The organism is Halomonas sp. 18071143, assembly GCF_019211725.1.
GTDB lineage: Bacteria > Pseudomonadota > Gammaproteobacteria > Pseudomonadales > Halomonadaceae > Vreelandella > Vreelandella stevensii.
The window spans coordinates 2,387,114-2,617,188 of sequence record NZ_CP078120.1; the positions used below are offsets into that span (position 1 = coordinate 2,387,114).

Sequence of the window (230,075 nt, forward strand, 5' to 3'; positions counted from 1 at the left end):
TGTTGGCCACCAGGTTGCGGTGCGTCAGCATTGCCCCTTTGGGCATGCCGGTGGTGCCACCGGTGTACTGCAGCGCGGCCAGATCTTCCTGGGTGCGGTCTACCGGCCGATGGGTGAGCGAAGCGCCCTTCTTCAGCGCATCGCGAAAACCAACTGCGCTGGGCAGCGAGTAGGCGGGCACCATTTTCTTGACGTGCTTGACCACGGCATTGATCAGCCAGCGCTTGGGCACGTCATGCAAGTCCCCCAATTGAGTGACCAGCACGTGCTTGATGTCGGTCTTGTCCAGCACCTTCTCGAGCTTGTCGGCCATGTTGGCCAGAATCAGGATGGCCTTGGCGTTTGAGTCCTTGAACTGATGAGCCATTTCACGCTCGGTGTAGAGCGGGTTGGTATTCACCACCACCAGACCAGCACGCAGTGCGCCGAAGACGGCCACCGGGAACTGCAGTACGTTGGGGAGCTGGATGGCGATCCGATCCCCCGGCTCCAGATCAGTTTCATGCTGCAGCCAGGCGGCGAAATCCGCTGATAAGCGGTCCAGGTCGGCAAAGCTGAGCGTCTTGCCCATGCAGGTAAAGGCTGGCTTCTGGGCGAAGCGCTTCACTGCCGAATGGAATACATCGGTGACCGAGTCGTACTGCTCCAACCCTTCAAGCGCTGGGCCGCGTAAAATGGGGGTGCTGGCGTGTTCGCTCATGGGGAATCTCCGCTATCCGTGTCGATGCTGTACCGACCTTGTTATTGTGGCGAGGCTATCAAGTAGTTCATGAACGCCAACCATATACGACGTCCGGCAGACTGTAAAACGAACGATTGAAACTTGCGTTTCAACTTTAGCTTAAAGCCCTTCGACCCTCACCACCGTTCTGGTCATGCCATTTCTTTAGCATAGTCAGGATTTTGGGCCATAACGCGCACGGATTTCTCCCCCACGCCATACCAGCAGTTCACCCGGCGCCATACGCTGCCAGGCTTCATTGTGGGTCAGAGGCGCGGTGGCCACCACCGAAACGATATCGTTGGGCGTGGTGTGCTCGACGAAATTCACCGTCATCTCGGCATCCGAGAGTTCCGCCTGCCCAAACGGTGCCCGTCGAGTGATGTGCGCCAGTTTGGTAGAACAGTAGCTATACAGATAGACACCGTCCGAGAGCAGCAGGTTGAACACCCCCAGCCCGCGCAGCTGTTCACACAGCGCGTGCAGGGTTTCCCAGAGCACGTCAGGTGACTCAGGGGGCGTGGGGAAGCGCTGGCGCAGCTCGCCCATCAGCCAGCAAAAAGCATGCTCACTGTCGGTACTGCCCACGGGGGTGTAGAGCCCCAGCGGAAGCTGCTGCCAGTCACTCAGTTGCCCGTTATGGGCGTAGCACCAGGGCCGCCCCCACATCTCACGGGTAAAAGGGTGCGTATTGGCCAGCCGAACGCCCCCCACGTTGGCCTGGCGGATATGGCTGATGACCACATGGGACTTGATCGGGTAGTCGCATATCAGCCGCGCGATGGGCGAATCCACTGAGGGATGAGGGTCGCGAAACTCTCGATAGCCGCCCTCTTCATAGAACGCAATGCCCCAGCCATCGCGGTGGGGCCCCGTACCGCCGCCTCGGTGCAGAAACCCCGAAAAGCTGAAGCAGATATCCGTGGGTACATTGGCGCTCATACCCATCAACTCACACATGACAACGCCTCCCTGGCCGCTTGGGAGCTCAACGAATCACCGGCTCACGGCGGCGAACAGGCTGTGGCTCTTCGGCGCGCTGACGCCGCGCTGGGGCTTCTTCGACCGGCATCGGACGGCGCCACCACCACAATACGATGCCTACGCAAGCGCCCAGCGCCATGCCCAGCAATGCCCACAGCAAACCGCCGCGTAAACCGCTCACGCCATGTTCGAAAAAGCCCATCGCCGCTACCATGGCCGAGGGCGCCCAGCCCGTATAGAACTCGCCCTCTTCCACCAGCGGCAAGCGGTAATTGGCCGGCATCCACATGATGCCCGCCACGGCCCAGGTGATGGCCAATCGGGGCAGACGCGGTAACCAGGCCAGCGCAAAGTAAATGGCCATCATGACCAGCAGCGAGAGCCCGTAATAACTTAGCCACAGCAGTGACATTGAGTCAGCAAACAGCATAATACCCCTCATGTGGGTGGAAGCACCCGACGTTGATTTCCCGTTATGGTACCTGTCAATTTATGAAAGCACAGCCTGGTATGTACGAAGGCTCGCCCGTAGCACGCTATTATCGCGCCGATGACCCTGAATGGCACTGGTTGGAATCCCGTGACGCACCAGACGTTCAAGCTTTTTTAGCCGACGCCAACCAGCAGCATGCCGACTGGTTTCGCCCCTTGACGCCGCTAGCCGACGCCCTCTACCACTCCCACTTGGCACGGCGCGAGCTGGCGGTCAAGAGTCTGGCCACGGAACTTGACCACTTTACCTGCTGGAGCGAGACAGGCGCCGACGACGACTACCCCTGCTGGTGGCGCCATCCCAACGGCCAGCCCCAGCGTAGCGAATGCTTTCTGGATGTGCGCGAGCGCGCGGCAGGGCAGCCGTTCTACGATATGGGGGACATGGCCCTCTCCCCCGACGAACAGTGGCTGGCCTGGACCGAAGACACCCAAGGGGACGAACGCTACACCCTCTGGCTGAAAGCGTTGCCCAACGGCACTCCCCGCCAGTTGCTCGAAGACATCGGGCCGTCGGTGTGCTGGGCAGAGGACCAGACCCCCCAGGGCGCGACGCTGCTGTTTACCCGCTTTGATGATACCCAACGCCCCGATAGCCTGTGGCGACTGTGGGTAGGGCTCCATAGTGACGCCCAGGTCGACACCGACACTCAGGCTAGCGCGCCGACACTGATCCTGCGTGAAGACGACCCGGAGTTCTGGCTGGGCGTTGGCAAGACCCGCTCGCGTCAATGGCTGATCATCGAGAGCGGCTCGAAAGATACCACGGAGGTCCACGCCCTGCCCGCCCACCAACCCGCCGCGAGCCCAGTATGCCTGCATGGGCGCACGAGTGGCGTGGAGGTCAGCATCGACCATCGGCCGGGGGCTTTCTATCGGCTCCACAATCAGTCAGGGCCACACTTTGCCCTGGATGTACGTGCCGACACACTGGAAGATACGGGCTGGCAAAGCCTGCTGCCCCCGCGGGAGGACGCCACGCTGGAAGGAGTCGATGCGTTCGCCAGGGGGCTGATCGTGGCCGAACGCAGCCATCAGGAAGCTCAGGTGCGGTTGAGGCAACTGAGCCTGGCCGAAGATGGCCATACGCTTATCGAAGATCACTACCTGGCGCTACCCGACACGCCTGCCTCGCAGCTTCTGGAGGACATGCCCCACTTCGATGCCCGCACGCTCCACTTGCGGGAAGAGTCTTTTACTCACCCGCCCCGCTGGTTTGCGCTGAACCTGGACAGCGGTGAGCGCACGCTCCTCAAGCAAGTACCGGTACACGGCAGCCTCTCCCCCGAACAACTGGTCAGCCGCCGGATCTGGGCCACCAGCCACGACGGTGAACAGGTGCCTGTTTCCGTGGTCATGCGTGCCGATCTGGCCGGGCAGCCTCTGCCGACGCTGCTATATGGCTACGGCGCCTATGGCGAAGCGCTCGACCCCTGGTTTTCGATTGCCAGGCTGGAGCTCCTGGAGCGCGGCGTGGCCTTTGCCGTGGCCCACGTACGCGGCGGCGGCGAGCGCGGCGAACCGTGGTACCTGACAGGCAAGATGGCCAACAAGGAAAACAGCTTTCATGATTTCCTGGCTGCCCGCGAGGCACTGGTGTCCGAGCAGGTCAGCCAGCCTGAACGGATCGTCGCCTGTGGTGCCAGCGCGGGCGGGCTGCTGGTGGGTACCTGCCTGAACCGGGCACCAGAGGCGTTCTGCGCTGCCGTGCTCGACGTGCCGTTTTTGGATGTACTGCGCACCATGCAGAATCCCGAGCTGCCGTTGACCACCGCCGAGTACACCGAATGGGGCAACCCGGAGATCAACGAGGTTCGCGAGCGGATCGCCGCTTACTCTCCCGTGGATAATATTCGCCCTCAGCGTTACCCGGCGCTATGGATCGAAGGCAGCTGGTTCGATACCCGAGTCAGCTATTGGGAGCCCGCCAAGTTCTATGCTCGCGTGACCCAGGCTCAGCAGGGAAGCGCCCCGATTCTGCTGCACACCGACATGACCAGCGGTCACGGCGGCGCCTCCGGCAGATTCAAGGCCTGGCGCGACGCGGCACGTCAGGATGCCTTCATTCTGTGGGCGTTGGGTCTCGTGACAATGCCTGAATAAAATGAGCCAGCGGCGATGGTCCTGCCATGGATGGCAGCGCATTGCGTTTCGGTTGGCGGTCAGGACATGGGAATGACCGCAATGATATGCTCTTCGAGATGCCGTTCCGGCACCTCATCTTGTGATACCGCAAAGCCTCTGACGCTCACTCCCTTACGATGCACTCGCTCGGCGTCGTTGCTCAACAGCGGATGCCAACCCGCCAACTTGCGCCCTTCGGCCACCCGACGGTAGCCACAGGTATGCGGCAGCCAGGTAAACTCTTTTACCAGCGCTGGCGTCAGCTGCGTGCAGTCCGGCACGCTGGCAAAGCGATTCTCGTAATCACTGCATTGGCAGCTGTGTAGATCCAACAGCCGACAAGCAACGTTCAGAATAGCCAATTCCTGAGTGTCATCGTCATGCAGCTTCAACAGGCAACACTGGCCGCAGCCATCGCAGAGCGCTTCCCACTCTGGCGCGGTCAACTCCTCCAGCGGATAGCGCTCCCAGAAGCGCTCACGCAATGTGGTTTCCATGTTCGGTTCTCTCTCGGGTAGATGCATGATCGCCGACGCCGATCAACGAGCGCTGGTGTCGTTGCCACTGCTGGTCAAATGCGCCTGACATTCGCGCCACAGCACGCTGAAGTCAGCCTCAAGAAGGGCGTAATCATCGTATAGCCAGGGGACCAGCTCGGCCAAACGATTCGGGCCTGTCAAACGCCTGCCGATGCCTACCACCGCCTGACAGGTAAAGTCGAAGTCGGCGTAGCGGCGCAGCCAGTCCTGCTCGACCAGCACGGGCATCATGCTGGCCAGCCGTTGGGGAGCAGGCCTGGCCGACAGTAGCTGGTAACAGCGCTCGATGAGCTGATGCTGCCGTTCACCCGCCTGCTGCTGGGCAATGAAGTGGTCCCACACCAGATCGAGGGCAATACCGGCATAGCGGCGCTGTTGCCTGGGAGCCCGATGACGGGCAGCCAGCACCCGGGGGTGCTGATCCACCCAGGCATCCACACGGCGGTGATGGCGAATGCCGTCGGCCACGCTGGTCGGCCAGCCGGAAAGGTCTCTGCCCTTGACCCCATCGGCAATCAGGTTGCCGTAGAGAAAACCATCGTTGCCGGGGCGTGCCAACCAGGCATGGGCCAGAAAATTCATTCTGGCATCATCACGAGCGGCAGGCAGATTCAGCGCGATGCAGGTCCAGCAGGTACGGCTCCTTGGCGGGGGGCATCTGCAGGTAGAACCCCTGCTCTTCAATGGCCGCCATGACATCGCGGGCGGCCACGCGTGCCAATGACTTCTCCTCGGTCAGGATCATGGTCAGCACCGGGACGGGCTTGCCGAAAGTCGCCATCAAGGCCTCGGGCACGTCTACCAGGCCCTTGCGCTTGTCCACGTAAAGGTACATCTCCTCTTTTCGTGAGCTTCTAAAAATCTCGCAAAGTAACTTCTCGCTCATTCCGACGCTTCCTCTAAGGCTCGTTGAAGGTCCTGACCCAGACAGACTCCGCGCCAGCCGTGCAGCTCATCGAGCGGCTCGCCGGCCAAGGACTGCATGACCAGCGCTTCGATATCACGACGACGAAGCAGCATTTCCGGCGCAATCCCCAGGGCCGCAGCCTTTTCTGCCACGACCTGCTTGATGGCCTTGAAGCGGCGCTTGAAAGGCGGTTGCATGGGGTCAGGCCAGCGAGCAGGCAAGGCGCTTTCAGGGCAGTGTTGCGCCTGCTTCACCCAGCCTAGCAGGGCATCGCCCTCCTTCTTGACCAGCGTGGGCTTGACGCCCTCCACCTCTGCCAGCTCATAGCGATTACCGGGCATTTTTTCGGCCACGGCAAACAACAGCTTGTCGCTGACCAGCCAGTTGCGCGGCAGGTCACGCCGCCGGGTCTCCCCTTCCCGCCAGATGGTCATCAGCCGATACGCTTCCAACTGGCGTGGTGCCAGACGCCACAGCTGACGCTGACGGGTATACCACTGGCCATCGCTCTCTTCGTCACGACCTGCCTGCTCGATGAGTGCGGCACACTCCTCCTCGACCCAGCCAAGCCGCCCAAGCTCGGCCAACTGGGCGGCCTGACGCTTCCAGACCTGCAGCAGGTAGGTCACGTCCAGCGCGGCATATTCACACTGCGACGCGGTCAAAGGCCGCTCCAACCAGTTGGAGCGAGTCTCTTCCTTGGGCAGCGTGTCACCTATCCAGTGCTCTACCAGCTTCTGATACCCCATTCCCGGATTCTCGCCCAGAAACGCTTGCGCCACTTGAGTGTCGATCAGCGGCGTCGGCAGCGTTCCCGCCCAGTGCTGAAACACTTCGAGGTCTTCGCTGCAGGCATGCAGCAGCTTGGGAACCCGGCTCTGCAACAGAGCCTTGAAAGCGGGCGTACAGGGCGTCACCAGGGGATCTACCAGATAGGCGGTTTCACCCCCGGCAAATTGAATGAGCGCAGGCACGGGAAAGAAGGTGTTCTCACGAAAGAACTCGGTATCCAGTGCAATGACCTCTGCGCTGGCCACCTGCTGGCAGGCGGCATCCAGCGCCTCGGCGCTGTCGATCCATTGGTACAAGGAGGAGGTTGAAGAGGACAATTCGGGTTTCCAGGTTGTCACAACCGCCTTGGCGCTTGCGTTTTATCCGACTTAATCGCTAGCAAAAGGCTGACGACCGTTAAAGGCACGGCTCAGAGTGCCACCATCCACATACTCGAGCTCCCCCCCCATGGGCACACCGTAAGCAAGACGAGAAAACGCCACGCCGTACTGGGCAAGCTGGGCGGCGATGTAGTGCGCCGTCGCCTCGCCTTCAACCGTGGGGTTGGTGGCCAGCACGATCTCGCGAATGTGCCCTTCGGCCACTCGGCTTTCCAGCAGCGCCAAACCCAAGGCATCAGGGCCTACACCGTCCAGCGGTGAAAGATGACCATGCAGCACGAAGTAGCGACCCTGAAAGCCGCCCGCCTCTTCGATGGCGAGCTGATCCGCTGGCGACTCGACCACGCACAGCAAGCTGTCGTCGCGGCGCGGGCTCTCGCACAAGGCGCATATGTCGGCCTCGGTGAGGGTGCGGCAGTGCTGGCAATAACCCACGTCTTCGATGGCACGCAGGATCACCTCGGCAAGCCGTTGCCCGCCGGGGCGCTCACGCTCCAGAAGGTGCATCGCCATGCGCTGGGCCGTCTTGGGCCCAACGCCGGGCAGCACGCGAAACGCATCCATCAACTGCTCTACGAGGGGGGAAAAGCGCATGGATCAGAACGGCATCTTGAAGCCGGGCGGAAGGTTAAGGCCCGCCGTTGCCTCTTCCATTCTGGCTTTCGAGTTGGCTTCTACCTTGCGCACAGCGTCGTTGACGGCCGCGGCCAGCAGGTCTTCCAGCAACTCCTTGTCTTCCTCCATGACGCTTTGGTCGATGGCCACGCTGATCACATCGTGGCGGCCGTTCATGACGACCTTCACCATGCCAGCGCCCGCCTCACCATGCACTTCTGCCTTGGCGACCTCTTCCTGAGCGCGCTGCATTTTTTCCTGCATTTCCTGGGCTTGCTTCATGATGTTGCCCATTCCGCCTTTGAACATGCGGTGATCTCCTGAGTGATATGACTGAAGTGATGGGGTCAAGAGTGCGATGCGGGTTTTACCGTCGACTCAATCAGCGTAGCCCCAAAAGCGTGACGTAACTTCTCAATATTGGGGTCACGATAAAGTAGATCAACCGCTTCGGCATGCCGCTCTTGTTGAAGACGCTCTTCCTGCTGCCGTGGAGTTTCGATACCCGCGTCCAGCGCTGCCACCTTGAAGTGCACTTTTCTGGGTAGACCAATCCCGCTCAACGCGCGCTCGATGCGCTGGTTGTGCACCTCAGCTTGCATGGCCGACTGCGATGGGTCCAGACGCAGCACCAGCGTGGCGCCATCATCGCTTTCCACCTGACAGTGTGCCGCGAGGTTGCGGGTCAACCCCCCAAGGACCAGCGCATCAAAGCATTTCAGCCATCCGGCATGATCCAGCGGGCCTGCCGACGAGGGGGATGCCGACGGCGTAGCCTGGGGATGCGGGTGTATTGGCTCTGGCTCTGGCTCTGGCTCTGGCTCTGGCTCTGGCTCTGGCTCTGGCTCTGGCTCTGGCTCTGGCTCTGGCTCTGGCTCTGGCTCTGGCTCTGGCGCGAGCATAGCGGCCTGATTCACTTCGTCAAGCGACCAGGGCGGCGGCTCCTCTGCTGGCTGTGCCACAGCAACGCGACTCTCTGGTGAGCGACTCTCTGGTGCGTTTTGGGGCGGCTCAGCAGATACCCGCGCAACAGGTGTTTGCGGCGGTGTAGCCTGCGCAGCGGGCGGCGCAGGCTCAGGCTTTTTTGGCTCGCTCTCAACGGCCGCAGCCTCGGCCGCGGGCTCAATGAGCGTTTCACGACGCAACGGCAGCGGCACCGTGGGGGGTTTTGGAACCCCCTGAGGGCGAAACGCCAGCATCCTCAGCAGCGTCATCTCCAGCGCGCTGCGCAAGTCGGGCGCATGCACCATGTCGCCTCTTCCCTGGATACCGATCTGGTAGTAAAGCTGCAGATCTTCGGCGGTAAAGCGCCCGGCAAGCTGCTGAATCTGGGTGCGGTCACCGTGACTGTTATCCACCGCGTCAGGCAGCATCTGGGCTACGGCCAGCCGGTGCAAAATGGCGGTCAGCTCATCCAGCACGGCGGCAAAGTCCGGCCCCTGCTCGGCGAGCTGAGCGACCTCCTGCAGCAGCTGCTGAACGTCCACGTTCGCCAGCGCCTCTACCAGCGCCAGTACGTGACGGTGATCCAGCGTACCCAGCATGGCCGCAACATCGCCATGGCGTACCGCCCCCTGACCAAAAGCAATGGCTTGATCGGTCAGACTCATGGCATCGCGCATCGAGCCCGCCGCAGCCTTGCCCAGCAACCAAAGCGCACTCTCATCGTACTCGACGCCTTCTTTACCCAGCACGAAGCTGAGGTGTTCGACCACCCGCTCAGGTGGCATGTGCTTCAGAGTGAACTGCAAGCACCGGGAGAGCACGGTGGCAGGCAATTTTTGCGGGTCGGTGGTCGCCAGCAGAAACTTGACGTGGGGCGGGGGTTCTTCCAGTGTCTTCAGCAGCGCATTGAAGCTGCTGGTCGACAACATGTGCACCTCGTCGATCAGGTACACCTTGTAACGCCCTTGGGTAGGCGCGTACTGAACGTTGTCCAGCAGCTCGCGGGTATCTTCGACCTTGGTTCGCGACGCGGCATCGACTTCGATCAGGTCGACGAAGCGCCCCTGGTCGATCGCCTCACAGCTGGGGCACTGGCCACAAGGGGTCGACGTGACGCCCTCGTCACCACGCCCATTGGCGGTGCAGTTCAGGCACTTGGCCAATATCCGTGCCAGGGTGGTCTTGCCGACGCCACGCGTGCCGGTGAACAGGTACGCGTGGTGCAAACGCCCCTGGTCAAGAGCATTGACCAGGGCGCGTTGGACATGGGCCTGCCCCACAAGCTCGTGGAATGTGCGTGGCCGCCATTTACGGGCCAGAACCTGATAGCTCATGGAGCAAAACTTCCTTGGGCGCTGTTCTTGGATTAGGCGTCAGTGCCGTTTTCAGCAGCGCCTGCACGCTGGGCAGCTTCCTTGATCAACTTCTCGAGATCGCCACTCTGGTGCATTTCCATCACGATATCGCATCCGCCGACCAGCTCGCCTTCTACCCACAGCTGTGGGAAGGTGGGCCAGTTGGCAATTTTGGGCAGTTCGGCACGAATATCGGGATTGTCCAGCACGTTGACGAAAGCAAAACGCTCACCGCAGCTCATCAGCGCCTGAACCGTCTGCGCAGAGAAACCACACTGCGGCAGCTGGGGCGTACCCTTCATGTAGATGAGAATCGGGTTTTCAGTGATTTGACGCTGGATATTGTCAGCCGTGGTGCTCATGGGATGCTCCTCGATAAAAAATATGGTCTTTTCCAGTGTACGCAATTCGGCCACTGGCTTTAACCCTGCGACCGGGTCATCGTCAGTCTTGATCCTGCAGGTCAATACCTGAGCAAACGACTCGGTCATATTGCGTGGCGGATATTCTACGCATGCCGCTTGCGTTGCGCATCCCCTGCGGCCTCGCTAGGATGGTGTTTTTGCGCGGAGAGACGTCACCATGGCGACACGCCATTTCCTTACCCTGCTGGATTTGACCCCTGAAGAGCTGGACTATCTGATCCAGCGCGCCATCAAGATCAAGACGGACCTCAAGGCCAACGGACCGGTCTATACGCCGCTGCCCAACCGCACCCTGGCGATGATTTTCGAGAAGTCCTCCACGCGCACCCGTGTTTCCTTCGAGACCGGCATGGCCCAGTTTGGTGGCCACGCCCTGTTTCTGTCTCCCCGCGACACCCAGCTGGGTCGCGGCGAGCCCATCGAAGATACCGCCCGCGTACTGGCCGAAATGGTCGACGCGGTGATGATCCGCACCTTCTCCCATGCAGGGCTGGAAGCGTACGCCAGCGCCAGCAGCGTGCCGGTCATCAATGCCCTCAGCGACGACTACCACCCCTGCCAATTGCTGGCAGACGTCATGACCTGGACCGAGCTGCGCGGCAGCGTCAAGGGCAAGACCGCCGTATGGATCGGCGATGGCAACAACATGTGCCACTCGTGGATCAATGCTGCCCGCCAGTTCGGTTTCCGCTTGAGAATTTGCTGCCCGGAAGGCTATGAGCCCCGCGACGACATCATGCAAGCCGCTGGCGACTGCATCACTCTACTGCGCGACCCACAGCAGGCTGCTCAAGGCGCTGACCTGATCACTACCGACGTCTGGGCCTCCATGGGCCAGGAGCAGGAGCAAGCGAAGCGAGAAGCCGATTTCGCGGGCTTCCAGGTAACCGAAGCGATGCTCGATAGCGCTCACGCGGACGTCCTGTTCTTGCACTGCCTGCCAGCACATCGCGGCGAAGAGATCAGCCATACGCTGCTCGACGACCCCCGCGCCGTGGTCTGGCAAGAGGCAGGCAACCGTCTGCACGCACAAAAAGCCTTGATCGAGTTTCTGCTGCTGGGCAAGGTAGACGCCTAGTCGACGACAATGCCTGCTCACCCTGTGAGCGGGCATCGGCAGCGCAAGAGCCGGATGGCAAGCAGCCATACCGCCATATGAAACACGCAACAAAAAAACGCCGCGTAAGATACGCAGCGCTTCGAAATTTTGGTGGAGCCTAGCGGGATCGAACCGCTGACCTCAACACTGCCAGTGTTGCGCTCTCCCAGCTGAGCTAAGGCCCCACACGCTACCATTGCGGCAGCGGTGCGAATATTACTCCAGCACTTGCGTGAGGTCAAGAAATAAAGTGAACAAGCATTAACTAATTCTCCTTTGCCAAGAGCTGTGGCACTCTATACCTACGCAGCGTGCGTATCGCCCTAGTTCACGATGATTACCTGCAGGAGCCAGTCCCTTGATCAACGTTTTAATTGCCGATGATCACCACCTGGTGAGAACCAGTATCGCCCACCTGCTGAACGAAGAGAGCGATATCAAGATTGTGGGTGAAGTGGATGATGGCGAAACCGCAGTGACGCAAAGCCGACAATTGAAGCCCGACATCGTGCTGATGGATATTCGCATGCCGGGCATCGGCGGCCTAGAAGCCACCCGACGCATCAATCGCACGCTCTCGGACGTAAAAGTCATTATCCTCACGGCACACCTTGAAGATAGCGTACTGCGGCGCATGCTCGAAGCAGGCGCATCCGGCTTTCTCAGCAAGGGCGCCGACGCCACGGAAATGACCGAGGCCATCCGCCAGGTGTTTCACGGACGCCGCTATGTCAGCCAGGAAATCGCCCAGCGGCTGGCCCTCTCTCACTTCGACGATGAAGACAATCCTTTTAGCCACCTCTCGCATCGCGAACTGCAAATCGCGCTGATGATCGTCAACTGCCAGCGCGTACAGGACATCTCGGACCGTTTGCACCTGAGCCCTAAAACCGTCAATACCTACCGCTACCGCCTGTTTGACAAACTACAAGTGGCTACCGACGTAGAGTTGACGCACCTCGCTCTGCGCCACGGGCTGGTGGAGGGCTTTGACGCCATCCTGGGATAGACCTACCATCGCTGCTTCTGCCCATGAGAAGCGCCGTTGATTCGCCATGCCCTTTGATGCCAAGCAGTTCCTCAGCTCCGTCAGCGCCTCTCCCGGCGTCTATAAAATGCTCGACGAACAGCAGAACACGCTCTACGTCGGCAAGGCCAAACGCCTCAAGGCACGCCTGGCCAGCTATTTCCGCGGCCAACTCAATGCCAAGACCCAGGCCATGGTCTCGCGCATTGCCGATATTCAGATCACCGTCACGCGTAGCGAAACCGAAGCGTTACTGCTGGAACAGACGCTGATCAAGGAACTACGCCCGCCCTACAATATCCTGCTGCGGGACGACAAATCCTATCCTTTCGTATTCGTGACCGACCGCCACCCCTACCCCGCTCTGGAGTACAAGCGCGCCCGGCAACGGCGTGGTGACGGCAAATACCTCGGCCCCTACCCCAGCAGCGGCGCGGTCAGGGAGAGCCTGACCCTGATGCAGAAAATCTTTCGTATCCGCAACTGTGAAGATAGCGTCTTCGCCCATCGCTCCCGTCCGTGCCTGCAGTACCAGATCGAACGCTGTAGCGCCCCCTGCGTGGACTACATCTCACAGCCAGAGTATCAGCGGGATGTCGACCATGCGGTCATGTGTCTGGAAGGCAAGAGCGAACACGTCACGCAGCTACTCACCGCAGAAATGGAGGCGGCGAGCCGGGCGCTCGATTTTGAAGAAGCCGCCCGCCTGCGTGACCAGATCCAGCAGCTGCGTCAAATGCAGCAGCGCCAGTTCGTCGATAACGAGAGCGGCGATGCAGATATTTTTGCGCTGGCTCAACGCCCCGGCGCACTGGGCATTTCCATCCTCAGCGTCCGCGATGGGCGCCTGCTGGGCGCGCAGCATCACACCCCCAAAAACGACCTTGACCTCCCCCCTGAGGCACTGCTGACCGAAGTGGTCAGCCAATACTATTTCGGCCAGCCCCATAGCGTGCCCAGCGAAGTGATCACCAATCTCCCGCTGGAAGACAGCGCGCTGATTGCCGACGCGCTTGCCCAACAGGCAGGCAAAAAAGTCCGCGTGACCCACCAGGTACGCGGTCATCGTGCCCAGTGGCAGCACCTGGCCATGACCAATGCCGAGCAGCAGCTCGCCTCGCAGTTGGCCAACACCACGCAGCTCACCGAACGCTTCACGTCACTGCAGCAAGCGCTGGGGCTACCCTCACTGCCGGAGCGTCTGGAGTGTTTCGACATCAGCCACAGCCAGGGCGAAGCCACCGTGGCCTCCTGCGTGGTGTTCGACCATCAGGGGCCACGCAAGAGCGACTACCGCCACTTTCGCATCGAAGGCGTGGCCGCAGGCGATGACTACGCCGCCATGCAGCAGGCGCTCACGCGACGCCTCAAGCGCGTAAAAAGCGGCGAAGCCATTGCACCTGACGTGCTGATCGTGGATGGTGGCAAGGGGCAACTGAACATGGCACGGCAAGTGCTGACCGACCTGCAGGTAACAGGGATCGTGCTGCTGGGCGTCGCCAAGGGCACCACGCGCAAGGCTGGGCTCGAAACCCTGTTTCTGGAAAGCAGCGACAACCCGCTGGTACTGGAGCCCGCGTCACCTGCCCTGCACCTCGTTCAGCATATTCGTGATGAGTCGCACCGCTTCGCCATCGCCGGGCATCGCGCAGCGCGTGACAAGGCGCGGCGCACGTCCACCCTGCAGGACATTCCCGGCATCGGCCCCAAGCGGCGCCGCGAATTGCTCAAGTTTTTTGGCGGCCTGCAGGGCGTGCAAAAGGCCAGCCGTGACGAACTCACTCGGGTGCCGGGCATCAGCGCCGCCCTGGCAGAGACGATTTATGTCACTCTGAACGGATAAAGCGGTGGTTAACATGGATGCAATGCGCCAAGGGGGATAGAATGACCGGGCACATTACATTCCGACTTTCATGATTCTCCGGCAAGGATCGCGCCCTGCGATGAATATACCCAACATACTGACACTGGCACGAATCGCGTTCATCCCACTTCTGGTAGTGCTTTTCTACCTGCCCTTTGGCTGGAGCATGCCGATGGCCGCCGGGCTGTTTGCCCTGGCATCGGTGACGGACTGGCTGGACGGCTATCTTGCCCGCCGCTGGAATCAATCGACACCGTTTGGCGCGTTCCTGGACCCGGTGGCCGACAAGCTGATGGTGGCCGTGGCACTGGCGTTGCTCATCGAACGCTTCGACTCCGTGGCCCTGACGCTTCCCGCGCTGGTCATCATCGGGCGGGAAATCGTCATTTCGGCCCTTCGGGAGTGGATGGCCGAAATGGGCAAACGCGGCATGGTGGCCGTATCGTGGATCGGCAAGCTCAAGACCACGCTGCAGATGGTCGCCATTCTGGTACTGCTTGCGTTTCCGCCAGGCCATGAGATGGCCATGCTGGGCGTGGCCATCCTGTATGCCGCGGCGACCCTGACCTTGTGGTCCATGATTCAGTACCTGCGTGCAGCATGGCCGCACCTTAGCCGCTCGATGTAGTCGGGCTAAGCTCGCTTTTTTAAGCACTTAACGAATTGATTGATTGACAATCGCTGGGCGATGCGTATAATTCGCCCTCGAGTCAAGCGGGAATAGCTCAGTGGTAGAGCATCGCCTTGCCAAGGCGAGGGTCGGGAGTTCGAATCTCCTTTCCCGCTCCAATTTGGTTCAATCCAATGACTTGTCAGGCTGGATGGCAGAGTGGTTATGCAGCGGACTGCAACTCCGTGTACGCCGGTTCGATTCCGACTCCAGCCTCCATTTCCCCAGTGTATCGATTTTTTTCGACACACTGCCCGGATGGCGAAATTGGTAGACGCAAGAGACTTAAAATCTCTCGGAGGTAACTCCGTGCCGGTTCAAGTCCGGCTCCGGGCACCAATATGCAAGACAACGACGCTGCGAGATCATCTGATCGACGCGGCTTTTTTTGTGTCTGGCCATCGCCTATCATCTGTTCTTTTTGATGCTAGCCATCCACTTGCACTTGTTAGTCATGGAGGAGCGGGGCCAATGAGCACGTCAACATCCGACATCGTCATTATTGGTGGCGGCGTCGCCGGCCTCACGCTGGCACTGGAAGTGGCCGACCAACGATCGGTGCTGCTGGTGCGCCCCGCCCAGGACGACAAAGGGGCCAGCCGCTGGGCCCAGGGCGGGATTGCTGCCGTCCTGTCACCCGACGACCAGCTCGAAGACCATGTCCAGGACACGCTCATTGCCGGGGACGGCCTGTGCGATGAAGCGGCCGTACGCTTTACGGTCGACCACGGCCCCCAGGCCATTCAGTGGCTCATCGACAATGGCGTGCCGTTTACCCCAGACCCGGACCCCGGCGCCCGCTACCCCTTTCACCTCACCCGAGAGGGCGGCCATAACGCAAGACGCATCATCCATGCCGACGATGCCACAGGGCGCGCCGTGGTCGATACGCTGCTGGATAAAGTCGCTGCCCACCCCAACATCACCCAGCGCAGCGACCTGACCATTCTGCACCTGCTCCAGAACGCCTCTGGCCACTGCCTGGGCGCACTGGGCATCGACAGCGGAGGCAATCTTCACCACCTGCTGGCTACGCATACGGTACTGGCAACGGGCGGCGCCAGCGGCCTGTATCGCCATACGACGACCCCCGCCCCCAGCAGCGGTGAAGGTATGATGATGGCTGCCGAGCTGGGCGCAACCCTGTGCAATCTGGAGTTCCAGCAGTTTCACCCCACCTGCCTGTTCGACCCTGACGGCCCTGCGTTTCTGATCAGCGAGGCCGTGCGAGGAGAAGGTGGCCACCTGCTCAACGAAGCGGGAGAGCGCTTCATGCTGGCGCTGGATGCGCGTGCCGAACTGGCCCCTCGGGACATTGTGGCCCGCGCCATCGATGCCAACATTCAGCAGGGTACGCTGGGGCACGTATGGCTGGACGTCCGCCATCTGGGCGACACCAACCTACGCCATCACTTCCCGACCATCCTGGCCCACTGCGCATCACGGGGCATCGACATCACCCGGGAACCCATTCCCGTGGTGCCCGCCGCTCACTACAGCTGCGGCGGCATTGCCACCAACAGCGCAGGCGCGACCGACGTGCCAAACCTTTACGCCATCGGCGAGTCCGCCTATACCGGCTTGCACGGCGCCAACCGCATGGCCAGCAACTCTCTGCTGGAGTGTCTGGTCTACGCCCGCAGCTGCGCCCTGCACTTGCTCGACCAGCCGCAGCCAGCGATCTGCCAACTACCTGAAGCGCAGGCTGACAGACCCATTGATGCGCACACTATGGTAGACCGGAACGCCCTGGACGAGCTACGCAACGCCATGCGTAGCGTGATGAGCCAGCATGTTTCCATCGTGCGCAGCGAGCAGGGCTTGAACAGCGCTCATGCGGAGCTGGAGAACATGGCGCAGAACCTGAAAGCGCTGGATCCTGAGCGGCGGCACCCCGACAGCCTTCAGCTAGGCCAGGCACTGGCGCTGGCACAGTTGACGACGCTGGCAGCCTTACAGCGTCATGAGTCACGCGGCCTGCATTACTCCACCGATTGGCCCTCGGCCCAGCCAGACAGCCAACCTTCGCGACTGACGCTGGACGACCTGCCCAACGCCAGGCGCTAACGACCAGGACGGTGCAGGCAGCGGCGCAGCTGGCGCTGCTCTGCGGCAGGCAGACTGTCAGGCCATATCCAGATACGCTGCCTGCCGACACGCAGCCCCACCAACCAGGGCCCCAGATAGTCACAGCGCACAGGCTGCTCGGGGCCCAGTTCACCAGTAGGCAACAACCAGCTTGCCGCCCAGTGTTGCCCTGTATGCACAAGCTGCAATGTTCCTGCCGGCTGACGGCAGCGGCTGACCCACCACACCGCCAACCCCACCACCAAGGCCACCCCGATCCAAGCAGCGCTGACGAGGAGCATCAGCACCGCCATGCAGCCCATCAACAATGCTGCATGAACGCCGCTGGCCACGTTAGAGCGTACGATAGGCAGTGTTATCGGTGGCTTCTGCATGCTCGACGATCATTTGGACCATTTGGCGCAGCTCCGGATCCTCCGGCCACTCGCGGTGCATTAGCCAAACGAACAAATCCTGGTCTTCTTCTTCGATCAACCGCTGGTAGGTCTGCTGCTGCTCATGGGTGAGTGACTCGAAGCGTGCTTCCAGAAACGGAATCAACAGCAAGTCCAACTCCCACATGCCGCGCCGGGAGTGCCAATAGAGCCGCTTGCGCAGCACAGCTGCTGGGGATGTATCGTCGTTCAACGCCACTTCTCCACGTAAAGGGAATGAAAAGGCAGTATACCGGAGCGACAGGGTCGCGCCAGCGCTCGGCTTCGCCTATGCTGTTACTCAGCCTTGAGCTCACCAAGCTAGTACCTTGTTTTATCTGAATTGTTTTATGCCGTTTGGCGAAGTATGCTGATTTCGATGGTGTCGAGGTCGCATGCGCAAGAACGGCCTTTAACGTTTGCAGGGAGCCAACCGATGACCAAATCTGAACTAATCGAACAAATCGCGATGCGTCAACCGGAGCTGTCCGCCAAGGAAGTCGAAACGGCGGTGCGTATCATCCTCGATGATATGACCGATGCCTTGTCCAGCGGCGGGCGGGTCGAAATACGTGGCTTTGGCAGTTTTTCACTTCATTACCGCGAACCACGCACCGGACGCAATCCCAAGACGGGTGACCCGGTGGAGCTGGACGGCAAGTATGTCCCCCACTTCAAGCCCGGCAAAGAGCTCCGGGAACAGGTGGATGCCAGCCGAGCGCTAGGCTATTGAACCTGAGCAAGCGGCCCCTGCGACGTTCTTCAGGATGACGTCACGCTTGGACTCAGCCACAATAGCACTACCGTGAACGCCACTAACCAGGAAACACACATGCGTTGGATCAAAGGGCTAATTCTAGCCGTCATTCTACTGATAGTGCTGCTGGTCGGCATTCTGTTTGCCGTCAATAATCAGCAAACCATTGCCTTGAACCTGATCTGGACAGAGCTGCCAGCCGTCTCGCTGTCGGTCTGGCTGCTGGCGACACTAACGCTGGGCGTAGTGGTCGGCATGATCGCCATGCTGGGCGTGTACGTACGCCTGAGAGCCAAGCTGGTGCGTAGCGAGCGCCATAACAAGCAGCAGCGCAAGGAGCTCGACCGCCTCCGCACCCAGGAGTTCAAGGAACTGGCATAAATGCAAGATGCCGTGCTGCTGGGCGTGCTGTTGACCGCCATTGTGTTGGGCTTTGCGCTTGGGGTCAGGCATGCGACCAGGCGCCAGCAGCAGGCCCCCTTGTCACGCCCCCCTGATCTATCCCGGGAGTACTTCGTTGGGCTGAACTATCTACTCAACGAGCAGCCCGACGAAGCCATCAATACCTTCATCCATGCCCTCGACATCAATAGCGAGACGGTAGAGACGCACATCGCCCTGGGCAAGCTGTTTCGCGCCCGCGGTGAAGCGGACAAGGCCGTCAGCATTCATCAAAACCTGCTGGCCCGCCCCTCCCTGTCGACAGAAACCAACGAACACGTTCAACTGGAGCTGGCCCGCGACTTCATGGCACTGGGCGTGCATGATCGCGCCCAGCGACTGCTGGGCAGCGTTCTCGAGTACTCAAGCAACGAGCCGCTGTGCCTGGAAGCACGCCGACTGTTGATCGACCTGCTGGAGAAAGAACACGACTGGCATGCAGCGCTGGAGACCGCCCAACCCCTGATCAAGCTGCAGCCAGCCATGCGCCGCCCCGCGGCCCATTGGCTGTGTGAACTGGCAGAACAGGAGATCTCTCAGGCAAGTCGCCCATTGGCTCGCAAACACCTGAAAAAGGCGCTGCAGCTCGATGAGCGCTGCGTCCGAGCCACGCTTCTGCTGGCCGAGCTGGACATGGAGAACGGCCACTATGCCAAGGCCATCGAGCGGCTCGACCAAATTCCTCAACAGGATATCGCCCACGTCCCCACCATGCTGCCGGTCTTGCAGCGCGCCTATACCCGCAACGATGACCTGGACGGCCTGGAAAACCATCTGTATCGGCTGTTGGGGCAAGCCCCCTACACCAGCGTCATGATTACCCTGGGAGCCCTCATCCACCAACGAGAAGGCGTCGACAGCGCCATCGAGCGGATCGGCACCTGGTTACGAGAAGCGCCGAGCCTGGGCGGCCTCGACTATCTGGTGGACCTTTATCTCGAAAGCGAGAAACTCTCAGGCAAAGCTTCTCCCGACACACGGCTACTGCTGCTCAAGCATCACACGGACCAGCTGCTGTCCGGCCGACATCGTCACCGCTGCCACCGCTGCGGCTTCAACAGCGACAGCCTGAGCTGGCAGTGCCCCAGCTGCAGACGCTGGGGCACCATCAAACCCGTCACGGGCGTTCAGGGCGAATAGCCGCTCGCCTCCAGCCTCAGACGCTCGCCAGCTCGCTTTCGATAGCGACCAATGCCGCCATTGGGTCTTCTGCCTGAGTGACCGGCCTGCCGATGACCAGATGAGTGCTACCCGCCTGCATGGCCTCTGCAGGCGTCATGATGCGCTGCTGGTCATTGGCCACGGCGAAATGGGGACGAATTCCCGGCGTCACCTTGAGGAAAGCATCGCCATACTCGGCCTTGAGAGACGCCGCCTCGTGGGCAGAACACACTACCCCGGCCAGGCCACTGGCATGTGTTAACGCCGCGAGGCGGGCCACTTGGGCGTCGACCCCACCGTTCACGCCAACACTGGCCAGGTCGTCTTCCTGCATGCTGGTCAGTACGGTGACGGCGATCAAGTGCGTGCTCAAACGATGATCTGCCAATCGCTGCGCTGCAGCCTCCATCATCTTGCGCCCACCGGAGGCATGAACATTGACCATCCACACCCCCTGCTCTGCCGCCGCCTGCACCGCGCTGGCAGCGGTGTTGGGAATGTCGTGAAACTTGAGATCCAGAAACACTTCGAAGCCCCGGCCATGCAACGCCTCCAGTACCGCTGGGCCGCTACGTGTGAACAGCTCCTTGCCTACCTTCACACGGCAACGGGCCGGGTCGAGCTGATCGGCCATGCACAGCGCTGCGTCAAGCGAAGGGTAATCAAGGGCAATGATGAGAGGTGAGTCGGTGGACACGCGCTTACTCCGTGCTCGTTATGTCAACAGTGGAAAGGTTCATGCCTATCAAGAACCCGTTCAATGGGCGACGGTCTGCCGCTTGCCTAGTGTACCAGCCCTCGCCGGGGGGCTGTGTAAGCGATTGCCGACACCCCTCATGGCAAACGGATTACAAAAACTATCGGCAATGGCTTACAGCGCGAGGCGCGCCTAAAGATTAAGTTGACTAAGGACGCAAGCAATTCGGTCCTGCTGGCGATCGAGGAGGCTCGGCTCTTGGCGAGCCGAGCGACGAACCAACACCGATGAGGTACTTCACATGCAGAAAACATTCAAGGGATTTGTAGCCGCACTCGTGATGTCACTGTGCCTGGGTTTGTCCAGTGCCGCGCTGGCCCAGGCAATCGCCCCCATCAATGTCAATAGTGCCGACGCCGAGCTGCTGGCGGAACTGCCGGGCATTGGCCCCAGCCGGGCGGCCGCCATCATCGAGGAGCGTGAAACCAACGGCGCTTTCGAGAGCACTGACGACCTGACACGGGTCAGCGGTATCGGCCCGGCCACCGTTGACCGGATGCGCGACCAGGTCGTGGTAGAGGATTAGTCACATCACAAGCAACATCATGACCACCCCGCCCGTCACGGCAAGCCTTACGCCCAACCGTGACGGGCACCATTCGGCAAGTGGCCACCAGGGTGGTCAAAGCAGTGCCTGCCGTCGATTACAGCACATCACCAGGCACGCGCACTCGCCCTTCCATCAATACCCGAGCACTGCGACTCATGACCGCCTGATCGATTTGCCAGCGCCCCTCCACCAGGCTGGCCTTGGCCCCTACCCTGAGCGTGCCGGAAGGATGACCAAAAGTGACCGACTCCCGTTCGCTGCCGCCTGCGGCCAGGTTCACCAACGTCCCCTGAATGGCCGCTGCTGCGGCAATGGCCACGGCCGCAGTGCCCATCATGGCGTGATGCAACTTGCCCATGGAGAGCGCCCTGACCAACAGAGCGATCGATTCGGCCTCGACCCGCTTCCCACTGGAAGACGTATAGCCAGCCGGTGGTGCCACGAACGCCACCTTGGGCGTGTGCTGACGGCTGGCGGCCTCGTCTACATGGGTAATCAACCCCATCTTGACGGCCCCATGGGCGCGTATTCTTTCGAACCGGGCCAGTGCATCCGGGTCGCCGTTGATCGCCTCTTGCAGCTCACAGCCGCTGTAGCCCAGGGCTTGCGCGTCGATGAACACGGTAGGAATACCCGCATTGATCAGCGTCGCCTTGAGCACTCCGATGCCGGGCACCTCCAGCTCATCCACCGGCTGCCCCGTGGGGAAGATCGCCCCCTCACCGTCGGCAGGATCCAGAAACGCCACCGGAATCTCGGCAGCAGGAAAGGTGACGCCGTCCAGCTCGAAGTCTCCGGTTTCCTGAACGGCGCCGTGGCTGATCGGCACCTGGGCAACGATGGTTTTCTGTATGTTGACCTGCCAGATGCGCACTTCCACGACGCCGTTTTCAGGCACCCGCGCGGGGTCGACCAACCCATTGGCCACGGCATAGGGGCCCACCGCCGCAGACAAGTTGCCGCAGTTACCGCTCCAGTCCACGAAAGGCTTGTCGATGGACACCTGTCCAAACAGGTAATCCACATCATGCTCCGGGGAAGTGCTTTTCGAGAGAATCACCGCCTTGCTGGTGCTGGACGTGGCGCCGCCCATCCCATCGATCTGTTTTTCATAGGGGTCGGGGCTACCCATTACCCGCAACAGCAGCCTGTCTCGCGCCTCACCCGGCTGCTGCGCTGCGGGAGGCAGGTCACTGAGGGTGAAAAACACCCCTTTGCTGGTGCCACCTCGCATGTAGGTGGCGGGAATACTCATCTGCGCTGCGTGCGCCATGGTCACTCTCCTGACAACGGCCTGACACGCGTCAGGCCGTCGATGTTCACTCGTTGGGCTTTCCCTTCCGATGCTACGCTGGGACAACGCGGCTAGACAGCGGCGCTGGATTCCAGAAAATCCTGCGCAAAGCGTTGCAGCACACCACCGGCGGAGTAGATGGTGACCTCCTCGGCGGTGTCCAGGCGGCACACCACCGGCACACGCTCCACAGCCCCCTGCTGGCGATGGATCACCAGCGTCAGTTGTGCCCTGGGGGCAGGGGTTCCTTCCACGTCGTAGATTTCGGTGCCATCCAGCGCCAGCGTTTTCCGAGTCGTGCCCTCCTCGAATTGCAGCGGCATCACGCCCATCCCCACCAGATTGGTGCGGTGGATACGCTCGAAGCCTTCCGCCACGATCGCTTCGACCCCGGCCAGAGCCACACCCTTGGCCGCCCAGTCACGAGACGACCCTTGGCCATAGTCGGCACCCGCGATGATGATCAGCGGCTGTTTGCGCGCCATATAGGTCTCGATGGCTTCCCACATGCGGGTCACGGTGCCTTCCGGCTCGATACGCGCCAGCGAGCCTTGCATGACCTTGCCCTGCTCGTCGTGCACCATCTCATTGAAGAGCTTGGGATTGGCCAGGGTGGCCCGCTGGGCGGTCAGGTGGTCGCCGCGATGGGTGGCGTAGGAGTTGAAGTCCTCCTCCGGCAAACCCATGGCGTGGAGATACTCGCCAGCGGCGCTGTCCATGAGGATGGCATTGGACGGCGACAGGTGATCCGTGGTGATGTTGTCCGGCAGGATGGCCAGCGGGCGCATGCCTTTCAGCCCCCGCTCTCGGGCCATGTTGCCCTCCCAATAGGGAGGCCGCCGGATATAGGTGCTCTGCGGGCGCCACTCGTAGAGGGGGCTCACCTGAGGTCCGGCACGCTTGTCCAGGTCGAACATGGGAATGTAGGTTTCACGGAACTGCTCCGGCTTCACCGACGCCTTGACGATGGCATCGATTTCGCTGTCTTCCGGCCAGATATCCTTGAGAGTGACCGGATTGCCCTGGGCGTCGTGACCCAGCACGTCCTGCTCGATATCGAAACGGATGGTGCCCGCAATGGCATAGGCCACCACCAACGGCGGCGAGGCCAGAAACGCCTGTTTGGCGTAAGGGTGGATACGCCCATCGAAGTTGCGGTTACCCGACAGCACCGCCGTGGCATAGAGATCGCGACGAATGATCTCCTCCTGGATACTCGGCTCCAATGCGCCGGACATGCCGTTGCAGGTGGTGCAGGCGTATGCCACGACGCCGAAGCCCAGCGCTTCCAGCTCGCCCATCAGCTCGGCTTCTTCCAGGTACATCTTGACCGTCTTCGACCCCGGAGCCAGCGAGGTCTTGACCCACGGTTTGCGGGTCAGGCCAAGGCGGTTGGCGTTTCGGGCAATCAGGCCTGCCGCCACCATGTTGCGCGGGTTGGAGGTATTGGTGCAGCTAGTGATGGCCGCAATGATCACCGCTCCATCGGGCATCTTGCCGGCGGCCTCCTCTTCCCGAGCCTTGTCCAGCCCGACGGCAATGCCGCGCTTGGCAAGCTCCGTGGTGGGCAGGTGGGCATGGGGGTTGGAAGGCCCCGCCAGGGTACGCGTCACGCTGGACAGGTCAAAGCGCAGGATGCGCTCGTAGACAACCTGCGTCAGGTCATCGGCCCAGAGCCCGGTATGCTGGGCGTAGGCCTTCACCAGGGCTACCTGCTCATCGTCACGGCCGGTCAGCTTGAGGTAGTCGATGGTCTGGTCGTCGATATAGAACATCGCCGCCGTGGCACCGTACTCCGGGGTCATGTTGGAGATGGTTGCCCGATCCCCCACCGACAGCGCATCGGCACCTTCCCCGAAGAACTCCAGATAGGCGCCGACCACGCGCTCGCGGCGCAGGAACTCGGTAATCGCCAGCACCATGTCGGTGCCAGTGATACCGGGCTGTAGCTTACCCGTCAGCTCGACACCCACGATATCGGGCAAGCGCATCATGGAGGCGCGCCCCAGCATCACGCTTTCGGCTTCCAGCCCCCCGACCCCCACAGAGATCACGCCCAGCGCGTCCACCATGGGCGTGTGGCTGTCGGTGCCCACGCAGGTGTCCGGGTAGGCCACCTGCACCCCCTGCTCATCCGGGCGGCACTGCACCACCGGAGACATCTTTTCCAGGTTAATCTGGTGCATAATGCCGTTGCCAGGAGGAATTACGTCGACGTTCTCGAACGCCAGCTTGGTCCAGTTGATGAAGTGAAAGCGGTCGTCGTTACGCCGATCTTCCACCTGGCGATTCTTCTCGAAGGCATCCTTCTCGAAACCGGCGTGCTCCACGGCCAGCGAATGGTCGACGACCAGCTGCGTCGGCACCACCGGGTTCACCTTGGCAGGGTCACCGCCCCTCTCCGCGATGGCGTCGCGCAGCCCAGCCAGGTCGACCAGCGCGGTCTGGCCCAGGATGTCGTGGCACACCACCCGGGCCGGGTACCAGGGAAAGTCCAGCTCCTGCTTGCGCTCGATCAGCTGCTTGAGGGCGTCGGTCAGCAGCACCGGATCACAGCGCCGAACCAGCTGCTCGGCCAGCACCCGAGACGTATAGGGCAACTGGGCATAGGCACCGGGCTGAATCTCCTCGACGGCCTGGCGTGTATCGAAAAAGTCCACTGGTGCGCCCGCCACCGACACATTCGGCAGCGGTTTGCGATAATTCGTGTTCATGATGCCTCTCACTTGGTCACAGAGCCAAACGCCTAGTCACGGGCTTCAATGGGCACCCATTCGCTCTTCTCCGGGCCGATGTAGTCGGCGCTGGGGCGAATAATGCGGTTATTGGCACGCTGCTCGAATACGTGGGCGGCCCAGCCGGTCAGCCGCGACATGACGAAGATGGGCGTGAACAGTTTGGTCGGAATATCCATGAAGTGGTATGCGCTGGCGTGGAAGAAATCGGCATTGCAGAACAGTTTCTTCTCCCGCCACATGACCTCTTCGCAACGTACCGATACCGGGTAGAGCACGGTGTCGCCGACGTCGTCCGCCAGCTTCTTCGACCACTCCTTGATGATCGCATTGCGCGGGTCGGACTCACGGTAGATGGCATGACCAAAGCCCATGATCTTCTCTTTGCGCTCCAGCATGCCGAGCATCTCCCGCTCGGCTTCTTCGGGCGAGCGCCAGTGCTCGATCATCGCCATGGCCGCCTCGTTGGCGCCACCGTGCAGCGGACCGCGCAGGGAGCCAATCGCCCCGGTGACACAGGAGTGCATATCCGACAGCGTCGAGGCACACACCCGTGCGGTGAACGTGGAGGCATTGAATTCGTGCTCGGCATAGAGAATCAGCGAGACGTTCATGACCCGAGCATGCAGCTCGGAAGCGGGCTCACCACGCAGCATGTGCAGGAAGTGACCGCCCACCGAGTCATCGTCGGTCTGGGTGTCGATGCGCACGCCGTCGTGGCTGAAGCGGTACCAGTAGCAGATGATCGACGGCAGCACCGCCAGCAGCCGATCCGCCACGTCCTGTTGCTGATCGAAGCTCTCTTCGGTTTCCAGATTGCCCAGCATGGAGGCACCGGTACGCATCACATCCATGGGATGGGCGTCCTTGGGAATCTGCTCGAGCACCGTCTTCAGGGCCTCGGGCAGCCCACGCAGACCTTTCAGCTTGGTGATGTAATGATCGAGCTCCGCCTGATTGGGCAGTTTGCCCTTGAGCAGCAGGTACGCTACTTCTTCGAACCTGGCTTTCTCAGCCAGCTCCTTGATGTCGAAGCCGCGATAGGTCAAGCCGGAACCGGTTTTACCCACGGTACACAGCGCCGTCGAGCCGGCACTCTGCCCACGTAATCCTGCACCTGCTAGCGGTTTATCAGCCATGGTAGTCTCCTGACGTACTCAGTATTGTCACTGTTATTAGATGTGTTGCCTGCGCACTCAAGCGTCTTTTTGTTCGGCGAACAGCGCATCGAGCTTCTGTTCGAAATCGTGGTAATTCAAGAAGTCGTACAGCTCAGCGCGGGTCTGCATGGTGTCGACCACCTCGCGCTGATGGCCATGCTCCATAATGCTCTGGTAAACCTTCAGGGCCGCCGCGTTCATGGCGCGGAAAGCCGACAGCGGATAGAGCACCATCCGGCAGCCGACGTCCCCCAGCTCTTGCTGGCTGAACAGCGGCGTGGCGCCAAACTCGGTGATATTGGCCAGAATCGGCGCATTGACGCGCTGGCAGAAGGCGCGATAGTCGTCGAGGGTATGCACGGCCTCGGCGAAGATGGCGTCGGCTCCCGCCTCCACACAGGCGTTGGCGCGCTCGATGGCGGCATCGAGCCCCTCTTTCTGGAAGGCATCGGTACGTGCAATGAGATAGAAATCCGGATCCAGCCTGGCATCGGCCGCAGCCTTGATGCGGTCCACCATCTCCTGCTGGGAAACGATCGCCTTGTTGGGGCGATGACCGCAGCGCTTCTGAGCGACCTGATCTTCCAGATGCACTGCGGCAACCCCCGCGCGCTGCATCTCTTTCACGGTGCGCGCAATGTTGAACGCGCCGCCCCAGCCGGTATCGATATCCACCAGCAGCGGAAGCTCCGTGGCAGCACAGATACGATGCGCGTCTTCAACCACGTCGTTCATGGTCGTCATGCCCAGATCCGGCAGGCCGAAGGAGGCATTGGCCACGCCGCCGCCGGAGAGGTAAATGGCCTGGTGCCCCACGCGTTCGGCCATCATGGCCGTATAGGCATTGATGGTGCCCAGGATGGGCAACGGGCGCTGGGCTTCCAGCGCGGCACGAAAGCGCCCACCGGGGCTCAAGCGAGAAGTGGATGAAGCAGTCATGACATCAGCTCCTGTCTTCGGTTGTTGTTTGTTGTTCAAGAATGGCGGCGTAGCGGTCTGCCACGTTCGCCCGTGACGCGCTGACATGGCGACGCATCAATAGCTCGGCCAGCTCGGCATCGCCGGCCTCAATGGCATCGACAATCCGGTGGTGCTCCACGAACGCCCGCTGAGGGCGGGTACCACTGGCGCTGAACTGCGTGCGGTAGAGGCGCACCAGGTAGTAGAGGTCATCACACAGCAGGTTCATCAACATTTTGTTGTGACTGCCCTGAACGATGCGATAATGAAAATCGAGATCGCCTTCACGCTGGTAATAGGCTTCCCCGCGCTTGAGGTCGCCCTGGCTTTCGTGCAGCGCCAGAACGTCTCGCAGCCCCTGGATTTCCTCGGCAGACATGTGCTCAGCCGCCAGCCGCGCCGCCATGCTTTCCAGCGCCTCGCGCACGTCGAAAAGCTCCAGCAGCTCTTTCATGGACAGCTTGACGACCCGGGCACCCACATGGGGCACGCGCTCGATCAATCGGTGCGCTTCGAGACGCCGCATGGCCTCACGCAGCGGCCCCCGGGAAATACCGTAGGTTTTCGAAAGCCCGGGCTCGGTGATTTTGCTGCCGGGCGCCAGTTCCCCTCGGACAATGGCGCTTTGCAGCTGGTGAAACACCCGCTCGGCCAGCGTGCGTACTTCTGGCGAAACGACGTCGGTGGCGTCGCTGCCCGGCTGAGGTGGAGTGGAAACAAGTAAGGTCATGGGAATTGTCGACAATTGAGGAATAACAAGACTGTAGCCCGCCGCTTTTCTGGCGTCAACCTCGCAAAATAAGCGTTTTTATTCACCTTTCGTTGCAGTGCTGCCCGCCTCACTCATCCAAATGTCTACAATCCCTCTGTTATTGTCCTGACGCTTACTGTCAGCGTGAGAACCCCGTCGATAATCGCGACTGGTGTCCTCGACGTCAGCGCCCTAAAATGTGCCGCCCTTTCCGGATTGGCGTTTGCTTCATGACAACGGCGTTGACGATATCCGCTCTGCCCTATTTCTCCGACCCGCTGGCCACCTTTGCCCGATTACGGCAACGGCCAGGGGCGGTGCTGCTGGACAGTGGCCGACCCGTGGCCACCAGCGGCCGTTACGACATTCTCAGCAGCGACCCGCTAGCCACGCTGGAAATCTTCGCAAACCGCCAGGCACAGCTCAGCTCCACCACGTTGACGCTGCCAGCTCATCTCGACGATGACAGCACAGCGCAACAGCAGTGGCTGCTGGAACAGCTGCCCGCGCCCGCTCTCGACAGCGACCTGCCCTTTCTGGGCGGCTTGATAGGCTACTGGAGCTACGACCTGGGCCGCCAAGGCTGTTCGGTGCCCAGCCAGCACCCGCCCGCCACCCAATTGCCGCTGGCCCGCCTGGGCCTGTATGACTGGTGCATCACCTTTGACCACGCCACCCAGCAAGCCTGGCTGGTGGCCAGCGATGCGCGCCGTCGAGAGGTGCTGGCCTGGCTGGAACAAGCCCCGCCAGCAGGCGAGCCTTTCACGCTGACGCAGCCGTTCAAGGCCCAGCTCAACCAGGCCGAATATACCGAGCGCTTCGAGACCGTACAGCGCTATATCCGCGCCGGTGACTGCTACCAGATCAATCTTGCACAGCGCTTCTCTGCCCGCTTCAAAGGGGATGAGTGGCAGGCCTATCTGCAGCTGCGACGCGCCACACCGACGCCTTTCTCGGGGTATATGACCTGGCAGGGCCAGGCAGTGCTGTCGCTGTCGCCCGAGCGCTTCATTCAGTGCCGTGATGGCCGCGTCGAAACCCGCCCCATCAAGGGCACCAGGCCCCGCGGCGAAACGCCCGCAAAAGATCAGGCGCTAGCCGAGGAGCTACTCAACAGCACCAAGGACCGAGCCGAGAACGTGATGATCGTCGACCTGCTGCGTAACGATCTCGGGCGGGTCTGCACCCCCGGATCGATACGTGTGCCGCAGCTTTGCCAACTGGAAAGTTACCCCAACGTGCACCACCTGGTCAGCGTTGTTCAGGGGGAGTTGACGCCCGCACACTCACCGCTTTCGCTGCTCACGGCGGCCTTCCCCGGCGGCTCGATCACCGGCGCGCCCAAGATACGCGCCATGCAGATCATCGATGAGCTGGAACCCTGCCAGCGTAGCGTCTATTGCGGAAGCCTGGGCTATATCGACACCCGTGGCAGCATGGACACCTCGATTGCCATTCGCACCATGCTGGCCGATCACGGCAGCCTGCATGTATGGGGCGGCGGCGGCCTCGTTGCCGACTCTCAGGCAGACGAGGAGTACACGGAAACCCTCGACAAGATCCGTCACCTAATCGGTGCTCTGGAATAGATTAGCGCTTTGGAATAACAAAGAAGCATTGTTACATCAGAAAGGAATATAAAACCCAAACCAAACGGTATTGGGGCACTACACAGGGCTTTGGTAGCCTAAGGGCATTCCACGCTTTTCTACAGGAGGCAGCATGTCCTCAGCTCTCGAAGCCATTCATCAAGAGTACGCCAATGACCCGCAGGGGTTGATCGAGTGGGCGTTTCGTCAGGGCGAGCGCCCGATTTGCACCACCAATTTCCGCCCTTTCGAAGCCGTGATTCTGCACATGGTGACGCAGGTTCGCCCTGATATCCCCATTGTCTGGATGGACAGCGGTTACAACACCGAGGCGACCTACCGGTTTGCCGATGACGTGATTCGACGGCTCGACCTCAACCTGGTGAGCTTTTTACCCCTGCGCACCCGCGCCCACCGGGAGGCCCTGGACGGCCCCATGCCGGGCATCGACGACCCGCGCCATGCGGCGTTCACTCAGGAAGTGAAGATCGAGCCGTTCGAGCGCGCCCTGGCCACCATGCGGCCCGACATCTGGTTCACTGCCCTGCGCGCCGAAGACACGCCCGAGCGAGCCAGGATGCAGTCCGTTAGCCGCAACAGCGACGGCCTGCTGAAAGTGGCGCCGCTACTGAAGTGGACCGCCAAGGACATGTACGAATACCTGCAGGCCCATGACCTGCCCAACAACTTCGACTACTTCGACCCCACCAAGGTGGAAGAGAAACGCGAATGTGGGCTGCACCTGCAGCATTGATATTGATATAGCCACCTGACGAGTTCACCGCCCTGTTCACCACAACATAAAGCGGTGAACGGGGCGGTGAGTAGGTGGGTGAGTTGGTTTATCAACCCTAAATCACTGGCCACGCTCAATATTCGGGGAGTTCGACACCTTCGAACAGCGCGTGCTCATGGCGAGGCCCCGCCGTGAGCGCTTCGTCCACTCGGTCGCGAGTCAGGTGGGGAGCAAACCGCGCCAGGAAGTCATACATGTAGCCGCGCATGAATGTGCCACGACGAATGCCGATCTTGGTGGTGGAGCTGGCAAACAAGTGGCTGGCGTCCAGCGCCACCAGATCGTCATCCTGGGCAGGGTCCACCGCCATATGAGCCACGATGCCCACTCCCATGCCCAGGCGCACATAGGTCTTGATGACGTCGGCATCAGCGGCCGTCAGCACGACGTTAGGGGTCAGCCCCTTGGCCTTGAAGGCATCGTCCAGCTGCGAACGCCCGGTGAAGCCAAAGACGTAAGTCACCAGCGGATACTCGGCCAGCGCCTCGAGGGTCAGCGGCCCGTCCAGCGAAGCGAGCGGGTGCTCCTTGGGCACCAGCACGCAGCGGTTCCAGCGGTAGCAAGGCAGCAGCACCAGGTCGGTAAACAGCTCCAAGGACTCGGTGGCAATGGCAAAGTCCGCCTGCCCTTCACTCACCATCTGGGCAATTTGTTTGGGCGTACCCTGCTGCATGTGTAGCGCCACGTCAGGATACTTGAGCGTGAACTCGCTAATGATCGGCGGCAGCGCATAGCGGGCCTGGGTATGCGTAGTAGCGATGGCCAAACTGCCACGGCGCTCGTCGCTGTGCTCCTGGGCTACCTGCTTGATGTTTTCGGCAAGCTTGAGCACTTGCCCGGCCAGCTCGATGATCGACTGGCCAGCGGGGGTGACACGCGTGAGATGCTTGCCACTACGAGCAAAGATCTCTACACCCAATTCGTCTTCCAGCAGGCGAATCTGCTTGGAAATACCCGGCTGAGAGGTAAACAGACTCTGGGCAGTTGCTGACACATTCAGGTTATGTCGATTGACTTCCCAGATATAGCGAAGTTGCTGTAGCTTCATATCCTCACCTAATGTTCGATGCTGGGAAACGTCCCAAAACGCCCCGCGCTGCTGCCACTGCGTACCTGCCCGATGCTCGGAGCATGATGCTCAACGAGCATAATTGTGAATAAAAAAACGATCTATAATTCCCATATAGTATAAAAAATCATCGCTATCAGCATCCATTAATTTTTTCTATTTCAGCGTAAAACGCATCTGGAATTTGCCAGCATCCGCCGTGACCGCTAACATCTGGCAACTTGGCGCGGTGAAAGAGCGCTGGTAAATCGCGTATAGACCGTTGCTCCATTTGAGGCAACGTAACTGCAAGAGCAACGCAAACGGGAGAAGCAAATGGCTAACAATGTTGATGTCACCAACGCCAATTTTGAGCAGGAAGTCCTCAACGCCGAACAGCCTGTCCTGCTCAAATTCTGGGCCCCTTGGTGCGGCCCATGTAAAGTCATGGCACCTGTGGTCGATGAAGTCGCTGCCGAGCGCGGTGACAATCTGAAAGTCGTCAGCGTCAACGTAGACGATGCACCGGAAATTGCCGCTGAGCAGGGTGTGCGTGGCGTGCCCACGGTCATGCTGTTCAAGTCGGGCACCAAGGTCGCTTCGCTGGTCGGCGCGCAGTCCAAGTCGCAACTGACTCAGTTCATCGATCAGAACGCCTGAGCACTTCCAATCACCGCTGGTCTCGCCAGCGGTGATTGCCCCCTCCTGCCCCCCTACTGTTCCTGCTTGTCCCGCTTAAGCGGTGGCCGCCGCGCATCGCCCGGCTGAAGAGTCGAACGGCGCTGCTTGCCAGGCCCTAACAGGTGCGCCATCCAGCGCGTTTGTGGATGACTGTCCAAGGCAATCTTGAGCGTCATGGTCAGCACCACCGACAGCAGCATGCCCGCCGCGCCGAAAATCCAGCCCCACACCACCAGAGAAAGAAACGCCACGAAGGTGGATAGCCCCAGCGCTTGCCCCATGACCCGAGGCTCGACCAGATTGCCCAGGATGAAGTTGATGACCAAATAGGCCGACGCCAGCATGAATGCCTGCAGCACACCGCCATCCTGAGACACCAGCAGCAGCAAGACAGGAGGAATGGCCGCCAGAGCAGAGCCAATGTTGGGAATGAAGTTGAGGGCAAAGGCCAACACCCCCCAGAGCAGCGGAAAATCGACCCCTACCATCAGGCAGGAAAGCCACACCAGAACACCAGTAGCCAGGCTGATGGCCGTTTTCACGGCCAGATAACGCTTCAGGGTCAAGCTGAACTCGCTGAAACGCTTCAGGCTGGGCGCAGGGTTTTCCAGGGCGCGCGAGACCTTGTCACGAAAGTGCAGCGTCTCGAACAGCATGAAGATCACCAACAGCGCCACGATGGTGCCCTGCATGAACAGTGAACCCAGCTCGCCCAGCAGCATGGCAACCCATGAGCCATCGTCTTCCATGGCAAACACCGAGCTCAGCTGCTCCGGGTTGATCGCCAAGCCATGGGACGCCAGCGTATTGAGCAAATTCCAGTAATGCTCGTACAAGCGCGCCTCGATGTCCGGCAGCGCTTCCACGAAAGTGCCGAAGCTGTTGACCACCAGCAGGCCAATCAGGGAAATGAAGGCCAGTAGCACCAGCAGCGTCAGCATGGCTGCCGTACGCCGACTCAGCCCCCAGCCATGCAGCCACTGCACTGGCGACGTGCACACCACCGCAATGAACACCGCCAATAGCAAAGGCACCAGCAGATCAGCACCTACTTTCATTCCGGCAACGATGACCACCAGCGCGGCCAGCGCCAGGGTAGCGTTAAGTGGAATACTGCGATAATCCTCATCTGACAACTTCGACATAGCCCGATCCTTAGCATGTTATCCCTACATAATGGCTGCTGGCGTGACAATGCACAAACCGTGCACCTATTGAGAAAGACGTCATCACGACTCATTAGCCTGTGAACTTTCCGTGTATCTCTGCTTCAAAAGCTGCGGGCAATGACCCAACACTCACTCTCACAACACACTCACAACACATTGGCTCTCTCAGCAAGGAAGTGACCCCATGAACACCCAGCTCAACTCCGTCAATCGGCTGCGCCACCCTGTCAAACGCTTTCGTCATGGCGTGCTGGGAGGCGCCCTGCTCGCGCTATTGGTCGCCCCCATCAGCCAGGCGGCCCCCCCACCCTCTGGCGTCTTCGTGCAAGCGCAGTCGTGGGTCGAAGTCGAGCCCGACAAGGCGACGCTCAGCGCACGCCTGTGGGAAAACACTCCCGCCGTGTCTGCCCTGGAAGACACCCAAAGCGATGAGCTGAGCGGCGCTCGGCAGCGGCTGGAGCAGCGCGCCAGTGAGCTGATTGCGGCCATCGAGGAAGCGGGCATCGAGCAGCGCGCCATCACGGCGGGCTCGCTCAACGTCTACCCTGAGTACGTGGCAGGCCCACGTAGTGACAATGGCGAGCAGGAGAACCTGATGCGTACGCGCCTCGAACGCCCGTTCAGCGTCGAACTGGCTGACATCGAACAGCTGGGGGATGTGCTGGACGCGCTGATCGGCGCGGGGGTCAATGCCCTGGATGGTGTGCAGTTTGACCTGCACGACCGTGACGCCGCCACCGATGAAGCATTGACCAAAGCACTGGAGAAGGCCCGCCACAAGGCAGACCTGATGGCCACCACCCTTGGCGTGGAGCTGGGCCATGTCCAGCGTATCGAAGAGACCCAGGCACCCAGCTTCCAGCCACGCATGATGGCCATGCGGGCCGAAAGTGATGCCATGGGTAGCGGCTCAGCCAGCGACTATCGCCCCGGCACCATTCGCATCGATGCTGGCGTGAACGTCGAGTGGGCCATTACAGGGCAAGACGCTCCTGGCCGCCCAGATAGGGCTGAAGAGGCGCCGGCACGCTAATCGAGCCATCCGCCTGCTGGTGGTTCTCCAATACCGCCAGCAGGCACCGCCCTACCGCCAGCCCCGAGCCGTTCAGGGTATGCAGCAGCAGCGGCTTTTTCGAATCCGGGTGACGGTAGCGGGCCTGCATGCGACGCGCCTGGAAGTCTTCGCAGTTGGAGACCGACGAAATTTCCCGATAGGTGTTCTGGCTGGGCAGCCACACTTCCAGGTCGTAGGTTTTCGCTGCCCCAAAGCCCATATCCCCTGTACAGAGCGTTACGACCCGGTAAGGCAGCTCCAGAGCCTGCAGGATCGCCTCGGCATGCTCGCGCATCTCCTCCAGCGCCGCGTAGCTCTTGTCGGGCTCGACGATTTGCACCATTTCGACTTTGTCGAACTGGTGCTGGCGAATCATGCCCCGGGTATCGCGCCCATAAGCGCCCGCTTCACTACGGAAACACGGCGTATGGGCGGTCAGCTTCATGGGTAGCGCCGACAGCTCGACGATCTCGTCGCGCACAAAGTTGGTCAGCGGCACCTCGGAAGTGGGAATCAAGTGGTACTCTCGCTCATCGTCGAGCTTGAACAGGTCTTCGCCAAATTTCGGCAGTTGCCCCGTTCCCATCAGCGAATCGCGGTTCACCATGTAGGGCACATAGCACTCTTCATAACCATGCTGCTGGGTTTGCGTATCCAGCATGAACTGGGCCAGTGCACGATGCAGACGCGCAATCGGCCCACGCATGACAGCAAACCGCGCCCCGGTCAGCTTGGCTGCCAGTTCGAAATCCAGATAGCCCGAACGCTTGCCCAGGTCCACGTGGTCCAACACCTCGAAGTCGAACTCCCGGGGCGCGCCCCAGCGGTGCAACTCGACGTTGTCGTCTTCGTTCTTGCCTTCCGGCACGCTGTCATGGGGCAGGTTCGGAATACCGCTGATGGCATCGTCCCACTCCTCCTGCACCTCAGCCAACTCTTTCTTGGCCTTGTCCAGGCGGTCGCCCAGGTCACTTACTTCATCCAGCAGCGGCTGGATGTCTTCGCCATTGGCCTTGGCCTTGCCAATCGCCTTGGAGCGCATGTTGCGCTCGTTTTGCAGCTGCTCGGTCTGAGTCTGCAACTCACGACGGCGCGACTCCAGCGCCTGCAGTGCCGCTGTATCGAGTTCGAAGCCCCGCCGGGCCAGTTGTTGCGCCGTCGTCTCCAGATCACCGCGCAGCAGTTTCGGATCGAGCATGAGGTATCCCTTGGCCAGAATTCAATGACACGCGCCGCCCAGGGCGCGACAAAGGCAACCATTGTAGGCAAAAGCGCGGACGGGAGCCATGGCCATTGTGCGAGGGAAAAGCGGACATGAAGATTGTAGGCGTTTGGCTATAGCAAAACGCTGCATTTTAAAGCTAAGGTAGTGCAAAGCCTCACCATACTGAGCAACCATAATGACAACATCTCCCACTTTCTACTACGCACACTCGCTTCCCGAAACAGGCAAGGAAGCTTGGCAAACACTAGAAGATCACTTGCATTATGTCGCTCGTATGGCTGCAGCCCGTGCTGAACGCTTCGACATGGCAGAAGCAGGATATGCAGCAGGCCTGTTACACGATTTAGGTAAATACAGCACGCCTTTTCAACGGCGGCTGGAAGGCTCTCCAGAACGTGTCGATCACTCTACTGCTGGCGCTATTGTCGCGAAACAACGCTTCAAAGGAGGGGTCGGCGATCTACTTGCCTACTGTATTGCAGGTCATCATGCAGGGCTTGCCAATGGCCGTGATTCAGGCGAACGCTCCCCGCTTAGTGAACGCCTTAAAGCGGATATCCCTGCGCTAGATAACGCCTGGCAAGATGCGCTTACGCTTCCAAAAGAGCTACGTCCTTCTGGTGCATTTACCCAACGTCCAGAACGAGGCTTCTTTCAGCTCGCGTTCCTCACCAGAATGCTCTTTTCATGCTTGGTCGATGCAGACTATATCGATACCGAAACCTTCTACGCCCAGCATGAAACCGGCTTAGCACGGCAACGCGGTGGCGGCGCTTCGCTAGTGCTGCTTCGCGACTCGCTCAATCAAAACTTGGAAACCTTCGATACCGAAAAAGGCATTAACCAATTACGTGGACATATCCTGCGTGAGGTACGTAACAAAGCGGGGATGCGACCTGGCTGTTTCAGCCTCACGGTGCCCACTGGTGGCGGCAAAACCTTGGCCTCTCTCGCCTTCGCCCTGGATCACGCCATCACCCATGGCATGGATCGCGTTATCTACGTTATCCCCTTCACCAGTATCGTCGAGCAGAACGCGGCGGTGTTTCGGAAGGCACTGGGCAAATATGGCCCTGATGCAGTACTCGAACACCACAGCACCTTTGATGCTGAAAAAGCTTTCAAAGACGACAGGAATAGTCTTGATAAACTCAGACGCGACAGTGAGAACTGGGACGCACCGATTATCGTGACAACATCGGTGCAGTTCCTGGAAAGCCTCTTTGCCGCTAAAACATCACGCTGCCGCAAACTACATAATATTTCCCGTAGCGTCGTCATTCTGGATGAAGCACAGACAATGCCCCTGCCCTTGCTACGACCAAGTGTTGCCGCACTGGATGAACTCGCGCTGAATTATCACGCCAGCATTGTGCTCTGCACTGCTACCCAACCCGCCCTGCTTGAAACTAATGACGCAGCCCGCAGCTTCACGGGCGGCTTCAAAGACGTTGAGGAGCTAGCCCCAGATCCAATAAACCTCTATCAAGCATTACAACGAGTGGCGGTAAAGCATATTGGCTGCTTAGATGACGACCAGTTGCGCGACGAACTCTTGGGCGCCAATCAGGTACTATGCATCGTCAATAACCGCCGCCACGCCAGAGCCTTGTATGAATCCATCGCCGATCAGCCAGGCGCTTTTCATCTGACCACCGCTATGTGCGCCGTTCATCGGCGACAGGTATTACAGCGTATTCGTGAAACACTTAAAGAAGGCAACCCATGCCGGGTGGTATCTACGTCATTAATAGAAGCGGGCGTTGATGTAGACTTTCCGAGGGTTCTGCGCGCCGAAGCGGGGCTTGACTCTATTGCCCAGGCCGCAGGGCGCTGTAACCGTGAAGGCAAACGAACCGCCGAAGAGAGCGAAGTGCGTATTTTTGCCACTGCCAATGAGGAGTGGGCGCCGCCGCCCGAGCTAAAACAGTTCGCCCAAGCCACTCGTGAAGTACTACGCCAGCACGGCCACGACCCACTCTCGCTTGAAGCGATAGAGGCGTATTTCACGCTACTTTACTGGCAGCAAGGGCCTGACCAACTCGACAAGCACCAACTGCTCTCGCTGATTGAAAAAGGGCGGCTTGACGGCCTGCCCTTTGAAACCCTCGAACAGAAATTTCGCCTCATCGACAATAATCAACGAAGTGTCATTATTCCCAGAGACGATGAAGCTCGCAAAGCGATTAAAGATCTCGCCTTTGCCACAAGCCCTGGCGGGATCGCCCGAAAACTGCAACTCTATACAGTGCAAGTGCCTCATAACGGCTTTAGAGCCCTGGAAAAAGTCGGTGCCATTGCGTCTATCGAGCCGGATAAATTTAATGACCAATTCATGCTGCTGGTCAATGAAGACCTCTACGATGATTCGCTAGGGTTAAACTGGAGCGACCCAACCTTTATGCGAGCCGAAAGCCTTATTTTTTAATATCCAACGGAAAGAAGTTGAAATTAAAATAGAGCTGCCCTAAGCTGCTTCTAACAAGAGCCGAGGGGGCCTTATGCACTCATCCAAAGGTAATGACAGAAAAACCGAAGATAGCAACTGGTTTCTGCTTTGCAAAATTCAGCAAGGCTACGTCACTTTGGAGGTCAAATGTCCTTTCAAACCATCTTGGATAGTCTCTCTACTTAGCTTGGCCTGTGCAGCACTAGGGTTCAGGTCTTGGCTTCAATAGTAGGAGCGGGTTGAAACTTTCCTTTGGAAATTAATGCTATAAACAAGTCGCCCCTCAGGGGGCGCGGATTAAATTCAATAAAAAGGCATCATTATGTCATACGGAGTTCGACTGCATATCTGGGGTGACAGGGCCTGCTTTACGCGGCCAGAGATGAAAGTAGAGCGTGTATCCTATGATGTGATTACACCCTCGGCGGCACGCGGCATTCTGGAAGCCATCCACTGGAAACCCGCCATTCGCTGGTGCGTAGACCGTATCCATGTACTCAAGCCCATCCGATTTGAGTCGCTGCGGCGCAATGAAGTCGGCGGCAAGCTATCAGCCGCTTCTGTAACAAAAGCAATGAAAGCGGGCCGCGTTGATGATGTGGCCTATTTTGTTGACCAGAACCGTCAACAGCGCGCCGCCACCATTTTACACAATGTAGCTTACGTGATTGAGGCGCACTTTGAATTTACCCCACGTGCGGATGATAGCGACACCCCCGGCAAACACCTGGATATTTTCAATCGCCGCGCCCGCCAGGGCCAATGCTTTCACACTCCCTGCATGGGCACCCGTGAATTCCCAGCGAATTTTGCACTCATTGAACCCGAACAGCCTCTTCCATCTTTTGACCCCGCATTAATCGGTGAGAAAGACCTTGGCTATATGCTGCACGATATTGACTTTGCAAACGGCAAGACATCGCGATTTTTCCGCGCCAAGATGCAAGATGGCGTGATTGAAGTGCCTCCCTTCCAGGAGACCCTCGCATGATATTGACCGCCCTCAATGACTACTATCAGCGGCTCTCTAAGGAAAGCAAAGTACCACTGCCCGGCTTTAGTTCAGAAAAAATCAGTTTTGCCCTAGCCTTCGATCAAAATGGTGTGCCGCAGCAGATTGATGATCTACGTGACACCTCAGGCAAAAAGCCCCGCGCCCGAACCTACAAGGTGCCCGTTGATAAACGGCGCACATCAGGCATTCATGCTTACCCACTTTGGGATAAAACTGCTTACTCATTAGGGGTAACAGCCGGAGAAGGCAAACGCTTAATCGATGAACATTCAGCCTTCAAAGCTCGCCAATTTGACCTTTTTCGTAACAGTGATGACAAGTCACTCCTGGCCTTTTTGAAGTTCTTGGATCAATGGCACCCTGAAAAGCTATCCTCGTTGCCCGGTTACAGCGAGGAGGTACTAGATAGCAACATTATTTTTCGGCTAGACGGAAAACGACAATACCTGCATGAAAATGATGATGCTAGCCGAATCTGGAGTGCTGTACTCGAAGAAAATACCGGCATTCATGGGCAATGCTTAATCACCGGTGAAGACGCTGTCCTAGGCACTGACCATCCAGCCATTAAAGGCGTTAGAGACGCACAGTCGTCAGGTGCTTCGCTCGTCTCGTTTAATAGCGAGTCGTATGAGTCTTACGGATTTCGTAAAAATCAAAACGCGGCAATCTCCACATCAGCAATTTTTGGCTATACAACGGCGCTTAACTATCTACTACGTGGCGATGCAGACAACCAACAACGCCTGCAAATAGGTGATACCACACTAGTGTTTTGGGCAAATGCGCAAACGTCACAGGCTGCACAGGCAGCGGAAAGTTTTTTTGCAGTACTCAACCAACCACCCAGTGATGAACAGGAAGCCAGCAAACTAGGCTCGCTACTTGCCCAGGTAGCGGATGGCCGCCCGCTAACAGATGTGGCTCCGGAGCTAGAACCCGAAACGCAATTTTACGTACTGGGCCTCGCTCCCAATGCCGCTCGTCTATCCGTTCGTTTTTGGCTAGTTGATAGCCTGGAACACTTAACCAAGCATTATGCCCAGCATTACCGAGATCTAGATATCCAACCTGCACCATGGAAAGGCATTGCCCCCAGCGTTTGGTGGCTAACCCTGCAAACAGCGCCTATTCATGGCGCGCGCCCGAAATCAGAAGACGTACTGCCCCAGCTTGCTGGCGAAATGATGCGCTCCATTATCACCGGGCAGCGCTATCCCCGACCGCTACTTACCAATGTTGTTATGCGTTTTCGCAGTGATGGCAATATCAACGGCTTACGCGTCGCTCTTTGCAAGGCAGTATTAGCCCGAGAGGCTCGCTTGGCCATGCACTCAAACTCGAATAAACAGGAGGTTTCCGTGAGTCTTGATAAAAGCTCCACCCATCCAGGTTACCTATTGGGCCGCTTATTTGCCGAATTAGAAAACGCTCAACGTGGTGCACTTGGTAGAGAGTTGAATGCCACCATTAAGGATCGCTACTACGGTGCCGCCTCTGCGACGCCCGCCAGCGTTTTCCCTATGCTGCTGCGCAATGTGCAGAACCACCTTTCATCCATGCGTAAAAAAGATAAAGGTGGTATTGCATACACGATTGAAAGCGAAATCAGCCAAATTATTGACGGGCTGGGCGATACCTTCCCACGCAGCCTACGTATCGAAGAACAAGGGCGATTTGCCATTGGCTACTACCATCAATCACAAACGCGATTCGCTAAAAAAGATAACGCGAATAGCGATGAACAATCGGAACAGGGAGACTCGGAATGAGCACCATTGCCAATCGTTATGAATTTGTCCTTTTATTTGATGTCACCAACGGCAATCCCAACGGCGACCCTGATGCAGGAAACCTGCCCCGACTCGACCCAGAGACCAACCAGGGGCTTATCACAGATGTGTGCCTAAAACGTAAAATTCGTAACTACGTCGCGCTCGAAAAAGAACACGACGCTGGCTATGCCATTTATATGCAAGAAAAGTCAGTGCTCAACAACCAGCATAAAAAAGCCTATGAAGCGTTAGACATTAAACCTGAATCTAAAAAGCTTCCCAAAGAAGCAGAAAAAGCGCGCCAAGTTACCGAATGGATGTGTAATAACTTTTTCGACGTTCGCACCTTCGGTGCTGTCATGACAACCGAGGTAAACTCCGGCCAAGTACGCGGCCCTGTTCAGGTGGCCTTTGCCAGCTCTATCGATCCCGTCATTCCCATGGAAGTCTCCATTACCCGTATGGCGGTTACCAACGAAAAGGATCTTGAAAAAGAGCGCACCATGGGGCGCAAGCACATCATTCCTTATGGCCTGTACCGCGTACACGGCTACATATCTGCAAAATTAGCTGAACGCACCGGCTTTTCAGAAGACGATTTAGCCCTTCTATGGCGTTCACTAATCAATATGTTTGAACACGACCGCTCTGCTGCTCGCGGCGAGATGTCCACCAGAAAACTCGTTGTTTTCAAGCATGACCACCCTATGGGTAACGCGCCCGCCCATGTGCTCTTCGATAGTGTTCAAGTGAAGCGTATTGAAGGGAAAGAAGATACACCGGCACGCCACTACAGCGACTATCAGGTTCATATTGCTAGCGAGTCACTGCCGCCTGGTGTGGCGGTAGAAGAACACCTATAGGTGAAACGCCATGGAAGAAGAGGCACGCCCCATTCCGCTTTCGGCTCTGCAGCATACGCTGTTCTGCCCGCGTCAATGCGCGCTGATTCATGTAGAGCAGCAATGGGCAGAAAACCGCTACACTGCCGAAGGTCGTTTGTTACACGAACGCGCTGACCAGTTGGGGCATCAGCGTCGCCGGGGCGTACACACTTCCATGGCCTTGCCTTTGGCAAGTGAACAGCTGGGCTTGAGCGGTATTGCCGATATTGTAGAGTTTGATGAGCGTCAATTGCCTCTGACAGTCCGGCCTATTGAGTACAAACGCGGGCGACCTAAAGCGCACCGAGCGGATGAGGTACAACTTTGCGCTCAAGCACTCTGCCTGGAAGAAATGTTAGATACTCACATAGACTCTGGCGCGCTATTTTATGGCAAAACACGTCGGCGCAAAGAAGTCGCCTTTGATAACGCTCTACGCACGTTAACTCTTCGCATCATTGAACAAACCCGCGCTATTTTTGATGAGCAGCAGACACCGCCAGCGATTTACGATGCCAAAAAGTGTGATCACTGCTCCCTTGTCGATATTTGCCAACCTCAAGTGTTTAGCAAGCAGCGCTCCGCAAGCCAATGGCTTACCCGTCAACTTGATGCCCTGGATGAGTAACGCCAATGCGACGACAATTAAACTCACTGTACATCACTACCGAAGGTGCTTGGCTTAAAAAAGAAGGCGCTAACATTGTCATGCAGGTAGAAGGGAAAGAGCGCGCCAGGCTTCCCATTCATATGCTGGAGTCCCTTGTATGCTTTGGGCGTGTGCTTGTATCCCCGCCGTTAATGGGATTCTGCGCTGAACAAGGCGTTACCATCACCCACCTGTCACCGAACGGGAAATTCTTGGCGCGCATTGAAGGCCCCGTCTCTGGCAATGTGTTACTCAGGCGCACCCAATATCGTGTCAGTGATAACGAAGCCTCCTGTTCTAGCCTGGTCAGTAGCCTTTTGATTGGTAAAGTCCATAATCAGCGCGCTGTTCTCGCCCGGGCCATTCGCGATTATGGCAGCAAGATGCCACCTCATGATCACCAGCGCCTGGAAGCGGCTCGTGATCGGTTAAGCCGAATCGCACGTAATCTATTGCAACCTGCCACAACCAATGAGCTACGAGGCTTGGAAGGCGAAGCCGCTCAAGTATATTTCAGCGTCTTCAATTCATTAGTGCGCCAAGAAGGCAATGCTTTTGAGTTTAAAGGACGTAATCGCCGCCCTCCTCGTGATCGTGTTAATGCTTTGTTGTCGTTTCTTTATACACTGCTGACTCATGACTGCCGTTCAGCGCTAGAAAGCGTAGGCTTAGACCCCGCCGTAGGCTTTTTGCATCGTGATCGCCCAGGTCGCCCAAGCCTTGCATTAGACCTTGCTGAAGAGTTCCGGCCTTTGTTAGGTGACCGTCTAGCCCTTTCACTTATAAATCGACGCCAGCTACGAGAAAAGGACTTCATCATTACAGAAAGCAATGGCGTCGTTATGACAGATGATGCTCGCAAGCGGGTTCTGGCTGCTTACCAAGAGCGAAAACGTGAAGATCTGTTGCATACGTTTATTGATGAAAAAACACCTATAGGTATGCTGCCCATACTGCAAGCTCAGCTGATGGCACGCCACCTGCGGGGCGACCTGGACGCTTACCCACCTTTCCTTTGGAAATAACGTACTGAGGGCAATATTATGATGGTACTGGTCAGTTACGATGTCAGCACCTCTTCAGACGGCGGTGAAGGCAGGCTGCGGCGAGTGGCAAAAGCGTGTCGAGATGTAGGGCAGCGAGTACAGTTTTCCGTGTTTGAAATTGAAGTCGACCCCGATCAATGGGTACGCTTTCGTCAACGCTTGATCGACTTGATTGATGACGAGGTAGACAGCTTACGCTTCTACTTCTTAGGCCGAAATTGGAAAAACCGCATCGAACATATTGGCGCCAAGCCTGCCTTAGACATGAATGGCCCTTTAGTTTTCTAATGTTTCTCTTGTTTGCGAACCCCAATTGTCTTGCCAAACCCCGTCAGGTTCGCAGCTCTTTAATAAATTGATTTTAATAACAAAATTTTCGCTCACTCTTTTGCATCAAGCAAAAATCGGCTAATGCTCAGTGTTTCGCAGAAGCATGTCTTTTTGCTTTTATTTTTCATGATGTTATAAACAGAACAGTCGCGCCCCGCCCGGGGCGTGCGGATAGAAACTACGCCGGCTTCGCCGAGCTCACGCACCTGGCCGACGTCGCGCCCCGCCCGGGGCGTGCGGATAGAAACCTGACCACTCAGGACGTGATCGAGAAGACAGGCCTGTCGCGCCCCGCCCGGGGCGTGCGGATAGAAACTGCTCAATCATCTGCCGCCAAGCGAACAATGCGAAGGTCGCGCCCCGCCCGGGGCGTGCGGATAGAAACAAGGTGAATCTGGAAGTCGACGGCGCCATGGCACGCGTCGCGCCCCGCCCGGGGCGTGCGGATAGAAACGTCTTCGGCCTCAGCACCGCCGCCTACCAGGAACGTCGCGCCCCGCCCGGGGCGTGCGGATAGAAACACTGGCGGGCAGCAGAACCTCGATATGCTCCGCGGTCGCGCCCCGCCCGGGGCGTGCGGATAGAAACAATAAGCGCCGCAAAAAGAGCGAGCGCGCAGAGTTGTCGCGCCCCGCCCGGGGCGTGCGGATAGAAACCCACGCCTGTGTCACGGGTGGCGAAGCGGCCCATGTCGCGCCCCGCCCGGGGCGTGCGGATAGAAACGTAAATCTGCCGAGCGCTTGTGTGCTGATCAAATTGTCGCGCCCCGCCCGGGGCGTGCGGATAGAAACAGCGTGAGCTATAACCACCGCTACACTGCCGAGATGTCGCGCCCCGCCCGGGGCGTGCGGATAGAAACATGCGCCTGCCCTCAGCTTTTGAACGGCCAGCCGGTCGCGCCCCGCCCGGGGCGTGCGGATAGAAACCCACCCTGGCCAGCCTGCCCGAGATACCAGCCAGGTCGCGCCCCGCCCGGGGCGTGCGGATAGAAACATCAACGGGTGAGTGAATGATCAACTGCTGCAGGGCGTCGCGCCCCGCCCGGGGCGTGCGGATAGAAACTCCGGAAGATGCGCCCCAGGGTGGCGTTGTCGGTGTGTCGCGCCCCGCCCGGGGCGTGCGGATAGAAACCCACCGCTTTCGCGGTGGGTGTGGGTGGGCTGGGTCATGTCGCGCCCCGCCCGGGGCGTGCGGATAGAAACATGGCCTCGGCCACGGCGCCAGCGGCCCGCTGGGGTCGCGCCCCGCCCGGGGCGTGCGGATAGAAACGAAATCACCACCGAGAGCGTCAAGGCCGCGCCACGTCGCGCCCCGCCCGGGGCGTGCGGATAGAAACGGCAAGCAGAAGGCCAATTTCGTTGGCCGCTACAAAGGTCGCGCCCCGCCCGGGGCGTGCGGATAGAAACTTGCCGTTATGGGTCAGGCCGCCGCCTTGCTGGGGTCGCGCCCCGCCCGGGGCGTGCGGATAGAAACGTTTACAACGTCGGCGAAGGCGCCTTCGCCCGCTCCGTCGCGCCCCGCCCGGGGCGTGCGGATAGAAACATCCCGCACCCGCTCTTGAGCCGCCAGGCGTTTCGCGTCGCGCCCCGCCCGGGGCGTGCGGATAGAAACGCCGGGGGCGGGACTCGTGGCACTGGCATCGAGCGTCGCGCCCCGCCCGGGGCGTGCGGATAGAAACAGCTAGCCCATGGCCAAGGCAAACCCGGTGGCGTGGTCGCGCCCCGCCCGGGGCGTGCGGATAGAAACGCCAAAGGGTCAACGAAGCCGCCCGCGCCGTCAGTCGCGCCCCGCCCGGGGCGTGCGGATAGAAACTTTCCAAATCAGCTGTACCAATCGCGCTTCCAGCGTCGCGCCCCGCCCGGGGCGTGCGGATAGAAACTCCACCGCCCACGCCAGTTTGGTCGAGCGCTACGCGTCGCGCCCCGCCCGGGGCGTGCGGATAGAAACCCCCCGGATGGCTGCCCCGCCGAGCGTTGGCAGCGTCGCGCCCCGCCCGGGGCGTGCGGATAGAAACACCGCCGCCGTGGCACGGCGCAATCGGTACGCCGTCGCGCCCCGCCCGGGGCGTGCGGATAGAAACTACCCGCATTCGGTCTACGGCTCACGTGAGCTAATGTCGCGCCCCGCCCGGGGCGTGCGGATAGAAACGACGTCGCCGCTGCCGAAACGGCCACCATCAGCGGTCGCGCCCCGCCCGGGGCGTGCGGATAGAAACCGCTGGCACCCCACGCCGTTGCCGCTCAACCAGGTGTCGCGCCCCGCCCGGGGCGTGCGGATAGAAACTCCTTTATCTCGCGCGTAGCAACATCAACGTAATGGTCGCGCCCCGCCCGGGGCGTGCGGATAGAAACATGATCTCGAAGCCGCCGGGGTCGCCCACCCTCTCGTCGCGCCCCGCCCGGGGCGTGCGGATAGAAACGCGGCGCGCCTCGGCGTCTGGTCGTGAGCCCGGGCGTCGCGCCCCGCCCGGGGCGTGCGGATAGAAACAGCCTTGGTGAGCTGGCTGATTTGCTGGGTGGCATGTCGCGCCCCGCCCGGGGCGTGCGGATAGAAACTGCATGAGCCAATTGGAGGGCCGGATATTGACGGGGTCGCGCCCCGCCCGGGGCGTGCGGATAGAAACCTTATGCAACGTCACAGACGGGGGGTTAATCGGCGTCGCGCCCCGCCCGGGGCGTGCGGATAGAAACCACGATGTTGATGCCGAAGCCTTCGAACACGCGGGTCGCGCCCCGCCCGGGGCGTGCGGATAGAAACTGGCAGCTCCCTGGAACACGAAGTTATCCAGGCGCGTCGCGCCCCGCCCGGGGCGTGCGGATAGAAACCTTTGCGTTGGCCCCAAAGCGGCGCCGTCAAAACGTCGCGCCCCGCCCGGGGCGTGCGGATAGAAACCACTGGGAGCCGCAAGCCATGGACGGCATGGAGCGTCGCGCCCCGCCCGGGGCGTGCGGATAGAAACATACCAAACGTCACGCATGCTGGTGACCGGCTCGTCGCGCCCCGCCCGGGGCGTGCGGATAGAAACGATGCGCAGGGCGTCCAGTGCGGGCAGGTCCGGCGTCGCGCCCCGCCCGGGGCGTGCGGATAGAAACCATCGCGTCAATGACGGTGACGATCTGCCGCCAGGTCGCGCCCCGCCCGGGGCGTGCGGATAGAAACTTCGTTGGTCACGTAGTGGCGATCCTTGTGCTTCGGTCGCGCCCCGCCCGGGGCGTGCGGATAGAAACAAACGCAGTTCGCGGGCGATTTAGCGAGCGTCCAGGTCGCGCCCCGCCCGGGGCGTGCGGATAGAAACACGTACTGGTCCAGTGCGTCCAGCACGATGTTGGCGTCGCGCCCCGCCCGGGGCGTGCGGATAGAAACTCCGGCGTCTTAGCGTCAGCCGCCACGCCGCCCAGTCGCGCCCCGCCCGGGGCGTGCGGATAGAAACAGCAAACGAGGCTCTGTCCTCAGCGATGCAACAGGCGTCGCGCCCCGCCCGGGGCGTGCGGATAGAAACACTGTCTATTATCTCCGTAAGGCGGCGTGGCAAGTCGCGCCCCGCCCGGGGCGTGCGGATAGAAACTCCTTTATCTCGCGCGTAGCAACATCAACGTAATGGTCGCGCCCCCCGAGTTCGACACTTCCAGCCCGATTTCGGCCTGAAATCGGCACTCATGGCATGAGAATTCAGTAGCTTAGCCATCTCTTGCCGAATTCTTTGTAGTGACACGTTTTTCTCTTGATGTCTTGCCAGACATAGATTGGGAGGTCTATCGTAGTGACATGTTTGTCAAAGTCACCAAATCCGGTCCGCGCCGCTACGTGAAGCTCGTCGAGTCTTATCGCGACGAGGCCGGCAAGCCGCGCCAACGCGTGATCGCGACGCTGGGACGCCTGGAAGCCGTCACCGCCGGGGAGTCCAGCGCGCTGATCAATGGCCTGCTGCGCGTCACCGGCCAGCCGACGCTCGAGGAAGGCACCGGCGAGACCGACTTCGCGCCGGCGCGTTCCGTGGGTGATACCTGGCTGCTGACGTCACTCTGGAAAGAGCTCGGCCTGGATGACGCCTTCCGGCGTGTCTTGCGTAGCAAGCGCCAGTTCGATGCCGAGCGGCTGCTGCGGGTCATGGTGTTCAATCGGCTGTGTGATCCGGAATCCAAGCTCGGGGTGCTGCGCTGGCTGGAAGATGTACTGGTGCCCGACGTCGACACGGCCTCGATCAGTCACCAGCATCTGCTGCGCACCATGGATACCCTGTCGGACTGCAGCGAAGCTCTCAATGACGTTCTGGCACAGCAGCTCAAGCCACTGATCGACCAGGAACTCTCGATCGTCTTCTACGACCTCACCACGATTCGGGCAGAAGGCAGTACCTCACTCGACGGTGATCTCCGTCAATACGGTCCCTCGAAGGAGGGCGGCATCGCCCGCCAGTTCATGCTCGGTGTCGTGCAGACGGCGGAAGGCTTGCCCATTCACCACGAAGTCTTCGATGGCAATGTCGCGGAAACCCGCACGTTGCTGCCGACCATCGAAACGGTGGTCAAGCGCTTCAACGTGAGTCGAGTTGTGCTGGTCGCCGACCGTGGCCTGCTCTCGCTGGACAATCTGGCCGCCCTGTCCGCCGTACGTATCGAGGGTCGCCCTCTGGAATTTATCCTGGCGGTGCCGGGACGCCGTTATGGCGAGTTCGATGCGCTGCTGAAGGCGTTTCACCAGACGCATTGCCAGGACGCCGAACGCGAAGCCTACGGCGAGATGGCATGGCAGGACCATCGGCTGATCGTGGCGCACCGGCCGGAGGTCGCGAAGGCGCAGACGGCGGCACGCGATCAGAAGATCGAGGCGCTGCAGGCCGATGCGCGCCAGTGGTTCGAGAAACTGGACAATCAGGATGCCGGGCGGCGCTATCGTGGCAGAAAGCTCTCGGATGCCGGCGTCACCGCCAGGTTCTACAAGGCCGTCACCGACGCTCACCTCGGGCATATCCTGAAGGTCGATCTGACCGCCGAGACGTTCAACTATGTCCTGGATCAGCGGGCGCTCGATCGCGCCAGGATGATGGACGGCAAGCTGCTGCTGGTCACCAACATGGCCGACCACGACCCGCAGGAGATCGTAGAGCGCTACCGGGCGCTGGCAGACATCGAGCGCGGCTTCCGGGTGCTGAAGAGCGACATCGAGATCGCACCGGTCTACCACCGGCTGCCGGATCGTATCCGCGCCCATGCGCTGATCTGCTTCCTCGCGCTGGTGCTTTACCGGGTGCTACGAATGCGGTTGAAGGCCAGCGATCACCCCTTGTCACCGACGCGGGCACTGGAAATTGCCCGCAAGATTCAGTTCCACCAGGTCCTGCTGCACCGTCGCGAGACGGCGAGCGGCTTGACCAAACTGAAGCCTGAACAACGCGACCTTTTCGAAGCGATTGGCCTGCCGGCACCGACTGCATCTCGCTTGTAGTGCCAATTTTGAAAACGCGTTTTCAGGTTAATCAGTGGCTTACGCTTCTATCTGTCGAACTCGGGCGCCCCGCCCGGGGCGTGCGGATAGAAACGCGCGCTGAATGCTCAGATAGTGGAGATTCGGCAGTCGCGCCCCGCCCGGGGCGTGCGGATAGAAACCTGGAAGGGGTGGAGCGCTGGATAGACGAGTACGTCGCGCCCCGCCCGGGGCGTGCGGATAGAAACACCATCTTGAAGCCACGCACCCACTCCCACACATGTCGCGCCCCGCCCGGGGCGTGCGGATAGAAACGTACCGACCAGTACAGCTCGCTGGCAACGCAGGTGGGTCGCGCCCCGCCCGGGGCGTGCGGATAGAAACAGCGGATGAGGCGCTAGGCCAGCGTATCGATTCGGTCGCGCCCCGCCCGGGGCGTGCGGATAGAAACACGAAGGTGTGGAGCTGCTCGGGGTTTCGGCGCAGGTCGCGCCCCGCCCGGGGCGTGCGGATAGAAACTCACCGGCCCTAGTTCAGCGCCTGGTCGACAAGAGTCGCGCCCCGCCCGGGGCGTGCGGATAGAAACACCCCGATGATGCGCGGTGGCGTTTCGCAGAGAGGTCGCGCCCCGCCCGGGGCGTGCGGATAGAAACGATACCGTGGATGCCCAAACGCTGGAAGCGCTTGAGGTCGCGCCCCGCCCGGGGCGTGCGGATAGAAACACCATGGTGTGCGTGTCACCGAGATCAATGAAGGGTCGCGCCCCGCCCGGGGCGTGCGGATAGAAACACCATTCTGGCCAGTGCCTGTTCATCCATTCCCGGTCGCGCCCCGCCCGGGGCGTGCGGATAGAAACTGCGCCGGTGGGCGGTATATCCAGCATGCCGTCGTGTCGCGCCCCGCCCGGGGCGTGCGGATAGAAACAATGCGTGATGTTTGGTACGAGGGTGTCTGGCTGACGTCGCGCCCCGCCCGGGGCGTGCGGATAGAAACGATGATTGGGTCGGCTTGGCCATACACGGCGAACAGGTCGCGCCCCGCCCGGGGCGTGCGGATAGAAACGAATACGACCACGCCAACAGCGTGCTACGCATCAACCGTCGCGCCCCGCCCGGGGCGTGCGGATAGAAACATCATCTACACCTCGATCACCGCTCACAATCTGAAGTCGCGCCCCGCCCGGGGCGTGCGGATAGAAACGAACACGTCGCCACCGGGGCTGTTGATGTTGACGACGTCGCGCCCCGCCCGGGGCGTGCGGATAGAAACTCGGTCTGGCCTGCGATGGTGTCGGAGCCCTGAAGGTCGCGCCCCGCCCGGGGCGTGCGGATAGAAACATCTGATTCAGGAGGGCCGCATTGCTGACGCCATGTCGCGCCCCGCCCGGGGCGTGCGGATAGAAACCACGCCGCATGGAAGGGAAGTACGCCCACATCAAGTCGCGCCCCGCCCGGGGCGTGCGGATAGAAACCGTAACTGCGGCGACCACGGGGTGTATGCCAACCGGTCGCGCCCCGCCCGGGGCGTGCGGATAGAAACCAGTATCAGTACACACAACGCGTGAGTGCTGAGCGTCGCGCCCCGCCCGGGGCGTGCGGATAGAAACAAAGGCGGCCCGAACTGAGCCAACATCTCTGACTCGTCGCGCCCCGCCCGGGGCGTGCGGATAGAAACCGCCCCGAGAAGATCCGCCTGGAGGGCATCACCAAGTCGCGCCCCGCCCGGGGCGTGCGGATAGAAACCAGATGCGCCACGATGGCGTTGATCTGGGTCTGGGGTCGCGCCCCGCCCGGGGCGTGCGGATAGAAACACCAACAACGCCGCCGCAGTGGGCGAGAACCCCAGTCGCGCCCCGCCCGGGGCGTGCGGATAGAAACAAGTGTGGGTACCGCTGCAAATCAGAACTGACGCGTCGCGCCCCGCCCGGGGCGTGCGGATAGAAACATGATCCGCTCCAGGCTGCGCACCTTGCGCCCCAGGTCGCGCCCCGCCCGGGGCGTGCGGATAGAAACTTTTGGGAGCGGCGGCGGTCGAGGGTGACGTTGCTGTCGCGCCCCGCCCGGGGCGTGCGGATAGAAACCGCCCCATCACTGCCCCGCGATGCCCGATACCGGGTCGCGCCCCGCCCGGGGCGTGCGGATAGAAACCTCAGGGAGGCGGAGCTGCCCGACTTCCTGCGCAGTCGCGCCCCGCCCGGGGCGTGCGGATAGAAACTGCACCGATATCGAGCGTGGGTATGGCGATGTTTCGTCGCGCCCCGCCCGGGGCGTGCGGATAGAAACTCTCACGACTCGGCATTGGTGCCAAGAAGTGGGAGGTCGCGCCCCGCCCGGGGCGTGCGGATAGAAACAGGCTATGAGAGCTACATGCGCAGTGCCGACCAGTCGTCGCGCCCCGCCCGGGGCGTGCGGATAGAAACCAGCGCCTGGACACCACGCAGCTCGCCCGCCTGAAGTCGCGCCCCGCCCGGGGCGTGCGGATAGAAACTCGCCAAGAGCATGAGCAAAGCGCTATTCGCCGCAAGTCGCGCCCCGCCCGGGGCGTGCGGATAGAAACGTTTGGCAATCGCACTGCATGGTGTCCTCCAGAAACGTCGCGCCCCGCCCGGGGCGTGCGGATAGAAACAAGCCCAACTCGGCCCCCATCATCATGGCCACCAGGTCGCGCCCCGCCCGGGGCGTGCGGATAGAAACCCATGCACGCGCCTGATGACCAAAGACCAGAAGTCGTCGCGCCCCGCCCGGGGCGTGCGGATAGAAACATCGCCGCATTGGTATGTCCAGCCTGCGAGGCAGTCGCGCCCCGCCCGGGGCGTGCGGATAGAAACTCCGCCAGGCGCTCGGCCTCCTTTTGGCGCTGGCGGTCGCGCCCCGCCCGGGGCGTGCGGATAGAAACGAGGGCGCTATGCCGTGCGCATGCACGCACCTGAAGTCGCGCCCCGCCCGGGGCGTGCGGATAGAAACAGTTGTTTCAGAGCGTGGCTCCCTCGCGCTCGATGGGTCGCGCCCCGCCCGGGGCGTGCGGATAGAAACCTGCTGGAGCTGTCCTTTCAGCGCCTGCACAGAGCGTCGCGCCCCGCCCGGGGCGTGCGGATAGAAACCTTAGCATTGCCTGCGCCTTGTCGGCGCCGCGATGGTCGCGCCCCGCCCGGGGCGTGCGGATAGAAACCACGATGTTGATGCCGAAGCCTTCGAACACGCGGGTCGCGCCCCGCCCGGGGCGTGCGGATAGAAACTTTCGGCTGCGGGACGTTAGCGACCAGCGGGTTAGTCGCGCCCCGCCCGGGGCGTGCGGATAGAAACCCGGCGATACATCTTGCGCAGCTCCATCAGCCGCGTCGCGCCCCGCCCGGGGCGTGCGGATAGAAACAATCAACGGGGTGGAGGTTGCGCGGGTGGGCAAGTCGCGCCCCGCCCGGGGCGTGCGGATAGAAACACGGCACTGATCGACGGTAAACTCACCCTCGCCTGTGTCGCGCCCCGCCCGGGGCGTGCGGATAGAAACGCCCGCTTCGGCACCCACGTTGACGACATTACCGGTCGCGCCCCGCCCGGGGCGTGCGGATAGAAACTTCGATATGCTGGCCGGAGGCATTGACGGCGTACTAGTCGCGCCCCGCCCGGGGCGTGCGGATAGAAACAACTACCGCAGCGCCGACCGCATCATGGCCGTCAGGTCGCGCCCCGCCCGGGGCGTGCGGATAGAAACTTGACCCAGGCAATGGACGCATCGCGGCCGCGGGTCGCGCCCCGCCCGGGGCGTGCGGATAGAAACAGCAGCCACTTCCAGCTGATCAAATCGTCAGTGGGCGTCGCGCCCCGCCCGGGGCGTGCGGATAGAAACCGCCCCAGCCGCGACGCCACGCGCGCCTACCGGTTGGTCGCGCCCCGCCCGGGGCGTGCGGATAGAAACACCACCCGTTCTGTGGAACGACAGCACGGCCATGCGTCGCGCCCCGCCCGGGGCGTGCGGATAGAAACTGGTGCTCGCCACTTGCAGGCACATCGGCCCAGCAGTCGCGCCCCGCCCGGGGCGTGCGGATAGAAACTTCTCCATCAGGAAGCGGCGACTCATGCGCGACTGTCGCGCCCCGCCCGGGGCGTGCGGATAGAAACGCGGATCAACATGGCAGAGCTCCCGCGGGCCACCACGTCGCGCCCCGCCCGGGGCGTGCGGATAGAAACAAAGGGTAATGCCATGAGATCAAACCTCTCGTTTGGTCGCGCCCCGCCCGGGGCGTGCGGATAGAAACATGTGTTTCTCCAGTGGTGTCGTGTTACATCTCAAAGTCGCGCCCCGCCCGGGGCGTGCGGATAGAAACGCCGGTCTGGACGCTAAGGGGGGCTGACATGAAACGTCGCGCCCCGCCCGGGGCGTGCGGATAGAAACAATGCGGCGGGCATACCTGCCGTACACGTTGACGGTCGCGCCCCGCCCGGGGCGTGCGGATAGAAACCGCCTGACTGACCCGGCCCTCAAAGGCATCAATCCGTCGCGCCCCGCCCGGGGCGTGCGGATAGAAACGGTGTCATCGACAAGGCAGTCACCGACAAGGACGTCGCGCCCCGCCCGGGGCGTGCGGATAGAAACCATGATGACGCCCTGCATACCCGCCACCGTGCGGTCGCGCCCCGCCCGGGGCGTGCGGATAGAAACACGGCGGGGAGTTCATCGCGCCCGAGCGCGGCGGCAGTCGCGCCCCGCCCGGGGAGTGCGGATAGAAACGCTCGATCTCCTGGGCAATGTGTTCAGCTACGCCCGTCGCGCCCCGCCCGGGGCGTGCGGATAGAAACTCGCGCTGGGCGTGGGCAGGAGCTGGATTTGGTAATGTCGCGCCCCGCCCGGGGCGTGCGGATAGAAACAGCTCAGACCCCTACCACGACCATTACGGGAGTAGTCGCGCCCCGCCCGGGGCGTGCGGATAGAAACGATGGCTACATCGCAGAGCTACACCGTGATGAAGTCGCGCCCCGCCCGGGGCGTGCGGATAGAAACTTGCTGGAATTGCTCGCGGCTGTAGCCTGCCGCCGGTCGCGCCCCGCCCGGGGCGTGCGGATAGAAACACGCGGGTCTCCATCCTGAAAACAGATGCACCCCAGGTCGCGCCCCGCCCGGGGCGTGCGGATAGAAACCAGAAGTTGTCGTTGCCCCAGACCACATCATCGATGGTCGCGCCCCGCCCGGGGCGTGCGGACAGAAACCAAGCGCATTGAGGCCGAGCAGGCGCTGCGCGATAGCGTCGCGCCCCGCCCGGGGCGTGCGGATAGAAACTGCTGGATAGTCTGCGACCACAGCAAGGGTGACCGGTCGCGCCCCGCCCGGGGCGTGCGGATAGAAAATACTACCAAGGCACGCGCTGCCGAGAACGACTCAAGTCGTACCCCGTCCAGAATGAATATCTACATAGGGAGAATAGATACTCGTGTTACTGGCATATCACCTGATCAATGGTGAAAATCTACTTTTTAAGTTTCAGATAAGGCCTTGATTAGCTCAGTGCCTTATGAAGCTAAAATCTATACCCATGCTCTTAAAAAAGAATCAAACACAGCCTTGCAACCTCCTCTTATTAGCCAAAAGTGGTAGAGTGCGCGACGATTCGCTTTACGAATCGCTAATAATGGTGACCTAACAGGAGAATCGCAGTGCAGGAAACAGCACAGCAGGGAAAGTTTGCGTGGTGGCGCGGTATCGCGCTGTGGAAGAAAATTCTGGCGGGCCTGGCGCTGGGTATCTTGGCCGGGGCGTTGCTGGGCGAGACGGCCAGCATCTTCAAGCCGCTGGGTGATATTTTCATTAACGCGATCATGATGCTGATCGTGCCGCTGGTCTTTTCGACGCTGGTGGTGGGTATCACCTCCATGCGCGACCCGCAGAAAATGGGCCGTATCGGCGCGCGAACCATCGCGCTGTATCTGGTGACCACGGCCTTTGCCATCAGTATCGGCCTGATTCTGTCGACGCTGCTGCAGCCGGGCACCGGTGTAGGGTTGAGCTTCGACGCAGAGGTGTCGCCCAACGAGGCGCCATCGCTGATGTCCATTCTGATCAATCTGGTGCCGCGCAACCCCATCGATGCGCTGGCCAACGGCAACATCATGCAAATCATCGTGTTTGCCATTGGCCTGGGCATTTCGCTGACCCTGATCGGTGAGAAAGGCGAGCCGGTCATGAAGGTCTTCGACAGCTTCGCCGAGGCCATGTACAAGCTGACCGGGCTGGTCATGGCGTTTGCCCCGTTTGGCGTGTTCGGCTTGATCGCCCACGTCTCCGGGCAATACGGGCTGGAGATCCTGCTGCCGCTGGCCAAGCTGATTGGCGTGGTCTATCTGGCCAGCATCCTGCACGTGCTGGTGGTCTACTCCGGATTCATTTCGCTGATTGGCCGCCTGAACCCGGTGCGCTATCTGAAAGGCAGCCTCGATGCCATCGTCGTGGCGTTTTCCTCGGCGTCGTCGGCGGGCACGCTGCCGGTGTCCATTCGCTGTGCCCAGAAAAATCTGGGGGTATCGGAAGGCGTCTCGGGCTTCGTGCTGCCGGTAGGGGCCACCATCAACATGGATGGCACGGCGCTTTACCAGGGGGTGGTGGTACTGTTCATTGCCCAGATGACCGGCACGGACCTCACCATGGTGGATTACGCCATGATCGTCGCCACCGGCACCCTGGCCTCGATTGGCACCGCGGGGGTGCCTGGCGCAGGCTTGATCATGCTGTCGATCGTGATGGCGCAGATTGGCCTGCCGCTGGAAGCCATCGCCGTCGTTGCCGGTATCGACCGCATCCTGGACATGGCCCGCACCAGTGTGAACGTGGCGGGCGACCTGATGGTCACCACCCTGGTCGGTAAAAGCGAAGGCGAGCTCAACGAAGAGACCTACAACAACAGCCGCACCTGATAGCGACATGAACGTTAGGGCATGCGCGTCAAGACATGCCCTTCAAGCGCCCACCGCCCATGGCGGCGGGCGCTTTTTGATGGCCGCTCGCCGGCGCTCTCTCACGGTCTCGCCAGCGCCAACGGCCAGGCAAGATGCACGCCTGGAATAGCTGGGGTAAAGTACGCTATTCCCCTATTCGCCCCCAGCAGTGACGGCTCGATTCACCATGATTGCATCTCTGGATACCCGCACGGCCCCCGCTGAACGTTTGAAGGGCCACTACGTCCGCTTCCTCGACGCCCTGCGCGCCCGCGGTTTCGAGGGCGAAATCGCCCCGGATTACGCCAACCGCACCGTGCTGGCCACCGATAACTCGATTTATCAGCGCCTGCCCCAGGCAGCGGTCTTCCCCAAGCACGCCGAAGACCTGGAGCGCCTGGCCAAGCTGGCTGCCGAGCTGCCCCACCGGGAAGTGGTGCTGACCCCCCGAGGTGGCGGCACCGGTACCAATGGCCAATCGCTGACCGACGGCATTGTGGTGGACGTTTCCCGCCACATGAACCAGATCCTCGAGATTGACGTGGAAGCACGGCAAGTGCGGGTGCAGGCCGGAGTGGTCAAGGACCAGTTGAATGCCGCTCTGAAACCCCACGGGCTGTTTTTCGCCCCCGAACTGTCGACCTCCAATCGGGCCACCATCGGTGGCATGGTTTCCACCGATGCCAGCGGTCAGGGCAGCTGCGAATATGGCAAGACCCGCCATCACGTACTGGCGCTGGATACCATCCTGCTCGGTGGGCAGCACCTGCACAGCCGCCCGCTGAGCGAGGAAGAGGAGCAGCAAGCACTGGCCGAGGAAGGCGTACTGGGGAAAGTACACCGTACCGCTGCCACCATCATCGACCAGCAGAAGGCGTTGATCGACGCCAAGTTCCCCCCGCTCAACCGCTGCCTGACCGGCTATGACCTGGCCCATCTGCGTGAGGACGGCCAGCTCAACCTGAACAGCCTGCTGTGTGGCTCCGAAGGCTCGCTGGGCTTCCTGAACGAGGCGGTGCTGAACGTACTGCCGATTCCGAAGCACGCAACGCTGGTGAACGTTCGCTATGCCAGCTTCATGGATGCGCTGCGCGATGCCAAGGCGCTGATGGCCAGTAGCGCCCGCCCTACCTCCATCGAGACCGTGGACGACACGGTGCTGCAGCTGGCCATGGAAGATTTCGTCTGGGACAGCGTGGCCGAGTTCTTCCCGGCGGGCAGCACGCCCATACAGGGCATCAACCTGATCGAGTTCAACGACGACGACGCCGATACGCTGGCCGAGCGAGTGGCGGCATTCACCCGGCACCTTGGCCAGGACACCCGCGTCGAGCGGCTGGGCTACACCTTGGCGGAAGGCCGCCCACAAATTCAGAAAGTCTACGCCATGCGCAAGCGCTCGGTGGGCCTGCTGGGCAATGTGCAGGGAGAAAAGCGCCCGCTACCCTTCGTGGAAGATACCGCCGTGCCGCCGGAACACCTGGCCGAGTTCATCGCCGAGTTCCGCGCGGCGCTGGATGCTCGCCAGCTCTCCTACGGCATGTTCGGCCATGTGGATGCGGGGGTGCTGCACGTGCGCCCGGCACTGGACATGAAAGACCCCGAGCAGCAAGCGCTGATTCGGGAGATTTCCGATGAAGTGGTCGCCCTGACCCAGAAATATGGCGGGCTGCTGTGGGGTGAACATGGCAAGGGCGTGCGTTCGGAGTATGGCCCCACCTTCTTTGGTGAGCTGTACCCTTGCCTGCAACAGATCAAGGCGGCCTTCGATCCGCATAACCAGCTCAACCCCGGCAAGATCGCCTCGCCCGCTGAAAATGCCCCGCTGATCGCCAGACAGAACGACCCGGAACTGCTGCGCGTGGATGGCGTAACGATGCGCGGCCAGCTGGACCGCACCATCGACGAGCGCGCCTGGCAGGCTTACGACGCAGCTGTTTACTGCAACGGCAACGGTGCCTGCTACAACTACGATGTGGACGACCCCATGTGCCCGTCGTGGAAGGCCACCCGCGACCGCCGACACTCTCCCAAAGGCCGTGCCAGCCTGATCCGTGAATGGCTGCGCTTGCAGTCTCAGGCAGGCATCGACGTGGTCGAAGAGTCGCGCAAGAAGAAAGCCGAACGCAGCTGGGGCTTTATCAAGAGCTTTCCCAGGCGAGTGATGAACACCCTCAGCCGTCAGCAGCACCACGACTACTCCCACGAAGTGTACGATGCCATGGCAGGCTGCCTGGCGTGCAAGTCCTGCGCGGGCCAGTGCCCGATCAAGGTGAACGTGCCTCAGTTCCGCGCGCAGTTCCTGGAGGTCTACCACGGCCGCTATTTGCGACCGCTGCGCGATTATGTGATCGGGGGCACCGAGTTCATGCTGCCCGCGCTGACCAGGATCGCCCCTCTGTACAACGCCGCCCTGGGGCAGCGCTGGGTCAACCAACTGATGCACAAAGGGCTCGGTATCAGCGACTCCCCCACGCTCTCCCGGGCCAGCGTGAAAAAGCAGCTGCGCGCCTGGGGGGTGGCGGAAGCCACGCCTACATCACTGGCCCTGCTCACCGAGCAGCAGCGCGCGCAGAGCGTGATCATCGTGCAGGACGCGTTCACGACTCACTTCGAAGCCAGGCTGGTGATGGATGTTGTAGAGCTGCTGTCGCGGCTGAACCTGCGCGTGTTCGTGATGCCGTTTTCCGCCAACGGCAAGCCGCTCCACGTACAAGGCTTTTTAGGTGCCTTCGAGCGCACCGCGGCCAAGCAGGCCAGGCGCCTGCGGGCGCTGAGCGAGTTCGACGTGCCCATGGTAGGCATCGACCCAGCCATGACGCTGACCTATCGCCAGGAGTACGTCAAAGCGCTGGGCAGCGAACAGGTGCCCACGGTGCTGATGCTGCAGGAGTGGCTCGCTACCCGACTCAACACGCTCAATCCCAGCCCGGTGAAGCTGAATGACCCGGGCTACAAGCTGCTTTCCCACTGCACCGAAAAAACCAACGCGCCGGGCAGCCCCAAAGCGTGGCAGCAGGTGTTTGCTGCCTTTGGTTTGCAGCTGGAGCTGGCCACCACGGGCTGCTGCGGCATGTCGGGTACTTACGGCCATGAAAGCCGTAACGTCGCCACCTCCAAAACCATCTACGCCCAGTCATGGCAGCCTCAGGTAGAGGCCGAAGAGAACGCGGGCAAGCTGCTAGCCACCGGGTACTCGTGCCGTAGCCAGGTGAAGCGTTACTCAGCGCAAACGCTGGCTCATCCGCTTCAGGCGCTGCTCCACTGCCTGCGTAGCCAATAACCACTTCGAACCGCAACGCGAAGGGCCTGCTGTCTCCAGCAGGCCCTTTGGTTTTCCGGCTTTCGCCGCTAATCCGTTAGCTCTCTTCCTGCTGATAAGGCAGCGAAGAGTGGTGCAGCACGATGCGCAGGTTGCCTTCGTCATCCAACTGATAGCCCCAGGTCTTGTCGACCGTGGTGACGTTACCGTCGCTGTCGGTCATGGCCACATGGCCCATGGTGAGAGCCGTATCACCACTGATGAAAATGGCCGCATTGTCGATCTCAACCGCTTGCCAGCCTTTCAGCGCAAAGCCGCTGTCTTCTGCGAACTCATCGCTATGGCCCACGAAATAGGCCAATGCGCCATCAGCCGTGGTACGGAAGGTTTTTGGCTCGCTGGCCAGCGTGGGCTTGAACAGCACCGGGCCCATCTCATAGCCGTAGGCTTCATCGATGATCGTGCTGGCCAGTTCGCGGGCCGCATCGATGCCGTCGTTTTCATAGGTGGTGGCAATCGCCACCAGCGCCTCACCCCACGCCTGCTGAGCCTGCTTCACCTGCTCGGGGGTAATGTCTCCCCCCAGGTGGGTTACTTCGGTGGCCTGGGCCAAAGAAGCGGCGCCAAGCCCTAATGCGGTACCGAGTAGAATTTTTTTCAACATGGTGTCGTCTCCGTGGTGTGTTCGACGGTTACAGCTGTTGCGACGTGACATGCAACAGGGATGACGTTCACTATACGGGGCCAACACTTACATTCAGGTCACCAGAGTATTAACAGAGCGCGAGTTTTAGATTAATACAAGGTGAATAACCACGTAGTCACGGGGAGGGCGCGGGGTCCAGACGGTAGCCAAAACCGCGCTGGGTCGTGATCAACGACTCCCCGGCACCATGTACGTCCAGTTTGCTTCGCAGCCGCCGAATATAGACATTGACGATATTGGTCAGCGGGTCTTCGTGGGCACCCCAGACACTGGCCAGAATGCGCTCTCGGCTGTACAGCTTGCCGGGCGTACTCATCAGCAGTTCGAGGATCGCCAACTCCTTGGGGGTTAGCTCAATCCGCTGGCCGCCCCGGGTCACGCTACGCTGCTCACGGTTCAGGCACAGGTCGCCCACCCGCAGCTCGTTCACTTCCTGGCTGGCCGGATGGCCCAAGGAACGGCGCTGCAGGGCGGCAATGCGCGCCAGCAGCTCCTCGAAGGCAAACGGCTTGACCAGATAGTCGTCGGCCCCGGACTCCAGCCCCGAGACACGATCCTCGATACTGTCCAGCGCGGTCAGCATCAGAATGGGGAACGCCACCCCCGCCGTGCGCAAACTGCGACAGATATCGGTGCCGGTGATGTCCGGCAACAGCCGATCCAGAATCACCACCGGCTGCCGATCGGGCTCCCGGGCACACTGCACGAGGTGCAGCAGCGCCACCTGCCCTTCACTGAACGCTTCTACCTGATAACCTTCGGCCGTCAGGCCTCTGCTCAAGAAATCGCGAATCCTGGGGTCATCTTCGATGACGACTATGTGCATCCTGATTACCTCATGACGCTCAGCGCGGGGCCCGCCTGAGCGTGCACCGGCAGCTGCAGCAGCGCCTCACAGCCGCCTTCAGGGGCGGCCCCCAGGCTGAGCGTACCTCCATGTAAACGCGTCAGCAGCATGGCAATGGCCAGCCCGACGCCCTGCCCATCGGGGCGATGCGAGCGCGCATTCACGCCGCGATAGCCACGCTCGAACAGCCGCGGCAGCTCGTCTTCCGCCACCCCGATACCATTATCACGCACCCGCAATGCCCATACTTGCTTGCCTTGCAGCACCTCAATGGTGGCGCTCAACTCCACAACGCCCCCTGCATGGGAATAGTGCACGGCGTTATCCAGCAAAATGCCGAATATCTGCTGTAACCGCTGAGGGTCTCCCAGCACCGTAGCCTGCGCAGTGATATCCCCACACAGGGTGATACCACGCAACCTGCCCAGCGTAGAAGCCTGCTCCATGGCATCGGCCAGCGGCCCGGCTGGGTCCAGCAAATGGCGTTTCACCTGCCACTCGACGATATCGCTGCGTGCCATGGTCAGCAGATCGCTGATCACGTCTGAAAGGCGCTTGGCGTCGCTGGCGATTCGCTCCAGAGCGTGGCGATACTCGGCTTCGCTGCGCGTGCCGCCACGCAGGGTGATCTCGGCTTCCCCACGAATCGACGTGGTGGGTGTGCGCAGCTCGTGGCTGATATCCTCCAGCAGCTGCTGGCGCTGCTGGCCTAATTGGCGCAGGCTATCCAGCGCCGTGGCCAACTCCCGGGTACGCACGGCTACCAGGTCTTCCAGGTGCTGCTGGCGGTCCTGCTCCGTCTGGCGATGTTGTCGCAGCTCGTCGGCCATGAGGTTCATCCGCGTGGCAACATGGCCGAACTCATCGCTCATGCGCTCATCCAGCCGATGGGCAAGATCGCCACGCTGGAACGCCTGGGCACCGTTCACCAGCTCCCGAACCGGCCTCTGCAGGGCACGGGCAAAATAGCCGAACACGGCCATGATGGTCAGCATCAAGGTGAGCGTGGCGCCAACCGCCAGGGTGATCAGCTGCTGCAAGGAGTGGTCGGCGTCGCTGCGCTGTTGCGCCAGCAGCGTGCGCTCCCTGGCCAGCGCATCGTAAAGCACCATGCGCAGGCTCTGGCTGTCGACCAGCTCGAACTGCTCCGCAGCAGGAATCATGGAAGTCGCCAGCACTGCCCGTTCAAGGGCGTGAAACAGTTTATCGAAAGTCGCCAGCGCCGCCTGGCGCTCTTCGACCAGCGCAGCCGTCAGCTCACTGGAGGGCTGCATCCTGGCCGCCAGGCGGTCGCTGTTGACATGCAAACGTTCGAGATGGGTGTGCATCTCGTGAAGAATGAAATCGCGCTCTTGCACGTCGGCAGGCTGATCGCCCTGTTGAGCGTTGGCCAGCCAGGTGCGCAGCTGGTTCTTGCTATCGGAAAACGCCAGAAAACCCGCGTGAAGGTCACTGGAAAGCCTGCCCAGCTCTACCTTCTGGCGGGCACCGTCGATGGCCCACACGGCCACGCCGCCCTGAGCGAGGGTCAGCATGATCAACACCAGCAGTGCCACCAGCAGGCGACGCTGAAACATCGGCAGCTCTCCTGAAAACCGCTTTCCGCAGCGCTTTTTCGACCCCCAGGATCAGAAAAACAGACGCTTCAATGCAAGGCCCGGGTCCTCTTCACGCATGAAGGCTTCCCCTACCAGAAAACCGTTGACGTCGTGATCACGCATGCGCTCCACATCGTCACGGGTATGAATCCCCGATTCGGTGATCACGGTGACGCTGTCCGGAATGCGCGTCAGCAGGTCCAGTGTGGTATCCAGGCGGGTATCGAAGGTATGCAGGTTGCGGTTATTGATGCCGACCAGCTTGAGATTCAGCGCCAGAGCACGCTCGAGTTCATCGGCATCGTGCACCTCGACCAGCACGTCCATGCCCATGGCGTTGGCCTGCTGATGCAGGTCCCGAAGCTTCGCATCATCCAGCGCCGCCACGATCAGCAGGATACAGTCTGCGCCAATGGCTCGCGCTTCCGTCACCTGATAACCGTGGGTAATGAAGTCCTTGCGAATGACCGGCAGTTCGCAGGCATCCCGCGCGGCGATCAGATAATCTTCGTGGCCCTGAAAAAAGTCGGCATCCGTGAGCACCGACAGACAAGCGGCGCCGCCCTGGGCATAGCTGCGGGCTATGTCGGCAGGGTGGAACTTCTCGCGCATGACCCCCTTGGAGGGGGACGCCTTCTTCACTTCGGCAATCACCGCAGGATCACCCACCTGGATGCGCTGGTTCAACGCCTCGATGAAGCCGCGCGGCGCGCTCTGCTGACCCGCCAGTGCCAACAGGTCCTGTTCGGAAACCGCCTGCTCGCGCTCGGCGACCTCCTGGTCCTTGCGAGCCAGAATGCGCGTGAGAATGGTGGGAGTAGCCTGCTCTGTCATGGCGTTGATCATCCTTTGAAAACACTGGTGAAGTGCGAAAGCTCTCGGAGCTTTTCGAGGGGCAATTTGGAGGCCTGCGCATCCTGGGCCACCATCACGCCCTCTTTCAAGCTGTCGGCTATGCCGGCACAGTAGAGCGCGGCACCGGCGTTCAGGGCCACGATATCTGCCGCGGCGCCTTCGCCACTCAGGGATGCCTTTACTAACCGCAGGCTATCTTCGGCACTGGTGGCTTTCAGCGCCGCCAGGCTCTGGCGCTCGATGCCCAGCGCTTCGGGGGCAATGGTGTAGCGGGTGATCTCACCCTCTTTCAGCTCGGCCACCTGGGTGGGAGCTGCCAGGGAAATTTCGTCCAGGCCATCATCGGAGTGGACGACCATCACGTGGCGACTGCCCAGTTTGCGCAGCACTTCGGCCATCAGCGGCACCAGTTCGGCGGAATACACGCCCAGCACCTGATTGGGCGCACCGGCCGGGTTGGTCAACGGGCCAAGAATATTGAACAGCGTGCGCACGCCCATTTCACGACGCGGCCCAATCGCATAGCGCATGGCCGGATGGTGGTTGGGGGCAAACATGAAGCCGACCCCCACCTGCTCGATACAGCGCGCCACTTGTTCCGGCTTCAAATCAAGGTAGATGCCCGCGATATCGAACAGGTCCGCACTGCCAGATGACGAGGAAACGCTGCGATTACCGTGCTTGGCCACATGGGCACCGGCTGCCGCCGCCACAAAACTGGCCGCCGTGGAGACATTGAACAGATTGGCGCCGTCACCGCCGGTGCCGACGATATCCACTACGTTATCGGCATGCAGCGTGACGCGCTTCATCAGGTCGCGCATCACCTGGGCGGCGGCGCTAATCTCCTCGGCGCTCTCACCCTTCATGGCCAGCCCTACCAACAGGCCGCCAATTTGTGCATCGGAGGCCTCGCCGGTCATGATCTGGCGCATCAACGCGTGCATGGCATCGAAAGAGAGGTCTTCGCGGCGCATCACCGCGTTAATTGCGTCTCGCATTTGCATGAGCAGATAAGCCCCTAAAGCGTATGAATTTGGCGATCAGCCGCGTCGCAAGAAATTGGCCAATAACGCATGGCCCTGGCGCGTGAGTATCGACTCCGGATGAAACTGCACGCCCTCGACATCCAGGGAGCGGTGACGAAACCCCATGATGAGCCCCGGCGTCACGTCACTCTCTGCGGTCCAGGCGGTGACTTCCAGGCAGTCGGGCAAGCGGTGCTGGTCGACCACCAGCGAGTGGTAGCGCGTGACTTCCAGCGGATTTTCCAGACCGTCAAACACCCCGGCTCCACCATGTACCACCGCAGACGTCTTGCCGTGCATCACCTGAGGAGCGCGCACCACCTTGCCACCGTATACCTGCCCGATGGCCTGATGACCCAGACAAACCCCCAGAATGGGCAGTCGGCCCGCGAAGTGTTCGATGGCAGCCAGCGAGACGCCCGCCTCATTCGGGGTACATGGCCCCGGCGAAATCACCAGATGGGTAGGTGCCAGCGCTTCCATCTGCGCCAAGGTGATCTCATCGTTGCGGTAGGTCATCACCTCGGCATTCAGCTCCCCCAGGTACTGGACGATGTTGAAGGTGAAGCTATCGTAATTATCGACCATTAAGACTTTATTCATGACAACCCTTTAATTTTCTGATGAATTTTGCCATGAAAGCCTGCCTGTTATACACGCCATTATACACATCGAACGTGGAGTTCAGTGGAACGTGGGCCATCGGACACCCCTGAGGGCAGGTTGAAACAGAACACATCACGCCATACTCTTGCAACGTACATAGCAAGGGGCTGAAGTGGCAAAGGGGCGACAAGTAAACTCTAGCGGGCACCGGCAACAGCACGATGCGCAATAGTGAGGGAGGTCAAGGTCATCCGGCAATCTCCTTGGGTCCTGGAGCCGCCGTGACAGAAAGCTATCTACAGAGCCTTGCCTAGCGGTACGACGGCAAGGTACGGGGCGAGGCCGCAACGATACGCCGCTTCCTATTGGAAGCGCCACCACTGCTGAGCAACATTGACCGATGCGGTACGGGCCATGGCAGATCGAAATTCATTCAATTGATTATAAGAGCTGTGCAGGCACCAAGGCTCCCAAAGCACCCTCAGGCTTTCATGATAACACAGCCCCTCGGCCCCTCGTCCACTACTTGCCCACAGAACCGCCAATCCGTATTATCGCACTCTCCTCAGGCTATGTCCCTTCTGCGGTACCCACAGGCCCTCACCGAGCGGCAAGCGGAGTGCTCCCAATGACATAACCAGCTGATTAGCACGCCTGCCCCCACCTGTGCATGTCCGTGCTTTACGAACATAATGAAGGGCTCGGTTTCACCTTTACGCTCGGTCTGAGTAGCCTTGAGGTCAACAAAGTATATATAGGACCGAAGTACTCCCTCGCCCACTGCAAATCTAACCTTGAGATAGTCAACTCAAGAAGATCCGTTGTCATGTTGCTCTATCAGAAAGCTGAGAAGGCCTAACCGGCTTAACCTCCCGGACAAAACCAATCGAAACGGTATGGATGCAGCGCCAATGCAAGGCCAATTAGACCATCCATAAAACACCAGACACCAAATGGGTCTTGATTAAGGAACCAAGGCGTAGGACGCTGATCGTTGAGCACAGACCAACTAGGTGAAAGTCGAGGTCAATGCGGTGTTTCGCGGCATCGTGCTACCCGTCGAAAGCAATCCACTGAGCGCCCAGACCAGTGATCTGTTCAGCGTCGAGTTCGAAGCGCCGACTTTAACCGCCTGAGAATCAGCTAGCCGAATGCGGCTGCTCGGCGCCACCCCTGATGGAGAGCGATTGCAAGCCACTCTTGGCTAGGCGCGACACAGGCCTCTTCAAACAGCTCGCAGACGTTTGACCGGGAATGAGACGAAAGGCTTAATTTCCTTGAGCACGAACATGCTCTGCATTTCCTTGATGCCAGGCAGCTGCCGAACACTGGACATCGCAAAATCAGCGAATGAATCCAGGTCAGAAGCCACCACCTGCAGCAGGAAATCGGCGTCACCACCGATGCTGTAGCACGCAACGACATCCTCAAGTTGCATGACTTCCTGCTCGAACTTCCTAGCCTCAGATTCACTGTGGCGGTCGATTTTGATCCGTATGAAAACCATGACCCCAAGCCCGATCTTTCGGCGATCCAAGACTGCACGGTAGCCCTGAATGTAGTTTTGATCTTCCAAATGCTTCACTCGACGCCAGCACGGAGATGCAGACATGCCGATCTGATCGGCCAGCATTTGGTTGGTGATCCTGCCATCTTGCTGCAGCGCGGTCAGAATTTTGACATCTGTCAGACTTAACGCTTGATCGGTCATATTTTTCACTCATCAGCGAATTTCTGGTAAATCCTACCATTCCTGATATGACTTGCAACAAGAATAGAAAGCACTTTTCCGACCCTATCAATTAACATTTTAATCCAGTTGCATAAGACTAAATAACTGCCATGCTGCACTGAGTGCTAAGCACTTTATTTTAAATACCAAGTTGATCGGAAAATTAGATAATCGCGTTTACTAGGCGAGACATGAGGATGAGAAATGATTTTCCACCTAGTGGCTTTTAAGCTTAATAGCTCTTTACAGTGGTGTGACAAAGAGGTCATCGAGGCAGAGGCAGCGACTCGCGAACATCCAAAACATATTAGCGAAATACGTGGTTGGCTTTGCGCCCGGAATATAAGTCCACGCGAACAAGCCATGGACTTCGTTGTAATGGGACTATTTGAAAACCAGGAAGACCTTTCTGCATATTTAATCCACCCCAATCATCAACAGGGCGTCCAAAAGTGGAAGAAAATTGCCAACTGGAAAGTGGTTGATATTGAGCTCGGCAGCGACACAACAAGGTTCTTTGGGTTATTGAACGCTCTGGTTGGCGTCAGCGGGAAACTCGTGCAGAGCTGATTTTTAAAAAAGGAGAAGCCAATGAATTTTGATGCAGCCACCCACAAGTGCGTCATCGTAGTCGACAAGGAGCTGGGGCTAGGGCATGCGGCTAATGCTGTTAGCGTCATAGGTGTCAGCATGGGACGCTCGGTAGAAAACCTGGTAGGGCCAGACATGCGAAGTCAGGATAACGTGAATTACCCCGGCGTCATCTACACCCCCTTGCCAATACTGCTCTCCAGCAAAGAAAAGCTGCGCGAAATACTTGTAAAAACACTGGAGGAGGATGAGATTCACAACATCCCGTTCAGTGCCCTGGCGCAATCCTGTAGAACCTATCAAGAGTACGAAGAGCGCATGTCAGCAGCCGATAGCTCTTCCATTGAACTGGTCGCCATTGGACTGGTCGGCTCCAAAAAAAAGATCACCAAGCTAACTGGCAGTCTTCCGCTATTCAAGTAACAAGGGGGCCTCAATGTACGCCTTATTCAAGCCTGATCTTCTGAAGCTGGCTCATACTGTTTATCATCAACACGAGCTATTTGAGAATGGCAAAGTCTCCGCTGACGAGTTAAACAGCATCCAACTTGAGCGGCTTAAAAGCACGCTTCGCTATGTCAGGGAATATGCGCCTTTTTATCGTACTGCACTGTCCGCCATGTCTGATTCAGACATAGATGATCTGAACTGGGATGCATTTCGTAAATTGCCATTCACTACGAAGAGTGATTTGCGCACAGCCGGGCATGAGATGGCTGCTGCGCCGCTGACTGAAGCCTGGATCTACTATGAGACTACGGGCACCACTGGCGCAGCCACCCCATGTCCTCGCAACGAGCAGGACTCCATCTTCAACAACAGCCCGCTGATACTCCGTTATGGCGAGATTTTCCGCGCCCACGGTTCTCAGCATATTATCGGTGTAATGGGGCCTACGGAACTGCATTCGACTGGAGATACTTTCGAGGATGTGTGTCGCAGCTTGGGCCACACTGTCGTGAAAATGTGGCCGCGCTCACCCACTGTAGGGCTGGACCGGGCCGTGACGCTGATCAGGGAACTGAAGATCACCGCGCTAGTCTGCACACCAGCCATTGCCATCAGCCTAGCCAAACATCTGCTCCAAAGAGATTGCCAACCTTCCCACTTGGGCGTGAAGCTGATTTTTACCCTAGGCGAGCTCACTACGCCTGCCCTGCTGCGAAATATCGGTGAGGTTTGGGGTAGTACCATCTACAACTGCATGTATGCGTCACAGGAGTCATCAATCCTTGCAGTGAGCAACATTCAAGGAAACCTCTGCACGGTTCCCTTAAATATTGTTTATGAAGTGATAGATCCGCTGACGGGGCAAGTCTTGGAACCCGAGGACGACAGAATGACAGGCGAACTGGTCATCACCCACCTCTATCCAGGGCAGAAGCCACTGATCCGCTATCGCACTGGCGATATGGTCAGAGCCCAAGTGCTGAATACGGGCCAGTGGCACATCATTCCTATCGGCCGGGTCAGAGACACCTTGATAATCAATGGCAGCACCCACTGCGCCTACGACATCGAAGCCACACTGCTCGAGAATCTCAAAGGCTGCTTAGATTACCATATCCTAGTGGAGGCCGTTGCAGGCGCCGACCAACTGAGCGTCACGCTGGAATTAGAGAGCAGCAGCGCTACCCTGAACAACCTGCAGTTCATTGCCAGCTCCATGGCGGAAAAGCTTAATACTCGCGTTCGCATCGCGGTCGGTTCGACTGATGCCGTGACGGGTACTGCGGCAATGGTTAGCTGGAAAGCCGCCAGACTCCATGACAAGCGTCAAGGCAGTGATAACCAGGAGCGCGAAACCGCATTGAAAATTGCAACGTGGAGGGCCTGACCATGGCGGATTCGCTTGGCACCGTCTCGACTGTGCCGCGCAAACCTCACCCTTGGGTATATCTAGATGGAGAGATAGTGCCAGCTGCAGAAGCCCTAGTCCCAACAACGACCCAAGCCTTCAATTATGGCACTGCCGTTTTCGAAGGCATCCGTGCCTATGCTTCCGGCAATGGTCAACTGAATGTCTTCCGGCTGGACGACCACCTTAAGCGACTAGAGCACTCGGCCAAATTTTTGCAGTTGGAAGGCCTGCCGCCACGCCCGGAGATGAGAGCAATCATTCTCGATCTGCTGCAACGCAACCAAGCATCAACCGATAGCTACATTAGACCTTTGGCCTACAAGAAAACGTTGCTTCCTGGATTCAGCTTCGGCGTCAAGCTCGCTGGGGTCAGCACAGGTCTGGCAATCAACACCCTTGACATGGGAGCCTACATGCCAGCAAACGGCATCCATTGCGCCGTTTCAAGTTGGCGGCGTATTCCCGACTCGTCACTCCCCGCGCGGGCCAAAATCACTGGCAGCTACGCCAATTCGGCGCTAGCTATGGAATCGGCGCAGCGCATTGGGTGCGATGACGCTTTGATGCTGAATGTGCATGGCAACTTGGCCGAATCGACCTCTTCCAACGTCTTCATCGTCAAAGGTGGCCACCTCATTACTCCGCCTTTGAGTGCCCACATTCTTGAGGGCATTACACGCGATACCGTCATCAAGCTGGCCAGAGATGAACTGGGGATGGAGGTTATCGAGAGGGATGTTCCTTTTTCAGAGTTGTTCTCAGTCGAAGAATGCTTTCTGTCTGGCACCGGCGTCGAGATCGTGCCAGTAACTCAAATCGACCACTACAAGCTGCAAGAAAGTGGCGTCGGAAAAGTTAGTACCGCAATCAGAAGACTCTACTTGGAGAGCGTGAGAGGCCTGAATGCCAAATACGCTCATTGGCTGACCCCTATATTTAACTGATTCCATTGGAGACTTGTGGCTATGGACAACAGCTTACTGAACCTAGGTATTGGGGACTGGCACGACGTCATCATTCACACCCTAGGCCCCAGCGGAACCAGCAGTGAAGCCGCCGCCGGATTCTTTGCAAAATGGCTTGAGCAACGACACCCCGAATCATGCGTTCGGATCAAACTTAACGATTCCTATGAGAATGCCTGCTCCTCCATGGAGAAGGAAACACCAGCAGTGCTGATCGTGGCTAACGCCTATCCAGAGATACATAACTTCTATATGGAGCCACGCTTGAATCTAGTCGCTACCTTTGTTTTCGACACCCCTTTGTACGGACTAGCGAGCAAGGGGCCACTGACGACCAGCAAGCCAACCATCGCAACCCACCCGGCACCGCGGCTCCTGATAGAAGAATTACTACCTCGGGGGCTTGAGATAGATTCCGTGATTCTCACACTTTCCACCAGTGCCGCCGCTGCGGCGGCGGCCAGAAGCGAAGTGGATGTTGCTCTGACCACTGAGGTGGCGGCCAAAATCCATGATTTGCATTTCATCTCCAACACCCGTCCGATCCGAATGCTCTGGTCTGTCTTTACTCACACGCACTGGAGTGCACGTCTCGCTGAAACCGACCCGTTCAGGCTGAGCGTGGAGCTTGCCCTTTAATTGAACTACCAATGCACAAACGAGGTCATGATGTCTATTTTGAAGCGACACACAATCGATTCGGCACCGGAGAAAAGCAAAGCGTTACTCCAAAACTCAATCGACAGCTTTGGCTGGATTCCCAACCAGAGTGCATATATGGCCGAATCACCAGCACTATTGGCAGCCTACCAGCAAGCACACGACCTGTTCATCGACAGCTCGTTGGACGAAGCAGAAAAGGCCGTTGTATGGATAACCTGCGGTGTCGAAAATAACTGCACCTACACGGTTCAGGCACATGCCTTCATCGCTTTGTCCAAAGGCGTTGATGCCCGTGTGGTCGAAGCTGCTGCGCACGATCCAGATAACCTTGATGACCGGCTGCGGGCCTTGTACAACTTCACACAGGAAGTTATTCATTGCGGCGGCCGCTTGAAAAGACAGGAAATTGAGGCTGTCCTGCATGCCGGTTTCAGCAAACAAAACATGTTGGACGTGATTCTGGGCGTTTCGCAGAAACACATGTCGACCATCCTGAACAGCATCGCCATCACGGAGGTCGATCATCGCTTCAAGTGGGAGGCATTTCTAGGGATCAAACAGACGGACGAGGCTTGAACTATGCTTCACGTGGATGGCCACTCAGTCAGGAAACTCTTGGACTTTCAACTAGGCCTGATTCTCAGCGAGGAAGCATTCAGGCTGCACTCCTCAAATCAGGTACAGCAGCCGCTACGCACAATCATCCGTGGAAACGACAACGATCTGATGGGTGTTATGCCAGCCTATATCAAGTCCGGCCCCTACAAAGGCTTTGGCTTGAAATCGGTGGTGGTCAGGCTTGGGGCCAAGAAGCTTGGTCCGTCTCATACGGGGAGCGTCTTGATCTATGACGAGGCCGGGACATCCCCAGTCGTTGCGGTCGATGCAGGGGCGATCACCGAAATCCGCACGGCTGCAGCTTCGGCATACGCAACAGACCTACTTGCCGCGCCCAATGCAAGCCGCCTGGCCATTCTGGGTACAGGCCTACAGGCCCGCGCCCATCTCATGGCAATGCAGGCCGTCAGACCGGTCAAACAGCTTTCCATATGGGGGCGCACCGAAACAGCCCGGCAAGAGTTTGCCGCCTGGAGCCAGCGCTTCTGCAACTTCCCGATCTCAACCCACCCAACAGTAACCGAGGCAGTGCATGGCAGCGACATCATATGTACCACCACAGCCGCGCGCTCGCCTATTCTGAGCCGGGCCGCAGTGCCCGCACGCTGCCATATCAACGCCATTGGCTCTTCTGCTCTCGGTTTTCAAGAGTTGCACGAAGATGTGTATGAACACAGCGCCTTGTTCACGGACTGCAATCGTTCGGTACTTGCCTCAGCCGAGTGCGTGATCAAGGCTGTCCAGAAAGGCCTGTTGCCCTCGCAAAAGGTCGGCACAGAAATCGGTAACCTGCATGCCGGTCTCACACCACTGCATGAACAGCGCTTGAGCATCTTCAAGTCGGTTGGACTGGCGGTGCAGGACTTGGTTTTTTCCCGCGAGGCCATCAGACGGTGGCGCTCTACACGCTGTTGACAAAATAACCACTTCATCAGGACCGAGACATGCTCGATGTAACGCAAATATTTTCCTATTCGATGGCACTAGGGATTGCCGCTGCCATCCCCGGCCCTGGCTTGGCCGCTCTCGTCGCCCGTAGCGTCAGTGGCGGTACCTTGCCGGGTTTTTGCCTGCTGCTCGGCTTGATAGTTGGTGACCTGATCTATTTGTCTTTCGCGGTCTTTGGGCTGGCGATGGTCGTGGAACACTTCAACGCACTGTTCGAGGTGGTTCGCTGGGGGGCGGCATTGTATCTGTGCTACCTGGCCTGGCAGTTCTGGTTCACCAATCATCAAACGATAGAAGAGGGCAAGTCAGCGAAGAAACGGGAACTGTTGTCGGCGGCATTGTCTGGACTGACCATAACGCTGGGCAACCCGAAGACCATCGCTTTTTACCTGGCGATCCTTCCATTGGTCATCAACTTAGAGGCGGTCTCGTTACAAACTTGGGTAATGATGTTGGTGCCGCTAACCGTTCTGGTATTACTGAGCGTTGGCGCGCTGTTCATTGTGACGGCTGTGCGTATGCGGCACCTGCTGTCCAGCCCGCGCGCGCAGCAACATCTGTTCCGCGGGGCGGCAACGATCATGGTGGCGGCGGCAGCTTCTATGCTGCGTCGTTAAGATGGTATACATCGTGCTTGCGATGCATCGCTTTGCGAAAAGACTCCAAGCACATACCTGTTTCGAACATAGGTGCCAGTCATTGCGGATGCACGCTCGCCACCAACCTGATTGATCTCGGCACGCAGGTGCTTATTTCTAATCATTCTGAACACTGCAACACTTGATCTCTTTACAAACCATACAGGCTGCGCGCCACGGGTGCGATGGAGCACGCCTCGCCGTTTCGTGGCGGGTCACTGCCAAGGGTAATGACCGTGGTCGCCACATAGACCTCAATCAACGCCGATACCATGCTGCCGTCGTATTGGATGGCTGACGCCACGCAGGCCGCCATGATTGATACCGACGAGTCGCGCAATATACACCGGACTATAAGCAAATTTCCTGCCCCCCTGCGCAAGGTAGCAGCGGTGCTGCTGAGCATCCGGGACAGGCGCTTAACCTGGCAGCGTTCAGAGGGGAGGAGTTGCTACACCAGCGCGGTGTCGCGTTCCAGTGTCGCAAAGCACAGCAACGCGAACTGCCGACGGGAGAGCAATATGCGCTGCCAGATGGGTTCAGCAGACTCCGGCGGCAGCGAGAGATCACCAGCACAGGCACTGACGGTTCCGACTGCGCCATTGTTCCACTTACTCCGTGACACTCATAAAGCTATTCTGCTCAGGGTGATAACCCAACCCAAGGCCTCCTTGCAGAGGCAATCAGCGACTAATGCAGTAACGCCTTGGTTCGTTTTTACACAAGAGGGCGTTCTTCAGTTTCGGACTTGAACACAATGGCCATTGGCGTCAAGCGTAGGGATAAAGAAGCACTGGTCACTATGCAGTGTCAGAGGTGTTTGAAACGCCTGGGACCTGTCAACAACACGTTCGCAAAGGCCAGGAGCAGAGCGCCAAATTCGCGTTATCGTTTTTTATACAGCAAAGAGGTTAAATCAGAGTGAGGTAATCATTCGACGAATAGGCGGGGCATCGTTCATCGACTACCCTGCATAGGAAGTGGCCGACACTGGCAACACTGCCCAACACTCTTTATGATCTGCTGTTTTTTTACGGGTTAGGAGCGTGACATGGATAGGCGATTCCCTGGGACGATCACGCTGTTGCTCTTGGCACTGCTTGCTGCCCCTCCCGCCTTCGCGACCGCCACCATCAACGTGATTGCATCGTTCTCGATCATCGAGGACCTGGTGAAACGCGTGGCAGGCAGTGACGTGCGCATTGTGACCATCGTACCACCCGGTGAGGATGTTCACCGCTGGGAACTGACGCCCCCCAACGTGCTGGCCCTGGAAGAGGCCGATATCGTGTTTTACAACGGCTATGGCCTGGAGCCCTGGCTGCGCCATGTACAGGCCATGGCGGATGACACACTGACACTGACTGCTCTGGCGGAAAACGCGGCCATGTCGCCGCTGACCATTCCCATGGGCCAGTACAAGGGCAACCCCGACCCGCATATGTGGATGGACCCCAAGGGCGCTGCCGCCTACCTCGATGTGATTGCCGAGACGCTGAGCGAACGCTACCCGAGCAAGGCCGACGCCTTCCAGCAACGCGCCGTTGAAGCCAGGGAAGCCCTGCTGGCGCTGGACCAGCAGGTGCGAGAGCGGCTGCAGGGCATCCCGCAGACCAACCACACCCTCATCACCAGCGAAGCCTCGATGGGCTACTTTGCTCGCGCCTACGAGTTCGAGTACAGCGCCATCTGGGGCCTCAATAGCGAAACCCAGGGCAGCGCATCGGCCATGGAGGCGATGAGCATACAGCTCGCCGAGCAGCGTCCGCCTGCGCTCTTTTATGAAAGCACGGTGCCCGACATTCACATGGACGCCTTGGCGAGAGAGTCAGGCCTGGCCCTGGCAGGCCCGCTCTACATCGATACGCTCAGCGAGGCCGATGGCCCTGCCTACAATTACCCTGCCTTGCTGCTGCACAACGCCGAGCTGCTGCATGAGGCGCTGGGGGGCGCCCGCGCCGATCACTGACACCTAAGCGTCAGAGCCGATCAGCTCAGCCAAGGACTCGATCAGCACATCCGGCTGGCTCTGTTCGATGGGGTCGCCGTGATTGTAGCCGTAAGGCAGCGCCACCGTGGCAAAACCCGCTGCCTTGCCCGCCTCGATATCGTGGCGTGAGTCTCCAACCATCACGCAGGCACTCGGCGCAACGTCCAACAAACGTGCGATATGTAGCAGCGGTGCGGGGCTGGGCTTTTTCTCTGGCAGCGAGTCGCCACCCACGCAGTGGGCAAACAGCGCCAGCAGTTCGAAATGCTCCAGAATGGGCGCAATGAAGCGCTCGGGCTTGTTGGTAATGAGCGCCAGCGTGAAGCCTGCGTCATGCAACTGCTGCAGCGCTTGCGCCACGTGCGGGTACAGCACGGTGCGTGCGTTGGGCGCCGCCGCATAATGGCGCATGAACGCCGCCAGCGCAGCCTCGACAAGCCCCGGCTCCGGCGCTGACGAAGTCGCCCAACTGAGTGCACGCTCCACCAACACCTGTGCACCGTTGCCTACCCAGTGGCGCACCTGCTGCTCACCCGGCAGCGGCAGCGCCATCTCCCGCATGGATTGCTGTACGGCCACGGCCAGATCAGGCACGGAATCGATCAAGGTGCCATCGAGGTCGAAGGCGATCAGTTGCTTCTGCTGCAGAATGGTATGCACACGGGCTCCTTGGTCATGGCACTGGACGCGATAATCTCGATCAATTTTATCATCTTATCGGCCTGCGATTACCCATATCGCGTGGAAGCTTCTATGCTGAGGCTATATTAGCCAAGGAGAGAGTAATGGCCACTCCCCGAATTGTGATTGTGGGCGGCGGCGCCGGAGGCCTGACCCTCGCCACCAAGCTGGGGCACACGCTGGGCAAGAAAAAACGCGCCGAGATCGTACTGCTGGACCGTAACGCGACCCATGTCTGGAAACCGCTGCTCCATGAGCTGGCTACCGGCGTGTTGAACTCGAGCATGGACGAAGTGGACTATCGTGGTCACTCCACCGCCCATCACTACCGCTACCAGCGGGGCTCATTGAGCGGGCTGGATCGTCAACAGAAGGTGATTCACCTGGCGGCCATCGTCGATGAAGAGGGCGAAGAAGTGCTGCCCGCTCGGCAGATCACCTATGACTACCTGGTACTGGCACTGGGCAGCGTTTCCAACGACTTTGGCACTCAGGGCGTGGCCGAGCACTGCCACTTCATCGATTCGCCCCAGCAGGCCAAGGCGTTCCAGCGGGACATGATCAATACCTTCCTGCGCTACACCGACCCATCGCTGCGCCAACATACTCAGCTCACCATCGGTATCGTCGGCGGTGGCGCCACAGGGGTAGAGCTGTCGGCGGAGCTGCTGGATGCCTCACGTCTGTTGAACGCCTACGGGGTGACGGCGGTGGACCACCAATCCATCAGCGTACACTTGATCGAGGCCGCGCCGCGCCTGCTGCCAGGTTTGTCCGAACGCATCAGCGGCACTGTACAGCAGGAGCTGGAAAGCCTTGGCGTCACCGTGCACGTCAACACGGCCATTCAGGAGGCGAAGGAGTATCATCTGGTCACCAATGATGGCGAAGTCATCGATACCGACCTGAACGTCTGGGCCGCGGGCATCAAGGCGCCCGAGTTCCTCAGCGAGCTGGGGCTCACTACCAACAAGCGCCATCAGGTCGCCGTGCACCAAACCCTGCAAAGCGTCGATGACCCTGCCATTTTTGCCCTGGGCGACTGCGCCAGCTGCCCACAAGGCGAGGATGCCACCGTGCCGCCCCGCGCCCAGGCCGCCCATCAGCAAGCCAAGGTACTGGCGAAGAACCTGATCAACTGCCTGGAACAGAAACCCCTGGCCGCGTTTCACTACCGTGACCACGGCTCACTGGTATCGCTGGCACGCTACGATGCGGTGGGCAACCTGATGCGCAGCTCCGCTTCTCGCGGGCTGTTTCTGGAGGGCTGGCTGGCGCGCCAGGCGTATGCTTCCTTGTATCGTATGCATCAGCTGTCGATACATGGCGCGCCAAAGACGGGTCTTGCCTGGCTGGTAGACAAACTGAACCGCTACCTCAAGCCACGCATGAAGCTGCATTGAGCGCCCGCCTCGATCAGCGGACGCTGGCCAGCGCAGCTCGCATCTGCTGAATGACGCTATCGTATCCGTGGGGGTCGCTGGCCTGGTGCGCATTGAAAATGGCCGAGCCAGCCACGAACGTATCGGCACCGGCAGCGGCAATCTCGGCGATGTTATCCACCTTGACGCCCCCATCGATCTCCAGGCGGATTGGCAAGCCCGAAGCATCGATCCTTGCCCGCGCCTCGCGCAGCTTGTCGAGGGTCGTCGGGATGAACGATTGCCCACCAAAGCCCGGGTTGACGCTCATCAGCAGCACCATATCCACTTTGTCCATCACGTAATCGAGATAGCTAAGCGGCGTTGCCGGGTTGAAAACCAGCCCGGCCTTGCAGCCGCCATCGCGGATCAGCTGCAAAGAGCGATCGATATGCTCGGAGGCTTCGGGGTGAAAGGTGATGTAGCTCGCACCCGCGTCGATGAAATCACTGATCATGCGATCCACCGGCTTGACCATCAGATGCACATCGATGGGCGCGGTCACGCCGTGCTGGCGCAGCGCCTTGCAGACCATTGGGCCAATGGTCAGGTTGGGCACGTAGTGGTTGTCCATGACATCGAAGTGCACCACGTCCGCACCGGCGGCCAGAACGTTGTCTACCTCTTCCCCCAAACGGGCGAAGTTGGCCGACAAAATGGAAGGGGCAATCAAGAAATCCTGGGCAGTGCTCATCATGGGGTCCTTAGCGCGGATTAACGGTATTGCGCTATCTTACCAGAGCGCTGCGCCCAGCCCCACGCAAGGATGATGCCCTTGAGCGGTATGAAAGGCATGCGTCATTGCCTAACCTTCCTCATATATTCACAAATAGAATATAAAACACAATTGTAATTCCACAATGACAGGTTTAACCTTAGCACCATCGCGACTATGTCGCCCCCTGCTATCAGGAGCCTGCCATGACACACAATACTCTCTTTCGTACCGGCTTATTTCGTAACGGCCTGCGCCGTAGCCTGCTGGCCGTTGCCGTCGGCACCGCCGTTGCCGGCATGACGCTCTCCACCAGCGCCGTGGCCCAGGAGCGCGAGCTGCTCAACTCCTCCTACGATATCGCCCGTGAGCTTTTTTCGGCCATCAACCCTGAGTTCCAGGCCTGGTGGCAGGAAGAGCACGGCGAAGAGATCGGCATCAGCCAGTCTCACGGCGGCTCCTCGGCCCAGGCCCGGGCCATCATGCAAGGCCTGCGCGCCGATGTAGTAACCTATAACCAGGTCACCGACGTTCAAGCGCTGGCGGATGCAGGCCTGGTCGCGGAAGATTGGCAGCAGGCGTTCGACAACAACGCATCACCCTACTACTCCACCACCGCGTTCCTGGTGCGCAAGGGCAACCCCAAGGGCATCGAGAGCTGGGACGACCTGGTACAGGAAGACGTCCGCATGGTCTTCCCGAATCCGAAAACCTCCGGCAATGGCCGCTACACCTATTTGGCCGCCTGGGGCTTCGCCGATCAGGCTTTCGACGGTGACGACGAGCAGATTCAGGATTTCATGCGCACCTTCCTGCGCAACGTGGCGGTATTTGACACCGGCGGTCGTGGTGCCACCACCAGCTTCATCGAACGCGGCATTGGCGATGTGCTGATCAGCTTCGAGTCCGAAGTCAACAATATCCGTACCGAATACGGCAGCGACGATTATGAAGTGATCGTGCCGCCGGTCAGCATCCTGGCCGAATTCCCGGTCGCCGTGGTCGGCCCCAACGCCGAGCGCAACGGCAACAGCGATCTGGCCCAGAGCTACCTCGAGTACCTCTATAGCGAAGAGGCTCAGCGCCTGCTGGCAGGCTTCAACTACCGTGTGCATAACGAGACCGTGGTGGCCGAGTTTGCCGACCAGTTCCCCGAGACCGAGCTGCTTCAGGTCGAAGACGTGTTTGGTAGCTGGGAAGAAGCCATGGAAGCCCATTTCGAAGGCGGCGCACTGCTCGATCAACTGCAACGTCGTTAACGGAGCCCCATGAGCCAACTTGCATTCTGGCGATCCGGCAGCACACGCGTGCTGCCGGGTTTTGGCCTTTCCATGGGTATCAGCGTGCTGTTTATCTCGCTGGTACTGCTGCTGCCCATCACCGGGCTGTTTGGCCAACTGGCGGGGCTCAGTCTCAGCGAGTACTGGGCCATCATCACCGATGGCCGCGTGGTGGCCAGCTACACCGTGACCATTGGCGCTGCCGCCGTGGCCGCGCTGGTCAACGCCGTTTTCGGGCTGCTGCTGGCCTGGGTGCTGGTGCGCTACGAGTTCCCCGGCAAGCGCCTGCTGGATGCGCTGATGGACCTGCCCTTCGCCCTGCCCACGGCGGTGGCGGGCATTACCCTGGCCACCCTGTATGCCGGCAATGGCTGGATGGGCCGCCTGCTCGAACCACTGGGCTTTCAGGTCGCCTATACCTGGGTCGGCATTGCCCTGGCCATGGCTTTCACCAGTATTCCTTTCGTGGTGCGCACCGTGCAGCCGGTACTCGAAGACCTGCCCGCCGAGATCGATGAAGCCGCCATGTCGCTGGGTGCTACCGACAGCGTGGCATTTCGCCGGGTGATCATGCCCCACCTGTGGCCAGCGCTGGTCACCGGTACGGGGCTGGCGTTCGTGCGCTCTCTGGGCGAGTTCGGGGCGATCATCTTCATCGCGGGCAACATGCCCTACGAAACGGAGATCACAGCATTGATGATCTTCGTTCGGCTTCAGGAGTACGACTACGCAGGCGCTTCGGCCATCGCCTCGGTGGTGCTGTTCGTGTCGCTGGCACTGCTGCTGGTCATCAACATCTGGCAGGGGCGCTTCGTGCGCCGCTTGCATGGAGGAAAAGGCTAATGCATCGCGTAGGGGATGCGCCGCTGGTGCGGCGCGTACTGATCGTCAGCGCCCTGCTGCTGTCGGCGCTGTTTCTGCTGCTGCCGCTGGTCGCCATCTTCGCCCAAGCCTTTTCTCAGGGCGTGGCGGTGTTCTGGGCCAATGTGACCAACACTTTCACCCTGCACGCCATCGGCCTGACGCTGGTCATCGCGCTGATGACCATTCCGGTGTGCCTGGTCTTTGGCGTCGCGCTGGCCTGGCTGGTGACCCGCTTCAGCTTCCCCGGCCGCCGCATTCTGCAAACCCTGATCGACATACCCTTTGCCGTTTCGCCAGTCGTGGCCGGTTTGATCTACCTGCTGCTCTACGGCCGCAATGGCTGGATCGGCAGCTGGCTGGACACCCATGACATCCAGCTCATGTTTGCCTGGCCCGGCATTCTGATGGTCACCATCTTCGTCACCTGCCCCTTCGTCGCTCGGGAACTGATTCCGTTGATGCAGGCCCAGGGCTCCCGCGAAGAAGAAGCCGCCGTGACCCTGGGCGCCTCAGGCTGGACCACGTTCTGGCGCGTGACACTACCCAACATCCGTTGGGCACTGCTGTACGGCATCATCCTCACCAACGCCCGCGCGGTAGGTGAATTCGGCGCGGTCTCCGTGGTCTCAGGGGCTATTCGCGGGCAGACCAACACGCTGCCCTTGCACCTCGAACAGCTCTATCAGGATTACAACGCCGTGGGGGCATTTGCCAGCGCGGCCTTGCTGGCGCTGATTGCCCTGTTAACCCTTGCGGCCAAGGCAGGCCTGGAATGGCGCGCATCGCGCCGGGAGGCACTCGTATGAGTATTCGCTTAGAGAATATTGCCAAGCATTTTGCCAACACACAGGCCCTCGAACCCATCGACCTGGACATTCATGAGGGCGAGCTGGTCGGCCTGCTGGGGCCCTCCGGGTCGGGCAAGACGACCCTGCTGCGCATCATTGCGGGGCTGGAGAGCGCTGACCGCAGGCCAACGCCCGGTAAAATTCTGTTTGGCGATCGCGATGTCACCCATGTGCACGTGCGTGACCGGCGCATCGGTTTTGTATTTCAGCACTATGCGCTGTTTCGCCACATGAGCGTCTACGACAACGTGGCCTTTGGCCTGACTGTGATGCCGCGCAAGCGTCGCCCCTCCAGCGGCGAGATTCGTGCCCGAGTGTTCCGGCTGCTGGAAATGGTTCAGCTCCAGCATTTGGCCAACCGCCTGCCTGCGCAGCTCTCGGGCGGCCAGCAGCAGCGTGTGTCGCTGGCCAGGGCACTGGCCGTAGAGCCCGACGTGCTGCTGCTGGACGAGCCCTTCGGCGCGCTGGACGCCAAGGTACGTCAGGACCTTCGCCGCTGGCTGCGTCGCCTTCATGATGAGCTGAACTTCACCAGCGTATTCGTGACCCACGACCAGGAAGAGGCGCTGGAGCTTTCGGATCGCGTCGTGGTGATGAGCAATGGCCGTATCGAACAGATCGACACGCCGGAAACCCTCTACCGCTCGCCGAAGAACCGCTTTGTGTTCGAATTCCTCGGTGACGTGAACCATCTGGAGGGCAGCGTGCAGCAAGGTGTGCTGACCTGCGGAGACGCGCGCCTGCAGGTAGACCTGCCGGACGGTGACGAAGAGCTGCTGCTGCGCCCCCACGAAGTGCGCCTGGCCGAGGCACCCAGCCCGGAAAGCCACCTGCCTGTCACGGTCACCGCGCTTTCTCCTGTGGGGGCCGAAGTACGGGTCGAGCTGGAGGCGGATTGGCTTGCCAAGCCCTGGCTGGCCACCGTGCGTCATGCCGACTTCGAACGGCTGAACCTGCAGCGCGGCCAGCGGCTATTTGCGCATCCGCGCCAGTGGCATCGATTCAAGGAAGACGCCGCGCCCCAGCAGCAGCCTAGCCGGGTCGCGTAAGCCGCTGGCCTCGCCTGTCGTGGCAGGGCTATACTGTACCGAATCTGGTCAGCAATGCCTTGTTACGACAGGTTTTTACTATTCAGGCAAGCGGTTACCCAGACAGGTGACGATCCAAACAAGTAGAGTGTGGAGAGAGATATGCGTCGGCGTCATTTTTTACGTATTTCCGGTGCGCTGTTGGCCACCGCCCTGCTGGCCGGCTGCGCCAGCCCCCAGTTCCTGCAGCTGAACCCCACCCGTACGGCCAACGTGCCGCAGGTAGGTTCCGGGCAACAGGTGACCGTGGTGGCCGTGGACACCCGGCCCAGTGAAGTCATTGGCACGCGGGCAGGCGGTAGCATGTCGACAGCGCAAATCACCGTCGACCGACATGAGCTGATACCGAAACTGCAGGCCGAAGCTGAGCGTGCGGTGCGCGACATGGGCTTCAACCCCACCCGGGAAACCGCCCAGGGCCGCCCCACTCTGACGCTGGAGCTCGCCAGTCTGGCTTACCTGCGGGGCGATAGCGGCCAGCCGCTCATCGACGAGGCCCGTATCGAGGGTGTCTTCCGAGCCATCGCGCAGCACCAGGGCACGACCTATACCGGCACCTATACCTCACGCCGTACGCAGGGCTACGCCATCAAACCTGGTGAAGACAGCAATACCCGCATGTTGAACGACCTGCTGAGCGATGGTTTGAACCGCGCCTTCAGCGACCCGGAACTGGGCCGTCTGCTGGCGCGCTAATCTGGGTCAGCTCACACGCGAGGGCCGCGCCGCTCCAGTGCCCAAAGGCTCTCGCGACGGCCACGCTCATCGGCGGGCTCCGTAGAGAGCCGATCAACGCGAAAATTGGGCGCCAGCAGGCGCTCTATTTCGTGGTCGGGCACGTTGAAGGGCGGCCCTGCCTCGCCTTCCTGATGAGTCAGCGCGACGAGCAACCCCTTGGCACCGGGCGGTATCAGCTGTGCCAGATGGAACGCATAGCGCTCACGGGTGGCGGGTGGCAGGGCAATCAACGCCGCCCGGTCATAGAAGGCCCCGACTTCGGCAGCCTGTTTGATATGCAGATGAAAGAAGTCCCCGCACCAGAGCTCGACACTCCCCTGACGAAACACCTCGAAACCTGACTGGCGGTAGCGAGAAACGCCCTCTTCCCGCTGGGCCAGAAACTGCTCAATGGCTTCCGGGGCCAGCTCGACGCCCAGCACCGGATGCCCCTGCTCGGCCAGCCAGCGCATGTCCAGGCTCTTGCCGCACAGCGGCACCAGCACTTTGGCACCCTCCTCCACCCCCAGCTCGGGCCAGTGCTGTGGCAGCGCGGTATGTGTTGCCGCCAGATGAAAGCCAATGCGCCCTTCCTGCCAGCGCAACCGCCAGGGGTTGTCCATGGTACTTACCTCGTCAGGCCGTGATGGAGGATGACCAGCACGCTGTTTAGAACCAGCGGTCACGTTTTTTGCGGCGACGCGGCAGATGCGGCACGATCAGCCCCACCAGCAGGCCCGCACCGGCCACCCCCCCGCCGTACATGAAGTAGCGCATCAACAAGTCTTCTTCCTGGGTATCCAGACGTGCCTGCAGCGCGCGCACCTGACGGCGGGCCTGCTCGGACTCGGCGTCCAGCTCGTGATTACGCGCTTCCAGCTCGGCAATACGCTGCTCACGGACCTCCAGAGTTTCGGTCATCGAAGAGACCCGCTGCTCCCAGGTATCGTTGATGCCGTCGAGCTCCTGGGTCAGCTCTTCCACCTGCGCCTGAAGCTCAGGCAACTGCTGACGAGCGCTGGGCGTTTGCTGCAGTTCACTGCTCAGCACCCACACAGTGTCGCCGCTGTTGCTGCGCACTCGGGTGTAGTTCCCGCTGGTTTCCAGTACGTCGACCTGCTCACCCGCATTCAGCGTTCCCACAATGCGATAGCCATCTGTGGGGCCACTACGCACATAGGTGCTTAGCTCATCACTGACCCAGGCTTGGCTATCGGATTGAGCAAACGCTAACTGGCCACTGGCACTCAACAGCACGCCCATGGCGGCGGCGTAACAATTCCTGCGAAATTTCTCTACTTGCATGACGTCATGTCCTGATCATAAAAAACGCGGCTGACCGACGAAGCCAGCCTGCGTAGCGCTATAGCGTTGCGCGTGTTGGGCGCTTACCCTTCCCCACGGGGCGGTAGCGGGAAGGGGCGAGGAAACTCCGCGACGCGAGCATCACTTTTCACCGCTTTCAAGGGGCCTTCACGCTCTACTTCGTCAATGCGCACAATGGCATTGAGCGGCAGGTAGCTGCGCTTGACACCTTCGAAGGTACGCTGCAGTTTCTCCGCTCCCGGATCCACCACCACTCGCGACGCATCGTCAAAGACAAACTCCTCGACTTCAATAAAGCCCCAGAGTTCGCTCTGAAAGATCTCTCTTACGTATAAATCCCAAATTTCACCCTGCTGGTGAACCACCACACGGTAGATCGGCTTGGCCGCCATCTTGGCCTGTTCCTCTTGACGCTTGAACGTATCCAACAACGGGGTAGCCTACCACACTCATCGGGCAGCCCCTTAGCAGACATCATCAATGCCCAGTGACTGCTCCCCGCCCTGACGGGCGAGGCTTCCCACGTCTTAGGCCGCTGCCGGTGCGTGACCGGGCTTACACAGGCCTCGATGGGCAGAGACCGACAGTCCTTCGGCCTTCAACTGGATGATGCCTTGATGCTTGATGTTAAGCGCCGCATTGATGTCGCGGTCGATGCCCTGGGTGCCGCAGTGAGGACAATCCCAAGTGCGAACCGTTAGCGGCATTTGTTCGACCTTGTGGCCGCAGCCCGCACAGGTCTTGGTGCTGGCAAACCACTGGTCGATTTTGACCAGATGCTTGCCTTGCTGCTTGGCTTTGTAGTCCAGTTTTTGGATCAGGCTGTGCCAACTGGCATCGGCAATATGTTTTGCCAGCTTGCGGTTTTTCAGCAGGTTTTTGACGTTCAAGGTCTCGACCACCACCGCTTGGTTATCGTCAATGAATTGTCGAGACAGTTTATGCTGGAAGTCAGCACGGGCATTGGCCAGGCGCTCGTGCGCCTTGGCAAGGGTTAGCCGTGCTTTCGCACGGCGCTTGCTGCCCTTCTGGCAGCGGGAAAGCGCTTTTTGTTTGCGCCGCAAATTAGCACGCGCCCGCTTCAAGAAACGAGGATTGGCCACTTTGCGGCCAGTCGAGTCGATAGCCAAATGCGTCAAGCCCATATCGACCCCCAGCACGGTGTCGACGGTTTGCAGCGGTGCGGGCGCCTCAACGCCGTCCTCGACCAGCACCGAGGCGTAGTATTTGCCGGTGGTGGTACGGGTTAAGGTGATGCTTTTCAGCGTGCCGGTGATGTCACGGTGAAGTCGGGCTTTAATCGGCGTGAGCTTTGGCACTTTGATCCAGCTCCCACCGACCTTGATGCCGGTACAGTGATAGCTCGATTGCTTACCGTGCTTGCGCTTGAATTTGGGGTAGCGGGCTTTTAACTGGGGGTTAAAGAAGTTCTGGAAGGCGCGATCCAAGTTAATGCACGCCTGCTGCAACGCAATTGAATCGTAGTCTTTCAGCCAGTGGTACTTGCGGGATTTTTTCGCTACCGCCAGTAGCGGCTTGAGGTCTTTCTTAGCCCGGAGCTTGGTGCCATGCCGCTTGTACTGCGTACTGATGATGTGCAGTGCCTTGTTGTACGCAAACCGCACCGCGCCGAACTGCTGATTTAAGAAATCAGCTTGTTCAGGGGTCGGGTAGAGGCGTACTTTGGTGGCTATTAACATGGCACGGCGCCGCTCAAAACTGTATTTTTATACATAATAGACAGTAAGGGGCGAAGATCAACCCCCAGCAGCGCTAGCGCGCTTCCCGCTTGTATCCCCGCCCGATTGGGCGAGGGTTTACGCGGAATTTTGCTAATTCCCACCCGCCCTTCATTTGCTGGCTCGGACTGGGGCCTACAACAACCCGGACTATCTGCTGCAAAAGGTGACCCGGGCCACTCGGGGCGATGAGATCATCATGCACTTCGAAGGCCAGCCCATCTCCTCCCAGGAGAGCGTGGCGGGAGTGGCCAGCGAGCTCCCCCTCGCCCCAGTGTCATTGGTCGTCGCCCCGCACCTGGAACGCATTTATGCGGAAATGGGCCGACGCTGCATCGGCCGCGAAGGCGACCCGCACCGCTGGGTCAAGCCTGAGTTTCACGGCAAGCGCTTCGGTGAAGCCTCACTGCCCTTCGAGCAGTTTCTCTCGCGGCTTTACATCTACCACTACGATCCTCTGGAGAGCGGCAAACAGGCCACCGTCAGCGAGGAGGAGCGGGAGCGCGTCAAGGGCTATCTACATCGCAGCTGGGGAGCTACGCGAATCCCTCCCACCGACTTGCAGGCAGAGCCAGGCACAACATGACATAATGCGCGGTCTTTCAACGCTCCTGATACGCTGCCATGATACGACTCGATCAACTGCTGGTCAGCCAGGCGCTGGCCAGCTCACGCACCCGCGCCCAGCGCCTCATCAAGAACGGGCGTGTCTTTTTGACCGACGGCACCCCGCTCACCAAGCCTTCCGAAAAGTGGCCCGCCGACACATCACTGCGCGTCGAGGAGGACCCCGAGGAGCGCTACGCTTCCCGGGCAGGCCTTAAACTCGAGGGAGCGCTCACTACGCTGGATATGCGGCTGGAGGGCCTGGGCGTGCTGGATGTGGGCCAGTCCACCGGCGGCTTTACCGACTGCGCCCTGCGCTTCGGAGCCCGCCATGTAGTGGGTGTCGAGGTAGGCCACGACCAGTTGGCCGAAGCGCTGCGCCAGGACCCAAGGGTAGTGTGCCTGGAAGGCTTGAATGCGCGCCACATGAGCACCTCGGCAGCCTTGCTGGAAGTGCTGCGCCAATACCCCATCGAGCTGGCCATCATGGACGTGTCGTTCATTTCTCAAACGCTGATCCTGCCGGAAATCGCCGCCTTGCTACCGGCCAAGGGAAAGCTTATCTCTCTGGTCAAACCGCAGTTCGAGTTGGAGCCCAGCGCGCTGGACAAGCGCGGCGTGGTACGCGACCCAGCCCGCTACAGCGAGGTGGAGCACAAGATACGTGCAGCCTGCCAGACCTGCGGTTTGCACATCACCCATTGGCAAGAGAGCCCGATCACCGGCGGGGACGGCAATCGGGAGTTCCTGATGCTGGCCAGTCACGAGGCCCCTTAACCCAGATTTGCAGGAGGCAGCGGCTTGCGGGTCTGTACTTTCACCGACTCCCCTTGATCTCGGTGAAGCCATACGTCCATCTGCTCGAAGGCCACCCGCACGCCCGCTTCGCGGAATAGCTCATCCACACGGCAGTTCACTTCGTCGGCTGCAAACAGCCGGTCCAGCAAGTCGTTGACGAAGATGCGCAGCTCGAAATTCAGGCTGTGCGGGCCATAGTTGAGGTAGAACACCTGAGGCTCCGGGTCCGCCAGCACGCGTGGGTTTTCATCGGCGGCCTGGCGCAGCAGCTGATGCACCAATGGCAAATCAGAGCCATGCGCTACGCCATAGGTCAGCACCACCCGAGTGACATTGTCCGACAGCGACCAGTTGATCAGCTGGTCGGTGACGAATGTCTTGTTGGGAATGATGATCTCCTTGCGATCGAAGTCGGTCACCGTGGTGGCGCGGATGCGGATACGGCTGACCGTGCCATGCAGGTTACCCAGCGTGATGGTGTCGCCGATTCGAATGGGGCGTTCGAACAGGATGATCAGGCCAGAAATGAAGTTGGCAAAGATCTCCTGCAAACCAAAGCCCAGCCCCACGCTCAACGCCGCCACCAGCCACTGCAACTTGTCCCAGGAAACCCCCAGGGTGGCCAGCGACATGACGACCCCGGTACCCACGATGGTGTAAGAGAGCAGTGAGCTGATGGCGTAGGCGCTGCCCTGCTTCAAGGCCAGCCGCGACAGCACCATCACTTCGAGCAACCCCGGCAGGTTACGCGCCATGATGAAGGTAATGGCGACCACCAATAGCGCGGTGAAAAAGTCGGAAAGGGAGAGCGCGCTGTCCACCAGATCGCCCTCATCGGCGTCCCACAGCGCCACCTGATCCAGATACCCCAGCACTGCCAGCAGATCCGACCAGACCAGGTAGAGCAGCAGACTGAACCCGATCAGCAGAATGAGCTTGGAGAGCCGCAGCGACTGAGTATTGATCTTCTCCATGTCCAGGGGCGGCTCTTCGACCACTTCGAGACCGCCTTCGGCCCCCTCTTGCACCTGGGCACGCCTTCGCGCCAAAGCGCGCCGATACGCCAGGCGGCGAGCGGCCACCCCCAGGCTGCGGACCACCGTGGCTTCCACCACGACCCACAGCCCCAGCAGGTAAAGAGTCATGGCAAAACGCGCCACTAACCGCAGTGCCGTATATTCGTAGCCCCAGGCCACCAGCCCAAGCATCACCAACGGTACGCTGGCCATGGCCAGCCCCAGGATCAACCGAAACAGCCGCACTCCAAAGACAGGCACGTGGGCCAGAATCAGCTGCATCAACCACCACGCCATGGCCAGCAGCCCCAGCATGAACAGCCCCATGGCCACCGGGCGCATGGCCAGCGGGGTCTCCACCTGCCCAGACATGGCCGCAATCCCTACCACGGGAACCAGCGCCACGCCTAACCCTCCGAGCAGCTGGCGTAATCGAGCATTGTAAGCGGGTGCCCAGGTAAAGTGACGCTCGGCAACGCCATCGGGCACCAGCAGGCGGCGGCCCAAGGCAATCACCCCCCAGCTCAGGCTCAGTTGCAGCAAGGCCGGCGCCAGCCCCATTGCCAGGGCGCCTTCTGCCGTGCGCAGGGCAACGCCAGCCCCCGCCAGCGCCAGCGGGCCAGGCAGCGCCAGCAGCGCATTCATCAGCACTGCTCTGGGCGTGTGCAGCTGCGTATCACTCTTCAAACGGCCTATTTGCGAGTGTAGCCGGGCCAGCGCGGCCTTGATACGGGAGCGTAACCCCAGCAGCGCCAGGCTTAGCAGCAGGAGCGGCGCACCGACCAGCATGTCCCAGCCAAGGCCCTGCCAGCGGTTGGGCAGCACGGCACGCCATTCGCCCTGCTGCCACTCCTGCTGCAGGTAATTGGGTAACTGGCGCACCCAGTTAAGGTCCAGCGGACGACTGTTGGCTACCCAGAAAAGCTGTTCATCGATGGTGGCGCGCAGCTCGTGGGTGGTGGTCAAGAGCTGTTGCTGGTTCAACTGCAGCTCGATGGCGGCGCTCAACAGGCTGCCGTAGGACTGCTCGAGCTGCTCCACCAGCTCACGGCGAGATTGATAAAGCCGCGTCAGGGAGTCCACCAGCCCAGGCGTCACCTCGACGCCCGCTTCCTGTAGCCGCTGAGTGGCCAGGCGTTCTCCCTGGCGCAGCTGATCACGCTGGCGTATCAGGTCGAACTGCTTGAGGCGCAAGTCGGCAATTTCATCTTGCAGGTCGCGACGCGGCACGATCACCGGTAGCGACTGGCGCTGCTCCCTGAGTATCCGGGATAGCAGCTGGCTACCGCGAATGGCCTCCATCTGCTCACCAAGACTACGCTGCAACTGACGCACCAGCTCCAATTGGCGCTGGGCTTCGATGTTTTCGCGCACGATGCCATTGGCGCGGTCGGTGGCACGCAGCAGCTCGAGGCTCAGGTTCTGGTTTACCTGCTGGGCGCGGAGCACCACCGGATGCCCCTCGGCAATCAATGGATCATCCCGGGCGGCATCGGCAATCGCCTGCTCGGACTGCAGGCGTCGCTGACGATCGATGACCCCTTGCAGCAGGTTCAGCCGCTGCTCCTGATGGTCGATCTGCAACGCCAACAGCTCGCGCCGCTGCTGAGCCAGTTCCCGCAGCCGACTGTTGGCACTGAGCTCACGCTGATTGAGGGACACTTCCTGCTCGGCCAGCGCACGCTCCAGACGCCACTGGATCAACTGCGCATCCTCGCGAGCGGATAGCTGGCGGTCGGCCAGCAGCGCTTCTCGGGTATCATGTTCGCGGCGCAAGGTCTCGGCCCGCTGCAAGGCTTCGGAGATGGCTTGCTGGGCACGTTCGGGCAAGGTTTGCGCAGCCAACAGCTGCGAATTGACTTCAGCCAACTGGCTCTGTAGCTGCTGGAGTTCGATCACTGCACTGCCCTGCTGAGCTTCCAGTGCGTCCAGCGGCGTATCGCTCAAGCTATCCACGGAGAGCTGCAGGCTCTCCTCTTCGGCCTCGCGAAGCTCACGCTCCAGCTGCAGCAGTTGCTCCGGGGCTTGACTGACGCGCTGCTCCAGCGCGCGCTGTCGCTCCTCCAGCGCCTTGAGCCGCTCATGGGCTTGCAGCGCCGCTTCCAGGGCAGCCTGCTCGCGCTGCTGCGCGGCGGTCAGCTCCCCCTCCTGAGACTCCAGTGCAGCCAGCCGCTCGTTCAGAGCACTTTCCGAAGGCACACGCTCGCCGCTTTCGGCCCACCCCACCGGAGATACAACCAGCAGCGCGACACACATCAACACGCCCAGCGCGCCGTTCACTGCTTTCATGGCACTCTTCACCACGTCTAGAAGCCTCATTGACTGGTCAGCCCGCATTATCGGGCAAGGTGCCATTGTCAATCGTAAGGCCTGCCCGCGCAATCCGGCCGGTCACCAGAATATTGGCAGTTGACTTACTTCGGCCGCCTGTATAGAACGACGCTAACATTTGTCTATTTACCAACGTGGGCCATATTGATGGTTATCCGACCCCTGATACTGACAAGCCTGCTGGTTGCTCTGGGCAGCCAGTCGGCCATGGCCGAGACACGCGGCGATATCGAAGCGCGTATTCGCGCCTTGAATACCGAGCTCTATCAGCTCCGCCAGCAGCTGCAGCAAATTGACGCACCCGAAGCGGCGGCTCAGGGTATTCCACCGGCGCCCCTGCCAGAAGAGGTCGCCCTGGAGGATTTGACCGAGCGCCGCCAGCTGGAGCAGCAGTCGACGCGTAACCCGTTTTCCATCACCACCCACCGTACCAATTACCTGTTTCCGGTGAGCTATAACACTAACCAGGACGCCAACAACTTTCGTGAAGTGACCGATGCGTCCGGGCCTAACAACAACGAAGTGAAGTTCCAGTTCAGCGCCAAGTTCAATCTGGCGGAAGACGTGTTTGGCGACATTGGCGACGTCTATTTCGCCTATACCCAGCGAAGCTGGTGGCAGGCCTATAACACTGATGCCTCTTCCCCTTTCCGGGAAACCAACTACGAGCCCGAGGTGTTCATCGATTTCGATAACGCCTGGAGCGCCTTGGGCTGGGTGAATACGCGCAATCGTATCGCCTTCAACCATCAATCCAATGGCCGCTCGGACCCGCTGTCACGGAGCTGGAACCGCGTCTATCTGGAAAGCACGCTGCAGCGCGGCAACTGGGCACTGACCCTGGCACCCCACTGGCGCGTTCCAGAGTCGGATGGTGACGACGATAATCCGGATATCGAGCGTTTCATGGGATATGGCGACATTCGTCTGGCCAAGCGCTTGGACAACAATCATGAAGTCGCTGGTCAACTGCGCGGCAACCCGAGCCCGGGCAACCTGGGTACTCAAATCGACTATAGCTGGCCCGCCTTCAATGGGGTGCGAGCACACGTACAGTATTACTACGGGTACGGCGAAAGCATGATCGATTACGACAACCGCGTGCATCGCCTGAGTCTCGGTTTCAGCCTCAACCCGCTGTTCAGCGCCACGGGCCTGAACCGTTGATGCGGAACCACTAAACTTTGGGGTTGTCTGTAGAGTGACGGCTGCTATGCTGAAGCTGTCACTCATTCATTCGTCAAAGGAAGACATCATGGCTAAACGTAACACAGACGCCTCCGCACGTGCCGACCAGCTGAAAGAAGACCTGCGCCATCTCAGCGAGACGGTCGAAGAGCTGATGAACGCCACATCGAAAGATGCCAGCGGTGAAATGCGCGACCTGCGTGAGCGTGCCGAACGTCGTTTGAAGGATACTCGTGCCCGCCTGGAAGCCCGCGGCGAGCGCATCTATGAAGACACCCGCGAGTCACTGGCCCAACAGGCCGATTGCTGCGACCGCTATGTACATGAGAACCCCTGGACCAGCATCGGTATCGGTGCCGCAGCTGGCCTGGTGGTAGGTATGCTGCTCGGTCGTCGCTAATGGCATTGGGTCCAACCCAACGCGTCTTTTCTGCCGCTAAACGCTTGTTGAGGTCACTGTTAGCTAACGGTGAAACCCGCCTGCGTTTGGCGGTGTTGGAATTGGAGGAAGAGCGCGCTCGTTTATTGGTACTACTGTTGTTGGCTGGCGCTAGCCTGCTGCTACTGCTGCTGGGTGTGGCCACGCTGACGGCGCTGGTAGTCGTTCTGTTCTGGGACACCTATCGGCTGACGGCCATTGGCGTGAGTGCTGGCGTACTGATGGCACTCAGCCTGCTGCTGGCCGTGATTGCCATACGTCAGGCAAAGCGGCACTCGCTGCTCAAGGAAACCTTGAAACAGCTAGCAGCCGATCGCGCCCTGCTGGAGGCCAATGATGAAGAACTCGCCGAACGCCGCCGCTAAGGTGACGGACAAGCCGCTAACCCGCCAGCAACGTAAGGCGGCGTTACTGGCCGAGCTGGAGCAGCAGCGTATCGATATACTGGTGAGCAGCGATACGTTACAACGCACTTCCGCGCCGCTCGACCGGCACTGGCGAAGCCTGCGCTTACCGCTGTACGTTGTGGGCGGGCTAGCTGCCCTGCGGCTGGTTCGCCATCCTGGTGGCGCCATGGCCGTCGGCAAACGCGCATTGGCAGGCTATATGCTGCTTCGCAAGCTGAAACTGCTGGCCAAAGTCGCCAGCTGACGAGGCGTTTGCCTGTTCAAAGCCGCCGGATGCCTTGCCTCAGGCGGCTTTTTCAATGGTGATCAACACGCTTGGCCACAGGCGACGCCACTCGCCCAGGCCCACTGGAAGTTGTAACCACCCAACTGGCCCGTGACATCCAGCACTTCGCCAATGAAACGCAGCTGGGGTAAGCCTCGTACTTCAAAATTCTTCGACGAAATGGCCTCGGTACTGATCCCGCCCATGGTCACCTCTGCCGTACGCCAGCCCTCTGTGCCCGCTGGTTTCACCTGCCACTCATTGAGGTACTGTGCCCAGCAGTCGATCGCCTCGTTGCTGTACTGTGCCAATGGCATGGCGGTGGCGTGCTCGGGGTACCACTCCACTATCGCCTGTGCCAGACGTTTGGGAAACCGCTCACCCAGCCAGGTAGACAGCATGCGCTTGGGAGTTTGCTCACGCGCATGACGCAGCGAAGCCGCCACCTCCTCACCCGGCAATAAATCAATCGTAATGGCGCTACCGGGCTGCCAGACGCTCGAAATCTGGAGCATCGCCGGCCCCGACAGCCCCCGGTGGGTAAACAGCATGGGCTCATTGAAGCGCCCTTGACCACAGCTGACCGATACCGGCACGCTGAGCCCTGACAGCGTTTCAGCACGCGCTTTCCAGACATCACTGAGCGTGAAGGGCACCAGCCCAGGCCGAGTAGGCAACACCTCAAGTCCAAATTGACGGGCGAGATCGTAACCGAAGCCCGAAGCCCCCATGGTGGGAATGGAGAGCCCCCCCGTGGCCACTACCAACACGCCACAGCTGATGGTGCCCATCGAAGTAGTCAACTGCATTCCCTCGCCCAAGCGCTCCACCTTGGAAATGGACGTCTTCAATGCCAGTTCGACGCCGGCCCATTCACATTCGGTCAGCAGGACTCTCACGATCTCCTTGGCGGAGTCGGCACAAAAGAGTTGCCCCGGCGCTTTTTCCACATACTCCACGCCATGGCGCTCCACCAGAGATACAAAATGTTCTGGACGGTAACGTTTCAACGCAGAAATGCAAAAATAAGGATTTTCCGAATAAAAATGGCTTGGTGAGGCATCAAGGTTGGTAAAGTTACAACGGCCTCCTCCCGACATGAGGATTTTCTTGCCCGGTTTATTGGCATGGTCAACCACCAGCACGCGCCGCCCTGCATAACCTGCTTGAGCCGCACACATCAACCCGGCAGCACCTGCGCCAATAACGACGACGTCGTAAACCATCCTGGAAGCCCTACATGAAAAGCTGACTATCTTAGCAGCAGAGAGGCTGCTCAGCACTTTACAAGCCAAAAATATATGTACATACAATGTACAACAAATATCTTTTCATTCCGTTATCTTGCCGTTTGCCCTTATCACGGCAGTCGATTTCAGGATAATGCAGGTCACCTCTGTTTACGTTGAGACGCCAATGCTTGTTTACAAACGCCTCTTCTGCTGTCTGCTGCTGGCCACTTTGCCGCCATACGCCATAGCACAAACCCCGCCCCCCGTGATCGGCCACTACGCCACGGCTACCGCCTGGTCCGACCCATTAGAAGCCCTGGGCACCCTGCGTGCCGACGAGAGCGTCACGCTGTCAGCTACCGTGACCGATACCATTGCCGAAATCACCTTCGAAGATGGTGCCCAGGTCGAACAGGGCGAGCTGCTGATACGCCTTGAAGATGCCGAGGAGCAGGCGCTGCTGAGGGCAGCACGGGCGATCACCGATGAGCGCCGTAACGCGGTGGGCAGAACGTCTCAACTTCAGGAACGCAACTTGGCCCCCCGCGCCGAACTGGAAGATACCCAAGCGCGGCTGAGGCAGGCAGAGGCCGATGCCCAGGCGTTAGAGGCACGCCTGGCCAACTACCGGATAGTGGCACCGTTCAGTGGTCGCGTCGGCTTTCGTAATGTCAGCGCTGGCGCACTGGTGACCCCGGGCATGGAGCTGGTGACCCTCGACAAGCTGGATGTCATGAAGCTGGACTTTACCGTACCGGAAGTGTTTCTGGGCCGCCTGTCGGCAGGGCTGGCGCTGAGCGCGACCACCGCCGCCTACCCGGATGAGGTCTTCCGCGGTGAAATCGCCAGTATTGGCACGCGTATCGACCCGGTATCTCGCAGTATCAGTGTGCGGGCCGAGCTGGCCAACCCAGAGCTGCGCCTGCGCCCCGGCATGTTGATGGAGGTGGTCGTGCAACAACGCGTGCGCAATACGCTGGTACTGCCGGAAGCCGCTATCGAGCCGAGCGGCAATCGCCATTTCGTGATGGTCATTCACGAGGAGGAAGGAGAGCATCGCCTGGAGCGCCGAGAGGTCGCCTTGGGTGAGCGTCGCAGTGGCGAAGTGGAAGTGCTCGAAGGCGTGGCAGATGGCGAACTGGTGGCAGTACACGGTCTGCAGCTGGCACGAGATGGCCAGCAGGTACGTTTACTGGGCATCACCGATGAAGAGACCAGCATCCGTGCCCTGCTGGAGGCTGACCGCTGATGCGCTTATCCGACATCTCCGTACAGCGTCCGGTGCTGGCCATGGTCATCGCCGCGCTGATCGTGGCCTTCGGCCTGCTGGCGCTGAATCGCCTGCCGCTGCAGGAGTACCCTACGGTCGACCCACCGGTCGTCAGCATCGATACACGTTACCCCGGTGCCTCGGCCAGCGTGGTCGAAACCCGTATTACCCAGGTGCTGGAAGACCGTATTGCCGGGGTAGAGGGTATCGAGCTGATTACCTCCCAGAGCGAAGATGGACGATCGCGCATCCAGATCGAGTTTGCCATCAGCATGGATATCGACGCGGCGGCCAACGATGTGCGCGACCGCATATCGGGTGCCTTGCGCAACCTTCCCGATGATGCCGACAATCCTGAAGTCACCAAGGCCGACAGCAGCGATGAAATCGTCATCTGGCTGAGTCTCTCAGGGGCGGACTACTCGATCACCGAGCTCACCGACTACGCCAACCGCTTTCTGGTGGACAGCCTGTCGGTGCAGCCGGGGGTAGCCAGAGTGCGCGTGGGCGGTGGCCGCGACTATGCCATGCGTGTCTGGCTGGACCGCAACGCGCTGGCAGCACGAGGCCTCACCGTGGGTGATATCGAGGATGCCCTGCGCGCCGAAAACGTCGAGCTGCCCGCTGGCTCCATCGAGTCCGATGATCGCCAGTTCATCGTACGGCTACCGCGCAATTTCGCCACCGCCGATGACTTTCAGCGGCTGGCGGTTACCCAGGGCAACAACGGGCACCTGATTCGTCTGGCCGATGTGGCCCGAGTGGAAGTGGGCTCGGTAGAAGACCGTTCGGTGTTTCGTGCCAACGGCGTGCCCATGGTGGGGCTAGGCATGATCATGCAGTCCACCGCCAACGTGGTGGAGCTTTCCGAAGCGGTGCAACAGGAGCTGGAGCGCTTGCAAGGCACCCTGCCCGAGGGCATGTCATTGACGCTCAACTACGACGCCTCGGTGTTCGTGTCGGGTGCCATCGACCAGGTGGTCATGACGCTGTTCATCGCCATGGGGCTGGTGGTGATCGTGATTTTCCTGTTCCTGGGCAATCTGCGAACCACCATCGTGCCCGCCGTGACCGTCCCCATCGCCGTGATTGGCGCCTTTACCGCGCTGGCTGTCATGAATTTCTCGATCAACCTGCTGACGCTGCTAGCGCTGGTACTGGCCATTGGCCTGATCGTCGACGACGCCATCGTGGTGCTGGAAAACATCAACCGACGCATGCACGATTACGGTGAGACACCGCTGGTGGCGGCCTTCCGCGGCACTCGTCAAATCGCTTTTGCGGTCATTGCCACGACCCTCGTGCTGGTAGCCGTGTTCGTGCCGCTGAGCATGCTGCAGGGTGACATCGGCCGTCTGTTTTCCGAATTTGCGCTGACCATGGCCGCCGCGGTGGTCGTCTCCACGCTGCTGGCCCTGACCCTGACCCCCATGATGGCTTCCAAGATCCTCAAGCCGGGGATGCACGATAGCCGCATTGGCCAAGGAGTGCAGTGGCTGCTGGACGGCGCTCGAAAGCGTTACCAGCGCGCGCTGGAGGTCGTGCTGGCATTCAGATGGGTGGTGGTGGCCCTGTTTGCCCTGCTGGTGGCAGGCACTGCCTGGCTGGCGTCGGTGCTGCCCAGTGAGTACACCCCTCAAGAAGACCGCGGCAACTTCATCGTGCTGGTCAACGGGCCCGAAGGCGCCACCTTCGATTACATGATGGATTACATGGATGAGATCGAAGCACGCCTGACACCCTTCGTCGATAGCGGCGAGCTGGAGCGCGTGGTGGTGCGGGCACCGCGAGGGTTCGGCAATATCGAAAACTTCAACAGCGGTTTCATCATCGTCAACATGGCCGACTGGGGCAGCCGCCGCAGCGCCTGGGAGATCATGGCGGACGTGAGGCAAACCCTGGGCTCTTTGCCGGGCGTGCAAGCCTTCCCGGTCATGCGCCAGGGGTTTGGTCAACGCACCCAGAAACCGGTCCAGTTCGTGCTAGGGGGCGGCACTTACGAGGAGCTGGCCAGCTGGCGGGATACGCTGGTCAACCATATTCGCGAGCACAACCCGCGCCTGACCGCCGTAGAGAGCAATTACAACGAAACCCAGCCGCAGCTCCGGGTCGACATCAACTACGAACGGGCCGCCGCGCTGGGGGTCACCGTCACGGAAATAGGCCGGACGCTGGAGGTGCTGCTCGGTGGGCGCAACGTGACCCGTTACGTGGATGACGGCGAAGAGTACGATGTGATTCTGGAAGGCGACCGTGGCCGCCAGAATAGCCCGCGAGCGCTGGACAATATCCAGGTACGCTCCGCGCGGTCCGGTGAACTGATTCCGCTCGCCAGCCTGGTGACGCTCTCTGACTTTGCTGGTGCCAGCACGCTCAACCGCTTCGACCGCGTGCGCGCCATTACCATCGAGGCCAACCTGGCCGATGGCTACCCCTTGGGTGAAGCGCTGGCCTACCTGCAAGACACCGCGAACACCATTCTGCCAGAAGAAGTGCAGACCAATCTGGCAGGCCCGTCTCGAGACTTCCAGCAGGCCAGCGGGGCGACGACCTTTCTGCTGGTGCTTGGCGCCGTGGTGGTATTCCTGGTGCTTGCCGCCCAGTTCGAGAGCCTGATTCACCCCTTCGTGATCATGCTGACGGTGCCGCTGGCCATGAGCGGTGCCCTGCTGGCCCTGCTGCTGACCGGCCAGTCATTGAATATCTACAGTCAGGTGGGGCTGGTGCTGCTGATAGGATTGGCGGCCAAGAATGGCATACTGATCGTCGAGTTCGCCAACCAGCTGCGCGATGAGGGTCAGGCCTTTCGCTCGGCCCTGATCGAAGCGTCGGTGACCCGCCTGCGGCCCATTTTGATGACGGCGGTGACCACCATGGCCGGGGCGATCCCGCTGATCGTTTCCAGTGGCCCTGGCGCAGAGTCTCGCCTGGTGATTGGCACGGTGATCATGGCGGGGGTCGGCGCAGCCACGGTGTTTACGCTGTTCGTGGTGCCGGTGGCCTACGACTTGCTGGCACGCTACTCAGGCTCGCCAGGCGCCGTCAAACGGCAGCTGGAAGAAGAAATTGCCAATGCGCCGGAGGCCGACCACGAACCGCTGGCCACGCCCGAGCGCTAGGCAACCTCTTCTACCGAGTAGACAGACAACAAGGGCGCCAAAAGGCGCCCTTGTTGTTGAAAACCGCTGCTGAAGATCGTTAAAGCAGTGCGTACGGTTACTCGCAGTCGCCGATGCGCTCGCCTTCGATCACGGTGTTCATGGTCAATTCGCCCATGGGTGACTGGGTGAAGATGTCCACGCTGCCTTCGATACGCTCACCCATGAAGCGCATTTCACCATCGATATTGGCTTCGCCACCTTCAGCACGGCACACCATGCTGTACGAAAGGCCATCGGCGTTCATGTCCTGGTGCTGCAGCTCGCAGCCCTCTTCTTCTTCGATGAAGCCAAACTCTGCGCCATCCAGCTCTTCCTGGGTGATGCACTGACGCTCGGTTTCGGTCTGATCGGGAATCTGCATGTCACCGCTGATACTGGTTACGCTGACGAACTCCCATTCGCCAGGCGTCACGTTCGGTGTTTCCGCCAGAGCAACCATCGGGAAGGCCAATAAGGCCGCTACTGCCATGTGACGTTTCATCATCGCTTTTTCTCACTAGGTTAATTGGGTAAACCCGCTCTTATCCTACCTGAATCATCCCGCTTGTGCCCGCCCCGGACAGGGCTGTTACACTGGATATCCTTTTTCTGCCTGACAGGCAACCACCATGCATGACGACGCGCTGGCCCCCCATGACTTCTACTGCCCCTATTGTGACACGCCTCTGACCTTCATGATCGACACGTCACAGGGCAGCCACGACACCTGGGAAGATTGCCATCAATGCTGCGCCCCCATCCGGCTTCAGGTGGTGATCTCACCTTTCACAGGCGAACTCGACGCCGTCATCACCGGCCGTGACGACGACGTCTTGTGAGCCATGGTCAGGCCACGTCATCCTGCTGCATCTGAGCCACCCGCCTGGCCTCGCTGCGGCGCATGAAGTACCACGCCAGCAGCGTCGCCAACGAGACGGTCAGAATGATCAGCGTGGCCAACGCATTGATCTTGGGCGAGACGCCCATGCGCACGGAGGAGAACACCACCATGGGCAGCGTATTGGCTCCCGGGCCCGATACGAAGCTGGCGATCACCAGGTCATCCAGCGACAGCGTGAACGCCAGCAGCCAGCCTGCCGCCAGGGCAGGCGCAATGACCGGCAGCGTCACGCTGAAGAATGTCTTGACCGGCGGCGAGCCAAGGTCCATGGCCGCCTCTTCGATGGAACGATCCAGTTCCCGGAGACGCGCCGACACCACCACCGCCACATAGGCACTGCAGAACGTGGTGTGGGCAATCCATATCGTCGCCATCCCTCGGTCCGCGGGCCAGCCAATCAGTTGCGCCATCTGCACGAACAGCAGCAGCAGGGAAAGCCCGGTGATCACTTCGGGCATGACCAGTGGTGCCGTCACCATGCTGGAGAGCGCCGTCTTGCCCCGAAAGTGCCCGTAGCGAGTCATCACGAAAGCCGCCACCGTGCCCAGGCACACCGCCATGCTGGCAGCGAAAAAGGCGATCTTGAGACTGGTCCATACCGCCGAGAGAATCTGCCGATCCCGAAACAGCTCGCCGTACCAGTGGGTCGAGAAGCCCGCCCACACCGTCACCAGGCGCGATGAGTTGAACGAGTAGAACACCAGCACGAACATCGGCAGATAGAGAAACAGCAGGCCAAGCACCAGCATCACCGTGGTAAAGCTGGGGCGCCGAGAGGACGTCATCATTGCTCGAGCTCCCGTGACTGGTAGCGGTGGAACCATACGATGGGGATCAACAACAGCAACAGCATGACCATCGCCAACGCCGCAGCCACCGGCCAATCACGATTCAGGAAGAACTCTTCCCAAAGCACCTTGCCGATCATCAGGGTGTCAGGCCCTCCCAACAGCTCGGGGATCACGAACTCACCCACCGCAGGAATGAACACCAGCATGGAACCCGCTACGATGCCTCCCATGGAAAGCGGCAAGGTGACTTTCAGGAAGGTATTCACTTTACGCGACCCCAGGTCAGAGGCCGCTTCCAATAGCGATGTATCCAGACGCGTCAGATGGGCATACAGCGGTAGCACCATGAACGGCAGGTAGGCATACACGATGCCCACGACGACCGCAAACTGGGTATTCATCATGCGTAGCGGCGAGTCGATGAGGCCGATGCTCAGCAGCAGATTGTTGATCAGGCCATTGTTGCTGAGTATGCCCATCCACGCATACACGCGGATCAGAAACGACGTCCAGGAGGGCAGCATCACCAGCAGCAGCAGAATCAACTGCCAGCGCCCCGGGGCACGGGCCATGGCATAGGCCATGGGATAACCGAGCAGCAAGCACACCAGCGTGGCGGTAAATGCTGTCTTGATGGAGCCCCAGTAAGCCGCGACATACAGCGAGTCAGAGAGCAAGAACAGATAGTTGCCGACATTGAGAAAGATACTCAGGGTTTGATCGGCATACTCGACCAGCGGCCCGTAGGGAGGAATGGCAATCGCCCCTTCGGCAAGGCTGATCTTGAGCACCAACGCAAAGGGCAGCAAAAAGAACAGCGTGAGCCACACCAGCGGGAATGCGATTACCGCACGCCGCCCCAGCTGCAGACGCTTGATCATGCCGGTAAAGCCAGATGGCATCATGGTAGGCAATCTCCTTCAAGAGACCGAATCATCAGCGATTCAGCACGATAGCGCTGTGATCTTCCCAGTAAACGTACACGCTATCCTCCCAGGTGGGACGATCACCGCGACGCTCTGTGTTGGCCATGCTCACCTTGATCAGCTTGCCCGAGGCCGTGCGCACGTAATACAGCGAATACCCCCCCAGATAGGCAATGTCATCCACCTTGCCAGCTTCCCAGTTGTATTCGCCGGTTGGCTGTTCACGGGTCAGCCAGATTTTCTCGGGGCGCAGGGCCGCCCATACTCGACGGTCCACCGCCTGGGTGGTGATCCCGTGATCGAGATAGATAGGCCTTGAAAGCGAGGGGCTGGCGATGCGGCAATGGTCCGCCGCGTCCTCGATGATCTCCCCTTCGAACAGGTTCACGGTACCGACGAATTCGGCCACCATGCGGCTAGCGGGGCTTTCGTAGATATCGACCGGAGAGCCCACCTGCTCGATCCAGCCATCGGCCATGATCGCCACGCGATCCGCCATGGTCATGGCCTCTTCCTGATCGTGAGTCACCATGATGCAGGTAACGCCTACCTGTTCGATGATCTCGACCACTTCCAGCTGCATTTCCGTGCGCAGCTTCTTGTCGAGAGCGCCCATGGGCTCGTCCAGCAGCAAGAGCTTCGGCCGTTTGGCCAGCGAACGCGCCAAGGCCACTCGCTGGCGCTGGCCGCCGGAAAGCTGATGCGGCTTGCGCTTGGCAAAGCGTTCCATATGCACCAGCTTCAGCATCTGGGCCACTCGCGCCTCGATATCCGCCTTGGGGAGCTTGTCCTGTTTCAGCCCGAAGGCGATGTTCTGCGCCACCGTCATATGCGGAAACAGCGCATAGGATTGAAACATCATGTTGATCGGGCGCTTGTGCGGCGGCATGTCGGTAATGTTTTCGCCACTCAGCAGGATGCGACCTTCGCTCGGCGTCTCGAAGCCCGCCAGCATGCGCAGCAGGGTCGACTTGCCAGACCCCGAGCCCCCCAACAGGGCGAAGATTTCGCCGCGTTTGACCTGCAAATTCACGTCATCCACCGCCAGCGCGTCATCGAAGCGCTTGCTCAGGCGTTTGACTTCCAACACGATATCCTCGGCAAAACGGGGTGCCTTTCCCTGTGGTCTCAGCGACGGGGGAATGGCAGATGACGAGGATGAAGTGTCGTTCGACAGGGGCGTAGTGACCATTCGCCACTCCCATCAAAAGGCCCGAGAAGCCGGGCGATAAAAGACGAACAGCGAGCCAGGCAACTGCCCGGCTCGCTGTCAGACAAGGGTCGGTTTAGCGACCAGACTTGACGCGGTTCCAGATACGAGTACGCGCACGCAGCACGTCCTGCGGCTTTTCCGCCTGAACGTACAGGTTCTGCATGACGTCTGCATCCGGATAAACCGCAGGGTCATTCAGCAGCTCCTCGGAAAGGAACTCGTTCGCAGCCAGATTGGGGTTGGCGTAGCTAACGTACTCGCTAATCTCGGCGGCAATTTCCGGGTCGAGAATAAAGTTGATGAACGCATGCGCGTTCTCGGGGTTAGGCGCATCGGCCGGCACGGCCATCATGTCGAACCACAGCGCAGCGCCCTCTTTCGGGATGCTGTAAGCGATGGTGAAGTCACGCCCCGCCTCTTCAGCTCGGTCTGCTGCCTGGAACACGTCGCCCGAGTAGCCTGCGGCGACACAGATTTCGCCATTGGCCAGGTCAGAAATATAGCGCGAGGAGTGGAAGTAAGTGACATGGTTGCGTACGGCCGCGATCACTTGCCCGGCGGTTTCGATGTCCTCCAGGTTTTCACTCAGCGGGTCGCCGCCCGAGTAGGCAATGGCCGGCGAGAGCATTTCGTCCGCCGAGTCCATCATGGAGATACCGCAACCGGCCGCATGCAGAGCCGCGGTAATTTCAGGGTCGAAGAGCAGTGCCCAGCTATCCACCGGGGCATCGTCACCGAGAATCTCCTTCACTCGCTCGACATTGTAGCCAATGCCATTGGTGCCCCACATGTAGGGGATGGAGTACTGGCTGCCCTCATCGATGGCCTCCAGGTTGGCCATCAACTCCGGATTGAGGTTTTCGAAGTTGGGCAGCTGCTCGTGGTCGAGGGGCTGGAACACCCCCGCTCTGGCTTGACGGGTAAAGTAGTAGTTGGAGGGCACGACCACATCGTAGCCCGAGCGGCCAGACAGCAGCGCCGCATCGAGGATCTCGTTACTGTCGTAGACATCGTAGGTCACGGAGATACCGGTGCGCTCGGTGAATTTCGCCAGCGTTTCCGGAGCAATGTAGTCGGACCAGTTGTATACCCGCACTTCATTGGCGTGGGCAGCGGTGGCCGCTACGGCAAAAGCGATTGCCGTAACGGCCACTGAACGTTTTGGGATATTCCCCATCTAGCTACTCCTTATCTCGAAAGTCCACTTGTCTTGAAAGTGCCCGTCGAACAGGCGCACCGAGCTTGGCAACGGTTAGCGCTGACGCCGATACCTCTTTGACTCATTTGCCGCTGCTGAGAAACAGCTTAGCCCATTCTCCTGACCGTGCGAATTTTGCGGTGCAGCGACGTCCATCGCAAGTCCAAGTGAAAAATTCTTGCATTACCCTGTTGGTGACCCCACATCCAAGGGCGCAGGCAAACTATAGACCTTGGCTATTGGCAACATCATTTTTTCCAATTTTAGCTATTAGTCGTAGTTCGCTAATATGGCCAGCAACTTTTCCAACCACCATTCACTCACTGCGGAGATGTTTTCAATGTCTTTGATCAATACCGAAGTAAAACCGTTTAAAGCGACTGCTTACCTGAACGGCGAGTTCGTTGACGTTACTGAAGCGGATCTGAAAGGTCAGTGGTCAGTGTTCTTCTTCTACCCCGCTGACTTCACCTTCGTATGCCCCACGGAGCTTGGTGATCTGGCCGACAACTACGAAGAGTTCAAGAAGCTGGGCGTCGAGATCTACAGCGTCTCCACCGACACCCACTTCACCCACAAGGCGTGGCACGACAGCTCCGAGACCATTGGTAAGCTGCAGTACCCGATGATTGCCGATCCGACTCTGCAAATTTCACGCAACTTCGAAGTACTGATCGAAGAAGCTGGCCTGGCCGAGCGCGGCACTTTCGTTGTCGACCCCGACGGCAAGATCCAGATCGTCGAAATCAACGCGGGCAACATCGGCCGTAACGCCGAAGAGCTGCTGCGCAAGGTCAAGGCTGCCCAGTACGTTCGCGCCAACCCGAACGAAGTGTGCCCGGCCAAATGGAAAGAAGGCGAAGAGACTCTGGCCCCGTCTCTGGACCTCGTAGGCAAGATCTAAACGCCTACCGCTGCCGACCCGGCGCGTGTCGGTCGGCAGCATCACACCCGGGCATGCCCCGGGTGTCTTTTTTTCAGCACCCTGTTAATGCATCCCTGTTTTCCCACACGCTTGCTCCTTATCGCATACCCAAGGCTGGCGTGCCTGGTCGAGAACGTTCTACTGCTGACTACGAGGAACCACTGTCATGCTGGACGCCAATTTAAAGAATCAATTGAAAGCGTATCTGGAAAAAGTGACTCAGCCCTTCGAGATCGTTGCGTCCCTCGATGACGGTGCCAAGTCACGCGAGCTGCTGGGCCTGCTGGAAGACATCAGCAGCCTGAGCACTCAGATCACCCTCAAAACCGACGGCCAGGATGCGCGCAAGCCCTCCTTTGCCCTAAACCGTGCCGGAGAAGAGACAGGCGTCGTGTTTGCGGGCATTCCCATGGGCCACGAATTCACGTCGCTGGTACTGGCGTTGCTGCAGGTCGGCGGACATCCGCCCAAAACGTCGCAAGAGCAGCTCGATCAAATCAAGGCGCTGGACGGCGAGATGCTGTTCGAGACCTACTACTCGCTCTCCTGCCAGAACTGCCCGGACGTCGTCCAGGCGCTGAACCTGATGGCCATCTTCAACCCCAAGGTGCGCCACGTCGCCATCGACGGCGCCCTGTTCCAGGAGGAAGTCGAGGCCCGCGAAATCATGTCGGTGCCCAGCATCTACCTCAACGGCAAGCCCTTCGACCAGGGTCGCATGACGCTGGAGCAGATCCTGGCCAAGGTGGATACCGGTGCAGCCGAGCGTGAAGCCAAGAAACTGAATGACAAGGCAGCCTTCGACACGCTGGTCATCGGCGGCGGCCCGGCGGGCGCCTCGGCGGCCATCTACTCTGCGCGCAAGGGCATCAATACCGGCGTTGCCGCCGAGCGCTTCGGTGGTCAGGTGGCCGATACCATGGGGATCGAGAACTTCATCTCCGTAACCCATACCGAAGGCCCCAAGCTGGTCAGCGCCCTGGAAGAGCACGTCAAGCAGTACGAAGTGGACGTGATGAACCTGCAACGTGCGACCTCTTTCAAAGCAGCAGAAACCGAAGGTGGCCTGCACGAAGTGACCTTTGAGTCCGGTGCCCAACTGAAGAGCAAGACCCTGATACTGGCCACAGGTGCCCGCTGGCGGGAAATGAACGTGCCCGGCGAGCAGCAGTATCGCAACAAGGGCGTGGCCTACTGCCCCCACTGCGATGGCCCGCTGTTCAAGGGCAAGCGTGTCGCGGTCATTGGCGGCGGTAATTCAGGCGTCGAAGCGGCCATCGACCTGGCAGGCATCGTCGGCCATGTGACCCTGGTGGAGTTCATGGGTGAAATGCGCGCCGACGCCGTGCTGCAGAAGAAGCTCAAGAGCCTGCCCAACGTGGATATCGTGCTGAACGCGCAAACCACCGAAGTGACCGGTGATGGCAGCCGAGTCAACGGCCTGACCTACAAGGATCGCCAAACCGACGAAGTCAAGAACATCGCTCTGGAAGGCATCTTCGTACAGATCGGCCTGGTGCCCAATACCGAGTGGCTGAAGGGCTCCCCCATCGAGATGTCACCGCGTGGCGAAATCATCGTCGACGCCCACGGCATGACCTCGGTGCCCGGCGTGTTTGCCGCAGGCGATGTCACCACCGTGCCCTACAAGCAGATCATCATTGCCATGGGTGAAGGCGCCAAAGCGTCGCTGGGCGCTTTCGATTACCTGATCCGCAACTGATTCATCCGCCTATAAAAAGCAAAAGACCGTGACCAGGCCCGCCTATTCAGGCGGGCTTTCGCGTTCCGCACACCGGGCACGCCGGGTCACGCGGCACCTGGAAATGACGCCACTGCCCGCTGAGCCCGTCGAAGGCCGACAGCCCCTGATGTGCCTCACCCGCACCGCTCAGCAGTTTGAAGGCCTCGACAGCTTGAAAGCAGCCAATCAAGCCCACCAAAGGGGCCATGACGCCGCTCTCGGCACAGCTGAGGGCTTCGTCATCGCCAGCTTCCGGGGGATAGAGGCAGGCGTAGCAGGGGCTATCTGGCTGACGCGGGTCGAATACCGCCAGCTGGCCGGAAAAGCGAATAGCCGCCCCCGAGACCAGCGGCACACCGGCTCGCTGCGTCGCGGCATTGATGGCATAACGGCTGGAAAAACGGTCGGTACAGTCAAGCACCACCTGGGCCGAAGCCACCAGCTCTGCCAACAGCTCGCCTTCGGCGTGACGCTCGATGGCCACCACCTGGCATTCAGGGTTCAGTGCCTCCAGGCGCTGCTGCGCCGAACGCGCCTTGTTGAGGCCCAGGCTGGCCTGCTGGTGGGCTATCTGGCGCTGCAGGTTGGAAAGCTCCACATGGTCGGCATCTACCAGGGTAATCCGCCCCACTCCCGCCGCCGCGAGATACAGCGCGGCTGGCGAGCCCAACCCGCCAGCCCCGATAATCACGGCGTGGGCGCCGCGCAGTCGCTCCTGACCCTCGATATCCACTTCGGGCAGCATGATTTGGCGGCTGTAACGCAGCAGCGCCTGATCGTCCATCATTGGTTTACTTATCCTCGAATTCCTCGACATCAGGAATGTGGAGATTGAAGCTCTCTTTCACTTCTTCCATCACCACATAGCTCTTGGACTCTTTCACCCCTGGCAGGGTCAAGACCACATCCCCCAATAGTTGGCGATAAGCGGCCATTTCCGGGATGCGGCATTTCAGAATGTAGTCGAACTGCCCGGACACCAGGTGGCACTCCTGAATTTGCGGCAGCTTTTCCACCGCGCGCCGAAACTCATCGAAGACCGCAGGCGACTGGGTCTCCAGGCTGATCTCGACAAACACCAGCAGGTTCGCCTTCAGGGCGCGAGGGTCCAGGATGGCCTGGTAGCCGCGAATGATACCGGCACGCTCCAGGCGCTTGACCCGCTCCAGACAAGGGGTTGTGGATAACCCAACTTCTGCGGCGAGATCTACGTAGGAGATACGCGCATTTTCCTGCAAACAGCGAAGAATCTTGAGATCGATACGGTCCAGCGTTCTATTTTTTGGTTTCATGGCAGGATCCAATACAAATGAATCAGGCAGTTAATATAGGTGCCCCAGAGTAACCCGTTCATGGCCGCCCATGTCTTGAACACTTTCAACGTTTCGGTAGCCCGCCGCCAACAGCGCCTCACGCACGCTGGCCGCCTGCTGGTAGCCATGCTCCATCGCTAGGCAGCCACCAGGTGCCAGGTGGGCCCTGGCGGCCTCGATCACGTGGAGCAGGTCGGCCATGCCGTTGGCATCGGCGACCAGCGCCGAGTGGGGCTCGAAGCGCACATCGCCCTGGCTCAAATGCGGATCATCGGCCGCAATGTAGGGGGGGTTACTGACGATGATATCGAAAGGCGGCTCCTCAGCCGGAGGCAGAAATGCGCTGAGCCAGTCACTCAACACAAACCGGGCATTGGCGATGCCTAGCGCGGCGGCATTGCGCTCGGCCAGCGCCACGGCACCCGGGCGAATGTCCGCACCGATGACCTGCCAGCCCGGCTTTTCACTGGCCAGCGCCAGCGCAATGGCGCCGGTGCCGGTTCCCAGGTCCAGCAGCCTGCCCACCGGGGCAGCAGCGCGAGAAAGCGCCACCTCCACCAGGGTTTCCGTATCGGGCCTGGGGATCAGCGTATCGGGCGACGTCGCCAGCCGCAGCCCCCAGAATTCCCGCTCACCAGTGAGGTACGCCACCGGCTGCCCCTGGGCACGGGCGGCCACCAGCGCCTCGAAGCGAGCTCGCTCCCAGGTGGGGCATTCGCGGTCGCCCCAGGTATAGAGCCACGTTCGGCTGCACTGGGCAGCACAGCCCATCAATACCTCGGCATCCAGCCGCGGCGTGGGCGAGCCTGCCTGCGTCAACCGCTGGGCCGCCTGTGACAGCAAGGCGTCGAAGGTCATCAGCCGTCCTGCAAGGCCGAGAGCTGCTCTGCCTGATACTCATGGATCAGCGGTTCGATCACGTCATCGAGCTGCTCGCCGCTGACCACTTCGGTCAGCTTATAGAGCGTCAGGTTGATGCGGTGGTCGGTGATGCGACCTTGAGGGAAGTTATAGGTCCGAATCCGCTCACTGCGGTCTCCCGAGCCGACCAGCGAACGGCGTGCATCGGCCTGCTCCTGGCGTTGGGAATCCACGGCATTGCGCTTGAGCTTGGCCGCCAGCAAGGACATCGCCTTGGCACGGTTCTTGTGCTGGCTGCGCTCTTCCTGGCACTCCACCACCACGCCGGTGGGCAAGTGGGTGATGCGAATCGCCGAGTCGGTGGTGTTGACGTGCTGGCCACCGGCACCGCTGGAGCGGTAGGTGTCCACCCGCAGGTCGGCGGGATTGATGTCCACATCGCCCACTTCATCCACCTCGGGCATGACCGCCACGGTACAGGCAGAGGTATGGATACGCCCCTGAGACTCCGTCGCGGGCACGCGCTGTACGCGATGGGCGCCCGACTCGAACTTGAGCCGTGCGTAGACGCCGTCGCCCTTGACCCGGGAGATCACCTCTTTATAACCGCCCTGCTCGCCGTGGCTGGCACTGACGATTTCTACCCGCCAGCCGCGCTTTTCAGCATAGCGGGAGTACATGCGGAACAGATCACCGGCAAAAATCGCCGCTTCATCGCCACCGGTGCCCGCCCGCACTTCCAGAAACACGCCACGGCCATCGTCGGGGTCCTTGGGGATCAGCAGGCGCTTCAGCTCGACGTCCAACTCTGCCAGCTGTTCGCGGCCATCGCTGATTTCCATTTCCGCCAGCTCGCGCATCTCCGGATCACTGTCACGGCTCAGCTGTTCGGCCTCGGCGATGCTGTCTTCGACCCCACGGTAACGTTGCCAGGCGGCCACCAGCTCTTCCAGCTCAGCGTATTCACGCGAATAGTCACGGAAGCGCTGCTGATTGTTGATCACCTCGGGATCGGACAGCAGCATGGCCAGCTCCTCGAAACGGTCGGAGAAGCTATCCAGGCGTTGGCGCAAAGTCTCTTTCATGCGGGTGTATCATCCTTCTGGCGTTTTACCGGAGGCGCAGCCTGCTCGAAGGCAGGTTTGGGCGGCAGTAACAGGCGCGGCGCGGCGTTGAGCAATTCATGGTTTTCCTGCGAAGCAGCGTCACGAATGGCAAGCGTGGGTTGATGCATGAAGCGGTTGGCCAGCTGGTGAGCCATCCGCTCGATGACCCTGGCCGGGTCTTCACCCTTGGCCAGGCGTTCCAGCGCCTGCTCCCGCGCCTGGTCGCGCAGCGCTTCGCCATGACGACGATAATCTCGAATCACCTCGCCGCCATTGCGAATGCGGCGCTCATGCTGCCAGCTGCCGACGCCGTGTTCAATCAGCGACTCGGCCTGGTCGGCAGCCACCTGACGATGGCGACGGTTCTCTTCGATGACCTCTTCCAGATCATCCACGGTATACAGAAACACATCGGCCAGCTCACCCACCTGCGGCTCGATATCCCGAGGCACCGCAATATCGACCATGAAGACAGGCCGATGACGGCGCTTCTTCAGGGCACGCTCAACCATCCCCTTGCCCAGAATCGGCAGCGGAGAGGCCGTGGAAGAGATCACGATGTCGGCATGCTCCAGCGCATCCGGAATCTCGGGCAGGGTGATGGCCGTCCCGCCCAGCGCCGCAGACACCTGCTCGGCACGCTCCCGGGTACGGTTGGCCACGGTAAGCTGACGTACGCCCGCTTCGTGCAGATGGCGCGCCACCAGCTCGATGGTTTCTCCGGCACCGATCAACAGCGCCCGTGCACGACTGAAGTCATCGAAGATACGGCTGGCCATGCTGACCGCCGCATAAGCCACCGAGACAGGGTTCTTGCCAATGCCGGTTTCAGTGCGCACCTGTTTGGCCACGGCAAAGGTGTGTTGAAACAGCCGTTCCAGCTCGCCGCCCAGCCCTCTGGCCTGGCGCGCCTGCTGATACGCGTCTTTCAACTGCCCCAGAATCTGCGGCTCGCCCAGCACCATGGAGTCGAGCCCCACCGCTACGCGCATCAGGTGGCGCGCCGCTTCATTGTCATGATAGTGGTACGCACAGCGTGCCAAATCATCGACCCGCAGATTGTGGAAGCGTCCCAGCCAGTCCAGCACGGCTTGCTCGCCTGCGGCATCGGTTACGCAATAAAGCTCGGTACGGTTGCAGGTCGAAAGTACTGCGGCTTCATGGATGTGCGGCAGGCCACGCAGCTCGGCCAACGCGCTTTCCAGCTGCGTTGGCGTAAAAGCCACCTGTTCACGCACGGCCACGCTGGCAGTACGATGATTAATTCCCAGGGCAAGAAGCGTCATGCGGTCTGCGTCTTCGCTAGTGGATCGGTCGTCACGTCACTGTTCGTCGTTATCGCTTGGAGCGGGGCAATCAGGCAGCTTTACGAGTGAATTGTGCTGACCCGGCTCACTTTCAAGGTGGAACATTCTATCACAACACGGCATGTTCTGGCGCACACCACTTTGCCGCAGGCAGCCAAGCCGCTATGCTGAACACTCGGCCACCTGATCGAGATACGCATGCCCCACCGCGCAACACTTCCGGGTTTGTCCCGAGCACTATCGGGCCTTCCTCTATTACCGCTGGCCGCGACGCTGCTGTTGAGCGGCTGCCAGCTGTCCTCCACGCTTCCAGATCGTGGGTTCATGAGTTCTAGCCGCGACCCCATGCTGACGGCCCCGCCGGTCACACGCGGCCTGGATGCGGCAGGGCTCAGCACGCTGCTGGCTGCCGAGCTGGCTGGCCAGCGCGGTGACTACCGTTATGCAAGCCGTGGCTACCTGGATGCCGCCCAGCGCTACAACGCGCCGGGGCTGGCCGAGCGCGCCACCTTTGCAGCACGCTTTGGCAACGACGCCGCCTTGATGGAAGCTTCGGCGCTGCGCTGGCGCGAGCTGTCGCCCACCGCGGAAACGCCCAACCGGCTGCTAGCCGCCCTGTCCCTTCAGCGCGGCGACTGGCTGGATAGCCTGGAGCAGCGGCTGGCCATTGCCGAATCGGGCGGCTACGGCGACATATCGAGTTTCGCCGAGCTTGCGGTGGCGGAAGAAGCGCCACTCAATGTCCTGGTACAGCCGTTACGCACCTATCTGGCGCAACCGGCTGCTGCCGAGCGCGACTCCTACAGCGATGTGCTGCTGGGCACCGCGCTCATCGAAGCCGCCCTGGGCGAGACACAAACCGCTCGGCAGCACCTCGACCTGGTCGAGCAGCGCGAGCCCGAGTCCGCAGCACTGTGGCTGACCAAGGCACGCCTGGCGCTGGAAAGCGGCGACCACCGCGCAGCTCAGCGGGCGGCCCAGCAAGGGCTGAGCCTGTCACCCGATGACGTGCGCTTCATTCTCATGCTGGCCCAGGCCGAAATCCGCCTCAACAACATTACCGCCGCCGAAACCCAGACCAACGCCCTGCTGGAAACCCACGGAGGCAATCAGGAACTGCGCATCGCCCTGGCTCAGCTCTATCTCGAAGAGGGCCACAGTGAGCCCGCCTATCGGCTGCTGCAGCCTCTGATCGGCCAGGACAGAATTCCCAATATTGCCTACTTTCTGCTGGGCGCCATTGCACAATCTCAGGGCGATATCGACAACGCCCTGCTCTATTACCGCCAGGTGCGCGATGGCAACGAGTTCCTGCCTGCGCGAGCAGCCGCCGCTCGTATGCTGATCGACGACGACCGCCTGCTGGACGCGCGCGCTTTCCTGCGCATCGAGCGCATGCGCCACGACACCTATTTTGGCGATCTGGTGCTGCTCGAAGTGCAGCTGCTGGACGATCTCGGCATGGAGCAAGAGGCTGGCGCCCTGCTGGACCGGGAAATCACCCGCACGCCCGACGACACGCGCCTGCTGTACCTGCGCGCCATGCGCGGCTGGGAAATGGGCGATCTGGCCGCCATGGAGCGCGACCTGCAACAGATCCTGCGCACCGAGCCCAACAACCCCGACGCCTTGAACGCGCTGGGCTATACCTTGGCCGATTTGAACATCACCGAGCGCCTGGAAGAAGCCCGCGACCTGATCGAGCGCGCCTATGAAGCCGACCCTGACAACCCGGCCATCATGGATAGCCTGGGCTGGGTATACTTCCGGCTGGGCAAACTGGACGACGCCTTGGCGTGGCTGGAAAGCGCCTATTCGCGGCTACCCGATCAGGAAGTGGCCGCCCATTTGGCCGAAGTGCTGCATGCCCTGGGGCGCAGCGACGAAGCGCGCCAAACCATCGCCCGAGCCCTGCGGCGTGCCGACCACCACCCCCAAATAGACGAACTGCTGGAACGGCACCCTGAACTAACGCCTGCCAGCACGCCCTAATAGTGCACTCATCTGGATCCAGACCCTACTGACATGGAGCTTCTAATGTTGACTACGTCACTCCCCTCTGCTCGTCCGACACGCCGCCGCTTGTCTGGTGTACTGCCCACTACTCGCCTATGGGTGGCCGCCCTCGCCCTCTTGACCCTGGCAGGCTGTGCCAGCCAGGCCCCGGTCGACGAAAGCGGTCGTCAGGCAGGCCAGTGGGAGCGCCAGCAGGCGCAGGTCGAAGACTTCGACAGCTGGACGCTGGTGGGCAAAGCGGGCTTGCGCACCCCCCAGGAAAACACCAGCGCCAACCTCGACTGGAACCAGACACCGTTCTACTTCCGCATGCTGATCAGCGGTCCCTTTGGCGGTGGGCGCAGCGTGCTGGAAGGACGTGAAGGGCGCTTTTCGCTGAGCACCAGCGACGGCCGCTTCGAAGCCGAGACACCGGAAGCCCTGATGGAAGAGCAGCTGGGCTGGTCGCTGCCGGTGCGCGCCATGCCCGACTGGGTGCGCGGCCTCCCCGGTGACCACGCCAGCTATCAGTTAGAAACTGATGAACTGGGCTTCCCGCGTTTCCTGCAGCAGGATGGCTGGGAAATCGACTACCGTGACTGGGAGCGGGTAGAGGAGATGTGGCTGCCCCGCCGTCTGGTCATGAACTACGGAGATGTACGCATTACCCTGGTGGTCAACCAGTGGCAGGCATCCAGCCGTTCGGGCGAATAAGCGCAGACTCACTGCCCTGCACCTTCATTTTAGAGAACCGGCATGCCCGCAACACCACATCCATTGACTCTACCGGCCCCGGCCAAACTGAATCGTATGCTGCATATCGTGGGCCGTCGTCCAGACGGCTACCACGAGCTGCAAACGCTGTTTCAGCTGCTCGACCTGTGCGACACGCTGACCTTTACCCTACGTCAGGACCGCCGCATCGAGCTGACCACCCCACTGGCAGGCGTTACCCACGATGACAATCTGATCGTCCGTGCCGCGCGCCTGCTCCAGCAGGAAAGCGGCCACCATATGGGCGTATCGATCGCCATCGATAAGCGCCTACCCATGGGCGGCGGCCTGGGGGGTGGCAGCTCCAATGCCGCCACCGTGCTGGTGGGTCTCAATCAGCTGTGGCAGCTGGGTCTGGATCGCCAGACCCTGGCCACGCTGGGCCTGACGCTGGGCGCCGACGTCCCGGTGTTCGTGCATGGCCATAGCGCCTGGGCAGAAGGCGTTGGCGAACGGCTCACTCCGGTCACGCTGGACACCCCCTGGTTTGTGGTGATCCACCCCGGTGTGAGCGTCTCGACACCGGCCATCTTCCAGGATGCGGAATTGACACGCGACAGCCTCCCCATTACTATGGCGCGCGCACTGCAGGGGGGAGCGGCCGAATGGCGCAACGACTGCGAGGCAACGGTCAGGAAAGGCTATCCGCTCATTGCGGAAGCGCTTGACTGGCTCGCACAGTATGCACCGTGCCGATTGACCGGTACGGGCGCTTGTCTGTTTGCCGCCTTCGATACACAAGAGGCAGCACAGACAGTGGCCAGACAAGCCAACCAGCGCTGGAAAGCCTGGGTGGCCAAAGGGCTCAACACCTCTCCCCTACAAGATGCTCTGGGCTGCTGAAAGCGCCCGGTCGTCGCATCAGGCTGTTTGCTGGGGTATCGCCAAGTGGTAAGGCACCGGTTTTTGGTATCGGCATTCCCAGGTTCGAATCCTGGTACCCCAGCCAATCCTGATGTTGATCTGCGTTTTCTCCCCTGATCCCCAACACTGCAAAGGTGGCTGCGCGTGTCAAAATTGATGGTCTTCACCGGGAATGCCAATCCCGAACTCGCTCAAAAGATTGCCGAGAGCTTGGACAGCCGCATGGGTAATGCCACGGTGGGTCAATTTAGCGACGGCGAAATCGCGGTCGAGATCAATGAGAACGTGCGTGGCAAGGATGTCTTTATCCTGCAATCCACCTGCGCGCCGACGAACGACAACCTGATGGAGCTCATCCTGATGGTCGACGCCCTGCGTCGTGCCTCGGCGACCCGCATCACGGCCGTCGTTCCCTACTTCGGCTATGCCCGTCAGGATCGTCGTGTACGCTCCGCCCGCGTCCCCATCTCGGCCAAGGTAGTCGCCGACATGATGGTAAAAGCAGGCGTCGACCGCGTCATGACCATGGACCTGCACGCCGACCAGATTCAAGGCTTCTTCGATGTGCCAGTAGATAACGTCTACGGCTCTCCGATCCTGCTCGACGACATCGAGCGCCAGAACTACGACGACCTGGTGGTGGTATCCCCCGATGTCGGCGGCGTAGTACGTGCTCGCGCCATCGCCAAGCAGTTGAATGCCGACCTGGCCATCATCGACAAGCGTCGCCCCCAGGCCAACCAGGCGCAGGTCATGCACATCATCGGTGAAATCGAAGGCCGCACCTGCGTAGTCGTCGATGACATGATCGATACCGCAGGCACCTTGTGCAAAGCGGGCGAAGCCTTGAAAGATCATGGCGCGGCGCGGGTCGTCGCCTATGCCACCCACCCGATCCTGTCGGGCCCGGCGGTAGACAACATTACCAACTCCGTACTGGATGAAGTCGTGGTGACCGACACCATTCCGCTGGCCGACCATGCGCGTCGCAGCGGAAAGATTCGCCAGTTGAGCGTTGCTGGCCTGATTGCGGAAGCCATTCGCCGCGTCAGCAACGAAGAATCCGTCAGCGCGATGTTCCACTGATCGCCTGATGTGACAAGCCCCCATCTGGGGCCATGGGAACGTCGTCGTCTGGTCGCGGGTGGCGGCGTTTCCTTACTTAAACCAAGAGGCAATTAACATGTCTGATTTTATCCTGAAAGCCAGCGTTCGTAACGACCTGGGGAAAGGTGCGAGCCGCCGCCTGCGTCGTGCGAACCAATTCGTACCGGCCGTTGTGTACGGCGGTGAGAAAGGCGCGCAATCCATCTCTGTCGAAAAGACCGCTTTCTACAAGGCGATCGAAGACGAGTCGTTCTTCTCTTCCGTCATCAAGCTGGTCATCGATGGCAGCGAAGAGCAGGTCGTTGTTCGTGATCTGCAGCGTCACCCCTTCAAGCCGCTGCTGACCCACGCCGACTTCATGCGCGTCGACGCGACTCACGCCATCACCATGAATGTGCCGCTGCACGTGGTGAACGAAGACAAGTGTGTGGGCATCAAGGACCAGGGCGGTGAACTGCACGTACTGGCCAACGAAATCGCCATCAGCTGCTTGCCGAAAGATCTTCCTGACTTCCTGGAAGTGGACATCAGCAAGGTCGAGCTGGGCACTACCCTGCACCTGTCTGACCTGACCTTCCCGGCGGGCGTCACTTCCGTTGACCTGTCCCACGGTGAAGAGCACGACAACGCCGTACTGAGCATCACTGCTGTCAAAGTACGTGTTGAAGAAGAAGGCGAAGGCGACGCAGAAGAAAGCGCCGAGTAAGCCAGGGCGCAGCGGTATTGCGCCCCGAGCCATGCCCGCATGGCTCGGAAATGATAAAATCAAGCGCTTCGGCGCTTGATTTTTTTTTGCGGCCCGAGACACGCTGTCATTTTCATCCTACTGGAGCTGAGCACATGAGCCAGGTAACGGCCATTATCGGACTGGGCAACCCCGGTGCTGACTATGATGCAACCCGCCACAACGCCGGTTTTTGGCTGGTCGAGGCCTTGGCCCGCAGCACCCATAGTGAACTACGCCCAGAAAAGAAGTTTCTGGGGCTTTATGCCAAGGTCCGTCTGGGCGAGCATGAGCTGCACCTGCTGAACCCCTCGACCTTCATGAACCGCAGCGGCGCTGCCGTGGCTGCGCTGACCCAGTTCTTCAAGCTCACTCCAGAGAACCTGCTGGTCGCCCATGACGAGCTGGACCTGCCCCCCGGCCAGGCACGCTACAAGACCGGTGGCGGGCACGGCGGCCACAACGGCCTGCGCGACATCATCAGCGCGCTGGGCAACCAGAAGCAGTTCCACCGCCTGCGCATCGGCATCGGCCACCCAGGGGAAGCACGCCAGGTGGTCAATTACGTGCTGGGCCGCCCTGGCAAAGCCGAACAGGAAGCCATCGCGCACGCCCTGGAGGAGAGCCTGGCCACCCTGCCGCTGGCACTTTCCGGCGATTGGGCTAAAGCCATGAATCGCCTTCATAGCGTAAAATAGCAGCACGTTTGATCAGTCGTGTGATCGCACACGTTTATTCACTGTTGGCCAGCGCCTCACGAAATAGCGCTGGCCTAGCGGCCAGGAAGTAATGTATGGGCTTTAACTGCGGTATTGTCGGCCTACCCAACGTAGGCAAATCCACCCTGTTCAATGCACTGACGAAGTCAGGTATCGATGCCGAGAACTTCCCGTTCTGCACCATCGAACCCAACGTCGGCATCGTCCCCATGCCAGACCCACGCCTGGATAAGCTGGCAGCCATCGTCAAGCCCGAAAAAGTCCTGCCGACCACCATGGAATTCGTGGATATCGCCGGCCTGGTAGCGGGTGCTTCCAAGGGCGAAGGGCTCGGCAACAAGTTTCTCGCCAACATTCGTGAAACCCAGGCCATTGCCCATGTGGTGCGCTGCTTCGACAACGACAACGTGATCCACGTGGCCAACCAGGTAGACCCCCGCGCCGACATCGAGACCATCAACCTGGAACTCGCTCTGGCCGATCTGGATACGGTGGAAAAAGCCAGCCAGCGCCTGGTGCGCGTGGTCAAGGGTGGCGACAAGGACGCCATGGCCACCAAGGCGGTGCTGGACAAGATTCAGCCCCACCTGGCGGAAGGCCAGCCGCTGCGCAGCTTTGGCCTGGATGACGACGAGAAACGCCAGGTCAAAAGCTTTGGTTTCCTGACGCTCAAGCCCACCATGTACATTGCCAACGTCAATGAAGATGGTTTCGAGAACAATCCCTACCTGGACATCGTCAAGGAGATCGCCGCCGAAGAAGGCGCTGTGGTCGTGCCGGTGTGCAACCAGCTGGAAGCCGAAATCGCCGAGCTCGACGACGATGAGCGCAGCATGTTCCTGGCCGAAATGGGCATGGAAGAGCCGGGGCTGGACCGCGTCATCCGCGCAGGCTATGCCCTGCTGGGCCTGCAGACCTACTTCACCGCAGGCGTCAAGGAAGTACGTGCCTGGACCGTCAAGCAGGGTGCCAGCGCCCCGGAAGCCGCCGGGGTCATTCACACCGACTTCCAGAAAGGCTTCATTCGCGCCGAAGTAATCGCCTATGACGACTACGTCTCACTGGGCGGCGAACAGGGTGCCAAGGATGCCGGAAAATGGCGCCTGGAAGGTAAGGACTACATCGTCAAGGATGGCGACGTGATCCACTTCCGCTTCAATGTGTAACGAAGCAAACAATCAATGCTTGACGAATGACAAAGGGGTGGGTAATATTCGCCCCCGTTGCACGGCTACGTAGCTCAGCTGGTTAGAGCACATCACTCATAATGATGGGGTCCCCTGTTCAAATCAGGGCGTAGCCACCAACACCGAATCGAGCTAGCAATAGCGAAGGCCCGCTGATTTCATCAGCGGGCCTTTTTCATTTTGGTTCGTTCTGGTTCGCTGACGGGTGATCAGTGCAGCGTCACGCGATTCAGGAACTGAACCAACGCGCGAGTCAGATACTCGACGTCGCGAGTGCCGGACGTTTCACGAATGGAGTGCATGGCCCACTGCGGTAAGCCCACATCGATGGTCGGCACGCCCACTTCGGTCGCCGTGATCGGACCGATGGTGCTGCCGCAGCCCATGTCTGCCCGGGTGACGAATGACTGCACAGGCACATCGGCTTCTCGACAAACATCGCGAAACAGTGCACCGGTCACGCTGTTGGTGGCATAACGCTGGCTCGCGTTCACCTTGATGACCGGCCCGCCGTTGATGGCCGGTCCATGCCGCTCATCGTGCTTGTCACGGAAATTGGGGTGCAACGCGTGGGCGTTATCGCAGGAGATCATCAGTGACGACTGAATCAGCTGAATCAGCGACTCTTCACTACCCCCGCCCACTTGCCCATTCAAACGCTTGAGCACGTCTCCCAGAAACGGCCCCTGTGCACCGCAGGCGCTGGCGCTACCAACCTCTTCATGGTCGTTGGCCACCAGTAACGCCCCCTGCTCGCCATCGCACGCCAGCAGCGCCTCCAGCCCGACAAAGCACGACAGCAAATTATCCAGCCGGGCACTGGCCAGCAGCTCCTGACGCAACCCCACCAGCGCAGGCGGCTGTACGTCGTAAAAACCCAGCTCAAAATCGACGATATCCACGGCACGCAGCCCGTGCTGCGCTTCCAGCCACTGCGCCAACAGGTCGTTGAGCTCGAGGTCGTTGCTCTGCAGCAATACCGGTGCCATCTGGGTTTGCGGGTTGATCGTACGCCCTGCATTGACGTCACGGTCCATGTGAATCGCCAGGCTCGGAATCATCGCCACCGGCTGCGCCACGTTCAGCAACACGCTTTCCAGCCGACCATCGGCGTGGCGCACGTGCACCCGCCCCGCCAACCCCAGCTCACGGTCGAACCAGGGCGCCAACAGCACGCCGCCATATACCTGCACACCCAACTGCAGCCAACCCGCCGAGTACTGCGTTGCGTTGGGCTTCAGGTGCAACCCGGGGCTGTCGGTATGCGCACCCAGCATACGCAGGCTGGACAACTTTCCGGCAGGCAGCTGGAAGGCGATCAGCGACGAGTCATTGCGCGTCACGTAGTAACGCTTGCCCGGCGACAGCTGCCAGTTGGCGGTTTCTTCCAAGCGTGTAAAGCCCGCCTGCTCCAAACGCTGCGCCATGTTCTGGGTGGCGTGCCATGGCGTGGGCGACTGCTGCAAGAAATCGCACAGTCGCGTTAAACGTTCTGCGTTGAAAGCCTCGGACATGGAAATCCTCTTTACAGTAATGATTGAGTCTCACAGGGTAAATGACCTGCTACAATGCTCCCTCGGCCTACGCAACTCATGGGCTAACTGCGTGTCTAGGGAAGAATGAGTGTACACAAATCCGGGAGAGCTTGACTGATGAGCTTGTTTGCAACGCTTTCGCGCTCGGTCGCCCTTGCTGTCATGCTGGTGGTGACCAGCCCGGCGGCGATGGCCCAACTGGCGCCGACAGACGAACAACGCCAAGCGGCCGTAGAAATTGCGGATTCGCTCCGCTATGGCCACTACGCGAACATTAATTTTGACCCGCAGTGGTCCGAGGAGGCTTTCCAGCGCTACCTGGACATTCTCGATGGTCAGCGTGCCTATTTGCTCAACCGTGATATTGAACCCTATCGTCATCTGGAAAACGATATGGCCGAGGCGCTGTTCGAAGGAGAATTGGACGATGCCTTTGCACTCTACAACCGCCTGAGCGAGCGCCACACTTCTCGCCTGGAGTGGCTGCTGGCACGCCTGGACGAAGGCCTCTCGCTGGAGTTCGAAAGCGACGAACGCCTGGAAGTGGATCGTGAAAGCGCCCCCTGGGCCAGCCGTGAAAGCGAGCTCGATGAACTGTGGCGCAAGCGCCTCAAGAACGACGCCCTGACCCTGGCACTCACCGGTCAGGACGATGAGCAGATCGAGAACAACCTGCGCCAGCGCTATGAAGGCCAGCTGACCCGCCTGCGGCAGACCGAATCGGAAGACGTTTTCGGTCTACTGATGGCCGCAGTGTCCAGCACCATCGACCCACACACGGGCTACCTGTCGCCCCGCCAGGGTGAATCCTTCGACATTCAGATGAGCCTTTCGCTGGAAGGTATCGGCGCCCTGCTGCAAGCCGACGGTGAATACGTCAAGGTCTCCAGCCTGGTGCCCGGTGGCCCCGCCGACCGCGCCGGAGTGCTGGAGCCCGCTGACCGCATCATTGCGGTAGGCCAGGAAGATGGCGAGATGATCAACGTGGTGGGCATGCGCCTGGACAACGTGGTCGATTTGATTCGCGGCCCCAAGGGCTCGGTGGTTCGCCTGGACGTCGTGCCTGCTCAGGCGGTGGACATGACCCGCTCGCAAATCGTGGAAATCACCCGCGACACCGTTAGCCTGGAAGACCAGGCCGCCAAGGGCGAAGTTATTGAAGTCATGCGCGATGGCGAGCCGCACCGTATCGGCGTCATCACCGTACCGACCTTCTACGTCGACTTCGATGCCTGGCAGGCAGGAGAAGACGAGTACCGCAGCACCACCCGTGACGTGGCTCGTGAGATCGACAACCTCAAGAAAGAGGGTGTGGAAGGCATCGTGCTCGACCTGCGCAATAACGGCGGCGGCGCCCTCCAGGAAGCCAACTCGCTGATCGGCCTGTTCATCGATCGCGGCCCCACGGTACAAGTGCGTGACGCCCAGGGCCGCATCCAGCTCTACGGCGACACCGAAGCAGGCACGGTCTACGACGGCCCCCTGACCGTTCTGGTCAACCGCCTGTCGGCATCGGCCTCCGAGATCTTCGCGGGCGCCATTCAGGACTATGGCCGCGGCATCGTGGTGGGCGCCTCGACCTTTGGCAAAGGCACGGTACAGACCCTCAACGACCTGAGCCATGGCCAGATCAAGCTGACACGCGCCAAGTTCTACCGCATCTCTGGCGACAGCACCCAGAATCGCGGCGTAGAGCCGGACATCGCCTTCCCCAGCCTGATCGATCCCGAGCGCATTGGGGAGAGCAGCCTGGACAACGCCCTGCCTTGGGACACCGTCCAGAACGTTCAGTATCGTCGCTACGGCTCGCCGGAAACGCTCCTGCCCACCCTCATCTCGCTACATGAGGAGCGCGCCAAGGGTAACCCCAATTTCCGCTACCTGGAGCGCCAATCCACCCTGGCCCGCCAGTTGCGCGAACAGCACACCAGCGTCAGCCTGAACCGCGAACAGCGCCAGCGCGAGCTGGAAGCTCAGGAAGCCGAGCAGCTGTCACTGGAAAACCAGCGCCGCCGCGCACTGGGTCTCCCAGAACTGGAAGAGTGGATGGATGCCCGCAGCGACGGCACCCAGGATGACGAGACCGACACCGAGCGCGACGAAGCCGCTCCCGTCGACCGCGCTCATGTGCTGGAAGCCGCCGAAATCCTGCTCGATTTCGCACACCTGGAGAAAGCCCAGCGCATGGCACGCCGCTGAGCAGCCCCTGCCCCGACGCCTGACGGCGACGGGGCAGCCTGTCCAGGCAAAACGACCCGCGCAGAACGCTCCATGCAAAACGCCAGCCCTTGGGCTGGCGTTTTGCTATATGAACGAATCGACTGATGGAACCGCCCACCCCGTCAGCACAAGGCCGCACGCCGAGCTGGCCGATCGCCCATCTTCAACAGGCGCTTCGTCAAGCCAGCCAGCTGCACTTCGCTGCCTTTTGCCCCCGCCTCGATGATCTCCATGGCCCATGCAGGCAGCTGAGGCGCAAGGTGGTAATACACCCACTGCCCTTCGCGCTGGTCGATCAACAGGCCACACTGGCGCAACTGTGCCAGGTGACGCGACACCTTGGGCTGCGACTCCTCGAGCGCATAGGTCATTTCGCACACGCACAGCGACCGCTCCTGGGCGATCAGCAGTACCAGCATCAAGCGCGTCTCGTCGCTCAAACATTTAAAGACCTGCAGCGCCTGCAAGCCAGTTGCATCCTTCACGCGCTTCTCCAACGTTCGTTACCGTTCTGATGCTCATGCTACCGAAAAAGCTGGCGACAGGGCATCATTAAACGCCTCGAGCAAACGCAACGGACACAACAAAGCCTTGCCATGCACCAGAGTTTGATATGCATTAGAGCTTGATAAGCACTAGAGATAGAGAAAAAGGAAATACGGCGTACTACGAAAGGGAAGGGAAGGGAATTGATCGGCTAGATCGATCATACATGGAGAAATGAAATGGCTCCTCGAGCAGGACTCGAACCTGCGACCCAATGATTAACAGTCATTTGCTCTACCAACTGAGCTATCGAGGAACATCTGTGCGTCAGCAACGAAACATGCTTCGGCAATAAAAGCAGAATAGCGAATTGGCTCCTCGAGCAGGACTCGAACCTGCGACCCAATGATTAACAGTCATTTGCTCTACCAACTGAGCTATCGAGGAACATCTGCATCGCTATTGCGCTTGAGCGAGAACCTTTGCCAACCTGTTAACTTTTCAGTCATTTGCCGAGAGTTCGGGTTGGTGTTTGGCTCCTCGAGCAGGACTCGAACCTGCGACCCAATGATTAACAGTCATTTGCTCTACCAACTGAGCTATCGAGGAACTGCTCAAACACGGTGCGTAGTATACTGATAGAAACGCGCGGGTCAAGTCTCGATTACAAGTGCAGTGCTAGCCGCTGGTTCGGTGTGTCCGTATAATGCAGCCATTCAGCGGCAGGCGACTGCCCAACGATTTTTTCATTCATCCCTCGTCTCTTCAGAAAGACGACCCATAGACGACAGGTACCGATGGCGAAGAAGCTCTTCATCAAAACGCACGGCTGCCAAATGAACGAGTACGACTCCTCTCGGATGGCAGACCTACTCGGCGAATCCCATCAGCTGGAACTCACCGACAACGAGAAGGAAGCGGACGTCATTCTGCTGAACACCTGCTCGATTCGTGAAAAGGCACAGGACAAGGTCTACCATCAACTGGGCCGTTGGAAGAAGCTCAAGGACGCCAACCCGGAACTGGTCATTGGCGTAGGTGGCTGCGTGGCCAGCCAGGAAGGCGAAGCGCTGCGCAAACGCGCACCTTACGTGGACATGATCTTCGGGCCGCAAACCCTGCATCGCGTTCCCCAGATGCTCGACGCCCGCAAGAACAACCAGATTGCGGCAGTAGATGTCACCTTCCCCGAAATCGAGAAGTTCGACCACCTGCCCCAGCCCAAGTCGGATGGCGCCACGGCGTTCGTATCGGTGATGGAAGGCTGCTCCAAGTACTGCACTTTCTGCGTGGTGCCCTACACCCGCGGCGAAGAAGTCTCGCGCCCCTTCGAAGACGTCATGGATGAGGTCATCCACCTGGCCGACCAGGGCGTACGGGAAATCAACCTGCTGGGGCAGAACGTCAACGCCTACCGCGGCGACAATGAGGATGGCGACGAGATCGACCTGGCCGAGCTGATCGCCTGCATTGCCGCCGTGGACGGTATCGACCGTATCCGCTTCACCACCTCGCACCCGGTGGAGTTCACCGATAGCCTGGTCGATGCCTTTGCCGACATCCCGGAGCTGGTGAGCCACCTGCACCTGCCGGTACAGTCTGGTTCCGACCGCATCCTGAGCGCCATGAAGCGCGGCCATACGGCGGAAGAGTACATCGAGAAGATGGAGCGCATCCGCGCCAACCGCCCGGACATCAGCTTCTCCTCCGACTTCATCATCGGCTTCCCCGGCGAGACCGAAGAGGATTTCGAAGCCACCATGGACTTGATCCATCGCATTGGCTTCGATCACTCTTTCAGCTTCGTCTACTCGGCGCGCCCGGGTACTCCCGCTTCGAGCCTGCCCGACGACACCCCGGAAAACGTCAAGAAGCAGCGCTTGGCCATTCTGCAGGAACGCATCCTGCAGCAGGCGGCGCAAATCAGCCGCCGTATGGTGGGCTCTACCCAGCGCATTCTGGTGACCGGGTTCTCGCCCAAGGACCCCGGCCAACTCTCCGGGCGCACCGAGAACAACCGGGTCGTCAATTTCCGTGCTGCCAACCCCACCGAGCTGATTGGCTACTTCGTCGATGTCGAGATCACCGAAGCGCTGCCCAACTCGCTGCGTGGTGAACTGGCCTCCGCCGAGCGTTATTGAGCCTTCTCTTATCCTGGGTAATTGCCCCGACCCCGTCGGGGCATTAAGCTGAAACGTACACACACCAACGAAAGGGTTTCCTACTCTTGAGCCAGCCATCACCTCAGGCCAATCGCATCATTACCCTAAGCCTTGAACCCAATGACCCGCAGCGCCTTGCCAGCCTCTGCGGCCAGCAGGACGAGCACCTAAAGCTGATCGAGAGCCGCCTGGACGTAACGTTGCGCAACCGTGGCAACGTTTTTCAGCTGGCCGGTGCGGCCAACCGCATCAAGGCAGCCGCCAATGTCCTCGAGCACCTGTACCGTGAAACGGCAGCCACCGAGCTATCGGCGGATACCGTCCACCTGTTTTTGCAGGAGTCCGGGCTAGAGGCCCTGGAGGAAGAAGAGGACGGCGAAGGCGGCAGCGACGAGGTGATCATGCGCACCCCCCGTGCCATGATCAAACCCCGCGGCCTGAACCAGCAGCGCTACGTGCAGAGCATCCGCGAACACGACATCAACTTCGGCATTGGGCCTGCGGGTACTGGCAAGACCTACCTGGCAGTGGCCGCTGCAGTCGAGGCGCTCAACCAGCAGGAAGTGCGCCGCATCCTGCTGGTGCGCCCGGCCGTCGAAGCAGGCGAGAAGCTGGGCTTCTTGCCCGGCGACCTGGCCCAGAAGATCGACCCTTACCTGCGCCCGCTGTACGACGCGCTCTATGAGATGATCGGCTTCGAGCAGGTGGCCAAGCTGATCGAGCGTCAGGTAATCGAAATCGCGCCGCTGGCGTACATGCGTGGCCGTACGTTGAACAACTCCTACATCATTCTCGATGAGAGCCAGAACACCACGCCGGAGCAGATGAAAATGTTCCTGACGCGGATCGGCTTTGGCTCGACGGCGGTGATCACCGGCGACATCACCCAGGTGGACCTGCCGCGCGGCCAGCGTTCGGGGCTTTCCCAGGTGCTGGACGTGCTCAAGGAGACCCCCGGCATCGGCGTGACCCACTTTGCCGCCAAGGACGTGGTGCGTCACCCGCTGGTGCAGCGCATTATCGAAGCCTATGACGAGTTCGAGTCGCAGCAGGAAGTGGCCGAACGCGCCCGCCGCGAGGCGCGTCAGCAAGAGCGCGAAGCGCGCATGCTGGCCCTCGAACGCCAGGGCAATCGCGCTGGAGACGGCGACCAATGAACGAGCCGATGATCGATCGGCAAGCGGCCATCGACGAACCGCTGCTGCCCTCTCTCGACCAGCTCACCCAATGGGTGAGCTGCGTGTTTGCTCGCCATCCAGACGACGACCGCCAGGAGCTGACCATCCGCTTCGTGGATGAAGCCGAGAGTCAGGCGCTGAACCGCGACTACCGAGGCAAGGACAAGCCCACCAACGTGCTGTCGTTTCCTTTCGAGAACCCGCCTGGCATCACGCTGCCACTGCTGGGCGATCTGGTCATCTGCCACGCGGTGGTGGCCCGGGAAGCCCATGAGCAGCACAAGCTGCTGGAGCACCATTACGCACACATGGTGGTTCACGGCACACTGCACCTGATGGGCTATGACCATATCGAAGAGCAGGAAGCCGAAGAGATGGAGCAGCTCGAGCGGGAGCTGCTGGCGACCCTGAAGATCGATGACCCTTATCAGGCGTGAGCGGTTTTGTTGCAGAAAGCTGCCGCTAGCGGTGGTGTCTGCCGCCACTCAGTGATACAACGATGAGCGGTCATCATCCCCCTTTATCGAACTACCTTGCCCGTAACTGAGAGAACTGACGCAATGAGCGAAGACCGATCGAGCAACCCCAATCAAAAATCATGGCTCGAGAAACTCTTTGGCGCCCTTTCCGGAGACAGCGACGAACCCAGCTCACGAGATGAGCTAATGACGTTTCTACGCCACACGGCCGGCAAGCTGAAACTGGATCAGGACGCTATCATGATCATTGAAGGCGCCCTCGAGATCAGCGCCCAGCAGGTTCGCGAAATCCTCATCCCGCGCTCTCAGGTCACCGCCATCGCCCTGGACCAGACCAGTGACGACTACCTACCGCTGATCCAGGAGACCGGCCACTCCCGCTACCCGGTGGTGGGTGAAAATCTCGACGACGTCAAAGGCATTCTGCTGGTCAAGGACCTGCTGCCGCTGCTCTCCCAGACCCAGGCACAGCGCGACGCCTTCAAGCTGGAAGACGTGCTGCGTCCGGCCATGTTCATTCCCGAATCCAAGCGCCTCAACAGCCTGCTCAAGGAGTTCCGCGACACCCATAACCACATGGCCATCGTCGTGGACGAGTATGGCGGCACCGCGGGCATCATCACCATCGAAGATATCCTCGAACAGATCGTCGGGGATATCGAGGACGAGCACGATACCGACGAAGAGGACGATATCCGCACGCTGGAAAACGGCCACTTCGCCATCCGTGCCTTGACGCCCATCGAAGACTTCAATGAACGCTTTGGCACGGCCTTCTCCGATGATGAGTTCGACACCGTGGGGGGGCTGGTCATGCAGCAATTCGGCCACCTGCCCGGCCGTGGCGAGCACACTACGCTAGGCGGTTGGCGCTTTATCATTCTGAATGCCGATAACCGGCGCATCCGCCTGCTCGAGGCCTATCGTGAACGCGATGCCGACGACGAGACCGACACCGACTAGCCACCACTGGCGCTGCGTTACCGTTGCACCCTGCTGACAGGATATTGCTATGAGGTTGACTCCCACGTTACCACTTCAACTGCTGGCCGCCCTGGTGGCCGGTGGTTTTACCACGCTCACCGCCTCCCCTTTCGAACTCTGGTGGCTGGGGCCTGTCGCCATTGGCCTGCTCTTTCTGGGCCTGCATCAGCTGAGCCCGGCTCAGGCCGCGCTGAAGGGCTGGCTGTACGGGGTCGCGCTGTTTGCCAGCGGCACCTCCTGGGTATACGTCTCGATCCATGATTACGGCTATACCGGCATGCCCTTGGCGGTCTTTCTCACCGCGCTGTTCGTGACCGTACTGGCGCTGTTTTTCGCGGGTACGTTCTGGCTCTATCGACGCTTCGTCGGCCCCCGTTGGGCAGTAGTGACCTTCGCCGGTGCCTGGGTACTGGGTGAGGTACTGCGCACCTATCTGTTTACCGGGTTTCCCTGGCTACTGGTGGGGTCGAGCTACGTCGACTCGCCCTTGGCCAGCTGGGCTCCGGTCGGCGGTGTCTATTGGCTCTCATTGCTGGTCGTTTTGAGCGGCACCCTGGGTGTGGCCTTCCTGTGCCGTCAGTGGTGGGCAGCGCTGCCGCTGGCGGCCATCTGGCTCACGCCTCTGGCACTGCCCCAGCACTGGACCACGCCGGTGGACGAACCCACTCGCGTGGCCCTGCTTCAGGGCAACCTTCCGCAGCTACTGAAATGGACACCGGAAGGCCAGCGCAGCGCTGCCAACATCTACAGCGACCTGACCCGTCAGGTCGCAGACGATGCTGACCTGATCCTATGGCCAGAGACCGCGCTGCCCATGGTCGACAGTCAGGCGCGCCCGGTACTGGAGCGCGTGCAGAGCAACCTGCCACCTGAAACGGCGCTGCTTACCGGCATCGTGCAACTGGACGAGGCCAATCGCTACTTCAACAGTGTGATTGGCATCGGCAACGTGGAAGGCAGCTACCAGAAAGAGCACCTGGTACCGTTCGGTGAGTACTTGCCGCTGGAAAGCGTGCTGCGCGGGGCGATCAACTTCTTCGACCTACCCATGTCCAGCTTTAGCAAAGGGGCCTCCGATCAGGTGCCCATGCAGGCCGCCGGGGTCACCATCGGCAACGCGATCTGCTACGAAATCATCTACCCGCAACTGGTGGCAAACCGCGCCATGGATAGCGATGTCATCGTCACGGTCTCCAACGACACCTGGTTCGGCGCCTCCATCGGCCCGCACCAACACCTGCAAATGGCGCGCCTGCGTGCGTTGGAAAATGGCCGCTACGTGGTGCGTGCCACCAGCAACGGCATTACCGCCATCATCGACCCCCGCGGCAGGCTCGTCGACCGTGCACCGCAGTTCGAAACCACCTACCTGACCGGCGAGTTCCACGCCATGCAGGGGCTCACGCCCTTCACCCGCATGGGTAGCTGGCCCACCTGGCTGCTGGCAGGCCTGCTGTTGCTGCCTGGGGTTGTACGTCGCCGCGCAGGATAACGCACCTTGCTAGCCCTGCCTGCTGCCGGGCCCCCGCATTGACGCCGTTGACCGGCGAGCGGGGGCCTTGCTTTTAGCGGGCCGAGGGGGTTTCCCCCAGCACTTCTGGAATGGTCATTTTCACATAGCGGCCTGGGGCGGGCTCGATCACCTTTAACTGCCCCTCTCCGGGCTGACGGGCTGGCACCATTTTCTTCGGGTCGGCATCCGCGTAGCCGTTTTCCGTCACCCAGGCCTGCCAGTGCGGCCACCAGGAGCCTTCGTTGAAGGTCGCCCCTTGCTGCCATGCATCGTGGGAGTCCGGCAGCTCGTCGTTCGTCCAGTAGCCGTACTTGTTCTTGTGCGGCGGGTTAACGATCCCGGCGATATGCCCGGAGCCCCCTAACACGAAGGTCACTGGCCCCTTGGGCAGCAGCGCACCGTAGTAAGTACTGTTCCACTTGGCAATGTGGTCTTCCTTGGTCGAGACGAAATAGCTGGGCGCCGAGATCTTGCGCAGGTCGATCTTGACGTCGTCCAGCTCGATGCCACCGGGCTCTACCAGGCGATTTTCCAGATACATGTGGCGCAGGTACCAGGCGTGGGTACCTGCGGTCAGGTTGGTGCCATCGGTGTTCCAGTAGAGCAGATCGAACGCCGCAGGCTCGTCACCTTTCAGGTAGTTGTTGATGTAGAACGACCAGAACAGGTCGTTTTCCCGCAGCAGGTTGAAGGTGTACGCCATGGAGCGACCGTCCAGGTAGCCCTTGAGCTGCATGCTCTGCTCCAGCCCTTGAATGACGCGCTCGCTGAGAAAGACGCCAATGTCGCCCGGGTCGCGGAAGTCCTGCAGCGTCGCCATGTAGGTCACCGACTTGACCTTGCGGCCACGACGCGTACTGGTCAGGTAGGCCACCGTGGACGCCGTGAGCGTTCCTCCCACGCAGTAGCTGACCAGGTTGACCGACTTTTCGCCGCAGGCCTGCTCGATGGCCTCCATGGCACTGATCGGCCCCAGCTGCATGTAGTCGGCCCAGGTGATGTCGCGTTGAGCAGGGCCAGGGTTGCGCCAGGAGATCAGAAACACCGTGTGCCCCTGCTCTACCAGCCACTTGACCAGCGAGTTGTCATCGCGCAGGTCGAGAATGTAATACTTGTTGATCCATGGCGGCACGATCAACAGCGGCGTCTTGAAGGTTTTCTCGGTGGTCGGGGCGTACTGAATCAGCTGAATCAGCTCGTTTTCGTATACCACAGAGCCCGGCGTCACGGCGATGTTGTCGCCGACCCCGAAGGCGCTACGGTCGGTCATGCGTACGTTGATCCCTTCGGCCGAGTTGGCCAGGTCTTCGCGCAGGCGGGTCAGGCCGTCCACCAGGTTCTGCCCCTTGGTCTCCAGCGTACGCCGCATGACTTCCGGGTTGGTGGATACGAAGTTGGTGGGCGACATGGCGCTGACCAGCTGACGCGCATAGAACGCCAGGTTGCGCTTGTGGGTGGGGTCCAGCCCGTTCAGGCCGTCGATCAGCTCCTCGACCATCTGCGAAAACAGCAGGTACTGCTGCATGATCGCCATGTAGTAGGGGTCCTGGCGCCAGGCCTCGTCGCTGAAGCGGCGGTCATGCTTGGGGGGCGTGATCAGCGGCGTGACCTGCTCGCCCGCCATGGCGCGAAGGCCCTGCTGCCACAGCAGCCACTGGTCCTGGATCAGCCGCGATTGGGTTTGCCACAGCAGGTTGGGGTTGCTCATCAGCGACTGGGCTGCCGCCTCGAAGCTTTCACGCATGTCACGGTAGACCGAGTCTGCGGCTTCACTGGGCACGATGCGCTGTAGCAGGTCTTCGAGCAGCCCCTTGTACTGCTCGGCGACGTCGTCCAATTGAGCTTTCCAGGCCTCCATTTCCGACTGGGTTAGCGGTTGAGACGGTATTTTCCACCCTGACTGCATACGAGTTCCCCCTCGCGTGCCGAGCATTGTTCGCTCTGACAGCTCATCCAAAAGAACGCGGCGCCTCATCGGCGCCGCGAACAGTATGTGATATCAGCTCTTGCGTGACGACTGGCTGGTGGCCTTGGCCGAGGACTCGCCCTTCGCGGTAGCCGTGGCCTGTTCGCTCATTTTTTGCCCGGCTTCGCTGAACAGCTTCTCCATTTCTGTCTTGAACTGCAGGGTCATCTCGCCCATGGCGCGGGCATCTTCCTGCATCTGCTGGGAAAGCTCGTTCATCATTTCCGCTTGCCGGGTGCCGAAATCACGCAGGCTTTCGGCATCGTTGATTTCGGTGGCGCTGCGAATACGCTCGGTCCCCATCTGGCTGTAGCGCTTCATGGCTTCCAGCTGGTACTGGGTCATCTTTTCCATGTTGTTGAGCATCAGCGAGTTCATCTTGCGCATCGGCTCGAACATCTGGCGGGTCTGGGCGCTGAACGCCTCCATCATCTTGTCTTGCATTGTGGTAGCTCCTGTCTCTCATTCCCTGGCATGAGCCTGGAGTGGCTCATTCACATCGCAATTATTGTGCATCGCACAAAGAGTAATCGCTGGCTTGCCACTTGACAACTCTGCTTTGGCGGCAGCCCTACCCTTTAGCGCGGGTTCGTGACGAGGCGGCTTTCGCCTTGGTGCCTCGACTGCTGGCCGTGCTGGGTGCCTCTTGTTCCTCGCGGGACTGGCTGCTGCTGGTGGCACTGGAACCCGCCTGCCGCAGCATGTCCAGCATCATCTGCTGGTAGGTACCGAAGTTGGCCAGCCCCTGCGATAGCCCTTGTTGCATCATCGGCTGCTGCAGGAACGGGCGCATCAGGCTCATGGGGTCGTAACCCTCCACCCCAGACTCCATCTGGCGCTGGATGTTGTCCAGCAGGCTTTGCTGAAACGCCTCGACATCCGGTAGCCCCAGCGAACGCCGAAACTCGTCCGGCGTCAGGTCAAACTCAACGTTGATCTTCATAGGCGACTCCTTGACCGTCATGCTTGAGTGTAGCAGCGAACCCCGAAGCGTACCGTGGCGTTATCGCTGGCCGATGGCCGGTGTATCAACGCTGACATCGGCATTCTGCCCACGGTGGCGCAGCCAGTGGTCCAGCAGGGTCATGGCCATCATGGCTTCGGCAATCGGTGTGGCACGAATGCCCACACAGGGGTCATGACGCCCCTTGGTAATCACCTCCACCGGCTCGCCGTGCACGTCGATCGAGCGGCCCGGCGTGGTGATGCTGGAGGTCGGTTTCAGCGCCAGCCGTGCCACGATGGGCTGGCCACTGGAAATACCGCCCAGCACGCCCCCGGCATGGTTGGAGAGGAACCCGTCAGGGGTCAGCTCATCGCGGTGCTCGCTGCCCCGCTGCGCCACGCAGCCAAAACCGGCACCAATCTCGATGCCTTTTACCGCATTGATGCTCATCAGACCATGCGCCAGATCAGCATCCAGACGATCGAATACCGGCTCGCCCAGGCCTACCGGCACGCCTTCCGCCACCACGGTGATCTCTGCCCCCACCGAGTCCTGGTCACGGCGCAGCTGATCCATGTAGCTTTCCAGCTCAGGCACTTTGTCCGGATCGGGGCAGAAGAAGGCATTCTGCTCGACGCTGTCCCAGTCTTTGAAGTCGATCTTGATCGGCCCCAGCTGGCTCATGTAGCCACGAATCTGAATGCCCTGTGCCGCCAGTACTTTCTTGGCAATGGCTCCGGCCGCCACGCGCATGGCGGTTTCCCGAGCGCTGGAGCGCCCACCGCCCCGGTAGTCACGATGCCCATACTTGTGATGGTAGGTGTAGTCGGCATGGGCGGGCCGGAACTGATCCTTGATCTTCGAGTAGTCCTTGGAGCGCTGGTCGGTATTCTCGATCAGCAGGCCAATGGAGGTCCCCGTGGTCTTGCCTTCGAACACGCCAGAGAGAATGCGGACCTGATCCGGCTCCTTGCGCTGGGTAGTATGCCGGGAGCTGCCGGGGCGGCGGCGATCCAGGTCACCCTGCAGATCGGCTTCGCTAATCTCGATACCGGGCGGGCAGCCATCGACGATGGCCCCCAGCGCAGGGCCGTGGCTTTCGCCAAAGGTGGTGACGGTAAACAGTTTGCCAAAGGTGTTGCCAGACATGGGCGTTATTTCCTCACGCAAAAGACGCCGCATGGGCGTCGAGTTCAGCGGCGCTCAGGGCAAACACGCCCTGGCCGCCACGCTCGAAGTCAAGCCACATAAAGGGCACGTCGGGGAAAGCGGCCTCTACATGACGGTCGGAGTTGCCCACCTCGACGATCAGCCAGCCGTCGTCGCTCAAATGGCGGCGCGCGTCACGCAGAATACGCCGGACGATATCCAGCCCATCGCTGCCAGCGCCCAGCGCAAGGTCCGGCTCGTGGCGGAACTCGGCGGGCATGGTCGCCAGGTCGCGGGCGTCCACGTAGGGCGGGTTCGAGACGATCAGGTCAAATGTCTGCCCCTGAAGGCCGCTGAACACGTCCGACTCCCAGGCGCGCACTCGGTCACCGACACCGTGACGGGTGATGTTCTGGCGCGCCACGGCCAGGGCGTCCTGGCTGATATCCGCCAGCGCGACATCACAGGTGGGCAGCACCAGCGCCGTGGCGATGCCGATACAGCCGGAGCCGGTACACAGGTCCAGCACCCGAGCGGGGGGCTCTTCGGGGAACCAGGCGGCAAAGCCATCTTCAATCAGCTCGGCAATGGGCGAGCGCGGAATCAGCACGCGCTCGTCTACCGAGAAGGGGTAACCCGCGAAGAAGGCCTCACCCAGCAGGTAGGGCAACGGGCGACGAGTGGTGATGCGCTCGCGGGCGAGCTTGATGATGCGCGAACGCTCCATGGGGAGCAGCCGCGCATCGAGCACGGCGGGGTCGACGTTCCAGGGCAAGTGCAGCGCGCCCAGGCTCAGGGCGACCGCTTCGTCCCAGGGGGACTGCGTGCCGTGGCCATAATGCAGGCCCGCCAGGTAAAACTCGCTGGAGACCCAGCGCAGGTAATCGCGCAGCGTTATCAGCTCGTGTGCCAGCGTCGAATCAGGCAGTGAAAGCGTAGAAGTGGACAGCTCTTCAGGGGAGTGCGTGGTCACAGGGGCTCCTGGCAACATGACATCATGGGAGGATTGTACCTTTGACGCCGCTCGGTTCACAGCCACGAGGTTCACAGCGACACCGGGCTCGCTATACTGTGTGTCTCTATCACCGTGTACTTTCACCGATGCCGAGCCGACCATGACGCGACACCTGCCCAACGACGACGATATCAGTGCCTTTCGCCAGGCACTGCAGGAAGCAGGCGTACGCCGTATTGCCACCAACCAGGCGGACCCCGGCAAACCCAAACGGCAACCCGACAATCGCGAGGCCCGCCGCCGCGCCGCCGTGGAAGGCAGCACGCTGCAGGGCAGCGGCCGCACCTCCGACGGCCGTGTCGAAGCCGTGCGCCCCTCCGAGTACCTGGAGTTCAGCGTGCCGGACCTGCCCTGGCGCACCTTCAGCCAGCTCAAACGGGGGCAAACCGCCTGGCAAGCAGGGCTCGACCTGCATGGCTACACGCTGGAAGAGGCCCGCCTGGAGCTGGAGAGCTTTCTGGGCGATGCCGCAGCCCAGGGGCTGCGCTGCGTGCTAGTGGTGCACGGCAAGGCGTGGGGCAGCAGCGCGGATTTCCCTGTCTTGAAGAGCCACACCAACGCCTGGTTGCGAGAGTGGCCTGGCGTGCTGGCGTTTTGCTCCGCCACCGACATGGATGGCGGCACAGGGGCGGTCTATATTCTGCTGCGCAAACGCGGCCAGTAGCTCACTCGGTAGCGTCCGAGGCAATACAGGGCATGCGCCGCTCCAGCGCCTGATCTGCCAGATGGCGCCCCAGGCGAATCAACTCGTTGGCGCGGTGGAACTCATAGGTACTGCAAACGGTTTTGGGCACTTCGATCAGCACATCCGGCGGATACCCGGCCACCTTGTACTTGGCCAGCGCCGCCTGGGTGATATCGAACGACTCCAGAATCATGTCCAGCTTGCCCCACTCCCGCTTGCCGCGCAGGTCGACGGTTTCATCGTCATCGCTCTCTTCTTCACCGCCGCCCAGGCCGCCCCACAGTCGGCGCGTGGTGGCGCGCACTTCGCTCATCCAACCGCCAATGTTGGCCTCTCGCTCGCGCTCCGAGGGGGTCTGCGGCGGGGCAGGCTCGTCACGGGGCAGCAGCTCTTCCAGGGTCACCGGCTGCGGGCTATGGGCCGTCACGTTCACCGCCACCACAAAATCCGCTTCATGGGCGGCCAGAATGGGCATCATCGGCAGCGGGTTGAGCAGCCCGCCATCCACCAGCACCTGCTCGCCCAGGTTCACCGGAGTAATCACGCCAGGCACCGCAATGGAGGCGCGTATGGCGCGTAGCAGCGGGCCATTTTGAAACCACACTTCGCGCTGGCGTACCAGATCGGTGGCCACCGTGGTCACGGAGATCGGCAGATCCTCGATCAGTGCGTCACCCACCAGCTCTTCCAGCTTGCTCATGACCTTGTTGGCCCGCATGGCCCCCATGGGGCTCCAGGTCACATCGACCAGCTTCAGCACGTCCAGATAGTCGAGATGGCACACCCAATCCCGGTACTGGGGCAGCTTGCCCGCTGCGTAGATACCGCCAATCAGCGCGCCCATGGAGCAGCCCGCTATCGAGATGATCTCGAAGCCCCGCGCTTCCAGCGCCTCGATCACGCCGATATGCGCGTAGCCTCTGGCCCCGCCGCTGCCCAGCACCAGAGCCACCTTGTTTCCCTCACCCAGCGCTCTCCCTGCCAACAGACTCACCACGGCACACCCTCCTTCTTATTTTTCACCGCTCTATTCTTCTCTTCACCGCTCTACTCTTCACCACTGGGACTACAGCAAATCACCTCGGCGACCTGGGCTACGGCCTGCGGCTCCAGATGAAGATGGTGCCCCCCCGCCAGCACATGGCGAGTGAGGCGGGGAACCGCCTGCCGAGCGGCCACCGCCCACTGGCGCTCACCGAGAATACCGCGCTCTCCTTCTATCAATAGCACGGGGGCTTGAATCTCTGCCAGTATGGCCAGCACCTGCTGCGGCGTCAGGCGGACCAGGGAAGGCTTCAGCAGGCGGCTGTCGGTGCGCATGGCGACCTTGCCATCCGCCGTGGCCTGGGTGTTACGCTCGACCAGCGGCCTGGCCGTGATAGCATCCAGCGGCGTCACGCCGCCTGCCACCCGGGCGGCAACGGCCTGTTCGATATCCGCATACCGGGGCGTGCGCGAAGCGACGCGGCGGTGGGCGGTGAGGCCCTTGCGCAGCTGGCTGGCCGTCTCCTCTGCGGGCGTATTCAGTGCCCCCAGGCCATCCAGCAGCACCAACCGTGCGACACGCTCGGGCAGCGCCGCTGCCAGCAGGCAGGAGACTGCCGCCCCCATCGAGTGCGCCAGCAACGTGGCCTGCTCGATCTCCAGCGCCTCCATGGCATCCAGCACATCGTGAAGGTAGTCCCACAGCGCATAGTCGCTGCCGAAGGGCGCATGGGCCGAGTGGCCGTGCCCGCGAAAATCGAGGGCAACGATACGAATGTTGAGTCGCTTTACCAGCAAGGGGGCCAGCCGCGAGAAGCTCGCCGCGTTATCCAGCCAGCCGTGCAGGGCGACCCACACTGGGGCATCGTGGCGCCCCCAGCTCAGGGCCGCCAGGCGCCCATTGGCCAACGACAGCGGCGTACTGCCGCTAAACTCGGAACCTTTCATCAGCCCTCTCTCTTCACAAAAAACCCTGCGCCGGATGACGCTTCGAGCACCAAACGTTACCATGCCTGGCACAGCCTATGCGCTGATTTCGAGCGGCCCATGGTGGGCCACCCTTTCCTATCTGCTGGAGACAACCCGATGAAACCTCGTCGCGACACCCGCGCCCGCAATCTCGTGTTCTGGATCACGGTCATCAGTGCGCTGGTGGTTGGCCTCTGGCTGGCCCGTTAGCCTCCTCGTACCCTTACCTTCGCCCCGGCACCTTGCATTTTTTTCCGCATGAATGAATACTGGCCATAAATGCTGTATATAAACACACTATTCATTCGTGAGGAGCCCGACGATGCCGTCTCAACCCACTGCCGTTGCGACCGCCTTGCCGTCAACACCCTTGCCTCTTCCGTTTGCCTCGCTGAGTGGTCGCGCGGGTTTTAGCGGCTTTCCTTCCCCCGCGCAGGATTACGAGCCACGCACGCTGGATCTCAACACGCGGCTGATCAAGCACCCGACACAGACGTTCTATCTGACCGCCCGCGGCGACAGCATGGAGGGGTGGGGCATCTTCGACGGCGACCTGCTGGTGGTAGACCGCAGCGTGCCGCCTCGGCTGGGCCACATCGTAGTCGCCCTGTTCGACCAGGAGCTGTTGATCAAGCGCTACGCGCTGTATCGCGGTACGCCGCATTTGTGCTCGTCTCATCCGCACTACCCTCCGCTGCCGCTGGAAGAGGCCGAGTGCCAGCTATGGGGGGTAGTGCGCGCCGTCATTCATGAGTATTTGCCATGATCGGTCTGGTGGATGCCAACAACTTTTACGTTTCCTGCGAGCGGGTATTCCAGCCCACGCTGGAAGGCAAGGCCGTGGGCGTCATGTCCAACAACGATGGCTGCGTGATTGCGCGCTCTGCCGAGCTGAAAGCCATGGGCATTGCCATGGGGACGCCAGCGTTCCAGCTGGAAGGGCTGCGGCGTCGGGGCCAGATCCATTTGTGCTCTTCCAACTACGAGCTGTACGGCGACATGTCGGCGCGGTTGGCACAGCTGCTGCGTGAAGCCTGCCCAGAGGTCGCCCCCTACTCCATTGATGAGATGTTCATTTACCTGGATGGCTTCGATGACGCCCAGTGCCAGGCCATGGGCGTGGCGCTACGCCGCCGTGTTCGCCGTTACCTGGGGTTGCCCGTCTGCGTTGGGCTGGCGGCCACGCATACGCTGGCCAAGCTGGCCAATCACGTGGCCAAGCAGCAGCCCCACTATCAAGGGGTATGTCTGCTGGCTGCCCACACTGCCACCACCCAGGCACTGCTCAAACAGCTTCCGGTGAGCGAGGTATGGGGAGTCGGCCGACGGCTTGCCGAGCAGCTCGCCGTGAGCGGTATTCGTACCGCCTGGCAGCTGCGTGATAGCGACCCCAGGCAGTTGCGCAAGCGCTTTTCGGTAGTGTTGGCGCGCACCGCCCTCGAGCTGCGCGGCACGCCTTGCCTGGAGATGAACGCCGTCGAACAGCCCCGCCAGCGCATCATGACCTCACGCTCTTTCGGGCGTGCCACGGGGCGCAAGGAGGAACTGCACGATGCATTGCGCCAGCACGCCCAGCGCAGCGCCGAGAAACTGCGCCAGCAGGGTAGTCTGGCCCGTGCGGTGCTGATGTTTCTGACCACCAGCCGCCATCGCAAGGACCTGCCCCAGCTGGCCCCCCGCGCCATGATTCCCCTCGATGCTCCCACCGACGACACGCGGCTCATTCTGCAGGCCGTCAAGGAAGGGATGGAGCAGATGTACCGCCCCGGATACGTGTTCATGAAAGCAGGCGTCATGCTGGTGGACCTGGTAGACGCCCAGCAGTACCAGCTCTCGCTGCTGGCACCGCCTGCCAAAGCGCACCCCCACGTGATGCGGGCGGTGGATGCCATCAACCAGCGGATGGGGCAAGGCACCATCCACTTTGGCATGCGCGACCCGGACGCCGCCTGGCAGCTGCGCTGCGGGCACCGTTCACGCCGCTACACCACGCGCTGGAACGAGTTGCTGGAAGCCGGCACCCACCCGGGAGCCATCGCGGCGTTTACTTCTCACCGATAGCCGCTAGGCTAGTGATTCCGCACGCCAAAAGTTTGCCTTATGTCCTATCAACGATCTGATGACGAGTATGCGCCCAGCCCGGACGTGGCCCATCGCCAGCTCAACGACCTTCAGCGCCGCCTGAACACCGGGCAGGATTGGCCCTCCTAGGCAGCTTTCAGGGCCTTGCGCAAGCGTGGGCTCAAGGTTTCACCCGCTGCCATCATGGCCACCAGGATCGCCAGCAGCCACGGCCAGTGCTGGGCAAACGAGACCTGATAGAGGCCCAGGGCATCGACGAAGATGACCAGGATGCCCAGCGGGCTGACGTAGCGCACCATGGTCAGCCACAGCGTATAGGGCAGCGGAGCCAGCCCCAGCTCGTCGCGGAACGTCTCGCTCTTGAGCACGAACCCGGCCAGCAGCACCATGCCCAACCCGCCCAGCGGCATCATCCAACGGGACGTCAGGTAGTCCAACCAGTCAAAGAAGTGCCTGCCCGCCAGCGTCCAGTCAGCGCCCAGATTGAACGACAGCATCGCCAGCGTGCTGACCAGCCACAGCACGATCCCGGTGGACCAGGCGGCCACCGGGCGCGTGATGCCCTTGTTGTCGCACAGCCAGGAGACGGTGGCTTCGACCATCGAGATGGATGAGGTTAGTGCCGCCATGGAGAGCATCAAAAAGAACAGAATACCGAACAGGGTGCCCAAGGGCATAGCCTGGAAAGCCAGCGGCAGGCTCATGAAAATCAGCCCTGGCCCTTCGCCAGGATTCATGCCGTTGGCAAAGATCACCGGGAAGATTGCCAGCCCGGCCATCAGCGCCACCACGGTATCGGCCAGCGCCACGCTGACCGTGGTACGCCCGATGGAGGCCCCTTTGGGGAGATAGCTGCCGTAGGTGAGAATGGCCCCCGAGGCCAGCGACAGCGTAAAGAAGGCGTGCCCCAGCGCCGCCAGCATACCGGCACTGGACAGGCTGCCCGCATTGAACGAGAACAGGAAGCGGACGGCGTCACCAAAGCCACCGGAAAACACGCCAAACACGATCAGCAGCACCAGCATCAGCACCAGGCCCGGCATCATCCAGCTGACGCTCTTCTCGATCCCCTCCTGTACGCCCTTGCCCACGATCAGCATGGTCAACAGCGTCACCAGCGTGCTCCAGCCGCCCAGCACCCACGGGTTGGCGTTGTTGGCCGCAAAGATCGCCGCCATGTCATCGACGCTGCTGCCCGCCAGACCACCGGAGAGCATCTTCCACAAGTAGGAGAAGGACCACCCGGCCACCACCACATAGAACGACAGAACCATGAATCCGCACAGCATGGCCATCCAGCCGATCAACGACCAGCCGGAGGAGCGCCCCGATTCGCTGACCACCCGGCGGATGGCATCGATGGGGCTACCGCGACCACGACGACCAAAAGCGATCTCGGTCATCATCACGGGCACCCCGACGGCCAGGATGCAGGCCAGATAGACCAGCACGAAAGCGCCGCCACCGTACTCCCCGGTGATATAGGGGAATTTCCAGATATTGCCCAAGCCTACCGCCGAGCCGGTAGCTGCCAACACAAAGCCCCAGCGGCCCAGCCACTGAATACGCGGTTGTCCAGAAGACGCCATGCCCTTCTACCCTGTCAGAAAAAAGCGCCTATCCTAGAGGATTTTGCCCTCGAAGCCCACGCATCTCTGGGTCGCGCCAGCGCTTTTTCTATGCGGCCAGCGCCTTGGCCTCAGCGTCCAGCCGCTGCGCCGTGTAGTCGATGCGACGTAACCATATCAACAGCAACGCCCCTGTCGTCACGAAGCCACCGGCCAACCAAAGCCCCAGGTAGTAGTGCCCAGAGGCTTCCGCCAGCATGCCCGTCAGCGCCGGCGCAACGATTTGTGCAGCCCCATACGCCAGCGTCATTTGGCCCATCAAGCGAGCGGGGCTCGCTGGGTAAAGCCGCCCTGCCATGGTCAATACCAGACTCACACAGCCCAGAAAGGTACCGCCATACAGCACGGCGCTTACCAGCACGCCCGGCAAGGTCGGGCTGACGGCAGGCAGCACAATGCCAACGACCTGAACCAGCATCGCAACGATCAAGGCGCCCAGGTAGCCAATCCGCCTTGCTATCAGATCCCACAGCATTACAGTGGGAGCCGCTGCCAATCCGACTAGCGCGAACGCCCAGTTACCCGCTCCCGCCAGCAGCGGTTCACGCTCGACGATGGCGACCAGAAAGGTGGCGCTGATGACGTAACCGTACCCGGCACAAAAATAGGCAGGCAGCATCAAGCGCATGAAGGTACGGCTGGGCGGCCGGACCGGTGCAGCATGCTCAGACGTGCCTGGAAGCGGCTTTACGGGGCGAGGCAGCCAGCACCATGCGGGCACCAGCAGCACCAGCCCTAGCAGGCTAAAGCCCCACCATTGGGCTTGCCAGCCCAGCGCAAGCGCTTGCATGAATTCAACGGCCAGCGCCGCCACCACGATGCCAACCCCCACCCCAGCAAAATGGATCCCAAGCTCGCCACGCTGATGATGCTGAATCAGCCAATGGAGAATCAGTCCGGACGCCAGCAGCATGGAACCACTGCTGGATAACCCCGCGATAAACCGCAGGCCTGCCCATACCCAGAAGTGCTCGGTCAGCGCCATCCCTAGCGTACTCAGCACCGCCAATACGAGCCCAGTCCGGAACAGAGTATCCTTCAGGTGCAAGGTGCGGATAGATGCGGCCAGCACAGCGCCCAGCATGTAGCCGGCATAGTTGAGTGCCGCCAGCCAACCACCATCGGCATCATTGAGCCAACTCTGCTGCTGCATTACGGGCAATAGCGGGGTATAGGCGAATCGCGCAATACCAATGCACAATATCTGGCTAAACACCCCTGCCAACAGAACTTTAAAACGAGGACTGACCAGCGTTTCTGCCGTCATGGCAACACTCCCAGGACATCGATACCATGGTAGTTTCATCAGCGTGCATACGTTAATGATCATAGTAAGGTGTTTCAGACAGCGCGTCATGGCCACCTAGGTCGGGGGTGCGCTTATCCCGCGCGCATGCAACCGCCGCCGTTGCCCCACCCACTGGCGACAGAACACGCCACAATCTGGCAGACTAGTCATCACTAACCACCGCTGTAAGTGAGGTTTCACCATGACTGATACCGCAACACCCTGGACCCAGCCCATGCCGGACGCACAGTTCACCCTGATGCGTGACATTCTGTCGGCGCCCAGCCCCGTAGGCCTGGAGGGCGCCATGACCTATGGCGTTCTCAAGCCCTATTTCGAAAGCTTTGCCCCGGCGGGCTGGCACCTGCATCAGTTCAAGGGCAACGCCGGTGTGGTACTGGACACGCATCCGGGCCAGGACGACATGTTCAAGCTGATGATCATCGGCCATGCCGACAAGATCCGCATGCAGGTTCGCTCGATTGGGGAAGACGGCAAGATCTGGATCAATACCGACTCTTTCCTGCCGGGCGTGCTGATCGGCCATGAAGTCACCCTGTTCAGTGAAGACCCAGAGGCCCCAGGCAGCTACCGCCGCATCGACGGCGGCACGGTGGAAGCCCTGGGCGCGATTCACTTCTCCGACCCGGCCCAGCGTGATGGCAGCAAGGGCATCAAGAAAGAGCAAATTTACCTGGACCTGCAAATTCACGGAGAGAACAAGAAGCAGCAAGTCCTCAACCTGGGCGTGCGCCCCGGCGACTCGATCATCTTCAATCGTCCCATCCGCCCGGGGTTCAGCCCGAATACCTTCTACGGCGCCTACCTGGATAACGGACTGGGCTGCTTTGTCGCCGCCGAAGCCGCTCGGCTCGTTGCCGAAGCCGGTGGCACCGACAAGGTTCGCGTCATGTTTGCGATTGCCAGCTACGAAGAGATCGGCCGCTTCGGCAGCCGCGTGATGGCGGGCGAGCTGAAGCCCGATGCAATCATCGGCGTGGACGTCAACCACGATTACGTGGGCGCGCCCGGCATTGGCGACAAGCGCATGCAGCCGCTGGAAATGGGCAAGGGGTTCACGCTGTCGGTGGGCTCGATTGCCAGTGAGCAGTTGAATCGCATCATTGCCACCGCCGCCAGGGAGCACGACATTCCCATGCAGCGGGATATCGTCGGGGTAGATACCGGCACCGACGGCATGGCAGGCGTACTGGCCTCCATCGACAGCGCGGCCACCTCCATGGGCTTCCCCATCCGCAACATGCACACCATTTCGGAAACCGGCAATACCCAGGACGTATTGGCAGCCGTGCATGCCCTGGCACACACCATCCAGGCCATGGATGCCATGCCCGACCTGCATCAGGCTTTCAAGAACAACCACCCGCGCCTGGACGAAGCCAGCCCACTTGCCCACCAGGGCAGCAGCAAACCGGAAAGCGGTACTGACAGCACCGACTGACCCCGGTACTTCCCACCATGGTGGCTGAGGAAAACCTTAAATTACTGTCCGGTATTAGTTGACCACTACAGCCACGATGGGCGAATAGGCAAAAAAAACCCCGGCCATGACTGGCCGGGGCAGTACTGACTCCTCCCTGATCCTTCTTCATGAACGTCCTGTTCATGCATCCCTGGTGCTCAAGCGCTCCTTGCTTGATAGTACTCCCTGAAGGCACGTTTCCTTATGCCACTGCCTACTCTGCAGCTTCTATATGACAACTGCATTAACCTGAGTTGACATCCTCCCCTCCCTCAGCTTGCGCTGCCGCCTCGCGGCGGAAAGGAAGGGGATTCCCAGGTTGTTGCCTTCCTGGTTCCTGCTTCGCTGTCCGTTGCCCTCAATGCCCTGGCATTGCCGGTCTTACACAAACTCCACAGGCGTTAATTCCCGAGTGCCCCTCGGTAGTTACTTCAACGCTCGGCACCCGCTAATAGCGCGGTGCCAGCTTGTAGGATGTTGCGGGCGGCATTGAGGTCACGGTCAATGCCTTCGGTGCCACAGCCTGGGCAATCCCAGGTGCGAACAGTGAGCGGTAGCGATTCCATGACAAATCCACAGCCATGGCAGCGTTTTGAGCTTGGGTACCAGCGGTCGATCTGGACGAATTGGCGTCCGGCCCAAGCCGCTTTGTACTCAAGCTGGCGCACCAACTCCCCCCAGCCAACATCACTGATGGCGTTAGAGAGATGGCGATTTTTGACCATATTTTTAACCTGCAAACTCTCCGCCGCGATCACTTGGTTCTCGTTAACGATCTGGCGGGTGAGTTTATGCAGGTGGTCACGCCGTGTATCGGCAATTTTGGCGTGACAGCGAGCGACCTTTAACCGTGCCTTGGCACGGTTGTTAGAGCCTTTTTGCTTACGGCTCAATTGCCGCTGTGCCCGAGCCAGTTTCCTCTCATAGTGTGCCGTATGGCGCGGGTTATTAACCCGTTGACCCTCGCTGGTCACGAACAGGTCTTTTAGTCCCAGGTCGATACCGATCATGTTAGGCGTGATCGGCAGCGTCTCAGTATCTACCTTGCACAGACAGCTAATGAAGTAGCGGCCTGCTGCGTCCTTTGACACGGTGACGGTGCTAGGCGCTGACGGTAGCTCGCGGCTCCAGCGAATGCTCAACGGTTCGCGGCACTTGGCGAGCGTGATCTGGCCGTCACGGTACGAAAATGCCGAACTGGCAAAGGTGGCTGACTGCCGGTGCTTTTTGGATTTAAAGCTGGGATACCGCGCCCGCTTGGCAAAGAAATTCTTGAAAGCGGTTTGTTGGTGGCGCAGGCATTGTTGCAGTGGCACCGAACTGACCTCGGCCAGAAAGGCGGTGTCAGGCTGCTTTTTTAACTGTGTCAAAAACGCGCTGGCGTCGATGTAACCGATTTTTTCCTGACGCTGATAGAACGCATCGGTGCGATAGCGCAGCACCGCGTTCCAGACAAACCGCACGCACCCAAACGTACGCGCCAGCAGGGTTGCCTGCTCTGGCGTGGGGTAGAAGCGGTATTTATAGGCGCGTTCGGTTATCATATCTTACAAATTATCGTGCTTTATGTAAGATTACAAGGCACAAGGCACAAGGCGTCCTGCCGGACGCCGCGCTATCCATCCTCGCACTCAAAGTACGAGGTTTTACGCGCTGACTGATAAAAAAACCCCGACCATCGCTGGCCGAGGCTTTATCAGGTCCTCCCTGATCCCACTTCACGAACGTCCTGTCCATGCATCCTTGTGCGCCGCAAGCACTCCCTGCTTGCACTTCCTTGTAACGCTGTCCCTGCGTCATGGGCACACAGTGCGCCTTATAGACGTCGAGTTATCTAACCTGGGATATGAAAAGTTAAAAAGTTTTTATGGGCGGGCCGTGATAAATATCAAGCGCTGGCTTGCGATTGGTTTTAAACCAAACATACAATCATGCATGCTTTTCTCACATTCTGGATGCTCCCATGCCAACTCGCTCCCTGTTTTCAAGCCGTTACTCTCGCTCCCACTTACGCCCCTTGGGCTGCCTGGTAACGCTCGCCTGCATGGCCCTGGCCCCCATGGCGCTGGCCGACCAATGGAGCGGCAGCGTGGGCGCGGGGGTTGCTTACGCCCCTGATTATGCCGGTAGCGACGACTACGAAGCCCGCGCACTGCCCGTACTGAACCTGGCCTATGGCGACCAGCTGTCCATCAATCTGCGCGATGGCATCGAGTGGCACGCCTTGCGCCAGGGCAACTGGAGCGCCTCGCCCTTTATCGGCTACACCTTCGGCCGCGATAACAAGGGTGACCTTGGCGCCTTCGAAAAAATCGATGGTGGCGCCACGCTGGGCTTGCGAGTCGGTTACCAGGATGGGCCCTGGCGCTACAGCGTGGCTGGCAGCCGCGCAGTGACCGGCGACATGGAAGGCGCCACGTTCTCGGCGAGCGCCACCCTGCGCACCCCGCTCAGCGAGCGTTTGCTGCTGGTGCTATCCCCCAGCGTCAACTACTCCAACGAGCGCTGGACTCAATCTCTGTATGGAGTTTCCGACCAGGATAGCGCCCGCAGCGGAGTGGCCACCTACGCACCGGATGGCGGCTATTGGCAGCTGGGCGCAAACGCCAGCCTGAGTTACGCCTTGACCCCTGAGTGGACAGCCACCGGCTTCGTCGGCGCTACCCGACTGACCGGCAACGCCGCCGACAGCCCGATCGTCGATGCGCTGGGAAGCCCCTGGCAGGCGCTGAGTGGGGTATCACTGACCTACCGTTTCTAATACACTAGCGTCTGGGACCCACACGCCAAATGGATTGCCCTCGAACCAGGCCATGAAAAACGTTATGGAAAACCGTCTCGAGCACTTTCGCATGAGGCCCTTGCTGAGCCGCTTGTCGGGCACGGGCCTACTGCTTGCCACGCTCTTTTTTGCCTTTTCACTCACCCCAAGCCTGGTGCCCCGCCCCTTGCTGGCTCAGGGCATCGTCTCCGGGCTCAGCGTCACGGCGGGGTATGCCCTGGGCGTCATTGCGCGCACGCTGTGGCACTACCTGCACCTGCCAGAGCCCAGAGCCGCTGTAGAGCGCACGCTCAAGCAGCTGGCCGCCCTGGTCGCGCTGGTGGTGTCGGTGATTTTTCTATGGCGCGCGGCCGAGTGGCAAAACAGCATTCGCGAACTGATGGAGATGGACCCCACCAGCGGCACACGCCCGCTGGCCGTGGCGCTGATCACCATGGGGGTCTTTCTGAGTCTGCTGCTGGTCGCGCGGCTGTTCAAGCGCACCTTCAAGCTGCTCTCGTACAAGCTTGCCCATGTGCTGCCCCATCGCACGGCCCAAGTGCTGGGCATCGTCTCCGCCGTGGCGCTGTTCTGGCTGATCATCGAGGGCGTCATCTTTTCTTACGCACTACAGGTGGCTGACCGCTCCTACCAGCAGGTGGACGAGCTGATGCAGGATGACCTGAGCCCCCCGCAAGCGGCCAATGTGCCCGGCAGCGCCGAGTCGCTGATCAGTTGGGAAGCGCTGGGTAGCCGGGGCAGGCGCTTCGTCACCCAGGGCCCTACGGCCGAGGATATGGAAGCGTTTCTGGGTGAGCCCGCGCTCGACCCCATTCGCGTCTATGTCGGGCTCAACGCCGCCGAAACCGCCACTCAGCGCGCCGAGCTGGCCCTCGAAGAGCTAATCAGAACCGGCGGGTTCGAACGCTCGGTCATGGTCATCGCGACCCCCACTGGCCGCGGCTGGATCGACCCTCGTTCCCAGCACAGCGTGGAGTATCTTCATCGCGGCGATATTGCCACGGTGGCCGCCCAGTACTCGTATCTACCCAGCCACCTGTCGCTGATCTCCGAAGCAGAGTACGGCGTCGAGAGTGCCCGCGCGCTGTTTTCGGCCATTTACCGCTACTGGAGCCAGCTGCCAAGCGATGAGCGACCGCAGCTTTACCTCTTTGGCCTGAGCCTGGGCGCGCTCAACTCGGATCTATCCTTCGATCTTTACGATATCATCGACGACCCCTTTCAAGGCGTGCTGTGGAGCGGCCCTCCCTTTCGCAGCGACACCTGGCGCGCCGTGACCGCCGACCGCGATCCGGGTTCCCCCGCATGGCTACCCACGTTTCGCGAGGGCGCGGTTGTCAGGTTCATGAACCAGACCCAAGGGCTGGAGAAAGCCGCTGCCCCATGGGGAGATTTCCGCATTGCGTTTCTGCAATATGCCAGCGACCCCATCACCTTTTTCGAGCCTGCGGCGTTCTGGCGAGAACCCGAGTGGATGCGCGCACCTCGTGGGCCAGATGTTTCTCCAGCGCTACGCTGGTACCCCGTGGTGACCATGCTACAGCTGCTGGTCGACCTGACCGTGGGCAGCGCCCCCGACGGCTATGGGCATGAAATCGCCGCCGAACACTACATCGATGCCTGGGCAGCCCTCACCGAACCCGACGGCTGGGATGCTGAGCAATTGCAGCGCCTGCGCGATCATCTGACGCGCTGACGATAACCCATTTCACCGGCAGGCTATTTAGCCTGCTATTTTTTGTGCCAACTGTAAAATTATAAACATTTGTTAAATATACACTTTATGATCGAGCAGCAGCATTTCTGTACTATTCAAGTACAATAAAAATACAATTTTATCTTGTACATTAATTGTCACTCACCTATAGTTCAAAGCGTTCGCGGCAGGGATACCGCGTGACAAGGGAATGTGCGCTTAGGATGAGCGAAGACGATTCAGGGACCGAGCAAGCTCAGGACGAGCTTTCGTCAATCAGGGAAGAAGAAGTACCGCAGTACACGGACTGATCATTCAGGACGCTCTGTACCGCGATGAAAAAAGCGTCCTCATTCGTGAGGGCGCTTTTTTTTATGTATCCTCCCCATGCCCCTTTCAGCAGGTACCCGGGTGATGCTCGATACCAGGCAGTTTTTTCGCCAAGGGCCCGTGCACCGGCCCGAAGTTAGCAGCGACTTTGTCGCGATTCGCCGCCAGTTCGACTTTTCCTTGCGCTAGGCAGCGCCCTGGCGCGCTCGACGCCTTGACAGCAGTCATCACCAGCAAAAAACCTCACAACGCAATTACATAACACCCAGGGTGCGCACTACGCTTGAAGAGACAACCCACAGGAGGTTCTACCATGTCTCAGCAACAGTGCGCATGCCCGAAGTGTCATTGCAAGGTGGACAGCCACTCCATCGAAAAAGAGGGTCAACTCTTCTGCTCGACGGCCTGCGCGACAGGCCATGCCGATGGCTCTACCGATTGTGGCCATGACTGCAAGTGCGGTTGAACCCACCCGATAACCGCCCTCCCCACTGCGATGCCCGGCCAAACGCCGGGCATCGGCCTATCAAAGCGTGCGAAACCGCCCATCACCGACTAGGCTTACCTTTCAACCATTCTCAAAGGAAGAGATCATGCCCTCTACTACTACCATCGTCGTCATTGTCGTCGTCATCGTAGCGATTTTCGGATTCAGCGGCGGCCTGCGTTTCTAGGATAGCGGCACGTCTCAACAGTGGTGTGTGATGGCCCTGCCTGGTCTATGCCTCACCAACGAAAACGCCCCGCTTGAAAGGCGGGGCGTATCACGGAATCGTTGATCGTCTTACGATACTTCAGCACGTAACGTAAAGCCCAAGGCTTTTGTCACCTTCATAATCGTTGCAAAACTTGGGTTTCCATCAGCAGAAAGCGCCTTGTACAACCCTTCGCGAGTCAACCCCGTATCACGAGCAAGCTGTGCCATACCACGGGCGCGGGCAATATCGCCAAGCGCTGCCGCCACCAGGGCAGCGTCGCCCTCTTCAAGGCAGGCTTCAAAGTACAACACCATTTCCTCTTCGGTATTCAAGTGGTCAACGACATCCCATTTACGCAGCGTGCTCATGGTGCCTCCTTCAAATCGCGTGCCAATTGCTTCGCGATATCAATATCTTTTGCCTGGCTGGATTTATCACCGCCCGCCAACAAAATAATCAGCTCATACCCCCGCTGGACAAAATAGACTCGATAACCAGGCCCGTAGTGAATCCTCAATTCCGAGACTCCTTCCCCCACCGGCTCACAATCCCCGAAGTTGCCCAGCTCAGCCCGGCGCAGACGAGCCAGAATTTTCGCTCTGGCCCGAGCATCGCGTAATTTATCGAACCAGTCCGAATAAGTGTCGGTTTCGCTAATTATTTTCATGTTCTTAATGTAAACCACAGTTCACACAAGAGCAAATAATCCCTTCAATACAAACCGCCATACGCACACCTGCAGCGCAGGATAGCGCCTATGTGTAGAAGGCATGTTGTGTTATGAGGCAATCAGGAGGCACGGTAAGCGCCTTAAACCATAACTGGAAAGTTAGCGTGGCTTTACGAAATCGGCGGTCAAGAGACAGCAGGACAGTGAGAAAAGAGAAACAGCTAGACCTGCAGTTCCCAGGGTGATTCCCAAATCAGTCACAAGACCCAGAAACGATGAAGGGGAATCAACATAAGATGTTGATTCCCCTTCTATATTCGTGGCGGAGAGGGAGGGATTCGAACCCTCGAAGCCTTTCGACTTACACACTTTCCAGGCGTGCTCCTTCGACCACTCGGACACCTCTCCACATTGTGTGCTCTGCTGCAGGGCGTTGCCTTTCTCAACAGAACGGCGCATATACTATGCGTTAAGCTGTGAAATAGCAAGCCTTTTTCACATCAGGGCTTTTCACGTCAAGGGCTGGGCAGCACGGCATAGCGGCTGCTGGCTTCCAGACATAGCGTGTCGCCGCAGTAGAGCTGCTGGCTGAGCGCGATGCTGCCTTTGCCGCGTTCGTGCAGCCGTTCTGCCAGCGTTGCGGGGCCGCCGCTGCTGCTGGGCGTACAGATGAGGCGGTAGTCGCCGGTCACCGGGGCGACGAAGCGCTGGCTGGCATCCGCCACGACCACGTCTTGTGCCCTTCCCTGCTGGCGCAGCCACAGGGTCACCCAGCACCATCCTTGCAGGGTGGCTTGTGCCGCCAAGGCACCGCCAAAGCCGGTGCCTTTATCATTGAGGTTAGGCGCCAGCGCCAGGTGCCAGGTCAACGCGTCGTTGGCGTGGCTCACGTCACTGATGCCCAAGGCTCCCACCATGGGAATCGCCTCGCCCAGCCAGCGGTGGAAGGCGTGCAGGTCTTCCTTGCCTTCTGGCAGCGGTAGACGCGGGTGCGGTAGGCCTGGCTGGCGTGACGGGCTCATGGGGGCTCCTCGGCGGTTAAGCGCTCAATCCCAGCGTTCGACGAAATCGGCGGCGTTATGCTCGGGTACCGGCTTGTGACGACCGGCCAGGCTGCCCAGGTAGATGAACGCGACTACTTCATCCTCCTTGTCCAGCCCCATGCCCTTGCGCACCACCGGGTCGAAGGCATACTTGCCGCTGCGCCACATGGCGCCCAAGCCCAGGGCGTGTGCGGCCAACAGAATCCCGTGGGCAGCACAGCCCGCTGAAATGACCTGTTCGACCTTGGGCACCTTGGCAATATCTGGCGTCACCTTGGCAATCACGGCGATCACCATGGGCGCGCGCAGGGGCTTTTTGCGGGCAGCGTTCAGGGTGTCATCGCTGGCGTGCGGGTCTTCCTGGAACTCCGCTTCGGCGAACAGTTCTCCCAGGCGCTCGCGCCCTTCTCCGACGAACTCGATAAACCGCCACGGGCGTAGCTCCTTGTGGTCGGGGGCACGCAGGGCGGCGCGGTAGATGGCGCTGAGCTGTTCCGGGCTGGGGGCAGGCTCGGTGAGCTTGCCCATGGAGCTACGTTCGTGCAGCAGCGTAAGAGCGTCCATTGGTGTCTCCTTTCCTGGGTCGGTATCACTGGCGCGCCAGGCGTAGCGGGCTGGGCGGCGCCATGCCCGGCGTGGCACGCCAGGGGCTGATGTCCAGCCCACCACGGCGCACGTAACGCGCCAGCACCAGCAGTGATTCTGGCTGGGCGTACTGCATGAGATCCGTGAAGATATGCTCGACGCAGTGCTCGTGAAAATCCTGATGCTGGCGGTAGCCAATCAGGTAGCGCAGCAGTCCTTCGCGGTCGAGGCGCGGGCCTTTATAGCGAATCAGCACGCTCCCCCAGTCGGGCTGCCCGGTCACAGGGCAGTTCGATTTGAGCAGATGCGAATGCAGCGTCTCTTCCACGATATCATCGTGGGTGGTCAGGTGCTCGGCGCTGGGGGTGTAGTGGCTGACCTCGATATCCAGGTCGTCCAGGCACTCCCCTGGCAAGCGTCGCGGGGCCAGCGCTTCGTCATCCACCGGTAACAGCTCGACGCTGACCGGGGCACCCGCCGCACCGCTCAGGTCGCGCACCAGGATGGCTTCTACCTCGGCCTGGCTGGCAAAGCGCGTCTGGTTGAGGCTGTTGAGGTAGAGCTTCCAGGATTTTGACTCGATCAACTGCGGCGAGCTTGCCGGCAGCCGAAAGCGCGCCACCGCCACCACCGGCTTGCCGCGTCCATTCAGCCAGGAGACTTCGAAAGCGTGCCACTCGTCTTCACCCACGAAGGGCAACGCGCTTTCTTCGATCCCCAGCGGCGCGCGATTGGCCGCCCGAGGAATGGGGTACAGCAGTGCCGCATCGTACTGCTCGGGGTAGGCAGAATCGCGCCCCAGCGGCGCGTGTTCCAGAGTATCAGGGCGGTGTGCCATGCAAAACGTCTCCTTCAAACCAGGGGCCCTTGGGGCACTTAACTGCGAATACCTTTGCCACGCTCCAGCATGGTCAGCGCCACCATGAACAGCACCACGATGAACGCCATGATAGCCGTCAGCGCCCAACCGACGGGAATGTCAGACACCCCCAGAAAGCCATAGCGGAAGACGTTGACCATGTACAGAATCGGGTTGAGCATCGAGACGCCCTGCCAGAAGTCCGGCAGCATCGAAATGGAGTAGAACACGCCGCCCAGGTAGGTCAGCGGGGTCAGGATGAACGTCGGCACGATGGAAATGTCATCGAACTTGTTCGCCAGCAGGGCATTGATGAAGCCACCTATGGAGAACAGCGCCGAGGTCAGCACCACGACCAGTATCGTGAGCAGCGGATGCTCCACCGTCAAGCGGGTGAAGAACAGCGATACCAGCGTCACGATGAGCCCGACGCCCAGGCCTCGGGCCATGCCGCCCAGAATGAAGCCAGAAAGAATCACGCTATTGGGCATGGGCGAGACCATCATCTCTTCCACCGAGCGCTGAAACTTGTTGGAAAAGAAGCTGGAGGCCACGTTGGAGTAGCTGTTGGTGATCACCGACATCATGATCAACCCGGGCACGATGAAATCCATATAGCTGAAGCCATCCATCTCACCAATGCGCGAGCCGATCAGGCTGCCGAAAATGATGAAGTACATGGCCATGGTGATCGACGGTGGCAGCAGGGTTTGCGGCCAGATACGGGTAAACCGCTTGATCTCCTTGAGCACCAGTGTCCACAGCGCGACCAGGGTTTGTGTGGCATTCATGCGTTGGCCTCCTGCTGCTCACGTTGATCCAGAGCCGCCTGGCTGCTCTCTACCATGGAAACGAACATCTCTTCCAGACGATTGGCGCGGTTGCGCATGGAAACCACTTGAATGCCCTGCTCACTGAGCGATGAGAACACGTTGTTCAGCTGCTGGCCTCGGTGAATGGCCACTGAAAGCTGGGAGGGTTCCACCTGGTGAACCTCGAAACCCGGCACCTGAGGCGCTTGCGCGACGGGAGCCGCCAGGTCCAGCAGGAAGGTTTCCGTGTCCAGCTCGGCCAGCAGCTCGCGCACGCTGGTATTACGCACGATCTCGCCGTGATTGATGATGGCGATATTGCGGCACAGGCTTTCGGCTTCTTCCAGATAGTGGGTCGTCAGAATGATCGTCGTGCCTTCGTCGCGGTTGATGCGCCGCATGTACTCCCACATGCTGCGACGCAGCTCGATATCCACCCCCGCCGTGGGCTCATCGAGAATCAGCAGCTTGGGGCGATGCATCAGCGCACGCGCAATCATCAGGCGGCGCTTCATGCCGCCGGAGAGCATCCGCGCGCTGCCGTTGCGTTTTTCCCACAACCCCAGGTCGGTCAGCAGCTGCTGGGCACGGGGCAGCGCTTCACTACGTCGCATGCCGTAATAGCCCGCCTGGGCCAATACGATATCCAGCACTTTCTCGAACTGGTTGAAGTTGAACTCCTGCGGCACCACGCCCAACTGGTACTTGGCTTTGGCGAAATCCTTGTCGATGTCGATACCAAAAATCGACACCTTGCCCGCGGTTTTCTGCACCAGGGAACATACCACGCCCAGAGTGGTGGATTTACCTGCCCCATTGGGGCCCAGCAGTGCAAAGAAGTCGCCCTGCTGAACGTCCAGATCAATCCCTTTTAACGCTTGAAAGCCGTTGCCGTACACCTTGGTAAGGCCACGGATCGACAATGCCGGTTCGGCCATGAACATGTCCTGTCAGCAAAATGAGAGCTTATGAAGCTAGATGGGAAGATATCGGGGCGAACGCATATTTTTTCAAGCTAACGAACTCGATGCCCTCACGGCGAGCCAGATGACTGTTTTACAAAGGTTAAGGCTACATTAGGCGACACTTTGCCACGCTATTGCAGCAGAACTCAGGCAATTAATACTTTAGTATGACGCGCGCACCGGGCGCTGCGTCAGCACCGGTGCCAAGGGAACAATCGAACATAACAGAGAGCTTGCCTGATAATGAGCACTGCCATTACCTCTTCCAGCGTTGCGCCGCCATCGACGGAGCACGCGACGACCTCACCTGCGCGCTATCGACTCTCCACGCTGCCCCTGCGTCGTCAGCGCCTGATAGGCGTCGGCGTACTGTGGCTGATCCTGGCCGTCATGATCGCCATCAATGCCTGGCAAAGCCGTAACTTGCTGTATAGCGAACGCGAACAGCGCATGGTGACGGCAGTCGACATCGGCATTTCCACGCTGCAACACTACCACCACCTGGCCGAGCAAGGTCAGCTGTCCGTTCCCGATGCCCAGCGCCTCGCCTTCAACATGCTGCGCGACATACGCTTTGGCGAAGATGACAACTACCTCTTCGCCTTCAACGGCAACCTGCGCATGCTCGCCCACCCCCGCAGAGAGGTCGGCGAAGACATTTCTCAGGTGAGCGACCCCGAAGGCACGCTGATCTTCCAGACAATGCTGGACAACACACGAGCCAATGGCAGCGGTTTCACCGAGTATTACTCCAACTTTGCGCGCGGCAGCGATGCCCGCCCGCTGGTACGCACTTACTCCGAGGTCTTTGCCCCGTGGGATACGTACGTGGCCAGTGGCGTTTTTGTGGGCGACGTCAACAGCACCATCGTCAGTCAGTTGATCGGAAGCATTCTGGTAGGAATTTTGGCAGGCGTACTGGTGACCCTGGCCTTCTGGGGTATGATTACCATGATTCTGCGCCGGTTGGGGGGTGAGCCCAACTATGCTGCTGGCGTGGTATCACGCATTGCCCAGGGCGATCTGACCGCTCCCGTGGCCCTGCACCCCAACGACACCAGCAGCCTGCTCTACGACATTCGCTCGATGCGCGATAAGCTACGTGAAGCCATGACCGACATCTACACCACCAGCGAGGCGGTGGATGGCAACGCCGGTGATATTGCTGCGGGCAATCAGGAGCTGTCGTCACGCACCGAGCAGCAGGCCGCCGCCCTTCAGCAAACATCTGCCAGCATGGAAGAAGTCACGGCGACCGTTCGCCAAACCGCCGACAGCGTGGCCCAGGCCAAAGAGCTGGTACGCAGCGCAGGCGAAACCTCGCAGGCAGGCCAGCAGGCCATCGGCAATGCCGTCAACTCGATGCAGGAGATCAGCGCCGAGGCCGACAAGATCACCGACATCGTCACACTGATCGACAGCATTGCCTTCCAGACCAATATTCTGGCGCTCAACGCTTCGGTGGAAGCGGCCCGCGCCGGCGAACATGGCCGTGGTTTTGCCGTGGTGGCCGGCGAAGTTCGCCAACTGGCCAACCGCTCCGCCACGGCCGCCCACGAGATCAAAGGGCTGATCAACGCCTCCAATGCCCAGGTCAGCAACGGCGCCGGGCTGGTCGATACGGCCAAACAACGGATGCAGGACATCGACCTGCAAATTCAGAAGGTCAACGACCTGTTCGAGGAGATCACCGCCGCCACCTACGAGCAGACCCGCGGCATCGAACAGATCAACGTGGCAATCGCCCAGCTAGACCAGGCCACTCAGGACAATGCCTCCATGGTGCAGCAGACCGCCACCTCTGCCCAGGACCTCAAACAGCGCTCACAGTCGCTCAACAGCGTGGTCGGCCACTTCACTCTGGTGGATTGAGCCACTCGGCCCGGGCGCATGCGCCCGGGCATTCCGCCTGCTTAATCTCAAACGGCGCCCACGAAAAAGCGCTGCTCAAGGCAGTGGCCGAACGGATAACAGAGACGAAGGGGATCCAGCGAGGGAAAATCAGAAAAAGCGATGAAAAAGCACGGACAAAGACACAAGAGGGAGGACCGTTGAACTGGAGCGGGAAACGGGACTAGCACTGACGCGCTAAGCGTATGTTTTCCAACTCTTTTCTTCGCTGAGGGTCTCAACGAAGGCCTCAATTTTAGCCTCGTTTTCGGGCGTCGTCAACGAAGACCGTCCACCAATTTCCACTCGCCGCCAACACCATCCGCTCACCTGCGTGCTACCCCGTGCCGAGGCAGTCCGCTGCATCGCGTACGTGTGCGCGAACTGAGTGCGCATCTCTCAGCCTTGCACAGCTGATCATGCGCAAGGCGGAGCGAGGCAGTCAGTTGCTATGTCGATCTATCAGGATGCCGTGGAAGTCTCACCGGCATCGCCTCCCCCCTGGCCAGCACCAATCAAACCGCATAGACGCAGCGCCGAGGCAAGTCGGTTAGACCCCTTATAGAACACGCGATACGAAATGAGTCTTGATGAAAAAATCAAGGCCGACGACGCTGACAGGCGTGTACAAGCGCAACCAGGTGCGGTCACTAATCGCTCGATGGTCGAAGCATCGCGATTTTCACATATCGAGCGGGCAATGGCCACTGGCCTTGAGCATGTGGACCCAACATGCTTCGGCATACCCCGCCAACGTGCGCCCAAGAAGCCAAACAACAAATGCCGTGACCATACGTCGATCGGCAGCAGAGGAGTCGGTGATGTAGCGCTCCCGCAAGGAGATGGAGACATGCATGAAGAGCTGCCAGCTTCAAAGGTGTTCTATCGTCCGATTGAGGCCGCCATACGCTGGGCAGGATTATGGCGTTACTCGCAAGAAATCCTGTCCTCCATCTCGTCGCCTAGAAATCTGCCGAGAACGCTCAATTGCCCCCGATGGGATGAACTGCGACTCTGCACGGAACGCATCTACGATGCCATCGTCAACGGTGAGCTTCCCTATGGTCGAAACGGCATCACGTTGAACGATGAATCCCTGCTTGATTCCCATGAGTTGACCGTGCGCCACCTCGATCTCAAACACTGGATGCAAACCCACTACCCAGGGCATCGACCTGCTTTTCTTTTCAGTCGCATCGAGCGCATCGCGCACCCCGTCATCACGCTGGAAGCCGGACAGGCCATGTTGGTGGAACGCCAAGCCATGAAGGCGGAGCTTGAGCTTTGTCGTCGCGAACTGCGGAACCTCAAGGAGCGTCACGAAGAACTGCTCAAGCAATCTGGGGCAATCCCAGCCTGCGGCCAGTGTTCTCTCAGTGATCGTGCGGAGGCCACCTACCTGCACATCATTGGCAGCATGTTGGAGCTGATGCTGAGCAGATCTCCTTCGGGCAAGCCGCACTCTTGCTTCAGCACCCAGGAGGCCATCGTCAGCGCGTTGATCGCTCATCGTGGCGGCACCATGGGCATCACCGAGCGCACGCTGAACGGCAAGTTCGCCAGCGCACGGAGGAAGCTGGGCAGCGCTAGCGTAGTTGCTTGAGGTTTTCCAGCTTGTATCTGCAGTCTGGGAAATTGCATTTGCAATGTACTTCGGAAGCCATGTCTATTGAATAGAGGTCACCCCAACAAACGCCACTGAGCGTTAAGGAGTGACCACTATGTCGCAGCCCACTGCACTGCTGCCCGGCGAGCGCCGCATCCTGCGGCTGGACGAAGTCGAGGCCAAATCCGGATTCAAACGCGCGCATATCTACTCGCTCATGAAAAAGGGTGAGTTTCCCCAATCGCTACGCCTCGGCGTTCGCGCTGTCGGATGGGATTCCACCGAGATCGATCTGTGGATAACCGAACGTCTCAAGAACCGCGCGCAGCAGCCAGCTCTCCCGAGCGATGTCTGAGGAGAGCCCTATGCAGGTCGTATCCATCATTTCGACCAAAGGCGGCGTGGGCAAGACCACCGTCGCGGCCAACCTCGGCGCATTCATCGCCGACGCAGGTCTGCGCGTGCTGCTGCTCGACCTGGACATGCAGCTAACCCTGTCGTCCTACTACGAGCTGAAGCATCGCGCACCGGGCGGCATCTACGAGCTTCTGGCCTTCAACGAACGCGACCTGGCGAACCTGGTGTCGCGCACCGTCATCGACAACCTGGATCTGGTGCTGTCCAACGACGAGCACCGGCAGCTCAATACCTTGCTGCTGCACGCCCCAGATGGACGCCTGCGGTTGCGCAACCTGATGCCAAACTTCCAGCCGCACTACGATCTGGTGGTCATAGACACCCAGGGCGCGCGCAGCGTATTGCTGGAAATGGCACTGCTGGCGTCCCAGCAGGCCGTGTCGCCCGTCACACCGGAAATCCTGGCTGCACGCGAACTGCGGCGTGGAACCCTGCAATTGGTCGAGGACATCACGCCGTACCGAAAGCTGGGCATTGAACCGCCCGCACTGCAGTTGCTGATAAACCGCGTCCCCGCCGTCTCGTCCAACGCGCGCCTGATCCAGCAGACGCTACGCCTGATCTTCCAGGAGCAGGCCAGCATCCAGGTACTGGCCACTGAAATTCCTGCGATCGAAGCTTTTCCGCGCGCAGCCACCCGAGGCCTGCCTGTTCATCGCGTCGAGCATCGACGGCCTTCGGGCCGTCAGGCATTGGCCGCGTTGGAGATCGTGCGCGGCCTGGCAAATGAGCTATGCCCTCAGTGGCAGGAACGGTTCGCAGCGGTCACCGGCAAGGCCGGAGGGAGGTTCGCCCATGTCGAACGCCCATGAACTGGCCCGCGGCCACAAGCGGTTGCTGCCGCTGATCGAGTATGCCCTGAGCGAAGGATGGGAGGTCGTTCGTACCCCAGGTGGACATCTCAAGTTCACCCGGCCGGGCCTGCCACCGATCTTCACCAGCGCCACCGCCAGCGACCACCGAGCGGGGCTCAACGCCCGCGCCATGCTGCGGCGAGCCCAGCGTGGGCTCGAACCCTCGGAGCTTCCTACGCAGGAAGGAGATGGCCATGCCTGACATCTCCCCCCAGGACGTTGCAAACAAGCTCCTGAGCGATGGCTTCACGCGCAGCGGCCCCGTCGCGAGCAGCTTGAGCGATCCGATTGAGGATACGCCGATGGTCGTGACGCTCGATGAACTGCGGCCGTATGAGCTTGATCCGCGCCTCACCCGCAACCCGCTTTACGACGACATCAAGGCGTCGATTCGCGAACGCGGACTCGACGCTCCCCCGCCCATCACGCGGCGTCCAGGCGCGGATCACTACATCATCCGCAACGGCGGCAATACGCGTCTGGCGATCCTGCGCGAACTCTGGAGCGAGACACGGGACGAGCGCTTCTTCCGCATTGCCTGCCAGTTCCGGCCATGGCCAGAACGCGGAGAAATAGTTTCCTTGACGGGCCATCTCGCGGAAAACGAGCTGCACGGCGGCCTGTCGTTCATCGAGCGCGCATTGGGCGTGCAGAAAGCCCGGGAACTGTATGAAGAGGAAACCGGCAAACCCTTGTCCCAATCCGAGCTGGCACGCCGCCTCAAGGCGGACGGCTATCCCGTGCCGCAACCCCACATCAGCCGGATGCAAGAGGCCATCCAATATCTGCTGCCCGCCATCCCGACCGTGCTTTACGCCGGCCTGGGGCGGCACCAGGTCGAGCAACTGACCAGCCTGCGGCGCGCCGCCGACAGAGTCTGGTCGGCCCGCAATCGCCAGGCCCACTCCCACCTCGATTTCCCCACGTTGTTCCAGGACGTGTTGGCACTGTTCGACAGTGCGGCGGGCGGCTTCAGCGTTCAGCGCGTCCAGGACGAACTGGTCGGCCAGATGGCCGATCTGCTCGACATGGAATACGACACGCTGCTCTTCGAGATTACCGACTCGGATCGGCGCTGGCAGGTCCTCAGCAGCGAGCCTGCCGGCGAACCCGAATCACCTCCCGCGCCAGCACCATCCCTGTCGTCGCCATCGACAGCGTCGACCGGGCAGCCATCCTCGCCCCCGCCACCGGAGCAGACATCGACGACGCCTTCGGCGCCGACAGCCGCGCCGCCCGCACCGGGTCCGGAGGAATCCGACGATGCGCAGCGTGCCACCCTGTTGCAGGAGCACATCGTATCGCCAGCCGGCACAACCGAGCGGCTGCAATCCATCCAGCGCCTGGTCGCGGATCACACCGGCGAGACGTTGCCGGATTTCGAGCGCAACGTCTTGCAGTCGATCCCGATTCAGGCAGGAAGTCTCTATCCGATTACCGACGTCTGGTACATCGAACCCGCGCTGGACGACCCCGATCGCCTGCGCACGCATATCGCGCAGTTCGCCCGCGAGATTGCCGGCGAAGCCGTTCTGCAAGACCTGGTCGAGGCGTGCCAGGAAGGCATCGGTTTTCGATGCCGGCAGCCCGAGGCCGAGCCAACACCCGATCGGCACGCCCAGGCGACGCTGGCACTGCTGCATGCCCTGAGCACGCCTTACTTGGCGACCGATCAGTCGGTCACGAGCATCGATCTTTCGATTCTCACCGAAATGCTGGGAGCGCTTCTACAAGGTACCCCGGCAGTCACCGGAGCGCAGCAAGGCTTGCCACACAGGCTCAGCGACAACGCCCTGGTGAAACTGTTCCGCCTGCTGCGGCTTGCCCGTCGCTTGAGGGACATCGAGTCCGGCATCGCCGATGGCGACCATGCCATCACCGGATCATGAGAGGCGTAGCCATGTCCGGACCTCACCCACTTAACCAGGCAGTGATCGCCCAGGCACTTCATGATCTACGCAACGGCCAGTTGCGCCGGGCCAAGTCGATGGGGTTCGACGACAAGGATCTGGATGCCCTCAAGCATCCCGCGATGGCCAGCGTGCTGGCCAACGCCAACGTGTCGTGGTGCTCGGTAGTCGTCAACCGCGATGTGCTGCGTCGTCTGCTGCACCAGGTAGAAGACGTCACCGAGGAGGTGGTGAAGATCGATCGGCTACTGCGCCTGGGCGCCAGCACGGAGCTGATCAGCAAATTCTTCGGCTTGACCCACCAGGAGATCGCCTTGCGTCGCAGTGTCATCGGCCTGCCGAAACGCAAGGGGCGGCATCCGGTATTGACCGAGGAACAGGACACCGACCTGTGGAAGCGCTGGTCCTCGACAGTGAAGGAGCAGGAAGTCGACAGCAACGACGACATGGGAATGCTGGGCGTCGCGGCGGATCTCGCCGAGGCCACTGGGCTGCCTCTGTCCGTGATCTGGAATGCCTTGCGCGGATGGATCGATGAAGGGCTGACCTGATGACGGATGGGCCACACCCTACGCGCGGCCCCGTCCGGCTGGGCGAGCTGTTCGAGCAGGCGCTCGGCCAACTGGCACCTCAACAGCCGCCGCCGGCCCCATCTGCAGTCTCACCACCGACCGACGGCTTTCTCTATAGTGGCAATCGACACGACAGCGTGCCGCGTGCATTGCTGCTGGACCGGCGCCTGACACCGCTTGAACGCAACGGCTGGCAGGTGTTCCGCCTGATGCTGGCGGACGACGGCATCACCGCCATGCCCACCTACGACCAGCTTGCGCCTTGGCTGGCCTCCATGCCTTGTGCCGAGAGGGCATCGCACGAGACGGTGGCCCGAGCGCTGACCGTGCTGCGACTGACGCGCTGGATCAGCCTGGTGCGGCGCCGGCGTGATCCCAGAAGCGGGCGCATTCAGGGCAACCTCTACGTCCTGCACGACGAACCGCTCACCCCTTACGAAGCCATCCAGCTCGATGCCGATTATCTGGAGTTGGTCAGCCAGGCACTGACGCATGCCAGCAAATCCGTCCAGCGCGTGGGCGCGACCACCCTGCAGGAGTTGACGCAAGACCCCATGCTCAGCGGCCGAGTGCTGCCGAGTCGCCTGGAGATTCTGTCACAGCGGCTGTCAGCGCAGGGCTGGAACGGCACATCGAGTTATCCACAGGGCGGCGGCGAACACGATTCCGAAGACGGCTCCGACGACCGTCTTCGGAATCTGGCGAACCTCTCTTCGGATTCCGAAGCAGGCCGGAAAAGCCCGGAAAACGGCGCACTTCGGAATCCGAAGTCGGACCGTACAGTACGTATAAAAGAAAGTATTAAAGAAGTACGTACAGTACCGCGCGCGCAAGAAGAACGTCAGCAACTGCAGTTGCCCAGGCGCTTCCTGGCGCTGAAGGCGGAGCAGCAGAACGGCGCGCTGGCCGCGATGCAGTCAGTGGATCACGATCTGCGGCAAGCCCTGCTGGACGAATGGGATGCACGTTGCGCCTCCACGACGATCCGCAATCCCACCGGCTACCTGTTCGGCATCATTCAGAAAGCCTTACGGGGAGAATTTCGCACCTGGGCTGCACAGAAGGCGCCTGCGGCGCCAGTCAACAGGACACCAGAGCCCGATCCGCCGCCCGCCACACCTGCTGATGCGGAAGTCGCGAAAGCTCATCTGGCGCGCCTGCAGGAACTGTTGCGCTCGACCTGACACGCCCGCGAGCCGGCACGGCGTCGAGAGTCATCAGCCCGGAAGCTGCTCTGCAATGTCCAAGGTGTTCCACCGTCGCCTATACCCCGGGTATAGCGGAACACACCGCCTTCCGCCCGCAGCGGCCCTGATCCACACCGTGCTCCCCCGGCAGCATCCACTGAGCGCCATGGACGCCTATACCCCGGGTATAGCGCAACACGCAGCCTTCCGGTGCGGCATCGCAACGGTGCTTCCGAACGATGCGCGCGGCTGGCCGCTCCGACAAATCAGGCAAGCGGCGGGTTCGGTTTGATGACTGACGGCCTTCCGGCCAACCCGGATGCTGACGACTCATTCATCACCGAGAGTCGTCACCATGGCCCAAGAGAACAATGCCACCGAATCCCTTCAGTTGAACCTGGGATCGCTGCGCAGCGCGATGTCCCTGACCCTGCACACCCACCATGCGTCCCGCATCTGGCATGGCCGCGCCCCGGCCGAAGGCAGGCCCGGCATCATCGGCCTCAACGGCTTTGTCTCCATCATGAACAAGCTCAAGCGCGGTGCCGAACAGGACGACCCCTATTCGGACTGGTGGATGCTGCGCATCGAGGACAAGCTATCCACCACCAAGGAACAGCTCCAGACCCTGCGTCAGCAAGTAGACCAGGCACTGGCCGGCGTGCCGCCTGCGTTGAGCCTGGGCGAGAACCTCAACGTCCAGCCGGTCAAGCTGCCGCTGTTCGTGTCCTCGCAGTTGGGCTTCATGGCGGTGTATCTGCTGGCGGACTACGACGATCTTGCCCGACGTCTGATCCTGGCCCACCACACCGCGCTGATCGATCGCTCGACACTCGAACGCTGGCTCAACGACGGCGCGCACTCATTGCGCAGCCTGTTCTCGCTGGCGCAGCAGTACCGGTATTCCGGCACCACGCGCGACGACTTCGCGGCGAAGAATGCCGCAGCACGGGCGGCGCTGGAAAAGTACGGTGAATTGCCCCAGGACGTGCTCGAAGGTACCCGGCGCAGCCGCTTCGCGCCGCCGATCGCACGCCGTGGCCTGCAGCAGCGCACCGCCCCCGAAACCGAACCAGCCAGCGAGCCGGATGCTGCGGCAGACCCCGCCGAAGCAGCCTCATCCGACGAGGGTGAGTCAGCATGACAGTACGCGAACCGAACCAACGCCGGCACTTCCAGCCCCTGGAACAGGCGGACTTCATCCAGTTGGAACAGGCGGGCTATCTAAAAGGCCTTTTAAGGGCTTTTAAGGGTAAAGGGGATCTCGAAGACTGGGTCAACCGGTGTCACGCGCTCAGGGATGAGTTGATTGACCTGGCGCAGCGGCGCGTGCTGGCGCAGGCGCGAGGCTATCCCTTCCGTCTGCTGTCCATTGAACTGGCCCAGCAGCGTACCGGCGCAGGCACGACCTTTCTGCGCTGGCGCAAGCACGACCGCTCGGCGATGGGCGTCGCCCTCTGGCAGGAGGTCATGGCCTCCACGGCCACGCCGGTGAATCTGCTGGAGGATCTGCTCGCGCTGGAACAGCAGCGCATCGCGTTGAACATGCAGATCAGTCTGCTGCATACCCTCGGCCGGCAGGCCCAGGACTGCGCCGGCAAGATGGCCCAGGCCGAGGACGCTTATCTGCGCCGGCTCAAATCCATTCCCGCCGCAATGCACGATCGGTGATTGCGCCAGGCATCCCAGCACGCGCCCGGGGCCGGCTTGGCACGGGCATTTCAACCACCACGGAGATCACAACATGAGCACGCATTTTTCTGGAGAAGGCAACATCGGCTCGCCGCCCGAGTACCGCGAGTTCCCGAATGGCAACGACGAACCCAGTCGCCTGCTGCGCCTGAACGTCTATTTCGACAACCCGGTGCCCAAGAAGGACGGCACCTTCGAGGACCGTGGTGGCTTCTGGGCGCCGGTCGAAATCTGGCACCGCGATGCCGAGCACTGGAAGGATCTGTACCAGAAAGGCATGCGCGTTCTGGTCATCGGCCGCATGGAGCGCGAACCCTGGGAGGACAAGGATGAGAAGCCGCGCGAGACCTGGCAGATCAATGCGCGCAGCGTCGGCATCCTGCCGTACCGGATCGAGTCGGTCACGCTCAGCCCGAAGCCGACATCAGCGGAGCAGCCGCCACCGTCGGAGTAGGCGCATCTCCAGGGGCGAGCCTACCGAGGCTCGCTCCGTCTTCCTGTCTTCGGGAAGCGAGGTTCCACCAACATCCACCGCGTTTTCGCGCGCCCAGCGCAAGAAGCTCCAGTACACATCAACACTTCGCACGCCCAACGCCCCCGGTCGGATATGCCGCCGTTTCCGTGATCAAAGCGGGTGCCTGCACATTCCTCTTGTTTGCGGTGAGGTTCGCAACATCCAGACATGCTGCTGCCCAGATACATCGGCAATGTGATTTGGATGGACAGGCATGCGGCTATTTCTCTGCGAAAAACCTTCGCAAGGCAAGGACATCGGGCGCCTGTTGGGCGCAAGGCAGCGCGGCAATGGTTGCCTCAACGGCCCCGGCGTTGTCGTGACGTGGTGCATTGGCCACCTTGTCGAAGCCGCGCCGCCGGAAGCCTATGACGAACAGCTCAAGCGCTGGACGATCGAGCAACTTCCCATTATTCCCCAGCACTGGCGGGTTGAGGTCAAACCCAAGACCGCAGCGCAATTCAAGGTCGTCAAAGACCTTCTGAGCAAGGCGACCGGACTGGTCATCGCCACCGACGCCGATCGCGAAGGCGAACTGATTGCGCGCGAGATCATCGATCTCTGTGGCTATCGCGGCCCCATTCAACGGCTGTGGTTGTCAGCACTGAACGACGCCTCGATCCATGCCGCGCTCGGCAAGCTGAAGCCTTCGGGCGACACGCTGCCCATGTATCACTCGGCGCTGGCGCGCTCCAGAGCGGACTGGCTGGTGGGGATGAACCTGAGCCGCCTGTTCACCCTCCTGGGGCGCCGGGCCGGCTATGACGGCGTGCTGTCGGTCGGACGCGTGCAGACCCCCACGCTCAGACTGGTGGTCGATCGCGATCGTGAAATCGCGGCCTTCGTCTCCGTCCCGTTCTGGTCCATCGAAGTGGCGCTGTCCTGCACAGGCCAGACATTCACCGCGCAGTGGCTGCCGCCATCGGCCAGTACCGACGATGCAGGCCGTTGCCTGCAGGAGCCTGTTGCGCAGCAGGCGGTGCAGCGCATCCGCGCCGCTGGCGCTGCTCAGATGGTATCGGTCGAGACCGAACGCATGCGCGAAGGCGCGCCATTGCCGTTTGATCTCGGCACCTTGCAGGAAGTGTGTTCCAAGCAGTTCGGCCTCGATGTCCAGGAGACGCTAGAGATCGCCCAATCCCTGTACGAGACGCACAAGGCCACCACCTATCCACGTAGCGACTCCGGCTATCTTCCCGAAAGCATGCATGCCGAAGCGCCCACGGTGCTCGACAGTCTGCTCAAGACCGATCCGAGCCTGCGCCCGATCATCGACCAGCTCGACCGCACCCAGCACTCGCGCGCCTGGAACGACGCCAAGGTATCGGCCCACCACGGCATCATCCCCACGCTCGAACCCGCCAACCTGTCGGCGATGAGCGAGAAGGAACTGGCCGTCTACCGCCTGATCCGCGCCCACTACCTGGCGCAATTTCTTCCGCCGCACGAGTTCGACCGCACGACAGCAAGGTTCTCTTGCGGCGACCAGACATTGCAGGCCGTGGGCAAGCACGTAGTCGTGCCGGGTTGGCGCCTGGTACTGGCCGAGCCGCAACCCGACGATGCCGGCGATGACGCCGCACCCCGCAGCCAGGTGCTGCCAGCGCTACACCAAGGGCTGGCGTGCCAGGTGGCTGGGGTCGATCTGAAGGCGCTCAAGACGCTGCCGCCGCGCCCGTACACCCAAGGTGAGTTGGTCAAGGCGATGAAAAGCGTCGCCAAACTGGTGTCAGACCCACGCCTGAAACAGAAGCTGAAAGATTCCGTGGGCATCGGCACCGAAGCGACCCGCGCCAATATCATCGGCGGCCTGCTGAACCGTGGCTACCTGATCAAGAAAGGACGGGCCATCCGCGCCTCGGATGCCGCCTTCACGCTCATCGACACCGTGCCCGCCGCGATCGCCGATCCCGGCACAACCGCGGTGTGGGAACAGGCGCTCGACATGATCGAAACCGGACAGCTCGCGCTCGATACCTTCATCGACAAGCAGGCGGCCTGGGTCACGCAGTTGATTGCGCAGTACCGTGGCACCTCGCTGTCCATCAAGATTCCCGAGGGGCCAGCATGCCCGCAGTGTGGCGGTGCCACGCGCCAGCGCAGCGGCAAGAGCGGTCCATTCTGGTCCTGCGCGAAATACCCCGACTGCAAGGGAACGCTGCCCATCGAATCGGGCAAGCGTGCCGCGCCGCGCAAGCGCCGCGGTGGCCCGAAGGCCTCCTGAAAGACAGAGAACCCGTCGTCGCGTTGACCACCCCCGGCAACGTGACCACCGCCCCGCAGCCCTGCGAGGCTCCCAGCACGCGATACCTTCTGTTGCGGTGTGCGCGCCCCTTGCGAGGGGCGAGAAGGCCTTTTTTCCTCGAATCACGCACCGCGTATTCCCTCGATCAGTAACAGTCCCGCCCGCTGCGAAGGGTCTCCTGATGCCTTGCCTGCCATGGGGGTCGAGGCATCAGGAGACCCTTCAGGGTTGGCGGTATTCGACACCGGCGCCCACCGGTGAAAAGAACGGGCTCCCTTTGTGCGCGGATGTGCGCCAGACGATGCCGGCCCCAACCACGACAAGGGCCGGGTGAATGCTGAGACAGCGAACGGTTCCACCGACGACCGCAACCTGAACCAGTACACGGGTGGTTTCCTCCTCCAAGCCGAAGGCGGCCAGCCTTCGGCGTGTTTTCTCCTGCGCATCCGCCATGACGACCCGGCAATTCTGCCTCGGTCACACGAACAGGAGACACCCGAACGAATCCTCAACCACAAGCCGGCCGCCGAGGCGCCGCGCTACAAGGCGATTGGCAATTCGATGGCGGTGCCGTGCATGGCCTGGCTGGGCCGGCGCCTGCTGCAGACTCTGGACAACGCGGGGCGCACGACTGCGCATTGATCAGCGACACCACGCAACGGCAGGCGCATTGTCGGGCCTGCATCGCTGATTCGTCAGCCGTTGCCAGCAGCCAGGGTCGTGCAGGCTGCGTCGCGGACCCTCCGCGCCGACCGTCCTTGTCCGCATCGCATCGTGCCGCGGACACGCGCCCATTCCGGGCGTCGATGCTGCTTCTCCCTCGGGCCGACCGGCCCATTCCCCTTCCCACCGGCATCCGCCTGTTCAGTGCCCCGTCGCACCGGGCAGCGCTGTGCCTGTCCGGTGCAAACCATTATCCAAGGAGTCATCTCATGAGAACCCTTCGTCTCAAGACCAACCAGCACAGCCTCATCGCCAATCTGCGCCATGCGTTCAACCAGGGCTCGATGCTGGGCGAACTGTTACAGAACGCCCGCCGCGCCCAGGCCAGCGCGATCCACATCACGGTGAACCAGGACAGCCTGACCATCACCGACGATGGCATCGGCATTAGCGACCTGCAGACCTTGATCTTCATCGCCGAATCCGGCTGGGACAAGCAACTCAAGGCGCGCGAGAACGCCTTCGGCCTCGGTGTGCTCTCGACCTTGTACTTCGCCAAGACTCTGACGGTGCATTCGCGCGACAAACTGTTCAGCGCGCGAACCGCCGAGATCATTGCCGGCGAGCCGATCGAGGAAGACATCGCAGGCTCCCATCTGGAGGGCACCGCCATCCACCTCGAAGGCGTCAAGCCGGTGCAGGCCGGGCAGGATCTGCCCACCTGGGTGGAGCACGAGCTCCAGCGTCTGTGCGAAGCCTTTCCGGTGCCGGTCTGGCTCAACGGCGCTGAAGTGCCACGCCCGTTGGCGAAGCCCGATCTGCACTGGCGCGAGACGTCCATGGGCAAGGTCTTGATCAATCTGTCCGGTACGCGCACGCAGTGGCGCTGCTTTCTTCAGGGACTGCCCATCGGCGGACGACCTATCGACAGGCTGCCCACGAGCCAGGAACGCCAGGTCGTCCTGCTGCCTGACAACACGCTGGCGAAGCTCCCGGATCGGCAGCACCTGCTGAACGAGACGGAAGATCATCCACGTATCCAGGCTGCGGTCGATCAGGCCTACCGCGAGGCACTGATCGAGAAGAAGCAGGCGCTTGCCGCCAGCGACTTCGTCACGCACTACGCGCATGTCTGCCTCAACTCGTCGAACGCCGATCTGCTCAACGACGTGCCCTTCGTTCCTCTGTCCTGGTTCCGGGACTGGGACGAAGAGCCGGCCGGCTATCGTCAATACTGGCGGCGTTATCTGGGCGGAAATGGCGTGATCGCCCAACAGGCCCTGGAAGTGCTTGGTGTCTGGCAGATCGAGCCCGACGACGAAACCGCGCCGACCGCCGAGATCTACCTGGAAGCGGCCAAAGCGTATGTACTCGACGAGCCCGGTCTGGATGACGGCCACTGGCTCAAGCGTCTGATCAAGGTCGTCAGCCCTGAGCAGGTGCGCATCAGAACCGGCACCACCTTGCATCGAGAGGTCAATCCCGGACTTGCCGACTACGAGGTGGAGCTGGAATTGGTCGATACCCTGCATGTCGGGCTGGAGGGCCATCTCGGGACGGTGGAGTACGCAGTGGAGGCCGTGCGCAAGGGATACACGCTCTACCTGACCCCCTCGGCGGGGGCCAGAACCGGGCTGGTCTGCGACTATGTGTTCGACGATCGCTACGGTGAGGATCGTGAAGACGAGGACGCACTCCTGATCGAAACCTTCATCGCCGTAGGCTGCTCGTCATCAGCCGATCGCGTGGTCCAGGCGCTGCTGCCGTACGCGCTGCGCCATGGCGTGCAACCCAAGCTGGCCGGCGCCACCGTGCGCCTGGTCTTCGATGACACCGGCAAATTGCAGGCGGTCACTGCCTGATCGGTGCCATCTCTCCACGCCCCCGATTTCGGGGGCGTTTTTTCTTCTTGTGGGCCGACGAAAAACCGGTTCTCGCTACCGGGTGCGGGCGAATCCGGCTGTGCTGATTTCCCGTTTCCGGATGACGCGGACAGTACCAGAACCGATGCTGGCATCCGCTGTTGCCGACATTGTCGGCTTCGCCAGCAGCCAGGGTTTCAGGCTGCCGTGGAGCTTGCTCCATGCCACCCGCCAGTTCGCCGTCGCATCGCTCGGGCGAACGCTGCCCATGCGGGCATCGATGCCTCTTTCTCCAACCTACGGGATGAGCGCTTCGTCCCGCAGGGGCGTGGCGTTTCCCGACTGATCTCAAGGAATGTCCATGGAAACCATCATCACGCAAGACCGCATCACCCTGAAACACCTCAAGGTCGCGGATTTCGCCAGCGAAGAGACGCTGTGCTTCACTGCCACCGTCCTGTTCGATGGCGTTGCCATTGCCGATGCCCGCAACGACGGGCACGGCGGTTCCACCTTCATCCGCGCACTCGGCGGTCAGGCTGCACGGCTGGCCGAGGCCGAAGCCTTCGCCAGGAGCCTGCCCCCCGACATGCTGAAAGGTGGCATCTCCGGCGAGGACGACGACCCGCTGGTCATCGACATCACGCTCGACTACCTGGTCGATCATCTGGCTGAAGCACAGCATGCCGAGCGCAAGCTGCGCACCGCCTACACCCGCGACATCGCCAACAAGGTGCTGTTCATCAGGGACGGCAAGCTGCTGTTCCTGAAAGGCATCAAGCTCAAGGCCATCGCCGACCGCGCCGGGTACTTCGCGGCGCTGCGCGCACGGCAGGAAACACCCATCGTCATTCTGGCCGAGCTGCCACCAGACGAGGCTTTCGCCTTGTGGAAGCAGCATGTCCTGGGCGGCGAATCGTCCTGATCCCCAAGGCTTCCCGAGCCTCCACAGCCCCGCGATTGCGGGGTTTTTTTCGTCCATCAATCGGGACGCCTCGGATTCCCATTTGCGCATGACGCCGGCGCGGCGCTGGCTGAATCTGCCTGCATGTGTCGCTGACCTGGTCAGCACCATGCCAGCAGCCAGGGTTTCAGGCTGCCGCGGGATTTCCCTCCCGTGCGACCCACACCAGTCCGCCATCGCATCGAGTCCGCGGACGCGCGCCTTCATGGTGCCGATGCCGATTCATCCACCGCCAGCGGGAGCTGCCATCCCGTCAGGGGCAGGGCCGCCTCGCTTCTTAAAGGAGTCCGTCCATGTTCCAGCAAAGCTCGTTCGGCCACTTGGCCCTGATCTACGCAGGCAAACACCTACCCCTCGAAGTGCTTCACAGCGCCGCCGGCCACTACATCGGTACGCGCGACATCGAAGGCCCCGTCTCCCGCGAGTCGGCCGAGTACTTCCGCAGTTCGGCGGCAGCCCAGCGAGCCCTCGACCGAGGCGGCTGGACCCAGCTGCCCACCCCTTGATCCCCATCCATGAGGAGACCGTCATGAATCAGCTTCTACCAACCGACGTCGTCGATCAGATCATGCGTGAAACGCGCCATTTCGAGCGTGCGCCCGAGGCCTTTTTCGAGGCTTGGAAACGCGGTGCGGAAATCGCCGGGCCCGAGTGGTTTGGCGATGGCACCCGCGAAGGCCTGCGCCGTGCCGCCAGCAAGTGGGACTTGCGTCCGAACCTGCTGGAACTCAACGACGCCCTGGGCGTTTTGAGCGGCGGACAGCGCATGTTCCTGTCCGCGATGGTGAGCTTCTACAACTCGCGCGAGGGCGCCGCGATGCTCAAGCGCTGCGGCTTCGAGGGGCTTTCCGACCTCGGTGGCCTGGATCTGGAGCGGCGTCAGGTGATCGCCGATCTGGTACTCAACTACAGCGGCTGGTAGGTCCGAACGACCGACCACCGCCATTTTCTCAACCCCCAGCGAGGGACATCCGTCCCTTCGGGGCGGTGTCCCTCCATTCTTCCCACAGGAGCGACCCATGTCCCGAAATCCATCCTTTGCCGTCGTCCTCGAAGGAGGCCTGGTGCAGGCCATCGTCGTGCAGGACTGGCCCGATCATCTCCCGCTGCCGCCATTCGCGGTAGTGGACTACGACACCGAAGGCGCGGCCGACGACGAAATCGTCTGCTTCGACATCGGCAACTCCGAAGCCGAAGCCCTGTGCCGCAGCAACACCCCCACGGTGTTCGAGTCCTTGCCGGACGCGCTGTCACCACGGGTTGTGCTTGCCGCACTGGGCGAGCCCGTCCTGGATGACGCACCCGAACCGCTGGCGATCGCCCGCCGGGTGCGGCAGAACGTCCTCGATCTGGATGCCCGGATCAACACCAGCGAGCAGGCACCGACGGGCGACGACTACAACGCGCTCTACGTCCTGGCCAACTGCGGCCTGATCGAACTGCTGAAGTCTCTGGGCGACCCCACCGACTTCGGCGAATAGCGCTTTTCCCACCATTGCCCGAAGCCACGGTTTCGGGTTCATCCCCGCGGATGCCATGTCCGCAGGGGCTGGCTCCGCATCACCAACCAGGAGCCACCCCCATGGCAAACAACTACTACGACGCCACCGGCGTCCTCGTTCTCGACCAAGTCACCCCGGTGATTACCGCGCTGTTCGGCGGTTTGAAGCTGGATGCCTCATACCCCGGCAACGGCGAGGTCTACATCGCCCAGATTGCCGAAGACAGCGGCGCGCATTGGGACGATGTCTGCGAAGACCTCGTTGCACTGGCCCAGTCGCTGGGGCTGTCCGTGCCCAGCGAGGGCCCTCCCACGATGGACGACGTTCTGGCCGTGCTTTCCAGGCATTTCGGCACCGACCAGGACGAAGATCTGCAGCACCTGATCGAACACCATCGTTTCGAGGATGACTCGGATCTCGACGCGCTGTTCCTGATCGCCACGCGACTCGACGATGGTCACGGCCTCAAGGAGATTCGCTTCGAGGGTTGCTGGTATTGCAGCAAACCACGCCTCTTCAACTTCGGCGGTGACGGTTCTTTCATCAGCCGCGAGTTCTCGGTCTTCGGTGCCTCCGGTCAGGTGCTCGATCTCGGCAACCGTATCCGGCAAGCCCTTCTGATTCAGAACCTGGAGGCTGCTGCCAATCTGTTCGCCCGGGAAACACAACGCCTGCTCGCCGGCATCACCGACGAAACGCAGCGCCGGCAATTGCAACACCGCCTGTCCGAGCTGTTGAGCTGACAGGCCGCGATACGACGCTTGATCCATACCGGTGCCGCCTGCCGGCACCACTTCCTTTCCCACTGGGTCGATCCCCGGTGGGGGTTGGCCCTGCGTCACCCCTCACCGGAGAATCAAACCATGGACCATTCATCCAATCCTTTCGCCCGCGGCTACTACGGTTTCGAGATTCGGCGCCTTGCCGTCATCAGCTACGACGAGCGCCACCCGCAAACCTTTCTGCCGCTGCATCCATCGCAGGCTCATCTACCCGATGAAAAGGTGGCGTACCAAGCGTGCATCTTCAACGATGATTTCGTGCTGATCACCGAAGGCCAAACGGTGCCCGCCGAACTCGATGCCTTGTGCGGCGGCAGCGGCGCCGTGCAGGCCGTGTACCACAGCATCTATGGCCGAACCCTCGATAGAGGCTTCATCCATGTGGGCGACAGCTACACACTGGAATATGCCCAAGCGGTGGTGCGCAATCTGCAGTTCGAGACGGGCTTCTACAGCCGTGCCTGGGAGATCAGCACGGCCCACATCACCGAAGCATCGGGCCGCTACCTGTGCGAACTGGCGGATATCGCCACACCGAGCGGGTTCCTGTTCGTCGCCTTTCGCATCCCGTACAGCCCAGCCATCGGCGTCAAGCTGATCGCCACACCCTGGACGGATGAGAACCTGATGCACGTCGAAGGCATCACCGCCGAGCAACTGCGCCGGGAGCACCTGTCCAAGGGCATGCCCGAGGATCTGGCCGACGTACTGGCGCTGGCCGGACAGGCTGACGTCAGGGTGCTGGTATTCGATGCTGATGCCAACGAGCTGGACGGTCTGACCGTCTTCGAGGAAGAGGACGACACCCCCTCTGTGGACACCTGACCAGTCATGTCCCCCCGAGCCCCTCCGATGAGGGGCTTTTTTCTGCCTCGGGAATGCGGTGCAGGCCGGTTCGGTTTATCGCAGGCCGGGCCGGCCAGGCTCTGCCATCCTGCTGCCATGTTCGCTGGCGTAGCCGGCAACATCCCAGGCGGTCAAGGCCATCGAGACCGCGGCATGCCGATCGCGTGCTGGCTTTCATCCTCTTCTGGACGCACCGCGTCCATCCAATCCACCCACTTGGGACAACCCGCCCCCTGTGGCCAGGAAGTCCCTTTTTTCTGGAGATTTCCCATGGACCATCAACTCATTCGTCAACAACTCCCGACGCTGGTTTCCGGCCATGTGCCGTCCAATGCCCGCGGCTTCAAGTTCGTCATCTTCGACGGTGAGCCCAAGGTATCGACGATGGGCTTCCATATCGATCCCAAGCCTTTTGAAGGCAAGGTCATCGCGAGCACAGACGAGGCCATTGTCGTCAAGACCGGACGCACCCAGTTCATGGTGCTCGACCGGTCGCGCGTGACCGAGGAACCCGACGAAGGTGCCAAGGTACAGGTCGAGCCTTATGCCAGACGCCGCTTCGACGGCTTGCGAGCGGATACCCCCGAGGAACGCACCGAGTACACCCACGACGGCCAGCCCTACAAGCTGCAGACGTTCGTGCTCGGTTCGGCTCCGGCGAAACTGCCGGTCCCGCAGCCGCGCTGCCTGGAACTGCAGCAACTCATCGAGCAGTTGGAAACGCTGCCGGCGCCCGACGGCTACCGGCGCATCACGCACCTGTTGGTCGATGCTGGCGCGTGCGACTTCACTTGGGTCGATCCACTGCCCAAGGACATCATCGCCACGCCGCCGGCCATCAGTTTCAACGTGGTCACGGCGAAGTTCCAGGGGCGCGTCACCGTGCTGTACGAACGAGGCGACGATCTCTATGCGGTGGAACTGCACCGCGACGGTGAGCTGGTGGAGCGCGTGGATGAGGTGTTCTTCGATGACCTCGGCAACACGTTGGAACGCCTGATCGACGATGGCAGTTGGCGCCAGATTCGCGTCAGCACCGTGCAGAAGCCCGCACGGCGCAAGCCGCGGGCGGTATCCGCATGACTGCGCGAAGCGGCTGAGTCCGTCGGCGGCATTTCGTCCTTTCCGCACCGCCTTGTCGGAGCATTCATCCACCACGGCACTTGCCCCGGAAACTGGCCTCGCGCCAGCTTCCGGGGCTGTGCCTATCTGCTGGGAAATATCTCATGACCGTGTCGGCAGAACACTGAACCTGCCTCAGCCCCCCGGTTCCGCCGCGAGTGCGCACTTAGCTGGCCTGTTTTACCGAACGCCAGGACGACCTGTCCGACCCTGCCGAAGAGACCATCGGCTGCTATTGCGGCGATTGAATGCGGTCAGGCGACAGTACTCATTCCCGATGGTGTGCGAAGCCGCGCGGTGTGAGGCTTGCCCCATGCTTGCTGACGTTGTCAGCGACATGCCAGGCAACCATCGGTCTTCGAGGTTGCGGCGCGGCACCCGCCGCGTGACCGAGCCAGTTCGCAACGCATCCCTCCGTGCGAACGACCATCGGCTTGCCGGTGGTGGATGCACCTTCCTAGTCCATTCGCCTTATCAACCCACCGCGGGGTTACGCACCCCCCGCGCAGTCGGGTCCGGTGTGTCTCCGCTTCATTCCCATTGGAGATTCACCATGACCAATACGACTTCCAACGCGAAGAGCTACTTCGATCTTCACACCGAGGGCTACGCCCGCTTGCAGCGTGTCCGGGAGGTTCCTGTCCGTGGTGGCCGCCGTGCGCAGCCGTTCCTGGCTTGCACTGTCGCCGCACTCGTCGGGTCCGCCAAAGACCCCGTCACCCGCTACTTCGACGTCAAAGTCTCCGGTGCCGACGCCAAGAAATTGGTCGAGAGTTACATCGGCGTCGATGACCCGAGGCAGCGTCCGCTGGTCAAGTTCCGGATCGGCGATCTCTGGGGCGATGCCTTCATGCGCACCAGCGGCGACCGCAAGAATCAGCCGGCGGCCAGTCTCAAGGGCCGACTGTTGAAAGCCGAACTGATCGATCGTGCCGAACTGGCGCAGATCGAGCAGTACGAGCTGATCACCCGGGGTATCGGTTATCTCAACCGTCCGCGCGAGGTTACGCCGAAGGATGGCGATCCGTTCCTGTCGTGCTCCATCGGGGCGCTGGCCGGCCCGGTCGATGAGCCGGATTACCGGTACATCAACACCATCGTCGCCACTGCGGACGCCCAGCATCTGGTGCGCCGCTGCGTACAGGCCATCGAGGCCGAGCGCAAGGTGCTGATCGCCTTCCGTCTCAACGACATGAAGGCCGATGCGTACCTCCGCACCAAGGGCGAGCGTGCCGGCGAACCGGCGGCGAGCCTGGAATCCAAGCTGATCCACATCGGCCTGATCAAGATCGATGGCCAGCAGGTCTTTCCGGCCGCCGCACCGGCGCCCGTTTCCGAGGACGCTGCGGCGACCGAGGATGCGGATACCGCCGATGGCACCGTCGAGGCGCCGACCGCCGAGTCCGTTCAGGACGAACCCGTGCCGGCACCCGAGGCCGAGGAACCCGCACTCGCGGCTTCCTTCTGATCCACCCCCGCAAGGCCCCATTCCGGGGTCTTGCTTCTTATCCCCAACCTGCCTGCAGGCCACTGACGTGGCGCGTGGGCGTTCGTCTTTTCATCCCCGCAGTCCGTTCCGCACCGTGCGGATTCGGCTGCATAACAATCCCAGGAGAATGCCATGTCTCTCGCATCCCGTTTCGCACCGCGCTCACCGGTACTGCGCTCGGACCGTCCTCTGTTGGACGACCAGATTCGCGCCGTGGTGCCGTCGATCTTTGCGGAAACACCGCACGAAAGCCGTTCCCAGCGGTACAGCTACATCCCGACGGCCACCGTGCTGTCGGAACTTCGTCAGGAGGGATTCCTGCCCTTCATGGTGTGCCAAACACGTGTCCGCAACGAGGACCGCCGCGAGTACACCAAACACCTGATCCGCCTTCGCCACGCCAGCCAGATCAATGGCGACGAAGCCAACGAGATCATCTTGTTGAACTCGCACGATGGCACCAGCAGCTATCAGATGCTGGCAGGTCAGTTTCGATTCGTCTGCCAGAACGGGCTGGTCTGCGGCGACACGTTCGCGGACATCCGCGTGCCTCACAAGGGCGATGTCGCGGGCCAGGTCATCGAAGGTGCCTACGAAGTCCTGAAAGGCTTCGAGCGGGTGCAGGAAGCGCGCGAGAGCATGCGCGCGATCACGCTGGAGGCTGGGGAGGACGACGTTTTCGCCCGTTCGGCCCTGGCGCTCAAGTACGACGATCCGGACAAGCCCGCGCCTGTCACGGAGAGTCAGTTGTTGGTTCCCAGACGCTGGGACGATCGCAAGAGCGACCTCTGGTCGATCTTCAACCGCGTCCAGGAAAACCTCGTCAAGGGAGGGCTGACCGGACGCACTGCGAACGGCCGCCGCCAGCGTACCCGCCCTGTACAGGGTATCGATCAGAACCTGCGCCTGAACCGCGCCCTCTGGATGCTCGCCGAAGGCATGCGCCAGTTGAAGTCCTGAGCCACTACTCGGACCTCGCCCGTCAGGGCGGGTCCATTTTCTTCCTGACCCGTTGCGCGCCGCGCAAGACGGTTCCATTCATCACAAGGAGATATGCCATGGCTACAGCAGCCGTTCAATCCGATCCGCCCCTCATCGTCCGCGGCCAACTCGCCATCCGCACCATCCCGGGCCGCAACGGTCGGTTCACGGTCGGTCGCCTCACGACCCGCCTTGGACTGTTCCATGTGAAAGACCCGGAACTGGAGCAGTACCCCGAAGGGAAGTACGACGGTGAGTTCGTCATCCGCTACATCTATCCGAAGGCCTATCCGGTTGGCGATGGCATGCGCTTTGAAATCCGCGCCAACCTGGACGGCATGACCCTGTCGGGCATCGACAAGCTGAGCAAGGCCGAGGCTCGCGCCTTCGCCGCACAGGACGTCGATCCGCTCGATGAAGAGCTGGGCACGCCACCGGCGACAACGCCGGCAACAGCCGAGAAATCCAAGTCCCGGTCCAAGCCGGAGCCTGCGCCCGTGCAGGCATCGAAGGACCCGCTGGTCGATACCACGCCATTCGGCGTCGATACGCCGTCCGCCACCGTGGCCGCTTCGGATAGTCCCGAGAGCGACGACGCGGCGCTGTTCGGCATTCTCTGGCCGTTGGAAGAGTCGGTGAAACTTGACTCGACCATCGATCGCCGCACCCTGCGTCTGCAGATCGCGCGGCTCAACCAGTTGGGCTATGCCTTCGACGCCACGGCCCAGCAATGGAACCTGCAACTCGAACCGCAGGCTGCCTGATCGTCCTGCCGCATCCGCGGCATTTCATCCACCCGCCGGGGCAGCCCCGATGGGGAGGTTCCCGGCTATTTCAATCGAGGAGCTTCACCATGAGTCGGCACTACTTCGACACATTTCACAAAGGATTTTCCGTCACCGTACTACTCGGCTGGGATCGGCCGATGAACTACTTCTTCTTGGTCATCGAGAAGCCAACCGAGTTGATCGACGACACCATGAAGGTCGAGAGCGACGACTTCTTGTACAGCAATCTGCACGAGAGCGATCCGTTCAACCATGACCTGGACTACTACCGTGAGGTCTTGCGTCATTTTCAGATCCTTGTGCCGGAAAGCCTGTTCATCGAGGTCCAGCACGACGCTGAAAGGAATGTCGGCAACCGCGTAGTCAAGCATCAGGCCGACGGTTCGTTCACCGAACGTGAACTCTGAGTAGTCCGCGTTCTTTCATCCCTAACGGGGCATTCACTGCCCCTGCGGGTGGTGGTGCCCCTCACTCATTGAGGACTCCACCATGTCTGCATCTTCATCCCCACAGCTGCTGTACCGCATCGACGAATGCGGCGACGTGATGGCCGATGCCTGCGTCTGCGGCGAAGACGGCGATCTGGTCTTTCTGTCGGTCTGGGCGCGGGACACCGCGATCCAGCAGTTTCTCGCCCGGCTCACCTTGGGCCGCGACGAGGATGGACTGGACCAGTTCCATCTCATCACCGACCAGGGCGGCTCCGTGCCCGTGTTCGTTCCCTCGGTCGAGCGTCTGGAAAAGCGCTTGACCCGCAGCTATCGCCGCACCCTGTTCGGGTCGCTCGTCAATCTCTGGCTGTTCGATCGGCGCTGCATCCGGCCGGACAAGGCCACCACCAGCGCGCTCGCACTGTTGCCGCGCGCGGCGGCCGATCCTACGTCGCGCCTCTGGCTGCTCGTCAAGGAGACGTGCCCGCTGCCCTTGCTGGATCACTGGCAAGGGACGGTGCTGGCACTGCTGCGAGACCGCGACATGCTCCGCGACCTGCCGACGGCCCTCGGGCCGCTGCGTGGATTTCGTCTGGGGCTGGACGTGCCAGCGCTCACCGAAGCGCTGGGCAGCCTGATCCGCCAGGGCGTACTGACCGCCCATCCGCTCCCGCAGCCGGCGACCACCCAACGGTCGCTGGAAGCGGTGGCCTGACCCACGGCAGGTGCGTGTGACCGACACGCACCCGCTTTCCTTCATCCCCGCTACAGGAGATTTCTTATGGCACTCATGTTCCCGCGGCTCGCCCGCAACTTCATCAAGGCTGGATATTTTCCGACCGACGAGCCCACGCTCGAAAGAGCGCTCAGCGCACTGGCGCCCGGCGACGGGCCGATGTGCATTCTCGATCCTTGTGCAGGCGAAGGCGTCGCCATCGCGGAGGCTGCGCATGCCCTCGGGCGTGACCAGGTCACCGCCTATGCGGTGGAGTTCGACCCGGAGCGCGCCAACCATGCGCGTCTGCTCGTCGATCACTGCATCCAGGGCGACCTCATGGACACCTTGATCGCACGCCAGAGCTTCGGTTTGCTGTGGCTCAACCCGCCATACGGGGATCTGTCCAAGGATGCGAACGGCAACATCGGCTACGACGGCAAGGGCCGCGCACGGCTGGAAAAGCTGTTCTATCAGCGCACGCTGCAACTGCTGCAGTACGACGGCATCTTGGTTTTCATCGTCCCGCACTACGTGCTTGACCAGGAACTGGTCGGTTGGCTCACGCGGCACTTTGCCGATCTGCGCATCTACCGAGCGGTGGATACGCAGTTCAAGCAGGTGGTCGTGTTCGGTCGCCGGGTCCGCCAGCGCGAGCTGGTGGGCGATGAGGTCAAGAACGTCCGTGCTCGCCTGTTGCAGATCGGGCAAGGCGACCTGGAAGCGGAGGAACTGCCACCCGCGTGGCCATCGCTTCCGTATGCCGTCCCTGTCGCCCAGCACGAGCCGGAGCATTTCTACCGTCTGAGCATGGAGCCGGCGCAGTTCGCCGACGAAGTGCAGCGCCTGCATGGCCTGTGGCCGTCGTTCGAGACCCATCTGGGCGCCGCCCAGCAGTCCTTGCGCCGCCCGGCGCGCGCATTGTCCCAGTGGCACCTGGCACTGGCCCTCGCGGCCGGCGCGATCTCCGGTGTCGTGCAGTCGAAGAACGGCCGCACCCTGGCCGTGAAAGGCGACACCTACAAGCAGAAGGCGACGACCACCGAATATCGCGAGCGCGATGACGGTTCAATCGCAGAGACACGCATCCTCACCGACAAGTTTGTCCCCGTGATTCGTGCCTGGGACTTGTCCCCGGACTCGGCCACCCTCGGCCGGATTCTCACCATCCACTGATCGCATCGGGCGGCTCGCCGCCTTGCTTCATTCATCCACCAGAAGGAGAACTCCCATGCTTTCGCGTTTGTTCGCGCGGCGCGAGCCGCAAGCCCGTCCGTTGTTCGCCCTCGGTTCGCTGAGGCTGAGCGAGAAGGTGCACTGGTTGGCCAGCAAAGGCCTCATCGATCCCTTGCCTTATGTGCAGCGCCATGTGCGAGGCGATTGGGGCGATGTCGACGAGACCACCCGCCAGGTCAATGATGTGGCACTCGACCAGGACAATCCCATGATCTCTCGCTACAGGATCACGCCGCAGCTGCTGCTGATCGTGATGACCAGCGAGGATCACCGCACCACCGTGGTCCAACTGCCCGAAGAGCAGTCCTCGATCTAGCACCAGCCCATTTCATCCACCCACCGGGGTCATGTCGCCCCGATGGGGACGCCATGGCCCTTTCTTTCATCGAAGGAGCTATCACCATGGCAACTGTAATGTCCATCAGCGCGGCCCCCAATCTGCGCTTCTCGCCGGGTGCGACGGTCATGACCGTCGGCGTGGCCAATCTGGTCGAACAGGGACGGCTCAACCCGAGCCCGTACCTTCGCCGCCACCTCAGCGGCGACTGGGGCGACCTCGACGAGGACGATCGGCGATCGAACGATGCCGCGCTGGCATCGGGCGAGGCCCGGTTGCTCTCTTCGTACCAGGTCGATCCCGATCTGAAACTCTGGATCATCACTGAGTGGGACCGCAGCGTCACGACGCTGTTGTTACCCAGCGAGTATTGATTTCCGGGCGGCTGCGCGCCGTCCACCCACCTTCACCCCCAGGGGCATACATCGCCCCTGGGGGCGGTGCATGCCCCATTTTTTTGGAGCATCACCATGACCATGCAACTCGAAGCGGCCCCCGCCGCACCTTCCATGCCCGCCACGGGCGATCTGTTCAACCCTGCGGACAGCGAAAGCGATCTGTCTTTCAGCCTGCAGGATTTCGTCACCGAGTTTGGGGATGAGTTACTCGACTCCCTCAACCGGGCCAACCCGCCCGTTTACAACGGTGTGCCGCGCGCCAACCGCCAGCTCGTCCTCGCCAGCCTCAAGCGGCAGCTGTTCCCCGCCCAGGCCGAGGTCGTCCATGCGGCCGCCGAACTGCTCGTCAATCAGGGCGAGCGCGCGGCCATCGTCAATGGCGAGATGGGGACGGGAAAAACCACCGTCGGCATCGCGCTAGGGGCGGTGCTCAACGCGGAAGGCTATCGCCGCACGCTCGTCCTCAGCCCGCCCCATCTAGTCTACAAATGGCGGCGCGAGATCCTCGAAACCGTCGCCGGTGCGAAAGTCTGGGTGCTCAACGGCCCGGACACATTGCTCAAGTTGATCAAGCTGCGCGAGCAGTTGAACGTGCCGGCCGAAGGGCAGGAGTTCTTCATCATCGGCAGGGTCAGAATGCGGATGGGATTCCACTGGAAGCCCGCCTTCGTCCGCAAACGCACCCGTTACGGCATGGTCGGCGCCTGCCCGCACTGCGGGACGATGGTCACTGATCTCGACGGCGAGCCGGTCAGTGCTCTGGAGCTGGAGGCGGAAGAAACCCGCCGCAAGTGCCATGTCTGCGACGGCGCACTCTGGACGCTGATGCGGCCACGTAGCCTGTCGGGCAGTGATCAGTCCTCGGCGGTGCTGCGTGCGCTGAAGAGAATCCCGACCATCGGCGAGGCCACGGCCAACAAGCTGATGAAGACCTTCGGCGATTCGTTCCTGGCGTCGATGCTCGGCGACAACCTGCACAACTTCATCAACCTGATGGACGAGCGCGGGGAGTTGGTGTTTTCCGACCGGCAGGCGCAGCGCATGGAACGCGCCATGTCCTCAATGGAGTTCGGCTTCGGAGAAGGCGGCTATCAGCCCTCGGAATATGTGAAGCGGTATCTGCCGCAAAGCACCTTCGACTTGCTCATCGCAGATGAAGCCCATGAATACAAAACGGGTGGATCGGCGCAGGGCCAGGCGATGGGCGTCATCGCAGCCAAGGCACGCAAGACCGTACTGCTAACCGGTACCCTCATGGGGGGCTATGCAGACGATCTCTTTCATTTGCTGTTCCGGGCCTTGCCCGCGAGGATGATCGAAGATGGTTACCGCCCGAGCGCCAGCGGCAGCATGAATGCCGCTGCCATGGCGTTTATGAGGGACCATGGTGTCCTCAAGGACATCTATTCCGAGAGCAACGGGCCGGCCCACAAGACCGCCAAAGGCTCGAAGATCACCGTCAGAACGGTCAAGGCACCCGGGTTCGGGCCGAAAGGCGTACTGCGCTGCGTGCTGCCGTACACGATCTTCCTCAAGCTCAGAGACATCGGCGGCGTGCTGCCGCCGTATGACGAAGAGTTCCGGGAGGTCGCCATGGATGCCGGGCAGGCCGACGCCTACCGCAATCTGGCCGCCAGCCTGACGGCGGAACTCAAGGAGGCCCTGCGCAAGCGGGATACCACCTTGCTGGGCGTAGTCCTCAATGTGCTGTTGGCGTGGTCCGACTGCTGCTTCCGGGCAGAAACCGTGCGCCACCCGCGTACGCGCCAGGTCCTGGCCTTCACACCGGCCCAGTTCAACGAGCTGGAGATCATGCCGAAAGAGCGTGAGCTGATCGACATCTGCCGCGAGGAGAAAGCCGCGGGTCGTAAGACCCTGGTGTACTCCGTCTACACCGGCACGCGCGATACCACCAGCCGTTTGAAGATGTTGCTGGAGCAAGAGGGTTTTCGGGTGGCGGTACTGCGCGCAAGCGTGGATGCCTCTCGCCGCGAAGACTGGATTGCCGAGCAGCTCGATCGCGGGATCGACGTCCTCATCACGAATCCGGAACTGGTGAAAACCGGCCTGGATTTGCTGGAGTTCCCCACGATTGTGTTCATGCAGTCGGGGTGGAACATCTACACGTTGCAACAAGCCGCGCGCCGGTCATGGCGGATCGGCCAGAAGCAGCATGTGAAGGTGATCTACCTGGGGTATGCGGCCACGTCGCAGATGACGTGCTTGGCCCTGATGGCGAAGAAGATCCTGGTATCGCAGAGCACCTCCGGCGACGTCCCGGAATCGGGGCTGGATGTGCTCAACCAGGACGGCGATTCGATCGAGGTCGCCCTGGCCCGGCAACTCGTCGCGGCCTGATACTCTCGTTCATGCCGGCGTCCCTCTGGGCGCCGGCTTTTTTTATTCCTGCACAGTACCTTCAATCGTCGCCATGACGCCCAGCGTCGGGGTCGTTAAACTGGGCGGACATACGCAGATCTCGAGGGGCATGATGGTCATGGTGATCGAAGCAGCCTACGCGAATGGCACTGGCGTCGCGAATGCACTGCGCATGTCGCAGGCCCAGTGGCTGGGGCTGCAACGGAACTATCACGTCGGCGATCTGCTAATGCCATGCTGCAATGCTCCAGCCGTCCCCAAGATCAGTGCCAATGGCCATCCTTTCTTCGCGCATCTAAGCGGTGCCTGCAGCACTTCCGAAGAAAGCCAGTGGCACCTCGCGGCCAAGATACTGGTGCGCAGCGTTTTGGAGGATCTTGGTTGCCGAGCCTCGGTTGAGGTTCCAGGGAGCAGCGAAACCAGCCGCTGGAAAGCCGATGTCTGGGGCGAGCGTGGCGAGGCCAAGTTGGCTATCGAGATCCAAAGGTCATATCAGTCGCTGCGTGACTACCGTACCCGGCAAAAGAAATATCGGGCCGAGGGCATCAAGGCGCTTTGGTTGCTAAGACAAGAGAGATACAGCACTCTCACGAGGAGCATGAGCAAGGAGCGACTGCGGACCGAGTTCGGAGGAAAATTCCCTCCAGCCGGGCACTTCGGCCCATGTCTCGCAGATGTGCCTATAGCAATGCTCGAGTTGGAGCCGACCACCACGATCACAGGTGCTGGATTTTTCACCGCCAGTCTTCCGGATTTACTCGAAGCAGTGCTTAGTGATCGCTTTCTTTGCGTAGATGGTCTTTGGTGCATCGACAACCTAGATGCGATGTCTCGTGCCGCCCAACTTGCGCGCGAACGTGCCGCAGCCCAGCGCGCGGCAGATATTTAGTTAAGAACCGGTATTAACTCATCCGGAGCCCATGCGATTCTGATACAGCCCCAACCCTTATATAGTCGCTCAGAGGTTCGCAGCACGCATTCGTGCCTCTAATTCATCCAGGAATGGTGAGCGCCCATGGCGCATCGGACCATAGCGCCCTTCAACGAATCCCGAGTACAGCATGTGAACCTCGTCGCGGGCGCGTGTGAGTCCCACATAGAACAGCCGGCGACTCTCGCGCAACTTCTCTGGACTCAGTTTTCGCCATGGCAAACTCCCATAGTCGAGACCGACCATAATGACCACGTCGTACTCGCATCCCTTAGCGGAATGAAGTGTCAGCAGGTTCAGGTGATCCGGCGAACCATCACGTCCGCCCAGACTCGCAATGTCCAGCGTAGCCAGCGCGCCACCTTCGGCAAGCGCCGCCGTCATGCGATCCAGTTGTTCCTTCTGATCGGCAAGCGACGATTCAGCAACCAACAGACGATCCAAGATGCCGTTGCGCAGTGATGCGACAAAATCACGTGCGGACTGCTGATCGGCGCGCAACGCCCACAACAGAGCGGTTAGCTCCTGCCCCTCGCGTCGAGCCTGCGCATCGTCCAAGTTCGCTCGATGAAATGCGAGATAACGGTCGATCAATCCACGCAGTTGCGGACGCGCGATACGCCAGCCACCCGCACACCATGCGGCGCAGTCTTCTACCCAACTCGTCAAGGCAACTTTACGGTAAGGCGCGGCGGTGTCCACGCGGATATAATCGAAACCGCCGGCTGCCACGGCCTTGGCCACAATATCGCCTGCGCGATAGTCCGTATACAAGATTGCGATATCGCCCAGCGTTCGTCCTGGCTTGGAGTCCAAGGCCACCGGAATGATCTGCGCGACGGCGTGTGCGGCCTGATCTGCGAGCCCATCAGGGCACAGCACAAACTCGATAGTCGCCTGACGGGTCGGGTCGTTCGCCCGATAGCCACGATCCTCACCCAACGCCATTTCTGAAGCGCTGACAATGCCTGCCCCTGAGCGATAATTCAATTGAAGTCTGACCGGCTCGATGTCTTCACGCTCAGCTAGCTCCATGAGCAACGCGCCATCGGCCCCTGTGAAACCGTAGATCGACTGGTCTGCATCACCGACTGCGAACAAGCGCACGCCACCATCAAAAGCCAGGCGCTTGACGATGCGATGGAGTGCAACCCCCAAATCCTGATATTCATCTACCGCCAGCACCGGAAATTTCGCCTGCACCAGAGGCAGTACCCAATCATGCTCAGCGATCAGGCGCTGGCCATAGACCACCATGTCGTCGTAGTCGATCAGCCCCCCTTGGCGCAGTGCCGCCTCGTAGGCTTCGGCCCAGGCGGCAAGTTCTTCCTCGCTACGCCAGGCAACGCTGTTTCGGTTCAGTACGGATCGGCGATGCCGTCCAAGATCGATAGCTTTGTAAGGATGGTTGGCCCCAAAGAGCTCGTCTCCGGACTGCCTGATCAAACGATCACTCACTCGCTGGGATGCCACTGAGAGGGGAAACTGAATCGGTAGATCAGCTAAGCGTCCATATGGCATCAACAGATGGCGTAGGCAGAATCCGTGGACGGTGCCGATGAACAGGTTTGGCGCCTCCCGCAGCCCCAACATTTCAAGCCGACGGGTTAATTCGCGTGCGCACTCTTGACTGTAGGTGATGCACGCAGCACCACGCGGTGCCTGCACGTCTTCGGCCAAGATGCGAGCCAGCTTCAGCACAAGCGTCTTGGTTTTTCCGCTTCCAGGGCCGGCGAGCACCACGCAATGTCCCTGGGAGTTGTACGCCGCCAACTGACCAGGATTTCCGGCCAGCTCGGCAGCCTGGGCCAGGTAGGCTGTGCTGAAACTACGCGACGGCATTGCGGATATGCTCCAGCGCGGAACGGATGTAGTGCGGGCAAGTATCCTCGGACACTGAGCGTGCAAGGGCCTGAGCGAATCGTCCCTTTCCGATTCTTTCGATAAGCTTCAGCAGCCGTTCTTCATCGACCTGGTCTAAGTCATCCACCCACTGCTGCAATGCTTCTCGGGTTGCTTGCCTCAGTTGCGGCAATTCCTGCTGAATTACATCCCGCATCGACTCAGCCAACCCACCGGCGAACAACTCCGTTTCCAGTGTGTTCTCGTTCACGAAGTATCCGAACTCCTCGGCAAGCTCAATTACGTCATCTGTCTCCATCTCCGAGTGGTCGTACTCGTCTTCAACCACGTCAAGAAGATTGATCAGTCGCCGGCGAACCAGCGGAGCCTTGCCATTGACCGGATCATAGTCCGTCAGGATGACATGAGGAATATCCAGTCCTTCAGGGCCTAGGAGCTTCACATACGGCGTGAAGTTAGTTCCGCCAACCGAGCACACGGTAATCCCAAGCATATCGAGGTGGATATCAAGCGCCTCAGCGAACGCGGGGACCAGGAAACGCTCTGCGTCGCCTTCGACCAGAATGACCCCCCGAGAAAAGAAAATCTCGCCACGCGTGACATCAATGTAGCGCTGTAGATCTTCTTCATCCCTCTGTGTGAACGGCGCATTCGCAGTTGAAACGGCGACAGTCTTGCCTGCCCCCACGTCATGACGTAGCAGAACGATGGATCTAATCGGCGTAACGCTTGCAATGTGTGGGGAGTGAGTTGTAAGGATCGTTGTTAGCGGAGCATCTTCCTCGTTTTCATCCCCTCCGGTGCCAAGGAAATAACGATAGACAAGGCGCTGAACGTGCGGGTGCAGGTGCGCTTCGGGCTCCTCAACCACAAAGAATGTATGGTCACGTTCTCCGTCAGACACGAGGCGGTCGAGTTCGAGGCTCTTCAATGCCAGGAAGATCAGGTTCGCGGTTCCCAGACTAGCGTCACCGACGCCGCGAATTCCATTGTCAATTAACAATCGCAAGCTGCGAAGCAGCGCATCCACCCGAGTTGGAGCGAGTCCAAGCGACACAGGCACAGCATGCTGCTCACCAGCAATGGAGATCAACCGCTCGCTGATCCGGTTCGCCGTCGCAACCACTTGGGCGTGGCCAGCTAGTTCCCGCTGTGCGTCGTCAACCTGATTTTGAATCTCCTCACGGGCGTCTTCGTCCAACGACTCGGCAAGATCTTCGATGAGGGGTCTCAATGGTGAATTGCGCCAACTCGCGAGATCCTTCTCAGCATCACGCAGTGCCACCTGGACGTCTATTGGCAACATGCGGCGAAACGCACTACCGACGTGCATTTCGGGGTCGTTACCACCAAAGATCACATACTCATAGTCTTTCAACGATTCCGGAGCGCGTCCCAGTCCGGCTTTGGGCTGGAAGCGATAGGTGAGACGGGCCGTCATGGGTGGGCCTGGATCAATCACACAATCGTTGAGATGAGCCATCAACCGCGGGTTATCAGTGAAGTCGGTCAAGTCCACCGAGACTTCGATGATTTTACCGATCTTGTCTTCAACCAGGCCATCCCAGAAGTGCTCTATGCTCAATTGCCGGTCACGCTCGGACAATCCTGGGTCGAGAATCAGCTGTAATCCACGAATGAAGTTACTTTTTCCGACTTTATTCTCACCAACGATAACGATGCTATCGCCAGTCTTTATATCAACATCCGAAAAATTGGCGAAATTGATCAGCCTAACGCGTGAGATCCGCATGCACACCCCCTGCAATATGTCTTACGAATAATATCAGCCCATCGTCGGCAACACCGTTAGTTATTCACCGCCTTCCCTACAAGCCTGCGCTGACTCAACCTCCGAAGACTCATACTTCCAACCTACACCCGCGAACAAAGCGATCCAAGACTCTTTCGTATTCTTTGCTGAACGATTCGGTCTGCCCGGCGAAGGTATCGGCTCATCGCCATCGAGAGCCGAACCATGCCAGCAACCCAACTTCTACGGCGCCTGACCGGCAGCGGCCTGCTGATCACCGCTGTGTTGAGCGGCGGCTGCGCCACCACCGCCGCACCGCCCGTTGATCCTCTTGTCGAGGAAGCCGACACAGCGCCGCAGTCACCTGAACTGATTCCGGTGGTGCGCTATGGCCGCTACACGCTCGTGGAGCTTGTTCCCACCGCGGCCCAGCGTGACCTGCTGCTGCAGGTCATCGACGTGGCGATGCCAGCGGATGCCAGAGCGACGGTGGGCGACGGCCTGCGCCACGCACTCCAGCGCAGCGGCTACCAGCTTTGCGAGAACGCCCATGCGGTGATCGAGCTGTATTCGCTGCCGCTGCCGGCGGCGCACCTGTATCTGGGGCCGATGACGCTGCGCGACGCACTGCTCACGCTCGCCGGGCCGGCCTGGGATGTACAGGTCGATGACAGGGCGCGCCAGATCTGCTTCGTTCCTGCCGGCGAGCCCTCCGCAGATCCCGAGACCGACACGCCACTGGCCGCGCCGGTGCAGACCTTTCCCATCGTCGACGGAGGCCAGCCATGAGCGCAGTGGCCCATGCGTCGCGTTCGCGCGCGGCCTTCGTGCTGTACCTGCTGCTGTGGGCCTGGATGGTCGGACTCAGCGCACTGGTGCTCGTCAACTTCCGCGTTGCGGGCGACCTGGCCGGTCAGAGTCAAGTTGATTCGGCCTTACGCCAACTGCAGGTGCTCGAAGGCCGGCTCGCCGAATTCGCCGACGACGTACAGACGCTGCAAGCCCGCCCCGAAGCGGCGACCACGGCAGCTTTGCAGGAAGCTTTGCAGGACACCCGCCAGCGCCTCGAAGCCGACATCGCCCGTCTCGAACAGTCGCTGGCCGGCTACGCCACCGAGGCGGCCCTGCAGACACTGCACAGCGAGGTCGAGCAGCTCAAGGCACAGCGCCAGACCGCCGCGCGCACGCCCGCAGCGCCGCGTCCCGCCAGGGCGACGACGACGGCACCGGCACAGGTGCCGTTTCCCTTCCGCTTGATCGGTGCGGAACTGCGCGCCGGGCAGCGCGCCGTTTCCATCGCCCCCGCCACCGACCCGCTCTCGGCCGGGCAGATCCAGGTGCTGCTTCCCGGCGAGCATGCCGGGCGCTGGCAGTTGCAGACCATCGACGGCAACACCGCCGTGTTCCAGGCCGGCGACCAGACGCGCCGGCTGGCGATTCCTTGATCGGGAGGCGCCATGCAACGTCGCGCACTTTCCATGCTGTTCCTGTTGGCCGCGCTGAACGCACCGGCCTTCGCGCAGCAGCCCGCCACCCAGAGCACACCCGCACAGTCTTCCCGTGTCACGCCGAGCCAGATCGATCAGGCACGCGATGAACGCCTGGCGCGGGACTGGGGGCTGCGCGGCGACGAATGGGGACGCTACCGCGAACTGATGGAAGGGCCGCTGGGCATCCATTCACCCAACCTCGACCCGCTGACCGCACTCGGCATCGAAGCCCGCTCCGACGAGGAGCGACGGCGCTATGCCGAACTGCAAGTGCAGGTCGAAGCGCGCCGCGTGGAAAAGTTGCTGGCGTATCAACGAGCCTACGACGAAGCCTGGCAACGCCTGCATCCCGACGCCCAGCGGGTGAATCTGCCCGATGCGCTGCCGGGCGGCAGTGCGATGACCGGCAGCGGTCGTACCGCCGTGTTCGTCCGGGACGGCTGCGCGCCGTGTGCCCAGGTCGTGCAGCGTCTGCAGACGGCGAACGCCGAGTTCGACCTGTACATGGTCGGCAGCCGCCAGGACGACGCGCGCATCCGCGAGTGGGCCCAGCGCGCGCAGATCGATCCGGCGCGCGTGCGCAGCGGCTCGATCACGCTCAACCACGACGGTGGCCGCTGGCTGGCGCTGGGTTTGCCCGGTGAACTGCCCGCGGTGGTGCGTCAGGTGAACGGCCAATGGCAGCGCCAGCCCTGATGCCGACGTGGCCGCTGCGCGTGCTGCTGGCCGCCGCGCTGGCGACCGGGCCAGTCCAGGCCCAGGAAATTCCGCCGCCCGCCTACCAGTTGGCGGCCCAGCGCGCCGGCATTCCTTCGACGGTGCTCTATGCCGTGGCGCTGCAGGAAAGCGGCGTGCGCCGGGACGATCGCATCGTGCCGTGGCCCTGGTCGCTCAATGTCGCCGGCCAGTCGCGCCGCTACGCCACGCGCGCGCAGGCTTGTGCGGGCGTGCGCCAGGCGCTGCGCGAGGTGCCCCCCACGCGCATCGACGTGGGCTTGGGCCAGATCAACCTCGGCTACCAGCAGCACCGCTACCGCCAGCCCTGCGATCTGCTCGACCCCTACGACAACCTGCGCATCGCCGCCGACATCCTGAAAGAGCAGCACACCCCCGGCGAAGACTGGCTGCTGGCGGTCGGGCGTTACCACCGACCGGCTGGCGGCGCGCCCGCGGCGCGTTACCGGCGCAGCGTTTCACAATACCTCCAGCGCGTGCTCGGCCCGCAACAGACCGCCGCACACGCGCCCCGCCAGGAGAACAGCCGATGACCTCATCCATCCGGGCCACGCACGGCCTTCTTGTCGTAATGCTCGCCACCGTGCCGATGAGCGCGGTGCGTGCCACGCCGCCCCTGATCGTGGTGGAAGACCGGGGCGGCGCTTCCGCGCTGCCGTACTACGAAGCGCTCGACCTGCAGCCGCGCGCCACGAGTCAGCCACTCCCCTCCATCGTCATTCCCGAGGCACCAACCGCCGCTGTCGATGAGACGGCCATGCTGCCGGTGCGCAGTGCCAGGCTCACGCCGGGAACGGTTGCCCGCCGCGTCATCGAGGCCCCCGGACTGCAACCATTCTTCCTGGTCGGTGACGATGCGACCTCTCAAGCCTGGTTGCGTCAGCACGCCGACACGCTGCGCCAACGCAACGCCTGGGGCCTGGTGGTCAATGTCGAGACGGCCCAGGCGCTGGCACAACTGCGTGCAATCGCGCCCGGCCTGAATCTGTCGCCGATGTCCGCCGACGATCTGGCCGAACGCCTGGGCCTGCGGCATTACCCGGTGCTGGTCACGGCCACCGGCATCGAGCAATGACGCCATGTCGCAGACGCAGCCCGTCGAAGTTCTGCTGCGCCCCGCGGTGGAGCTGTACACCGTGGCGGTCTGCGCCGGCGCCGCGTTTCTGTGCCTGGTGGCACCGTGGTCGCTCGCGCTGAGCCCGGCCATGGGTATCGGCAGTGCGCTGGCGTTCGCCACCTTCGGTGCGATCCGCTGGCGCGACGCGCAGGTGACTCTGCGCTATCGCCGCAACATCCGCAGGTTGCCGCGCTACGTCATGACAAGCCGCGACGTGCCGGTCAGCCAGCAGCGGTTGTTCATCGGCAAAGGCTTTCGCTGGGAACAGAAGCACACGCACAGGCTGATGCAGACGTACCGGCCCGAGTTCCGGCGCTACGTCGAACCGACACCGGCCTACCAGCTGGCGCGACGCCTGGAGGAACGGTTGGAGTTCGCGCCGTTTCCACTTTCGCGCCTGTCGAGCCTCACCAGCTGGGACATGCCGCTCAACCCCGTGCGCCCCTTGCCGCCAGTAGGCGGCCTGCCGCGCCTGCACGGCATCGAACCCGAGGAAGTCGACGTCAGCCTGCCGCTGGGCGAACGCGTCGGACACTCTCTGGTGCTGGGCACGACACGCGTGGGCAAGACGCGGCTCGCCGAGTTGTTCGTGACCCAGGACATCCGGCGGCAAAACGCTGCGGGCGAGCATGAAGTCGTCATCGTCATCGACCCCAAGGGTGATGCCGATCTCCTGAAGCGGGTGTACGTCGAGGCCAAGCGCGCCGGCCGCGAGAACGAGCTGTATATCTTTCATCTCGGCTGGCCCGATATCAGCGCGCGCTATAACGCCGTGGGACGGTTCGGCCGCATCAGCGAGGTCGCAACGCGCATCGCCGGCCAGCTTTCTGGCGAAGGCAACAGCGCGGCCTTTCGCGAATTTGCCTGGAGATTCGTCAATGTCATTGCCAGGGCGCTGATCGAGCTGGGGCAACGTCCGGACTATCTGTTGATCCAGCGTCATGTGATCAACATCGATGCGCTGTTCATCGAGTACGCCGCGCATTTCTTCGCCCGCACCGAGCCGAAGGCCTGGGAAGTCATCGTCCAGATCGAGGCCAAGCTCAACGAGAAGAACATCCCCAGGAACATGATCGGACGCGAGAAGCGTGTCGTGGCCCTGGAGCAGTACCTCAGCCAGGCGCGCAACTACGATCCGGTGCTCGACGGCCTGCGCTCGGCGGTCCGGTACGACAAGACGTATTTCGACAAGATCGTCGCCTCGCTGCTGCCTCTGTTGGAAAAGCTCACCAGCGGCAAGGTCGCCCAGTTGCTGGCCCCGAACTACTCGGACCTCGGTGATCCCCGTCCTATTTTCGATTGGATGCAGGTGATCCGGAAGCGCGCCATTGTCTATGTCGGCCTGGATGCGCTTTCTGATGCCGAAGTCGCTGCGGCGGTCGGCAATTCGATGTTCAGTGACTTGGTTTCCGTCGCAGGCCACATTTATAAACACGGTATCGACGATGGTCTGCCGTGGGCCTCCGCGAACACCAAGGTGCCGATCAATGTTCACGCGGATGAATTCAATGAGTTGATGGGCGACGAGTTCATTCCGATGATCAACAAGGGGGGCGGCGCCGGGCTCCAGATCACCGCTTACACGCAGACCCTGAGCGACATCGAGGCGCGCATCGGCAATAGGGCCAAAGCCGGTCAGGTCGTCGGGAATTTCAACAATGTGTTCATGTTGAGGGTGCGCGAAACCGCCACCGCCGAACTGCTGACCAGGCAGTTGCCGAAGGTGGAGGTCTACACCACGACCATCGTCAGCGGTGCGACCGATAGTTCGGAGATCCGCGGTTCAACCGATTTCACCAGCAACACGCAAGACCGCATCAGCATGTCCAGCGTGCCGATGATCGAGCCCTCTCATGTCGTAGCGTTGCCGAAGGGTCAATGCTTCGCCCTGATGCAGGGCGGACAGCTGTGGAAGGTCAGGATGCCGCTGCCGGCGGCCGACCCTGATGAGGCCATGCCGGAGGATCTGCAGCAGCTCGCGGGGTACATGCGCCAGCACTACACCGAGGCTGCGCACTGGTGGGAGAACCTGGGGTCGCCGATGCTGCAGGATGGCCCCTTGCCCGACGACTTGCTCGACGAAGCGCCCATTGCGAGCGACCCTCCCGCGAACGTCACGGGCGACACGGGCCTGGATGAGCACACGCCATGAGCGACCCGGCATCCACTGCGCAGCGGCAGCAACAGCGCCGGCAGGGCCTGATCGCCACTGCGATCTCCTTGCCGCTGCGCCTGTTCGGGGTACTGATCGCCTCGCTGATGCTGTCGATCCTGATCGAGTGCGTGGGCATGCACCTGTTCTGGAAGGACCAGGGCTGGCGCCATGCGCAATCGATGCTGCAGTACGAGCTGGGGCATCTGTCGAATCACTTCACGCGCAGCGCCATCGTGCAGGAGCCAGGGCGCACCGCGCACCGCCTGGTGGAGACGGGTTACGAGTGGGTGTTCGTCAAGACCGGGCTGCTCGACAAGATGAACGATACCGCAGAACGCGCCCGCGCGCCGGGCCAAGGACAATCCCGTGATTTCCGCTACTTCATCAGCCAAGTCTATGTCTGGGCCGAGCGCTATCTGATTGCCGCCGCTTTCATCACCTTGACCTTTATGGTGCGCCTGCTGGTTCTGGTATTGACACTGCCGCTGGTGCTCACGGCAGTGTTCGTCGGTCTGGTCGATGGACTGGTGCGCCGCGACGTGCGCAAGTTCGGCGCCGGCCGGGAATCGGGCTTCGTCTACCATCGCGCGAAAGCCTCGCTACTGCCACTGGCGATACTGCCCTGGGTGATCTACTTGGCGATGCCGGTCTCGGTGCATCCACTGCTGATTCTGTTACCCAGCGCCGCCTTACTGGGACTGGCTGTATCTCTGACTGCGGGGAGCTTCAAAAAGTACCTGTAGCTATATTGTTCTGAACGCCTTGTCTTCATCTGAACCACCATAGTGCTGTAACCGCACTGCGCACTCAATCAACACGATCCGTGCGAGGTAGGTGGCATACTGGCGCTCTGCGGCGAATGATTCCAGCCTGTCGTAGTGTGTGCCATGCAGTATCTGCGATCGACCGTGGTCATAGATGTCCTTGACCAACTGCTTCAGTGTGCGAGGACGGTTGCCCCGTACTACCTGAGTTTCGCTACTCGTACCAGTTAAATGGATGACCATTTCACGGATACCATCGTTCTTGCCACCGCAGCACAGTACATCTAGGCAGGTTCCGAGCTTCGCCAGCGCTATGGCATCACTTGATTCACGATTGCCTTCGCCGAACCAATCCAGCGCAGTAGCCCATCGATTGGCAAGCTTGGGATGCGGGTGACTCGATGGATCAAGCAACCCATCAAGGATCGCCGCGAATGCCGGAATAATAGACGTCATGTCATCCAACGCTTGCCTTACTCGCTCGGGAGGTTGCGAAGTAATACGCTTCCCAAGCGAGCTTCCGGGCAACCACAGAAATCCTTTGGTTTCGACCAGGCGATCGCTACCGGCAGGCGGTAGACGCTCGTCTTGAAGCGCCTGTTGCAAGAAGCACTCGGGGGCCCCAAAGCCAAGAGAGATAGCGTCAAGCGCTGTCTTGGCAACCAACCTCGCCAACTTGCGTGAGAATTCACGCTCATAGCCACGGACTGTTACCTTGACCAAGGCCGGACATCCGACGATCGCACTGTAGACGGCGTTGGCCAGCCCTTCGATGGAGGAGCCATCATTGGGATTCTGCAAGGCATCCTTGAGAATTTCCTTCCAGCGGTGGTTCGCCTCTGGTTGGTTCAGATAGTGATCCTTTCCGTACTGAGGGAAGTCGACCGAATCTATCCAGTCGGATCTATTCAAGAATGTCACCGGGCCGAGGGAGAAAGGAGAAACCCTCTCCATGCCCAGGGTCCAGGCAGGAAAATAGTGCGTGTGCTCGTTGGCGATGCTTGCGAGTCGTTCCTCAATGAGTAACTTCAGTTTTGGAAGAAGCCCGCCCTGATCGCATTCATCAAATCCTAAGAGCTCACCCGCAGCATGCAAGTCGGCAACGGTCTGACGGACTACCTTTTGATAGGCCTCAGACTCAATCTTCACTGACTTCTGGGGCCGATTCTGATGGAGGGTGCTGGAGAATTGCCCAAGTGCCTCTCTTGCCTTCCTTGTGAAGAACCGCTGCATACCATTCTCGGCAGTGACGAAATCAGGAATTCCAGGTTCTTCGGACCATGGCGTGGCCCCCTTGTGTATTTGATCTAACTCATCTACGAGAGCTTTCAGCTCGGCCTTTAACCCCATACATTTTCCCTTGATCTAATGCTGATCGCAGGATATCGCAAGCTGGCACCAACGGTATTGGCATCCATCAATCCGGTCAGTTCGCAGTACCCATTGTTTGCGGTCTTGAAGCGCCTGCCTCGCCACGATCGAGCCATTGCTGATCGAACCGAGGAATGGCGCGATGGTGTTTTCGTTTCCACGCCACGCCGCGCATCGCGGCGTGGCCGCCCTGCTGCTGATGGCGCTGACGGCGAGCCCGCCGCTGGCGGCCCATGCCGGCACGCCAGCCCAACGCCAGGAGCTGGCTGCGGCCCTGCGCCAGCTCGACGCGCTGGAACGCTTCGTCGCACAGAGTGCGGCGAATACCCCGATCACAGCGGGCGAGCGCTACCACTTCGACTACCCACGTCTACTCGATGACCTCGCGCGCGTGCGCGCCGGCATCCAGTTCCACCTCGCGCCGTCTCGCGCCCAGCCACGCGACCCCGCCGTACTGAGCGGCGATTACCGCAACGAGTCCGCCCCCGACGTTTTCTCGGCACCGGAGGCCCAGCCATGACCTCCGCGCAGATCAGCGCCTTCCAGGCCAACAGCAGCATCGCACCCGCCGCGATGGCGACGGTGATCGTCGGCCTCGTGTTCGCGGTGCTGCTGCTGTGGGGGGCCTGGGCCATTCGCACCGCCTACGTCGGCTGGGCGGAAAACCAGCTCAACCAGCGTCAGTTCCTCGGCGTCGTCGTGCGTTTTCTCGCGATGTACCTGGTGCTGACTTTTTTCCTCCTCTCCTAACCACAAGGGTCAGACCATGAAAACCGCTCATTTCCCCCGCATCTGTCTCGCCCGGCGCGCCGCGCTGGCACTGAGCCTCACCACGCTGCCCGCGCTGTCGTTCGCACAGGGCCTGCCGCAACTGGAGAATCCGTCGCGCGGCACCGGCGGCGGGATCATGGAGACCATTCGCAACTACGGCTACGACATCGTGCTCCTGGTCGCACTGCTGGTCGTGGCGTCGATGTTCATTGGCGTGTGCTACCACGCCTACGGCACCTACGCGGAAATCCACACGGGCAGGAAGACCTGGGGCCAGTTCGGACTCACGGTAGCCATCGGCGCGGTGCTGTTGGTCATCGGTATCTGGCTGCTCACCGAAGCGACCGGGATTCTCTGAGGCCGCGCCCATGTCCGAGCATCAGCACATCCGTGCGGACGGCACCGTGATGTTCCTTCCGCACCGGCTCAACCGGCATCCCGTGGTGGTGCGCGGCCTGACGGCGGACGAGCTGTGGATCTGCTGCGGCCTGTCCGGCGCAGCCGGATTGCTGGTCGGCGCGCCCCTGTCCTGGCTGTTCTCGACCATCGCGATCGCGCCCACCTTCATCGTGCTGGGTATCGCCTTCGGCGTGTTCATCGGCGGAGGCATCCTGCGCCGTCAGAAACGCGGCAGACCCGACACCTGGTTGTACCGCCAACTGCAATGGCGCATCGCGACCCGCTATCCCTTGGTAGCCGGCTGGATCGGCGGGCATGTGCTGATCACGCGTTCGGGGCGCTGGTCGAACCGGAGGGCTGCGTGATGAGCCGCTTCCGGAACGAAGTCGCGCACCTGCAGGCGCATATCAAGACCTTGCGGCTGGGGGCCGGCGCGTTGCTGCTGATCGCGCTGGTGATGGGTGGCGGATGGTGGAGCGCGCCACGCGACCTGACCATTCACGTGCCGCCCGATCTGCGCTCGGGCAGCACCCGCCCGTGGTGGGACGTGCCGCCGGAAAGCGTCTATGCGTTCACCTTCTATGTGTGGCAGCAGCTGCACCGCTGGCCCAGCAATGGTGAAGAGGACTATGCGCGCAACCTGCATGCGCTCTCGCCGTACTTCACGCCTGCCTGCCGCGCCTTCCTGCAGGCCGACTACGACTACCGCCGCAGCACCGGCGAACTGCGCCAGCGGGTGCGCGGCGTGTACGAGATTCCCGGGCGCGGCTACGGCGACAACCCGTCCGCGCGCGTGCGCACGGTTTCCGAGCGCAACTGGGTGGTGACGCTCGATCTCAGTGCGGACGAATACCACGGGCCGGAACAGGTCAAGCGCGCACTGGTGCGCTACCCGATCAAGGTGGCGCGCTCGGACGTCGATCCGGCACGCAACCCGTTCGGCCTCGTCCTGGACTGCTACGACGGTGCGCCGCAGCGCATCGCTGCGTCCACGCCCGAATCCCCGGCCCGCGGTGATCTGGGCCTGCAAGGAGACTCCCCATGAAGAGCCGCCTTCTCGTCTGGCTGGGCATGCTGGCCTGCGTACTGGTGCCCATGGCCCATGCCGTGGAGATCATGCACTGGGAGCGTCTGCCGCTGGCCGTGCCGCTGCAGGTCGGTGAGGAGCGCATCGTGTTCGTGGATCGCAACGTGCGCGTCGGCGTGCCGGCCAGCGTGGGCGACCGGCTGCGTGTGCAGAGTGCCGGCGGTGCGATCTACCTGCGCGCCAGCGAACCGATCGAACCCACGCGGCTGCAACTGCAGGATGCCGACAGCGGCGCGCTGATTCTGCTGGACATCGCCGCAGAGCCCGCCCAGGACGGCGAGCCGCCGCTGGAGCCGGTGCGCATCGTGGAGGGCAACGCCACGCCGCAGCGTTACGGCCAGGCGCAAGCGCCCGGAGCGGCTGCACCCGCTCCGGATCAGGCCCGCTCGCCGCGGCGCGAAACCCCGGTGGCGGTGGTGCTGACCCGCTACGCAGCCCAGAACCTGTACGCGCCGCTGCGCACCGTGGAACCGGTGCCGGGCATCATGCGCGTCAACCTGCGCCGCGACCTGTCGCTGGACACCTTGCTGCCGACCCTGCCGGTGCATGCCGAGGCGCTGGCGGCATGGCGGCTGGAAGATCAGTGGGTCACCGCCGTGCGGCTGACCCATACCGGCAGCGGCTGGATCGACCTCGATCCGCGCGCGCTGCAAGGGGACTTTCTCACCGCCACCTTCCAGCATCCGACGCTCGGTCCGCGCGGCACGCCGGAGGACACCACGGTGCTGTATCTGGTCACGCGCGGTCGCGGCCTGCCGCAGTCGCTGCTGCCGGCGGTCCACCGCTTCGATCCGACGGCGCTGCTGCCGCAGGCCGTCCCCGGTCACGACGACAAGGAGGCCGGCGATGCGCAGTAATGGCTTGCTCAAGTGGCTGGTATTGCCGGTCGCCTTGCTGGTGCTGTTCTTCGGCATCCGGCTGTTCTCCGGTGGCGGCGACCAGCCTCGCCCCATGGCCGATGCCGATCCACAGCTCACCGCCGAGGAAATGCAGGCGCTCGGCATCGAGGGCGACACGCCCCGCGACACCGTCGCCACCCTGGTGGCCCAAGTGCGGCAGTTGCGCACCGAACTGCAGACGGCGACGGCGGACAACCGCACCCAGCGCGAAGAGAACCAGCGCCTGCGCCAGCGCGAAAGCGCGATCGACCAGCGTATCGACACGGCCCTGGAAGCCGAACGCACCGCCTTGCGCCGCGACCAGGAGCGGCTGGTCGGCGAGCGCCGGCAGACCGAAGGCCTGTTGCAGGATCTGCAGCGCCGGCTGGAGAACATCGGCAGCACAGACCACTCCGACCTGCCCGTCGGGCTGGGTCTGCGCGAGGGCGACGGCGATGGCTTTGCCGGTGAGGGCGGCATCCGTTGGGTGGAGCCGGACGACGCGAGGCAGACCGATGGGCGCGCAGGCACGAGCCTGAGCTTCCCCACCAGCTTCGGGCCGGCGCAAAAGACGCTGGAGGCCACCGTCGAACAGGTGGCCGATGCCGGCGCCAGGGCAGCCGGCGTCCAGACGGCCCGGGCGGTCTACACCGTGCCGACGAACTCCACCCTGATGGGCTCGGTCGCGATGACCGCGCTGATTGGCCGCGTGCCGGTCGATGGCACCGTGAACGATCCGTTCCCGTTCAAAGTCCTCGTCGGGGAGGACAACCTGACCGCGAATGGCATTGATATCCCCGACGTCGCCGGCGCAGTGTTCAGCGGCACGGCCAGTGGCGACTGGACCCTGTCGTGCGTCAGGGGGCAGGTCCGTTCGATCACGTTCGTCTTTCATGATGGCACCGTGCGCACGATCCCCGAGGACAGCGAGCGCAGCAGCCAGCAGAACAACCAGCAGGATGGCCTGGGCTGGATCAGCGACCCGTATGGGATTCCCTGCGTCAGTGGCGCACGGCGCAGCAACGCACAGCAATACCTGGGCACCCAGGCATTGATCACCGCTGCCGGCGCGGGCGTCGCTTCACTGATCGATTCCGACAGCGGCCAGATGTCGTATGTCGGCGCCGATGGGTCGATCGGCACGGTTGGCATCAGCACCAACGAAGCGGTCGGACGCATCCTCGCCGGCGGCGTGCAGGACATGTCGCAGTGGGTGAACCGTCTTTACGGGCAGGCCTTCGCCGCAGTGTATGTCCAGCCCGGCGCCCAGGTTGCCATCCATCTCGAAAAGCCCCTTCACATCGACTACGAGCCCGAAGGCCGCCGCGTCGACCATCGAGCAGGAGAAGCGCATGCACTCGATCTGGATTAGGCCGCTGCTGCTGGTGGCGGTCGCGACGGTGCTGGCCGGCTGCGCCACCAGCAAGGAGGAGCTGATGCCGCACGGTGGCCGCACCATGCAGGACATCTGGCACCAGCAGGCCGGCGACGGCGGCAGCGGCCAGGTCGCCCGCCGTCAGTTGCTGGATGCGCGCCAGAGCCTGCGCCGGCCGCTGACGGATGCGGATGTGCAGGCCGCGCCCGCTGAGCAGATGCGCTACACGCGCACGGCGGCCAACGAGATCCACCACCAGTTTCCACGGCTTCCCAACCCGGATCTGGTCATGTATGTCTTCCCGCACCTTGCCGGCACCGATCCCGTGCCGGTGCCCGGTTACAGCACGGTGTTCCCCCTGTACCAGAGGGTGCAGTACGCCATGCCCGGCGAACGCACGGAGGCGTACTGATGGCCTTGTCGTTGCCCTGGCGCCGGCGTGCCGCCGACGATGCCACACCGACCGACGATCGGCAGGACGACTGGACGCGCCATGTGCGCGCACTGCGCGAAGCCGGCATTTCCGAACCCGGCGCGGCGGTCGCGCACGAGCGTCCGGCCACGGCCGCCGACGAGCAGGCGCTGTATGACGTGGCGCCGTCATTCGTCGCGCTGCTGCCGTGGGTCGAGTATCTGCCGGACTCGCAGTGCATGCTGCTTGAGGACGGCGTCTCGGTTGCCGCCTTCTTCGAGCTGACGCCGCTGGGCACCGAAGGCCGCGAGGCCGCCTGGCTGGCGCAAGCACGCGACGCATTGGAAAACGCTCTGCAGGACAGCTTCGACGAGCTCGATGCCAACCCGTGGGTGCTCCAGCTCTATGCCCAGGACGAAGCCAACTTCGACCAGTACCTGGACACGCTGCGTGGCTACGTCCAGCCGCGCGCCGAGGGCAGCCGTTTCACCGAGTTCTACCTGGCCTCGTTCGCCCACCACCTGCGCGCCGTCTCCAAATCCGGCGGCCTATTCAAGGACAGCGTGGTCACCCGCCTGCCGTGGCGCGGCCAGAACCGGCGCGTGCGCATGGTGGTCTATCGCCGCGCCGCAGGCCAGACCGGCCGCCGCGGCCAGACGCCCGAGCAGGCGCTGAATGTTGTGTGCGACCGCCTGATCGGCGGCCTGGCCAATGCCGGCATCCAGACGCGCAGGATGGGAGCGCCGCAGATCCACGACTGGCTGCTGCGCTGGTTCAACCCCAGGCCCACCATGCTCGGGCCGACGGCACAGGATCGCGAACGCTTCTACCGGCTGGCAGCCTATCCGGAGGCGTCGGAGCCCGACGAGATCGAGTTGGCCAGTGGCAGGGACTTTTCGCAGCGGCTGTTCTTCGGCCAGCCACGCTCGGATGCCGAGTCTGGGCTGTGGTACTTCGACGGCGTACCACACCGGGTCATGGTCACCGACCGCCTGCGCACGCCACCTTCCACAGGCCATCTCACCGGCGAAACGCGCAAGGGCGACGCGATCAACACGCTGTTCGATCAGTTGCCCGAGGGCACCGTGATGTGCCTGACGCTGGTCGCCACACCGCAGGACGTGCTTGAAGCGCACCTCAATCACCTGGCGAAGAAGGCTGTGGGCGAGACCCTGGCTTCGGAACAGGCGCTGCAGGACGTGCAGGAAGCACGTTCGCTGATCGGCAGCGCCCACAAGCTCTATCGCGGCTCGCTCGCGTTCTATCTGTCCGGCGACAACGAGGACGAGCTGGACCGGCGTGGCCTACAGCTTGCGAACGTGATGCTCAACGCCGGGCTGCAACCGGTTCGCGAAGAGGACGAAGTCGCCCCGCTCAACACCTATCTGCGCTGGCTGCCTTGCGTCTACAACCCCGGTGCCGACCGCAAGCAGTGGTACACGCAACTGATGTTCGCGCAGCACGCGGCGAACCTGTCGCCAGCCTGGGGGCGCAGTCGGGGTACGGGCCGGCCCGGCATCACGCTGTTCAACCGCGGGGGCGGCGTCATCACGTTCGACCCGTTCAACAGGCTGGACAGGCAGATGAATGCCCATCTGTTTCTGTTTGGCCCCACCGGCAGCGGCAAGTCGGCCACGTTGAACAACATTCTCAACCAGGTCGCCGCGATCTATCGCCCGAGGATGTTCATCGTCGAGGCCGGGAACTCGTTTGGTCTGCTGGCAGATTTCGCCGCACGGCTGGGCCTGACGGTGAATCGGGTCAAGCTCGCACCCGGCTCGGGGGTGAGCCTTGCCCCGTTCGCCGATGCGCGTCGGCTGATCGAAACGCCCAGCGACGTACAGACCTTGGACGCCGATGCGCTGGACGAAGAACAGCCAGACGATCCCGCCAATACCGATACAGACGAACAGCGCGACGTGCTGGGCGAGCTGGAGATTACCGCGCGCCTGATGATCACCGGAGGCGAGGATAAAGAAGAGGCGCGGATGACCCGCGCCGACCGCAGTTTGATCCGGCAGTGCATTCTCGATGCCGCCCGCCAGTGCGTCGCGGCAGATCGCGATGTGCTCACGCGCGATGTGCGCGATGCGTTGCGCGAGCGCGGCCACGATACGACGCTGCCCGATACCCGGCGCACGCGCTTGCTGGAGATGGCCGACGCCATGGACATCTTCGCGCAGGGCTCGGACGGCGAGATGTTCGACCGCCCCGGCACGCCCTGGCCGGAAGTGGACATCACGGTCGTCGACCTCGCCACCTATGCCAGGGAGGGCTACAACGCCCAGCTCTCGATCGCCTATATCTCGCTGATCAACACCGTCAACAACATTGCCGAACGCGACCAGTTTCTTGGCAGGCCAATCCTCAACGTGACCGATGAAGGCCACATCATCACGCGCAATCCCTTGCTGTCGCCGTATGTGGTGAAGGTGACGAAGATGTGGAGAAAATTGGGCGCTTGGTACTGGTTGGCGACACAGAACATCGACGATCTGCCCAAGGCCGCAGAGCCGATGCTCAACATGATCGAGTGGTGGCTGTGTTTGTCGATGCCCCCGGACGAGGTGGAAAAAATCGCCCGGTTCCGCGAACTCTCGCCCGCGCAGAAGGCGCTGATGCTGTCGGCCAGGAAGGAGGCCGGCAAGTTCACCGAGGGGGTGATTTTGTCGAAGTCGATGGAGGTGCTGTTCAGGGCCGTACCACCGAGCCTGTACCTGGCGTTGGCCCAGACCGAGCCTGAAGAGAAAGCCGAGCGATACCGCCTCATGCAGCAGTTTGGCGTCAACGAGCTGGAGGCCGCGCTCAAGGTGTCCGAGGACATCGACCGCGCACGCGGCATCGAGCCATTGCCTTATGCCGATCTGCTTTCCTGACGGCCGGAGCCCGCCATGCCTGTCCATCGCTCAACGACCCCACCACTGTCCGTCCGCCGTCGCCGCTGTCTGCGCCTGTTGGCCTGCGCCGTCGGCATGTTGGCGCTGCTGCTGTTCGCGCTGCTCACCGTGGTGCAGCGCGAGGTGTCAGACGCCACACCGGCCCCGACCACCGAGCAGCACCCGGCCGGCCCGCCGTGGCGCCACGGCCAGCCCGATGCCCGTTTCGTGCTGACCTTCTACGCCGACCTGGAATGTCCGTTCTGCAAGGACTACTACCCGGGCCTGAAGAGCTGGATCGGCCAGCAGGCCGACGTCAGCCTGCAATGGCATCACCTGCCTCTGGCGGCGCACGAGCCGGTCGCCTCAGCGCTGGCCAGCATGGCCGAGTGCGCGGGCGAAACCGGCGGGCATGGTGCGTTCTTCGATGCCATCGGCTGGCTGTACCAGCACACACGCAGCGGCGGCCAGGGGCTCCCCGAGGGGCGTCGCTTTCCGGGGCTGACGCCGGCGTTGCGAGACTGCCTGGACAGCGAGCGCCCGCAGGCCGTCGTGCGCACCCAGGCCGAACAGGGCACGCACGCCGGCATCACCGCCACCCCCAGCCTGCGCCTGGAGGATCGCCAGAGCGGCCGGTCGTTGCTGCTGCAGGGGCCGGTCGAGGGCGATGCGCTACTGTCCGCGATGGATCTGCTGATGGGTGATGCACCGGATACCGCTCCGGCGCACGCCGCAGGTTTGTCCGCCATCGAAGATGGCGACATGCCCAGGTAGCCGAGGTCTTCGAGGCTACGGCGCAGCACTGCTGCGCTGACCGTCGTTCGCAACGCATCCCGAAGCGAACGGCCAGCGTCCGCGCTGGTGGATGTGTGGTTTTTTCATTTCGTCACGCCCATGGAGGTTCCGCCTCCGTGGGGGGCCTCCGTTCATCTACTGGAGGTTCCCATGACCGACGTACTGACCCTCGAAGACTCCCATACCGAGTTGGAACACGATCCCGTTGTCGTCGATACGCACGAAGACCGGATCGTTCAACAGGCCATCGCGCTGCTGGAGCGACGCATGTTCAAGGCGGGTACCGCCTTGCGGAATCCGAGCGAGGTGTGCGACTACCTGCGTTTGATGCTCGTCGGCGAGCCCAACGAAATCTTCGCCGTCCTGCTTCTCGACACGCGCCACAAGGTGCTGGCGTACGAGCCGCTGTTCCGCGGCACGATCGATGGCGCATCAGTCTATCCCCGGGTGGTCGTCCAGCGTGCGCTGGCAGCCAATGCCGCCGCCGTCATCTTCGCGCACCAGCATCCCTCGGGGAACTCGGAGCCCAGTGCAGCCGATCGCGCGATCACCCGCCGACTCAAGGACGCTCTGGATCTGATCGACATCCGGGTGCTGGATCACTTCATCATCGGCGAGGGCCGACCGTACTCTTTTGCCGAGAATGGCTTGCTGTAGCGGCGTAGAATCGCGTCCGCCAAGCCGCATCCCACGCATGGGCCTGTCCCCAGGTCCATGCGCTTTTTCGTTTCCCTCGCATCACCGGAAAACAGGGATTGCCACAGTGCGCATTGTTCGTGGTGCGCATCTGCCTCATGGGTTCGACTACCGGGGTCGATTCACCCCGAGACACGAAGCCATGCACGCCTTTCTTGCACACCTTGGCCAGACGCTGGCCCTCCCCGCGCTACTGCTTGCCGGCAACGTCATGGCTGCGGAGATCTGGATCGTGACGGACGCCCGCAACCCGGTGGCAGGTGCCCAGGCGGCGGATCGCGTCATCCAACTCGACGCGGCGCAGGCCATCGAGGCGGATCTGTCGGCCGGGTTGCCGAACGACCCGCAGCGGGCCGCGGCGTTCGTGCAGCGACGTTTGAACGATGGCGGACAGGCGCTGCAACAGCGCATCCGTGATGCCTACCAGGGCGTGACCGATGCCTGGAGCCTCGGCATCACCAGCATTCCGGCGGTGATCGTCGATCAGCGCTACGTCGTCTACGGGGTGAGCGACCTCGGCCAGGCGCTGGCCCGCATCGAGCGTTACCGGGAGGAGCAGCCATGATTCCCCGTCGCCTGCGGCTTGGAGCCGCCGCCGTGCTGCTGTGCAGCGCCACGTCGAGCTTCGCCCTCAACACCGCCACCATCATCTCCTCAACCCTGTCGCCGGACTGCCTCGAATATCGCGTCACCGGGATCTGCTACTGGCTGTACTGCTCTCTGTCGGGCTGCTCGGTGCGCACCTCCATCAAGGTCAGGCACTACGTTCCCGACGCCGTGGTATCGAGCTACTCGAATACTGGGCAGAACCCGTGGATCGAAGTGCGGCCGATGAGCCCGCCCACCCCCTCGGCTCAGGCCGGCGGTGACGGCACCACCAACGAGGATCACGAGAACAACCTGGCGAAATTCAAGAACGCCGACGTCATTGGCCATCCGGGCGGTCAGGTGTTCAGCCAGTTCGCCTCGGCGTCCGGCTACATCTGCCAGGGTGCTGGCACTGCGTTCATGCCGTACCTGCTCAGCACCTTCGACACGCTGGCCTGGCGCTACAACATGCCCGAAGCCGTGTATCCCGAGTCGCTGATTCCCGGCATGCGCGAGATCGGCACCCGCACCCGGCTGAACCTGTGGGGCAACGTCTATCCCAGGGGCGGCTTCCTGCATCAGGCCGACGACTACAAGGCTGGCGCGGTCGTCGCCCAGCGCGCCGGCGACGTCGTAACCCGGCGCGGCCAACTGCATGTGTACCAGCCGCTGATGGCCAACGCGCGAGACGGCTACTGGCCGGCCGGCGCGTTGATCGAAAGCGATGCCAGCACCGGCAAGTGGCAGCGGCTGACGCCGCGCCTTTCCAACACCTGCACCGTGTTTCCCCATGCCGGGCACTTGCCACAGGCGCAACAGGGTGACTACGCGTGGGCGCTGTGGCGCCCGTACAGCTGCTGCCAGCGTCGCGGACAGGTGTTCCTCGGCAGCGTGGATTTCAATTGAGGGTTCCGCCATGAAGCATTCCGAGCTGACGACGCCGCACGACCGCCCCTCACGTCTCTGGCGGCCTGGCGCGCTGGCCTGCGCACTGGCCGTTGCCAGCGGGCTGGCGCTCGCCCAGAGCGGCGGCTTCCAGACCAGCGGCAGCGTGATCGGCGACGAGGTCATGTACTCGATCGGCGGTGGCAACGCCGTCTCGATGAGCGGTGCGGCCGGCATGCGCTCCCTCGGTGTCGGGGTTGGGTGGAACAGCAATCTGGTGTGCGGCGACATGAGCATCAGCACCACGATCCAGAACCAGCTCAACGGCCTGACGAATGGGTTTCAGAACATCATGAGCAACGTGATCCAGAGCGCGACCAGCGCCGTGGCGTCGCTCCCCGCGCTGATCATCCAGAGAGCGGACCCCGGCCTCTACAACCTGCTGACCAATGGTGTGCTCCAGGCAAGGCTGGATTTCGATCGCTCCAAGTTGACCTGCCGGTCGATGGCCGAACGCATGGCGGACATGGCCGGTGGCCAGTTGGGCTGGAGCCAGATGGCCGAAGGCATGGCGCTGCGTGATGCCGTGTCGAGCACGGATGCGGTGTCAGCCGTCGAGCAGGCCGAGACGCGCCGGGGCAATGACGGTGTGCCGTGGGTCGGCGGCAGTAACGCCGGCGGCGCCGGTCAGCCGTCGATCAAGGTGATGGGCGACGTGACGCGCGCGGGCTACAACCTTGTGAACGGGCGCAACGCGACCGATACGTCGGCCATCGATCCGGCGAGCTGCAACAGCCTGGCCTGCCAGACTTGGGCCTCACCGCAGCAAGCGGTCGAATGGGCCACGCGGGTGCTGGGCGAACAGGAGCAACGTACCTGCGACGCCTGCACAAAGACTGAGACGATTCCCGGCGTGGGCCTGCCCCCCCTCATTCAGGAGGAGTACGACGCCAAGCTGCAAACGCTGCAGGAGTTGATCAGCGGTGCGCGCAACACCACCTTCGAGAACCTTGCCGAGGCAGGCAGCGTGTCGTTGCCGATTACCCGCGGCGTCATCGAGGCGCTGCGCGATGAGCCGGATCAGCACGTGCTGGCGCAACGCCTGGCTTCGGAAGTGGCCCTGGCGTCGGTGCTGGAGAAGGCTCTGCTGCTGCAGCGCACCTTGCTGACCGGGCGCAAGGAGCCGAACGTCGCCGCCAACCAGTTGGCGACCGCCGCCGTCGACCAGGAAAGCGACTCGCTGGATCGGGAGATCTCCAACCTCAAGACCGAACTCGAACTGCGCCGCACGCTTGCCAACAACTCGCCGATGGCGATCATCCAGCGCCATGGAACCAGGGCCGCGGGCTCCCGGGGTATCTACGAAGGTGACCCCGTGCCGGATCGCCTCGACCAGTTGCAGCGGGCCAATCCGGGGAGCACGCCATGAACCTGACCTGGGGGCCGCGCTGGCTGCTCATCCGCAGGGTGGCGAAGGTGCTGCTGTGGGCGATGCTGCTGCTCGCGGCAGCCGTGCTCATCAACATCGTGGGCATCCACTTCCTCGGCAGCGTAGTCGGCTGGGAGCGCTGGCTCGTCGAGACCTCCGGTTTCTTCCTGCTGTGGCGGCTGTGCCTGTACGGGGCGACGGTCTGCGGCTGGGTCTGGATGCGTCGGCGTCTGCTGGCGCGTGAATCCGGCATGGAAGCCAGGCGTCGCCTCCTGCGCGCCGAAGTCGCCGGCGTGGTGGGAATCGTCGCGCTCGAGGCCAGCCTGCTGATGCAGGCGACGTAGCGGGAGGATGGCACATGACGCTGTTCACCACGGACTACCTGGAGTACTACCTGACCCTGCTGAGCTGGGTCATCCACAACGGAATTTGGGCGGTGCTCGTTTCCAGCGGTGTGTTCGCCATACCCTTCGTGGCGATCATCATCCAGGAATGGCTGCGCGCGCGAGCCGAAGGTGCGGACGAAGGAAATAAAGGCGCGCTGTCCTCGCTGCGCATCGAGAACCGTGTCTGGGTGGCGATCGTCGTGGTGATGTTCGCGGGCATCCCCTTCATCGACGTTGACCTCAACACCATCAAGTACGACCAGGCGCGCTCGGCGCAATGCCAGGTGAGCGTGCCCGAACCTGGAGAGACCGGCTGGTCGCAGTCGTTCAGCACGCTCAACAACCAGAGCGCACGCGTGCCGGTGTGGTGGGCGTTCATGCACGCGCTGTCGCGCGCGATCACCGGGGCCTCGGTTGCTGCCATCCCATGTGGAACCGACCTGCGGCAGATCCGTATGGAGATCAATGCCACACGCATCGACGACCCGGTTTTGGCGCAGGAAGTCGCCGATTTCACCCACGACTGCTACGGCCCGGCGCGCGCCAAGTTGTTTATGAACCGTCCGAATCTCGATGAAGCACAGATGCACGACGTCACCTGGATCGGCTCGCGGTTCTACCTCGACAACGCCGGCTACTACGACACCTACCGCGCAAGGGCGCCGCGCGATGGATGGGCCTACGACAGCAACCGGGATGCCGGCCTGGCGCAGGTGCCGAGCGGTGCCGGCTATCCGACCTGCCGCCAGTGGTGGAACGACAGCGGCAACGGCCTGCGCGCACGTCTGCTGGATCAGGTCGATCCCAGCCTGCTCAACCGTCTGGCCGGCTGGGCCGGTTTCCTGAGCCGCACCGAAGTGGATGACTCGGTGATCCGCACCATTGCCTCACCGCGCCAGCAGAAACTCAACCAGGGCAGCGTCTACACGGATTACGGCGGGCAAATCGACAAAACGCTGCCCAACGTCATCAACCGCGCCGCCAGCGATGTCGGGATGGCGGTTGGCGGGCTTGCCTATTTCCCGGCGATGGACGTCGTGCGCCAGGCCCTGCCGATGGTGCTGGCGTTCCTGAAAATGGCGCTGGTGATCTGCATCCCGATCGTCTTGCTGATCGGCACCTACGACCTGAAGACCGTTATCACGCTCACCGTCGTCCAGTTTGCATTGTTCTTCACCGACTTTTGGCTGCAACTGGCTCGATGGATCGACAGCACGATCCTCGATGCACTCTACGGTTGGGGGTTCGGATGGAACCGCCCGCATACCAACTTCGATCCCCTGATCGGATTGAACAACACATTCGGCGACATGCTGCTCAATTTCGTCATGGGAGCCATGTTCCTGGTACTGCCTGGATTCTGGATCGCGTCGCTGGGATGGGTCGGCTTTCGCGCAGGTCAGGCCATTCAAGGTATGACCGAAGGCACGAAGGGAGGTGCGCAGGCTGGCGGTAAAGGCGCCGGAGCCATGTCAGGTGGGAAGCTCAAGTAGAGCCGAACCTCAATCGTCCTTGTAATCGACGTGGGTGTGGTCGTTGTAGAGGTTCGGGTCGTACCCCGGCGTGTTGCGAAGCTCGTCCATATCGGTGAAAGGCCAGGCGTCTTCGTCCGGGGAGTTTGCCGCCGAGGCCCAGGCAGCCGCGGTGACGAACACCAGCAGCAGCGCAAGCCAGAAGGCCGCATAGAGCAGCACCCCCAGCACGGCGAGCTTGACGATCCACACCAGCGCGGTCGCGGCGCCGCTCGGCACGCCGACGGAGGCCAGCCACGCGACCGCCCGCCGTTCGCGACGCACGTAGCCCCGCCAGCCACGGCCGAGCCAGCGGCCGAAGCGTTCTGCGGTACTGCTACGGGGTCTAGTGTTCATGATCGTCACCTGCTTGTCTGCGTTACATGGTTGCTCCAGTGTGCGCCGGTGGCCACCACGGTGCGGCCAGCAATGCGGCATGTCTGCTGCGGGATTTCGGCCATCCGAGGCCATCCATGATTAGATTTATACACCAAATTCAATCATGAGGCTAATTTTCAAGCATTGTTCTGTTTCTGAGTGGTGATTGATTAGATTGTGACGTATATTTAGCCTATGAGTGTAAATACGCGGTATCAAGTAATCAAGCGGCTGCTGACGGAGCTTCCTCGTGGAGCCCCGTTCGACCTCGCCATGCTCGAATCCTACGGCGTGTCGCCCCAACTGGCCGCCCGCTACGCGGAAAGCGGCTGGTTGGTGCGTCTGGCGCATGGCGTCTATGCCTTCCCGAATGACGACTTCGACGTCAGCGGCGCCCTGCGGTTCCTGCAGGAGAGGGTCGCCGGCCTGCATGTGGGGGGCAAGAGCGCCTTGGCACTGCAGGGGGTACGGCACAACCTGGCTTCCCGGGAGACCTTGGTGCTCTGGGGTGACGCCCGCTTTGCGCTGCCAGCCTGGTTCACCCAGCGGTTCCCGGCGCGGTACGTCAACGCCAAGCTGTTCGACTGGCCCGACGATACGCTCCCCGGCAAGACCCTGCACACGCCGCCGGGGCAGGCAGCAGGCCTGCGGGTGGCGGTGCCGGAGCGCGCGGTTCTGGAGTTGCTCTACGAGACCGGCCCGCGGGAAAGCCTCGAAGAGGCCCGTAATCTGTTCGACGGCCTGCGATCGCCACGCAAGGATGTACTCGGACGCCTGCTGGCCTGCTGTACCAGCGTCAAGGCCGTGCGCCTGTTCCTGACCTGGGCTCGGGAAACTGGCGTCGTCGACGTCGATGCGCTGCTGGAGCAGTACCCGGTACGTACCGGCAGCAACAAGCGCTGGATGAGCCGCCTCGATGACGGCACCTTACTGAGCCTGAACCCGCATGGATAAACACTACGCCGACACCGTTCGCCTGTTGCTGAACATCGCTCCCGACGTGTTCGACAACGACATCTTCGCCATGAAGGGCGGCACCGCCATCAACCTGTTCCTGCGGGACATGCCCCGCCTGTCCGTGGACATCGACGTGGTCTACCTGCCTTGGCAGACGCCGCGAGACGAGGCCTTGCAGGCCATCAACCAGGAGCTGGCCGCCATCGCGCAGCGCGTCGAACCCCTCGGCGTGCAGACACGCCTGATCCGCAGCAAGGATCTCGGGGATACCAAGCTGATCGCGGAGAACGAGAGCAGCCAGGTGAAGGTCGAGGTCAATGTGGTGTTTCGCGGCACCGTGCTACCCGCCACACGCAGTCCGCTGAGCGCTCGCACCAGCGATCTGTTCGGCGTCGAGTTCGATGTGCCGACCCTGGTTCCGGACGAGCTTTATGCCAGCAAGCTGGTCGCCGCCCTGGATCGCCAGCACCCTCGGGATCTGTTCGACGTCTGGCAGTTGTTCGAGAGCGGTGGCCTGACCGATGCGATGGTCGAGTGTTTCGTGGTCTATCTGGCGGGACACAACCGACCGACCCACGAAGTGCTGTTCGGCAACGACAAGGACATCACCGGCGAGTATGAGCGCGCCTTCGTCGGCATGACCGAGGTGGCTTGTCCGCTGGACGTCCTGCTCGATACCCGTGCCCGGCTCCGCCATGAGCTACCGAGACGACTCAGCGATGCCCACCTGCAGTTCCTGAGCGGGCTGACCCGCGCGCAACCCGACTGGTCACTGCTGCAATGCCCGCATGCCGACCAGTTGCCCGCACTGCGCTGGAAGTTCGCCAACCTGAGCACATTCCAGAAGCGCCGCCCGAAAGACTTCATCGCGCAGGCCGATGCTCTTGACGCCGGCCTGGCCGTAACCGCCTCCGGCGGCTGAGCCACCTCACCTGGCTCCACCTGGAAAAGGGGACTGCCCCAACATCCGTTTCTTTGTCGTCTGGCACCTGGTTACCGCCTATATGTAAAGGCTTTGAACAAGGGTCAAGGGCGGAAAGGGCAAGGGAATGGGGCGCAAGGGGAAAGGCCCTATCTGGAAAAGGAAAAGGCCCTGTCCCGCTCTCATTTCAGGTCACGGCGATGCTCGCTCTGTTCCAACGAAAACGGCCGCCATTGCCGGAGCCGGCACCGGCGACACCACCGAAAGGGCTGACGCGGCCGGAATCGGCCGCGTCCTTGCTGGCGACGCCGCGTCGGCGAAAGCTGATGGAGCACATCTGGCAGCGCACCTCGCTTTCGCGCAAGCAGTTCACCTCCCTGTACCGTGTGCCACTGGAGCGCTATGCCGAACTGGTGCAGATGTTCCCGGCGTCGGAAAGCCACCACCATGCTTACCTCGGCGGCATGCTCGACCATGGGCTGGAGATCGTCGCCTTCGCGCTCAAGCTGCGGCAATCGCATCTGCTGCCGGCTGGCGCAACACCGGAAGACCAGGCCGCCCAGGCCGAGGCCTGGACGGCGGCCACGGCCTATGCTGCGTTACTCCACGACATCGGCAAGATCGCGGTAGATCTCCACGTCGAGTACGAGGACGGCCGCGTCTGGCACCCCTGGCACGGGCCGCTGCTGCACCCCTATCGCTTCCGCTACAGGGACGACCGAGAGTATCGCCTGCATGGCGCAGCCACCGGCTTGCTCTACCATCAGTTACTCGATGCCGGCATCCTCGACTGGCTCAGCAGCTACCCAGCGCTATGGGCACCGCTGCTCTATGTGCTGGCCGGTCAGTATGAGCATGCGGGCGTGCTGGGCGAGCTCGTCGTTCAGGCGGATCGTGCATCCGTGGCTCAGGAGCTGGGGGGCGATCCCAGCCGCGCCATGGCCGCGCCCAAGCATGCCCTGCAGCGCAAGCTCATCGATGGACTTCGGTATTTGCTGAAGGAGGAGTTGAAGCTGAACCAGCCCCAGGCATCGGACGGCTGGCTGACACAGGATGCCTTGTGGCTGGTGAGCAAGACCGTCTCGGACAAGCTGCGCGCACATCTACTGTCACAAGGCATCGATGGCATCCCCTCGAACAACACGGCCGTCTTCAACGTGTTGCAGGATCACGGCATGCTGCAGCCGGCCCCGGACGGCAAGGCCATTTGGCGTGCCACGGTCAACAGCGAGGCTGGCTGGTCGCACAGTTTTACGCTGCTACGGATGTCACCAGCATTGATCTGGCAGCCGGATGAGCGTCCCGCTCCCTTCGCCGGAACGGTGACGGTGGAAGCGACTTCTGAAACGGGAACCGCCGAACAGCCCGCAGGCAGTTCGGATGAAGCCACCGGCAGCATCGAAACCTGTGCCGACAACATGGCTCTTGCTGCCGGACAGTCGCCTCCCACACCTGCGTCAGCCAACACGACTTTGCCCCAGCCGGAAGGGGAACCTCCTGCGGACGCGGTGGACGATCTGTTGTCCCTGTTCGGACAACCCGCTCAGGAGACCGGCGTAGAGCCCGAGCCCGCTGCTCAGCGCAACAGTGGCCCGCCGACAACTTCTGCCGAGCTGCCCACGAATACCGAAATCAGGCCACCAAAGAACTTGCCTGAAGCTCCTGACTGCGCGGTGCCATCCGGCGAGCACTTCATCGTCTGGCTCCGCCAAGGCATCCAGTCCCGTCGCCTCATCATCAACGATGCGAAAGCACTCGTGCATACCGTGGCGGATACGGTTTATCTGGTCAGCCCTGGCCTGTTTCAGCGCTACGCCCAGGAGCATCCCAGCATCTCGGCGCTCGCCAAGCAGGACAAGGTGCAGGACTGGCAATGGATACAGAAGCGCTTTGAAAAACTCGGACTTCACAGGAAACAGCCGTCGGGTTTGAATATCTGGACATGCGAAGTCATGGGGCCGCGAAAATCCCGTCGATTGCATGGCTACTTGCTCGAAGATCCGTCGCACATATTTGATACCGTTCCCCCGAACAATCCATACCTGTCGCTCAAATAGCAGCCTTCCGAGGAAGAGCCAGAGAGGTAGTTGAAGATGCTGATCGCCTGAGGTTTCTTCTCGTGATGTCAACGACGGGGGGGGGGGCGAAAGCGCGGAGCGTTCTCGGCTGAAGAATGATCCACGGTCGTTCCGGCGTGTCCGCAACAGCGCTTACAGGGTCCGACCGGAGTCCGAGCCGGCGGCTCCGCCCGTGACCACGGTCGTCCTTCAGCGGCTCACTGAAGGCCAAGCGCCTTCATCAACCCCGGTTTCTGGCTCGCGAAGGTGCCATAGAAGACCTCGTTGCCGATGATCGTGATCGGGGCCACGCGCACGCCGGTTCGTGACTTGGCCTCCGCGGAAATCTTCGGGTCGGTCAGGTCGCGCTCTTCAAACGCGATGCCCTGCTGGGACAACCACTCCTTTAGCGCCCGGCAGTCCGGGCAAGTTGGAGTGCTATAGATGAGGATGCGCGGGGTGTTGGCTTGGTTCATGGTCGTGCCTTCACTTGCCCCGAGCGACAAGCCAACTCTTCATCATGGCGATCTCGCCTTCCTGCGCGGAGATGACCTCCTGAGCCAACTTGCGGACCTCCGGATCCTTGCCGTACTGCAACACCACCTTGGCCATGTCGATCGCGCCCTGGTGGTGCGGGATCATGCCGCGCATGAAGTCCACATCGGCATCGCCGCTGAAATCAATCATCATGTCCGCGTGCATGCGGTCGTTGCCGGCACGGTAGGCGGCCGTCGAGGCATCGCCCGAGCTGCCGGCCGCCGCCTGCTGGCCGTTTTCGCCCAGCCACTTGTTCATCATGGCGATCTCGCCTTCCTGCACGGTGATGACCTCCTGGGCCAGCTTGTGAACCTCCGGGTCCTTGCCGTACTGCAGCGCCACCTTGGCCATGTCGATCGCGCCCTGGTGGTGCGGGATCATGCCACGCATGAAATCGACGTCGGCGTTGCCAGTGAACTGCGCTCCCATCCCGGCGTGCATCTGGTCGTTCACGGCGCGATACGCGGTCGTGGAAGGACTGTCATTGGCCGAGGCGCTGGAGGGCATCGCGTGCCCTTGGTGACCTCCGCCCGCACTGGCCTGCATCGCTTCACCCGACGGGACGACCACCTTCTTCTGGACGGCCATCAGGCCGACGGCGACCACGACGGCGCCCGCAATGAACAACAGGCTGAACTTGTTGACTCTCATGAAAAGCTCCTTGAATGAGGTTGATGGAGTCACTGTAGGGCTTCCCATTGTTGGAAGGTCAAGCCCCTCATTTCGCCGTTGATGCCGATGAAGACCCTCGGCGCAAGATCCAGTCCTTCACTTCCACCGCCTACGACGACGCGCTGTCGAAGCTGCAGCGGTGGAAGCAGGTGATCTAGCGCCTGAGGCGGCCGCTAGACGGAACGCCTCTCGCATCGGCCCGATCAGCCCGGACTTGGTCGCACCGGCTCTCGCGCGGCCTGCCACAGCAGCGGCACCAAGATCAACGCCAGGGCCGGGAAGATCATCCAGTTGACCGCCTGCCAGCCCGAGCTGTGCAGGATCGAGCCCGCGAGGAACGACACGGCGGCTGTGGCAGCGAAAACGAAGAAGTCGTTCATGCCCTGCGCCTTGCTGCGCTCGGCCGGAGTGTGGCAGTCGGTGACCATCGCCGTCGCGCCGATGAAACTGAAATTCCAGCCGATGCCCAGCAGCGCCAGCGAGCCCCAGAAGTGGGGCAGGCCGAGCCCGCCCAGGGCCACCACCCCGGAGGCGGCGAGCAGTACCATGCCGACGGCGGTCACGCGCTCCTTGCCGTAGCGCACCATCAGTCGTCCGGTGAAGAAGCTCGGCCCGAACATCGCCAGCAGGTGCCACTGGATGCCCAGGGCGGCGTTGTCCACCGAATGTCCATGGTTGACCATCGCTACAGGTGCGGCCGTCATCACGAACGCCATCACCCCATAGGACACCACGCCCGCAGCCACCGCCAGCAGATAGCGCGGCATCGCCAAGAGCTGCAGCACCGTCCGACCGCTATCGGCGACTGCTTCGGCCTGGGTCTGGCGCGGCGTGCGCAACATCAGCAGGATCGGCAAGGCGATCAGCGGCAGCAGCGCCTGGCTGAGGAAGCTGCCGACGTAGGGCGTGCCCGCTACCGCGTCGCGTGTGAAGATCACCAACTGCGGCCCGATGATGGCGCCCGCGAGGCCGCCCACCATGACCCAGGAAATGGCCTTGGCCTTGAGCGTGTCCTCGGCGGTGTCGGCGGCTGCGAAGCGGTAGCTCTGCACATACGCGCCGTAGAAGCCGGCCAGGAAGGTGCCGGCGCAGAAGATCCAGAACGAAGCCAGCATGATGCCCAGCGCGGCGATCAGGCCCGAGGCTACGCCGAAGCCGACCCCGACCACGTACCCGTTACGGCGGCCATGGCGTCGCATGATGAACGCTGCGGGCAAGGTGCCGATGGCAAGACCCAGGCCAAACAGGCTCACGGGCAACGTGATCCAGGCCGAATCGTTGGCAAGCTGCTGGCCGACCAGCCCACCCAGCGACATCACGATGGGCGCGCTGGCGCCGCCGAGCGCCTGCGCGGCGGTGAGAACGCCGATGTTTCGGCGTGTGATGCTCTGGTCGGTCATGGCGTCTTTCTTATTCGTTTTCTGGCCGGAAATATTACACACATGAATATATATTCAGTTATACGACCATGCGATGCTCACGAGCCATCGAGAGCCGGTCCATCCTCGGAAGCCGCACCGTGCAAGGCCAATCCGAGCAGGTGCTCTTTCACCTGGATCAGTTGCTCCATGCGTTCCTCGACACAGGCGAGATGGCCTTGGACAGCCTGCCTTAGCAGTTCGGGTTCCAGGAACCCCTCATGTGCCCAACCCAGCAGACGGCGCACGTCATCCAAGCCGATGCCCGACGCACGGTAGTTGCGAATCAGGTGAAGCCGTTCGACATGCGCCGGGCCATAGCGCCGATAGTTGTTGCGTGACCGCTCCGGGGCTTGCAACAGGCCCTCCCGCTCGTAGAACCGAATGTTCTCCGGGGGGGTGCCCGTCAAGCGCGCAAGTTCGCCGATCCTCATCCCGGCGACTTGGTGGACTGCTTAACGCCGATACCCGACTGCACCGAGTGCTCAGTCCAGCCGCCGCCCAGCGCCTTGTAGAGGTTGATGAGGTTATTCAGCCGCGCCAGACGCGTGCGCACCAAAGTCTGCTGCGTGCCGTACAGCGTGCGCTGCGCGTCGAGCAAGGTGAGATTGTCATCCATGCCTTCCTTGAAGCGCTGTTCGGCCAATTCGTAGGCGCTCTGGCTGGCTGCCACCAATAGCTGCTCCGAGCGGATCTGATCATCGAGCGTGCGCTTGCCCGCCAGCCCATCGGCGACCTCGCTGAAGGCCACCTGGATGGCCTTTTCGTAGTTGGCGATCTCGATGCGCTTTTGCACCTGCGCCACGTCCAGATTGGCGCGCAACGCGCCGCCGCGGAAGATGGGCAGCGTGATCTGCGGCAGGAAGCTCCAGGCCCGCGAGCCCGAATCGAACAGGCCATCGAGCGAAGCGCTGGCCGTGCCTGCCGAACCCGTGAGGCTAATTGTCGGAAAGAAAGCGGCTCGCGCCGCGCCGATATTGGCGTTGGCACCAAGCAGCATCTGCTCGACGGCGCGGATATCCGGTCGGCGCACGAGCAACTCCGAAGGCAGTCCGCTCGGCAGGCTGGTTGGCACGATGCCATCAGGCAGCGTTGTGGCCGCATCCAGTTGCTGCGACAGTTCCGCCGTCAGCGGTTGGCCTAACAGCAATACCAGGGCATTGCGGTCGCTGGCTGCCTGTCGGGTATAAACCGCATGGTTGGCCTCGGCGGTACGCAGTGAAATCTCCGCGAGGCGCAGGTCGAGTTGCGTGGCGCTGCCTGCTTCCACCAATTGAGCCGTCAGTTCGTATGAGCGCTTCTGTGTGGCCAGGGTATCGCTGGTCAGAGTCAGTAGCGCCTGATCCGCGCGCAACGTGAGATAGGCGATGGCTACCTCGGATACCAGGCTCATCTGTGCGGCGACGCGGGTTTCATCGAGAGCCAGATAGGATGCCAAGGCTCGGTCGCTGAGGTTGCGGATGCGGCCCCATAGATCCAGTTCCCACGCTGTCGCCACCCCGGCCACGTCGTAGCGGCGGTTGATTTGGGTGGTTCCTGTGGGACTGATGTCAGCGGGCAGCCGTTCGGCCACACTGCCGCCGGCGGCGTCCAGGCTTGGCAGTAGATCGGCGCGCTGTATGCGATACATTGCGCGCGCCGCCTCCACGTTCAGGGCGGCCTTTTGCAGATCCCTGTTGCTCTCCAGCGAGAGCGCTATCAGCTGCTGCAACAGCGGGTCACGAAAGAAGTCGCGCCAGCCGATATCTGCCGCGAGCACCTGATCGGCGTCGGCTGGCGTGGCCTGTTCGTAGGCTGATCCCGTGGGATAGCTGGCAGCGATCGGCGCCTGGGGACGTTCGTACCTGGGCGACAGGGAGCAGCCTGCTAGGGCTACGGCCAGTGCAATGAGCGACAGTTTCTTCAATGCGCCTGGGACTTCAATAGATGTTTTCATAGTGTTCTCCAGACTTTCACGCATGCGTCTCGATCGCTGCTTGTTGCCCCTTGCGCTTCTCTTTGCGCAAAACGAGCTTGCGCACGACGACATAGAACACTGGCGTCAGCACCAAGCCAAATAGCGTCACCCCCAGCATGCCGGCGAACACGGCGACGCCCATGGCGTGACGCATTTCCGCACCGGCACCGGAGGCCAGCACCAGGGGAACCACGCCGGCGATAAAGGCGAGCGATGTCATCAGGATCGGACGCAGACGCAGGCGTGCAGCTTCGAGCACAGCCGCCAGCGGATCGACGCCGTCATCCTCCTTGGAGCGGGCGAACTCGACGATTAGGATGGCGTTCTTGGCGGCCAGCCCCACCAGCACCACGAATCCGATTTGCGTGAAGATGTTGTTGTCCCCCCCCGAGAGCCACACGCCCACGATGGCGGACAGCAATGCCATCGGTGCGATCAGCAGCACCGCGAACGGCAGCGACCAACTGTTGTACTGCGCAGCCAGGGCCAGGAAGGCCAGCAGCACAGCCAGCGGGAAGACGTACATTGCCGTGTTGCCCGCCGCCTTTTCCTGGTAGGTCAGGTCGGTCCATTCATAGGTCATGCCTGGCGGCAGCGTGTCGCGCACGATCTGCTCGATGGCGTCGGAGGCCTGACCCGATGAGTAGCCGGGTGCCGGGCCGCCGCTGATGTCAGCCGATGGAAAGCTGTTGTAGTGCATCACCCGATCCGGGCCAGAGTCGCGCTTGATCTGGATCAGAGTGCTCAACGGAATCATCTCCCCCGCTGCATTGCGCACCTGGAGCTGACCGATATCCTCTGCTTGCATACGAAACGGTGCATCGGCCTGCGCCATGACACGATAGGAACGCCCAAAGCGGTTGAAGTCGTTCACGTAAAGGGAGCCGAGGTTCACCTGTAGCGTCTCGAAGATGTCGGTGAGCGCTACGCCCTGTGTCTTGGCCTTCACACGGTCGATGTCTACCTGCAACTGAGGCGCATTGGTCTGAAAGCTGGCCAGCATATGGGCCAGCTCCGGCGTCTGCATCGCTTTGCCCATGATTTCGCCCTGAACTTGTGCCAGCATGTCGGAGCCCAGGTTGGCGCGATCCTGAATTTGCAGCTTGAAACCACCCATTGCCCCCAGGCCTGGTACGGGAGGAGGTGGGAAAACGCCCACGAAACCGTCTGGAATCTGGCTGAATTGACCCATCAGCCGACCCTGAACGGCGTACACCGACATGGACGAATCTTGGCGCTCCTCGAAAGGCTTGAGCATGACAAACATCAGCGCCGAGTTTGGTACGCTGACGGGGCCGTTCACCGACAAGCCAGGAAAGGCCACCACGGTCTCTACGCCAGGATCATCCATGGCAATCCGCGACATTTCCTTGACCACGGCCTCGGTACGATCCAGCGAGGCACCGGTGGGCAATTGGGCAATGCCGACAAGGTAGTATTTATCCTGTGCGGGAACAAAGCCGTTGGGAACTTGCGTGAATCCCACCCAAGTCAGGCCCACCAAGCCGACATAGAGCAGCAGGACAATGCCGCTAAAGCGTATGCTGCGTCGCACCATTCCAGTGTAGGCATCCGAGGATCTGTCGAAAAAGCGATTGAAGCCTCGGAACAGCCAGCCGAACATGCCGTCGATGACACGAGTCAGCCAGTCGCGGCGTGTTTTGTCATCATGAGGTTTGAGCAGCACGGCGGACAGCGCTGGCGACAACGTCAAAGCGTTGACCGTTGACAGGATGGACGAGATAGCAATCGTCAGCGCGAACTGCCGGTAGAACTCGCCTTGGAGTCCAGACAGGAAGACAGAGGGGATGAAGACCGCCGCCAGTACCGCAGTGGTGGCCAGGATCGGACTGGTCACTTCGTCCATTGCTGCGTGTGCTGCTGCCCTGGGTGATTTGCCCATGCGGATGTGCCGTTCGACGTTCTCCACGACAACGATGGCATCATCCACGACGATGCCTATTGACAGCACCAGGCCGAACAACGAGAGGGTGTTCAGCGAGAAGCCGAACAGGTGCATGAGCGCGAATGTTCCCACAATGGAGACTGGCACAGCCACCAGCGGAACGATCGATGCACGCCAGGTTTGCAGGAACAATACGACCACGAGTACCACCAGCAGGGTGGCCTCAAGCAGCGTCATCGTCACGGACTTGAGTGAGGCGCGCACGAAGACGGTGGGATCGTAAGCAATGCGGTACTCCAGCCCTTGTGGAAAGTCCGCTTGCAAGCGCTCCATGGTGGCACGCACCGCGTCGGAAGTGTCCAGGGCGTTGGCACCGGGGCTTGTTAGAATTTGCAGGCCCACCGCGTTGTCGCCGTCGAGCAGGCCACGCATAGCATAGTTGTCAGCGCCCATCTGCAGTCGTGCTACGTCACGCAGCTTTGTCACCGCGCCTTGCTCACTGACATTGACAACGATGTCGCCGAATTGCTCTTCGGTGGTCAAGCGCCCCATCGCACTGACGCTGACCTGAAAGGCCGACGACGCATCGGGCTGCTGGCCCACTGAGCCGGCGACCACCTCCACGTTCTGCTCGCGGATGGCCGCGACCACATCGCCTGCCGTCAAGCCGCGTGAGGCTACTTTGGTCGGATCGAGCCAGACGCGCATGGCATATTCGCCCTCACCGCCGATGATTACGTTGGCAACCCCGGACAGTCGTGCGAGTTCGTCGCGCACATGCAGCATTGAGTAGTTGGAGACATAGAGCGGATCGTACTGATTGCCGGGCGAGAGCATATGCACGACCATCAGAATATCTGGCGACGTTTTTTCGGTGACTACACCGATGCGCTGCACCTCCTCGGGAAGGCGCGGCAGTGCTCGTGATACGCGGTTCTGTACCTGAATCTGGGCAAAGTCGGGGTCGATACCTTGCTGGAACGAAATGGTCAGCACCATTTGGCCGTCAGTCGCGGTCTGAGAGGCCATGTAGATCATGCCTTCGACGCCATTGACGGCCTGCTCCAGAGGCGCGGCCACCGTATCAGCGATCACCTGCGGATTTGCACCCGGGTAGCTGGCAGTTACTTGTACTGTGGGTGGGGTAACCGAGGGGTACTCGCTCAAGGGGAGTTGGAACACTGCCATCGCACCGGCAATCAGCATTAGCACCGAGAGCACAACGGCGAAGATTGGCCGGTTGATGAAGAAATGAGGGAATTTCATGAGCGGGACTCCTCCTCACCAGGACGGGTATCAGCCGCCGGACTGTCAGAGTGTTCCGTATCAGCCGCTGCGTCGCTTGAGTCGGCAGCGCCAGTGGACTGCTGCATCGGCACGACATTCGGCGTGATGGGCATGCCGGGGCGCACCAGCCCCTTGAGGACGATCTGTTCACCTTCATTCAGTCCGCCCTCGACGACACGCAGCCCGTCGCGTATCGGCCCGAGTTGGATAGGCCGGTATTGCGCCGTGCTTTCAGCATCGACCACCAGTACATAGTTGCGGTCCTGGTCACTGCCGACGGCCTGATCGTCAATCAGAATGGTCTGGCGCTCAGTGCCAGTAGCAAGTCTGGCTCGCGCAAACATGCCGGGCGTCAGATAACCGTCTGGATTGGGCATGACAGCCCTGGCGCGGACAGTGCCCGTGCCCCGATCAACCTGGTTACCGACAAAATCTAGCGTGCCCTGGAACGGAAAATTGTTGTCCTTGCCCAGGCCGACCTGGACGAGCAAGGCGCTGTTTTCTGGCCTGGAGGCGTCAGGGCGTGCATTGCCTATATGGTTGAGATAGGTGCCTTCGTCAATGTCGAAATAAACGTACATCGGATCGACCGAAACAATGGTCGTGAGCAGCGTTGCCGCGCCCGCGCCACCACCGCTGACCAGATTGCCCTCGGTCACCAGCATGCGATCCACCCGGCCTGCGATCGGTGCGGTCACCCGTGCATAGGACAGGTCGAGCCGGGCGGCAGCCACGCGGCTTTTGCCGCTTGAACCTGCGCCTGTCGTGCATTGCGTGCGGAGACAGCATCGTCATAGGTCTTGCGCGATACCGCACCGGTGGATACCAGCCGCTCGGCACGCTCGAAATCGCTTTGCGCCTGAGCGGTCAGCACTTCGGCCTGGTGCAGTTGTGCCTGAGCGGTGTCGAGAGCGACCTGGAAGGGGCGCGGATCAATCTGAAACAGCAACTGGCCCTTGCTGACCAGACTGCCTTCAGGGACGCTGACCGCGTCGATGGCGCCCCCGACGCGCGAACGTAGCTCCACCGTTTCAGGTGCGGCGAGGTAGCCCGTGAACTCGACCGTCGGTGTCATGGTGCGCACGATTACCTCGGCCACCGGCACCCGAGGCGCCATTGCGCCGGGAGGCCCGCCTGCAGCCGGCCCTTCATTGTTGGATGCGTTGCGGCTGACAACGGCAATGCCCACGCCAGCGACGATTGCCACCGCCAGCAGAACTACTCCAATTTTCTTTTTCATGATGAAAATGACCCTTGCTGTGTGCTCCGCCTCAAGACCACTGTGCGGCGTTGGTGAGGACTCTAGAGGTTTCAATAGTTGGAAGGTCAAGCTCCCGCGAGGAAAAAACTTCCCGGCTTCCCTGACCTCCGCCGTTGACCTTGTGATGGCGAAAGCCGGAGGCATCGAATCTCAACGTCACGAGAATCGGCACCTCCGGCGCACCTGCGGCACACTGGCTTAGCAATGCAGACCTATGTCCAGCCGCTGCCGTCAGTGCGCAGCCTGGGGCTGAGGCGAGCGCGTCGGATGGCCGGTGTCGCGGTCGTCGTCCACACTTTGGGCACCCTTGAACCTCAGCAGGCGCAGCGCATTGAGCGTGACCAGCGCTGTAGCGCCGGTATCGGCCAGAACCGCGACCCACAGGCCCGTCATGCCGAACACGGTGGTGACCAGAAACAAGCCCTTGAGGCCAAGTGCAAACACCACGTTTTGATGGATGTTCGCCATGGTGGCGCGTGACAGTGCTACCAAGTGCGCCACGTCCGTCACGCGGCTCTTGAGCAGCGCCGCATCTGCGGTTTCCAAGGCCACGTCCGTACCGCCACCCATGGCGATACCCACGTCGGCAGTCGCCAGAGCCGGCGCGTCATTGATGCCGTCGCCGACCATGGCCACCTTGGCATCACGCTTCATGTTGTTGACCAGATCCAGCTTGTCCTGCGGCAACAGTTCGGCCTTCCAGTCGATTCCCAAGCTGTCGGCAATGGCTTGTGCGGTACGCTGGTTGTCGCCCGTGAGCATCACGGAGCGAACGCCCATGGCCTTGAGCTGAGCGACACCTTCGCTTGCATCGCGGCGCGGCTCATCGCGCAACGCAAGCAGTCCCAGAGTCTCCTTGCTACGCTCGTCGAACAGAACCGCAACAGTCTTGCCGCTGTTCTCCAGCGCTTCGATTTCCTTACGCTGCTGGGCCGACAGCGTAGCTACCTGACCCGCGTGAGATGGGGAACCCACTGCCAGCATTTTGCCGCCCACAGTGGCTCGCACCGCTTTGCCGGCAATCGCCGATGCCTCCGATGCTTTGGGAATGGCCGTATCCGTGCTTTCTGCATGGACGACGATAGCCTTGGCCAGTGGGTGGTTCGACCCGGACTCGACGGCGGCGGCCAGCGCCAGCACCTGCTTTTGTCTGAGCTGACCAAAAGGAACTACCTCGGTCACGCGCGGCTTGCCCTCGGTCAGCGTGCCGGTTTTGTCGAAGGCGATGGAGCGGACACGGCCAATGGTTTCCAGCGCGTTGCCGCCTTTGATCAGCAGCCCTCGACGCGTCGCAACCGCAAGACCCGAGGCAATCGCCGCCGGAGTGGAGAGCACCAGTGCGCAGGGGCAGGCAATCAACAGAAGAGCCAGGCCACGGTACAGCCAGGTACTCCAGTCCCCCCCCATGGCCAACGGCGGCACCACCACGATCAGCGCGGCGATGGCCATTACGGCCGGGGTGTAGTAGCGGCTGAACTTCTCGATGAAGCGGGCCGTGGGCGCCTTGGAGGATTGCGCCTGTTCAACCAGTTGGATGATGCGCGAGATGGTGTTGTCCGACGCGGCCTTTTCCACCCGGACTTCCAGCACACCGTCGACGTTGATCGAGCCGGCGAAAACAGTGTTGCCAGCAGCCTTTTGACGCGGCACGGATTCTCCCGTGATCGGCGACTCATCGAGGCTGGATTCGCCACGCAGGATCTCTCCATCGGCAGGTACTCGGTCGCCTGGCCTGACCAATACAGTGTCATTGACCTTCAGCGAGGCAGCCGGGACGGTACGCTGACCTCCATTGGGATCGAGCAGCACCGCTGTCTTGGGAACCAGTGATGCCAGTGCCTTGATGCCAGCTCTGGCACGACCGGCGGCTACGCTTTCCAACAGCTCACCGACCGAGAACAGGAAGACCACTGCTGCTGCCTCTTCAGCCTCACCGATGAACAGCGCACCAATCGCAGCGACTGACATCAGGGTTTCAATGGAGAAAGGCGAACCGGATCTCGCCAGCGCGAACGCTTTGCGCGCAAATGGCGTGACACCCGCAATCACGGCAGCAGCGAATATCCATTCGCCGTAGAGCGGCAGCAGCAGGGTCATGGCATAGGCCGAAGCCATCAGCACACCCAATCCGATCACATGCTTGCCTTTTTTCGTCTGCCACCAGCGGCGGTTCTGAATGCTAGTGGCCGGGACAGAGACTGCGCCGGTATCAGAGCCGTCATGGCGGCGTACATCGGAGACTCCGAAACCCAGGCTCTTGATAGTCTTCTCGATGTCGCCGAGCTGCGTGGGAACGCCGGATGCGAGCGTCAGCTCCAGTGTCTCGGCGGTGAAGTTGATGCGTGCGTCGGACACGCCGACCATGCGCGCGAGGGCCGTTTCAATCTTGCCGACGCAACTGGCACAGTCCATGCCTTCGACGCGCATGGAGACGTTGGGTGGCGTGCTGGGTGCAGTACGGATGGCAGGAGCAGCCGCCGCGTGGTCATGCCCGCTGCAGGCTCCGTGCTCGTGGCCGTGGCCATGCTTGTGATCGTGTCCGTGGTCATCACCGCATGCCTTTCCGTGTGCATGATTGTGCCCGTGGTCGTGAGCATGCCCATGGTCATGGTGACCGCCGCAGCCGGCATGGCCATGCGCGTGGGCCGCCTGGCGCGGTACGGGCACCGGGGACACTTCGGACGTGGGCAGTTCCTGCACGTCGAAGCCCAGGGATCGGATTTTCTTGGCGATATCCCGCGTAGTCGCACGGCTGTGCGGTTCACGCCTCAAGATGAGCGTCTCGCTCGCAAAATTGACCTGCACGTCCGACAGGCCGTCGAGGCGGCCAAGGGCCGTCTCGATCTTGCCGACGCAGCTCGCGCAGTCCATCCCTTCAACGCGAAAGCCGAGGTGTTCCCCAGCTTCTTCGCTACGGTCTATTTTTTCCAAAGACATATCGATCTCCAATTTCTCCGAATACCTCACACGGTGGAATGCGCCGCAGACCGATCTGACCGCCTTATCAATAACAAACACATGGACATACGTTCATATGTTTGTTATGAAAAAAAGACATGTTCGTCCTTTTGGCTGCGATCCCCGATGGTTATGGTGTGCGGCGCACGTTCTCTCAGTTCTGGCGCTGTTGCAGGTAGTTCTGGAAGGCGACACGGTATGCAGGGCTGGATGTGTCGGGGGTTTGATCCCCAGCCCAGAACCGATCCAGCCCGGCGCGTTTCCATGCAGCCAGATCGGCTTGAACCTCGGCTCGCGTCAGCCCCACCTCCTGCTGATACTGCTCGCCGTCGCGCAGGTGACGATAGGTGTCGTATGTCGCGCGGTATTGCGAGCTGAACGTGTCGGTGCCGCCGTCGCCGCGTTCGAGTTTGTCTAAGCCGGCACGCTTCCACAGCGCCAGGTCGGCACGCACCTGATCTCTCGTCAAAGCGGTGGACTCACGGTAGTCGGCTCCCAGACGAAGTTGCAGGTAGTTTTTGTAAGCTTGGCGGTATTCCGAGCTGAAAGTGTCAGGCCCGGCGTCTCCCCCGGAAAGCTTATCCAGTCCGGCCTGCTTCCACGCCGCCAGGTCAGCGTTGACTTCCGCGCGCGAAACACCTGCGTCGAAGGGTTGGGCGCCTGCACCAGCCGCAACGAAGGCGGAAAGCAGAACTGCGACGTGAAATTTTTTGGACATCATCAATACTCCTTGACGTTACAAACAATGGCGTGGTGCTCACGCCTCCTTCAGTTGATTCATAGTCGAATAATAACACACATGAAGATATGTTCAATTGTTTATTTGAAGGTACGGATAGGCCTTTTCTGTTCCGGGGCAAGACCTCTGGTTTCAGGCAAAGCGACGAAGGGCTCTGGCCTCCACTCTGATATTGACCACCCAAAAAAAACGGCACGCCCCTTGCCAGAGCGTGCCGCACACATTTGCACACTCAGTCAATCGTCGGATCTATCCTCGGAAATGTGGGAAGCCATGTCCTGAAGCACCTGGCTGACGTGCTGATCCGCGATACCGTAAAAGATGTGCTTTGACTGGCGTTCGCCGCGCACGAGACGCGCGCCACGCAACAGCCGGAGGTGGTGGCTGACCAAGGACTGCGACAGATCGAGCGAGTCGGCGATATCTCCCACAGCGACCGATCCGCGCATGCAATGGAGCAAAATCTTCAACCGCGATTGGTCGCCCAGCAGACGGAAGGTTTCGGCCAGAACAGCGACGTCACTTTGCGACAGTGCAAGAACATCAGTAGCCGCGCCGTGGCTGGAGGTCGAACATTGCGCAATATCGGAGCTGATGGTTTTGCGGAACGTCATGGCTTCAAACCCTCAAGTGAACTGCGAGCCGGCTTGCACGGCCTCAATGCTTGTGACCAGAAGCGGAGTGGTCATGGTTGTGCCCACTGTGGTCATGGCCGCTGTGGGCATGACGGTCCGTCCTGGGTTGCAGGCTGCAGACGTTCTCGTCGGCTTCCGAGTTCCAGTCGATCCCGACCGTGGCGTGTTCGATGCTGAATTGCTCTCGAAGCACCGCCTCGACGCGCTTGACCACGGCTCGCGCTTCCTCGTCCACATTGGGTCGCACGTGTAGCGTGGCCATGGTGCGACCGGAGGTGAGTTGCCACACGTGAACATGGCTGACAGCCGCTAGGCCGGGAACGGCGCTCATCAGGCCTTGTTCCACCTTCTCCGGCGAAGCGTCCTCCGGCGCGCCCTCCAGCAGGATATGGATAGACTTGGCCAGGAGCTTCCAGGCGCTGCGCAGGATCAGCGCCGCCACCAGAACCGACAGGATGGGATCAATGGGCGTCCACCCCGTGAGATAGATGATGACCGCAGCGAGGATTGCTCCCACCGAGCCCAACAGGTCGCCTATCACATGCAGGATGGCACCTTTCACGTTGACGTGCTCGGTATCGCCGCGTGTCATGATCCACAGCACGAGCAGGTTTATCAGCAATCCCAACACGGCGACGATCATCATGGGGCCAGCCAGGATCACCGGCGGCGCTTGCAGCCGCCCCCATGCTTCATAGACGATCCAGGCGACGATGGCGAAGAGCGTGACGGCGTTGATGAAGCCGGCAAGTACCTCGAAGCGTAGATAGCCAAAGGTGCGCTTGCTGTCTGCGGCGCGGCTGCCGAACCGGAACGCCATATAGGCCAAGGCCAGCGCCATCGCATCGGTCAGCATGTGGCCCGCATCGGCCAGCAGCGCCAGCGAGCCGGAAATCACGCCGCCCACCGCCTCCACGATCATGAAGGTGAAGATCAGCACGAAGGAAATGAGAATCTTGCGCTGGTTGGCGCTGGTCACAGTTGGCACATGGCTGTGGTCGTGACCATGGTCATGTGAGTGAGAGTGGGACATGGGAGCCTCGGGCAAGTTAAATTTTGACTACGCGAGGAAATATAACACATGAACACATGTTCATGTGAAGTGTTTTATTTAGCCATACCAGTGTTCGTGGCGGATGCGTTGCAACGCCGCGGCAAGACAGCCCTGTGTGCTGCCATTGCCGAGAAGAGGCCTATCCTCTCGGCCAGATCCGGTGCAGATCGTCCACGATCAGCGAATGATGGTGTCTGCCCTGATCTGCGTGCGTTCGCAAATGAGGGTGATCCGCCGGTAGGTTTGGATGGTCATGGGTCAGATCGGACGGGGCGCTGGCCGGCCACAGCCGAAGCGCCAGCGCCACGCCACTTCGATTTCGCCCAGGCCGAAGCGCGCCTTCACGAGGACCACCGTGTTCACGATCACCATCGAGCCCGCGGCCGAGACGGCCAGGCTGATCGCCAGCAGGCCCGCAGGCGCGGCCGAAACGAGGAAGCAGAGCATCGTTCCCACGAACAGGTTGTGAAAGCTGATGACGGTCAGCAGCGCGGCGGCCAGCATTGGGGAAATCACGCTTTCCAGGTCGTAGGCCTGCGGGACAGCGACAGCGTCTTCTAGTGAGAATGCCTGCAGCAGCGGCCACCCACTGCTGCGCGTAATGGTAGGTTTTGCGATCCGCTCGGCTACTCGTCGTTGTGGTCTTCAGCAATGTGGATGGCCATGTCCAGCAGCACCTGGCTCACGTGCTGGTCGGCCACCTCATAGAAAATCTGCTTGGCCTGGCGCGCACCCTTGACCAGCCGAGCTCCACGCAGCAGCCGCAGATGGTGGCTGACCAGTGATTGCGAGAGGTCGAGGGTCTCCGCGATGTCCCCCACCGAAGTAGACCCCTTCATGCAGCACAGCATGATTTTCAGCCGCGAAGGATCGCCCAGGAGGCGGAAGGTTTCGGCCAGGATGGTTACATCATTGTGCGACAAGGATGTCAGATCGGCGCTTGCGCCGTGAGGTGTGCTTGCTGGTTTGCGTGAAGTCATTTGTCAAAAATTCCTGCTCTCGAACGGCTGTTCATGCCCTTCAGGATCAACGAGGCTGCGGCAGAGCGATCATGCGCAGCTAGGGATCTGGGAAAGCTTGGCAACCAGAACCCGCCGCACCTCTGTCGCCAGCGCTTTCCCAAACCAGACAGTACACATAAAAAAATATGCTTGACCTTCCCACGATGGTAAACCCTAAGCTTCCCTCATGTCGAATCTCAACTACGGGAAATAAACCATGAGCATGCCAATAATGAGTGATGCTCGCGCCACAGCAGCTGCGATCAGCCTGCCCATCGAGGGCATGACCTGCGCGAGCTGCGTCGGCCGAGTCGAGGCCGCCCTGGCCAAGGTCGAGGGCGTGGACACTGTGTCCGTCAATCTGGCTACCGAGCGGGCGGACATCCGCCTGGCTGGTCCTGTTGATCGCATGGCGCTGATTCAGGCGGTGGAGAAAGTGGGCTACGAGGTGCCGGCCGGCGTCACTGAACTGGCGATCGAGGGCATGACCTGCGCATCCTGCGTAGGCCGCGTCGAGAAGGCGCTCAAAGCCATACCAAGCGTCACGGAGGCCACGGTGAATCTGGCGACCGAGCGCGCCACCGTGCGCGGCTTGGCTGCCGTGGAAGATCTGATCGCGGCCGTAGACAAGGTTGGCTACGAAGCCCGCCTGGTCGATACCGGCGCACAGGCCGAAGATGAAGCAGCAGAAAAGAAGGACGCCGAGCGGGCCGAACTCAAGCGTGACCTGACCCTGGCCGGTCTGCTGACATTGCCGGTATTCGTGCTCGAAATGGGCTCGCACATGATTCCCGGCATGCACGAGTGGGTCATGAACACCATCGGCATGCAGCAGAATTGGTATATCCAGTTCGTACTGACCCTGCTGGTGCTGGCCATTCCGGGCCGGCGCTTCTATGAGAAGGGCTTTCCGGCCCTCGTGCGCCTGGGCCCGGACATGAACTCGCTCGTCGCGGTCGGCACGATGGCCGCGTTCGGCTTTTCGATGGTCGCCACCTTCGCGCCCGGCCTGCTGCCAGCAGGCACGGTGAACGTCTATTACGAGGCGGCTGCCGTCATCGTGACGCTGATCCTGCTCGGTCGCTTCCTGGAGGCGCGCGCGAAGGGTCGTACCTCCGAGGCCATCCAGCGGCTGGTCAAGCTGCAGGCCAAGGAGGCCCATGTGTTGCGTGACGGCCGTATGGTGGATATTCCCATCAACGACGTAGCCCTTGGCGACATCGTGGAAGTGCGTCCCGGCGAGCGCGTGCCGGTCGATGGCGAAATCACCGAGGGCCGCAGCTTCGTCGATGAGTCGATGATCACCGGCGAACCGATCCCGGTCGAAAAGGCTGCTGGCAGCACGGTGGTCGGTGGCACCGTCAACCAGAAAGGCGCGCTGACGCTGCGCGCCACCGCCGTGGGCGGGCAGACCATGCTGGCGCAGATCATCCGCATGGTCGAGCAGGCCCAGGGCTCGAAGCTGCCGATTCAGGCCGTGGTGGACAAGGTGACGTTGTGG

The 230,075-nt window shown here is 61.2% G+C and carries 211 protein-coding genes, 10 tRNA genes, 3 pseudogenes and 2 CRISPR repeat arrays (2 of these 226 running past the window's edge); of the genes and pseudogenes, 135 read left to right on the top strand and 89 right to left on the bottom strand.

The window, feature by feature from the left end; genetic code table 11:
* From KVY02_RS11125 to KVY02_RS11135, 3 genes are all read right to left on the bottom strand, one after another.
* Positions 1-700, bottom strand: partial view of an AMP-binding protein gene (locus tag KVY02_RS11125; RefSeq protein ID WP_218313542.1) — the beginning only. Its footprint begins 971 nt before the window's first position; only the first 700 of its 1,671 coding nucleotides appear in the window; the start codon lies at positions 698-700; its stop codon lies off the left edge, out of view.
* A 195-nt stretch (positions 701-895) separates the two neighbouring features.
* Positions 896-1,681: a class II glutamine amidotransferase gene (locus KVY02_RS11130; RefSeq protein WP_218313543.1), complete on the bottom strand. Its 786-nt coding sequence runs from the start codon at positions 1,679-1,681 to the stop codon at positions 896-898.
* Between the two features lie 28 nt (positions 1,682-1,709).
* Positions 1,710-2,135, bottom strand: coding sequence for a hypothetical protein (locus KVY02_RS11135; protein ID WP_016914339.1), 426 nt, complete (start codon positions 2,133-2,135; stop codon positions 1,710-1,712).
* A gap of 62 nt (positions 2,136-2,197) precedes the next feature.
* On the opposite strand from KVY02_RS11135, the gene KVY02_RS11140 reads away from it, so the two are divergent.
* Positions 2,198-4,300 carry a S9 family peptidase gene (locus KVY02_RS11140; protein ID WP_218313544.1) on the top strand — a complete coding sequence of 701 codons (2,103 nt, stop codon included), beginning with the start codon at positions 2,198-2,200 and terminating at the stop codon, positions 4,298-4,300.
* 59 nt (positions 4,301-4,359) lie between these two features.
* Here the strand turns inward: KVY02_RS11140 and KVY02_RS11145 are convergent, their stop codons facing one another.
* Genes KVY02_RS11145 through grxD form a run of 8 tightly spaced genes read right to left on the bottom strand, consistent with a single transcriptional unit; the run spans position 4,360 to position 10,216 of the window.
* Complete coding sequence (locus KVY02_RS11145; RefSeq protein ID WP_016914341.1) at positions 4,360-4,818, bottom strand: YcgN family cysteine cluster protein; 459 nt, start codon at positions 4,816-4,818, stop codon at positions 4,360-4,362.
* A 42-nt stretch (positions 4,819-4,860) separates the two neighbouring features.
* Positions 4,861-5,442: an acyl carrier protein phosphodiesterase gene (locus tag KVY02_RS11150; protein WP_081138367.1), complete on the bottom strand. Its 582-nt coding sequence runs from the start codon at positions 5,440-5,442 to the stop codon at positions 4,861-4,863.
* A gap of 10 nt (positions 5,443-5,452) precedes the next feature.
* Entirely contained in the window at positions 5,453-5,746 is a 294-nt protein-coding gene (locus KVY02_RS11155) for a YcgL domain-containing protein (protein WP_081195698.1), read from the bottom strand.
* Positions 5,743-6,876 carry a ribonuclease D gene (gene rnd, locus KVY02_RS11160; RefSeq protein ID WP_218313545.1) on the bottom strand — a complete coding sequence of 378 codons (1,134 nt, stop codon included), beginning with the start codon at positions 6,874-6,876 and terminating at the stop codon, positions 5,743-5,745. The genes KVY02_RS11155 and rnd overlap by 4 nt, the downstream gene beginning before the upstream one ends.
* 51 nt (positions 6,877-6,927) lie before the next feature.
* Positions 6,928-7,533 (bottom strand): recombination mediator RecR, encoded by a 606-nt coding sequence (gene recR, locus KVY02_RS11165; RefSeq protein ID WP_081138363.1) that lies wholly within the window; start codon positions 7,531-7,533, stop codon positions 6,928-6,930.
* A gap of 3 nt (positions 7,534-7,536) precedes the next feature.
* Positions 7,537-7,863 (bottom strand): YbaB/EbfC family nucleoid-associated protein, encoded by a 327-nt coding sequence (locus tag KVY02_RS11170; protein WP_016914346.1) that lies wholly within the window; start codon positions 7,861-7,863, stop codon positions 7,537-7,539.
* Positions 7,864-7,901: 38 nt separating this feature from the next.
* Complete coding sequence (gene dnaX, locus KVY02_RS11175) at positions 7,902-9,833, bottom strand: DNA polymerase III subunit gamma/tau (protein WP_218313546.1); 1,932 nt, start codon at positions 9,831-9,833, stop codon at positions 7,902-7,904.
* Positions 9,834-9,865: 32 nt separating this feature from the next.
* On the bottom strand, positions 9,866-10,216 hold the full coding sequence (gene grxD, locus KVY02_RS11180; protein ID WP_039182647.1) for a Grx4 family monothiol glutaredoxin: 351 nt from the start codon (positions 10,214-10,216) through the stop codon (positions 9,866-9,868).
* Positions 10,217-10,436: 220 nt separating this feature from the next.
* Between grxD and argF the strand changes: the two genes are divergently transcribed.
* Positions 10,437-11,357 carry an ornithine carbamoyltransferase gene (gene argF, locus KVY02_RS11185; protein ID WP_081138359.1) on the top strand — a complete coding sequence of 307 codons (921 nt, stop codon included), beginning with the start codon at positions 10,437-10,439 and terminating at the stop codon, positions 11,355-11,357.
* 130 nt (positions 11,358-11,487) lie between these two features.
* On the opposite strand, the gene KVY02_RS11190 is transcribed toward argF, so the two are convergent.
* A tRNA-Ala gene (locus tag KVY02_RS11190) sits at positions 11,488-11,563 on the bottom strand.
* A gap of 173 nt (positions 11,564-11,736) precedes the next feature.
* Here KVY02_RS11190 and uvrY point away from each other — a divergent pair.
* The 7 genes from uvrY to nadB all read left to right on the top strand — a co-directional run bounded on the left by uvrY (position 11,737) and on the right by nadB (position 17,006).
* A complete protein-coding gene (gene uvrY / locus KVY02_RS11195; protein ID WP_081138357.1) occupies positions 11,737-12,387 on the top strand; it encodes a UvrY/SirA/GacA family response regulator transcription factor in 651 nt (216 codons plus the stop codon).
* Between the two features lie 46 nt (positions 12,388-12,433).
* Entirely contained in the window at positions 12,434-14,248 is a 1,815-nt protein-coding gene (gene uvrC / locus KVY02_RS11200; protein ID WP_218313547.1) for an excinuclease ABC subunit UvrC, read from the top strand.
* Between the two features lie 100 nt (positions 14,249-14,348).
* The gene (pgsA, locus tag KVY02_RS11205; protein WP_081195695.1) at positions 14,349-14,897 is read left to right on the top strand and encodes a CDP-diacylglycerol--glycerol-3-phosphate 3-phosphatidyltransferase; all 549 of its coding nucleotides are present in this window, start codon (positions 14,349-14,351) and stop codon (positions 14,895-14,897) included.
* An 86-nt stretch (positions 14,898-14,983) separates the two neighbouring features.
* Positions 14,984-15,058 (top strand) — tRNA-Gly (locus KVY02_RS11210).
* Between the two features lie 26 nt (positions 15,059-15,084).
* Positions 15,085-15,158, top strand: a tRNA-Cys gene (locus KVY02_RS11215).
* Positions 15,159-15,191: 33 nt separating this feature from the next.
* Positions 15,192-15,278 (top strand) — tRNA-Leu (locus KVY02_RS11220).
* A 132-nt stretch (positions 15,279-15,410) separates the two neighbouring features.
* On the top strand, positions 15,411-17,006 hold the full coding sequence (gene nadB / locus KVY02_RS11225; protein ID WP_218313548.1) for an L-aspartate oxidase: 1,596 nt from the start codon (positions 15,411-15,413) through the stop codon (positions 17,004-17,006).
* Here nadB and KVY02_RS11230 read toward each other — a convergent pair.
* Together KVY02_RS11230 and KVY02_RS11235 are read right to left on the bottom strand one after the other, a co-directional pair.
* A complete protein-coding gene (locus KVY02_RS11230) occupies positions 17,003-17,401 on the bottom strand; it encodes a hypothetical protein (protein ID WP_232710797.1) in 399 nt (132 codons plus the stop codon). The genes nadB and KVY02_RS11230 overlap by 4 nt on opposite strands.
* A complete protein-coding gene (locus KVY02_RS11235) occupies positions 17,361-17,654 on the bottom strand; it encodes an FAD assembly factor SdhE (protein WP_081138353.1) in 294 nt (97 codons plus the stop codon). Before KVY02_RS11235 ends, KVY02_RS11230 begins: the two co-directional genes overlap by 41 nt.
* A gap of 222 nt (positions 17,655-17,876) precedes the next feature.
* On the opposite strand from KVY02_RS11235, the gene KVY02_RS11240 reads away from it, so the two are divergent.
* From KVY02_RS11240 to lapB, 3 genes are all read left to right on the top strand, one after another.
* Entirely contained in the window at positions 17,877-18,173 is a 297-nt protein-coding gene (locus KVY02_RS11240; protein WP_016914356.1) for an integration host factor subunit beta, read from the top strand.
* A 99-nt stretch (positions 18,174-18,272) separates the two neighbouring features.
* A complete protein-coding gene (locus KVY02_RS11245) occupies positions 18,273-18,578 on the top strand; it encodes a lipopolysaccharide assembly protein LapA domain-containing protein (RefSeq protein ID WP_016914357.1) in 306 nt (101 codons plus the stop codon).
* Entirely contained in the window at positions 18,579-19,778 is a 1,200-nt protein-coding gene (gene lapB, locus KVY02_RS11250) for a lipopolysaccharide assembly protein LapB (RefSeq protein ID WP_218313549.1), read from the top strand. It abuts the gene before it with no gap.
* 16 nt (positions 19,779-19,794) lie between these two features.
* On the opposite strand, the gene pyrF is transcribed toward lapB, so the two are convergent.
* Complete coding sequence (pyrF, locus tag KVY02_RS11255; RefSeq protein ID WP_081195692.1) at positions 19,795-20,496, bottom strand: orotidine-5'-phosphate decarboxylase; 702 nt, start codon at positions 20,494-20,496, stop codon at positions 19,795-19,797.
* A 301-nt stretch (positions 20,497-20,797) separates the two neighbouring features.
* Between pyrF and KVY02_RS11260 the strand changes: the two genes are divergently transcribed.
* Positions 20,798-21,082, top strand: coding sequence for a ComEA family DNA-binding protein (locus KVY02_RS11260; protein WP_218313550.1), 285 nt, complete (start codon positions 20,798-20,800; stop codon positions 21,080-21,082).
* 118 nt (positions 21,083-21,200) lie between these two features.
* Here the strand turns inward: KVY02_RS11260 and prpF are convergent, their stop codons facing one another.
* The 5 genes from prpF to KVY02_RS11285 form a co-directional block, all read right to left on the bottom strand.
* Entirely contained in the window at positions 21,201-22,379 is a 1,179-nt protein-coding gene (gene prpF, locus KVY02_RS11265) for a 2-methylaconitate cis-trans isomerase PrpF (protein ID WP_218313551.1), read from the bottom strand.
* A gap of 92 nt (positions 22,380-22,471) precedes the next feature.
* Positions 22,472-25,114 carry a Fe/S-dependent 2-methylisocitrate dehydratase AcnD gene (acnD, locus tag KVY02_RS11270; RefSeq protein WP_218313552.1) on the bottom strand — a complete coding sequence of 881 codons (2,643 nt, stop codon included), beginning with the start codon at positions 25,112-25,114 and terminating at the stop codon, positions 22,472-22,474.
* Positions 25,115-25,146: 32 nt separating this feature from the next.
* Positions 25,147-26,274, bottom strand: a complete 1,128-nt coding sequence (gene prpC / locus KVY02_RS11275; protein ID WP_016914363.1) for a bifunctional 2-methylcitrate synthase/citrate synthase — start codon at positions 26,272-26,274, stop codon at positions 25,147-25,149.
* Between the two features lie 57 nt (positions 26,275-26,331).
* On the bottom strand, positions 26,332-27,234 hold the full coding sequence (prpB, locus tag KVY02_RS11280; RefSeq protein WP_218313553.1) for a methylisocitrate lyase: 903 nt from the start codon (positions 27,232-27,234) through the stop codon (positions 26,332-26,334).
* Positions 27,235-27,238: 4 nt separating this feature from the next.
* Positions 27,239-27,985: a GntR family transcriptional regulator gene (locus KVY02_RS11285; RefSeq protein WP_081195687.1), complete on the bottom strand. Its 747-nt coding sequence runs from the start codon at positions 27,983-27,985 to the stop codon at positions 27,239-27,241.
* Positions 27,986-28,236: 251 nt separating this feature from the next.
* Between KVY02_RS11285 and pabB the strand changes: the two genes are divergently transcribed.
* Positions 28,237-29,595, top strand: a complete 1,359-nt coding sequence (gene pabB / locus KVY02_RS11290; protein WP_218313554.1) for an aminodeoxychorismate synthase component I — start codon at positions 28,237-28,239, stop codon at positions 29,593-29,595.
* Positions 29,596-29,728: 133 nt separating this feature from the next.
* Entirely contained in the window at positions 29,729-30,349 is a 621-nt protein-coding gene (locus tag KVY02_RS11295) for a phosphoadenosine phosphosulfate reductase domain-containing protein (protein ID WP_218313555.1), read from the top strand.
* 115 nt (positions 30,350-30,464) lie between these two features.
* Here KVY02_RS11295 and cysB read toward each other — a convergent pair whose 3' ends face one another.
* Complete coding sequence (gene cysB, locus KVY02_RS11300; RefSeq protein WP_218313556.1) at positions 30,465-31,439, bottom strand: HTH-type transcriptional regulator CysB; 975 nt, start codon at positions 31,437-31,439, stop codon at positions 30,465-30,467.
* A gap of 336 nt (positions 31,440-31,775) precedes the next feature.
* Here cysB and trxA point away from each other — a divergent pair, with 336 nt between their 5' ends.
* Positions 31,776-32,099, top strand: a complete 324-nt coding sequence (gene trxA, locus KVY02_RS11305) for a thioredoxin (RefSeq protein ID WP_016914369.1) — start codon at positions 31,776-31,778, stop codon at positions 32,097-32,099.
* 53 nt (positions 32,100-32,152) lie between these two features.
* On the opposite strand, the gene KVY02_RS11310 is transcribed toward trxA, so the two are convergent.
* Entirely contained in the window at positions 32,153-33,265 is a 1,113-nt protein-coding gene (locus KVY02_RS11310) for an AI-2E family transporter (RefSeq protein WP_081138329.1), read from the bottom strand.
* A gap of 208 nt (positions 33,266-33,473) precedes the next feature.
* On the opposite strand from KVY02_RS11310, the gene KVY02_RS11315 reads away from it, so the two are divergent.
* The gene (locus tag KVY02_RS11315) at positions 33,474-34,322 is read left to right on the top strand and encodes an SIMPL domain-containing protein (protein ID WP_218313557.1); all 849 of its coding nucleotides are present in this window, start codon (positions 33,474-33,476) and stop codon (positions 34,320-34,322) included.
* Here KVY02_RS11315 and serS read toward each other — a convergent pair.
* On the bottom strand, positions 34,264-35,541 hold the full coding sequence (gene serS / locus KVY02_RS11320; RefSeq protein WP_218313558.1) for a serine--tRNA ligase: 1,278 nt from the start codon (positions 35,539-35,541) through the stop codon (positions 34,264-34,266). The genes KVY02_RS11315 and serS overlap by 59 nt on opposite strands.
* A 202-nt stretch (positions 35,542-35,743) precedes the next feature.
* On the opposite strand from serS, the gene KVY02_RS11325 reads away from it, so the two are divergent.
* The 10 genes from KVY02_RS11325 (at position 35,744) to KVY02_RS11370 (ending at position 59,343) form a co-directional block, all read left to right on the top strand.
* Positions 35,744-37,996: a CRISPR-associated endonuclease Cas3'' gene (locus KVY02_RS11325; RefSeq protein WP_218313559.1), complete on the top strand. Its 2,253-nt coding sequence runs from the start codon at positions 35,744-35,746 to the stop codon at positions 37,994-37,996.
* A gap of 343 nt (positions 37,997-38,339) precedes the next feature.
* Entirely contained in the window at positions 38,340-39,008 is a 669-nt protein-coding gene (gene cas5c / locus KVY02_RS11330; protein WP_081138325.1) for a type I-C CRISPR-associated protein Cas5c, read from the top strand.
* Positions 39,005-40,804 carry a type I-C CRISPR-associated protein Cas8c/Csd1 gene (gene cas8c / locus KVY02_RS11335; protein ID WP_218313560.1) on the top strand — a complete coding sequence of 600 codons (1,800 nt, stop codon included), beginning with the start codon at positions 39,005-39,007 and terminating at the stop codon, positions 40,802-40,804. The genes cas5c and cas8c overlap by 4 nt, the downstream gene beginning before the upstream one ends.
* Entirely contained in the window at positions 40,801-41,670 is an 870-nt protein-coding gene (gene cas7c / locus KVY02_RS11340) for a type I-C CRISPR-associated protein Cas7/Csd2 (RefSeq protein WP_081138321.1), read from the top strand. The genes cas8c and cas7c overlap by 4 nt, the downstream gene beginning before the upstream one ends.
* Before the next feature lie 10 nt (positions 41,671-41,680).
* Positions 41,681-42,319: a CRISPR-associated protein Cas4 gene (gene cas4, locus KVY02_RS11345; protein ID WP_081138319.1), complete on the top strand. Its 639-nt coding sequence runs from the start codon at positions 41,681-41,683 to the stop codon at positions 42,317-42,319.
* Between the two features lie 5 nt (positions 42,320-42,324).
* Positions 42,325-43,365, top strand: a complete 1,041-nt coding sequence (cas1c, locus tag KVY02_RS11350) for a type I-C CRISPR-associated endonuclease Cas1c (protein ID WP_081138317.1) — start codon at positions 42,325-42,327, stop codon at positions 43,363-43,365.
* An 18-nt stretch (positions 43,366-43,383) separates the two neighbouring features.
* Positions 43,384-43,674, top strand: a complete 291-nt coding sequence (gene cas2, locus KVY02_RS11355) for a CRISPR-associated endonuclease Cas2 (RefSeq protein ID WP_096922671.1) — start codon at positions 43,384-43,386, stop codon at positions 43,672-43,674.
* A 188-nt stretch (positions 43,675-43,862) separates the two neighbouring features.
* A CRISPR array of direct repeats spans positions 43,863-47,349; the repeat unit is 33 nt; unit sequence GTCGCGCCCCGCCCGGGGCGTGCGGATAGAAAC.
* Between the two features lie 132 nt (positions 47,350-47,481).
* A complete protein-coding gene (locus KVY02_RS11360) occupies positions 47,482-49,161 on the top strand; it encodes an IS1634 family transposase (protein ID WP_100732333.1) in 1,680 nt (559 codons plus the stop codon).
* Between the two features lie 61 nt (positions 49,162-49,222).
* Positions 49,223-54,479: direct repeats of the CRISPR family, unit length 33 nt; unit sequence GTCGCGCCCCGCCCGGGGCGTGCGGATAGAAAC.
* A gap of 306 nt (positions 54,480-54,785) precedes the next feature.
* On the top strand, positions 54,786-56,039 hold the full coding sequence (locus tag KVY02_RS11365; RefSeq protein ID WP_039180974.1) for a dicarboxylate/amino acid:cation symporter: 1,254 nt from the start codon (positions 54,786-54,788) through the stop codon (positions 56,037-56,039).
* A gap of 208 nt (positions 56,040-56,247) precedes the next feature.
* A complete protein-coding gene (locus KVY02_RS11370; protein ID WP_218313561.1) occupies positions 56,248-59,343 on the top strand; it encodes a D-2-hydroxyglutarate dehydrogenase YdiJ in 3,096 nt (1,031 codons plus the stop codon).
* A 76-nt stretch (positions 59,344-59,419) separates the two neighbouring features.
* On the opposite strand, the gene KVY02_RS11375 is transcribed toward KVY02_RS11370, so the two are convergent.
* The 6 genes from KVY02_RS11375 to KVY02_RS11400 all read right to left on the bottom strand — a co-directional run bounded on the left by KVY02_RS11375 (position 59,420) and on the right by KVY02_RS11400 (position 64,959).
* The gene (locus KVY02_RS11375; RefSeq protein WP_218313562.1) at positions 59,420-59,986 is read right to left on the bottom strand and encodes a phosphoribosyl-AMP cyclohydrolase; all 567 of its coding nucleotides are present in this window, start codon (positions 59,984-59,986) and stop codon (positions 59,420-59,422) included.
* A 157-nt stretch (positions 59,987-60,143) separates the two neighbouring features.
* On the bottom strand, positions 60,144-60,854 hold the full coding sequence (locus tag KVY02_RS11380; RefSeq protein ID WP_218313563.1) for a response regulator transcription factor: 711 nt from the start codon (positions 60,852-60,854) through the stop codon (positions 60,144-60,146).
* 5 nt (positions 60,855-60,859) lie between these two features.
* Positions 60,860-62,452: a sensor histidine kinase gene (locus KVY02_RS11385; RefSeq protein WP_218313564.1), complete on the bottom strand. Its 1,593-nt coding sequence runs from the start codon at positions 62,450-62,452 to the stop codon at positions 60,860-60,862.
* A 51-nt stretch (positions 62,453-62,503) separates the two neighbouring features.
* On the bottom strand, positions 62,504-63,307 hold the full coding sequence (gene trpC, locus KVY02_RS11390; RefSeq protein WP_100731396.1) for an indole-3-glycerol phosphate synthase TrpC: 804 nt from the start codon (positions 63,305-63,307) through the stop codon (positions 62,504-62,506).
* A gap of 8 nt (positions 63,308-63,315) precedes the next feature.
* The gene (gene trpD, locus KVY02_RS11395) at positions 63,316-64,335 is read right to left on the bottom strand and encodes an anthranilate phosphoribosyltransferase (protein ID WP_026001760.1); all 1,020 of its coding nucleotides are present in this window, start codon (positions 64,333-64,335) and stop codon (positions 63,316-63,318) included.
* Positions 64,336-64,371: 36 nt separating this feature from the next.
* A complete protein-coding gene (locus KVY02_RS11400; protein WP_218313565.1) occupies positions 64,372-64,959 on the bottom strand; it encodes an anthranilate synthase component II in 588 nt (195 codons plus the stop codon).
* A 1,016-nt stretch (positions 64,960-65,975) separates the two neighbouring features.
* Here KVY02_RS11400 and KVY02_RS11405 point away from each other — a divergent pair.
* Positions 65,976-66,089, top strand: a pseudogene (locus tag KVY02_RS11405) (nucleotidyl transferase AbiEii/AbiGii toxin family protein); the annotation flags it as partial.
* 98 nt (positions 66,090-66,187) lie between these two features.
* On the opposite strand, the gene KVY02_RS11410 reads toward KVY02_RS11405, so the two are convergent.
* On the bottom strand, positions 66,188-66,673 hold the full coding sequence (locus KVY02_RS11410; RefSeq protein WP_016914384.1) for an Lrp/AsnC family transcriptional regulator: 486 nt from the start codon (positions 66,671-66,673) through the stop codon (positions 66,188-66,190).
* A gap of 225 nt (positions 66,674-66,898) precedes the next feature.
* Here KVY02_RS11410 and KVY02_RS11415 point away from each other — a divergent pair, with 225 nt between their 5' ends.
* Genes KVY02_RS11415 through KVY02_RS11450 form a run of 8 tightly spaced genes read left to right on the top strand, consistent with a single transcriptional unit; the run spans position 66,899 to position 72,957 of the window.
* A complete protein-coding gene (locus KVY02_RS11415; RefSeq protein WP_016914385.1) occupies positions 66,899-67,264 on the top strand; it encodes a Dabb family protein in 366 nt (121 codons plus the stop codon).
* Between the two features lie 21 nt (positions 67,265-67,285).
* Positions 67,286-67,708 carry a DUF2000 domain-containing protein gene (locus tag KVY02_RS11420; protein ID WP_016914386.1) on the top strand — a complete coding sequence of 141 codons (423 nt, stop codon included), beginning with the start codon at positions 67,286-67,288 and terminating at the stop codon, positions 67,706-67,708.
* A 13-nt stretch (positions 67,709-67,721) separates the two neighbouring features.
* On the top strand, positions 67,722-69,122 hold the full coding sequence (locus KVY02_RS11425) for a phenylacetate--CoA ligase family protein (RefSeq protein ID WP_016914387.1): 1,401 nt from the start codon (positions 67,722-67,724) through the stop codon (positions 69,120-69,122).
* Positions 69,123-69,124: 2 nt separating this feature from the next.
* On the top strand, positions 69,125-70,090 hold the full coding sequence (locus tag KVY02_RS11430; protein ID WP_050980294.1) for a branched-chain amino acid transaminase: 966 nt from the start codon (positions 69,125-69,127) through the stop codon (positions 70,088-70,090).
* 21 nt (positions 70,091-70,111) lie between these two features.
* Positions 70,112-70,750, top strand: a complete 639-nt coding sequence (locus tag KVY02_RS11435) for a hypothetical protein (RefSeq protein WP_016914389.1) — start codon at positions 70,112-70,114, stop codon at positions 70,748-70,750.
* 30 nt (positions 70,751-70,780) lie between these two features.
* Positions 70,781-71,350 carry a carboxymuconolactone decarboxylase family protein gene (locus KVY02_RS11440; RefSeq protein WP_016914390.1) on the top strand — a complete coding sequence of 190 codons (570 nt, stop codon included), beginning with the start codon at positions 70,781-70,783 and terminating at the stop codon, positions 71,348-71,350.
* 39 nt (positions 71,351-71,389) lie between these two features.
* Positions 71,390-72,307 carry an ornithine cyclodeaminase family protein gene (locus KVY02_RS11445; RefSeq protein WP_198517601.1) on the top strand — a complete coding sequence of 306 codons (918 nt, stop codon included), beginning with the start codon at positions 71,390-71,392 and terminating at the stop codon, positions 72,305-72,307.
* A 29-nt stretch (positions 72,308-72,336) separates the two neighbouring features.
* Complete coding sequence (locus KVY02_RS11450) at positions 72,337-72,957, top strand: LysE family translocator (RefSeq protein WP_016914392.1); 621 nt, start codon at positions 72,337-72,339, stop codon at positions 72,955-72,957.
* Positions 72,958-73,129: 172 nt separating this feature from the next.
* Here the strand turns inward: KVY02_RS11450 and KVY02_RS11455 are convergent, their stop codons facing one another.
* Positions 73,130-73,282, bottom strand: coding sequence for a hypothetical protein (locus KVY02_RS11455; RefSeq protein ID WP_156808482.1), 153 nt, complete (start codon positions 73,280-73,282; stop codon positions 73,130-73,132).
* A gap of 747 nt (positions 73,283-74,029) precedes the next feature.
* On the opposite strand from KVY02_RS11455, the gene KVY02_RS11460 reads away from it, so the two are divergent.
* Complete coding sequence (locus KVY02_RS11460) at positions 74,030-74,947, top strand: metal ABC transporter solute-binding protein, Zn/Mn family (RefSeq protein WP_193460659.1); 918 nt, start codon at positions 74,030-74,032, stop codon at positions 74,945-74,947.
* 3 nt (positions 74,948-74,950) lie between these two features.
* On the opposite strand, the gene KVY02_RS11465 is transcribed toward KVY02_RS11460, so the two are convergent.
* Positions 74,951-75,628 (bottom strand): phosphoglycolate phosphatase, encoded by a 678-nt coding sequence (locus KVY02_RS11465; RefSeq protein WP_081137615.1) that lies wholly within the window; start codon positions 75,626-75,628, stop codon positions 74,951-74,953.
* 125 nt (positions 75,629-75,753) lie between these two features.
* On the opposite strand from KVY02_RS11465, the gene KVY02_RS11470 reads away from it, so the two are divergent.
* Complete coding sequence (locus KVY02_RS11470) at positions 75,754-77,052, top strand: NAD(P)/FAD-dependent oxidoreductase (RefSeq protein WP_081195677.1); 1,299 nt, start codon at positions 75,754-75,756, stop codon at positions 77,050-77,052.
* Between the two features lie 13 nt (positions 77,053-77,065).
* Here KVY02_RS11470 and rpe read toward each other — a convergent pair whose 3' ends face one another.
* Positions 77,066-77,764 (bottom strand): ribulose-phosphate 3-epimerase, encoded by a 699-nt coding sequence (rpe, locus tag KVY02_RS11475; protein WP_016914397.1) that lies wholly within the window; start codon positions 77,762-77,764, stop codon positions 77,066-77,068.
* Between the two features lie 227 nt (positions 77,765-77,991).
* On the opposite strand from rpe, the gene cysP reads away from it, so the two are divergent.
* The 5 genes from cysP (at position 77,992) to KVY02_RS11500 (ending at position 82,561) form a co-directional block, all read left to right on the top strand.
* Positions 77,992-79,044, top strand: coding sequence for a thiosulfate ABC transporter substrate-binding protein CysP (gene cysP / locus KVY02_RS11480; protein WP_218313566.1), 1,053 nt, complete (start codon positions 77,992-77,994; stop codon positions 79,042-79,044).
* Between the two features lie 9 nt (positions 79,045-79,053).
* Positions 79,054-79,908, top strand: a complete 855-nt coding sequence (gene cysT, locus KVY02_RS11485; protein ID WP_016914399.1) for a sulfate ABC transporter permease subunit CysT — start codon at positions 79,054-79,056, stop codon at positions 79,906-79,908.
* A complete protein-coding gene (gene cysW, locus KVY02_RS11490) occupies positions 79,908-80,735 on the top strand; it encodes a sulfate ABC transporter permease subunit CysW (protein WP_016914400.1) in 828 nt (275 codons plus the stop codon). Before cysT ends, cysW begins: the two co-directional genes overlap by 1 nt.
* Positions 80,732-81,826 (top strand): sulfate/molybdate ABC transporter ATP-binding protein, encoded by a 1,095-nt coding sequence (locus KVY02_RS11495; protein ID WP_218313567.1) that lies wholly within the window; start codon positions 80,732-80,734, stop codon positions 81,824-81,826. The genes cysW and KVY02_RS11495 overlap by 4 nt, the downstream gene beginning before the upstream one ends.
* A 141-nt stretch (positions 81,827-81,967) precedes the next feature.
* The gene (locus KVY02_RS11500; protein WP_218313568.1) at positions 81,968-82,561 is read left to right on the top strand and encodes a YajG family lipoprotein; all 594 of its coding nucleotides are present in this window, start codon (positions 81,968-81,970) and stop codon (positions 82,559-82,561) included.
* 11 nt (positions 82,562-82,572) lie between these two features.
* Here KVY02_RS11500 and KVY02_RS11505 read toward each other — a convergent pair whose 3' ends face one another.
* The 4 genes from KVY02_RS11505 to KVY02_RS11520 all read right to left on the bottom strand — a co-directional run bounded on the left by KVY02_RS11505 (position 82,573) and on the right by KVY02_RS11520 (position 85,608).
* Entirely contained in the window at positions 82,573-83,205 is a 633-nt protein-coding gene (locus KVY02_RS11505; protein WP_218313569.1) for a thiopurine S-methyltransferase, read from the bottom strand.
* Between the two features lie 46 nt (positions 83,206-83,251).
* The gene (locus KVY02_RS11510) at positions 83,252-83,887 is read right to left on the bottom strand and encodes a TIGR04211 family SH3 domain-containing protein (protein WP_026001763.1); all 636 of its coding nucleotides are present in this window, start codon (positions 83,885-83,887) and stop codon (positions 83,252-83,254) included.
* Between the two features lie 83 nt (positions 83,888-83,970).
* Positions 83,971-84,300: a DUF1820 family protein gene (locus KVY02_RS11515; protein WP_009100748.1), complete on the bottom strand. Its 330-nt coding sequence runs from the start codon at positions 84,298-84,300 to the stop codon at positions 83,971-83,973.
* Between the two features lie 135 nt (positions 84,301-84,435).
* The gene (locus tag KVY02_RS11520) at positions 84,436-85,608 is read right to left on the bottom strand and encodes an RNA-guided endonuclease TnpB family protein (protein WP_218313570.1); all 1,173 of its coding nucleotides are present in this window, start codon (positions 85,606-85,608) and stop codon (positions 84,436-84,438) included.
* A 172-nt stretch (positions 85,609-85,780) separates the two neighbouring features.
* Between KVY02_RS11520 and KVY02_RS11525 the strand changes: the two are divergent.
* Both KVY02_RS11525 and KVY02_RS11530 read left to right on the top strand, forming a co-directional pair.
* Positions 85,781-86,233 (top strand): annotated as a pseudogene (locus KVY02_RS11525) (hypothetical protein); the annotation flags it as partial.
* A gap of 38 nt (positions 86,234-86,271) precedes the next feature.
* Positions 86,272-87,030 (top strand): TlyA family RNA methyltransferase, encoded by a 759-nt coding sequence (locus KVY02_RS11530; protein ID WP_218313571.1) that lies wholly within the window; start codon positions 86,272-86,274, stop codon positions 87,028-87,030.
* Here KVY02_RS11530 and mscK read toward each other — a convergent pair.
* The gene (mscK, locus tag KVY02_RS11535) at positions 87,027-90,323 is read right to left on the bottom strand and encodes a mechanosensitive channel MscK (protein WP_256357609.1); all 3,297 of its coding nucleotides are present in this window, start codon (positions 90,321-90,323) and stop codon (positions 87,027-87,029) included. The two genes, KVY02_RS11530 and mscK, sit on opposite strands and share 4 nt — an antisense overlap.
* 222 nt (positions 90,324-90,545) lie before the next feature.
* On the opposite strand from mscK, the gene KVY02_RS11540 reads away from it, so the two are divergent.
* From KVY02_RS11540 to KVY02_RS11555, 4 genes are all read left to right on the top strand, one after another.
* Positions 90,546-91,565 (top strand): phospholipase A, encoded by a 1,020-nt coding sequence (locus KVY02_RS11540; protein ID WP_218313573.1) that lies wholly within the window; start codon positions 90,546-90,548, stop codon positions 91,563-91,565.
* 88 nt (positions 91,566-91,653) lie between these two features.
* Positions 91,654-91,986: a DUF883 family protein gene (locus KVY02_RS11545; protein ID WP_016914410.1), complete on the top strand. Its 333-nt coding sequence runs from the start codon at positions 91,654-91,656 to the stop codon at positions 91,984-91,986.
* Positions 91,986-92,390, top strand: coding sequence for a phage holin family protein (locus tag KVY02_RS11550; protein WP_081137592.1), 405 nt, complete (start codon positions 91,986-91,988; stop codon positions 92,388-92,390). Before KVY02_RS11545 ends, KVY02_RS11550 begins: the two co-directional genes overlap by 1 nt.
* Positions 92,362-92,676 (top strand): YqjK-like family protein, encoded by a 315-nt coding sequence (locus KVY02_RS11555; RefSeq protein ID WP_081137590.1) that lies wholly within the window; start codon positions 92,362-92,364, stop codon positions 92,674-92,676. Before KVY02_RS11550 ends, KVY02_RS11555 begins: the two co-directional genes overlap by 29 nt.
* Positions 92,677-92,738: 62 nt before the next feature.
* On the opposite strand, the gene KVY02_RS11560 is transcribed toward KVY02_RS11555, so the two are convergent.
* Positions 92,739-93,923 carry an NAD(P)/FAD-dependent oxidoreductase gene (locus tag KVY02_RS11560; RefSeq protein ID WP_039181033.1) on the bottom strand — a complete coding sequence of 395 codons (1,185 nt, stop codon included), beginning with the start codon at positions 93,921-93,923 and terminating at the stop codon, positions 92,739-92,741.
* A 190-nt stretch (positions 93,924-94,113) separates the two neighbouring features.
* Between KVY02_RS11560 and KVY02_RS11565 the strand changes: the two genes are divergently transcribed.
* The gene (locus KVY02_RS11565; protein WP_081137588.1) at positions 94,114-95,178 is read left to right on the top strand and encodes an efflux RND transporter periplasmic adaptor subunit; all 1,065 of its coding nucleotides are present in this window, start codon (positions 94,114-94,116) and stop codon (positions 95,176-95,178) included.
* Positions 95,178-98,318 carry an efflux RND transporter permease subunit gene (locus tag KVY02_RS11570; RefSeq protein WP_100731925.1) on the top strand — a complete coding sequence of 1,047 codons (3,141 nt, stop codon included), beginning with the start codon at positions 95,178-95,180 and terminating at the stop codon, positions 98,316-98,318. Before KVY02_RS11565 ends, KVY02_RS11570 begins: the two co-directional genes overlap by 1 nt.
* 97 nt (positions 98,319-98,415) lie before the next feature.
* Here the strand turns inward: KVY02_RS11570 and KVY02_RS11575 are convergent, their stop codons facing one another.
* Complete coding sequence (locus tag KVY02_RS11575; RefSeq protein WP_016914416.1) at positions 98,416-98,844, bottom strand: DUF3617 domain-containing protein; 429 nt, start codon at positions 98,842-98,844, stop codon at positions 98,416-98,418.
* A gap of 124 nt (positions 98,845-98,968) precedes the next feature.
* Here KVY02_RS11575 and KVY02_RS11580 point away from each other — a divergent pair, with 124 nt between their 5' ends.
* On the top strand, positions 98,969-99,178 hold the full coding sequence (locus tag KVY02_RS11580; protein WP_081137584.1) for a CPXCG motif-containing cysteine-rich protein: 210 nt from the start codon (positions 98,969-98,971) through the stop codon (positions 99,176-99,178).
* 7 nt (positions 99,179-99,185) lie between these two features.
* Here KVY02_RS11580 and KVY02_RS11585 read toward each other — a convergent pair whose 3' ends face one another.
* From KVY02_RS11585 to KVY02_RS11600, 4 genes are all read right to left on the bottom strand, one after another.
* Positions 99,186-100,028: an ABC transporter permease subunit gene (locus tag KVY02_RS11585; RefSeq protein WP_016914418.1), complete on the bottom strand. Its 843-nt coding sequence runs from the start codon at positions 100,026-100,028 to the stop codon at positions 99,186-99,188.
* Positions 100,025-100,936 (bottom strand): ABC transporter permease subunit, encoded by a 912-nt coding sequence (locus tag KVY02_RS11590; RefSeq protein ID WP_081195665.1) that lies wholly within the window; start codon positions 100,934-100,936, stop codon positions 100,025-100,027. Before KVY02_RS11590 ends, KVY02_RS11585 begins: the two co-directional genes overlap by 4 nt.
* Before the next feature lie 31 nt (positions 100,937-100,967).
* A complete protein-coding gene (locus tag KVY02_RS11595) occupies positions 100,968-102,149 on the bottom strand; it encodes an ABC transporter ATP-binding protein (RefSeq protein ID WP_218313574.1) in 1,182 nt (393 codons plus the stop codon).
* 94 nt (positions 102,150-102,243) lie between these two features.
* Complete coding sequence (locus tag KVY02_RS11600) at positions 102,244-103,347, bottom strand: polyamine ABC transporter substrate-binding protein (RefSeq protein ID WP_081137578.1); 1,104 nt, start codon at positions 103,345-103,347, stop codon at positions 102,244-102,246.
* 361 nt (positions 103,348-103,708) lie between these two features.
* Between KVY02_RS11600 and ahpC the strand changes: the two genes are divergently transcribed.
* Positions 103,709-104,272: an alkyl hydroperoxide reductase subunit C gene (gene ahpC / locus KVY02_RS11605; protein WP_081137576.1), complete on the top strand. Its 564-nt coding sequence runs from the start codon at positions 103,709-103,711 to the stop codon at positions 104,270-104,272.
* Between the two features lie 187 nt (positions 104,273-104,459).
* Complete coding sequence (gene ahpF, locus KVY02_RS11610) at positions 104,460-106,016, top strand: alkyl hydroperoxide reductase subunit F (RefSeq protein ID WP_218313575.1); 1,557 nt, start codon at positions 104,460-104,462, stop codon at positions 106,014-106,016.
* A 46-nt stretch (positions 106,017-106,062) separates the two neighbouring features.
* Here ahpF and KVY02_RS11615 read toward each other — a convergent pair whose 3' ends face one another.
* From KVY02_RS11615 to hemA, 5 genes are read right to left on the bottom strand one after another with little or no spacing between them, the layout of a single operon-like run.
* A complete protein-coding gene (locus tag KVY02_RS11615) occupies positions 106,063-106,824 on the bottom strand; it encodes a molybdopterin-synthase adenylyltransferase MoeB (RefSeq protein ID WP_081137572.1) in 762 nt (253 codons plus the stop codon).
* Between the two features lie 4 nt (positions 106,825-106,828).
* Positions 106,829-107,329, bottom strand: coding sequence for an Lrp/AsnC ligand binding domain-containing protein (locus KVY02_RS11620; RefSeq protein WP_218313576.1), 501 nt, complete (start codon positions 107,327-107,329; stop codon positions 106,829-106,831).
* A 30-nt stretch (positions 107,330-107,359) separates the two neighbouring features.
* Positions 107,360-108,208 carry a peptide chain release factor N(5)-glutamine methyltransferase gene (gene prmC / locus KVY02_RS11625; RefSeq protein WP_218313577.1) on the bottom strand — a complete coding sequence of 283 codons (849 nt, stop codon included), beginning with the start codon at positions 108,206-108,208 and terminating at the stop codon, positions 107,360-107,362.
* A complete protein-coding gene (gene prfA / locus KVY02_RS11630; RefSeq protein WP_100731919.1) occupies positions 108,208-109,296 on the bottom strand; it encodes a peptide chain release factor 1 in 1,089 nt (362 codons plus the stop codon). The genes prmC and prfA overlap by 1 nt, the downstream gene beginning before the upstream one ends.
* Positions 109,293-110,603 carry a glutamyl-tRNA reductase gene (hemA, locus tag KVY02_RS11635; protein WP_081195659.1) on the bottom strand — a complete coding sequence of 437 codons (1,311 nt, stop codon included), beginning with the start codon at positions 110,601-110,603 and terminating at the stop codon, positions 109,293-109,295. The genes prfA and hemA overlap by 4 nt, the downstream gene beginning before the upstream one ends.
* A gap of 345 nt (positions 110,604-110,948) precedes the next feature.
* Here hemA and KVY02_RS11640 point away from each other — a divergent pair, with 345 nt between their 5' ends.
* From KVY02_RS11640 to KVY02_RS11680, 9 genes are all read left to right on the top strand, one after another.
* Positions 110,949-112,616 (top strand): tetratricopeptide repeat protein, encoded by a 1,668-nt coding sequence (locus tag KVY02_RS11640; protein ID WP_371317376.1) that lies wholly within the window; start codon positions 110,949-110,951, stop codon positions 112,614-112,616.
* Positions 112,617-112,661: 45 nt separating this feature from the next.
* A complete protein-coding gene (lolB, locus tag KVY02_RS11645; protein WP_081195657.1) occupies positions 112,662-113,333 on the top strand; it encodes a lipoprotein insertase outer membrane protein LolB in 672 nt (223 codons plus the stop codon).
* Between the two features lie 42 nt (positions 113,334-113,375).
* The gene (gene ispE / locus KVY02_RS11650; RefSeq protein ID WP_081195656.1) at positions 113,376-114,236 is read left to right on the top strand and encodes a 4-(cytidine 5'-diphospho)-2-C-methyl-D-erythritol kinase; all 861 of its coding nucleotides are present in this window, start codon (positions 113,376-113,378) and stop codon (positions 114,234-114,236) included.
* Positions 114,237-114,267: 31 nt separating this feature from the next.
* Positions 114,268-114,342, top strand: a tRNA-Gln gene (locus KVY02_RS11655).
* 59 nt (positions 114,343-114,401) lie between these two features.
* Positions 114,402-115,343 (top strand): ribose-phosphate pyrophosphokinase, encoded by a 942-nt coding sequence (locus KVY02_RS11660; RefSeq protein WP_026001771.1) that lies wholly within the window; start codon positions 114,402-114,404, stop codon positions 115,341-115,343.
* Between the two features lie 97 nt (positions 115,344-115,440).
* Positions 115,441-116,070 carry a 50S ribosomal protein L25/general stress protein Ctc gene (locus tag KVY02_RS11665; RefSeq protein WP_218313578.1) on the top strand — a complete coding sequence of 210 codons (630 nt, stop codon included), beginning with the start codon at positions 115,441-115,443 and terminating at the stop codon, positions 116,068-116,070.
* 134 nt (positions 116,071-116,204) lie between these two features.
* Positions 116,205-116,786, top strand: a complete 582-nt coding sequence (gene pth / locus KVY02_RS11670; protein ID WP_081195654.1) for an aminoacyl-tRNA hydrolase — start codon at positions 116,205-116,207, stop codon at positions 116,784-116,786.
* A gap of 95 nt (positions 116,787-116,881) precedes the next feature.
* Positions 116,882-117,973 carry a redox-regulated ATPase YchF gene (gene ychF / locus KVY02_RS11675; RefSeq protein ID WP_081195653.1) on the top strand — a complete coding sequence of 364 codons (1,092 nt, stop codon included), beginning with the start codon at positions 116,882-116,884 and terminating at the stop codon, positions 117,971-117,973.
* Positions 117,974-118,036: 63 nt separating this feature from the next.
* Positions 118,037-118,113 (top strand) — tRNA-Met (locus KVY02_RS11680).
* A gap of 90 nt (positions 118,114-118,203) precedes the next feature.
* On the opposite strand, the gene KVY02_RS11685 is transcribed toward KVY02_RS11680, so the two are convergent.
* A complete protein-coding gene (locus KVY02_RS11685; RefSeq protein WP_218313579.1) occupies positions 118,204-119,508 on the bottom strand; it encodes a M18 family aminopeptidase in 1,305 nt (434 codons plus the stop codon).
* Between the two features lie 138 nt (positions 119,509-119,646).
* Between KVY02_RS11685 and KVY02_RS11690 the strand changes: the two genes are divergently transcribed.
* Positions 119,647-121,728 (top strand): carboxy terminal-processing peptidase, encoded by a 2,082-nt coding sequence (locus KVY02_RS11690; RefSeq protein WP_218313580.1) that lies wholly within the window; start codon positions 119,647-119,649, stop codon positions 121,726-121,728.
* Positions 121,729-121,871: 143 nt separating this feature from the next.
* Here the strand turns inward: KVY02_RS11690 and KVY02_RS11695 are convergent, their stop codons facing one another.
* From KVY02_RS11695 to KVY02_RS11710, 4 genes are all read right to left on the bottom strand, one after another.
* Complete coding sequence (locus KVY02_RS11695) at positions 121,872-122,168, bottom strand: metalloregulator ArsR/SmtB family transcription factor (protein ID WP_237718591.1); 297 nt, start codon at positions 122,166-122,168, stop codon at positions 121,872-121,874.
* Between the two features lie 307 nt (positions 122,169-122,475).
* Positions 122,476-122,551: transfer RNA gene (locus KVY02_RS11700), tRNA-Asn, on the bottom strand.
* A gap of 55 nt (positions 122,552-122,606) precedes the next feature.
* A tRNA-Asn gene (locus tag KVY02_RS11705) sits at positions 122,607-122,682 on the bottom strand.
* Between the two features lie 86 nt (positions 122,683-122,768).
* A tRNA-Asn gene (locus KVY02_RS11710) sits at positions 122,769-122,844 on the bottom strand.
* Between the two features lie 188 nt (positions 122,845-123,032).
* On the opposite strand from KVY02_RS11710, the gene miaB reads away from it, so the two are divergent.
* The 5 genes from miaB to lnt all read left to right on the top strand — a co-directional run bounded on the left by miaB (position 123,033) and on the right by lnt (position 128,530).
* Positions 123,033-124,376 carry a tRNA (N6-isopentenyl adenosine(37)-C2)-methylthiotransferase MiaB gene (gene miaB, locus KVY02_RS11715; RefSeq protein WP_218313581.1) on the top strand — a complete coding sequence of 448 codons (1,344 nt, stop codon included), beginning with the start codon at positions 123,033-123,035 and terminating at the stop codon, positions 124,374-124,376.
* Between the two features lie 86 nt (positions 124,377-124,462).
* Entirely contained in the window at positions 124,463-125,554 is a 1,092-nt protein-coding gene (locus KVY02_RS11720) for a PhoH family protein (protein ID WP_218313582.1), read from the top strand.
* Positions 125,551-126,012, top strand: coding sequence for an rRNA maturation RNase YbeY (gene ybeY / locus KVY02_RS11725; protein WP_016914441.1), 462 nt, complete (start codon positions 125,551-125,553; stop codon positions 126,010-126,012). The genes KVY02_RS11720 and ybeY overlap by 4 nt, the downstream gene beginning before the upstream one ends.
* 123 nt (positions 126,013-126,135) lie before the next feature.
* On the top strand, positions 126,136-127,017 hold the full coding sequence (locus KVY02_RS11730) for an HlyC/CorC family transporter (protein WP_026001772.1): 882 nt from the start codon (positions 126,136-126,138) through the stop codon (positions 127,015-127,017).
* A gap of 49 nt (positions 127,018-127,066) precedes the next feature.
* Positions 127,067-128,530, top strand: coding sequence for an apolipoprotein N-acyltransferase (lnt, locus tag KVY02_RS11735; RefSeq protein ID WP_218313583.1), 1,464 nt, complete (start codon positions 127,067-127,069; stop codon positions 128,528-128,530).
* A gap of 73 nt (positions 128,531-128,603) precedes the next feature.
* Here lnt and phaC read toward each other — a convergent pair whose 3' ends face one another.
* The 5 genes from phaC to prmB all read right to left on the bottom strand — a co-directional run bounded on the left by phaC (position 128,604) and on the right by prmB (position 133,603).
* Positions 128,604-130,457, bottom strand: a complete 1,854-nt coding sequence (gene phaC, locus KVY02_RS11740) for a class I poly(R)-hydroxyalkanoic acid synthase (RefSeq protein WP_193460675.1) — start codon at positions 130,455-130,457, stop codon at positions 128,604-128,606.
* A gap of 93 nt (positions 130,458-130,550) precedes the next feature.
* Positions 130,551-130,961: a phasin family protein gene (locus KVY02_RS11745; RefSeq protein WP_081137536.1), complete on the bottom strand. Its 411-nt coding sequence runs from the start codon at positions 130,959-130,961 to the stop codon at positions 130,551-130,553.
* A 127-nt stretch (positions 130,962-131,088) separates the two neighbouring features.
* The gene (locus KVY02_RS11750; RefSeq protein WP_081137535.1) at positions 131,089-131,460 is read right to left on the bottom strand and encodes a DUF6489 family protein; all 372 of its coding nucleotides are present in this window, start codon (positions 131,458-131,460) and stop codon (positions 131,089-131,091) included.
* Between the two features lie 60 nt (positions 131,461-131,520).
* Positions 131,521-132,612: a chorismate synthase gene (gene aroC / locus KVY02_RS11755; protein WP_081137533.1), complete on the bottom strand. Its 1,092-nt coding sequence runs from the start codon at positions 132,610-132,612 to the stop codon at positions 131,521-131,523.
* A 13-nt stretch (positions 132,613-132,625) separates the two neighbouring features.
* Positions 132,626-133,603 (bottom strand): 50S ribosomal protein L3 N(5)-glutamine methyltransferase, encoded by a 978-nt coding sequence (prmB, locus tag KVY02_RS11760; RefSeq protein WP_176212910.1) that lies wholly within the window; start codon positions 133,601-133,603, stop codon positions 132,626-132,628.
* A gap of 124 nt (positions 133,604-133,727) precedes the next feature.
* Between prmB and KVY02_RS11765 the strand changes: the two genes are divergently transcribed.
* The gene (locus KVY02_RS11765; RefSeq protein WP_039181106.1) at positions 133,728-134,291 is read left to right on the top strand and encodes a Smr/MutS family protein; all 564 of its coding nucleotides are present in this window, start codon (positions 133,728-133,730) and stop codon (positions 134,289-134,291) included.
* A 1-nt stretch (position 134,292) separates the two neighbouring features.
* Here KVY02_RS11765 and KVY02_RS11770 read toward each other — a convergent pair whose 3' ends face one another.
* Positions 134,293-135,309 (bottom strand): patatin-like phospholipase family protein, encoded by a 1,017-nt coding sequence (locus tag KVY02_RS11770; protein ID WP_200885474.1) that lies wholly within the window; start codon positions 135,307-135,309, stop codon positions 134,293-134,295.
* A 50-nt stretch (positions 135,310-135,359) separates the two neighbouring features.
* Positions 135,360-136,244, bottom strand: coding sequence for an alpha/beta fold hydrolase (locus KVY02_RS11775; RefSeq protein ID WP_016914451.1), 885 nt, complete (start codon positions 136,242-136,244; stop codon positions 135,360-135,362).
* Between the two features lie 343 nt (positions 136,245-136,587).
* On the opposite strand from KVY02_RS11775, the gene KVY02_RS11780 reads away from it, so the two are divergent.
* Together KVY02_RS11780 and KVY02_RS11785 are read left to right on the top strand one after the other, a co-directional pair.
* On the top strand, positions 136,588-137,031 hold the full coding sequence (locus tag KVY02_RS11780) for a LexA family protein (protein WP_016914453.1): 444 nt from the start codon (positions 136,588-136,590) through the stop codon (positions 137,029-137,031).
* On the top strand, positions 137,028-138,326 hold the full coding sequence (locus KVY02_RS11785; RefSeq protein ID WP_218313584.1) for a Y-family DNA polymerase: 1,299 nt from the start codon (positions 137,028-137,030) through the stop codon (positions 138,324-138,326). Before KVY02_RS11780 ends, KVY02_RS11785 begins: the two co-directional genes overlap by 4 nt.
* 146 nt (positions 138,327-138,472) lie before the next feature.
* Here KVY02_RS11785 and KVY02_RS11790 read toward each other — a convergent pair whose 3' ends face one another.
* Together KVY02_RS11790 and KVY02_RS11795 are read right to left on the bottom strand one after the other, a co-directional pair.
* Positions 138,473-139,936: a sodium-dependent transporter gene (locus tag KVY02_RS11790; RefSeq protein WP_218313585.1), complete on the bottom strand. Its 1,464-nt coding sequence runs from the start codon at positions 139,934-139,936 to the stop codon at positions 138,473-138,475.
* 88 nt (positions 139,937-140,024) lie between these two features.
* Positions 140,025-141,242 (bottom strand): YbfB/YjiJ family MFS transporter, encoded by a 1,218-nt coding sequence (locus KVY02_RS11795; RefSeq protein WP_016914457.1) that lies wholly within the window; start codon positions 141,240-141,242, stop codon positions 140,025-140,027.
* Positions 141,243-141,465: 223 nt separating this feature from the next.
* Here KVY02_RS11795 and KVY02_RS11800 point away from each other — a divergent pair, with 223 nt between their 5' ends.
* The gene (locus tag KVY02_RS11800) at positions 141,466-142,725 is read left to right on the top strand and encodes a M20/M25/M40 family metallo-hydrolase (RefSeq protein ID WP_218313586.1); all 1,260 of its coding nucleotides are present in this window, start codon (positions 141,466-141,468) and stop codon (positions 142,723-142,725) included.
* A gap of 452 nt (positions 142,726-143,177) precedes the next feature.
* Here the strand turns inward: KVY02_RS11800 and KVY02_RS11805 are convergent, their stop codons facing one another.
* Complete coding sequence (locus tag KVY02_RS11805) at positions 143,178-144,290, bottom strand: RNA-guided endonuclease TnpB family protein (protein ID WP_205738322.1); 1,113 nt, start codon at positions 144,288-144,290, stop codon at positions 143,178-143,180.
* Between the two features lie 419 nt (positions 144,291-144,709).
* Between KVY02_RS11805 and KVY02_RS11810 the strand changes: the two genes are divergently transcribed.
* The 3 genes from KVY02_RS11810 to KVY02_RS11820 all read left to right on the top strand — a co-directional run bounded on the left by KVY02_RS11810 (position 144,710) and on the right by KVY02_RS11820 (position 148,020).
* Complete coding sequence (locus KVY02_RS11810) at positions 144,710-145,507, top strand: MipA/OmpV family protein (RefSeq protein ID WP_256357485.1); 798 nt, start codon at positions 144,710-144,712, stop codon at positions 145,505-145,507.
* Positions 145,508-145,571: 64 nt separating this feature from the next.
* Positions 145,572-147,224 carry an alpha/beta hydrolase gene (locus tag KVY02_RS11815; protein ID WP_218313587.1) on the top strand — a complete coding sequence of 551 codons (1,653 nt, stop codon included), beginning with the start codon at positions 145,572-145,574 and terminating at the stop codon, positions 147,222-147,224.
* 643 nt (positions 147,225-147,867) lie between these two features.
* On the top strand, positions 147,868-148,020 hold the full coding sequence (locus tag KVY02_RS11820; RefSeq protein ID WP_081195643.1) for a metallothionein: 153 nt from the start codon (positions 147,868-147,870) through the stop codon (positions 148,018-148,020).
* Positions 148,021-148,338: 318 nt separating this feature from the next.
* Here KVY02_RS11820 and KVY02_RS11825 read toward each other — a convergent pair whose 3' ends face one another.
* The 8 genes from KVY02_RS11825 to KVY02_RS11860 form a co-directional block, all read right to left on the bottom strand.
* Positions 148,339-148,620: an addiction module antidote protein gene (locus KVY02_RS11825; RefSeq protein WP_100731997.1), complete on the bottom strand. Its 282-nt coding sequence runs from the start codon at positions 148,618-148,620 to the stop codon at positions 148,339-148,341.
* Positions 148,617-148,919, bottom strand: coding sequence for a type II toxin-antitoxin system RelE/ParE family toxin (locus KVY02_RS11830; protein WP_100732011.1), 303 nt, complete (start codon positions 148,917-148,919; stop codon positions 148,617-148,619). Before KVY02_RS11830 ends, KVY02_RS11825 begins: the two co-directional genes overlap by 4 nt.
* Before the next feature lie 323 nt (positions 148,920-149,242).
* Positions 149,243-149,330 (bottom strand) — tRNA-Ser (locus tag KVY02_RS11835).
* Between the two features lie 107 nt (positions 149,331-149,437).
* Positions 149,438-149,944: a YiiD C-terminal domain-containing protein gene (locus tag KVY02_RS11840; protein WP_081195622.1), complete on the bottom strand. Its 507-nt coding sequence runs from the start codon at positions 149,942-149,944 to the stop codon at positions 149,438-149,440.
* Positions 149,945-149,968: 24 nt separating this feature from the next.
* Positions 149,969-150,529 (bottom strand): nitroreductase family protein, encoded by a 561-nt coding sequence (locus tag KVY02_RS11845; RefSeq protein WP_039181222.1) that lies wholly within the window; start codon positions 150,527-150,529, stop codon positions 149,969-149,971.
* A gap of 25 nt (positions 150,530-150,554) precedes the next feature.
* On the bottom strand, positions 150,555-151,388 hold the full coding sequence (gene queF / locus KVY02_RS11850; protein WP_039181225.1) for an NADPH-dependent 7-cyano-7-deazaguanine reductase QueF: 834 nt from the start codon (positions 151,386-151,388) through the stop codon (positions 150,555-150,557).
* Between the two features lie 38 nt (positions 151,389-151,426).
* Complete coding sequence (locus KVY02_RS11855) at positions 151,427-152,200, bottom strand: ABC transporter permease (protein ID WP_016914465.1); 774 nt, start codon at positions 152,198-152,200, stop codon at positions 151,427-151,429.
* Positions 152,197-153,159, bottom strand: a complete 963-nt coding sequence (locus tag KVY02_RS11860) for an ABC transporter ATP-binding protein (RefSeq protein WP_218313588.1) — start codon at positions 153,157-153,159, stop codon at positions 152,197-152,199. The genes KVY02_RS11855 and KVY02_RS11860 overlap by 4 nt, the downstream gene beginning before the upstream one ends.
* A gap of 270 nt (positions 153,160-153,429) precedes the next feature.
* On the opposite strand from KVY02_RS11860, the gene KVY02_RS11865 reads away from it, so the two are divergent.
* The 31 genes from KVY02_RS11865 (at position 153,430) to KVY02_RS12015 (ending at position 183,457) form a co-directional block, all read left to right on the top strand.
* A complete protein-coding gene (locus tag KVY02_RS11865; RefSeq protein ID WP_081195621.1) occupies positions 153,430-155,058 on the top strand; it encodes a methyl-accepting chemotaxis protein in 1,629 nt (542 codons plus the stop codon).
* 868 nt (positions 155,059-155,926) lie between these two features.
* Positions 155,927-156,679 carry a hypothetical protein gene (locus KVY02_RS11870; RefSeq protein WP_003296443.1) on the top strand — a complete coding sequence of 251 codons (753 nt, stop codon included), beginning with the start codon at positions 155,927-155,929 and terminating at the stop codon, positions 156,677-156,679.
* A 118-nt stretch (positions 156,680-156,797) separates the two neighbouring features.
* Positions 156,798-157,037, top strand: coding sequence for an AlpA family transcriptional regulator (locus KVY02_RS11875; protein ID WP_003296444.1), 240 nt, complete (start codon positions 156,798-156,800; stop codon positions 157,035-157,037).
* A 10-nt stretch (positions 157,038-157,047) separates the two neighbouring features.
* Positions 157,048-157,911: a ParA family protein gene (locus KVY02_RS11880; RefSeq protein ID WP_218313589.1), complete on the top strand. Its 864-nt coding sequence runs from the start codon at positions 157,048-157,050 to the stop codon at positions 157,909-157,911.
* Positions 157,895-158,155: a type II toxin-antitoxin system HicA family toxin gene (locus KVY02_RS11885; RefSeq protein WP_003296446.1), complete on the top strand. Its 261-nt coding sequence runs from the start codon at positions 157,895-157,897 to the stop codon at positions 158,153-158,155. Before KVY02_RS11880 ends, KVY02_RS11885 begins: the two co-directional genes overlap by 17 nt.
* Positions 158,148-159,842, top strand: a complete 1,695-nt coding sequence (locus tag KVY02_RS11890) for a ParB family protein (RefSeq protein ID WP_218313590.1) — start codon at positions 158,148-158,150, stop codon at positions 159,840-159,842. Before KVY02_RS11885 ends, KVY02_RS11890 begins: the two co-directional genes overlap by 8 nt.
* 11 nt (positions 159,843-159,853) lie before the next feature.
* The gene (locus KVY02_RS11895; RefSeq protein WP_003296448.1) at positions 159,854-160,414 is read left to right on the top strand and encodes a DUF2857 domain-containing protein; all 561 of its coding nucleotides are present in this window, start codon (positions 159,854-159,856) and stop codon (positions 160,412-160,414) included.
* Positions 160,414-161,619 carry an STY4528 family pathogenicity island replication protein gene (locus tag KVY02_RS11900; protein ID WP_106763487.1) on the top strand — a complete coding sequence of 402 codons (1,206 nt, stop codon included), beginning with the start codon at positions 160,414-160,416 and terminating at the stop codon, positions 161,617-161,619. Before KVY02_RS11895 ends, KVY02_RS11900 begins: the two co-directional genes overlap by 1 nt.
* A 358-nt stretch (positions 161,620-161,977) precedes the next feature.
* A complete protein-coding gene (locus tag KVY02_RS11905) occupies positions 161,978-162,766 on the top strand; it encodes a PFL_4669 family integrating conjugative element protein (protein WP_003296450.1) in 789 nt (262 codons plus the stop codon).
* Positions 162,763-163,293, top strand: coding sequence for a DUF3158 family protein (locus tag KVY02_RS11910; RefSeq protein ID WP_015879464.1), 531 nt, complete (start codon positions 162,763-162,765; stop codon positions 163,291-163,293). The genes KVY02_RS11905 and KVY02_RS11910 overlap by 4 nt, the downstream gene beginning before the upstream one ends.
* Before the next feature lie 73 nt (positions 163,294-163,366).
* The gene (locus KVY02_RS11915) at positions 163,367-163,768 is read left to right on the top strand and encodes a single-stranded DNA-binding protein (RefSeq protein ID WP_003296452.1); all 402 of its coding nucleotides are present in this window, start codon (positions 163,367-163,369) and stop codon (positions 163,766-163,768) included.
* A gap of 274 nt (positions 163,769-164,042) precedes the next feature.
* Positions 164,043-166,052 (top strand): DNA topoisomerase III, encoded by a 2,010-nt coding sequence (locus tag KVY02_RS11920; protein WP_106763491.1) that lies wholly within the window; start codon positions 164,043-164,045, stop codon positions 166,050-166,052.
* A gap of 351 nt (positions 166,053-166,403) precedes the next feature.
* Complete coding sequence (locus KVY02_RS11925) at positions 166,404-166,715, top strand: hypothetical protein (protein ID WP_003296454.1); 312 nt, start codon at positions 166,404-166,406, stop codon at positions 166,713-166,715.
* A 290-nt stretch (positions 166,716-167,005) separates the two neighbouring features.
* Positions 167,006-168,598, top strand: a complete 1,593-nt coding sequence (locus KVY02_RS11930) for an ATP-binding protein (protein WP_106763493.1) — start codon at positions 167,006-167,008, stop codon at positions 168,596-168,598.
* A 361-nt stretch (positions 168,599-168,959) separates the two neighbouring features.
* Positions 168,960-169,523 (top strand): hypothetical protein, encoded by a 564-nt coding sequence (locus KVY02_RS11935; RefSeq protein WP_106763496.1) that lies wholly within the window; start codon positions 168,960-168,962, stop codon positions 169,521-169,523.
* A 332-nt stretch (positions 169,524-169,855) separates the two neighbouring features.
* Entirely contained in the window at positions 169,856-170,068 is a 213-nt protein-coding gene (locus KVY02_RS11940; RefSeq protein ID WP_106763498.1) for a hypothetical protein, read from the top strand.
* 23 nt (positions 170,069-170,091) lie between these two features.
* Positions 170,092-170,484, top strand: a complete 393-nt coding sequence (locus KVY02_RS11945; protein ID WP_003296459.1) for a hypothetical protein — start codon at positions 170,092-170,094, stop codon at positions 170,482-170,484.
* Positions 170,485-170,581: 97 nt separating this feature from the next.
* Positions 170,582-171,043, top strand: a complete 462-nt coding sequence (locus KVY02_RS11950; protein ID WP_058167139.1) for a hypothetical protein — start codon at positions 170,582-170,584, stop codon at positions 171,041-171,043.
* Between the two features lie 101 nt (positions 171,044-171,144).
* On the top strand, positions 171,145-171,807 hold the full coding sequence (locus KVY02_RS11955) for a hypothetical protein (RefSeq protein ID WP_058167138.1): 663 nt from the start codon (positions 171,145-171,147) through the stop codon (positions 171,805-171,807).
* A gap of 120 nt (positions 171,808-171,927) precedes the next feature.
* A complete protein-coding gene (locus tag KVY02_RS11960; RefSeq protein WP_058167137.1) occupies positions 171,928-172,671 on the top strand; it encodes a DUF5983 family protein in 744 nt (247 codons plus the stop codon).
* 291 nt (positions 172,672-172,962) lie between these two features.
* Positions 172,963-173,775, top strand: coding sequence for a hypothetical protein (locus KVY02_RS11965; protein ID WP_003296462.1), 813 nt, complete (start codon positions 172,963-172,965; stop codon positions 173,773-173,775).
* A gap of 592 nt (positions 173,776-174,367) precedes the next feature.
* Entirely contained in the window at positions 174,368-175,282 is a 915-nt protein-coding gene (locus tag KVY02_RS11970; RefSeq protein WP_033947817.1) for a DUF3577 domain-containing protein, read from the top strand.
* Between the two features lie 153 nt (positions 175,283-175,435).
* Entirely contained in the window at positions 175,436-176,263 is an 828-nt protein-coding gene (locus KVY02_RS11975) for a DUF932 domain-containing protein (protein ID WP_003296474.1), read from the top strand.
* A gap of 98 nt (positions 176,264-176,361) precedes the next feature.
* Positions 176,362-177,048 carry a DUF3275 family protein gene (locus KVY02_RS11980; RefSeq protein WP_058167136.1) on the top strand — a complete coding sequence of 229 codons (687 nt, stop codon included), beginning with the start codon at positions 176,362-176,364 and terminating at the stop codon, positions 177,046-177,048.
* Between the two features lie 89 nt (positions 177,049-177,137).
* On the top strand, positions 177,138-177,479 hold the full coding sequence (locus tag KVY02_RS11985; protein WP_106763501.1) for a hypothetical protein: 342 nt from the start codon (positions 177,138-177,140) through the stop codon (positions 177,477-177,479).
* Positions 177,480-177,561: 82 nt separating this feature from the next.
* Positions 177,562-178,218 carry a hypothetical protein gene (locus KVY02_RS11990; RefSeq protein ID WP_106763503.1) on the top strand — a complete coding sequence of 219 codons (657 nt, stop codon included), beginning with the start codon at positions 177,562-177,564 and terminating at the stop codon, positions 178,216-178,218.
* Positions 178,219-178,284: 66 nt separating this feature from the next.
* Positions 178,285-179,394: a DUF6094 domain-containing protein gene (locus KVY02_RS11995; protein ID WP_058167133.1), complete on the top strand. Its 1,110-nt coding sequence runs from the start codon at positions 178,285-178,287 to the stop codon at positions 179,392-179,394.
* A gap of 55 nt (positions 179,395-179,449) precedes the next feature.
* Positions 179,450-179,770 (top strand): hypothetical protein, encoded by a 321-nt coding sequence (locus KVY02_RS12000; protein WP_015879475.1) that lies wholly within the window; start codon positions 179,450-179,452, stop codon positions 179,768-179,770.
* A gap of 86 nt (positions 179,771-179,856) precedes the next feature.
* Entirely contained in the window at positions 179,857-180,165 is a 309-nt protein-coding gene (locus tag KVY02_RS12005; RefSeq protein WP_106763505.1) for a hypothetical protein, read from the top strand.
* Between the two features lie 96 nt (positions 180,166-180,261).
* Positions 180,262-182,547, top strand: a complete 2,286-nt coding sequence (locus KVY02_RS12010; RefSeq protein ID WP_165794830.1) for a helicase-related protein — start codon at positions 180,262-180,264, stop codon at positions 182,545-182,547.
* A gap of 130 nt (positions 182,548-182,677) precedes the next feature.
* On the top strand, positions 182,678-183,457 hold the full coding sequence (locus tag KVY02_RS12015; protein WP_232068225.1) for a competence protein CoiA: 780 nt from the start codon (positions 182,678-182,680) through the stop codon (positions 183,455-183,457).
* A 69-nt stretch (positions 183,458-183,526) separates the two neighbouring features.
* Here the strand turns inward: KVY02_RS12015 and KVY02_RS12020 are convergent, their stop codons facing one another.
* Entirely contained in the window at positions 183,527-185,341 is a 1,815-nt protein-coding gene (locus tag KVY02_RS12020; RefSeq protein WP_015879479.1) for an ATP-dependent helicase, read from the bottom strand.
* Entirely contained in the window at positions 185,328-187,115 is a 1,788-nt protein-coding gene (locus KVY02_RS12025; protein ID WP_015879480.1) for an ATP-dependent nuclease, read from the bottom strand. Before KVY02_RS12025 ends, KVY02_RS12020 begins: the two co-directional genes overlap by 14 nt.
* Positions 187,116-187,340: 225 nt before the next feature.
* Here KVY02_RS12025 and KVY02_RS12030 point away from each other — a divergent pair, with 225 nt between their 5' ends.
* From KVY02_RS12030 to KVY02_RS12060, 7 genes are read left to right on the top strand one after another with little or no spacing between them, the layout of a single operon-like run.
* Positions 187,341-187,904 carry a PFGI-1 class ICE element type IV pilus protein PilL2 gene (locus tag KVY02_RS12030; RefSeq protein ID WP_015879481.1) on the top strand — a complete coding sequence of 188 codons (564 nt, stop codon included), beginning with the start codon at positions 187,341-187,343 and terminating at the stop codon, positions 187,902-187,904.
* On the top strand, positions 187,901-188,560 hold the full coding sequence (locus tag KVY02_RS12035) for a hypothetical protein (RefSeq protein WP_015879482.1): 660 nt from the start codon (positions 187,901-187,903) through the stop codon (positions 188,558-188,560). Before KVY02_RS12030 ends, KVY02_RS12035 begins: the two co-directional genes overlap by 4 nt.
* Positions 188,561-188,572: 12 nt before the next feature.
* Positions 188,573-189,301 (top strand): TIGR03759 family integrating conjugative element protein, encoded by a 729-nt coding sequence (locus KVY02_RS12040; protein ID WP_015879483.1) that lies wholly within the window; start codon positions 188,573-188,575, stop codon positions 189,299-189,301.
* Positions 189,283-189,873 (top strand): transglycosylase SLT domain-containing protein, encoded by a 591-nt coding sequence (locus KVY02_RS12045; protein WP_015879484.1) that lies wholly within the window; start codon positions 189,283-189,285, stop codon positions 189,871-189,873. Before KVY02_RS12040 ends, KVY02_RS12045 begins: the two co-directional genes overlap by 19 nt.
* On the top strand, positions 189,870-190,415 hold the full coding sequence (locus KVY02_RS12050) for an integrating conjugative element protein (protein ID WP_015879485.1): 546 nt from the start codon (positions 189,870-189,872) through the stop codon (positions 190,413-190,415). The genes KVY02_RS12045 and KVY02_RS12050 overlap by 4 nt, the downstream gene beginning before the upstream one ends.
* Positions 190,416-190,419: 4 nt before the next feature.
* Positions 190,420-192,609, top strand: coding sequence for a type IV conjugative transfer system coupling protein TraD (gene traD, locus KVY02_RS12055; RefSeq protein ID WP_106763512.1), 2,190 nt, complete (start codon positions 190,420-190,422; stop codon positions 192,607-192,609).
* Entirely contained in the window at positions 192,606-193,355 is a 750-nt protein-coding gene (locus KVY02_RS12060) for a TIGR03747 family integrating conjugative element membrane protein (protein WP_015879487.1), read from the top strand. Before traD ends, KVY02_RS12060 begins: the two co-directional genes overlap by 4 nt.
* On the opposite strand, the gene KVY02_RS12065 is transcribed toward KVY02_RS12060, so the two are convergent.
* Positions 193,356-194,726 carry a HEPN domain-containing protein gene (locus tag KVY02_RS12065; protein ID WP_015879488.1) on the bottom strand — a complete coding sequence of 457 codons (1,371 nt, stop codon included), beginning with the start codon at positions 194,724-194,726 and terminating at the stop codon, positions 193,356-193,358.
* Between the two features lie 163 nt (positions 194,727-194,889).
* Here KVY02_RS12065 and KVY02_RS12070 point away from each other — a divergent pair, with 163 nt between their 5' ends.
* The 16 genes from KVY02_RS12070 (at position 194,890) to KVY02_RS12145 (ending at position 208,817) form a co-directional block, all read left to right on the top strand.
* Positions 194,890-195,267, top strand: coding sequence for an integrative conjugative element protein, RAQPRD family (locus tag KVY02_RS12070; RefSeq protein ID WP_015879489.1), 378 nt, complete (start codon positions 194,890-194,892; stop codon positions 195,265-195,267).
* Positions 195,264-195,497: a TIGR03758 family integrating conjugative element protein gene (locus KVY02_RS12075; protein ID WP_003296490.1), complete on the top strand. Its 234-nt coding sequence runs from the start codon at positions 195,264-195,266 to the stop codon at positions 195,495-195,497. Before KVY02_RS12070 ends, KVY02_RS12075 begins: the two co-directional genes overlap by 4 nt.
* A gap of 16 nt (positions 195,498-195,513) precedes the next feature.
* A complete protein-coding gene (locus tag KVY02_RS12080; RefSeq protein WP_015879490.1) occupies positions 195,514-195,876 on the top strand; it encodes a TIGR03745 family integrating conjugative element membrane protein in 363 nt (120 codons plus the stop codon).
* A 10-nt stretch (positions 195,877-195,886) separates the two neighbouring features.
* Positions 195,887-196,282: a TIGR03750 family conjugal transfer protein gene (locus KVY02_RS12085; RefSeq protein ID WP_106763514.1), complete on the top strand. Its 396-nt coding sequence runs from the start codon at positions 195,887-195,889 to the stop codon at positions 196,280-196,282.
* The gene (locus KVY02_RS12090; RefSeq protein WP_106763516.1) at positions 196,282-196,962 is read left to right on the top strand and encodes a PFL_4703 family integrating conjugative element protein; all 681 of its coding nucleotides are present in this window, start codon (positions 196,282-196,284) and stop codon (positions 196,960-196,962) included. Before KVY02_RS12085 ends, KVY02_RS12090 begins: the two co-directional genes overlap by 1 nt.
* Positions 196,959-197,861, top strand: coding sequence for a TIGR03749 family integrating conjugative element protein (locus KVY02_RS12095; RefSeq protein WP_172515615.1), 903 nt, complete (start codon positions 196,959-196,961; stop codon positions 197,859-197,861). Before KVY02_RS12090 ends, KVY02_RS12095 begins: the two co-directional genes overlap by 4 nt.
* Positions 197,851-199,254 (top strand): TIGR03752 family integrating conjugative element protein, encoded by a 1,404-nt coding sequence (locus KVY02_RS12100; RefSeq protein ID WP_106763520.1) that lies wholly within the window; start codon positions 197,851-197,853, stop codon positions 199,252-199,254. The genes KVY02_RS12095 and KVY02_RS12100 overlap by 11 nt, the downstream gene beginning before the upstream one ends.
* Positions 199,235-199,669, top strand: a complete 435-nt coding sequence (locus KVY02_RS12105) for a TIGR03751 family conjugal transfer lipoprotein (RefSeq protein WP_106763523.1) — start codon at positions 199,235-199,237, stop codon at positions 199,667-199,669. The genes KVY02_RS12100 and KVY02_RS12105 overlap by 20 nt, the downstream gene beginning before the upstream one ends.
* Positions 199,669-202,545 (top strand): conjugative transfer ATPase, encoded by a 2,877-nt coding sequence (locus KVY02_RS12110; protein ID WP_218313591.1) that lies wholly within the window; start codon positions 199,669-199,671, stop codon positions 202,543-202,545. The genes KVY02_RS12105 and KVY02_RS12110 overlap by 1 nt, the downstream gene beginning before the upstream one ends.
* 15 nt (positions 202,546-202,560) lie before the next feature.
* On the top strand, positions 202,561-203,319 hold the full coding sequence (locus tag KVY02_RS12115; RefSeq protein WP_106763528.1) for a DsbA family protein: 759 nt from the start codon (positions 202,561-202,563) through the stop codon (positions 203,317-203,319).
* A gap of 171 nt (positions 203,320-203,490) precedes the next feature.
* Positions 203,491-203,997 (top strand): RadC family protein, encoded by a 507-nt coding sequence (gene radC, locus KVY02_RS12120; protein WP_106763531.1) that lies wholly within the window; start codon positions 203,491-203,493, stop codon positions 203,995-203,997.
* Between the two features lie 181 nt (positions 203,998-204,178).
* Entirely contained in the window at positions 204,179-204,601 is a 423-nt protein-coding gene (locus KVY02_RS12125) for a TIGR03757 family integrating conjugative element protein (RefSeq protein ID WP_106763757.1), read from the top strand.
* On the top strand, positions 204,598-205,530 hold the full coding sequence (locus tag KVY02_RS12130; protein ID WP_106763534.1) for a TIGR03756 family integrating conjugative element protein: 933 nt from the start codon (positions 204,598-204,600) through the stop codon (positions 205,528-205,530). Before KVY02_RS12125 ends, KVY02_RS12130 begins: the two co-directional genes overlap by 4 nt.
* Positions 205,531-205,540: 10 nt before the next feature.
* The gene (locus KVY02_RS12135; protein ID WP_106763536.1) at positions 205,541-206,938 is read left to right on the top strand and encodes an integrating conjugative element protein; all 1,398 of its coding nucleotides are present in this window, start codon (positions 205,541-205,543) and stop codon (positions 206,936-206,938) included.
* The gene (locus KVY02_RS12140; protein ID WP_106763539.1) at positions 206,935-207,282 is read left to right on the top strand and encodes a hypothetical protein; all 348 of its coding nucleotides are present in this window, start codon (positions 206,935-206,937) and stop codon (positions 207,280-207,282) included. Before KVY02_RS12135 ends, KVY02_RS12140 begins: the two co-directional genes overlap by 4 nt.
* Before the next feature lie 14 nt (positions 207,283-207,296).
* Positions 207,297-208,817 carry a conjugal transfer protein TraG N-terminal domain-containing protein gene (locus KVY02_RS12145; RefSeq protein ID WP_106763541.1) on the top strand — a complete coding sequence of 507 codons (1,521 nt, stop codon included), beginning with the start codon at positions 207,297-207,299 and terminating at the stop codon, positions 208,815-208,817.
* A gap of 9 nt (positions 208,818-208,826) precedes the next feature.
* On the opposite strand, the gene KVY02_RS12150 is transcribed toward KVY02_RS12145, so the two are convergent.
* Complete coding sequence (locus KVY02_RS12150; protein ID WP_106763544.1) at positions 208,827-209,192, bottom strand: DUF3742 family protein; 366 nt, start codon at positions 209,190-209,192, stop codon at positions 208,827-208,829.
* A 216-nt stretch (positions 209,193-209,408) separates the two neighbouring features.
* Between KVY02_RS12150 and KVY02_RS12155 the strand changes: the two genes are divergently transcribed.
* The 3 genes from KVY02_RS12155 to mobH all read left to right on the top strand — a co-directional run bounded on the left by KVY02_RS12155 (position 209,409) and on the right by mobH (position 213,149).
* Positions 209,409-210,167 carry a type IV toxin-antitoxin system AbiEi family antitoxin domain-containing protein gene (locus KVY02_RS12155; protein ID WP_218313592.1) on the top strand — a complete coding sequence of 253 codons (759 nt, stop codon included), beginning with the start codon at positions 209,409-209,411 and terminating at the stop codon, positions 210,165-210,167.
* Positions 210,160-211,092, top strand: a complete 933-nt coding sequence (locus KVY02_RS12160; protein WP_218313593.1) for a nucleotidyl transferase AbiEii/AbiGii toxin family protein — start codon at positions 210,160-210,162, stop codon at positions 211,090-211,092. Before KVY02_RS12155 ends, KVY02_RS12160 begins: the two co-directional genes overlap by 8 nt.
* Positions 211,093-211,292: 200 nt before the next feature.
* Positions 211,293-213,149: a MobH family relaxase gene (gene mobH / locus KVY02_RS12165; protein ID WP_106763553.1), complete on the top strand. Its 1,857-nt coding sequence runs from the start codon at positions 211,293-211,295 to the stop codon at positions 213,147-213,149.
* 218 nt (positions 213,150-213,367) lie between these two features.
* Here mobH and KVY02_RS12170 read toward each other — a convergent pair whose 3' ends face one another.
* Together KVY02_RS12170 and KVY02_RS12175 are read right to left on the bottom strand one after the other, a co-directional pair.
* Entirely contained in the window at positions 213,368-213,625 is a 258-nt protein-coding gene (locus tag KVY02_RS12170) for a glutaredoxin family protein (RefSeq protein WP_106763555.1), read from the bottom strand.
* A 10-nt stretch (positions 213,626-213,635) separates the two neighbouring features.
* Positions 213,636-214,337 carry a CopM family metallochaperone gene (locus tag KVY02_RS12175; protein WP_106763558.1) on the bottom strand — a complete coding sequence of 234 codons (702 nt, stop codon included), beginning with the start codon at positions 214,335-214,337 and terminating at the stop codon, positions 213,636-213,638.
* Positions 214,338-214,384: 47 nt separating this feature from the next.
* Here KVY02_RS12175 and KVY02_RS18330 point away from each other — a divergent pair, with 47 nt between their 5' ends.
* Complete coding sequence (locus tag KVY02_RS18330; RefSeq protein ID WP_256357486.1) at positions 214,385-214,516, top strand: hypothetical protein; 132 nt, start codon at positions 214,385-214,387, stop codon at positions 214,514-214,516.
* Between the two features lie 45 nt (positions 214,517-214,561).
* Here the strand turns inward: KVY02_RS18330 and KVY02_RS12180 are convergent, their stop codons facing one another.
* The 11 genes and pseudogenes from KVY02_RS12180 to KVY02_RS12230 form a co-directional block, all read right to left on the bottom strand.
* Positions 214,562-215,758: an MFS transporter gene (locus KVY02_RS12180; RefSeq protein ID WP_106763560.1), complete on the bottom strand. Its 1,197-nt coding sequence runs from the start codon at positions 215,756-215,758 to the stop codon at positions 214,562-214,564.
* Between the two features lie 77 nt (positions 215,759-215,835).
* Positions 215,836-216,210 carry a MerR family transcriptional regulator gene (locus KVY02_RS12185; RefSeq protein ID WP_106763563.1) on the bottom strand — a complete coding sequence of 125 codons (375 nt, stop codon included), beginning with the start codon at positions 216,208-216,210 and terminating at the stop codon, positions 215,836-215,838.
* Positions 216,207-217,712, bottom strand: coding sequence for an efflux transporter outer membrane subunit (locus tag KVY02_RS12190; RefSeq protein ID WP_106763566.1), 1,506 nt, complete (start codon positions 217,710-217,712; stop codon positions 216,207-216,209). Before KVY02_RS12190 ends, KVY02_RS12185 begins: the two co-directional genes overlap by 4 nt.
* A gap of 16 nt (positions 217,713-217,728) precedes the next feature.
* Positions 217,729-220,905 carry an efflux RND transporter permease subunit gene (locus KVY02_RS12195; protein ID WP_106763569.1) on the bottom strand — a complete coding sequence of 1,059 codons (3,177 nt, stop codon included), beginning with the start codon at positions 220,903-220,905 and terminating at the stop codon, positions 217,729-217,731.
* A pseudogene (locus KVY02_RS18565) lies at positions 220,902-222,331 on the bottom strand (efflux RND transporter periplasmic adaptor subunit). The gene KVY02_RS12195 and the pseudogene KVY02_RS18565 overlap by 4 nt, the downstream one beginning before the upstream one ends.
* Positions 222,332-222,418: 87 nt before the next feature.
* Positions 222,419-225,124: a heavy metal translocating P-type ATPase gene (locus KVY02_RS12205; RefSeq protein WP_106763571.1), complete on the bottom strand. Its 2,706-nt coding sequence runs from the start codon at positions 225,122-225,124 to the stop codon at positions 222,419-222,421.
* 175 nt (positions 225,125-225,299) lie between these two features.
* The gene (locus KVY02_RS12210; protein ID WP_228247428.1) at positions 225,300-225,866 is read right to left on the bottom strand and encodes a DUF4148 domain-containing protein; all 567 of its coding nucleotides are present in this window, start codon (positions 225,864-225,866) and stop codon (positions 225,300-225,302) included.
* 254 nt (positions 225,867-226,120) lie between these two features.
* Positions 226,121-226,498: an ArsR/SmtB family transcription factor gene (locus KVY02_RS12215; RefSeq protein WP_106763572.1), complete on the bottom strand. Its 378-nt coding sequence runs from the start codon at positions 226,496-226,498 to the stop codon at positions 226,121-226,123.
* Positions 226,499-226,541: 43 nt separating this feature from the next.
* A complete protein-coding gene (locus KVY02_RS12220) occupies positions 226,542-227,552 on the bottom strand; it encodes a cation diffusion facilitator family transporter (RefSeq protein WP_106763574.1) in 1,011 nt (336 codons plus the stop codon).
* A 279-nt stretch (positions 227,553-227,831) separates the two neighbouring features.
* The gene (locus KVY02_RS18335; protein ID WP_269474868.1) at positions 227,832-228,077 is read right to left on the bottom strand and encodes a hypothetical protein; all 246 of its coding nucleotides are present in this window, start codon (positions 228,075-228,077) and stop codon (positions 227,832-227,834) included.
* 122 nt (positions 228,078-228,199) lie between these two features.
* The gene (locus KVY02_RS12230; RefSeq protein ID WP_106763577.1) at positions 228,200-228,553 is read right to left on the bottom strand and encodes an ArsR/SmtB family transcription factor; all 354 of its coding nucleotides are present in this window, start codon (positions 228,551-228,553) and stop codon (positions 228,200-228,202) included.
* A 238-nt stretch (positions 228,554-228,791) separates the two neighbouring features.
* Here KVY02_RS12230 and KVY02_RS12235 point away from each other — a divergent pair, with 238 nt between their 5' ends.
* On the top strand, positions 228,792-230,075 hold the 5' portion of the coding sequence (locus tag KVY02_RS12235; RefSeq protein ID WP_106763579.1) for a heavy metal translocating P-type ATPase. Its footprint extends 1,212 nt past the window's final position; 1,284 of the gene's 2,496 nt are visible here — the first part of the coding sequence; its start codon is at positions 228,792-228,794; its stop codon lies beyond the right edge, outside the window.

Coding starts and splice junctions, on each gene's coding strand:
- KVY02_RS12040 (WP_015879483.1), top strand. CDS start 188,573: ATGCAACGTCGCGCACTTTCCATGCTGTTCCTGTTGGCCGCGCTGAAC.
- KVY02_RS11805 (WP_205738322.1), bottom strand. CDS start 144,290: ATGATAACCGAACGCGCCTATAAATACCGCTTCTACCCCACGCCAGAG.
- KVY02_RS11135 (WP_016914339.1), bottom strand. CDS start 2,135: ATGCTGTTTGCTGACTCAATGTCACTGCTGTGGCTAAGTTATTACGGG.
- KVY02_RS11380 (WP_218313563.1), bottom strand. CDS start 60,854: ATGCACATAGTCGTCATCGAAGATGACCCCAGGATTCGCGATTTCTTG.
- KVY02_RS11900 (WP_106763487.1), top strand. CDS start 160,414: ATGACGGATGGGCCACACCCTACGCGCGGCCCCGTCCGGCTGGGCGAG.
- KVY02_RS11375 (WP_218313562.1), bottom strand. CDS start 59,986: ATGTTGAAAAAAATTCTACTCGGTACCGCATTAGGGCTTGGCGCCGCT.
- KVY02_RS11845 (WP_039181222.1), bottom strand. CDS start 150,529: ATGGACGCTCTTACGCTGCTGCACGAACGTAGCTCCATGGGCAAGCTC.
- KVY02_RS11400 (WP_218313565.1), bottom strand. CDS start 64,959: ATGAATAAAGTCTTAATGGTCGATAATTACGATAGCTTCACCTTCAAC.
- KVY02_RS12135 (WP_106763536.1), top strand. CDS start 205,541: ATGAAGCATTCCGAGCTGACGACGCCGCACGACCGCCCCTCACGTCTC.
- KVY02_RS11775 (WP_016914451.1), bottom strand. CDS start 136,244: ATGAAAGGTTCCGAGTTTAGCGGCAGTACGCCGCTGTCGTTGGCCAAT.
- KVY02_RS11870 (WP_003296443.1), top strand. CDS start 155,927: ATGCATGAAGAGCTGCCAGCTTCAAAGGTGTTCTATCGTCCGATTGAG.
- pabB (WP_218313554.1), top strand. CDS start 28,237: ATGACAACGGCGTTGACGATATCCGCTCTGCCCTATTTCTCCGACCCG.
- KVY02_RS11565 (WP_081137588.1), top strand. CDS start 94,114: ATGCTTGTTTACAAACGCCTCTTCTGCTGTCTGCTGCTGGCCACTTTG.
- KVY02_RS11325 (WP_218313559.1), top strand. CDS start 35,744: ATGACAACATCTCCCACTTTCTACTACGCACACTCGCTTCCCGAAACA.
- KVY02_RS11975 (WP_003296474.1), top strand. CDS start 175,436: ATGTCTCTCGCATCCCGTTTCGCACCGCGCTCACCGGTACTGCGCTCG.
- prpC (WP_016914363.1), bottom strand. CDS start 26,274: ATGGCTGATAAACCGCTAGCAGGTGCAGGATTACGTGGGCAGAGTGCC.
- KVY02_RS11665 (WP_218313578.1), top strand. CDS start 115,441: ATGTCTGATTTTATCCTGAAAGCCAGCGTTCGTAACGACCTGGGGAAA.
- nadB (WP_218313548.1), top strand. CDS start 15,411: ATGAGCACGTCAACATCCGACATCGTCATTATTGGTGGCGGCGTCGCC.
- KVY02_RS12145 (WP_106763541.1), top strand. CDS start 207,297: ATGACGCTGTTCACCACGGACTACCTGGAGTACTACCTGACCCTGCTG.
- ahpC (WP_081137576.1), top strand. CDS start 103,709: ATGTCTTTGATCAATACCGAAGTAAAACCGTTTAAAGCGACTGCTTAC.
- KVY02_RS11370 (WP_218313561.1), top strand. CDS start 56,248: ATGATTGCATCTCTGGATACCCGCACGGCCCCCGCTGAACGTTTGAAG.
- KVY02_RS11385 (WP_218313564.1), bottom strand. CDS start 62,452: ATGTTTCAGCGTCGCCTGCTGGTGGCACTGCTGGTGTTGATCATGCTG.
- KVY02_RS11415 (WP_016914385.1), top strand. CDS start 66,899: ATGATTTTCCACCTAGTGGCTTTTAAGCTTAATAGCTCTTTACAGTGG.
- KVY02_RS11510 (WP_026001763.1), bottom strand. CDS start 83,887: ATGCAAGTAGAGAAATTTCGCAGGAATTGTTACGCCGCCGCCATGGGC.
- KVY02_RS11295 (WP_218313555.1), top strand. CDS start 29,729: ATGTCCTCAGCTCTCGAAGCCATTCATCAAGAGTACGCCAATGACCCG.
- KVY02_RS12115 (WP_106763528.1), top strand. CDS start 202,561: ATGCCTGTCCATCGCTCAACGACCCCACCACTGTCCGTCCGCCGTCGC.
- cysT (WP_016914399.1), top strand. CDS start 79,054: ATGAGCCAACTTGCATTCTGGCGATCCGGCAGCACACGCGTGCTGCCG.
- KVY02_RS12015 (WP_232068225.1), top strand. CDS start 182,678: ATGATGGTCATGGTGATCGAAGCAGCCTACGCGAATGGCACTGGCGTC.
- KVY02_RS12185 (WP_106763563.1), bottom strand. CDS start 216,210: ATGAGGATCGGCGAACTTGCGCGCTTGACGGGCACCCCCCCGGAGAAC.
- KVY02_RS11170 (WP_016914346.1), bottom strand. CDS start 7,863: ATGTTCAAAGGCGGAATGGGCAACATCATGAAGCAAGCCCAGGAAATG.
- KVY02_RS12190 (WP_106763566.1), bottom strand. CDS start 217,712: ATGAAAACATCTATTGAAGTCCCAGGCGCATTGAAGAAACTGTCGCTC.
- KVY02_RS11810 (WP_256357485.1), top strand. CDS start 144,710: ATGCCAACTCGCTCCCTGTTTTCAAGCCGTTACTCTCGCTCCCACTTA.
- KVY02_RS11745 (WP_081137536.1), bottom strand. CDS start 130,961: ATGCAAGACAAGATGATGGAGGCGTTCAGCGCCCAGACCCGCCAGATG.
- prpF (WP_218313551.1), bottom strand. CDS start 22,379: ATGGCGCACGCAGCGCAGATGAGTATTCCCGCCACCTACATGCGAGGT.
- KVY02_RS11890 (WP_218313590.1), top strand. CDS start 158,148: ATGCCTGACATCTCCCCCCAGGACGTTGCAAACAAGCTCCTGAGCGAT.
- KVY02_RS11695 (WP_237718591.1), bottom strand. CDS start 122,168: ATGCTGGTACTGCTGATCGCCCAGGAGCGGTCGCTGTGCGTGTGCGAA.
- KVY02_RS12075 (WP_003296490.1), top strand. CDS start 195,264: ATGACCTCCGCGCAGATCAGCGCCTTCCAGGCCAACAGCAGCATCGCA.
- KVY02_RS11550 (WP_081137592.1), top strand. CDS start 91,986: ATGGCATTGGGTCCAACCCAACGCGTCTTTTCTGCCGCTAAACGCTTG.
- KVY02_RS11150 (WP_081138367.1), bottom strand. CDS start 5,442: ATGAATTTTCTGGCCCATGCCTGGTTGGCACGCCCCGGCAACGATGGT.
- KVY02_RS11880 (WP_218313589.1), top strand. CDS start 157,048: ATGCAGGTCGTATCCATCATTTCGACCAAAGGCGGCGTGGGCAAGACC.
- serS (WP_218313558.1), bottom strand. CDS start 35,541: ATGCTCGATCCGAAACTGCTGCGCGGTGATCTGGAGACGACGGCGCAA.
- KVY02_RS11935 (WP_106763496.1), top strand. CDS start 168,960: ATGGAAACCATCATCACGCAAGACCGCATCACCCTGAAACACCTCAAG.
- KVY02_RS11640 (WP_371317376.1), top strand. CDS start 110,949: ATGAGTTCTAGCCGCGACCCCATGCTGACGGCCCCGCCGGTCACACGC.
- KVY02_RS11820 (WP_081195643.1), top strand. CDS start 147,868: ATGTCTCAGCAACAGTGCGCATGCCCGAAGTGTCATTGCAAGGTGGAC.
- cysB (WP_218313556.1), bottom strand. CDS start 31,439: ATGAAGCTACAGCAACTTCGCTATATCTGGGAAGTCAATCGACATAAC.
- KVY02_RS11240 (WP_016914356.1), top strand. CDS start 17,877: ATGACCAAATCTGAACTAATCGAACAAATCGCGATGCGTCAACCGGAG.
- pgsA (WP_081195695.1), top strand. CDS start 14,349: ATGAATATACCCAACATACTGACACTGGCACGAATCGCGTTCATCCCA.
- KVY02_RS12215 (WP_106763572.1), bottom strand. CDS start 226,498: ATGACGTTCCGCAAAACCATCAGCTCCGATATTGCGCAATGTTCGACC.
- hemA (WP_081195659.1), bottom strand. CDS start 110,603: ATGACGCTTCTTGCCCTGGGAATTAATCATCGTACTGCCAGCGTGGCC.
- KVY02_RS11955 (WP_058167138.1), top strand. CDS start 171,145: ATGGCAAACAACTACTACGACGCCACCGGCGTCCTCGTTCTCGACCAA.
- KVY02_RS11910 (WP_015879464.1), top strand. CDS start 162,763: ATGACAGTACGCGAACCGAACCAACGCCGGCACTTCCAGCCCCTGGAA.
- KVY02_RS11360 (WP_100732333.1), top strand. CDS start 47,482: ATGTTTGTCAAAGTCACCAAATCCGGTCCGCGCCGCTACGTGAAGCTC.
- KVY02_RS11800 (WP_218313586.1), top strand. CDS start 141,466: ATGACTGATACCGCAACACCCTGGACCCAGCCCATGCCGGACGCACAG.
- KVY02_RS11750 (WP_081137535.1), bottom strand. CDS start 131,460: ATGAAGATCAACGTTGAGTTTGACCTGACGCCGGACGAGTTTCGGCGT.
- KVY02_RS11895 (WP_003296448.1), top strand. CDS start 159,854: ATGTCCGGACCTCACCCACTTAACCAGGCAGTGATCGCCCAGGCACTT.
- trxA (WP_016914369.1), top strand. CDS start 31,776: ATGGCTAACAATGTTGATGTCACCAACGCCAATTTTGAGCAGGAAGTC.
- KVY02_RS11620 (WP_218313576.1), bottom strand. CDS start 107,329: ATGAAACCAAAAAATAGAACGCTGGACCGTATCGATCTCAAGATTCTT.
- KVY02_RS11285 (WP_081195687.1), bottom strand. CDS start 27,985: ATGACCTTACTTGTTTCCACTCCACCTCAGCCGGGCAGCGACGCCACC.
- cysP (WP_218313566.1), top strand. CDS start 77,992: ATGACACACAATACTCTCTTTCGTACCGGCTTATTTCGTAACGGCCTG.
- KVY02_RS11815 (WP_218313587.1), top strand. CDS start 145,572: ATGGAAAACCGTCTCGAGCACTTTCGCATGAGGCCCTTGCTGAGCCGC.
- KVY02_RS11430 (WP_050980294.1), top strand. CDS start 69,125: ATGGCGGATTCGCTTGGCACCGTCTCGACTGTGCCGCGCAAACCTCAC.
- KVY02_RS12030 (WP_015879481.1), top strand. CDS start 187,341: ATGCCAGCAACCCAACTTCTACGGCGCCTGACCGGCAGCGGCCTGCTG.
- KVY02_RS11940 (WP_106763498.1), top strand. CDS start 169,856: ATGTTCCAGCAAAGCTCGTTCGGCCACTTGGCCCTGATCTACGCAGGC.
- ybeY (WP_016914441.1), top strand. CDS start 125,551: ATGAACGAGCCGATGATCGATCGGCAAGCGGCCATCGACGAACCGCTG.
- cas8c (WP_218313560.1), top strand. CDS start 39,005: ATGATATTGACCGCCCTCAATGACTACTATCAGCGGCTCTCTAAGGAA.
- ispE (WP_081195656.1), top strand. CDS start 113,376: ATGCCCGCAACACCACATCCATTGACTCTACCGGCCCCGGCCAAACTG.
- radC (WP_106763531.1), top strand. CDS start 203,491: ATGACCGACGTACTGACCCTCGAAGACTCCCATACCGAGTTGGAACAC.
- KVY02_RS11865 (WP_081195621.1), top strand. CDS start 153,430: ATGAGCACTGCCATTACCTCTTCCAGCGTTGCGCCGCCATCGACGGAG.
- rpe (WP_016914397.1), bottom strand. CDS start 77,764: ATGAGCACTGCCCAGGATTTCTTGATTGCCCCTTCCATTTTGTCGGCC.
- prfA (WP_100731919.1), bottom strand. CDS start 109,296: ATGAAAGAGACTTTGCGCCAACGCCTGGATAGCTTCTCCGACCGTTTC.
- KVY02_RS12195 (WP_106763569.1), bottom strand. CDS start 220,905: ATGAAATTCCCTCATTTCTTCATCAACCGGCCAATCTTCGCCGTTGTG.
- KVY02_RS11440 (WP_016914390.1), top strand. CDS start 70,781: ATGTCTATTTTGAAGCGACACACAATCGATTCGGCACCGGAGAAAAGC.
- cas4 (WP_081138319.1), top strand. CDS start 41,681: ATGGAAGAAGAGGCACGCCCCATTCCGCTTTCGGCTCTGCAGCATACG.
- KVY02_RS12070 (WP_015879489.1), top strand. CDS start 194,890: ATGGTGTTTTCGTTTCCACGCCACGCCGCGCATCGCGGCGTGGCCGCC.
- KVY02_RS11540 (WP_218313573.1), top strand. CDS start 90,546: ATGGTTATCCGACCCCTGATACTGACAAGCCTGCTGGTTGCTCTGGGC.
- KVY02_RS11945 (WP_003296459.1), top strand. CDS start 170,092: ATGAATCAGCTTCTACCAACCGACGTCGTCGATCAGATCATGCGTGAA.
- KVY02_RS12105 (WP_106763523.1), top strand. CDS start 199,235: ATGCACTCGATCTGGATTAGGCCGCTGCTGCTGGTGGCGGTCGCGACG.
- mobH (WP_106763553.1), top strand. CDS start 211,293: ATGCTCGCTCTGTTCCAACGAAAACGGCCGCCATTGCCGGAGCCGGCA.
- KVY02_RS18335 (WP_269474868.1), bottom strand. CDS start 228,077: ATGCTGGCCGCCGCGCTGCTGACCGTCATCAGCTTTCACAACCTGTTC.
- KVY02_RS12010 (WP_165794830.1), top strand. CDS start 180,262: ATGACCATGCAACTCGAAGCGGCCCCCGCCGCACCTTCCATGCCCGCC.
- KVY02_RS12085 (WP_106763514.1), top strand. CDS start 195,887: ATGTCCGAGCATCAGCACATCCGTGCGGACGGCACCGTGATGTTCCTT.
- KVY02_RS11530 (WP_218313571.1), top strand. CDS start 86,272: ATGATACGACTCGATCAACTGCTGGTCAGCCAGGCGCTGGCCAGCTCA.
- KVY02_RS11855 (WP_016914465.1), bottom strand. CDS start 152,200: ATGAATGCCACACAAACCCTGGTCGCGCTGTGGACACTGGTGCTCAAG.
- KVY02_RS12065 (WP_015879488.1), bottom strand. CDS start 194,726: ATGGGGTTAAAGGCCGAGCTGAAAGCTCTCGTAGATGAGTTAGATCAA.
- aroC (WP_081137533.1), bottom strand. CDS start 132,612: ATGTCTGGCAACACCTTTGGCAAACTGTTTACCGTCACCACCTTTGGC.
- cysW (WP_016914400.1), top strand. CDS start 79,908: ATGCATCGCGTAGGGGATGCGCCGCTGGTGCGGCGCGTACTGATCGTC.
- KVY02_RS11425 (WP_016914387.1), top strand. CDS start 67,722: ATGTACGCCTTATTCAAGCCTGATCTTCTGAAGCTGGCTCATACTGTT.
- KVY02_RS11470 (WP_081195677.1), top strand. CDS start 75,754: ATGGCCACTCCCCGAATTGTGATTGTGGGCGGCGGCGCCGGAGGCCTG.
- KVY02_RS11985 (WP_106763501.1), top strand. CDS start 177,138: ATGAGTCGGCACTACTTCGACACATTTCACAAAGGATTTTCCGTCACC.
- KVY02_RS11960 (WP_058167137.1), top strand. CDS start 171,928: ATGGACCATTCATCCAATCCTTTCGCCCGCGGCTACTACGGTTTCGAG.
- uvrC (WP_218313547.1), top strand. CDS start 12,434: ATGCCCTTTGATGCCAAGCAGTTCCTCAGCTCCGTCAGCGCCTCTCCC.
- KVY02_RS12205 (WP_106763571.1), bottom strand. CDS start 225,124: ATGTCTTTGGAAAAAATAGACCGTAGCGAAGAAGCTGGGGAACACCTC.
- KVY02_RS11860 (WP_218313588.1), bottom strand. CDS start 153,159: ATGGCCGAACCGGCATTGTCGATCCGTGGCCTTACCAAGGTGTACGGC.
- KVY02_RS12090 (WP_106763516.1), top strand. CDS start 196,282: ATGAGCCGCTTCCGGAACGAAGTCGCGCACCTGCAGGCGCATATCAAG.
- KVY02_RS11500 (WP_218313568.1), top strand. CDS start 81,968: ATGCGTCGGCGTCATTTTTTACGTATTTCCGGTGCGCTGTTGGCCACC.
- KVY02_RS11995 (WP_058167133.1), top strand. CDS start 178,285: ATGGCACTCATGTTCCCGCGGCTCGCCCGCAACTTCATCAAGGCTGGA.
- KVY02_RS11790 (WP_218313585.1), bottom strand. CDS start 139,936: ATGGCGTCTTCTGGACAACCGCGTATTCAGTGGCTGGGCCGCTGGGGC.
- KVY02_RS12005 (WP_106763505.1), top strand. CDS start 179,857: ATGGCAACTGTAATGTCCATCAGCGCGGCCCCCAATCTGCGCTTCTCG.
- acnD (WP_218313552.1), bottom strand. CDS start 25,114: ATGAACACGAATTATCGCAAACCGCTGCCGAATGTGTCGGTGGCGGGC.
- KVY02_RS11545 (WP_016914410.1), top strand. CDS start 91,654: ATGGCTAAACGTAACACAGACGCCTCCGCACGTGCCGACCAGCTGAAA.
- dnaX (WP_218313546.1), bottom strand. CDS start 9,833: ATGAGCTATCAGGTTCTGGCCCGTAAATGGCGGCCACGCACATTCCAC.
- grxD (WP_039182647.1), bottom strand. CDS start 10,216: ATGAGCACCACGGCTGACAATATCCAGCGTCAAATCACTGAAAACCCG.
- KVY02_RS11420 (WP_016914386.1), top strand. CDS start 67,286: ATGAATTTTGATGCAGCCACCCACAAGTGCGTCATCGTAGTCGACAAG.
- traD (WP_106763512.1), top strand. CDS start 190,420: ATGTCGCAGACGCAGCCCGTCGAAGTTCTGCTGCGCCCCGCGGTGGAG.
- prmC (WP_218313577.1), bottom strand. CDS start 108,208: ATGACCTTCGACGCCTTGCTGTCACAGGCGGCCCAGCGGTTGACGCAG.
- KVY02_RS12020 (WP_015879479.1), bottom strand. CDS start 185,341: ATGCCGTCGCGTAGTTTCAGCACAGCCTACCTGGCCCAGGCTGCCGAG.
- KVY02_RS12130 (WP_106763534.1), top strand. CDS start 204,598: ATGATTCCCCGTCGCCTGCGGCTTGGAGCCGCCGCCGTGCTGCTGTGC.
- KVY02_RS12150 (WP_106763544.1), bottom strand. CDS start 209,192: ATGAACACTAGACCCCGTAGCAGTACCGCAGAACGCTTCGGCCGCTGG.
- KVY02_RS11585 (WP_016914418.1), bottom strand. CDS start 100,028: ATGATGACGTCCTCTCGGCGCCCCAGCTTTACCACGGTGATGCTGGTG.
- lnt (WP_218313583.1), top strand. CDS start 127,067: ATGAGGTTGACTCCCACGTTACCACTTCAACTGCTGGCCGCCCTGGTG.
- KVY02_RS11840 (WP_081195622.1), bottom strand. CDS start 149,944: ATGAGCCCGTCACGCCAGCCAGGCCTACCGCACCCGCGTCTACCGCTG.
- KVY02_RS11450 (WP_016914392.1), top strand. CDS start 72,337: ATGCTCGATGTAACGCAAATATTTTCCTATTCGATGGCACTAGGGATT.
- trpC (WP_100731396.1), bottom strand. CDS start 63,307: ATGACAGAGCAGGCTACTCCCACCATTCTCACGCGCATTCTGGCTCGC.
- KVY02_RS12160 (WP_218313593.1), top strand. CDS start 210,160: ATGGATAAACACTACGCCGACACCGTTCGCCTGTTGCTGAACATCGCT.
- KVY02_RS11315 (WP_218313557.1), top strand. CDS start 33,474: ATGAACACCCAGCTCAACTCCGTCAATCGGCTGCGCCACCCTGTCAAA.
- cas2 (WP_096922671.1), top strand. CDS start 43,384: ATGATGGTACTGGTCAGTTACGATGTCAGCACCTCTTCAGACGGCGGT.
- KVY02_RS11970 (WP_033947817.1), top strand. CDS start 174,368: ATGACCAATACGACTTCCAACGCGAAGAGCTACTTCGATCTTCACACC.
- lolB (WP_081195657.1), top strand. CDS start 112,662: ATGTTGACTACGTCACTCCCCTCTGCTCGTCCGACACGCCGCCGCTTG.
- ychF (WP_081195653.1), top strand. CDS start 116,882: ATGGGCTTTAACTGCGGTATTGTCGGCCTACCCAACGTAGGCAAATCC.
- KVY02_RS12125 (WP_106763757.1), top strand. CDS start 204,179: ATGCACGCCTTTCTTGCACACCTTGGCCAGACGCTGGCCCTCCCCGCG.
- KVY02_RS12050 (WP_015879485.1), top strand. CDS start 189,870: ATGACCTCATCCATCCGGGCCACGCACGGCCTTCTTGTCGTAATGCTC.
- KVY02_RS11990 (WP_106763503.1), top strand. CDS start 177,562: ATGTCTGCATCTTCATCCCCACAGCTGCTGTACCGCATCGACGAATGC.
- KVY02_RS11980 (WP_058167136.1), top strand. CDS start 176,362: ATGGCTACAGCAGCCGTTCAATCCGATCCGCCCCTCATCGTCCGCGGC.
- phaC (WP_193460675.1), bottom strand. CDS start 130,457: ATGCAGTCAGGGTGGAAAATACCGTCTCAACCGCTAACCCAGTCGGAA.
- KVY02_RS11410 (WP_016914384.1), bottom strand. CDS start 66,673: ATGACCGATCAAGCGTTAAGTCTGACAGATGTCAAAATTCTGACCGCG.
- KVY02_RS11230 (WP_232710797.1), bottom strand. CDS start 17,401: ATGCAGAAGCCACCGATAACACTGCCTATCGTACGCTCTAACGTGGCC.
- KVY02_RS12180 (WP_106763560.1), bottom strand. CDS start 215,758: ATGACCGACCAGAGCATCACACGCCGAAACATCGGCGTTCTCACCGCC.
- KVY02_RS11780 (WP_016914453.1), top strand. CDS start 136,588: ATGCCGTCTCAACCCACTGCCGTTGCGACCGCCTTGCCGTCAACACCC.
- KVY02_RS12110 (WP_218313591.1), top strand. CDS start 199,669: ATGGCCTTGTCGTTGCCCTGGCGCCGGCGTGCCGCCGACGATGCCACA.
- cas7c (WP_081138321.1), top strand. CDS start 40,801: ATGAGCACCATTGCCAATCGTTATGAATTTGTCCTTTTATTTGATGTC.
- prpB (WP_218313553.1), bottom strand. CDS start 27,234: ATGACTGCTTCATCCACTTCTCGCTTGAGCCCCGGTGGGCGCTTTCGT.
- KVY02_RS11930 (WP_106763493.1), top strand. CDS start 167,006: ATGAGAACCCTTCGTCTCAAGACCAACCAGCACAGCCTCATCGCCAAT.
- KVY02_RS12210 (WP_228247428.1), bottom strand. CDS start 225,866: ATGATGTCCAAAAAATTTCACGTCGCAGTTCTGCTTTCCGCCTTCGTT.
- KVY02_RS11310 (WP_081138329.1), bottom strand. CDS start 33,265: ATGTCGAAGTTGTCAGATGAGGATTATCGCAGTATTCCACTTAACGCT.
- KVY02_RS11595 (WP_218313574.1), bottom strand. CDS start 102,149: ATGGTCACTACGCCCCTGTCGAACGACACTTCATCCTCGTCATCTGCC.
- KVY02_RS11615 (WP_081137572.1), bottom strand. CDS start 106,824: ATGATGGACGATCAGGCGCTGCTGCGTTACAGCCGCCAAATCATGCTG.
- KVY02_RS11155 (WP_081195698.1), bottom strand. CDS start 5,746: ATGAGCGAGAAGTTACTTTGCGAGATTTTTAGAAGCTCACGAAAAGAG.
- cas5c (WP_081138325.1), top strand. CDS start 38,340: ATGTCATACGGAGTTCGACTGCATATCTGGGGTGACAGGGCCTGCTTT.
- KVY02_RS11590 (WP_081195665.1), bottom strand. CDS start 100,936: ATGATGCCATCTGGCTTTACCGGCATGATCAAGCGTCTGCAGCTGGGG.
- KVY02_RS12140 (WP_106763539.1), top strand. CDS start 206,935: ATGAACCTGACCTGGGGGCCGCGCTGGCTGCTCATCCGCAGGGTGGCG.
- KVY02_RS11830 (WP_100732011.1), bottom strand. CDS start 148,919: ATGAAAATAATTAGCGAAACCGACACTTATTCGGACTGGTTCGATAAA.
- KVY02_RS11765 (WP_039181106.1), top strand. CDS start 133,728: ATGACGCGACACCTGCCCAACGACGACGATATCAGTGCCTTTCGCCAG.
- queF (WP_039181225.1), bottom strand. CDS start 151,388: ATGGCACACCGCCCTGATACTCTGGAACACGCGCCGCTGGGGCGCGAT.
- KVY02_RS12230 (WP_106763577.1), bottom strand. CDS start 228,553: ATGACTTCACGCAAACCAGCAAGCACACCTCACGGCGCAAGCGCCGAT.
- KVY02_RS11245 (WP_016914357.1), top strand. CDS start 18,273: ATGCGTTGGATCAAAGGGCTAATTCTAGCCGTCATTCTACTGATAGTG.
- KVY02_RS12080 (WP_015879490.1), top strand. CDS start 195,514: ATGAAAACCGCTCATTTCCCCCGCATCTGTCTCGCCCGGCGCGCCGCG.
- pth (WP_081195654.1), top strand. CDS start 116,205: ATGAGCCAGGTAACGGCCATTATCGGACTGGGCAACCCCGGTGCTGAC.
- KVY02_RS12000 (WP_015879475.1), top strand. CDS start 179,450: ATGCTTTCGCGTTTGTTCGCGCGGCGCGAGCCGCAAGCCCGTCCGTTG.
- KVY02_RS11145 (WP_016914341.1), bottom strand. CDS start 4,818: ATGGAAACCACATTGCGTGAGCGCTTCTGGGAGCGCTATCCGCTGGAG.
- argF (WP_081138359.1), top strand. CDS start 10,437: ATGGCGACACGCCATTTCCTTACCCTGCTGGATTTGACCCCTGAAGAG.
- KVY02_RS11795 (WP_016914457.1), bottom strand. CDS start 141,242: ATGACGGCAGAAACGCTGGTCAGTCCTCGTTTTAAAGTTCTGTTGGCA.
- KVY02_RS11685 (WP_218313579.1), bottom strand. CDS start 119,508: ATGTCCGAGGCTTTCAACGCAGAACGTTTAACGCGACTGTGCGATTTC.
- KVY02_RS12175 (WP_106763558.1), bottom strand. CDS start 214,337: ATGAGAGTCAACAAGTTCAGCCTGTTGTTCATTGCGGGCGCCGTCGTG.
- KVY02_RS11875 (WP_003296444.1), top strand. CDS start 156,798: ATGTCGCAGCCCACTGCACTGCTGCCCGGCGAGCGCCGCATCCTGCGG.
- KVY02_RS11905 (WP_003296450.1), top strand. CDS start 161,978: ATGGCCCAAGAGAACAATGCCACCGAATCCCTTCAGTTGAACCTGGGA.
- KVY02_RS11600 (WP_081137578.1), bottom strand. CDS start 103,347: ATGGGGAATATCCCAAAACGTTCAGTGGCCGTTACGGCAATCGCTTTT.
- lapB (WP_218313549.1), top strand. CDS start 18,579: ATGCAAGATGCCGTGCTGCTGGGCGTGCTGTTGACCGCCATTGTGTTG.
- KVY02_RS11505 (WP_218313569.1), bottom strand. CDS start 83,205: ATGGACAACCCCTGGCGGTTGCGCTGGCAGGAAGGGCGCATTGGCTTT.
- KVY02_RS12170 (WP_106763555.1), bottom strand. CDS start 213,625: ATGAACCAAGCCAACACCCCGCGCATCCTCATCTATAGCACTCCAACT.
- KVY02_RS12220 (WP_106763574.1), bottom strand. CDS start 227,552: ATGTCCCACTCTCACTCACATGACCATGGTCACGACCACAGCCATGTG.
- KVY02_RS12045 (WP_015879484.1), top strand. CDS start 189,283: ATGGCAGCGCCAGCCCTGATGCCGACGTGGCCGCTGCGCGTGCTGCTG.
- KVY02_RS11580 (WP_081137584.1), top strand. CDS start 98,969: ATGCATGACGACGCGCTGGCCCCCCATGACTTCTACTGCCCCTATTGT.
- KVY02_RS11515 (WP_009100748.1), bottom strand. CDS start 84,300: ATGGCGGCCAAGCCGATCTACCGTGTGGTGGTTCACCAGCAGGGTGAA.
- KVY02_RS12060 (WP_015879487.1), top strand. CDS start 192,606: ATGAGCGACCCGGCATCCACTGCGCAGCGGCAGCAACAGCGCCGGCAG.
- KVY02_RS11965 (WP_003296462.1), top strand. CDS start 172,963: ATGGACCATCAACTCATTCGTCAACAACTCCCGACGCTGGTTTCCGGC.
- KVY02_RS11920 (WP_106763491.1), top strand. CDS start 164,043: ATGCGGCTATTTCTCTGCGAAAAACCTTCGCAAGGCAAGGACATCGGG.
- ahpF (WP_218313575.1), top strand. CDS start 104,460: ATGCTGGACGCCAATTTAAAGAATCAATTGAAAGCGTATCTGGAAAAA.
- KVY02_RS11435 (WP_016914389.1), top strand. CDS start 70,112: ATGGACAACAGCTTACTGAACCTAGGTATTGGGGACTGGCACGACGTC.
- KVY02_RS11785 (WP_218313584.1), top strand. CDS start 137,028: ATGATCGGTCTGGTGGATGCCAACAACTTTTACGTTTCCTGCGAGCGG.
- KVY02_RS11730 (WP_026001772.1), top strand. CDS start 126,136: ATGAGCGAAGACCGATCGAGCAACCCCAATCAAAAATCATGGCTCGAG.
- KVY02_RS11260 (WP_218313550.1), top strand. CDS start 20,798: ATGCAGAAAACATTCAAGGGATTTGTAGCCGCACTCGTGATGTCACTG.
- KVY02_RS11570 (WP_100731925.1), top strand. CDS start 95,178: ATGCGCTTATCCGACATCTCCGTACAGCGTCCGGTGCTGGCCATGGTC.
- KVY02_RS12035 (WP_015879482.1), top strand. CDS start 187,901: ATGAGCGCAGTGGCCCATGCGTCGCGTTCGCGCGCGGCCTTCGTGCTG.
- KVY02_RS11575 (WP_016914416.1), bottom strand. CDS start 98,844: ATGATGAAACGTCACATGGCAGTAGCGGCCTTATTGGCCTTCCCGATG.
- KVY02_RS11460 (WP_193460659.1), top strand. CDS start 74,030: ATGGATAGGCGATTCCCTGGGACGATCACGCTGTTGCTCTTGGCACTG.
- cas1c (WP_081138317.1), top strand. CDS start 42,325: ATGCGACGACAATTAAACTCACTGTACATCACTACCGAAGGTGCTTGG.
- KVY02_RS11885 (WP_003296446.1), top strand. CDS start 157,895: ATGTCGAACGCCCATGAACTGGCCCGCGGCCACAAGCGGTTGCTGCCG.
- KVY02_RS11825 (WP_100731997.1), bottom strand. CDS start 148,620: ATGAGCACGCTGCGTAAATGGGATGTCGTTGACCACTTGAATACCGAA.
- KVY02_RS11555 (WP_081137590.1), top strand. CDS start 92,362: ATGAAGAACTCGCCGAACGCCGCCGCTAAGGTGACGGACAAGCCGCTA.
- KVY02_RS11130 (WP_218313543.1), bottom strand. CDS start 1,681: ATGTGTGAGTTGATGGGTATGAGCGCCAATGTACCCACGGATATCTGC.
- mscK (WP_256357609.1), bottom strand. CDS start 90,323: ATGTGTGTCGCGCTGCTGGTTGTATCTCCGGTGGGGTGGGCCGAAAGC.
- miaB (WP_218313581.1), top strand. CDS start 123,033: ATGGCGAAGAAGCTCTTCATCAAAACGCACGGCTGCCAAATGAACGAG.
- trpD (WP_026001760.1), bottom strand. CDS start 64,335: ATGCAAATGCGAGACGCAATTAACGCGGTGATGCGCCGCGAAGACCTC.
- KVY02_RS11140 (WP_218313544.1), top strand. CDS start 2,198: ATGAAAGCACAGCCTGGTATGTACGAAGGCTCGCCCGTAGCACGCTAT.
- KVY02_RS11950 (WP_058167139.1), top strand. CDS start 170,582: ATGTCCCGAAATCCATCCTTTGCCGTCGTCCTCGAAGGAGGCCTGGTG.
- prmB (WP_176212910.1), bottom strand. CDS start 133,603: ATGTTGCCAGGAGCCCCTGTGACCACGCACTCCCCTGAAGAGCTGTCC.
- KVY02_RS11520 (WP_218313570.1), bottom strand. CDS start 85,608: ATGTTAATAGCCACCAAAGTACGCCTCTACCCGACCCCTGAACAAGCT.
- KVY02_RS11495 (WP_218313567.1), top strand. CDS start 80,732: ATGAGTATTCGCTTAGAGAATATTGCCAAGCATTTTGCCAACACACAG.
- KVY02_RS12155 (WP_218313592.1), top strand. CDS start 209,409: ATGAGTGTAAATACGCGGTATCAAGTAATCAAGCGGCTGCTGACGGAG.
- KVY02_RS12100 (WP_106763520.1), top strand. CDS start 197,851: ATGCGCAGTAATGGCTTGCTCAAGTGGCTGGTATTGCCGGTCGCCTTG.
- recR (WP_081138363.1), bottom strand. CDS start 7,533: ATGCGCTTTTCCCCCCTCGTAGAGCAGTTGATGGATGCGTTTCGCGTG.
- KVY02_RS12095 (WP_172515615.1), top strand. CDS start 196,959: ATGAAGAGCCGCCTTCTCGTCTGGCTGGGCATGCTGGCCTGCGTACTG.
- KVY02_RS11690 (WP_218313580.1), top strand. CDS start 119,647: ATGAGCTTGTTTGCAACGCTTTCGCGCTCGGTCGCCCTTGCTGTCATG.
- KVY02_RS12025 (WP_015879480.1), bottom strand. CDS start 187,115: ATGCGGATCTCACGCGTTAGGCTGATCAATTTCGCCAATTTTTCGGAT.
- KVY02_RS11915 (WP_003296452.1), top strand. CDS start 163,367: ATGAGCACGCATTTTTCTGGAGAAGGCAACATCGGCTCGCCGCCCGAG.
- KVY02_RS11560 (WP_039181033.1), bottom strand. CDS start 93,923: ATGGTTTACGACGTCGTCGTTATTGGCGCAGGTGCTGCCGGGTTGATG.